The organism is Sanguibacter sp. Z6_81 (assembly GCF_057180625.1).
Window position 1 is genome coordinate 1 of the sequence record NZ_JBXUFV010000001.1, and the last position, 228,269, is coordinate 228,269.

At 72.1% G+C, this 228,269-nt stretch carries 206 protein-coding genes and 5 tRNA genes (1 of these 211 running past the window's edge); 88 read left to right on the plus strand and 123 right to left on the minus strand.

Features of this window, described 5'->3' with window-relative positions:
- Together AC2AXK_RS00005 and AC2AXK_RS00010 are read left to right on the plus strand one after the other, a co-directional pair.
- The coding region (locus AC2AXK_RS00005; RefSeq protein ID WP_484343278.1) for an FUSC family protein at positions 1-2,314 on the plus strand (2,314 nt) is incomplete at its 5' end.
- Positions 2,311-4,254, plus strand: a complete 1,944-nt coding sequence (locus AC2AXK_RS00010; RefSeq protein ID WP_484343279.1) for a heavy metal translocating P-type ATPase — start codon at positions 2,311-2,313, stop codon at positions 4,252-4,254. The genes AC2AXK_RS00005 and AC2AXK_RS00010, both read left to right, overlap by 4 nt.
- Here the strand turns inward: AC2AXK_RS00010 and AC2AXK_RS00015 are convergent.
- Together AC2AXK_RS00015 and AC2AXK_RS00020 are read right to left on the minus strand one after the other, a co-directional pair.
- Positions 4,251-5,096, minus strand: coding sequence for a DsbA family protein (locus AC2AXK_RS00015; RefSeq protein ID WP_484343280.1), 846 nt, complete (start codon positions 5,094-5,096; stop codon positions 4,251-4,253). The genes AC2AXK_RS00010 and AC2AXK_RS00015 overlap by 4 nt on opposite strands.
- Positions 5,097-5,146: 50 nt before the next feature.
- Entirely contained in the window at positions 5,147-6,856 is a 1,710-nt protein-coding gene (locus AC2AXK_RS00020) for a serine/threonine-protein kinase (protein WP_484343281.1), read from the minus strand.
- Between the two features lie 101 nt (positions 6,857-6,957).
- Between AC2AXK_RS00020 and otsA the strand changes: the two genes are divergently transcribed.
- From otsA to AC2AXK_RS00040, 4 genes are all read left to right on the plus strand, one after another.
- On the plus strand, positions 6,958-8,409 hold the full coding sequence (otsA, locus tag AC2AXK_RS00025) for an alpha,alpha-trehalose-phosphate synthase (UDP-forming) (protein WP_484343282.1): 1,452 nt from the start codon (positions 6,958-6,960) through the stop codon (positions 8,407-8,409).
- Complete coding sequence (otsB, locus tag AC2AXK_RS00030) at positions 8,399-9,220, plus strand: trehalose-phosphatase (RefSeq protein ID WP_484343283.1); 822 nt, start codon at positions 8,399-8,401, stop codon at positions 9,218-9,220. Before otsA ends, otsB begins: the two co-directional genes overlap by 11 nt.
- A 196-nt stretch (positions 9,221-9,416) precedes the next feature.
- Positions 9,417-10,547 (plus strand): ABC transporter ATP-binding protein, encoded by a 1,131-nt coding sequence (locus AC2AXK_RS00035; protein ID WP_484343284.1) that lies wholly within the window; start codon positions 9,417-9,419, stop codon positions 10,545-10,547.
- A 112-nt stretch (positions 10,548-10,659) separates the two neighbouring features.
- A complete protein-coding gene (locus AC2AXK_RS00040) occupies positions 10,660-11,901 on the plus strand; it encodes a DUF4032 domain-containing protein (protein WP_484343285.1) in 1,242 nt (413 codons plus the stop codon).
- Between the two features lie 94 nt (positions 11,902-11,995).
- On the opposite strand, the gene rlmB is transcribed toward AC2AXK_RS00040, so the two are convergent.
- From rlmB to AC2AXK_RS00075, 7 genes are all read right to left on the minus strand, one after another.
- Positions 11,996-13,036 carry a 23S rRNA (guanosine(2251)-2'-O)-methyltransferase RlmB gene (rlmB, locus tag AC2AXK_RS00045; RefSeq protein WP_484343286.1) on the minus strand — a complete coding sequence of 347 codons (1,041 nt, stop codon included), beginning with the start codon at positions 13,034-13,036 and terminating at the stop codon, positions 11,996-11,998.
- A complete protein-coding gene (cysS, locus tag AC2AXK_RS00050; RefSeq protein WP_484343287.1) occupies positions 13,036-14,466 on the minus strand; it encodes a cysteine--tRNA ligase in 1,431 nt (476 codons plus the stop codon). Before cysS ends, rlmB begins: the two co-directional genes overlap by 1 nt.
- Positions 14,467-14,475: 9 nt before the next feature.
- The gene (locus AC2AXK_RS00055; RefSeq protein WP_484343288.1) at positions 14,476-15,138 is read right to left on the minus strand and encodes a TetR/AcrR family transcriptional regulator; all 663 of its coding nucleotides are present in this window, start codon (positions 15,136-15,138) and stop codon (positions 14,476-14,478) included.
- 100 nt (positions 15,139-15,238) lie between these two features.
- Positions 15,239-15,712: a VOC family protein gene (locus AC2AXK_RS00060; protein WP_484343289.1), complete on the minus strand. Its 474-nt coding sequence runs from the start codon at positions 15,710-15,712 to the stop codon at positions 15,239-15,241.
- 68 nt (positions 15,713-15,780) lie between these two features.
- Positions 15,781-16,308, minus strand: a complete 528-nt coding sequence (gene ispF, locus AC2AXK_RS00065) for a 2-C-methyl-D-erythritol 2,4-cyclodiphosphate synthase (protein WP_484343290.1) — start codon at positions 16,306-16,308, stop codon at positions 15,781-15,783.
- A complete protein-coding gene (gene ispD, locus AC2AXK_RS00070; protein ID WP_484343291.1) occupies positions 16,305-17,111 on the minus strand; it encodes a 2-C-methyl-D-erythritol 4-phosphate cytidylyltransferase in 807 nt (268 codons plus the stop codon). Before ispD ends, ispF begins: the two co-directional genes overlap by 4 nt.
- Before the next feature lie 55 nt (positions 17,112-17,166).
- Positions 17,167-17,649, minus strand: coding sequence for a CarD family transcriptional regulator (locus AC2AXK_RS00075; protein WP_484343292.1), 483 nt, complete (start codon positions 17,647-17,649; stop codon positions 17,167-17,169).
- 353 nt (positions 17,650-18,002) lie between these two features.
- Here AC2AXK_RS00075 and AC2AXK_RS00080 point away from each other — a divergent pair, with 353 nt between their 5' ends.
- Complete coding sequence (locus tag AC2AXK_RS00080) at positions 18,003-18,476, plus strand: hypothetical protein (protein ID WP_484343293.1); 474 nt, start codon at positions 18,003-18,005, stop codon at positions 18,474-18,476.
- Positions 18,477-18,609: 133 nt separating this feature from the next.
- Here the strand turns inward: AC2AXK_RS00080 and pstB are convergent, their stop codons facing one another.
- The 6 genes from pstB to AC2AXK_RS00110 all read right to left on the minus strand — a co-directional run bounded on the left by pstB (position 18,610) and on the right by AC2AXK_RS00110 (position 24,716).
- On the minus strand, positions 18,610-19,389 hold the full coding sequence (pstB, locus tag AC2AXK_RS00085) for a phosphate ABC transporter ATP-binding protein PstB (protein ID WP_484343294.1): 780 nt from the start codon (positions 19,387-19,389) through the stop codon (positions 18,610-18,612).
- Positions 19,390-19,448: 59 nt separating this feature from the next.
- Positions 19,449-20,504, minus strand: coding sequence for a phosphate ABC transporter permease PstA (pstA, locus tag AC2AXK_RS00090; RefSeq protein ID WP_484343295.1), 1,056 nt, complete (start codon positions 20,502-20,504; stop codon positions 19,449-19,451).
- Positions 20,504-21,493: a phosphate ABC transporter permease subunit PstC gene (gene pstC / locus AC2AXK_RS00095; protein WP_484343296.1), complete on the minus strand. Its 990-nt coding sequence runs from the start codon at positions 21,491-21,493 to the stop codon at positions 20,504-20,506. The genes pstA and pstC overlap by 1 nt, the downstream gene beginning before the upstream one ends.
- 34 nt (positions 21,494-21,527) lie before the next feature.
- Positions 21,528-22,679 carry a phosphate ABC transporter substrate-binding protein PstS gene (locus AC2AXK_RS00100; protein WP_484343297.1) on the minus strand — a complete coding sequence of 384 codons (1,152 nt, stop codon included), beginning with the start codon at positions 22,677-22,679 and terminating at the stop codon, positions 21,528-21,530.
- A 136-nt stretch (positions 22,680-22,815) separates the two neighbouring features.
- The gene (locus AC2AXK_RS00105) at positions 22,816-23,511 is read right to left on the minus strand and encodes a response regulator (RefSeq protein WP_484343298.1); all 696 of its coding nucleotides are present in this window, start codon (positions 23,509-23,511) and stop codon (positions 22,816-22,818) included.
- Positions 23,508-24,716 (minus strand): sensor histidine kinase, encoded by a 1,209-nt coding sequence (locus AC2AXK_RS00110; protein WP_484343299.1) that lies wholly within the window; start codon positions 24,714-24,716, stop codon positions 23,508-23,510. The genes AC2AXK_RS00105 and AC2AXK_RS00110 overlap by 4 nt, the downstream gene beginning before the upstream one ends.
- A 191-nt stretch (positions 24,717-24,907) precedes the next feature.
- On the opposite strand from AC2AXK_RS00110, the gene phoU reads away from it, so the two are divergent.
- Entirely contained in the window at positions 24,908-25,585 is a 678-nt protein-coding gene (gene phoU / locus AC2AXK_RS00115) for a phosphate signaling complex protein PhoU (protein WP_484343300.1), read from the plus strand.
- A gap of 72 nt (positions 25,586-25,657) precedes the next feature.
- Here phoU and AC2AXK_RS00120 read toward each other — a convergent pair whose 3' ends face one another.
- Together AC2AXK_RS00120 and mshA are read right to left on the minus strand one after the other, a co-directional pair.
- Positions 25,658-26,395, minus strand: a complete 738-nt coding sequence (locus tag AC2AXK_RS00120) for a phosphoglyceromutase (RefSeq protein WP_484343301.1) — start codon at positions 26,393-26,395, stop codon at positions 25,658-25,660.
- A complete protein-coding gene (mshA, locus tag AC2AXK_RS00125; RefSeq protein WP_484343302.1) occupies positions 26,392-27,726 on the minus strand; it encodes a D-inositol-3-phosphate glycosyltransferase in 1,335 nt (444 codons plus the stop codon). Before mshA ends, AC2AXK_RS00120 begins: the two co-directional genes overlap by 4 nt.
- Positions 27,727-27,840: 114 nt before the next feature.
- Between mshA and AC2AXK_RS00130 the strand changes: the two genes are divergently transcribed.
- Positions 27,841-28,140, plus strand: a complete 300-nt coding sequence (locus tag AC2AXK_RS00130) for a (2Fe-2S)-binding protein (protein ID WP_484343303.1) — start codon at positions 27,841-27,843, stop codon at positions 28,138-28,140.
- Between the two features lie 338 nt (positions 28,141-28,478).
- Here the strand turns inward: AC2AXK_RS00130 and AC2AXK_RS00135 are convergent, their stop codons facing one another.
- The 19 genes from AC2AXK_RS00135 to dacB all read right to left on the minus strand — a co-directional run bounded on the left by AC2AXK_RS00135 (position 28,479) and on the right by dacB (position 47,956).
- The gene (locus AC2AXK_RS00135; protein WP_484343304.1) at positions 28,479-28,820 is read right to left on the minus strand and encodes a histone-like nucleoid-structuring protein Lsr2; all 342 of its coding nucleotides are present in this window, start codon (positions 28,818-28,820) and stop codon (positions 28,479-28,481) included.
- A gap of 90 nt (positions 28,821-28,910) precedes the next feature.
- A complete protein-coding gene (locus AC2AXK_RS00140; protein ID WP_484343305.1) occupies positions 28,911-29,102 on the minus strand; it encodes a hypothetical protein in 192 nt (63 codons plus the stop codon).
- 56 nt (positions 29,103-29,158) lie between these two features.
- On the minus strand, positions 29,159-30,691 hold the full coding sequence (gene lysS, locus AC2AXK_RS00145) for a lysine--tRNA ligase (protein WP_484343306.1): 1,533 nt from the start codon (positions 30,689-30,691) through the stop codon (positions 29,159-29,161).
- 44 nt (positions 30,692-30,735) lie between these two features.
- Entirely contained in the window at positions 30,736-31,629 is an 894-nt protein-coding gene (gene nadC / locus AC2AXK_RS00150; RefSeq protein WP_484343307.1) for a carboxylating nicotinate-nucleotide diphosphorylase, read from the minus strand.
- Between the two features lie 9 nt (positions 31,630-31,638).
- Complete coding sequence (locus AC2AXK_RS00155) at positions 31,639-33,336, minus strand: L-aspartate oxidase (RefSeq protein ID WP_484344225.1); 1,698 nt, start codon at positions 33,334-33,336, stop codon at positions 31,639-31,641.
- A 77-nt stretch (positions 33,337-33,413) separates the two neighbouring features.
- Complete coding sequence (panD, locus tag AC2AXK_RS00160) at positions 33,414-33,869, minus strand: aspartate 1-decarboxylase (protein WP_484343308.1); 456 nt, start codon at positions 33,867-33,869, stop codon at positions 33,414-33,416.
- A complete protein-coding gene (gene panC, locus AC2AXK_RS00165) occupies positions 33,866-34,765 on the minus strand; it encodes a pantoate--beta-alanine ligase (protein ID WP_484343309.1) in 900 nt (299 codons plus the stop codon). Before panC ends, panD begins: the two co-directional genes overlap by 4 nt.
- Positions 34,762-35,700, minus strand: coding sequence for a Rossmann-like and DUF2520 domain-containing protein (locus AC2AXK_RS00170; RefSeq protein WP_484343310.1), 939 nt, complete (start codon positions 35,698-35,700; stop codon positions 34,762-34,764). Before AC2AXK_RS00170 ends, panC begins: the two co-directional genes overlap by 4 nt.
- Positions 35,697-37,226 carry a PH domain-containing protein gene (locus AC2AXK_RS00175; protein ID WP_484343311.1) on the minus strand — a complete coding sequence of 510 codons (1,530 nt, stop codon included), beginning with the start codon at positions 37,224-37,226 and terminating at the stop codon, positions 35,697-35,699. Before AC2AXK_RS00175 ends, AC2AXK_RS00170 begins: the two co-directional genes overlap by 4 nt.
- On the minus strand, positions 37,223-37,723 hold the full coding sequence (locus tag AC2AXK_RS00180) for a PH domain-containing protein (protein ID WP_484343312.1): 501 nt from the start codon (positions 37,721-37,723) through the stop codon (positions 37,223-37,225). The genes AC2AXK_RS00175 and AC2AXK_RS00180 overlap by 4 nt, the downstream gene beginning before the upstream one ends.
- Complete coding sequence (locus tag AC2AXK_RS00185; protein WP_484343313.1) at positions 37,716-38,195, minus strand: DUF3180 domain-containing protein; 480 nt, start codon at positions 38,193-38,195, stop codon at positions 37,716-37,718. The genes AC2AXK_RS00180 and AC2AXK_RS00185 overlap by 8 nt, the downstream gene beginning before the upstream one ends.
- Positions 38,195-40,057, minus strand: coding sequence for a 2-amino-4-hydroxy-6-hydroxymethyldihydropteridine diphosphokinase (folK, locus tag AC2AXK_RS00190; protein WP_484343314.1), 1,863 nt, complete (start codon positions 40,055-40,057; stop codon positions 38,195-38,197). Before folK ends, AC2AXK_RS00185 begins: the two co-directional genes overlap by 1 nt.
- Positions 40,054-40,926, minus strand: a complete 873-nt coding sequence (gene folP, locus AC2AXK_RS00195) for a dihydropteroate synthase (protein WP_484344226.1) — start codon at positions 40,924-40,926, stop codon at positions 40,054-40,056. Before folP ends, folK begins: the two co-directional genes overlap by 4 nt.
- A 70-nt stretch (positions 40,927-40,996) precedes the next feature.
- Positions 40,997-41,569: a GTP cyclohydrolase I FolE gene (gene folE, locus AC2AXK_RS00200; RefSeq protein WP_484343315.1), complete on the minus strand. Its 573-nt coding sequence runs from the start codon at positions 41,567-41,569 to the stop codon at positions 40,997-40,999.
- Positions 41,570-41,601: 32 nt separating this feature from the next.
- Positions 41,602-43,683: an ATP-dependent zinc metalloprotease FtsH gene (ftsH, locus tag AC2AXK_RS00205; RefSeq protein WP_484343316.1), complete on the minus strand. Its 2,082-nt coding sequence runs from the start codon at positions 43,681-43,683 to the stop codon at positions 41,602-41,604.
- A 161-nt stretch (positions 43,684-43,844) separates the two neighbouring features.
- Positions 43,845-44,399 (minus strand): hypoxanthine phosphoribosyltransferase, encoded by a 555-nt coding sequence (gene hpt / locus AC2AXK_RS00210; protein WP_484343317.1) that lies wholly within the window; start codon positions 44,397-44,399, stop codon positions 43,845-43,847.
- 16 nt (positions 44,400-44,415) lie between these two features.
- Entirely contained in the window at positions 44,416-45,444 is a 1,029-nt protein-coding gene (gene tilS, locus AC2AXK_RS00215) for a tRNA lysidine(34) synthetase TilS (protein ID WP_484343318.1), read from the minus strand.
- Positions 45,441-46,553, minus strand: a complete 1,113-nt coding sequence (locus AC2AXK_RS00220; protein WP_484343319.1) for a zinc-dependent metalloprotease — start codon at positions 46,551-46,553, stop codon at positions 45,441-45,443. The genes tilS and AC2AXK_RS00220 overlap by 4 nt, the downstream gene beginning before the upstream one ends.
- Positions 46,554-46,555: 2 nt before the next feature.
- Positions 46,556-47,956 carry a D-alanyl-D-alanine carboxypeptidase/D-alanyl-D-alanine endopeptidase gene (gene dacB, locus AC2AXK_RS00225; RefSeq protein WP_484343320.1) on the minus strand — a complete coding sequence of 467 codons (1,401 nt, stop codon included), beginning with the start codon at positions 47,954-47,956 and terminating at the stop codon, positions 46,556-46,558.
- A 222-nt stretch (positions 47,957-48,178) separates the two neighbouring features.
- Here dacB and AC2AXK_RS00230 point away from each other — a divergent pair, with 222 nt between their 5' ends.
- On the plus strand, positions 48,179-48,676 hold the full coding sequence (locus tag AC2AXK_RS00230) for an inorganic diphosphatase (protein WP_484343321.1): 498 nt from the start codon (positions 48,179-48,181) through the stop codon (positions 48,674-48,676).
- A 95-nt stretch (positions 48,677-48,771) separates the two neighbouring features.
- Here the strand turns inward: AC2AXK_RS00230 and AC2AXK_RS00235 are convergent, their stop codons facing one another.
- Positions 48,772-50,319 carry a C40 family peptidase gene (locus tag AC2AXK_RS00235; RefSeq protein WP_484343322.1) on the minus strand — a complete coding sequence of 516 codons (1,548 nt, stop codon included), beginning with the start codon at positions 50,317-50,319 and terminating at the stop codon, positions 48,772-48,774.
- A gap of 446 nt (positions 50,320-50,765) precedes the next feature.
- On the opposite strand from AC2AXK_RS00235, the gene AC2AXK_RS00240 reads away from it, so the two are divergent.
- Together AC2AXK_RS00240 and metX are read left to right on the plus strand one after the other, a co-directional pair.
- Complete coding sequence (locus AC2AXK_RS00240; protein ID WP_484343323.1) at positions 50,766-52,106, plus strand: bifunctional o-acetylhomoserine/o-acetylserine sulfhydrylase; 1,341 nt, start codon at positions 50,766-50,768, stop codon at positions 52,104-52,106.
- 109 nt (positions 52,107-52,215) lie between these two features.
- The gene (metX, locus tag AC2AXK_RS00245) at positions 52,216-53,439 is read left to right on the plus strand and encodes a homoserine O-acetyltransferase MetX (RefSeq protein WP_484343324.1); all 1,224 of its coding nucleotides are present in this window, start codon (positions 52,216-52,218) and stop codon (positions 53,437-53,439) included.
- A 15-nt stretch (positions 53,440-53,454) separates the two neighbouring features.
- Here metX and AC2AXK_RS00250 read toward each other — a convergent pair whose 3' ends face one another.
- The 4 genes from AC2AXK_RS00250 to AC2AXK_RS00265 all read right to left on the minus strand — a co-directional run bounded on the left by AC2AXK_RS00250 (position 53,455) and on the right by AC2AXK_RS00265 (position 57,516).
- Positions 53,455-54,240: an ABC transporter ATP-binding protein gene (locus AC2AXK_RS00250; RefSeq protein WP_484343325.1), complete on the minus strand. Its 786-nt coding sequence runs from the start codon at positions 54,238-54,240 to the stop codon at positions 53,455-53,457.
- Positions 54,241-54,335: 95 nt separating this feature from the next.
- Positions 54,336-55,427, minus strand: a complete 1,092-nt coding sequence (locus tag AC2AXK_RS00255) for a FecCD family ABC transporter permease (protein WP_484343326.1) — start codon at positions 55,425-55,427, stop codon at positions 54,336-54,338.
- A complete protein-coding gene (locus AC2AXK_RS00260; protein ID WP_484343327.1) occupies positions 55,424-56,461 on the minus strand; it encodes a FecCD family ABC transporter permease in 1,038 nt (345 codons plus the stop codon). Before AC2AXK_RS00260 ends, AC2AXK_RS00255 begins: the two co-directional genes overlap by 4 nt.
- Complete coding sequence (locus AC2AXK_RS00265) at positions 56,461-57,516, minus strand: iron-siderophore ABC transporter substrate-binding protein (RefSeq protein WP_484343328.1); 1,056 nt, start codon at positions 57,514-57,516, stop codon at positions 56,461-56,463. The genes AC2AXK_RS00260 and AC2AXK_RS00265 overlap by 1 nt, the downstream gene beginning before the upstream one ends.
- Before the next feature lie 175 nt (positions 57,517-57,691).
- Here AC2AXK_RS00265 and AC2AXK_RS00270 point away from each other — a divergent pair, with 175 nt between their 5' ends.
- The 3 genes from AC2AXK_RS00270 to AC2AXK_RS00280 are packed head-to-tail and all read left to right on the plus strand — an operon-like array spanning position 57,692 to position 60,380.
- Positions 57,692-58,423 carry a maleylpyruvate isomerase N-terminal domain-containing protein gene (locus AC2AXK_RS00270; protein WP_484343329.1) on the plus strand — a complete coding sequence of 244 codons (732 nt, stop codon included), beginning with the start codon at positions 57,692-57,694 and terminating at the stop codon, positions 58,421-58,423.
- A 26-nt stretch (positions 58,424-58,449) separates the two neighbouring features.
- Positions 58,450-59,409 carry a zinc-binding dehydrogenase gene (locus AC2AXK_RS00275; RefSeq protein WP_484343330.1) on the plus strand — a complete coding sequence of 320 codons (960 nt, stop codon included), beginning with the start codon at positions 58,450-58,452 and terminating at the stop codon, positions 59,407-59,409.
- Positions 59,406-60,380 carry an alpha/beta hydrolase gene (locus AC2AXK_RS00280; protein ID WP_484343331.1) on the plus strand — a complete coding sequence of 325 codons (975 nt, stop codon included), beginning with the start codon at positions 59,406-59,408 and terminating at the stop codon, positions 60,378-60,380. Before AC2AXK_RS00275 ends, AC2AXK_RS00280 begins: the two co-directional genes overlap by 4 nt.
- Here AC2AXK_RS00280 and AC2AXK_RS00285 read toward each other — a convergent pair.
- Genes AC2AXK_RS00285 through AC2AXK_RS00295 form a run of 3 tightly spaced genes read right to left on the minus strand, consistent with a single transcriptional unit; the run spans position 60,359 to position 64,379 of the window.
- Positions 60,359-60,694: a thiamine-binding protein gene (locus tag AC2AXK_RS00285; RefSeq protein WP_484343332.1), complete on the minus strand. Its 336-nt coding sequence runs from the start codon at positions 60,692-60,694 to the stop codon at positions 60,359-60,361. The genes AC2AXK_RS00280 and AC2AXK_RS00285 overlap by 22 nt on opposite strands.
- Positions 60,695-60,749: 55 nt before the next feature.
- Positions 60,750-61,400 carry an NAD(P)-dependent oxidoreductase gene (locus AC2AXK_RS00290; protein WP_484343333.1) on the minus strand — a complete coding sequence of 217 codons (651 nt, stop codon included), beginning with the start codon at positions 61,398-61,400 and terminating at the stop codon, positions 60,750-60,752.
- Positions 61,401-61,442: 42 nt separating this feature from the next.
- Positions 61,443-64,379 carry an FAD-binding and (Fe-S)-binding domain-containing protein gene (locus tag AC2AXK_RS00295; protein WP_484343334.1) on the minus strand — a complete coding sequence of 979 codons (2,937 nt, stop codon included), beginning with the start codon at positions 64,377-64,379 and terminating at the stop codon, positions 61,443-61,445.
- A gap of 59 nt (positions 64,380-64,438) precedes the next feature.
- Here AC2AXK_RS00295 and pnuC point away from each other — a divergent pair, with 59 nt between their 5' ends.
- The 7 genes from pnuC (at position 64,439) to AC2AXK_RS00330 (ending at position 72,974) form a co-directional block, all read left to right on the plus strand.
- Entirely contained in the window at positions 64,439-65,077 is a 639-nt protein-coding gene (gene pnuC, locus AC2AXK_RS00300; protein ID WP_484343335.1) for a nicotinamide riboside transporter PnuC, read from the plus strand.
- A complete protein-coding gene (locus AC2AXK_RS00305; protein ID WP_484343336.1) occupies positions 65,074-66,168 on the plus strand; it encodes an AAA family ATPase in 1,095 nt (364 codons plus the stop codon). The genes pnuC and AC2AXK_RS00305 overlap by 4 nt, the downstream gene beginning before the upstream one ends.
- Positions 66,169-66,265: 97 nt before the next feature.
- On the plus strand, positions 66,266-67,933 hold the full coding sequence (locus AC2AXK_RS00310) for a MoxR family ATPase (RefSeq protein WP_484343337.1): 1,668 nt from the start codon (positions 66,266-66,268) through the stop codon (positions 67,931-67,933).
- On the plus strand, positions 67,930-68,940 hold the full coding sequence (locus AC2AXK_RS00315) for a hypothetical protein (RefSeq protein ID WP_484343338.1): 1,011 nt from the start codon (positions 67,930-67,932) through the stop codon (positions 68,938-68,940). Before AC2AXK_RS00310 ends, AC2AXK_RS00315 begins: the two co-directional genes overlap by 4 nt.
- Complete coding sequence (locus tag AC2AXK_RS00320) at positions 68,937-70,703, plus strand: hypothetical protein (protein ID WP_484343339.1); 1,767 nt, start codon at positions 68,937-68,939, stop codon at positions 70,701-70,703. Before AC2AXK_RS00315 ends, AC2AXK_RS00320 begins: the two co-directional genes overlap by 4 nt.
- On the plus strand, positions 70,700-71,377 hold the full coding sequence (locus tag AC2AXK_RS00325; protein WP_484343340.1) for a hypothetical protein: 678 nt from the start codon (positions 70,700-70,702) through the stop codon (positions 71,375-71,377). Before AC2AXK_RS00320 ends, AC2AXK_RS00325 begins: the two co-directional genes overlap by 4 nt.
- Entirely contained in the window at positions 71,370-72,974 is a 1,605-nt protein-coding gene (locus AC2AXK_RS00330; protein WP_484343341.1) for an AMP-binding protein, read from the plus strand. The genes AC2AXK_RS00325 and AC2AXK_RS00330 overlap by 8 nt, the downstream gene beginning before the upstream one ends.
- 60 nt (positions 72,975-73,034) lie before the next feature.
- Here AC2AXK_RS00330 and AC2AXK_RS00335 read toward each other — a convergent pair whose 3' ends face one another.
- Positions 73,035-73,304, minus strand: a complete 270-nt coding sequence (locus AC2AXK_RS00335; protein ID WP_484343342.1) for a hypothetical protein — start codon at positions 73,302-73,304, stop codon at positions 73,035-73,037.
- A gap of 191 nt (positions 73,305-73,495) precedes the next feature.
- Between AC2AXK_RS00335 and AC2AXK_RS00340 the strand changes: the two genes are divergently transcribed.
- From AC2AXK_RS00340 to AC2AXK_RS00355, 4 genes are all read left to right on the plus strand, one after another.
- Positions 73,496-74,305: an ABC transporter ATP-binding protein gene (locus AC2AXK_RS00340; protein ID WP_484343343.1), complete on the plus strand. Its 810-nt coding sequence runs from the start codon at positions 73,496-73,498 to the stop codon at positions 74,303-74,305.
- Entirely contained in the window at positions 74,305-76,896 is a 2,592-nt protein-coding gene (locus AC2AXK_RS00345; protein WP_484343344.1) for an ABC transporter permease, read from the plus strand. Before AC2AXK_RS00340 ends, AC2AXK_RS00345 begins: the two co-directional genes overlap by 1 nt.
- A gap of 271 nt (positions 76,897-77,167) precedes the next feature.
- A complete protein-coding gene (locus AC2AXK_RS00350; RefSeq protein WP_484343345.1) occupies positions 77,168-77,980 on the plus strand; it encodes an ABC transporter ATP-binding protein in 813 nt (270 codons plus the stop codon).
- Positions 77,980-80,568, plus strand: a complete 2,589-nt coding sequence (locus AC2AXK_RS00355) for an ABC transporter permease (protein WP_484343346.1) — start codon at positions 77,980-77,982, stop codon at positions 80,566-80,568. Before AC2AXK_RS00350 ends, AC2AXK_RS00355 begins: the two co-directional genes overlap by 1 nt.
- Before the next feature lie 89 nt (positions 80,569-80,657).
- On the opposite strand, the gene AC2AXK_RS00360 is transcribed toward AC2AXK_RS00355, so the two are convergent.
- Positions 80,658-81,098, minus strand: coding sequence for an OsmC family peroxiredoxin (locus AC2AXK_RS00360; protein WP_484343347.1), 441 nt, complete (start codon positions 81,096-81,098; stop codon positions 80,658-80,660).
- Positions 81,099-81,207: 109 nt separating this feature from the next.
- Here AC2AXK_RS00360 and AC2AXK_RS00365 point away from each other — a divergent pair, with 109 nt between their 5' ends.
- Positions 81,208-81,726: a DUF3806 domain-containing protein gene (locus AC2AXK_RS00365; protein ID WP_484343348.1), complete on the plus strand. Its 519-nt coding sequence runs from the start codon at positions 81,208-81,210 to the stop codon at positions 81,724-81,726.
- A 71-nt stretch (positions 81,727-81,797) separates the two neighbouring features.
- Here AC2AXK_RS00365 and AC2AXK_RS00370 read toward each other — a convergent pair whose 3' ends face one another.
- Both AC2AXK_RS00370 and AC2AXK_RS00375 read right to left on the minus strand, forming a co-directional pair.
- The gene (locus AC2AXK_RS00370; protein ID WP_484343349.1) at positions 81,798-83,120 is read right to left on the minus strand and encodes a hypothetical protein; all 1,323 of its coding nucleotides are present in this window, start codon (positions 83,118-83,120) and stop codon (positions 81,798-81,800) included.
- 36 nt (positions 83,121-83,156) lie between these two features.
- A complete protein-coding gene (locus tag AC2AXK_RS00375) occupies positions 83,157-83,726 on the minus strand; it encodes an RNA polymerase sigma factor (protein ID WP_484343350.1) in 570 nt (189 codons plus the stop codon).
- A 220-nt stretch (positions 83,727-83,946) separates the two neighbouring features.
- On the opposite strand from AC2AXK_RS00375, the gene AC2AXK_RS00380 reads away from it, so the two are divergent.
- A complete protein-coding gene (locus AC2AXK_RS00380; RefSeq protein WP_484344227.1) occupies positions 83,947-85,125 on the plus strand; it encodes an MFS transporter in 1,179 nt (392 codons plus the stop codon).
- A 30-nt stretch (positions 85,126-85,155) separates the two neighbouring features.
- On the opposite strand, the gene AC2AXK_RS00385 is transcribed toward AC2AXK_RS00380, so the two are convergent.
- Positions 85,156-85,449 (minus strand): hypothetical protein, encoded by a 294-nt coding sequence (locus AC2AXK_RS00385; protein ID WP_484343351.1) that lies wholly within the window; start codon positions 85,447-85,449, stop codon positions 85,156-85,158.
- A 179-nt stretch (positions 85,450-85,628) separates the two neighbouring features.
- Here AC2AXK_RS00385 and AC2AXK_RS00390 point away from each other — a divergent pair, with 179 nt between their 5' ends.
- On the plus strand, positions 85,629-86,609 hold the full coding sequence (locus AC2AXK_RS00390) for a TIGR03557 family F420-dependent LLM class oxidoreductase (RefSeq protein ID WP_484343352.1): 981 nt from the start codon (positions 85,629-85,631) through the stop codon (positions 86,607-86,609).
- Positions 86,610-86,640: 31 nt separating this feature from the next.
- Here the strand turns inward: AC2AXK_RS00390 and AC2AXK_RS00395 are convergent, their stop codons facing one another.
- Genes AC2AXK_RS00395 through AC2AXK_RS00405 form a run of 3 tightly spaced genes read right to left on the minus strand, consistent with a single transcriptional unit; the run spans position 86,641 to position 91,531 of the window.
- The gene (locus tag AC2AXK_RS00395) at positions 86,641-88,926 is read right to left on the minus strand and encodes a GNAT family N-acetyltransferase (protein WP_484343353.1); all 2,286 of its coding nucleotides are present in this window, start codon (positions 88,924-88,926) and stop codon (positions 86,641-86,643) included.
- The gene (locus AC2AXK_RS00400) at positions 88,923-89,822 is read right to left on the minus strand and encodes a hypothetical protein (protein WP_484343354.1); all 900 of its coding nucleotides are present in this window, start codon (positions 89,820-89,822) and stop codon (positions 88,923-88,925) included. The genes AC2AXK_RS00395 and AC2AXK_RS00400 overlap by 4 nt, the downstream gene beginning before the upstream one ends.
- Positions 89,822-91,531 carry a phenylacetate--CoA ligase family protein gene (locus AC2AXK_RS00405; protein ID WP_484343355.1) on the minus strand — a complete coding sequence of 570 codons (1,710 nt, stop codon included), beginning with the start codon at positions 91,529-91,531 and terminating at the stop codon, positions 89,822-89,824. Before AC2AXK_RS00405 ends, AC2AXK_RS00400 begins: the two co-directional genes overlap by 1 nt.
- Before the next feature lie 99 nt (positions 91,532-91,630).
- Here AC2AXK_RS00405 and AC2AXK_RS00410 point away from each other — a divergent pair, with 99 nt between their 5' ends.
- From AC2AXK_RS00410 to dapA, 4 genes are all read left to right on the plus strand, one after another.
- The gene (locus tag AC2AXK_RS00410) at positions 91,631-92,695 is read left to right on the plus strand and encodes a LacI family DNA-binding transcriptional regulator (RefSeq protein ID WP_484343356.1); all 1,065 of its coding nucleotides are present in this window, start codon (positions 91,631-91,633) and stop codon (positions 92,693-92,695) included.
- Positions 92,696-92,820: 125 nt separating this feature from the next.
- Positions 92,821-96,786: a glycoside hydrolase gene (locus tag AC2AXK_RS00415; protein WP_484343357.1), complete on the plus strand. Its 3,966-nt coding sequence runs from the start codon at positions 92,821-92,823 to the stop codon at positions 96,784-96,786.
- Between the two features lie 151 nt (positions 96,787-96,937).
- On the plus strand, positions 96,938-97,447 hold the full coding sequence (locus AC2AXK_RS00420) for a mycothiol transferase (RefSeq protein WP_484343358.1): 510 nt from the start codon (positions 96,938-96,940) through the stop codon (positions 97,445-97,447).
- Positions 97,448-97,575: 128 nt separating this feature from the next.
- Entirely contained in the window at positions 97,576-98,472 is an 897-nt protein-coding gene (gene dapA / locus AC2AXK_RS00425) for a 4-hydroxy-tetrahydrodipicolinate synthase (RefSeq protein ID WP_484343359.1), read from the plus strand.
- A 58-nt stretch (positions 98,473-98,530) separates the two neighbouring features.
- Here dapA and AC2AXK_RS00430 read toward each other — a convergent pair whose 3' ends face one another.
- From AC2AXK_RS00430 to tmk, 7 genes are all read right to left on the minus strand, one after another.
- Complete coding sequence (locus AC2AXK_RS00430) at positions 98,531-99,103, minus strand: hypothetical protein (protein WP_484343360.1); 573 nt, start codon at positions 99,101-99,103, stop codon at positions 98,531-98,533.
- Positions 99,104-99,282: 179 nt separating this feature from the next.
- The gene (locus tag AC2AXK_RS00435) at positions 99,283-99,849 is read right to left on the minus strand and encodes a hypothetical protein (RefSeq protein WP_484343361.1); all 567 of its coding nucleotides are present in this window, start codon (positions 99,847-99,849) and stop codon (positions 99,283-99,285) included.
- A complete protein-coding gene (locus AC2AXK_RS00440) occupies positions 99,849-99,983 on the minus strand; it encodes a hypothetical protein (RefSeq protein ID WP_484343362.1) in 135 nt (44 codons plus the stop codon). The genes AC2AXK_RS00435 and AC2AXK_RS00440 overlap by 1 nt, the downstream gene beginning before the upstream one ends.
- Before the next feature lie 554 nt (positions 99,984-100,537).
- Positions 100,538-100,610, minus strand: a tRNA-Thr gene (locus AC2AXK_RS00445).
- Positions 100,611-100,722: 112 nt separating this feature from the next.
- Entirely contained in the window at positions 100,723-102,369 is a 1,647-nt protein-coding gene (locus tag AC2AXK_RS00450; protein WP_484343363.1) for an alpha/beta hydrolase, read from the minus strand.
- 57 nt (positions 102,370-102,426) lie between these two features.
- Positions 102,427-103,563: a DNA polymerase III subunit delta' gene (locus AC2AXK_RS00455; RefSeq protein WP_484343364.1), complete on the minus strand. Its 1,137-nt coding sequence runs from the start codon at positions 103,561-103,563 to the stop codon at positions 102,427-102,429.
- A complete protein-coding gene (tmk, locus tag AC2AXK_RS00460) occupies positions 103,560-104,207 on the minus strand; it encodes a dTMP kinase (RefSeq protein ID WP_484343365.1) in 648 nt (215 codons plus the stop codon). Before tmk ends, AC2AXK_RS00455 begins: the two co-directional genes overlap by 4 nt.
- Before the next feature lie 53 nt (positions 104,208-104,260).
- Here tmk and AC2AXK_RS00465 point away from each other — a divergent pair, with 53 nt between their 5' ends.
- On the plus strand, positions 104,261-104,974 hold the full coding sequence (locus AC2AXK_RS00465) for an HAD-IA family hydrolase (RefSeq protein WP_484343366.1): 714 nt from the start codon (positions 104,261-104,263) through the stop codon (positions 104,972-104,974).
- A 62-nt stretch (positions 104,975-105,036) separates the two neighbouring features.
- A complete protein-coding gene (locus AC2AXK_RS00470) occupies positions 105,037-105,261 on the plus strand; it encodes a hypothetical protein (RefSeq protein ID WP_484343367.1) in 225 nt (74 codons plus the stop codon).
- Between the two features lie 15 nt (positions 105,262-105,276).
- Here AC2AXK_RS00470 and AC2AXK_RS00475 read toward each other — a convergent pair whose 3' ends face one another.
- From AC2AXK_RS00475 to AC2AXK_RS00495, 5 genes are all read right to left on the minus strand, one after another.
- Positions 105,277-106,359, minus strand: coding sequence for a Gfo/Idh/MocA family protein (locus AC2AXK_RS00475; protein WP_484343368.1), 1,083 nt, complete (start codon positions 106,357-106,359; stop codon positions 105,277-105,279).
- Positions 106,356-107,366 (minus strand): Gfo/Idh/MocA family protein, encoded by a 1,011-nt coding sequence (locus AC2AXK_RS00480; protein WP_484344228.1) that lies wholly within the window; start codon positions 107,364-107,366, stop codon positions 106,356-106,358. Before AC2AXK_RS00480 ends, AC2AXK_RS00475 begins: the two co-directional genes overlap by 4 nt.
- Before the next feature lie 171 nt (positions 107,367-107,537).
- A complete protein-coding gene (topA, locus tag AC2AXK_RS00485) occupies positions 107,538-110,351 on the minus strand; it encodes a type I DNA topoisomerase (protein WP_484343369.1) in 2,814 nt (937 codons plus the stop codon).
- 139 nt (positions 110,352-110,490) lie between these two features.
- Positions 110,491-111,426 (minus strand): phosphatase PAP2 family protein, encoded by a 936-nt coding sequence (locus tag AC2AXK_RS00490; protein WP_484343370.1) that lies wholly within the window; start codon positions 111,424-111,426, stop codon positions 110,491-110,493.
- Between the two features lie 46 nt (positions 111,427-111,472).
- Positions 111,473-111,946: a DUF2867 domain-containing protein gene (locus AC2AXK_RS00495; RefSeq protein WP_484343371.1), complete on the minus strand. Its 474-nt coding sequence runs from the start codon at positions 111,944-111,946 to the stop codon at positions 111,473-111,475.
- 68 nt (positions 111,947-112,014) lie between these two features.
- Between AC2AXK_RS00495 and AC2AXK_RS00500 the strand changes: the two genes are divergently transcribed.
- Positions 112,015-112,599 (plus strand): TetR/AcrR family transcriptional regulator, encoded by a 585-nt coding sequence (locus AC2AXK_RS00500; RefSeq protein WP_484343372.1) that lies wholly within the window; start codon positions 112,015-112,017, stop codon positions 112,597-112,599.
- Here the strand turns inward: AC2AXK_RS00500 and AC2AXK_RS00505 are convergent.
- The 9 genes from AC2AXK_RS00505 to AC2AXK_RS00545 form a co-directional block, all read right to left on the minus strand.
- Entirely contained in the window at positions 112,586-114,145 is a 1,560-nt protein-coding gene (locus AC2AXK_RS00505; protein ID WP_484343373.1) for a DUF7059 domain-containing protein, read from the minus strand. The two genes, AC2AXK_RS00500 and AC2AXK_RS00505, sit on opposite strands and share 14 nt — an antisense overlap.
- A gap of 72 nt (positions 114,146-114,217) precedes the next feature.
- Positions 114,218-114,643, minus strand: a complete 426-nt coding sequence (locus tag AC2AXK_RS00510) for a hypothetical protein (protein WP_484343374.1) — start codon at positions 114,641-114,643, stop codon at positions 114,218-114,220.
- 78 nt (positions 114,644-114,721) lie between these two features.
- Positions 114,722-115,456, minus strand: a complete 735-nt coding sequence (locus AC2AXK_RS00515) for an endonuclease/exonuclease/phosphatase family protein (RefSeq protein WP_484343375.1) — start codon at positions 115,454-115,456, stop codon at positions 114,722-114,724.
- Between the two features lie 68 nt (positions 115,457-115,524).
- Positions 115,525-117,822 (minus strand): sodium-translocating pyrophosphatase, encoded by a 2,298-nt coding sequence (locus tag AC2AXK_RS00520; protein ID WP_484343376.1) that lies wholly within the window; start codon positions 117,820-117,822, stop codon positions 115,525-115,527.
- A 116-nt stretch (positions 117,823-117,938) separates the two neighbouring features.
- The gene (locus AC2AXK_RS00525; RefSeq protein ID WP_484343377.1) at positions 117,939-118,640 is read right to left on the minus strand and encodes an anaerobic ribonucleoside-triphosphate reductase activating protein; all 702 of its coding nucleotides are present in this window, start codon (positions 118,638-118,640) and stop codon (positions 117,939-117,941) included.
- Positions 118,637-120,526: a ribonucleoside triphosphate reductase gene (locus tag AC2AXK_RS00530; RefSeq protein ID WP_484343378.1), complete on the minus strand. Its 1,890-nt coding sequence runs from the start codon at positions 120,524-120,526 to the stop codon at positions 118,637-118,639. Before AC2AXK_RS00530 ends, AC2AXK_RS00525 begins: the two co-directional genes overlap by 4 nt.
- 98 nt (positions 120,527-120,624) lie before the next feature.
- Entirely contained in the window at positions 120,625-121,857 is a 1,233-nt protein-coding gene (gene galK, locus AC2AXK_RS00535) for a galactokinase (RefSeq protein ID WP_484343379.1), read from the minus strand.
- Positions 121,854-123,065 (minus strand): galactose-1-phosphate uridylyltransferase, encoded by a 1,212-nt coding sequence (gene galT, locus AC2AXK_RS00540; RefSeq protein ID WP_484343380.1) that lies wholly within the window; start codon positions 123,063-123,065, stop codon positions 121,854-121,856. Before galT ends, galK begins: the two co-directional genes overlap by 4 nt.
- 22 nt (positions 123,066-123,087) lie before the next feature.
- Positions 123,088-125,334, minus strand: coding sequence for an alpha-galactosidase (locus AC2AXK_RS00545; protein WP_484343381.1), 2,247 nt, complete (start codon positions 125,332-125,334; stop codon positions 123,088-123,090).
- 88 nt (positions 125,335-125,422) lie between these two features.
- On the opposite strand from AC2AXK_RS00545, the gene AC2AXK_RS00550 reads away from it, so the two are divergent.
- The 3 genes from AC2AXK_RS00550 to AC2AXK_RS00560 all read left to right on the plus strand — a co-directional run bounded on the left by AC2AXK_RS00550 (position 125,423) and on the right by AC2AXK_RS00560 (position 132,115).
- Entirely contained in the window at positions 125,423-126,595 is a 1,173-nt protein-coding gene (locus AC2AXK_RS00550; protein WP_484343382.1) for an ROK family transcriptional regulator, read from the plus strand.
- A 73-nt stretch (positions 126,596-126,668) separates the two neighbouring features.
- Positions 126,669-129,158 carry a DEAD/DEAH box helicase gene (locus tag AC2AXK_RS00555; RefSeq protein ID WP_484343383.1) on the plus strand — a complete coding sequence of 830 codons (2,490 nt, stop codon included), beginning with the start codon at positions 126,669-126,671 and terminating at the stop codon, positions 129,156-129,158.
- An 83-nt stretch (positions 129,159-129,241) separates the two neighbouring features.
- The gene (locus tag AC2AXK_RS00560; protein ID WP_484343384.1) at positions 129,242-132,115 is read left to right on the plus strand and encodes a putative bifunctional diguanylate cyclase/phosphodiesterase; all 2,874 of its coding nucleotides are present in this window, start codon (positions 129,242-129,244) and stop codon (positions 132,113-132,115) included.
- Between the two features lie 73 nt (positions 132,116-132,188).
- On the opposite strand, the gene AC2AXK_RS00565 is transcribed toward AC2AXK_RS00560, so the two are convergent.
- From AC2AXK_RS00565 to ssd, 9 genes are all read right to left on the minus strand, one after another.
- Entirely contained in the window at positions 132,189-133,478 is a 1,290-nt protein-coding gene (locus AC2AXK_RS00565; RefSeq protein ID WP_484343385.1) for an aspartate aminotransferase type Ic, read from the minus strand.
- A gap of 223 nt (positions 133,479-133,701) precedes the next feature.
- Positions 133,702-133,875 carry a CsbD family protein gene (locus AC2AXK_RS00570; protein ID WP_484344229.1) on the minus strand — a complete coding sequence of 58 codons (174 nt, stop codon included), beginning with the start codon at positions 133,873-133,875 and terminating at the stop codon, positions 133,702-133,704.
- 231 nt (positions 133,876-134,106) lie between these two features.
- Positions 134,107-134,460, minus strand: coding sequence for an Rv3654c family TadE-like protein (locus AC2AXK_RS00575; RefSeq protein ID WP_484343386.1), 354 nt, complete (start codon positions 134,458-134,460; stop codon positions 134,107-134,109).
- Positions 134,457-134,873, minus strand: a complete 417-nt coding sequence (locus AC2AXK_RS00580; protein WP_484343387.1) for a TadE family type IV pilus minor pilin — start codon at positions 134,871-134,873, stop codon at positions 134,457-134,459. The genes AC2AXK_RS00575 and AC2AXK_RS00580 overlap by 4 nt, the downstream gene beginning before the upstream one ends.
- The gene (locus AC2AXK_RS00585; RefSeq protein WP_484343388.1) at positions 134,873-135,097 is read right to left on the minus strand and encodes a DUF4244 domain-containing protein; all 225 of its coding nucleotides are present in this window, start codon (positions 135,095-135,097) and stop codon (positions 134,873-134,875) included. The genes AC2AXK_RS00580 and AC2AXK_RS00585 overlap by 1 nt, the downstream gene beginning before the upstream one ends.
- Positions 135,098-135,300: 203 nt before the next feature.
- The gene (locus AC2AXK_RS00590; RefSeq protein ID WP_484343389.1) at positions 135,301-135,906 is read right to left on the minus strand and encodes a type II secretion system F family protein; all 606 of its coding nucleotides are present in this window, start codon (positions 135,904-135,906) and stop codon (positions 135,301-135,303) included.
- Positions 135,903-136,619: a hypothetical protein gene (locus AC2AXK_RS00595; RefSeq protein WP_484343390.1), complete on the minus strand. Its 717-nt coding sequence runs from the start codon at positions 136,617-136,619 to the stop codon at positions 135,903-135,905. The genes AC2AXK_RS00590 and AC2AXK_RS00595 overlap by 4 nt, the downstream gene beginning before the upstream one ends.
- 16 nt (positions 136,620-136,635) lie before the next feature.
- Entirely contained in the window at positions 136,636-137,802 is a 1,167-nt protein-coding gene (locus tag AC2AXK_RS00600) for a TadA family conjugal transfer-associated ATPase (RefSeq protein WP_484343391.1), read from the minus strand.
- The gene (gene ssd / locus AC2AXK_RS00605) at positions 137,799-138,608 is read right to left on the minus strand and encodes a septum site-determining protein Ssd (protein WP_484343392.1); all 810 of its coding nucleotides are present in this window, start codon (positions 138,606-138,608) and stop codon (positions 137,799-137,801) included. The genes AC2AXK_RS00600 and ssd overlap by 4 nt, the downstream gene beginning before the upstream one ends.
- Positions 138,609-138,779: 171 nt before the next feature.
- Between ssd and AC2AXK_RS00610 the strand changes: the two genes are divergently transcribed.
- Genes AC2AXK_RS00610 through AC2AXK_RS00620 form a run of 3 tightly spaced genes read left to right on the plus strand, consistent with a single transcriptional unit; the run spans position 138,780 to position 142,107 of the window.
- Positions 138,780-139,691: an ATP-grasp domain-containing protein gene (locus AC2AXK_RS00610; RefSeq protein ID WP_484343393.1), complete on the plus strand. Its 912-nt coding sequence runs from the start codon at positions 138,780-138,782 to the stop codon at positions 139,689-139,691.
- 2 nt (positions 139,692-139,693) lie between these two features.
- Positions 139,694-140,968 carry a glycosyltransferase family 2 protein gene (locus AC2AXK_RS00615; protein WP_484343394.1) on the plus strand — a complete coding sequence of 425 codons (1,275 nt, stop codon included), beginning with the start codon at positions 139,694-139,696 and terminating at the stop codon, positions 140,966-140,968.
- Positions 140,965-142,107, plus strand: coding sequence for a hypothetical protein (locus AC2AXK_RS00620; RefSeq protein WP_484343395.1), 1,143 nt, complete (start codon positions 140,965-140,967; stop codon positions 142,105-142,107). The genes AC2AXK_RS00615 and AC2AXK_RS00620 overlap by 4 nt, the downstream gene beginning before the upstream one ends.
- Here AC2AXK_RS00620 and AC2AXK_RS00625 read toward each other — a convergent pair.
- The 8 genes from AC2AXK_RS00625 to AC2AXK_RS00660 form a co-directional block, all read right to left on the minus strand.
- Positions 142,104-143,810 carry a sensor histidine kinase gene (locus AC2AXK_RS00625; protein ID WP_484343396.1) on the minus strand — a complete coding sequence of 569 codons (1,707 nt, stop codon included), beginning with the start codon at positions 143,808-143,810 and terminating at the stop codon, positions 142,104-142,106. The genes AC2AXK_RS00620 and AC2AXK_RS00625 overlap by 4 nt on opposite strands.
- A gap of 10 nt (positions 143,811-143,820) precedes the next feature.
- Positions 143,821-144,894: a PIG-L deacetylase family protein gene (locus tag AC2AXK_RS00630; protein WP_484343397.1), complete on the minus strand. Its 1,074-nt coding sequence runs from the start codon at positions 144,892-144,894 to the stop codon at positions 143,821-143,823.
- Positions 144,884-145,549, minus strand: a complete 666-nt coding sequence (locus AC2AXK_RS00635; RefSeq protein ID WP_484343398.1) for an ABC transporter ATP-binding protein — start codon at positions 145,547-145,549, stop codon at positions 144,884-144,886. Before AC2AXK_RS00635 ends, AC2AXK_RS00630 begins: the two co-directional genes overlap by 11 nt.
- The gene (locus AC2AXK_RS00640) at positions 145,546-146,484 is read right to left on the minus strand and encodes an ABC transporter ATP-binding protein (RefSeq protein ID WP_484343399.1); all 939 of its coding nucleotides are present in this window, start codon (positions 146,482-146,484) and stop codon (positions 145,546-145,548) included. The genes AC2AXK_RS00635 and AC2AXK_RS00640 overlap by 4 nt, the downstream gene beginning before the upstream one ends.
- The gene (locus tag AC2AXK_RS00645) at positions 146,481-147,302 is read right to left on the minus strand and encodes an ABC transporter permease (RefSeq protein WP_484343400.1); all 822 of its coding nucleotides are present in this window, start codon (positions 147,300-147,302) and stop codon (positions 146,481-146,483) included. The genes AC2AXK_RS00640 and AC2AXK_RS00645 overlap by 4 nt, the downstream gene beginning before the upstream one ends.
- A complete protein-coding gene (locus AC2AXK_RS00650; RefSeq protein ID WP_484343401.1) occupies positions 147,295-148,365 on the minus strand; it encodes an ABC transporter permease in 1,071 nt (356 codons plus the stop codon). Before AC2AXK_RS00650 ends, AC2AXK_RS00645 begins: the two co-directional genes overlap by 8 nt.
- Positions 148,362-149,999 carry an ABC transporter substrate-binding protein gene (locus tag AC2AXK_RS00655; protein ID WP_484343402.1) on the minus strand — a complete coding sequence of 546 codons (1,638 nt, stop codon included), beginning with the start codon at positions 149,997-149,999 and terminating at the stop codon, positions 148,362-148,364. Before AC2AXK_RS00655 ends, AC2AXK_RS00650 begins: the two co-directional genes overlap by 4 nt.
- Before the next feature lie 150 nt (positions 150,000-150,149).
- Positions 150,150-151,697, minus strand: coding sequence for a GAF domain-containing protein (locus tag AC2AXK_RS00660; protein WP_484343403.1), 1,548 nt, complete (start codon positions 151,695-151,697; stop codon positions 150,150-150,152).
- Positions 151,698-151,842: 145 nt separating this feature from the next.
- Here AC2AXK_RS00660 and AC2AXK_RS00665 point away from each other — a divergent pair, with 145 nt between their 5' ends.
- Positions 151,843-152,670, plus strand: a complete 828-nt coding sequence (locus AC2AXK_RS00665) for an HAD family hydrolase (protein ID WP_484343404.1) — start codon at positions 151,843-151,845, stop codon at positions 152,668-152,670.
- A 33-nt stretch (positions 152,671-152,703) separates the two neighbouring features.
- Here AC2AXK_RS00665 and AC2AXK_RS00670 read toward each other — a convergent pair whose 3' ends face one another.
- Positions 152,704-153,858, minus strand: coding sequence for a glycosyltransferase (locus AC2AXK_RS00670; protein ID WP_484343405.1), 1,155 nt, complete (start codon positions 153,856-153,858; stop codon positions 152,704-152,706).
- Between the two features lie 484 nt (positions 153,859-154,342).
- On the opposite strand from AC2AXK_RS00670, the gene AC2AXK_RS00675 reads away from it, so the two are divergent.
- Positions 154,343-155,740, plus strand: a complete 1,398-nt coding sequence (locus AC2AXK_RS00675) for an NAD-dependent malic enzyme (RefSeq protein WP_484343406.1) — start codon at positions 154,343-154,345, stop codon at positions 155,738-155,740.
- 3 nt (positions 155,741-155,743) lie between these two features.
- Here the strand turns inward: AC2AXK_RS00675 and AC2AXK_RS00680 are convergent, their stop codons facing one another.
- Complete coding sequence (locus AC2AXK_RS00680) at positions 155,744-156,826, minus strand: NADH:flavin oxidoreductase/NADH oxidase (protein WP_484343407.1); 1,083 nt, start codon at positions 156,824-156,826, stop codon at positions 155,744-155,746.
- Between the two features lie 159 nt (positions 156,827-156,985).
- Between AC2AXK_RS00680 and AC2AXK_RS00685 the strand changes: the two genes are divergently transcribed.
- The 7 genes from AC2AXK_RS00685 (at position 156,986) to AC2AXK_RS00715 (ending at position 166,631) form a co-directional block, all read left to right on the plus strand.
- A complete protein-coding gene (locus AC2AXK_RS00685) occupies positions 156,986-157,819 on the plus strand; it encodes a formate/nitrite transporter family protein (RefSeq protein WP_484343408.1) in 834 nt (277 codons plus the stop codon).
- A gap of 64 nt (positions 157,820-157,883) precedes the next feature.
- Positions 157,884-159,878, plus strand: coding sequence for an acetate--CoA ligase (gene acs / locus AC2AXK_RS00690; RefSeq protein ID WP_484343409.1), 1,995 nt, complete (start codon positions 157,884-157,886; stop codon positions 159,876-159,878).
- Positions 159,879-159,885: 7 nt separating this feature from the next.
- Entirely contained in the window at positions 159,886-160,779 is an 894-nt protein-coding gene (locus AC2AXK_RS00695; protein ID WP_484343410.1) for a hypothetical protein, read from the plus strand.
- An 86-nt stretch (positions 160,780-160,865) separates the two neighbouring features.
- Positions 160,866-162,266 (plus strand): outer membrane protein assembly factor BamB family protein, encoded by a 1,401-nt coding sequence (locus AC2AXK_RS00700; RefSeq protein WP_484343411.1) that lies wholly within the window; start codon positions 160,866-160,868, stop codon positions 162,264-162,266.
- A 45-nt stretch (positions 162,267-162,311) separates the two neighbouring features.
- Entirely contained in the window at positions 162,312-163,235 is a 924-nt protein-coding gene (mshD, locus tag AC2AXK_RS00705; RefSeq protein WP_484343412.1) for a mycothiol synthase, read from the plus strand.
- 73 nt (positions 163,236-163,308) lie between these two features.
- Positions 163,309-165,603 carry an RNA degradosome polyphosphate kinase gene (locus tag AC2AXK_RS00710; protein ID WP_484343413.1) on the plus strand — a complete coding sequence of 765 codons (2,295 nt, stop codon included), beginning with the start codon at positions 163,309-163,311 and terminating at the stop codon, positions 165,601-165,603.
- Complete coding sequence (locus tag AC2AXK_RS00715) at positions 165,600-166,631, plus strand: NUDIX domain-containing protein (RefSeq protein ID WP_484343414.1); 1,032 nt, start codon at positions 165,600-165,602, stop codon at positions 166,629-166,631. Before AC2AXK_RS00710 ends, AC2AXK_RS00715 begins: the two co-directional genes overlap by 4 nt.
- 79 nt (positions 166,632-166,710) lie before the next feature.
- On the opposite strand, the gene AC2AXK_RS00720 is transcribed toward AC2AXK_RS00715, so the two are convergent.
- From AC2AXK_RS00720 to AC2AXK_RS00730, 3 genes are all read right to left on the minus strand, one after another.
- Positions 166,711-167,715, minus strand: a complete 1,005-nt coding sequence (locus tag AC2AXK_RS00720) for an anion permease (protein WP_484343415.1) — start codon at positions 167,713-167,715, stop codon at positions 166,711-166,713.
- A gap of 6 nt (positions 167,716-167,721) precedes the next feature.
- A complete protein-coding gene (locus AC2AXK_RS00725; RefSeq protein WP_484343416.1) occupies positions 167,722-168,342 on the minus strand; it encodes a DUF47 domain-containing protein in 621 nt (206 codons plus the stop codon).
- A 380-nt stretch (positions 168,343-168,722) separates the two neighbouring features.
- Positions 168,723-169,322 carry a hypothetical protein gene (locus AC2AXK_RS00730; protein WP_484344230.1) on the minus strand — a complete coding sequence of 200 codons (600 nt, stop codon included), beginning with the start codon at positions 169,320-169,322 and terminating at the stop codon, positions 168,723-168,725.
- Between the two features lie 169 nt (positions 169,323-169,491).
- Between AC2AXK_RS00730 and AC2AXK_RS00735 the strand changes: the two genes are divergently transcribed.
- From AC2AXK_RS00735 to AC2AXK_RS00745, 3 genes are all read left to right on the plus strand, one after another.
- Entirely contained in the window at positions 169,492-170,973 is a 1,482-nt protein-coding gene (locus AC2AXK_RS00735; RefSeq protein WP_484343417.1) for a sugar porter family MFS transporter, read from the plus strand.
- A gap of 144 nt (positions 170,974-171,117) precedes the next feature.
- On the plus strand, positions 171,118-171,588 hold the full coding sequence (locus AC2AXK_RS00740) for a MarR family winged helix-turn-helix transcriptional regulator (protein ID WP_484343418.1): 471 nt from the start codon (positions 171,118-171,120) through the stop codon (positions 171,586-171,588).
- A complete protein-coding gene (locus tag AC2AXK_RS00745; RefSeq protein ID WP_484343419.1) occupies positions 171,588-173,213 on the plus strand; it encodes an MDR family MFS transporter in 1,626 nt (541 codons plus the stop codon). Before AC2AXK_RS00740 ends, AC2AXK_RS00745 begins: the two co-directional genes overlap by 1 nt.
- Positions 173,214-173,350: 137 nt before the next feature.
- Here AC2AXK_RS00745 and AC2AXK_RS00750 read toward each other — a convergent pair whose 3' ends face one another.
- From AC2AXK_RS00750 to AC2AXK_RS00760, 3 genes are all read right to left on the minus strand, one after another.
- Positions 173,351-173,893: an NUDIX domain-containing protein gene (locus tag AC2AXK_RS00750; RefSeq protein ID WP_484343420.1), complete on the minus strand. Its 543-nt coding sequence runs from the start codon at positions 173,891-173,893 to the stop codon at positions 173,351-173,353.
- Positions 173,894-173,904: 11 nt separating this feature from the next.
- Entirely contained in the window at positions 173,905-174,309 is a 405-nt protein-coding gene (gene msrB / locus AC2AXK_RS00755) for a peptide-methionine (R)-S-oxide reductase MsrB (protein WP_484343421.1), read from the minus strand.
- Between the two features lie 145 nt (positions 174,310-174,454).
- Positions 174,455-176,053 carry a DEAD/DEAH box helicase gene (locus tag AC2AXK_RS00760; protein ID WP_484343422.1) on the minus strand — a complete coding sequence of 533 codons (1,599 nt, stop codon included), beginning with the start codon at positions 176,051-176,053 and terminating at the stop codon, positions 174,455-174,457.
- Between the two features lie 128 nt (positions 176,054-176,181).
- Here AC2AXK_RS00760 and AC2AXK_RS00765 point away from each other — a divergent pair, with 128 nt between their 5' ends.
- Positions 176,182-176,925 (plus strand): M50 family metallopeptidase, encoded by a 744-nt coding sequence (locus AC2AXK_RS00765; RefSeq protein ID WP_484343423.1) that lies wholly within the window; start codon positions 176,182-176,184, stop codon positions 176,923-176,925.
- Positions 176,926-176,965: 40 nt separating this feature from the next.
- Here the strand turns inward: AC2AXK_RS00765 and AC2AXK_RS00770 are convergent, their stop codons facing one another.
- Positions 176,966-177,247 (minus strand): iron-sulfur cluster biosynthesis family protein, encoded by a 282-nt coding sequence (locus AC2AXK_RS00770; RefSeq protein ID WP_484343424.1) that lies wholly within the window; start codon positions 177,245-177,247, stop codon positions 176,966-176,968.
- Positions 177,248-177,588: 341 nt separating this feature from the next.
- On the opposite strand from AC2AXK_RS00770, the gene AC2AXK_RS00775 reads away from it, so the two are divergent.
- Positions 177,589-177,661, plus strand: a tRNA-Lys gene (locus AC2AXK_RS00775).
- A gap of 61 nt (positions 177,662-177,722) precedes the next feature.
- Here AC2AXK_RS00775 and AC2AXK_RS00780 read toward each other — a convergent pair.
- Both AC2AXK_RS00780 and AC2AXK_RS00785 read right to left on the minus strand, forming a co-directional pair.
- Positions 177,723-178,826: a tyrosine-type recombinase/integrase gene (locus AC2AXK_RS00780; protein WP_484343425.1), complete on the minus strand. Its 1,104-nt coding sequence runs from the start codon at positions 178,824-178,826 to the stop codon at positions 177,723-177,725.
- Positions 178,813-179,523, minus strand: coding sequence for a hypothetical protein (locus AC2AXK_RS00785; RefSeq protein ID WP_484343426.1), 711 nt, complete (start codon positions 179,521-179,523; stop codon positions 178,813-178,815). The genes AC2AXK_RS00780 and AC2AXK_RS00785 overlap by 14 nt, the downstream gene beginning before the upstream one ends.
- 97 nt (positions 179,524-179,620) lie before the next feature.
- Between AC2AXK_RS00785 and AC2AXK_RS00790 the strand changes: the two genes are divergently transcribed.
- The 9 genes from AC2AXK_RS00790 (at position 179,621) to AC2AXK_RS00830 (ending at position 184,783) form a co-directional block, all read left to right on the plus strand.
- Complete coding sequence (locus AC2AXK_RS00790; RefSeq protein ID WP_484343427.1) at positions 179,621-179,848, plus strand: helix-turn-helix transcriptional regulator; 228 nt, start codon at positions 179,621-179,623, stop codon at positions 179,846-179,848.
- A 95-nt stretch (positions 179,849-179,943) separates the two neighbouring features.
- Entirely contained in the window at positions 179,944-180,714 is a 771-nt protein-coding gene (locus AC2AXK_RS00795; protein WP_484343428.1) for a hypothetical protein, read from the plus strand.
- The gene (locus AC2AXK_RS00800) at positions 180,711-181,211 is read left to right on the plus strand and encodes a hypothetical protein (protein ID WP_484343429.1); all 501 of its coding nucleotides are present in this window, start codon (positions 180,711-180,713) and stop codon (positions 181,209-181,211) included. The genes AC2AXK_RS00795 and AC2AXK_RS00800 overlap by 4 nt, the downstream gene beginning before the upstream one ends.
- Entirely contained in the window at positions 181,208-181,594 is a 387-nt protein-coding gene (locus AC2AXK_RS00805) for a hypothetical protein (RefSeq protein ID WP_484343430.1), read from the plus strand. The genes AC2AXK_RS00800 and AC2AXK_RS00805 overlap by 4 nt, the downstream gene beginning before the upstream one ends.
- Positions 181,591-182,541, plus strand: coding sequence for a hypothetical protein (locus tag AC2AXK_RS00810; protein WP_484343431.1), 951 nt, complete (start codon positions 181,591-181,593; stop codon positions 182,539-182,541). The genes AC2AXK_RS00805 and AC2AXK_RS00810 overlap by 4 nt, the downstream gene beginning before the upstream one ends.
- Positions 182,542-182,591: 50 nt before the next feature.
- Positions 182,592-182,789: a hypothetical protein gene (locus AC2AXK_RS00815; RefSeq protein WP_484343432.1), complete on the plus strand. Its 198-nt coding sequence runs from the start codon at positions 182,592-182,594 to the stop codon at positions 182,787-182,789.
- Positions 182,786-183,070: a WhiB family transcriptional regulator gene (locus AC2AXK_RS00820; RefSeq protein WP_484343433.1), complete on the plus strand. Its 285-nt coding sequence runs from the start codon at positions 182,786-182,788 to the stop codon at positions 183,068-183,070. The genes AC2AXK_RS00815 and AC2AXK_RS00820 overlap by 4 nt, the downstream gene beginning before the upstream one ends.
- Positions 183,067-183,291, plus strand: a complete 225-nt coding sequence (locus AC2AXK_RS00825) for a hypothetical protein (protein WP_484343434.1) — start codon at positions 183,067-183,069, stop codon at positions 183,289-183,291. The genes AC2AXK_RS00820 and AC2AXK_RS00825 overlap by 4 nt, the downstream gene beginning before the upstream one ends.
- Before the next feature lie 325 nt (positions 183,292-183,616).
- A complete protein-coding gene (locus AC2AXK_RS00830; protein WP_484343435.1) occupies positions 183,617-184,783 on the plus strand; it encodes a phage major capsid protein in 1,167 nt (388 codons plus the stop codon).
- Positions 184,784-185,123: 340 nt separating this feature from the next.
- Here AC2AXK_RS00830 and AC2AXK_RS00835 read toward each other — a convergent pair whose 3' ends face one another.
- Positions 185,124-185,258 (minus strand): hypothetical protein, encoded by a 135-nt coding sequence (locus tag AC2AXK_RS00835; RefSeq protein ID WP_484343436.1) that lies wholly within the window; start codon positions 185,256-185,258, stop codon positions 185,124-185,126.
- Positions 185,259-185,527: 269 nt separating this feature from the next.
- On the opposite strand from AC2AXK_RS00835, the gene AC2AXK_RS00840 reads away from it, so the two are divergent.
- Positions 185,528-186,784 (plus strand): MFS transporter, encoded by a 1,257-nt coding sequence (locus AC2AXK_RS00840; RefSeq protein ID WP_484343437.1) that lies wholly within the window; start codon positions 185,528-185,530, stop codon positions 186,782-186,784.
- 123 nt (positions 186,785-186,907) lie between these two features.
- Here the strand turns inward: AC2AXK_RS00840 and AC2AXK_RS00845 are convergent, their stop codons facing one another.
- Positions 186,908-187,438 carry a VOC family protein gene (locus tag AC2AXK_RS00845; RefSeq protein WP_484343438.1) on the minus strand — a complete coding sequence of 177 codons (531 nt, stop codon included), beginning with the start codon at positions 187,436-187,438 and terminating at the stop codon, positions 186,908-186,910.
- Here AC2AXK_RS00845 and AC2AXK_RS00850 point away from each other — a divergent pair.
- From AC2AXK_RS00850 to AC2AXK_RS00870, 5 genes are all read left to right on the plus strand, one after another.
- Complete coding sequence (locus tag AC2AXK_RS00850) at positions 187,437-188,432, plus strand: helix-turn-helix transcriptional regulator (protein ID WP_484343439.1); 996 nt, start codon at positions 187,437-187,439, stop codon at positions 188,430-188,432. The two genes, AC2AXK_RS00845 and AC2AXK_RS00850, sit on opposite strands and share 2 nt — an antisense overlap.
- Before the next feature lie 84 nt (positions 188,433-188,516).
- The gene (locus tag AC2AXK_RS00855; RefSeq protein ID WP_484343440.1) at positions 188,517-189,071 is read left to right on the plus strand and encodes a DoxX family protein; all 555 of its coding nucleotides are present in this window, start codon (positions 188,517-188,519) and stop codon (positions 189,069-189,071) included.
- Positions 189,072-189,150: 79 nt separating this feature from the next.
- On the plus strand, positions 189,151-189,915 hold the full coding sequence (locus AC2AXK_RS00860; RefSeq protein WP_484343441.1) for a hypothetical protein: 765 nt from the start codon (positions 189,151-189,153) through the stop codon (positions 189,913-189,915).
- Positions 189,912-190,601, plus strand: a complete 690-nt coding sequence (locus AC2AXK_RS00865) for a DUF4166 domain-containing protein (RefSeq protein ID WP_484343442.1) — start codon at positions 189,912-189,914, stop codon at positions 190,599-190,601. The genes AC2AXK_RS00860 and AC2AXK_RS00865 overlap by 4 nt, the downstream gene beginning before the upstream one ends.
- 122 nt (positions 190,602-190,723) lie before the next feature.
- Positions 190,724-190,921, plus strand: a complete 198-nt coding sequence (locus AC2AXK_RS00870; protein WP_484343443.1) for a hypothetical protein — start codon at positions 190,724-190,726, stop codon at positions 190,919-190,921.
- Between the two features lie 18 nt (positions 190,922-190,939).
- Here the strand turns inward: AC2AXK_RS00870 and AC2AXK_RS00875 are convergent, their stop codons facing one another.
- A complete protein-coding gene (locus AC2AXK_RS00875; RefSeq protein ID WP_484343444.1) occupies positions 190,940-192,430 on the minus strand; it encodes a mechanosensitive ion channel family protein in 1,491 nt (496 codons plus the stop codon).
- A gap of 266 nt (positions 192,431-192,696) precedes the next feature.
- On the opposite strand from AC2AXK_RS00875, the gene AC2AXK_RS00880 reads away from it, so the two are divergent.
- Both AC2AXK_RS00880 and AC2AXK_RS00885 read left to right on the plus strand, forming a co-directional pair.
- Positions 192,697-193,161: an Hsp20/alpha crystallin family protein gene (locus tag AC2AXK_RS00880; RefSeq protein ID WP_484343445.1), complete on the plus strand. Its 465-nt coding sequence runs from the start codon at positions 192,697-192,699 to the stop codon at positions 193,159-193,161.
- Between the two features lie 256 nt (positions 193,162-193,417).
- Complete coding sequence (locus tag AC2AXK_RS00885; protein WP_484343446.1) at positions 193,418-193,876, plus strand: Hsp20/alpha crystallin family protein; 459 nt, start codon at positions 193,418-193,420, stop codon at positions 193,874-193,876.
- Between the two features lie 19 nt (positions 193,877-193,895).
- Here AC2AXK_RS00885 and AC2AXK_RS00890 read toward each other — a convergent pair whose 3' ends face one another.
- Genes AC2AXK_RS00890 through AC2AXK_RS00905 form a run of 4 tightly spaced genes read right to left on the minus strand, consistent with a single transcriptional unit; the run spans position 193,896 to position 198,650 of the window.
- The gene (locus AC2AXK_RS00890) at positions 193,896-194,774 is read right to left on the minus strand and encodes an HAD family hydrolase (RefSeq protein WP_484343447.1); all 879 of its coding nucleotides are present in this window, start codon (positions 194,772-194,774) and stop codon (positions 193,896-193,898) included.
- Positions 194,771-196,027, minus strand: a complete 1,257-nt coding sequence (locus AC2AXK_RS00895) for a cysteine protease StiP family protein (protein ID WP_484343448.1) — start codon at positions 196,025-196,027, stop codon at positions 194,771-194,773. Before AC2AXK_RS00895 ends, AC2AXK_RS00890 begins: the two co-directional genes overlap by 4 nt.
- Entirely contained in the window at positions 196,024-197,496 is a 1,473-nt protein-coding gene (locus AC2AXK_RS00900; protein WP_484343449.1) for a phosphoribosyltransferase family protein, read from the minus strand. The genes AC2AXK_RS00895 and AC2AXK_RS00900 overlap by 4 nt, the downstream gene beginning before the upstream one ends.
- Positions 197,493-198,650 carry an HpcH/HpaI aldolase/citrate lyase family protein gene (locus AC2AXK_RS00905; RefSeq protein WP_484343450.1) on the minus strand — a complete coding sequence of 386 codons (1,158 nt, stop codon included), beginning with the start codon at positions 198,648-198,650 and terminating at the stop codon, positions 197,493-197,495. The genes AC2AXK_RS00900 and AC2AXK_RS00905 overlap by 4 nt, the downstream gene beginning before the upstream one ends.
- Before the next feature lie 185 nt (positions 198,651-198,835).
- On the opposite strand from AC2AXK_RS00905, the gene aroA reads away from it, so the two are divergent.
- Positions 198,836-200,131 (plus strand): 3-phosphoshikimate 1-carboxyvinyltransferase, encoded by a 1,296-nt coding sequence (gene aroA / locus AC2AXK_RS00910; protein ID WP_484343451.1) that lies wholly within the window; start codon positions 198,836-198,838, stop codon positions 200,129-200,131.
- Positions 200,132-200,178: 47 nt separating this feature from the next.
- Positions 200,179-201,666: a TerD family protein gene (locus AC2AXK_RS00915; protein WP_484343452.1), complete on the plus strand. Its 1,488-nt coding sequence runs from the start codon at positions 200,179-200,181 to the stop codon at positions 201,664-201,666.
- A 96-nt stretch (positions 201,667-201,762) separates the two neighbouring features.
- Here the strand turns inward: AC2AXK_RS00915 and AC2AXK_RS00920 are convergent, their stop codons facing one another.
- From AC2AXK_RS00920 to AC2AXK_RS00945, 6 genes are all read right to left on the minus strand, one after another.
- Positions 201,763-202,338: a TerD family protein gene (locus AC2AXK_RS00920; RefSeq protein ID WP_484343453.1), complete on the minus strand. Its 576-nt coding sequence runs from the start codon at positions 202,336-202,338 to the stop codon at positions 201,763-201,765.
- A gap of 60 nt (positions 202,339-202,398) precedes the next feature.
- Positions 202,399-203,544 carry a DUF475 domain-containing protein gene (locus AC2AXK_RS00925; protein ID WP_484343454.1) on the minus strand — a complete coding sequence of 382 codons (1,146 nt, stop codon included), beginning with the start codon at positions 203,542-203,544 and terminating at the stop codon, positions 202,399-202,401.
- A 115-nt stretch (positions 203,545-203,659) separates the two neighbouring features.
- Positions 203,660-204,235, minus strand: coding sequence for a TerD family protein (locus AC2AXK_RS00930; RefSeq protein WP_484343455.1), 576 nt, complete (start codon positions 204,233-204,235; stop codon positions 203,660-203,662).
- A 210-nt stretch (positions 204,236-204,445) separates the two neighbouring features.
- Positions 204,446-205,663: a hypothetical protein gene (locus AC2AXK_RS00935; RefSeq protein ID WP_484343456.1), complete on the minus strand. Its 1,218-nt coding sequence runs from the start codon at positions 205,661-205,663 to the stop codon at positions 204,446-204,448.
- Between the two features lie 7 nt (positions 205,664-205,670).
- On the minus strand, positions 205,671-206,657 hold the full coding sequence (gene galE, locus AC2AXK_RS00940; protein ID WP_484343457.1) for a UDP-glucose 4-epimerase GalE: 987 nt from the start codon (positions 206,655-206,657) through the stop codon (positions 205,671-205,673).
- Positions 206,658-206,724: 67 nt separating this feature from the next.
- Positions 206,725-207,078: a metallopeptidase family protein gene (locus tag AC2AXK_RS00945; RefSeq protein WP_484343458.1), complete on the minus strand. Its 354-nt coding sequence runs from the start codon at positions 207,076-207,078 to the stop codon at positions 206,725-206,727.
- Positions 207,079-207,248: 170 nt separating this feature from the next.
- Between AC2AXK_RS00945 and AC2AXK_RS00950 the strand changes: the two genes are divergently transcribed.
- From AC2AXK_RS00950 to AC2AXK_RS00970, 5 genes are all read left to right on the plus strand, one after another.
- Positions 207,249-207,321, plus strand: a tRNA-Glu gene (locus AC2AXK_RS00950).
- Positions 207,322-207,465: 144 nt separating this feature from the next.
- Positions 207,466-207,539: transfer RNA gene (locus tag AC2AXK_RS00955), tRNA-Asp, on the plus strand.
- Positions 207,540-207,588: 49 nt separating this feature from the next.
- Positions 207,589-207,661 (plus strand) — tRNA-Phe (locus AC2AXK_RS00960).
- Between the two features lie 149 nt (positions 207,662-207,810).
- Positions 207,811-208,236, plus strand: a complete 426-nt coding sequence (locus AC2AXK_RS00965) for a phage holin family protein (RefSeq protein ID WP_484343459.1) — start codon at positions 207,811-207,813, stop codon at positions 208,234-208,236.
- The gene (locus AC2AXK_RS00970; protein ID WP_484343460.1) at positions 208,233-208,517 is read left to right on the plus strand and encodes a DUF3618 domain-containing protein; all 285 of its coding nucleotides are present in this window, start codon (positions 208,233-208,235) and stop codon (positions 208,515-208,517) included. Before AC2AXK_RS00965 ends, AC2AXK_RS00970 begins: the two co-directional genes overlap by 4 nt.
- 61 nt (positions 208,518-208,578) lie before the next feature.
- Here the strand turns inward: AC2AXK_RS00970 and AC2AXK_RS00975 are convergent, their stop codons facing one another.
- On the minus strand, positions 208,579-208,809 hold the full coding sequence (locus AC2AXK_RS00975; RefSeq protein WP_484343461.1) for a BldC family transcriptional regulator: 231 nt from the start codon (positions 208,807-208,809) through the stop codon (positions 208,579-208,581).
- A 326-nt stretch (positions 208,810-209,135) separates the two neighbouring features.
- Between AC2AXK_RS00975 and AC2AXK_RS00980 the strand changes: the two genes are divergently transcribed.
- Positions 209,136-209,342, plus strand: coding sequence for a DUF3073 domain-containing protein (locus tag AC2AXK_RS00980; protein WP_484343462.1), 207 nt, complete (start codon positions 209,136-209,138; stop codon positions 209,340-209,342).
- 79 nt (positions 209,343-209,421) lie between these two features.
- Here AC2AXK_RS00980 and purM read toward each other — a convergent pair whose 3' ends face one another.
- From purM to AC2AXK_RS00995, 3 genes are all read right to left on the minus strand, one after another.
- The gene (gene purM, locus AC2AXK_RS00985; protein ID WP_484343463.1) at positions 209,422-210,525 is read right to left on the minus strand and encodes a phosphoribosylformylglycinamidine cyclo-ligase; all 1,104 of its coding nucleotides are present in this window, start codon (positions 210,523-210,525) and stop codon (positions 209,422-209,424) included.
- 100 nt (positions 210,526-210,625) lie between these two features.
- Entirely contained in the window at positions 210,626-212,173 is a 1,548-nt protein-coding gene (gene purF / locus AC2AXK_RS00990) for an amidophosphoribosyltransferase (RefSeq protein ID WP_484343464.1), read from the minus strand.
- An 87-nt stretch (positions 212,174-212,260) separates the two neighbouring features.
- A complete protein-coding gene (locus tag AC2AXK_RS00995; protein ID WP_484343465.1) occupies positions 212,261-212,536 on the minus strand; it encodes a hypothetical protein in 276 nt (91 codons plus the stop codon).
- 157 nt (positions 212,537-212,693) lie between these two features.
- On the opposite strand from AC2AXK_RS00995, the gene AC2AXK_RS01000 reads away from it, so the two are divergent.
- From AC2AXK_RS01000 to purN, 5 genes are read left to right on the plus strand one after another with little or no spacing between them, the layout of a single operon-like run.
- Positions 212,694-213,725 carry a sulfate ABC transporter substrate-binding protein gene (locus AC2AXK_RS01000; RefSeq protein ID WP_484343466.1) on the plus strand — a complete coding sequence of 344 codons (1,032 nt, stop codon included), beginning with the start codon at positions 212,694-212,696 and terminating at the stop codon, positions 213,723-213,725.
- Positions 213,722-214,585, plus strand: a complete 864-nt coding sequence (gene cysT, locus AC2AXK_RS01005; protein WP_484343467.1) for a sulfate ABC transporter permease subunit CysT — start codon at positions 213,722-213,724, stop codon at positions 214,583-214,585. Before AC2AXK_RS01000 ends, cysT begins: the two co-directional genes overlap by 4 nt.
- A complete protein-coding gene (locus AC2AXK_RS01010) occupies positions 214,578-215,387 on the plus strand; it encodes a sulfate ABC transporter permease (RefSeq protein ID WP_484343468.1) in 810 nt (269 codons plus the stop codon). Before cysT ends, AC2AXK_RS01010 begins: the two co-directional genes overlap by 8 nt.
- Complete coding sequence (locus AC2AXK_RS01015; protein ID WP_484343469.1) at positions 215,384-216,376, plus strand: sulfate/molybdate ABC transporter ATP-binding protein; 993 nt, start codon at positions 215,384-215,386, stop codon at positions 216,374-216,376. Before AC2AXK_RS01010 ends, AC2AXK_RS01015 begins: the two co-directional genes overlap by 4 nt.
- A 53-nt stretch (positions 216,377-216,429) precedes the next feature.
- Entirely contained in the window at positions 216,430-217,062 is a 633-nt protein-coding gene (purN, locus tag AC2AXK_RS01020; RefSeq protein WP_484343470.1) for a phosphoribosylglycinamide formyltransferase, read from the plus strand.
- Here purN and AC2AXK_RS01025 read toward each other — a convergent pair.
- The 4 genes from AC2AXK_RS01025 to AC2AXK_RS01040 form a co-directional block, all read right to left on the minus strand.
- Positions 217,045-218,400 carry a VWA domain-containing protein gene (locus AC2AXK_RS01025; protein WP_484343471.1) on the minus strand — a complete coding sequence of 452 codons (1,356 nt, stop codon included), beginning with the start codon at positions 218,398-218,400 and terminating at the stop codon, positions 217,045-217,047. The two genes, purN and AC2AXK_RS01025, sit on opposite strands and share 18 nt — an antisense overlap.
- Before the next feature lie 140 nt (positions 218,401-218,540).
- Positions 218,541-220,904 carry a bifunctional metallophosphatase/5'-nucleotidase gene (locus AC2AXK_RS01030; protein WP_484343472.1) on the minus strand — a complete coding sequence of 788 codons (2,364 nt, stop codon included), beginning with the start codon at positions 220,902-220,904 and terminating at the stop codon, positions 218,541-218,543.
- 208 nt (positions 220,905-221,112) lie between these two features.
- Positions 221,113-221,484 (minus strand): sterol carrier family protein, encoded by a 372-nt coding sequence (locus tag AC2AXK_RS01035; protein WP_484343473.1) that lies wholly within the window; start codon positions 221,482-221,484, stop codon positions 221,113-221,115.
- 3 nt (positions 221,485-221,487) lie between these two features.
- Positions 221,488-222,948 (minus strand): RNB domain-containing ribonuclease, encoded by a 1,461-nt coding sequence (locus AC2AXK_RS01040; RefSeq protein WP_484343474.1) that lies wholly within the window; start codon positions 222,946-222,948, stop codon positions 221,488-221,490.
- A gap of 236 nt (positions 222,949-223,184) precedes the next feature.
- Between AC2AXK_RS01040 and AC2AXK_RS01045 the strand changes: the two genes are divergently transcribed.
- The gene (locus AC2AXK_RS01045) at positions 223,185-224,147 is read left to right on the plus strand and encodes an LPXTG cell wall anchor domain-containing protein (RefSeq protein WP_484343475.1); all 963 of its coding nucleotides are present in this window, start codon (positions 223,185-223,187) and stop codon (positions 224,145-224,147) included.
- Positions 224,148-224,362: 215 nt separating this feature from the next.
- Positions 224,363-227,011 (plus strand): LuxR C-terminal-related transcriptional regulator, encoded by a 2,649-nt coding sequence (locus AC2AXK_RS01050; RefSeq protein WP_484343476.1) that lies wholly within the window; start codon positions 224,363-224,365, stop codon positions 227,009-227,011.
- A gap of 81 nt (positions 227,012-227,092) precedes the next feature.
- Here the strand turns inward: AC2AXK_RS01050 and gdhA are convergent, their stop codons facing one another.
- Positions 227,093-228,269 carry the 3' portion of an NADP-specific glutamate dehydrogenase gene (gene gdhA, locus AC2AXK_RS01055; protein WP_484343477.1) on the minus strand. It continues 161 nt past the right edge of the window, so 1,177 of the gene's 1,338 nt are visible here — the last part of the coding sequence; its start codon lies off the right edge, out of view — the gene reads right to left on this strand; its stop codon occupies positions 227,093-227,095.

The following is a 228,269-nucleotide window of genomic DNA, read 5'->3' on the forward strand; positions in this document are numbered from 1 at the left end:
CATGCACACCCTCACCACCACCGTCGCCCACGACCTCGACTACCAACCCATCCTCATCCCCACACCCACCCCACCCGGGCCCACCGCGGTGCAGGCAGAACCGGACGGCGCCGATCGCACAGCCCGGCACCGGTGGGGGGTGTTCCTGCGGGACCGGGCCGCCCTCGTCGACCCCGGCTCCACCCGTCGCCGGTCGGCGGTGCGTGCCCTGATCGCCGCTACCGCCACCGTCGTGACCCTCGTCATCGCGCTCCGCCCGTTCGACGGTGCGTCGTTCCCGGCTGCGGTCTACGGAGGCATCATCGCGATGGTCACGAGCGGCGCGATGAGCAGCGCACCAGGCCGGGCACGGGGTTCGCTCGCTGCCCTCGCCGTCGGCCCCGTCGTCGTCGCGGTGGTGCTGACCGCTGTCGTCGACGGCTCCTCCCTCGTGATCGCCGCGTCGGTCGTGGTCGTCGCCCTCCTCGGTGTGTGGGTGGGGCGGTACGGGACGACCTGGGCGTTCCTCGGTCAGATCACGTTCATCGCGTACTACTTCGCTGTGCTCATGGACCTCGAGATCGGGGACATCGTCATGCACGTCGTCGCCGGTGTGGTCGGCGTCGTGTGGTCGGGGATCCTCGGTCTCGTCGTGCTGCGGGACGCCCCGGGGCGGATCGCCCGGGAGGGCGTGGCCGCCTTCCTCTATCGCGTCGTCCTGGCACTGGACCCGCTCGTCGACGCGACCTCGTGGGGACGCTGGGACCCGGACGTCTCCCGGCGGGTCGACCAGAACATGCTCCAGCTGCACCGCGCGAGCGCGTTCCTCAACGGCCAGCTCACCCCGGAGAACACCGCCGGCGACCTCGACCCGGCGCGCGCCGAGACCCTGCGGCTGAAGATCTTCGACGTCGCGCTCGCTACCGCCGCGGTATCCGACGCGGCGCACGCGGCGAGCGGCGGCGCGCTGCCCGCACTGCTCCGGGGCCGGCTCGCGGGTGAGCTCGAGGCGGTCCGGAGCCGTCTTCACCAGGTCATGGACACGGGTCGCTCCGGGCCGGACGTCGGGCCAGCGTCGTCAGACGCGCCCGGAGGGACGTTGTCCTCCGTCGCGCCAGACACGTGGCCCGGGTCCGCGCGTCGTCTGCACCGCGCAACCGTCGCGCTCCTGGACGCGGTGGACGACCTGCACGCGGTGGATGCTGCCGGTCAGACCGGCGGCACGGTGGCGCACGCCGCTCCCGACACCGCCCCGACCGCCGTCGTGCACGGCGATCCACAGGCCGCACCGGACGCCGCCGCGGCGGACGGGGGCACCGGTGCCGGGCCCGCCCACCGACCGGCGGCCCGCCTGCGGCCGTCGACCCGCCGCGCGATCCAGGCCGGCGCGTCCACCGGGCTGGCTCTGACCCTCGGGTCGCTCGTGTCGTCGTCCCACCAGGTCTGGGCAGCGCTCCCGACCCTCCAGGTCCTCGCCGGGACGGACGGCGACACGTTCGTCCGGGCGGCCCAACGCGTCCTGGCGACCGTCGCGGGGGCGGCGATCGGCTTCGCCATCGCGATCGCGTCGGGCTCGCACCCGGCCGTCACGCTTCCGGTGCTCGCCCTGTGCGTCTTCGCGTCGCAGTACTTCCAGGCGGTGTCATCCGCGATCGCCGCGTTCTGGGCGACGATGCTCTACGCCCAGCTCTACGAGCTCCTGCGCTCCATGGGGCCCGTCGCCATCGAGGTCCGCCTCCTGGAGACCATCATCGGCGCCGCCGCCGCACTCGCGGTCGCGCGAGTCGTCCTCCCGGTGCGCACACGCACCAGGCTCGACGGCGAGCTCACGGCCCTCGTCACCTCGCTGTCCGGCGCCACGTCGGCGTCGCTCGGTCTCCTCAGCGGATCGCCGCAGTCCCCGGGTGCGGCGCAGGCTCAGGCGCTGGCCGTCGACCACCAGCTCCAGACGGTCGCCACGACAGCCGAGCCGCTGCGCCGGTCCCCCGGCGCGCTCGGCGTCGGCGGGATCGAGGACGTGCTCACCGCGCTCCGGGCGATGGTGTCCAGCAACGAGGAGATGGTGCACGCAGCCACCGCGACAGCGGCAGACTCGGGGATCAGCCACGAGGAGTGGAGGCGGCTCGCGGCCCTCACGGCGGGGAACCTCGACGCGCTCGCCACGGCGCTGCGCGGAGATCCCCCGGTCCAGCCGCCGGGCCCCCTCGAGCTCTCGGACGCCCTGGTGGACGGCGACGACCTCCCCCCAGCGACGACCAGAGCCATCCGGGAGCTCGAGAGGCTCAACGACGCAGCACTGTTCCTGCTCGACGAGCGGGCCGAGGCTGGCCGGTGACAGGACCTGAGCACAGGATCCCGCACCGCCGCACGCACCGGCCCGCCGGCGATCGACCAGCGCTGCGGCCCCGGAGCGCCGCCCGCCGGTACCCGTTGGTCGTCGCCACCTTCATCGTCGCCGCCGTGGGAGGAGCCCTGTCCCGGACCGGATGGTCCGGGTACGTGCCGTGGCTCCTCGGAGGGTTCGCGGCCTACGTCGCCGCGCTGTCCGTGTGGCACATGGTCCAGGCGCTCGCGCACGGACGCCTCGGCGTGGACGTGCTCGCGGTCACCGCCATCGGTTCCGCCGTGGCGGTCGGGGAGTACTGGGCGGCGATGGTGGTCGTGCTCATGCTCACCGGGGGCGAGGCGCTCGAGGACTATGCGGCCCACCGCGCCGAGGGTGATCTCACCGCGCTGCTCGCCCGGGCGCCCGTCGTCGCGCACCGTGTGTGCCCCGACGGGACGACGGAGGACGTCCCGGTGGCGTTCGTCGCCCGGGGGGACCGCGTCCTCGTCCGCCCGGGCGAGGTGGTGCCCGTCGACGGCACGTTGCTCACCGAGCTCGCCAGCCTCGACGAGTCGTCGCTCACCGGTGAGAGCCTGCCCGTCGAGCGGGTCGCGGGCGACGAGGTGCTCTCGGGCGGGGTGAACACCTCCGTCGCGGTCACGCTCGAGACGACGCGTCCCGCCGCGCAGAGCCAGTACCAGCAGATCATCGCCCTCGTCGAGCAGGCCTCCGCCAGCAGGTCCCCGATGGTCCGGCTGGCGGACCGCTTCGCCGTGCCCTTCACGGCCCTGGCCTTCGCGATCGCCGGCACGGCGTGGTGGGCCTCGGGTGAGGCGGTGCGGTTCGCCGAGGTCCTCGTCGTCGCCACGCCCTGCCCCCTCATCATCGCTGCGCCCGTCGCGTTCATGGCCGGGATGAGCCGTGCGGCGCGCGAGGGAGTGATCATCAAGACCAGCGCGACCCTCGAGGCTCTCCACCACACCCGGACGGTGGCCTTCGACAAGACCGGCACCCTCACCCAGGGGGCGCCACAGCTCACGGACGTACGCAGCTCCGGCCCTCTCTCGGACGCCGAGGTGCTCCGGCTGGCCGCGTCGGCCGAGCAGTACTCCTCGCACGTCCTCGCCGCAGCCGTGATCGACGGCGCGGCGCGGCAGCACCTGAGCCTGTCCGGCTCCCACGCGGCCAAGGAGTCGACGGCCAACGGCGTGACCGCCCGTGTCGACGGCCGCACCGTCGTGGTGGGAAAGCGGTCGTTCGTCGCGGGGGCCGTCGGCCAGGACGTCCCCCGCACGCCGCTCGCTGCCGGTGAGCTCGCCGTCTACGTCGCCGTCGACGGCGCGTACGCCGGCTCCCTCGTCCTGCGCGACGAGATCCGGCCCGAGTCGGCGGACACCATCAGCGCCCTGCGGGCACTGGGCGTGCAGCGGATCGTCATGCTCACCGGGGACGGCCGGCAGACCGCCGAGCACGTCGCCGGAGAGCTCGGCGTCGACGACGTGCGCGCCGAGTGTCTCCCGGCCGACAAGGTGCGCGCCGTCCAGGAGATCACCCCGCGGCCGGTCGCCATGGTCGGGGACGGAGTCAACGACGCGCCGGTGCTCGCCGCGGCGGACGTGGGGATCGCGATGGGAGCCCGCGGTGCGACGGCGGCGAGCGAGTCCGCGGACGTCGTCGTCCTGCGGGACGACGTCGCGCTCGTGCCCCGCGCACTTTCCGTCGGCCGCGAGACCGTCGACGTTGCCCTGCAGAGCATCTGGGTCGGCATCGGGCTCAGCGTGACACTCATGGTCGTCGCCGCCGGCGGCGTCCTGCCCGCGGTGGTCGGCGCATGGCTGCAGGAGGGTGTCGACGTGGTGTCGATCCTCTGGGCCCTGCGTGCTGGCGGGCGCCGGACAGCACCGCGCCCCGCAGCCGACTCGGCAGCTGCGGGGCGCGGGAGCGACTAGTCGCCTGCGGGCGCGGAACCCTGCGCCTCGGCGATCGCCGCGGCGAGCCCGCCCGGCTGGGCCCAGTTGCCCTCGAACCGCTCGCCGTCGATGACGACCGTGGGGGTACCGAACCCGCCGTTGGGTCCGGCGAGGGCGGGGTTGCTGAAGGCGATCTCCGTCTGAGCCTCGACGAAGGGCTCGTACACCTCCTCCGAGATCTTGCTGGCGACGTCCTCGGGCACACCGACGCTCACCGCGATGTCCCGCAGCTCGTCGTCGGACAGACCCGTGGTGTTCTCGGCGGGCTGGTTGACGAACAGGGCCTCGTTGAACGCGAGCGCGTGCTCCGGTGCGTTCTCCGCGACGTAGGCGAACGCCTGGGCGGCGCGCGTCGAGTAGGACGTCCCCCGGGACACGGAGTCGAGGATCGAGATGCCGTGGAGGACGAGGTTGATGTCGCCGGAGCTGCGCAGCTCCTCGAGCTCGGGACCGTTGACCTGCTCGAACCCGGCGCAGTTGGGGCACATGTAGTCGAGATAGACCTCGACGGTCACGGCGCCCTCGGACGAAGAGCCGGCCTCCCCGCTCGCGCCGAAGCTGATCCCGCCGGTCGCGTCCGCGACAGCGGGAACCTCGATGTCGTCCGGGAACGCCGTGAGACCGTCGCGGTCGGAGTCACCGTTCTGCAGGATCGCCCAGGCGATCAGCGCGACGACGAGCACGCCCGCCACGAGTGAGGTGATGATGACGGCACGCGTCCGCTTCTCGCGGCGCAGCTGCTCCTGCTGGAGCTTGAGCGCCTGCGCCCGGGCGGCCTCCCTCCGGTCGACCTTCGAGAGCTGCGGTTCCTTCGTAGCCATGCGTTCAAGACCTTTGCTGGGTGGGGCACGGACTGGGATTCGCGGCGAGTTTACGGACCAAATCTGGGGGGTTCCTGAAGGGGTGACCACTCGACGGGGTGCCCGGAGACGACGAGCCCGAGGAAGTACGCCGCGAACAGTGCCGCGATGACGACGAGGACGAGGGTACCCACCCACCCCGGCGCGACGCGGTCGAGCACCACGCGCGCACCGTGCCGCACGGGCCAGGTCGCCGGTCCGAACCACAGGAGCAGGGCCGCGAGCGCCGTCGAGAGCGCGAGGACCATCGCGTAGGCCAGGGGCTCGCTCCCGTCCCCGCCGGCGCCGTCCCCGACGACGATCCGGCCGGTCCGCAACGCCCACCACAGCACGCCTCCGACGACGACGACGGCACTGGCGGCCACGAGGAGGGAGGGCACGGCACTGAGCACCGTCCACACGACCCGCCACGGCAGGGCGACGACGGCCCGGACCCCGTCGGACCGCCGGGGCCCCTGCTCCTCCCGTCGGGAGTGGAAGGCGTCATGGCACAGCCCGACGAGCCGGGCCAGGACGACGACCACGAGCAGCGCGACGAGGGCGCCGCCCGGATAGGTCGCGCCCGCGAGCACGATCATGGCGGCGAGCGCGAGGACCGCGGTACCGCGGCGCCGCAGGGGCGGGCGGCGGTAGCCCGGTTCGCCCGGCAGCCCACCATCCTCGCCGGGCCTCTCCCCGTACGGGGAGAGGGGGATGTCTTGCGTCGCCGGCCCCTCGTACGCGGGGCCGACGACGAGTCCCGGTGGGTAGGAGGGGGCTGCCGGCGCACGTTCGAGGACCGCCGTCGCGTCCACCTCCGGGGCCCTCGCGACATCGAGGGGCCGGGTGGCGTCACCGGCGGGGAGGACAGCGGTCGGGTCCGGTGGCGGGACGTCCGCGGTCTGCGGGAGCACCGCGGTGCTGGGCATGTCCCCGTCCTCGGCCGCGATGCGCAGCTGCTCGACGACGTCGCTCGGCGCGAGCCGGTCGCCCGCGTCGCTCATCAGCGCCCCACGCAGCGCGGCGCTCGTGCGTGGACCGAGGCCGGCTGTGTCCGGGTCACCGTCCCGGGCTCGTGCGATGACGGCCTGCAGGGGTCGCACCCCGAAGGGCGAGCGACCGGTCGCGGCGTAGACGAGCAGCGCGGCCCAGCTCCACCAGTCCGTGGCGGGCGAGGGATCCTGGCGGTCGATGAGCTCGGGCGCGAGATAGCCCGGCGTCCCCATGACGAACCCGGTGGAGGTCACGCGCGCGTCCTCCAGGCCGTGCGCGATGCCGAAGTCGATGAGCACGGGTCCGGTATCGGCGATGAGCACGTTGCTCGGCTTGAGGTCCCGGTGGATGACCCCGGCGGCATGCACGGCGGAGAGGGCGTCCCGGAGCTGCTCGGCCAGCTCGAGAAGGTCCTCGGCGTCCAGCGGGCCGCCCCGGGCGACCTCGGCCTCGAGGGTCGGGCCGTCGACGAGCTCCGTGACGATGAACATCTCCGCGGAGTCGGCCTCGGCGTCGAGCACCTGGGCGACGCCGGGGTGGTGGACGCGCTGGAGAGCGGCGACCTCGCGCGCCAGTCTCCGGCGCATCTCGGCATCGGCCGGGTAGTTGGGGTGCAGCAGCTTGAACGCGACGGGCTGCCCGCCACCGTCCACCGCCCGGTACACGGTGCCCATGCCCCCCGAGCCGAGCGCGGACAGCAACCGGTATCCACCGATCTCGGTTCCGGGCTCCAGGCCGATCCGCTCCATGCCGCCTACCGTACGCGGAGCGGGGTGCGTAGACGGCCGCCACTGGGCACGCGTCGCGAGGTGTCGTTATTCTGGTGCGGAATCCAAGGAGTTGATCATGTATGGGTAAAGACGGGTTCAGTCTCGTCGTGGTGGCCAACCGGCTACCTGTCGACATGTCCGTTTCCGACGACGGCACCGTGGACTGGAAGCGGTCGCCGGGCGGCCTCGTGACGGCCCTCGAGCCTGTCATGCAGGACGCCGACGGCGCATGGGTGGGCTGGTCGGGAGCGCCCGACCTCGCTGCGGCGCCCTTCGACGCCGACGGCATGCGACTCGTACCCGTCACCCTGAGCGAGGACGAGATCGAGCGGTACTACGAGGGGTTCTCCAACGACACCCTGTGGCCGCTCTACCACGACGTCATCGCGGCGCCGGCGTTCCACCGGCAGTGGTGGGACACGTACCGCAAGGTCAACCTCCGGTTCGCCGAGGCAGCAGCCGAGCAGGCGGCCGAGGGTGCGATCGTGTGGGTGCAGGACTACCAGCTGCAGCTCGTGCCCAAGATGCTCCGTGACCTGCGGCCCGACGTGCGGATCGGCTTCTTCAACCACATCCCCTTCCCGCCGCTCGAGATCTTCCAGCAGCTGCCCTGGCGCAAGCAGGTCATCGACGGCCTCCTCGGCGCTGACCTCATCGGGTTCCAGCGGGCGGGCGACGCATCCAACTTCATCCGCGCCGTGCGGCGCCTGACGGACCTCACGACCCGGGGCCAGATCATCACGATGCAGGGTGCGGACGGCCAGCCGAGCCGGCACGTGCGCGCCGCACCGTTCCCCATCTCCATCGACTCCCGACGGTTCGACGAGCTCGCCCGCACCCCGGAGGTGCAGGCACGCGCCAAGGAGGTGCGTGCCGATCTCGGCAACCCCGCGATCATGATGCTCGGCGTCGACCGCCTCGACTACACCAAGGGCATCAGGCACCGCATCAAGGCCTACGGCGAGCTCCTCCAGGACCGTCGTCTCGACCCGGCGCGGTCCACGCTCGTCCAGGTGGCCAGCCCGAGCCGCGAGAACGTGGGCGCGTACCAGGAGCTCCGCGAGCACGTCGAGGGCCTCGTCGGACGCATCAACGGGGAGTACGGAGAGATCGGGCACAGCGCCATCCACTACCTCCACCACTCCTACCCCCCGGAGGAGATGGCCGCGCTCTACCTCGCCGCGGACGTCATGCTCGTCACCTCGCTCCGCGACGGCATGAACCTCGTCGCCAAGGAGTACGTCGCGGCCCGCTCCGACGACCAGGGTGTGCTCGTGCTGTCCGAGTTCACGGGTGCCGCCGACGAGCTGTCCGGGGCGGTCCTGGTCAACCCGCACGACATCGACGGCATGAAGGACGCCCTCATCCAGGCCGCGACGATGGACCACCGCGAGCAGCGCAAGCGCATGCGGCGGCTGCGCCGACGGGTGCTCACCGACGACGTCGCGAAGTGGTCGGCCAACTTCCTCGGGGCGCTCAGCGCGATGCCCGCGAGCTCCCACCACTCCCAGGGCGGCACCCATGACGCCTGAGGCCGTCCTGCGGGACGCGGTGGAGACGTTCATCGCGGGGTCGGGCACCGCCGGGCCGCTGCTCGTGGCGAGCGACTTCGACGGCGTGCTCGCACCCCTCGTCGACGACCCTGCCTCCTCCCGCATGACGGATGCGGCTGCCCGGGCACTGGCCCGGCTGGCCGCCCTGCCTGCGACGCTCGTCCGGGTCGCCCTCGTCTCGGGCCGCGACCTCGACGCCCTCGCGCACCTCGCGGCACCACCCGCGGGAGCGGTGCTCGTCGGCAGCCACGGCGCCGAGCGTGGGGACGTGCTCGCCGGCAGCGGCGAGACCCGTGTGGAGCGCAGACGCCTCTCGCTGACTCCCGAGCAGGCCGACCTCCTCGCGCAGGTCGAGGCCGGACTCGACTCCCTCGCGGCGCCGCTCGACGGCGCCTGGGTGGAGCACAAGCCCTCCGCCGCGGTCCTGCACACACGCCTCGCCGGGCAGCGGGAGCGTGCCGAGGAGTCGGCTCGCGCCTCCGCGGCCCTGGGCGAGCGGCTCGGCGCGCACGTCACGCGAGGCAAGGACGTCGTCGAGATCGCTGTCGTGGAGACCTCGAAGGGGCAGGCGCTGGACGGCCTGCGCACGGAGCTCGGGGCACGCGGGGTGTTCTACATGGGCGACGACGTCACCGACGAGCGCGCGTTCGCCGTCCTCGGCAGCGGTGATCTCGGCGTGAAGGTCGGCGACGGGGACACCCTGGCGGCGGTGCGTGTCGCGGACCCCTCCGCCGCCGCGGACCTCCTCACCCTCCTCGCGGACCGGCTCTCCGAGCGCGCCGGAGCCTGACCGGCGACGCCGCGCGCCGACGAGGACCCTTACGCCCCTCACCCGCTCGTAGTATGCTCACCGTGCCTGGCACCGATGCCGGGCACCACAACTGAAGACGAGTGTCTGCGCGCCGTCTGTTCCTGGACGATCCGCACACACCCCATTCACAACGGATCGTCCGGCACGTACCTGCCGGTGAAGGGATGTCATCACCATGGCAACGGTCACCTACGACCACGCAAGCCGCATCTACCCAGGGACCGAGCGTCCGGCGGTGGACCAGCTCAACCTCCACGTCGAGGACGGCGAGTTCCTCGTCCTCGTCGGCCCCTCCGGCTGTGGCAAGTCCACCTCGCTGCGCATGCTCGCAGGCCTCGAGGACGTCAACGGCGGCCGCATCCTCATCGGTGACCGCGACGTCACCGACGTGCAGCCCAAGGACCGCGACATCGCGATGGTCTTCCAGAACTACGCGCTGTACCCGCACATGTCCGTCGCGGACAACATGGGCTTCGCGCTGAAGATCGCCGGCACCCCGAAGGCGGACATCCGTACCCGCGTCGAAGAGGCCGCGAAGATCCTCGACCTCACCGAGTACCTCGACCGCAAGCCGAAGGCCCTCTCCGGTGGTCAGCGTCAGCGTGTCGCCATGGGCCGCGCCATCGTGCGTCAGCCGCAGGTGTTCCTCATGGACGAGCCGCTGTCGAACCTCGACGCCAAGCTCCGCGTCCAGACCCGTACGCAGATCGCGTCGCTCCAGCGTCGTCTCGGCGTCACGACGGTCTACGTCACGCACGACCAGACCGAGGCGCTCACCATGGGCGACCGCATCGCGGTCCTCAAGGACGGCCTCCTCCAGCAGGTCGGCACGCCCCGCGAGATGTACGACACCCCGCAGAACGTCTTCGTCGCCGGCTTCATCGGCTCGCCCGCGATGAACCTCGGCACGTTCGCCGTCTCCAACGGCGTCGCGCAGATCGGGCAGGCTCGCATCCCGATCGCCCGCGAGGCGACGTCCGCGCTCACCGCTGAGGACAACGGCCGCGTGACCCTCGGGTTCCGCCCCGAGGCGCTCGACATCGTCAGCGCGTCCGACCCGTCGGCCATCCCGGTCGAGGTCAACATCGTCGAGGAGCTCGGCTCCGACGCGTACGTGTACGGCACCCTCAAGGGCGACCTCGCCAACGCCGACCTCGGGGCCGCCGGTGCCGGCGACCACGAGATCATCGTGCGCGTCAACCCGCGCTCGGTGCCGGGCAAGGGCGAGCGCATCCACGTCGCGATCCGCCCCGGCCAGGAGCACGTGTTCTCGCCGAGCAGCGGCCTGCGGCTGTCGAGCTTCTGATGTAGTCCGCAAAGGGGCGGGTGGTGGCCTGGTGCCTCGCCCGCCCCTTTCGCGTTGCCCCGGTACTGACGCCGTGCCGGACCGCTCCACTACCACGGAAAGGACCGCTTTCGTGGCGCAGAACCTCCAGATCACCGCCGCATCACCCGACCCGGCGCTCCTCGACCTCCCGTGGGACGTCCCGCTCGAGGACTGGCCCGCGTCCGTCCTGGCGGCCCTGCCGCGCGGACTGTCGAGGCACGTCGTGCGGTTCGTGCGCCTGTCCGGCGGGGTGATCGCTGTCAAGGAGATCGGCGAGTCGGTCGCGTACCGCGAGTACGAGCTCCTGCGGCAGCTGAGCCGCATCGACGTCCCGAGCGTCGAGCCGGTCGGAGTGATCACCGGTCGGCAGGACAAGAACGGTGAACGCCTCGAGGCCGTGCTCATCACGAAGCACCTCCAGTTCTCGCTGCCCTATCGGTCGCTGTTCAGCCAGACGTTGCGTCCCGACACGGCGACGAGGCTCATCGACGCCCTCGCGGTGCTCCTCGTACGGCTCCACCTCATCGGGTTCTACTGGGGCGACGTCTCGCTCTCCAACACCCTCTTCCGGCGGGACGCGGAGACCTTCGCCGCGTACCTCGTCGACGCCGAGACGGGTGACCTGCACCAGAAGCTCAGCCCCGGCCAGCGCACCTACGACGTCGAGCTCGCGCGGACGAACATCATCGGCGAGCTCATGGACCTGGCTGCCGGTGAGCTCCTCGACGAGGACATCGACACCATCGCCATCGGGGATGCCCTGCTCGAGCGGTACAACGAGCTGTGGAACGCGCTCACGGAGGAGGAGTCCTTCGACGCGGACGAGCGGTGGCGTGTCGCAGCGCGGATCGACCGCCTGAACAACCTCGGGTTCGACGTCGGTGAGCTCGAGATCACCACCGACATCGACGGGACGAGCGTCCAGATCCAACCCAAGGTGGTCGACGCCGGCCACCACTCCCGACGCCTCATGCACCTCACCGGCCTCGACGTCCAGGAGAACCAGGCGCGCCGGCTGCTCAACGACCTCGACACGTTCCGGGCGGCGACCGACCGCCAGAACGACGACGAGGAGTTCGTCGCCCACGACTGGCTGTCCGGGGTGTTCGAGCCGACCGTGCGTGCCGTGCCCCGGGACCAGCGCCGCAAGCTCGAACCCGCACAGATCTTCCACGAGGTGCTCGACCACCGCTGGTTCATCTCGGAGCAGCAGCACCGCGACGTGCCGCTCAACGAGGCCGTCGCCAGCTACGTCGAGAACGTGCTGCGCCACCGGCCGGACGAGATGGCCATCCTCGGCCTCCCGCCGGAAGCCGCGGACCAGCAGGAGTAAGCAGGAGCAGCACGCACGCGCAGAGGGCGGGACCCGGTCGGGTCCCGCCCTCTGCGCTTGGCATGTCCGCCGTCGCGCGGTGCTGACGCGTGTGTCAGGCCTGGGCAGCTGCCGCAGCCCGGACCCGGGCGACCTCGTAGAGCGAGATGCCCGCTGCCACGCCGGCGTTGAGAGACTCGACCTCGGACCCGATGGGGATGGAGGCGATGACGTCGCACGTCTCACGCACGAGCCGCGACAGGCCCTTGCCCTCGGACCCGACGACGAGGACGAGCGGATCCGTGGCGAACGCGAGGTCGCCCACGTCCGTCGAACCGCCCCCGTCGAGGCCCACGATGAAGCAGCCCGCCGACTTGTACTCCTGCAGCGTCCGCGTGAGGTTCGTCGCCCGGGCGACCGGCACACGGGCCGCGGCGCCCGCGGACACCTTCCAGGCGGAGGCCGTGACACCCGCGGAACGTCGTTCGGGGACGAGCACGCCGTGGGCACCGAACGCACCGGCGGAGCGCAGGACGGCCCCGAGGTTGCGGGGGTCCGTCACGCCGTCGAGCGCGACGATGAGCGGCGGTACACCCGCGGCCGCCGCCGCGTCGAGCAGGTCCTCGGGGTCGGCGTACTCGTACGGGGGCACCTGGACCGCGACGCCCTGGTGCACAGAGTCGTCGGTGAGCCGGTCGAGCTCGGGCTTCGTCACCTCGAGGAGGTTGTAGCCCCGGCCGGACGCGATCTGGAGGATCTCCCGGGTGCGGTCGTCGGCCTCGAGCCTGGTGGCGATGTACACCGCCGAGACGGGGATGCGTGCCCGCAGGGCCTCGAGCACGGCGTTACGACCGGAGACCATCTCGTGCGTGGCGGACCCGGCCTTCTTCGTCGTGCGTCCGCCGCGGGGTGCGGCCTTGCCTCCTGGCCGCGCACCACGCGGCCCCTCGGCGCGGTCGGACCGGCCGGCGCCGTCGCCGCGGCTCGCCGCGGCTGCCTTGCGCTTCGCGGCGGGGTGGTGCGGTCGCTCCTCGGCCTTCGGGGTGGGGCCGCGGCCCTCGAGGGCCTGCCGCCCCCAGCCGCCGGATCCGGTCTGGGCGCCCTTCTTCGATCCGGGCTTGCGCACCGCTCCGCGGCGCTGTGAGTTGCCTGGCATCAGTTCTGGTCCTCCGTGGTCGTGGCGGCGAGCGTCCATCGCGCGCCTGATGTCGAGTCCTCGACGACGATCCCGGCCCGCGCGAGGCGGTCCCGGATCGCGTCGGACGTGGCGAAGTCCCGGGCAGCTCGCGCCTCGGCGCGTGCCTCGAGCTCGCAGGAGACGAGAGCGTCCAGCGCTCTCGCGAAGCGGCTGTCGCCGGAGGCGTCGGCAGTCCAGCGTGCCGGGTCGAGCCCCAGGACGTCGAGCATCGAGCGCACGGCGGCGAGCTCGGTGGCCACGACGGCGTCCTGGCGGTCCGCGAGCGCGGAGTTGCCCGCCTTGAGGTGCTCGTGGACGACAGCGAGTGCCGCCGAGACGTTGAGGTCGTCGTTCATGGCGGCGACGAACGCCTCGGGCAGCTCGACGGAGCCCACGTCGTCGGGCGCACCCACCCGCTCGGTCGCCCGCTCGACGAACCCGGCGAAACGGTCCCACGTCGCGTCCGCGTCCGCGAGGGTCTCCGGGGTCCACTCGAGCATCGAGCGATAGTGGACCGACGCGAGGGCGAACCTCAGGACGGCGGGACGGGTCCGCGCGAGCACCTCGGTGACGAGCAGCCCGTTGCCGAGCGACTTGCTCATCTTGGCGCCCCCCTGCGTCACCCAGGCGGAGTGCATCCAGTACCGGGCGAAGTCGTACCCCGCGGCTCGTGACTGGGCCTGCTCGTTCTCATGGTGCGGGAACCTCAGGTCGAGCCCGCCCCCGTGGATGTCGAAGGTGTCGCCGAGGTATCGCCGCGCCATCGCGGAGCACTCGAGGTGCCACCCGGGGCGGCCGCGACCGAACGGCGTGGGCCACGACGCCGTCTCGGGTTCGCCGGGCTTCGCGGCCTTCCACAGAGCGAAGTCGCGCGGGTCCCGCTTGACGCTCACGTCCGTCTCGTCGGGGGCCGGGGTGAGGTCCTCGAGACGCTGGTTCGTGAGCTCCCCGTAGGGCTCCCACGACCGCACGTCGAAGTACACGTCGCCCTCGCCCGTCTGGTACGCGTGCCCGGCGGCCACGAGGCGCTCCATGAGGTCGATCATGTCGGTGACGTGCCCGGTGGCACGGGGCTCGTACGTGGCAGGCTCGTTGCCCAGGGCGTCGTAGGCGTCACGGAACGCACGCTCGTGCCTGTCCGCCCATGCCCACCACGGCACTCCCGCCGCTGCGGACTTCGCGAGGATCTTGTCGTCGACGTCGGTGACGTTGCGGATGTACGTCACCGAGCTCCCGGTCCGACGCAGCCAGCGGACGAGGACGTCGAACGCCACGGCCGACCTCATGTGGCCGATGTGCGGCGGACCCTGGACGGTCGCACCGCAGACGTAGATGCCCACCTCACCCTGACGCAGGGGCTCGAAGTCACGGACGTCACGCACGGCGGTGTCGTACAGGCGGAGGGTCACACCCCAAGGTTACCGGGGGCCAGCCTCCGCGGCGGAACCGCTCCCGACCTCCGCACCGCGACGGCGCTCGGCCTCCGCACCGAGCGGGGCGGCGAGTCCCGCGATCTGCCGTGCGAAGAGGCGCACGACCCTGCGGGCGGCGTCGTCGTCGCCGTCTGCCACCCAGGCCAGACCCAACCCGTCGAAGAATGCGGCCACCGTCCGCCCGACGTCCTCGACCGGGTACGCCCAGACGACGCCGTGCTGCTCGGCCACCGCTGTGAGGACCGCGACGGCGCCGGCCCGAGAGTCCACGTACTGGCGCGTGACGAGAGGTCGCATCGCGGTGCGTCGCAGCCCGAGCAGGGTGAGCTCGTAGCCGAGGAGCTGGTGGTCCCGCCGGGCGGACAGGTGCGCCCAGAGCGCGAGCCCGACGGACTCGAGGACATCGACGAGGTCGCCCTCCGCGGGCACCTGGAGGTCGTCCGCACCGATGATGAGCCGGGTGACACGACGGCTCATGGCGGCAAGCAGGTCCGCCTGGTCGTCGAACGAGGAGGTGGCCGCGTCCCAGGACACCCCGGCGGCGGCGGCCGCCGAACGGAGCGTGACGTGCTCGATCCCCTGCTCCGCCGCCAGCTCCAGCGCCGCGCTGACCACGCGGTCCCTACGCTCCTCGAGCGTCCACCCCATGTCGATCCTCCGCGCGTCGCCGTCCAGCACCTGACCCCATCATGCGACACGTCTCGTCCCGGACGCCGCGGAGTCCACAGGATCACCCGGTGTATCGCCCTCAGCCCTGCGCCGCCGCACGGAGGGCGGGCAGCGAGATCTTGTCCATGGTGGACAACGCCTGAGCGACCCGGGCCGTGCGGTCGGGGTCGGGGTCGGTCATGAGGCGTTCGAGCTCCGTCGGGACGATCTGCCACCGCAGGCCGTAGCGGTCGGTGAGCCACCCGCACCGGCTGGCCGCACCTCCGTCGCCCGTGAGCCGCGCCCAGAGCTCGTCGATCTCCTCCTGGGTGTCGACCTGCACCGCGAGGGAGACCGCGTCCGTGAACGGGACCGTGGTGCCACCGTTGAGGGCTTGGAAAGACCGCCCTGCGAGCTCGAACTCGATCATGAGCGCGGTGCCCGCCGGAAGCCGGGCGTCGTCCCCGTACCGGGAGATGGACGTGACGGTCGAGCCCGGGAACAGCGAGGTGTAGAAGGCGACGGCCTCTTCCGCGTCGTGGTCGAACCACAGGCACGTGCTGATGCTTGTCATGGGTCCCTCGTCTCGTCGACGTCAGCCCAGCGTGGCACATGTCCGGCCACGGGGCCAGGATCCGCGGGTCAGGGTCCGGGCGCGACGACCAGCGCGGTCGCGATGGCGGCGACGCCCTCGCCGCGCCCCGTGAGGCCGAGGCCGTCCGTCGTCGTCGCGGTGACGGTGACGGGGGCGCCGGCGGCCACGCTCAGCACCCGCTCGGCCTCCGCGCGTCGGGGTCCGAGCCGGGGCCGGGTCCCGACGAGCTGGACAGCGACGTTACCGATGTGGAAGCCGGCAGCCCGGACGCGCGCGGCCGCCTCGGCCAGGAGCACGGCGCCGCTGGCGCCAGACCACTCGGGCGCGCTCGTCCCGAAGTTCGAGCCGAGGTCGCCGAGGCCGCTCGCCGAGAACAGGGCATCGGCCGCGGCGTGCGCGACGACGTCCGCGTCGGAGTGCCCGGCGAGCCCGGGTTCCCCGGGCCAGTGCAGGCCCGCCAGCCAGAGCGCGCGGTCAGCACCCGGCGACGCGTAGGCGTGCACGTCCGTCCCGATCCCGACGCGGGGCAGGACGCCCGCGGGCGGTGCGGCCGGCTGCAGGGGCGGCTCGGTCATCGCCCGGGTGCGGCAGGGTGGGCGTCCACCCCGTCCGCGAGCAGCCGCGCGACAGCGAGGTCGTGCGGCGTGGTGATCTTCAGGGCGGCGACGTCACCGTCGACCACCCACACCGGCTCACCGACGGCTTCGACGAGCGAGGCGTCGTCGGTCGCGGCCGTGGCCTCGGAGCGGGCTCGCTCCTCCCCGGCGGCGTGGGCGCGCACGAGCAGGTCCCAGGTGAAACCCTGCGGAGTCTGCACAGCACGCAGCGACGACCTGTCGACCGATCCGGCGACGAGCTCCGGAGCCGGGCCGTCGGCCGCCGTCGAGCCGAGCGCGGGCGCCACGAGCTTCATCGTGTCCGTCACCGCGTACCCCGGGATGACGGCGCTGTATCCGCGCCGGACCGCGTCGATGATGCGCAGCATCATCGACGCCGGCGCGAGCGGGCGGGCCGCGTCGTGGACGAGCACGACGTCGCACGGTGCGTGCGCGTCCTCGGGGTCCGCCGACGCGTCCTCGAGCGTCGCGGCAAGCGCTGCGATGCCGGCTGCCACCGACGCCTGGCGGGTGTCCCCACCGGCGACGACCTGCCACGGGCCGAGCCCGTCGACGCCACGCAGCACGTCCTCGAACTCGCTGACCCTGTCGGCCGGCGCGGTGACGACGATGCAGCGCACCTCACCGGTCCGGGCGAGCTCACGAGCGGCGCGGACGACGAGAGGCACCCCGCCGATCTCGACGAGGGCCTTGGGGTGCCCGAACCCCAGACGCGTCCCGGAACCGGCCGCCGTGAGGATCGCGACGGCGTTCGCCGTCATCGGCCGACCGACCCGCGCAGGCACCGCGGGCCGGCAACCGTGTTCTGTCGGCGCATCAGGATGCGAGGACCTCGTCGAGGATGGCTTCCGCCTTCTCCTCCTCCGTGTGCTCGGCCAGAGCCAGCTCGGAGACGAGGATCTGGCGAGCACGGGCGAGCATGCGCTTCTCGCCCGCAGACAGGCCGCGGTCGGCATCACGGCGGGAGAGGTCACGGACGACCTCGGCAACCTTGATGACGTCGCCCGAGGCGATCTTCTCGACGTTCGCCTTGTAGCGGCGCGACCAGTTGGTCGGCTCTTCGGTGTAGGGGGCGCGGAGCACCTCGAACACCTTGTCGAGACCCTCCTGGCCCACCACGTCACGGACACCGACGAGATCGACGTTGTCCGCCGGGACCTCGATGGTCAGATCACCCTGGGCAACCTTGAGCTTGAGATAGATCTTGTCCTCACCGCGCACGGTTCGGGTCTTGATCTCTTCGATAAGAGCAGCACCATGGTGCGGGTAGACAACGGTCTCCCCAACTGTGAACGTCATCAGTGGAAGTCCCCTTTCGCGGATGCCCATCTTACCACGCCAGAACGTTGAAATTCCGGGCTCCTCCGCTCCCCTCCCGCGCCCCCACGAGGAAGCGTCGCGACGCGCCCGGGCTCCCGGTGTGGCGTGCGACATAGTGCAGTCCGTGTCCGGCTGGTACCCGTTCGGCTAGGCTGTGCCCCAGACGGCCTGTCCCCCGAAGGAGCGCGACGGTCGGTGCACGGCCCGCCCGGTGAGACCGGGCGCGACGTGACCAGCACACTCAGCACGACTCCTCAGAGCCGCGCCGACATGCGCCGTGACCCCCGCCACCGTGGCCCCCCGGGCCCGCACGTGACATCCAGGAGCCACCCGTGATCACCCGTTCTCCGAAGACACGCTCCGTTCTCGCCCTCTCCGCGCTCGGCCTCACCCTCGCCGTCAGCGCCTGCGCGCCGACGACGAACCTGCCCTACAACCCCTCGGACGGCATCCGCGCCGAGATCGGTGACATCTCGGTCGACAACCTCATGATCGTCACGACCGCCGAGGGCGAGCCGGGCCAGCTTCTCGGTGCGGCGACGAACGCCGCCGACGACAGCGGGACCCTCTCGATCCGCACCGGTGACAGCTCGGTCAACATCCCCGTCATGCTCAAGGGCGGCGAGACCCTGACCTTCCACAAGGACGGCGCCACCCCGACCGTCATCTCGGCCGTCCCGACCGCTCCGGGGACGAACCTCTCCGTCACCTTGGCGAACGCGGCCGGCGAGTCCACGATCGTGAGCGTCCCGGTCCTCGACGGCACGCTGCCGGAGTACGCCGACGCCCTGCCCGGAAACAGCTGAACCACGGGCTCGGACCGCACCACGGACGACACCGACGAGGGCGGGGCCTGCAGCTGCAGGCCCCGCCCTCGTCGTGATTCATCCGTGCACCTGCCCGCGTCCTCGTCCCTCGACCGGGCGCGCGGGCGCCCGGTCACCCGAAGCGGCCCGAGATGTAGTCCTCCGTCGCCTTCTCCCTCGGCGAGGAGAACATCGTCGAGGTGTCGTCCATCTCGATGAGGCGGCCGGGCTTGCCCGTGCCGGCGATGTTGAAGAAGGCTGTCCGGTCGCTCACCCGGGCCGCCTGCTGCATGTTGTGCGTGACGATGACGATCGTGTAGTCGTTCTTCAGCTCCGCCATGAGGTCCTCGATCGCGAGCGTCGAGATCGGGTCGAGGGCCGAGCACGGCTCGTCCATGAGCAGGACGTCCGGCTTCACGGCGATCGCGCGAGCGATGCACAGACGTTGCTGCTGCCCGCCGGACAACGAGGAGCCAGGGCGGTCCAGCCGGTCCTTCACCTCGTTCCAGAGGTTCGCACCGCGCAACGACGACTCGACGAGCTCGCTCGCGTCGGTCTTCGAGATCCGCCGGTTGTTCAGCCGCACCCCCGCGAGCACGTTGTCCGCGATGGACATCGTCGGGAAGGGGTTGGGGCGCTGGAAGACCATCCCGACCTGGCGGCGGACACCCACGGGGTCGACGTCCGTGCCGTAGAGGTCCTGGCCGTCCATGACGGCCTTCCCCTCCACCCGGGCCCCGGGGATGACCTCGTGCATCCGGTTGAGGGTGCGCAGGAAGGTCGACTTCCCGCAGCCCGAGGGGCCGATGAGAGCCGTGACGGACCGCTCCTCGACCGTCATCGTCACGTCGGCGACCGCGAGGAAGTCGCTGTAGTACACGTTGAGGTCGCTGACCTCGATGCGTTTGGACACGTGGATCCTTCCGTTCTCGGTGCGGTACGAGTCCGCGAGCCGTGCGGCGCCGTCGGCCCTCAGCGGGCTGCGGCTGGGGAGAAGTACTTGCTGACCATGCGAGCGACGACGTTGAGGAGCATGACGATCACGATGAGGGTGAGCGCTGCCGCCCAGGCGCGCTCGACCCCGGCACCGCCCTGGGAGTACTGCCGGAACGCGTACACCGGCAGCGTCGTCATGCGGCCGTCGAAGAGGTCCCAGTTGACCCCGACGACGATGCCCACGGTGAGCAGCAGCGGAGCGGTCTCCCCGATGACCCGGGCGACCGCGAGCATCACCCCGGTGACGATCCCCGCGACCGCGGTCCGCAGGACGACCTTGATGATCGTCAGCCACTTGGGCACCCCCAGGGCGTAGGAGGCCTCGCGGAGCTCGTTGGGGACGAGGCGCAGCATCTCTTCGACCGACCGGATGACCACCGGGATCATGAGGACGGACAGGGCCGCGGCTCCCATGATCCCGGCACGGTACGCCGCCCCGAAGATCATGGTGAAGAGCGTGAACGCGAAGAGCCCAGCGACGATCGAGGGGATGCCGGTCATGACGTCGACGAGGAACGTGATGCTCCGTGCCAGGCGACCCCGCCCGTACTCGACGAGGTAGATGGCCGTGAGCAGGCCGATCGGGACGGAGATCGCCGTCGCGGCGAGAGTGATGAGCAGGGTCCCCATGATCGCGTGGTAGACGCCGCCCTCGGCCATGTCACCGAAGACGCCGACCATGTTCGTGTTGAGGAAGGTGAGGCTGAACCGCTTCGAGCCCTCACGCACGACCGTCCACAGCAGGGACACGAGCGGGATGAGCGCGACGAGGAAGGCGCCCGTGACGAGAGTCGTCGCGAGCCGGTCCTTCGCCCGGCGCTCACCCTCGACGACGAGCGACGTGAGAGGGAGCGCCAGGACGTACAGGAGCGCCGCGAGGGCGAGGACGGTCCCGACCGTGGGGGTCGCGGCGACGAGCAGGACGAGGAACGACACGACGAGCGCACCGGCACCGAACGCCCAGGGGGCGCGGTCCGGCAACCGGGGGGACACCGAGCTCGACGTGGCCGGCGGGTCTGCGACGAGCGTCATCAGTTGGCTCCTGAGAACTCGCTGCGGCGGGAGATGATCCACCGCGCGAACATGTTGACCGCGAGGGTGATGAGGAACAGCGCGAGCCCGGTCGCGATGAGCACGCTCACCGACAGGCCGGAGGCCTCGGGAAACTTCGCGGCGATGTTCGCCGCGATGGACTGGTGGTTGCCGGGCCGGAGGAGGAAGAACGAGTACACGAACCCGGGCGAGAGGATCATGAGGACGGCCATCGTCTCGCCGAGCGCCCGGCCGAGGCCGAGCATGGACGCGCTGATGATGCCGGACCGGCCGAACGGGATCACCGCCGTGCGGACCATCTCCCAGCGGGTGGCGCCGAGCGCCAACGCGGCCTCCTCGTGCAGGCGGGGCGTCTGGAGGAAGACCTCCCGAGCGATCGCGGTGATGATGGGAAGGATCATCACGGCGAGCACCACGGCGGCCGTGAGCACGTTCTTGGCCGGTGGCTGGTACCCGCTGAAGAGCGGGACGAACCCGAGCGGACCGGTGAGGAACCGGAAGACGGGATCGAGGACGGGAGCGAGCCACAGCGCGCCCCACAGGCCGTACACGACCGACGGGACGGCCGCCAGGAGGTCGATGACGTACCCGAAGCCGTGCGCCAGACGCCGCGGGGCGTAGTGCGAGATGAACAACGCGATCCCGACAGCCAGCGGCACGGCCAGCAGCAGGGCCAGCACCGAGGCCAGAAGGGTGCCGAACACGAGGGGGCCGACGTACTCGAGCAGCGACGAGGCCTCGCCGAACCAGGCGATCTCCTGGAGCTCCTCCGGCGAGGCCGTGAGCGCTGGCCATGCGCGCAGGACGAGGAACCCCGCGACCGCCGCGAGCGTGACGAGGATCGTCAGGCCCGCGGCGATGCACAGGTACTCGAAGAGCCGTCCCGCGAGCGGACCCCTGGCGCGCGTGCGCGCAGGGGGTTCACCGGCGGGGGCGGTGCGGATCTTCGAAGGGCTCAGAACGGCCACAAGGACTCCGTCAGCTGTGAGGGGTGGGAGAGGGTCAGCCGACCGTGGTGATCGAGTCGATCGCCGCGGTCACCTCCGCGCGCAGCGCGTCCGAGATGGGGGCGGAGCCAGCGACGTCGGGCATCGCCGCGACATCCTGGCCCTCGGTGCTCGCGATGTAGCCGAGGAACGCCTTGACGTTCGCCACCTCGGACGCGTCCTCGTACTGCGAGCAGGCCACCGAGTAGGAGATGAGCACGAGCGGGTACGCACCCTCGGCCGTGGTGGCGCGGTCGAGCTCGACGACGATCTGGTTCTCGTTCGCGGTCTCCGCACGGGGCGAGGAGTCCACGACGGAGGCCGCGGCCTCGGGCGAGAAGGGCACGTACTCCTCACCGACCTTGAGCGCGACCGTGCCGAGGGAACCGGCGCGGGAGGCGTCGGCATAGCCGATCGCACCCTCGGCGCCCGAGACCGTGTCGATGAGCCCGGACGTGCCGTTGCCCGACTGCGTGCCCGAGATGGGCCAGTCACCGCTCGGCTCGTAGGTCCAGGCGCCGTCCGACGCCGCCGCCAGGTACTCGGTGAAGTTCTCCGTCGTGCCCGACTCGTCGTTCCGGTTCACCGGGACGATCGCCGTCGCGGGGAGCTCGACGCCCGCGTTCTCCGCAGCGACCAGCGGGTCGTTCCACATGGTCACCTCGCCGCTGAAGATCTTCGCGATGAGCGGGGCCGACATGTTGAGGTGGTCGACCCCGAGGTCCGGGAGGTTGTAGACCACGGCGATGGGGCTGATGTACAGCGGGAGCTCGAGCACGTCGCCGCCGTAGCAGCGCTCGGACGCGGCAGCGATCTCGTCCTCGGTGAGGGCGGCGTCGGATCCCGCGAACTGCACACCACCGTTGAGGAACTGCTCGCGACCCCCACCGGAGCCCACGGCCTCGTAGCTCACCATGACGTCGGGGGCGACGCTCGCGAACGTGGCCATCCAGCCCTCCATCGCCTTCTCCTGGGAGGAGGCACCCGCGCCGGCGAGGTTGCCCGAGAGGTCGGCCGCGGCGCTCGAGGTTCCCGACCCGCTCGTCGCTCCGGCGCTGCCACCGCTCGTGGCGTCCGCACCGCAGGCGGCGAGCGTCACGGTGAGTGCGCCGACCGTCGCGACGGTGGTGAGGCTGCGGTTCTTGACACGCTTCACTGTCGTACCCATTCTGCAGAGCCCGCTCGCAGCGCGGTCGCGTGCGATCACCGCCGACGTTAGAGAGCGCGGGTGGCCGCCCGACGGGCTCAGGGTGAACGCGAGGTGAACACTCGTCGACGGTGGGGCAGGGCCGCCGACGGCACCGTCAGTCGTGCTCGGCGAACTTGTAGCCCAGTCCCCGGACGGTGAGCACGAGCTCGGGCGCCGCCGGGTCGAGCTCGACCTTCGCCCGGATGCGCTTGATGTGCACGTCGAGGGTCTTGGTGTCCCCCACGTAGTCCGCGCCCCACACCCGGTCGATGAGCTGGCCACGTGTGAGGACCCGCCCCGCGTTGCGCAGGAGCAGCTCGAGGAGGTCGAACTCCTTGAGCGGCAGCGGAACCACCTCCCCGCGCACCGTCACGACGTGCCGCTCCACGTCGAGGCTGACAGGTCCGACGACGAGCGTCCCGGGGTCGTCGTCGTCCGCCGGGGACTGCGGCTGGCGGCGGCGCAGCACCGCACGCACGCGGGCGAGCAGCTCCCGGAACGAGTAGGGCTTCGTCACGTAGTCGTCGGCGCCGAGCTCCAGCCCGACGACCTTGTCGATCTCACCGTCCTTCGCGGTGAGCATGATCACCGGCACGTCGCCGCGCTGCCTCAGCTCCCGGCACACCTCGGTCCCCGACAACCCGGGCAGCATGAGGTCGAGCAGCACGAGGTCCGCCCCCGACTCGTCGTACGCCGCGAGCGCCTCCGGCCCTGTCGCAACGGCGACCACCTCGAAGCCCTCCCGCTCGAGCTGGTACGTCAACGGCTCGCGGTAGGACTCCTCGTCCTCGACCACCAGGATGCGCGTCACGCCCCGACCTCCCTGTCTTCGGGCGGGGCGCCCAGCGCCCCGCGTTGCGGTTGTCCGGCGGCAGACCCGTCGGCCACGCCCGGTGCGGGCGCGGCCGCCGGGATGCGGAGCGTGAAGGTCGAGCCCTTCCCCGGCTCGGACCAGATCGTCACGTCTCCCCCGTGGTCGGCCGCCACATGCTTGACGATGCTCAGGCCCAGCCCGGTGCCCCCGGTGTCCCGGGACCGTGCTGGGTCGACCCGGTAGAAACGCTCGAAGATGCGTTCCTGCTGGGCGGCGTCGATCCCGATGCCCTGGTCCACGACGGCGATCTCGACGAGGTCGTCCACGAGCCGGACGCCCAGGCCCACACGCGTGCTCGGTGGCGAGTAGGCCACGGCGTTGTCGAGGAGGTTGCGCACGGCCGTGACGAGCAGGGCGTGGTCCCCATAGACCTGCAGGCCCGGCTGACCGCCCACCTGCACCGTGATGTTCTTCGCCTGCGCGACCACCCTGGCCCGGTCCGCCGCCTCGGCGACGACGTCGTCGACCTCGATGACAGAGACCTCCTGCAGCGCCCCTGCGACCTGGAGCCGCGACAGCTCGATGATCTCGTGGACGAGCGCAGCGAGCCGCGTCGACTCCTGCTGCATGCGCTGCGCGAAGTGCCGGACCGCCGCCGGGTCCTCGGCCGCGTCCTGCATCGTCTCGGCGAGCAGCGAGATCGCGCCCACCGGCGTCTTGAGCTCGTGGGAGACGTTCACCGCGAAGTCCCGGCGGATGGCCTCGACGCGCCGCGCCTCGGTCCGGTCCTCCGCGAGGACCGCCACGTGCCGGGCGTCGATGCTCGCGACGCGCACCTGGAGCATGACGCGACCCCGGCCGACCGGTCCCCGCGGGAGCTCGAGCTCCTCGTCGGCGATCACCCCGTCCCGGCGCACGGCGTCGACCATGTCCTGCACGGCCGCGTGGGCGATCGCCTCCCCCCGCACGACGCCGAGCGCGTACGCCGCGGCGCTCGCCCGGATGACGACGTCGTCGGGACCGAGGACCACGGCCGCGGAACGCAGGATCGCGAGCACCCGGGCGACGCCCGGATCGATCTCGGGGGCGGGCTGCTCCGGGACGCGTCGCTGCTCGTGCTCGCTCACCCGGAAGGCGAGCGTCGCCAGCACGCCCGTGACCAGGCCGAGCAGGCCGGCCACCACCACCTCGAATCCGTCCACGCACGCCAGCCTACGGTTCCGTGTCGGCGCCGTGGGCCGCTCCCAGCCGCCGTGGGCACGCCCCGTCGGGCCCACCGGGCACCGTCCATGAAGTGTTCATCTGCGCCCCACCTCCTGTTCACCCACGGGTCGTCGCGTCCACACCTCACGTTGGGACGCTCGGGGCCGTACCGGACGACGAGAGGGAACACATGCGCGACATCTTCGAAGCAGAGCTCCACCAGGTCGGCGAGGACCTGGCCGAGATGAGCACCCTCGTCGAGACCGCGATCACGCGCGCCGGCACCGCTCTGCTCACGGCCGACCTCGAGCTGGCGCAGGCCGTCATCGCGGCCGACCACGCGATCGACCAGCTGGAACGGGGCCTGGACGAACGCTGCGTGCTCCTGCTCGCCCAGCAGCAACCGGTCGCGACCGACCTGCGCGTGGTCGTCTCCGCCCTGCGCATGAGCGCGACGCTCGAGCGCATGGGAGACCTCGCGCGGCACATCGCCCAGGTGGCACGGGGCCGCTACCCCCATCCCGCCATCACCGGAGGGGCACAGCCGACCTTCGCCGCGATGCACGACGCCGCGACGCAGCTCGCGAGCCGCACGACGGTGCTGCTCACGACCCGGGACCTCGCTGTCGCGGAGAACATCGAGCGGGACGACGAGATCCTCGACCAGCTTCACAAGGACACGTTCGACGCGCTCCTGCACGAGTCCTGGTCCGGGACCGCCCAGGAGACCATCGACGTCACGCTCGTGGGCCGCTACTACGAACGGTTCGGCGACCACGGGGTCTCGATCGCCCGCCGCGTCGCCTTCCTCGTCACCGGGGAGTTCACGGACGAGCACCGCCGACCGGTCCAGCCGGCCGCACGCTGACAGGCCCCGGGGTCAGACACGAAGGACGCGCCACCCGCACGGGTGGCGCGTCCTTCGTTCGTCGGGCAGGTCTCAGCGACCCTGGTTCGCGACGGCCTGGATGGCTGCTGCGGCAGCGTCGGCGTCGAGGTAGGTGCCCCCGGGGACGACCGGGGCGAAGTTCTCGTCGAGCTCGTAGACGAGCGGGATGCCCGTCGGGACGTTGAGCCCCGCGATGGCCTCGTCGTCGATGCCGTCGAGGTGCTTGATGATCGCGCGCAGCGAGTTGCCGTGCGCCGCGACGAGCACCGTCTTGCCGGACGTGAGGTCCGGGATGACCTCGGACTCCCAGTACGGCAGGGCGCGGACAAGGACGTCCTTGAGGCACTCGGTGAGGACGACAGGCGCGTCCGCGTAGCGCGGGTCCGCGTCCTGGGAGAACTCGGAGCCGACCTCGATGGCGGGCGGCGGCACGTCGTAGGAGCGCCGCCACGTCATGAACTGCTCCTCGCCGAACTCCGCGAGGGTCTGCTTCTTGTCCTTGCCCTGGAGCGCACCGTAGTGGCGCTCGTTGAGGCGCCAGCTGCGCTTGACCGGGATCCAGTGGCGGTCAGCGGCGTCGAGCGCCAGGTTCGCGGTCGTGATCGCGCGGCGCAGGAGCGACGTGTGCACGACGTCGGGGAGGATCCCTGCGTCGGCGAGCAGCGTGCCGCCGCGCCGCGCCTCCTCGATGCCCTTCTCGGACAGGGCCACGTCGACCCAGCCGGTGAACAGGTTCTTCGCGTTCCACTCGCTCTCGCCGTGGCGGAGCAGCACAAGGGTGTATGTCATGTCATCCATCCTGCCGCATGCGCGTCAGCGGTGCCCGGGCCTTTCGTCCGCTGGACACCACCGTCACTGAGCCTCGTCGCCGCGAACGCGTAGGCCTTGAGCGTCTGCTCGGCGGTGGCGTCCCAGCTGAACCGCGCGCCGACCTGCCGTGCACCCGCGGACAGGCGGGCTCGCCGCTCGTCGTCGTGCAGGAGGTCGTCGAGCGCACGTGCCCAGACGGCCGGGTCGTGCCCGGGGACGAGGACGCCGGTGACGTCATGATCGACCGCCGTGCGCAGTCCTCCGACGTCGGCAGCCACCACCGGCGTCCCGCACGCCTGCGCCTCGACCGCGACCAGCCCGAACGACTCGCTGCGGGACGGGACCGCCACGAGGTCGGCGGCACGGAACCACTGGGCCAGGCGGTCGTGCGGCACGGGATCGCGCAGGACGAGGTGGTCGGAGACCCCGAGCTGTGCTGCCAGCGCGGTGAGCTCCCGCAGCGCCGTCGGTCGGCCGCTCGGACCACCGAGCACGACGAGCGTGGGCACGTCGCGCCCCTGGGCAGCGAGCACACCCAGCGCGCGGACGAGGACGTCCGGTGCCTTGAGCAGCTGCACCCGCCCGGCGAACAGCACGAGAGGACCGCGGACAGGCAGCCCGAGCGCCCGGCGCTCGGCCTCGCGCCCCGGCCCCCCGGGGTGGAACGTGTCGAGGTCCACGCCCGGTGCCACGACGTGCACCCGCGCCGGATCGGCGTCGTACAGCGCGACGAGGTCCTGCGCCTCCTGGTCGGTGTTCGCGATGAGGGCGTGCGCTTCGGCGGTGACCTGCTCCTCGCCGATGATGCGGTTCGGCGGCTCTGGTTCGTCACCGGGCGCGAGGCTCGCGTTCTTCACCAGGGCCATCGTGTGCATGGTGTGGACGAGCGGGACGTCCCAGCGGTCTGCCGCCAGCCATCCGGCCTGCCCCGACAGCCAGTAGTGCGAGTGCACGACGTCGTACCACCCCGGGCGTCGTGCGGCTTCCGTCCGCAGGACGCCCGCGGAGAAGGAGCACAGCTGGCCGACGAGGTCGGCCTTGTCGAGCCCCTCGAACGGGCCGGCCGTGATGTGGCGCACGAGGACGCCGTCGGCCACCTCGACGACGTCGGGCTGCGCGGAGTGCGTACGCCGCGTGAAGATCTCGACCTGCGCGCCGCGCCGGGCCAGGGCCCGGGACAGCTCCGTGATGTAGACGTTCATGCCGCCCGCGTCACCGGACCCCGCCTGCTCGAGCGGCGACGTGTGGACGGAGAGCATCGCGACCCGGGGAGAGGTGTCCGGCACGTCGGGCGACGCAAGATGTTGCATCCGTCCAGTCTCCCACCATCGCTGGACAGCTCCCACCGCGCCGGACGCCGGCGCACCGGGAGCGCGGGCCGAAGGTCCCACCGCCGCACGCCGCCGCACACCCACCATGGACATATGGGAACCACGACAGCACATGACTCACTTGCCGCCCTGCGGTCGATGCTGGACGACGAGCCCGCTCAGCCGCTCACGCCGCTCGACGCCGACGCATGTGAAGCCCTGACTGACGACCACGTCGTGTGCACCTGCAACAACGTCACCGCTGGCGAGATCCGGACAGCGATCTCGACCGGCGCGTGCACCACCCTCGACGACGTGCAGGTGTGCACCCGCGCCGGCGGAGCCTGCGGGGGCTGCCTGCCCGCCGTCGCCGGCCTCGTGGACGTGGAGATCGGTCGGTCAGGCACCTGCTGACGAGGCAGCTGCCGAGCGCTCCGGACCCGGCCAGAGCACTGCCGGGACGTCCCGACGAGCGGGTGCAGGGCCCGCAGGCTCTCGCCCCTGGGCGGAATGGAAACGCTTTCCTTTGTCCGTCCCGACCTGCACGCCCTGCCAAAACCGTCCCCGTTCGGCCCCCAGCACTCCCGCGATCCGACGTAAATGATTAAAAGTTCACCGAGAGTCCATCCGTCAAAAACGACCAGAAATGGTTCGGGACAGACACCCGGCAATACGCCTGCGAGACGACGAACGCCGGGTCGGACCGGCTGGTGCCGGACCGACCCGGCGTCATGCCGAGCGCAGCAGGTGCGTCAGTTGGCGGCCTCGTACGCCGCACGGACCTCCGCGGAGATACGACCACGGTCGTTCACCGTGAACCCGTTCTCCCGGGCCCACTCACGGATCGTGTTGGCCGACGGTCCACCGCTGTTCCCGGCGGAGCGTCCCGGCGTCCTGCGGGCCTGGCGGGCCGCAGGACGACCGACCTTGCGTGCGTGGCCGACCCACGGTGCGAGCGCCTCACGAAGCTGCGTGGCGTTCTCCGTCGTGAGGTCGATCTCGTAGGAGACGCCATCCAGGGAGAAGGACACGGTCTCGTCCGCGCCGCCACCATCGAGGTCGTCGACAAGAATGACCTGAACCTTTTGAGCCACTGGGAGGACCTCACCATTCTTCATCACGTTGGTCCTTAATCATCACACCGTTCGGCATTCATCGTCAACAGCGCGCATTTTTCGGGACAACTATGCCCGGTCTGGTGAAGTTCCTGCGTGATGATTGTGCTCAGAAAGTGTGTTCTCGGCCTCGTCCAGCTTTGCGAGCTCCGCACGTTCGTTCCGATCCGCACGGATGATGAAGCGCATGACGAAGTAGAAGATCACACCGACGCCGATGGACGGCACCAGTGCAGCGACGGCCGCCCAGAAGGTATTCACACGTCGATCCTACGCAGCGAACCTTGGAGCAGAACCGGTCCGGCAGGTGGCGCTGGTCACGCCTGCGGCTTGACCAGCGGGAAAAGGATGGTCTCGCGGATGCCGAGCCCGGTGAGCGCCATGAGCAGGCGGTCGACGCCCATGCCCATGCCACCGCTGGGGGGCATCGCGTACTCCATCGCTGTGAGGAAGTCCTCGTCGAGCGCCATCGCCTCGTCGTCACCAGCAGCGGCGAGCACCGCCTGCGCCTCGAACCGCTGGCGCTGGACGACCGGGTCGACCAGCTCGGAGTACGCGGTGGCGAGCTCGAACCCCCGGACGTACAGGTCCCACTTCTCCACCTGCCCGGGCTCGGACCGGTGGTCGCGGGTCAGGGGCGAGGTCTCGACGGGAAAGTCCCGCACGAAGGTCGGTGCGTAGAGCGCGTCTCCCACATGGTGCTCGAACAGCAGCTCGACGAGCCTCCCGTGCGACACCTTCTTCGGATCCATGCTGATCTCGGCACGCTCCGCGAGCGCGAGCAGGTGCGGCACGGTGGTCGCCGGCGTGATCTCCTCCCCGAGCGTCTCGGAGAGCGAGCCGTACATCGTGATCTCCGCCCAGTCACCACCGAGGTCGTACTCCTCACCCGACGGCAGCGTGACGACCGTCGTGCCCAGGACGTCCCGTGCCGCTGTCTGCACGAGGTCCTTCGTCAGCTCGGCCATCGTGTTGTAGTCGCCGTACGCCTCGTATGCCTCGAGCATCGCGAACTCGGGAGAGTGGGTCGAGTCCGCGCCCTCGTTGCGGAAGTTCCGGTTGATCTCGAACACCCGCTCGATCCCACCGACGACAGCCCGCTTGAGAAACAGCTCGGGAGCGATGCGCAGGTACAGGTCGATGTCGTAGGCGTTCATGTGGGTGGTGAACGGACGCGCCGCGGCGCCTCCGTGGATCGTCTGCAGCATCGGCGTCTCGATCTCGAGGAACGACCGCCGGTGGAAGTTCTCCCGCAGCGAGCGCACGACGCCAGCACGCAGGCGGGCGGCATCCCGTGCGGCGGGCCGGGCGATGAGGTCCACGTACCGCTGGCGGACGCGCGCCTCCTCCGACAGGTCCTTGTGCAGCACGGGCAACGGACGGAGCGACTTGGCGGCGATCTGCCACGAGTCGGCGAACACGCTGAGCTCTCCACGCTTGGAGCTGATGACGCGCCCGTGGGCGAAGAGGTGGTCACCGAGGTCGACGTCTGCCTTGAACGCCGCGAGGGAGTCCTCGCCGACGACAGCCTGGCTGAGCATCACCTGCAGACGGTTGCCCTCACCGTCCTGGAGCGCGACGAAGCAGAGCTTGCCGGTGTTGCGCAGGAACACCACGCGCCCGGCAACCCCCACGAGGTCGTCCGTCTCCTGGCCCTGCTCGAGGTGGGCGTACTGCTCGCGCACCTCAGCGATCGTGTGGGTGCGCGGCACCCCGACGGGGTACGCCTCGTCACCCCGCTCGATGAGGCGGTCGCGCTTCGCGCGCCGCACCCGCAGCTGCTCGGGAAGATCGTCGCCGTCACGGACGGGAAGGGCGTCGGCAGGAGCAGGGGTCTGGGCGGAGTTCACCGCACTATTCTAGACGCCGCGGCACGCCGACCCCGGTGCTCGGGTCAGCCCACGAGGTCGAGCGCGAGGTCGAGGATCGGTGCGGAGTGCGTGAGAGCACCGACCGACATGTAGTCGACACCCGTGGCCGCGACCTCCGCGGCACGGTCGAGCGTGAGGTTGCCCGTCGCCTCGAGCTCCACCCGGCCCACCTCCGGCTCGAGCGTGCGGACCGCCGCGACGGTCGCTGCGAGGACGGGCGTCGGCATGTTGTCCAGGAGGAGGAAACGGGCACCGGCACGTACGGCCTCGAGCGCCTGCTCCGGTGTGTCGGCCTCGACCTGCACGAGGACGTCGCCGAACCCCTCGCGCACGGCGCGCACGGCCGCGGCGACCGATCCGGCTGCGACGACGTGGTTGTCCTTGACCATCGCGACGTCGTAGAGGCCCATGCGCTTGTTCGTGCCGCCACCCGCGCGCACGGCGTGCTTCTCGAGCGCCCGCAGCCCGGGTGTGGTCTTGCGGGTGTCGAGGACGGTGGTACCCGAGCCGGCCAGCTGGTCCGCCCAGGCACGGGTCGCGGTGGCGACGCCCGACGCGCGGCTCGCGAGGTTGAGCAAGGAGCGCTCCGCGACGAGCATCGCCCGGACGGGCCCGGTGAGCACGGCCAGCCGCTGTCCCGCGACGACCCGGTCCCCGTCCGCCGCCTCGAGCTGCACCTCCACCGGATCGAGGCCGAACCGTCGGGACACCTGGTCGACGGTCTCCTGCACGACCGCCAGCCCGGCCACCACTCCCGCAGCGCGGGCCATGAGGTGCGCGGCGGCGTGCGTCGACGCCGGGATCGTCGCCTGGCTCGTCACGTCACGACCGGGATCACCGCCGAGGTCCTCGTCGAGCGTGCGGCGGACGGTGTCGGAGATCCACGCGGGATCGAGGAGCGCAGGAGAGTCGGTCACCGCCCCAACCTAGCGGGCCTCGAGCACACCGTCGTCGTCGAGACGCACGACCACGCGGCGCTCCCAGGCCGGGTCCGGCTCCGGGAAGTCCGTGCGGAAGTGGCCACCGCGGCTCTCCGCCCGGACCGCCGCCGCCGCCGTGAGCGCAGACGCGACCTGGTGGACGTTGCTCGTCTCCCACTCGGCCGTCTGCGGCAGCGCGCTGAGGTCACCGGGCACCGGCTCGGGGAGGTTCGCGTCGGTGCGCACCTCGCGGAGCGTGCGCGCCGTGGCTGCGAGGCTCTCCGCGGAGCGGAGCACCCCCGAGCCGGCGGTCGTCGTGCGCTGGATGCGCGACCGCGTCGCCGCCATGACGAGGCCGGTGGGACCGGGTCGTCGGACGGGTTCGAGGAGCGGCAGCTCCCCCGCCGCCATCCGGGCCGCGATGTCTGCCGCCGCCCGGTGGGCGAACACGAGCCCCTCGAGCAGGGAGTTCGAGGCGAGCCGGTTGGCACCGTGCACCCCGGTGCAGGCGACCTCGCCGACAGCGTAGAGACCTCGCACGGAGGTGCGTCCGGCGAGGTTCGTCGCCACCCCGCCCGAGTGGTAGTGCTGGGCCGGGGCGACCGGAACCGGCTCCTCGGTGATGTCGAAGCCCTGGGCGAGGAGCCCCTGGGTGATCGTCGGGAAGCGGCGGCGCAGGAAGTCGGCACCGAGGTGCCGGGCGTCGAGGAACACGTGGTCCGAGCCGGTCGCCGCCATCTGTCGGACGATCGCGTGGGCGACGACGTCGCGCGGCGCGAGCTCGGCCATCGGGTGCACCGCGGGCATGAACCGGTGCCCGTCGACGTCCACGAGGTAGGCGCCCTCGCCGCGCACCGCCTCCGAGATCAGGGTGAGCTGCCCGCGGGCAGCGCTGCCCAGCCACAGGACCGTCGGGTGGAACTGGACGAACTCGAGGTCACCGAGGTCGGCGCCAGCACGCAGGGCGGCCGCGACACCGTCCCCGGTCGCCTGCGGCGGGTTCGTCGAGGACACGTAGATCTGACCGATCCCACCGGTGGCGAGGACCACCGCGCGGGCGCGGGCAGCGCCGACGCCGTCCCTGCTGCCCTCGCCGCGCACGTGCAGGGTCACGCCGCACACGGCACGGCGCGGGCCGTCAGGCGTCGCGGGGGCGATCGGCCCGGCGCTCGTCAGGAGGTCGATGACCAGGGCGTGCTCGATGACCTCGATCCCGGGATCGTTGCGCACGGCCTCGAGCTGGGCGACGAGCGCCCGGGAGATCTCCGCACCCGTCGCGTCGCCACCCGCGTGCGCGATGCGGTCGGCGTGGTGCCCACCCTCGCGGGTCAGCGACATCTCGCCGTCGACCTCGGTGTCGAAGTTCGCCCCCCGCCCGACGAGCTCACGCACGCGCGCAGGCCCTTCCGTGACGAGGATCTCGACAGCTGCCGGGTCGCAGACGCCACCACCCGCGACGAGCGTGTCCGCGAGGTGCGCGGCCGGGGAGTCGGAGGGATCGAGCGCGGCAGCGATGCCGCCCTGCGCCCACACCGTCGAGCCGGACGAGAGCTCACCCTTCGTGACGAGCAGCACGCGCGGCACGCGTGAGCGGAGCTCGAGCGCGGCCGTCAGACCCGCGATGCCCGAGCCGACGACGATGACGTCGGCGTGCGTCACCCATCCCGGCTCCGGGGCTGCGAGAGTCGTCGCGAGGCGGGTCACCGGGAGCCCGCCCGGTGCGGGGACGGCGGCGGCGTCCGGTGCGGGTTCGACAGCGACGTGCGGTGCGAGGCCTGCGCTCACGCGTCGATGCCGACGGCGGACTGGAACGGGGTGATCTCGAGCCCGCTGGCCTCCAGCCCGTACCCGTCGGGCACCTGGCCCGGCTCGTGGGACAGGTCGACGATGCGGTTGTCGCCGTCGACGAACACGACGCGCGGCAGGAAGTGGCGCGCCTCGGCGTCGGCGAGCATGCCGTACGCGATGACGATGACCGTGTCGCCGGGGTGGACGAGGTGGGCGGCGGCGCCGTTGATGCAGATCTGGCCCGAGCCCGGCTCGCCGGGAATGACGTACGTCGTCAGTCGCGCGCCGTTCGTCACGTCGACGATGTCGACCTGCTGGCCGGCGACGAGGTCGGCCGCCCGCAGCAGGTCGGCGTCGACCGTGATCGACCCCACGTAGTGGAGGTCGGCCTGGGTGACGGTGGCGCGGTGGATCTTGGCGATCATCATGGGACGTTGCAAGGACGTCACGGGGTGCCTCCTGGGGCGGGGTGCTGAGGAGCCGGGTGCAGCTCCACCGCCATGGTGTCGATGAGACGGGTGGGCCCGACCCGTGCGGCGACGAGCAGCAGGGCGGGACCAGCGTAGGTCTCCGGCGCGGTGTCCACCGTAGTCGGATCCACCAGCGCCAGGTAATCCACGTCAACGCCCTGGGCCGTCCCAAGAATTCCCAGCGCCGCGGTCCGGACCTCCTGCGGTCCCGCTCCGTGGGCTGCGGCATCACGACCCGCCCGCAGCGCCCGCGAGAGCGCGAGGGCCGCACGCCGGTCGTCACCCGACAGGAACGCGTTGCGGGACGACAGCGCGAGCCCGTCGGGGTCGCGGACGGTGGGCACCCCGAGGATCTGCACCGGGACCTCGAGGTCGGCGACCATGCGCCGGATCGCGAGGATCTGCTGGGCGTCCTTCTCACCGAACACGGCGACGTCGGGCGCCGTGAGGTTGAGCACCTTGAGCACCACGGTGAGCACCCCGTCGAAGTGCCCGGGCCGCGACGCGCCCTCGAGCACCGTCCCGATGGGGCCGGAGCTCACCCGGACGAGCGGGGGTCCACCCGGGTACATCTCGTCGACGTCGGGCGCGAACACCACGTCGACGCCTTCCCCGGTGAGCAGGGCGAGGTCGGCCTCGAGCGTGCGGGGGTACGCCTCGTAGTCCTCGCCCGGCCCGAACTGCAAGGGGTTGACGAAGATCGACACGACGACCTCGTCCGCGACGCCGCGGGCCGCACGGACGAGCTCGAGGTGCCCCTCGTGGAGTGCGCCCATCGTCATGACGAGCGCACGCACCCGCCCGGTCGGCTGCTCCCGGCGCAGGGCGTCCGCGAGCGCCGCACGCGTCGTGGCCAGGACGGGCGTGCGACTCATCGGGGTCCCTCCTCAGGGGCGTTCAGGACATCGAGCAGGGCCTGCGCCTGCGCCTCGCGGATGCGACCAGCGTCGAGGGCCCGGACCGTGGCCGCCCGGCTCAGAGCACGGTAGCTGCCGGGAGTGTCCGTGGCGTCGCGCTCCGCAGCGAGCGCGGTGAGCGCCGCGAGATGCGCCTCGACGGTGCCGGCGTCACCGCGGACGACGGGCCCGGTGAGGGTCTGGACCGGGTCGCCGACCCCGTCGGCAGCGCGCAGCGCCCCGTCGAGCGCGGCGTGCAGCAACGGGGCGAGCGCGCGGCCCGGGTCGTCGACACCGGCCACCTGCAGCGCCTGCGCCGCCTGGGCCACGAGCACGACGAGATGGTTCGCGCCGTGCGCCAGCGCTGCGTGGTAGAGGCCGCGGTCCCGCTCGTCGATGACGACGGGCTCGCCGCCGATCTCGACGACGAGCGCCTGACCGATGGGCTGGACGGGGGCCGGTGCGGTGACCGCGAACGTCGCACCCTCGAGCCGGCTGAGGTCGAGCGACGTCCCCGTGAACGTCATCGCGGGGTGGATCGCCACGGGGATCGCGCCCGCCGCCCGGGCAGGCGCGAGGACGTCCGCCCCGTAGCGGCCGGAGGTGTGCACGACGATCTGGCCGGCCTGCCAGGCCCCCACCTCCGCGAGTCCGCGCACGAGGCCGGGCAGGGCGTCGTCGGGCACCGCGAGCAGCGCGAGCTCCGCGCGCTCGACGACGTCCCGCACCTCGAGCACCGGGACCCCGGGCAGGAGGGTGTCGATGCGCTCGCGTGACGCCTCCGAGATGCCGCTCGCCCCGACGACCGCGTGCCCGACCGCACGGAGCGCACTGCCCAGCACCGCGCCCACGCGGCCTGCGCCGACGACCCCGACCCCGAGACGACCCGGCCGGGGACGAGGTTCCGGGCTCACCCGGCACCTTCCATCCAGCGCTCCGGCCGCGCCGAGAGCCGCGCCTGACGGGCGCGCTGCGACTGGTCCGCGAGGAGAGCGGCCGCGTCCGAGGCGGCCAGGTGGGGCACCTTCGGCGAGATCGGGCCGACGGTGGAGTGCAGCGCGACCGACGCGAGGTCGAGCCGTCGCTGCAGCGGGCCCTGCGTGATCGCGAGCGACTGCGTCCGCTCGTGCGGGACGATCTCGACGGTGCGCACGAGTCGGCCGCTCCGGACGAGCAGGCCCCGGCCCATCACGGCGAAGCCGTTGCGCCGCCACGCCACGGGGTCCACCCAACGCGCCCGACGGGGGCTCGTGGTGAACCCCTGCGCCTCGCCGCTGCCGACGAGCGCGGCGTCGAGCAGGGCCAGCGGGTCCGCGACCCCGAGGTCGGGGAGGACGAGCCACAGGGCCCGGAGCGCGTCGTCGCGTGTCCCCACCGGCAGCAGCACGGTGTTGGTCTGCTGCCCGTCGGTGCTCAGGCCGTACCCCGCGACGTTGACGTCGACGCGCCACCAGCCGAACCGGCGCCACAGCAGCCCCTGGCGCAGCCGGATCGCCTGGACGCGGCCGGGCGGGATCGTCTGCGCGCGCGTCTCGAGCAGGCCGTGACGCAACCGGATGCCGTCCGGAGAGATCGCGCCACGGAAGTTGAACTCGCTGGTGAACCTCGCGACGACGAACGTGCCGGTGACGAAGAGCCACGGCAGCACCGAGACGAACGGCGTCACGCTCCGCGTGATGACCGCTGCGACGGTGGATCCGACGACCATGACGACGAGGACGAGCGCTCCAGCAGTGAGCAGCAACGACGCGACGAGCCGGCCGGCGGGAACCTCGAGGACGTCCTGCTCCGGAGCCTCGATGCTCTCCCCCTCGTCGACGACGCCCGCGGCGCGGGCGAGGAGGGTGTTGCGCAGAGCCGCGGCGTCGGCGTCACGCAGGAAGCCGAGCCGCACGTTGGAGTTGAGACCGCCCGCGACCTCGAGCTTGAGCTCCGCCAGGCCGAAGAACCGGGCGAGCAACGGCTTGACCACGTCGATGGCCTGCAGGCGGTCGAGGCGGACCTTGCGCTGCTGCCGGAAGAGGACGCCCGAGTGCACGTACACGGCCTCGGAGTCGTACGCGTACCGCATGACACGCCACGACAGCCAGGCGTAGATGCCGCCGGCGAGCACGGCGGCGACGACGACCCCGGCGATGATCCACCAGTTGTCCGTCGGCAGGACGGATCCCCCGCTGGGCAGGTTCTCGACGGACTGCTGGGCGAAGATCGCAAGGATGACGGCGAGGACGGCCCATCCACGCACGAGCGGCGTGACAGGGTGCAGGCGGCTCCAGGTGAGATTCTCGTGGTCGGGCTCGACCGTCTCCTCCGAGCTGTGCCCGCCCCTCTCCTCCGCCGCGGCTTCGAGCGCCACCGCGCGCTTGCGCAGCAGCGTTGCTGCGCGCTTGCGCAGCTCGACGACCTCGGGGGACGCCGGTGCTGTCTCGTCGCCGCTCACAGGCCCGCCAGCCGGGCCTCACCGCGGGATGCGAGGCGGTCGCGCAGGCGCGCAGCCTCTCCCGGCACGAGCCCGTCGATGGAGGCATCCGTCGCCATGGACGCGGTGTGCAGCTCCACGGAGGCGATCCCGAGCTTGCGGTCGAGGGGCCCGGCGCTCACGTCGACGAACTGCATCCGCCCGTAGGGCACGACGACGAGCGACCGGAACAGCACGCCCTTGCGGATGAGGAGGTCGTCGTCCCGCTCCGCGTAGCCGATCGCGCGGACCTGCCGGGTCACGACCACGGCGGAACAGGCGGCGACGAGGACGAGCACACCTGTGACGATCCACAACCACAGCTGGCTGAAGATCACCGCGAGGACGGCACCCGCGAGCGCAGGGACGCCGAGGTAGAGCGCGAGCATCACGAGACGTGCGGTGGTGAGCCGCGGGGACACGCGCTCCCACTCGATGCCCTCCGGGTCGAACGCGGACGGCGTGTTCAGGTCAGTCATGTGCACCATCCTCCCGCACGGCGTCATCGGACCTGTCATCGGGCGGCAGCTCGCACCACCGCTCGGCGACGAGGGCGAGCACGGTGAGCACGATCGCGCAGAGGGCGGCGACGCCAGCGGAGAGCGCCCGGTCCCGCTGCGAGGCGACGTCGGCATGCTCCGCCGCGAGGACGAGCTGGGCGCCGTACCAGCCCACGAGGATCGAGCCGGTGAGCGCCCCCGCCTTCGCCAGGGCGACCGTGCGCGCCGCCCGGAGCCCGCCGAGACCCGGGCGCTGCCCGCGCACGTACGCCCGGACCGCCCGACCGGCCCAGAGCACGCCGACCCCGACGACGAGGAGCACGGGTCCGACGATCCACGGCACAGGGGCCAGGTAGGTCCCCCGGTCCTCGAGGATGGACAGCACGCCCCACCCGACGACGAGGACGGCCGCCGCGAGCAGCCCGAGCGTGCTCAGGCGCGTCCGGCCCATCAGCGGAGGGGCGCCTGCGGCGTCGCTGTGCGGGCATCGGTGCCGGGCTCGCCCTCCTGCAACCAGTCGAGCGCCATCCACCGGACGCCCTCGACGTCGGGAGCCGTCGCGGCGAGGGCAGCGACCGGCCCACCACCCAGGCCCGGCAGCACGGCGTCGGGCAGGATCTGCGCCCACGGCGCCAGCACGAACGCGCGTTCGTGGGCACGCGGGTGCGGCAGCTCAAGGTCGTCCGAGGACGCCACGAGCGAGCCGTACACGATGATGTCGACGTCGAGCGTGCGCGGACCCCACCGTTCGTCGCGTGCACGACCGTGCGCCTCCTCGACGCCCTGGCACGCCTGCAACAGCTCCCGGGGAGACAGGGTCGTGCGCAGAGCGACAACCGTGTTGAGGAAGTCCGGCTGGGCGGGCCCACCGACGGGCGCGGTGCGCGCCAGCGGTGCCACGACCACGACCTCGACACCGTCGATCTGACCGAGGTCCTCGACCGCCCGGCGCAGGGTGCCCTGCGCGTCACCGATGTTCGCCCCGAGAGCGACGATCGCCTCGACAGGATCCGTGGGACGGGCGCCCATCCGGTCAGGGACGCCTGGCCTCTCCTCCTCGCCGGACGCGACCCTCACCTGCTCGTCCATCACGAGGTCGGGAGCCCAGTCGTCTCCGAGCCGGGCGAACCCCAGCACCTCCGTACGAGGACCGTCGTCGTCCTCGAGGAACGCCGGGTTGAGCCCAGCGGGCGGCTCGTTGCGGCCGCTGGCCGGCAGGCCGGTCCACTCGTCGGAGGGCGGCTCCGGGGACGGGTCCGTGTCGCGGACCGGGTGGAGGATCTGGGTCGCGTCGAGAGACGGTCCGGGGTCCTGGGGCGCCGGCTGCGACAGGTCGATCGGCCCGCGCCGGACCGACCGTGCGCGCTCGCTCGGCGGGGTCGGCTCGACCGACAGGCTGTGCTCCACCGACAGGCTCGGCTCGACCGACAGGCTGTGCTCGACCGACAGGCTCGGCTCCACCGACAGGCTGTGCTCCACCGACGGGCTGTGCTCCACCGACAGGCTGTGCTCCACCGACAGGCTGTGCTCCACCGACGGGCTGTGCTCCACCAACGGGCTGTGCTCCACCGACAGGGTCAGCTCCGCGGGTGGGAGCGGCGGGGCCGGCGGCTCCGGCGGGAGGGGCACGGGTGGGAGGACCGGCGTGCCGAGGTGCTCCAGCTCCGTCGTCGCGGGGCGGCTGATGACGACCGGCTCGGCGCGACGACGAGCAGGTGCCACGGGGTCCTGCGCCGGGACGTCACGGGGCGCGGCGTCCGGTGCCGAGGTGTCGCCCGGGGTGCCCAGGGGCGCAGGCTGCACGGCCGGGGTGTCCTGCGACCACGTGTCCGGGGCTGTGAGGCCCGGCGCCGCGAGGTCCGCGCTCGCGATGCCGTCGAGCGCGCCCGGCGTCATCACCGGACGGTGGACGCGGTCACGCCGGATCGACACGACGACGTCCGCGAACGGCACGCTGATGGGCGCCTGCGGCTTGTGCACCGAGACGTCGACGGCGACGACCTGCGGGTGCGCGAGGGCCGCCTGCGCGATCCGCTCGGCGACGGTCTCCACGAGGTCTGCGGGCGCACCCGCGAGGATGGCGACGACGTCGTCCGCCACCGCGGCGTAGTTCACCGTCCGGTCGAGGTCGTCCGAGCTGGCGGCAGGCCTCGTGTCGAGGTGGAGGGTGACGTCTGCGGAGAAGTCCTGCCCGTCGCGACGTTCGCTCGCGAGGACCCCGTGGTACCCGTACGCCGCCAGCCCGGCGAGGTGGATCCGGTCGAGCAGCCGACCGTCCTCGTCCAGTGCGGGTGGCAGTGCCGGCGTGCTCATCGGTGGTCCCCGTTCGTCGGTGGTGCTCCGGTCGGTGCACGGCGTCGTGAAGCCGGGTGCCGGCCACCGTACCGCTGCGCGATCAACCATGCCCGAGCCACGTGCACGGCGTCCACTGTGCCCCGGACGTCGTGCACGCGCACGCACCAGGCGCCGGCCGCAGCCGACAGCGCGCTCACCGCCGCCGTGGCGCCGTCGCGTTCGAGCGGACCGACCGGCTGACCGTCCGCCCCGGCGAGGAGGTGGCCGAGGAACCGCTTGCGCGACGCCCCGACGAGCACGGGCAGGCCGAGCTCGTCGAGCTCGTCGAGGTGCGCGAGCAACGGCCAGTTCTCGGCACCGGTCTTCGAGAATCCCAGGCCCGGATCGAGCACGAGCTGGCTGCGCCGCACGCCCGCGGACTCGAGCGCCGTCACCCGCGCCGCGAGCTCGGCGCGCACGTCGTGCACGACGTCGTCGTACCCGGTGAGGGCGTCCATGACGTCGGCGTGCCCGCGCCAGTGCATGACGACGTACACGGCGCCGGTCCGCGCGACCACGTCGGCCATACCCGGGTCGGCGAGACCGCCGGACACGTCGTTGACGACGAGCGCGCCGGCGTCCACGGCCTGCTCGGCGACGACGGCCCGCGTCGTGTCGACCGACACGACGGCGCCGAGCGCGGTGAGCTCCCGCACCACCGGCAGCACCCGTGCGAGCTCGTCCTCGACGGCGACCCGTCCGGCTCCGGGGCGCGTCGACTCACCGCCGACGTCGAGGATGTCCGCCCCCTGCTCGAGGAGTGCGGCACCGTGCGCGACGGCTGCGCCGGGCTCGAACCACCGACCTCCGTCGGAGAAGGAGTCCGGCGTGACGTTGACGACGCCCATGACGAGCGTGCGGTCGAGGTCTGTGAGGCGCGCCGGCAGCGGCGCCGGGTGCCGGGCGATCACCGGCACGTCAGCGTCCGATGATGAGGCTCATGACCTCGGCCCGCGTCGCGGCGTCACGCATCTGGCCGCGGACGGCGGACGTGACGGTCCGTGACCCGGGCTTGCGCACGCCGCGCATCGACATGCACAGGTGCTCGCACTCGACGACGACGATCACGCCACGGGGCGCGAGCGCGGCGACGAGCGCGTCGGCGACCTGGGCGGTGAGGCGCTCCTGCACCTGGGGCCGGCGCGCGAAGACGTCCACGAGCCGTGCGAGCTTGCTCAGCCCCGTCACCGTCCCGTCGGCGTTCGGGATGTAGCCGACATGAGCGACGCCGTGGAACGGCACGAGGTGGTGCTCGCACGTCGAGTAGATCTCGATGTCCTTGACGAGCACCATCTCGTCGTGACCGATGTCGAACGTCGCGTTGAGCACGTCCTCGGGGGTCTGCCGCAGACCGGCGAACGTCTCCGCGTAGGCGCGGGCGACCCGCTCGGGGGTGCTCCGCAGGCCGTCGCGGTCCGGGTCCTCCCCCACGGCGATGAGCAGCTCCCGGATCGCCGCGGCGGCACGCGGGAGGTCGACCTCGCGGGTCAATGCCTGGCCTGATCGTCCGTCGACCGCTTCCGTCACGGAGTGCCGTCCGAGGTGGGCCTGTCCTTGCTCAGCTCCACAGGCGTGCCGTCGCCCACCGCTGACCCGGGCGGGAGCTCCCCGATGCTCACGGCAGGCTTCTCCTCGCGGGCAGCCGCGGCCTCGTCCTCGGGGATGACCGGCCCGTCGCCGTGCTCGACCTGCTCTGCGGCCGTGAGCACGGGCGGCCGGTCCGAGACCGCCCGCTGGTCGCTCGAGAGCCACACCTTGCGCGGGGGGCGCTTGACGACGGGCTCGAAGATCTCGGCGAGCTCCTTCTGGTTGAGCGTCTCCTTCTCGAGGAGCTCGAGCACCAACCGGTCGAGCACGTCGCGGTACTCGATGAGCACCTCCCACGCCTCGTCGTGCGCGGACTCGATGAGCTTGCGCACCTCGTGGTCCACGGCGCCCGCCACGGCCTCGGAGTAGTCGCGCTGGTGGCCCATGTCACGGCCGAGGAACGGCTCGCTCGACGCGTTGCCGAGCTTGATGGCTCCCACGCGCTCGCTCATGCCGTACTCGGTGACCATCTTGCGGGCCGTCGAGGTCGCCTTGTCGATGTCGTTCGAGGCACCGGTCGTCGGGTCGTGGAAGACGATCTCCTCGGCGACACGTCCACCCATCGCGTACGCCAGCTGGTCGAGCAGCTCGTTGCGGGTCGTCGAGTACTTGTCCTCCGTCGGCATGACCATCGTGTACCCGAGGGCGCGGCCGCGGGGCAGGATCGTCACCTTCGTCACGGGGTCGGTGTACCGCATGGCGGCTGCGACGAGCGCGTGGCCACCCTCGTGGTACGCCGTGATCTTCTGCTCCTTGATGTTCATGATGCGTGTCCGCTTCTGCGGACCAGCGATGACCCGGTCGATCGCCTCGTCGAGCGCGCGATCGTCGATGAGCTGGGCTCCGCTGCGGGCGGTGAGCAGGGCCGCCTCGTTGAGGACGTTCGCGAGGTCGGCACCGGAGAAGCCGGGCGTGCGTCGTGCCACGGCGCGCAGGTCGACGCCATCGACGATCGGCTTGCCCCGCGCGTGCACGCGCAGGATCGCCTCTCGACCGTCGAGGTCGGGCGCCTCCACGGCGATCTGCCGGTCGAACCGACCGGGACGCAGGAGTGCGGGGTCGAGGATGTCGGGGCGGTTCGTCGCCGCGATGAGGATGACGTTCGAGCCACCGCCGAACCCGTCCATCTCGACGAGCAGCTGGTTGAGCGTCTGCTCGCGCTCGTCGTGGCCGCCACCCATGCCGGCCCCACGGTGGCGCCCGACCGCGTCGATCTCGTCGACGAAGATGATCGCGGGGGCGTTCTCCTTCGCCTGCGTGAACAGGTCGCGGACGCGCGATGCGCCGACACCGACGAACATCTCCACGAAGTCCGAGCCCGAGATGGAGTAGAACGGCACGCCCGCCTCACCCGCGACGGCACGGGCGAGCAGCGTCTTCCCGGTCCCGGGAGGGCCGTAGAGCAGGACACCCTTGGGGATCTTGGCGCCGACGGCCTCGAACTTGGCCGGCTCGGCGAGGAACTCCTGGATCTCCCGCAGCTCCTCGACGGCCTCGTCGGCACCGGCGACGTCGCTGAAGGTGACCTGCGGCATCTCCTTGCTGTGGAGCTTGGCCTTGGACTTGCCGAAGCCCATGACGCGCGAGCCGCCACCCTGCATGCGGCTGAGGATGAAGTAGAAGATCACACCGATGATGAGGAACGGGATGATCACCGAGAGCATCGAGCTGAGGAAGCCAGGGCGCGAGACCTCGGAGTTGAACCCGTCGACCGGGTCCGCCGCGGTCACAGCCTCGACGATCTGCTCACCCTGGGGCTCGACGTAGAAGAACTGGACGTTCGTCCCGAGGTCTTCGTCGTCGACGACGAAGTCCTCGGAGAGCGTCAGACGCACCCGCTGGTCGCCGTCGATGATGAGCGCCTGCTCCACGGTGTCCCCGGCGAGGAGCTCGAGGCCCTGGGACGTGTCGATCGTCACCACCTTCTCACCAAAGATGGCGCTGAGGGCGAACCCCACGATGACGAGACCCAGGATGATCCACAGGAACGGGCCGCTAAAGAGTCGCTTCATTTTCATCGGGGTCGGGGGGCTCCCCCGATTCCTTCCGTTCGCGCACTGATACCTCGCCGAAAGTACACGCGATACCTGGTGGTTTGCTGGTCCGTCGGCCGGTGTTCGCCCAGGGCTGGACGGGCTCGGTCAGCGGGTCGGACGATGACGGCGGTCCGCGCCGGGTGTCAGCTGGCGTAGACGTGCGGAGCGAGCGTGCCGACGAACGGCAGGGTGCGGTACTTCTCGGCGTAGTCGAGGCCGTACCCCACGACGAACTCGTTGGGGATGTCGAAGCCGACGTAGCGCACGTCGACCTGGACCTTCGCCGCGTCCGGCTTGCGCAGCATCGCGGCCACCTCGACGGACGCGGGCCCCCGGCTGCGCAGGTTGGAGATGAGCCACGAGAGCGTGAGCCCCGAGTCGATGATGTCCTCGACGATGAGCACGTGGCGACCGGTGAGGTCCGCGTCGAGGTCCTTGAGGATGCGCACCACGCCGGACGACTTCGTCCCCGAGCCGTACGAGGACACCGCCATCCAGTCCATCTCGACGCCACGGTGGCGGATGCGGCGCGAGAGGTCCGCCATGACCATCACCGCGCCCTTGAGGACGCCCACGAGCAGGAGGTCCTTGCCCTCGTAGTCGGCGTCGATGCGGGCCGCGAGCTCGTCGAGCTTCCCCGCGATCTCGTCTTCGCTCAGCAGGACGCTCTCGATGTCGCCGGTCTCGGCAGATCCCACAGGTGTGGCTCCTCGGTCAGGGGTGCGGGCGTGTCAGGACTAGCCTGCCACAGTCCCGGAGTGCCTCGACCGCCCCCGGGAGGTGGATCGGCCCCTGTCCGCGCCACTGCGTGAGGAGGCGGTCGACCTCGAGGACGTGGGCACGCGTGAGTGTCCCGGCCGGGCTCCCGGCCCGGATCACGGCGGCGCGCAGCGCCCGTCGCCGGACGGCTGGGGGTGCCGCGACGAGGACGTCGACCATGAGGCACCCGGGGGCGCCCGCGCCCGCAACCGCCCGCTCGACGAGCTCGTCGGCGAGCGAGGACAGCGCGTCGTCGTCCTCGCGCACCTGCTCGGCGGTGCGTGCGAGGGCGCGTGCGATCCCCGGTCCCAGGACGGCGTCCAGCACGGGTAGCACCTGCGACCGCACCTGCGACCGCAGCGGCGCTCCCGGGACCGCACCGTCGTTCGTCGGGTCCTGCCACGGCACGACGCCGACGTCCGCGCAGACCGCCTCGGTGTCGGCTCGGCGCAGCCCGAGGAACGGGCGTCTGACGAGGCCCGCCCGGGAGCGCATCCCGGCGAGGGACCGTCCGCCCGAGCCGCGCGCGAGGCCGAGCAGGACGGACTCGGCCTGGTCGTCGAGGGTGTGCCCCACGAGCACGGCGTGCGCCCCCAGCTCGACCGCGACCTCGTGCAGTGCTGCGTAACGCGCCGTGCGCGCCACCGACTCCGGCCCGCCCGCGCCCGGCACGGCCCGGGCATCGACCCGTCGCACGACGACGGGCGCGAGGTCGAGGCCACGGCACTGCTCGGCCGCGCGCTGCGCGACGTCTGCACTCGCGTCGTGGAGTCCGTGGTCGACGACGACGGCGCCGGCGCGCAGACCCGCACGCGGCGCGACGAACCCCGCTGCGGCGGCGAGGGCGAGCGAGTCCGCTCCGCCGGAGCAGGCGACGAGCACGAGCGGGGCGGGCTCGACGGGGTCGGCCGGGGCGATGAGGTCGGCGAGGCACAGCCGGACCGCACGGCGGGCGTCGGCGACGGCGCGCGGCGGTCCGGTCATCCGTGGACCCGACGGACCCAGGCCGCGGGGTCGGCGATCTCGCCCGGGCGCGGCAACGCGTGCGGCCCCGCCCACACGGCGTTGAAACCGTCGGTCCCGACGGCGCCGAGCACCCCGCGCACGAATCCTGCGCCGTCGCGGTACTGCGCGATCTTCGCGTCGATGCCGAGCAGCCGACGCAGCACCCCGTCGGCGCCGGCGGACGAGGTGCGCCGCTCGTCGAACCGCCGGCGGATCGTCCGCACGGAGCGGACGGTGCGCGGCCCGACGGCATCCATCGTCACGTCCGCGTGCCCCTCGAGCAGCGCCATGACCGCGGTGACCTCCGCGACGACGACGCGCTGGTCCGCGGTGAGCAGCCCGTCGAGCAGCGAGCCGCCGGGGCGGCCGCGCACCGCCGCGTAGACCGCGTGGAGGACCGCTGCGAGCCGCGGACCGACCTCGCGCGCACCGGAGGTGGTTGCGAGGCCCGTGACGAGCGACGTCGTGAGGTCCTGCAGGTGGGCCGCGAGCCACGGGGCGGCGGCGAACTGCAGGGCGTGCGTCTGCTCGTGCAGGCACACCCACAACCGGAAGTCCTCCGGGTCGACACGCAGCAGCCGCTCGGTCTGCAGGACGTTCGGGGCGACGAGGAGCAGACGGCCCGGCGCCGGGGAGGACACCGCGTCGATGCGGCCGACCGTGCGGTCGTCGGCGGGCCCGGCCTCGGTGGCCGCAGCCGGGTACGGGTCGAACTGCCCGAGGATCCGTGAGGACAGGAACGCGAGCATCGCGCCCACCTCCGCGGTCGTCGCCACGTCGGCGACGAGCGGCAGCGCCCGCTCACCGACGAGCGCACCGGCCGTCATCGACTCCATCGCCCGCGCGCCGGCGCGCGCCCAGCCCGGCCTGTCGACGACGTGCACCCGCGACAGGTCCGCCGCCCGGGCGGGCCGGCCGCCGGCGGGCACCATGCGGGTGATCGCCGCGACAGGATCCACGGCGCGGTAGGCGGCGTGGCGGAGGGAGCCGACGAGGTCCGCGAGCTCGTCGCGGCCCGCCACCGGGCCGGGCCGTACGAGGCGCCCGGCGACGCCCGCGGCATCGGTCCAGTCGATGAGCGAGGGCACGGTCAGCGGCAGCCGCAGGCCGCGAGCCCCGCGACGAAGCCGTCGATGGCCTGGCGCGGTGCCCACTGCCCGCCCGGCGGTGTCTGGTCGGCCATGATCGTGAAGACGAGCAGCCGGCCCTCTGCGGTGACGACGGTCCCGCTGAGCGACGTGACGTTGGGCAGGCTTCCTGTCTTCGCGCGGACGACCCCCCGGGCCTGGGTCGAGAGGAACCGGTCGGCGACCGTCCCCTCGAGCCCCGCGACGGGGAGCCCGGTCGCCGCGGAGCGCAGCTCCGGGTGCGCGGGGTCGGTGACGAGCCTGAGCACGTCGGTGAACAGGCGCGCCGGCGCGATGCTGCCGTCCCCGAGCCCGCTGCAGTCGGCGAGCACCGTCCCGGTCGTGTCCAGGCCGAGCCGGTCGAGGCCGAGCAGCACCGCTCGGGTCGCTCCCTCGAACGTGGCCGGGAGCCCCTCCTCGATCGCGACGACCCGCCCGACGACCTCGGTGATCGTGTTGTCCGACGTCTCGAGGAGGTACTCGACGATCTCTCCCAGCGGTGCCGACGTCACCGTGCCCAGGACGGGCGCGTCACCGTCCGCGGTCCCGCGGACGGGCGACCCGTCGACGGTGATGCCCTGCGCCGCGAGGGCGACCGCGAACGCGTCGGCCGCCGCCATCGCCGGGTCGGCGTGCCGGGGCGCGTAGAAGCCCTCGGACTGGCGTCCGGTGTCGACCGCGATCGCGGCGACGGGGGCCGCGAAGCCCAGGGCGGGCTGGTCCGTCTGCCACGGGCCGGTCTGGCTGCCCGTGAAGAGCGTGTCGTCGAGCACGAGGGACACCGTGGTGCGGCCGGTGAGCTGGAGCTCCTTGGCGACCTGGGCAGCGAGGTCCTGGAGGCCCGCACGTCCGTTCACGGCCTCGGGGTCGCCCGCACCCGCAGCGAGCATCATGTCGCCGCCACCGACGAGCGCGATCCGGCCGGGCGACAGCTCGGTGACGGTCGTGGTGAGCACGTGGTCGTAGCCGGGGCCGCTCAGCGCGGCGACCGCCGTGAAGGTCTTCTGGATCGACGCGGGGACACGTGAGGCGTCTGCACCGACGGCGGCCAGCACGTCGCCCGTCAGGGCGTCCGCGACGTGGACGCCGACAGAGGCACCCATCCGGGGGTCGACGGCGAACGCATCGGCGAGCGGCTGGACCGCGGCAGCCGCCGGCACGGGGGCCGCGGGGTCGAGCGCCGCGAGGACGTCCGCCGGGGGCGGACCCTCCACCGCGGCCAGCACCTCCGGGAACGGCTCGGGCGGCGACGGCTCGGGTCCGATCGTGAGGATCCCCGGCACGAAGTCGTGCGCATCGGCCCACGCGTACCCGCCCGCGACGACAAGGACGGCAGCAACCGTCCCGCCGACGACCCGCGCCATCAGACCCACGTCACACCTGTCCCCACGCTCTCGCCTGCACCGGCCCACGCTGCAGCGGGGCCTTCGTCAGGGTAGGTCACACCACCCACGAGAGCGAGCACCGCCCACCTTCGCTGCGCGTTGTCGTCTACTCTGGCCCTGGTCACACCGACCTATCGACGCACGACGCCTCCTGGCCGCGGGACCCGCCTCCGCCAGGACCGCGACAACGGAGGATGAGCTGTGGAGTTCGACGTCACGATCGAGATCCCCAAGGGCCAGCGCAACAAGTACGAGGTGGACCACGCGACGGGCCGGATCCGGCTCGACCGCATGCTCTTCACCTCGACCCGCTACCCCGACGACTACGGGTTCATCGAGGGCACCCTGGGCGAGGACGGCGACCCGCTCGACGCGCTCGTGCTCCTCGAGGAGCCCACGTTCCCCGGGTGCCTCATCCGGTGCCGCGCCCTGGGCATGTTCCGCATGCGTGACGAGGCAGGCGGTGACGACAAGGTGCTCTGCGTGCCGACGGGCGACCAGCGTGCCGCATGGCGTCAGGACATCGACGACGTCTCCGACTTCCACCGCCTCGAGGTGCAGCACTTCTTCGAGGTGTACAAGGACCTCGAGCCCGGCAAGTCCGTCGAAGGTGCTCACTGGACCGGCAAGGCCGAGGCCGAGGCCGAGATCGAGCGGTCGTTCCAGCGCGCCAAGGAAGCTGGCTACTACAACCACTGATCCACCGCGCGGGGAATGGCACCGGCCACGGCGAGACCTCTTGGAGAGGCTCGCCGTGGCCGGTGTCGTTCGGCGGCTTCAGCGCCGACGCACGGTCAGGGTCGGGCGCCGTACGGCATGAGCCGCTTGTCCCACCGCATGGCCGTCAGCCGGGACGGGACGCCGGGGCGCGACGCCTCGAGGATCTGGTTGTTGCCGGCGTAGAGCGCGACGTGCGTGATGCTCGACGCAGCGTTGGGGTCGTCGCCCCAGAAGACGAGGTCACCCGGGCGCAGGCTGTCCAGGCTCACCTTGGCCCCTCCGGTGTACTGGTCGCGTGACGTCCGGTTGATGTTCAGGCCAGCGGCCGCCCAGGCACCCTTGGTGAAGCCGGAGCAGTCGTAGGAGCTCGGCCCGTTGCCGCCCCACACGTAGGGCAGCCCGAGCTTCGTCTTCGCCCAGGCCACCGCGGCCTCTCCCTGCGCGGCGGTGCTGCGCGCCGAGCCCGCGGGAGGCGCCGGGGTCGGTTGCGGAGCGGGTGCCGGCGCAGGAGCGGGTGCCGGCGCGGGAGCAGGAGCCGGCGCAGGAGCAGGAGCAGGAGCAGGTGCAGGCGTCGACGGTGCCGGCTGGGCAGGCGTGGGGGTCGACGGCACGGGCTGGGCGGGCGCCGTGGGAGCCGGAGCCGCAGGCGCGGCAGGCTGTGGGGCGGCCGTGACAGGCGGCGCTCCGGCGGAAGGAGCGGCGGGCGCAGCGGGCGCGGCAGCCGGGACGGCGGACCGGGCGACGCGGTCGCGCGCAGCGGCCTCCTCGCGCGCGAGACGCTCGGCAGCGAGCCCGTCCTGGCGTTCCTGCTCGACGGCGACGCTCGTGCTGCGCGCCTCGGCGAGCTGCGAGAGGAGCTCGTCGTACTCCACGGCGGCGTCGGCGATGGCGGTGTCCGCGGCGGCCTGCGCCTCCTGCGTGGCGACGAGCGCGTCGTCAGCTGCTTGCTTCTGGGCCGCCTGCTCGGCCACGGCGGCGTCCGCCCGACCCTGCAGGGTCGTGGCCACGACGCTGTCTGCCTGGAACTGCTGGCCGGCACGGTCTGCCTTCGACCCGACGAGCTCCATGGCGTCGGACGAGCTGACGGCATCGTCGATGCCGTCCGCGGACAGGTACATGCTCAGCTGCTCGATGCCGCCGCCGCTGCGGGACTGGTCCCGGGCGAGGCCGACGAGCAGGACGCGAGACTCTTCCGCGCGGACGTTGGCCTCGTCGCTGAGGGCCTGTGCCTGCGCTGCCGCGGTGGTCGCCGTCTCGTAGTCGACGAGCGCCTGGTTGTACGCCTCTCCGGCGGCGGCGGTCGCATTGACGGCGGCCTCCTGGACGCCGGAGAGCTCGGCGATGCGGACATCCATCGCCGCGACGCTGGACGCCGCGGCGACGACCTGCTGGCGCGCTGCGGCGACGTCGTCCTCGGACGGCGTGGGGTCCGCCGCCGCCGGTGCGGCCGCGCCTGCGGCGAGGAGGATGGTGACAGCCAGCAGGCTCGTCGACCGACGCAGCGCGTCGCGCGCAGGACGGGCCGGGGCGGCTGGACGGCCCGCGTCGTTCCTCGCGGAGGAGGCGGAGCCTTCTGGGCGCTCGGCGCGCAGGGCTCGGTGAAGCAGCGCGCGGAACGCCATGGGGATCCTCTCGACACGTGTGCACAACCTCCCCGAGAGTACCCACGGGCCCTCCGGGTGGGAACAGGCTGAGGGCGTTCGCTGCCCGGTTCACCCGCTCGTCACCACGACCCCGAGGTGACTGGCGTGACGTGCACAATCAGGACCATTCCGGCTCCGTCCCGCATGGCGGACTGATTACGGGGGTTCGCATCTCGTCAGATGAGATTTCCGGGTCTTTGTCTCTCCAACGCCCCACCCCGGTGCTTAGGGTGTCCGGCATGACGACGCGAATGTGTTGCTGACCGCCCCACCGCACGACCGACCACGCAGCCCCAGCACGCAGACCCGCACGTCATCCGTCCCACGCGACCCCCGCCGTCCCGCGCGGACCGCAGCGCCCGCCGCACGGACGGACCCCCGGACGTGACACGCGTGCGCCTCCCCCCGCGAACCAGGAGCATCCGATGAGCACCTCCGACTGGTCCTTCGAGACCCGCCAGATCCACGCCGGCCAGACCCCCGACCCCACGACGGGCGCGCGCGCCCTGCCGATCTACCAGACGACCTCGTTCGTGTTCCCCGACGCCGGTGTCGCGGCCGACAGGTTCGCGCTCAAGGACCTCGGCCCCATCTACACCCGCATCGGCAACCCGACGCAGGAGGTCGTCGAGAACCGGATCGCCAGCCTCGAAGGTGGTGTCGGCGCCCTGCTCCTCGCCTCGGGTCAGGCCGCGACGACGTTCGCGATCCTCAACATCGCCGAGGCCGGTGACCACGTCGTCGCCAGCCCCAGCCTCTACGGCGGCACGTACAACCTCCTGCAGTACTCCCTCGCGAAGCTCGGTGTCACCACGACGTTCGTCACCGACCCGCACGACCCGCAGGCGTGGCGCGACGCGGTCCAGCCCAACACCAAGCTCTTCTTCGGTGAGACGATCCCCAACCCGCAGGCCGACGTCCTCGACATCGAGGCCGTCGCTGCGGTCGCGCACGAGGTGGGCGTCCCGCTCGTCGTCGACAACACCGTGGCGACCCCCTACCTCATCCGCCCCATCGAGTTCGGCGCCGACATCGTCGTCCACTCCGCGACGAAGTACCTCGGGGGCCACGGCTCGGCCATCGGCGGCGTGATCGTCGACTCCGGGAACTTCGACTTCGCGGCCGACCCCGAGCGGTTCGCCAACTTCAACACCCCGGACCCGAGCTACAACGGGCTCGTGTACGCACGCGACCTCGGCGTGGACGGGATCCTCGGCGCCAACCTCGCCTACATCCTCAAGGCACGGGTCCAGCTGCTGCGCGACCTCGGGTCGGCGATCTCCCCGTTCAACGCCTTCCTCATCGCCCAGGGCATCGAGACCTTGTCGCTGCGGGTCGAGCGGCACGTCGCGAACGCCCAGCAGGTCGCTGCGTGGCTCGAGGCACGCGAGGACGTGGCCCGCGTCCACTACGCCGGCCTGCCGTCCAGCCCCTGGCACGCCAACGCTCTCAAGTACGCGCCCCGTGGCGCGGGTGCGATCGTCGCCTTCGAGCTCGCCGGGGCCGACGCCGCGGCCGGCCAGGCGTTCGTCTCCGCGCTCGAGCTGCACTCCAACGTGGCCAACATCGGCGACGTGCGCTCGCTCGTCATCCATCCCGCGTCGACGACCCACAGCCAGCTCACGGTCGAGGACCAGCTGAAGTCCGGCATCACGCCCGGCCTCGTGCGGCTGAGCGTGGGCATCGAGAACGTCGCCGACATCATCGCCGACCTCGAGGCCGGGTTCGTCGCAGCTGCCGCCGTGACGGCCGTCCAGGGCGTGTGACCTGATGGTCCCCGACTCCGCGCGCGGCGCACAGGCACCCGCCGTCCGTCCCGGCCCGGCCGTGGACTCCCCCGCGCGCGGAGCCGGGCCGTCCGTAGAGTGGTCAGTGATGATGGACGACCAGCACCCGACGACATGGGCCCGCTCCGGCGGGCCGTCCCGGGCGCAGTCACGCCGTCGTGACCCACGATCCTTCCCCGTCACCGGCGCGTGGCGCGAGGGCGACCCCGTGGGCCGACGTCGGTTCGTCGAGATCGGTGCGCTCGAGCTCGAGGCGGGCGGCGTCCTGCCGGGGGTGCGGCTCGCCTACGAGACCTGGGGGACGCTCAACGACGCCGGGGACAACGCGGTGCTCGTCCTGCACGCGCTCACGGGCGACAGCCACGTGACGGGCGAGGCCGGCGAGGGCCACGCCACCGCCGGCTGGTGGGCGGACATGGTGGGTCCCGGTGCGCCGATCGACACCGACCGCTTCTTCGTCGTGGCGCCCAACGTCGTCGGTGGCTGCCAGGGCAGCACCGGCCCGTCGAGCATCGCGCCCGACGGCACCCCCTGGGGCAGCCACTTCCCGATCCTCACGGTCCGCGACCAGGTCGCCGCCGAGATCGAGCTCACCCGAGCCCTCGGCATCGAGCGGTGGGAGTTCGTCGTCGGCGCGTCGATGGGTGGGCTCCGCGCTCTCGAGTGGGCGCTGCTCGGGCCGGAGTCCGGCATCGACGTCGTGTCCGTCGGGGTCATCGCCGCTGGCGCCCAGACGTCCGGCGACCAGATCGCGTGGGCGCACCCCCAGCTCAGCGCCATCCATGCCGACCCCGGCTTCCGCGGTGGTGACTACTACGACGCGCCCCCGGGCGAGGGACCGCACGCGGGGCTGGGCATCGCCCGGCAGATCGCCCACACGACGTACCGCAGCGCAGCGGAGCTCGACGCCCGGTTCGGACGGATCCCCCAGGGCGGGGAGGACCCGATGCGTGGCGGGCGGTTCGCCGTGCAGTCGTACCTCGACCACCACGCGAGCAAGCTCGCGCAGCGGTTCGACGCGAACAGCTACGTCGTCCTCACCGAGTCGATGCTCACGCACGACCTCGGTCGGGACCGCGGCGGGGTGCAGACGGCGCTGCAGTCGATCACGGCGCGCACGCTCGTCGTCGCCGTGGACAGCGACCGGCTGTTCCTCCCGGCGGACTCCGAGCGCATCGCGACCCACGTCCCCGGCTCGGGCACCGCGCACATCCTGCACTCCGACTTCGGGCACGACGGGTTCCTCATCGAGTTCGAGCAGCTCGGCCCGATCGTCACGGACTTCCTCTCCGGTGCACGCCGGCGGGGCTGACCCCACCCCCGCACGTCAGCCGGCGGCAGTCCGTCGGCGCGCGAGCGGGACGACGAGCGGCGTGCCGGACTCGGGGTCGTCGATGACGCGGCACCGGAGCCCGAAGATCTCTTCCACGCCCTCCGCCGTCATGACCTCCCGCGGTGTACCGGTCGCGATGATCGCCCCGTCCCGCATCGCGATCATGTGCGTCGCGTAGCGTGCCGCGAAGTTGAGGTCGTGGAGCACGGCGACGAGCGTGCGCCCCTCGGCGTGCATCTGCGCGCACAGCTCGAGCACGTCGACCTGGTGCGCGATGTCGAGGAACGTCGTCGGCTCGTCGAGGAGCAGGAGGTCCGTGTCCTGGGCGAGGACCATCGCGATCCACACCCGCTGGCGCTGTCCGCCCGAGAGCTCGGCGACCCTCCGCTCCGCGAGGTCGGTGGTGCCGGTCGCCTCCATCGCGGCACCGACTGCCGCCGCGTCGCTGGCCGACCACTGCCGCAGCAGGGTCTGGTACGCGTAGCGCCCCCGACCGACGAGGTCCCGCACGGTGATGGCTTCGGGCGCCAGCGGCGTCTGGGGCAGCAGTGCGAGGCGTCGCGCGATCTCCTTGTTCTTCATCCCGGCGATGGGCACGCCGCCGAGCTCGACGCTGCCGCTGCGCGGGGTGAGCGTCCGACCGAGCGCCCGGAGCAGCGTCGACTTGCCGCACCCGTTGGGCCCGACGATGACGGAGAACGACCCGGCCGGGATCTCCACGTCGAGGCCGTCGACGACGACCCGGTGGTCGTAGGCGAGCCGGAGACCGTGACCGCTCACGGGGGGCACGGGAGGCACGGGGGGCACGGGGGGCACGGACGACGACGCGCTCGGCGCGGACGACGTCGCGGGCGGGGTACTCCGGTCTGCGAGGGTCACAGCGTCCCACGCCTCCATTCCTGGGTGAGCAGCACGACGAGGTACACACCGCCGATGCCGGCGGTGAGGATGCCGACGGGCAGGGCGGGGACCCACGGCTGGTAGAGGGCGACGACGTCTGCCCCGATCATGAGCAGCGCTCCTGCCGCGCCGGCCGCGACGATGCCGGGGCCCGAGGAGCCGGTCACCCGGCGCGCGACCTGTGGTGCGACGAGGGCGACGAAGGCGACGGGTCCGCACACGACCACTGCGGCCGCGGCGAGCACCACACCGATGCCGACGGCGGCGAGGCGCACCCACGGTGCGCTCACGCCCAGCGCGAGGGCGGCGTCGTCGCCCATCTCGATGACGTGCAGGCCACGGCTGACCACCAGGGCGAGTCCGCCGAACACCACGAGCGCGACGGCGACGATGACGACGTGGTCCCAGCTCTGGGCGCTGAGCGACCCGTTGAGCCAGGCGGCCATGTCCTGCGCCTGCTCACGTCGGGTGCGTGTCACCGCGAGCTGCACCACGGCCAACGACATCGCCCCCACCCCGATGCCGAGGACCACCATGCGGTGGGGGGCGTGGAACCCGCGGCCCGCACCGAGCAGGACGAGCCCGACGGCAGCGGCTCCGCCGAGCAGCGCCCCGACGGGTGCGGGCACGATCCCGGGCAGCATGAGCGTGGCGACCGCGGCGCCGGCGGCGGCGCCGGCGTTGAGCCCGATGATGTCCGGGCTGCCCAACGGGTTGCGGGTGACGCTCTGGAAGATCGCCCCGGAGATCCCGAGGGCCGCGCCGGCGCAGAGCGCGACGAGCCCGCGCGGCAGCCTGTTCGAGAAGACGGACCAGTGCTGCATCTTGGTGCCGCCACCCGTGAGGACGTCCATGAGCTCGTTGAGCGGGATGCCGATCTTCCCCAGGAGCAACGACAGGACGAGGACCGCGACGCTGACCACGAGCGCGCCGGTGACGACGGCGACCGCGCGGGGTCGCCACGGCAGGACGATGGTCGTGCCCATCGCGCGCAGACGCAGGTGCCGGGCCGGGGAGGCGGCCGGCGTGGCTGCCCGGGGCTCGAGCTCCTGGGCGGCGGTGCTCACAGCCCGCTTCCTGAGCGACGGACCGCGAGGTAGAGGAAGGGCGCGCCGACGAACGCGGTGACGACACCGACCATGAGCTCTCCCGGACGCGCGACGACACGGCCGAGGACGTCGGACCCGAGGAGCAGCACGGGGCCGAGGGCGACGCTGTACGCGACGAGCCACCGGTAGTCGGACCCGGTGATCGTCCGGGCGATGTGCGGCACGGCGAGGCCGACGAAGGCGATGGGGCCGACCGCGGCGGTGCAGGCCCCGGCGAGCGTCGTCGCGACGAGCGCACCGAGCAGCCGGGTGCGCGCGGCGCTGCCACCCAGGGCGCGCGCCGTCTCGTCGCCGAGGGCGAGGGTGTTGAGCGACCGGCCGAGGAGGAGGCCTGCGACGACCCCGGCGGCGACGATCGGCAGCAGCAGGTCGACCGTCTCCGGCGGTCGCCCGGCGAGGGACCCCACGACCCAGAACCGGTAGGACTCGAAGACCTCCGGGTTGGTGAGGGTGATGGCCTGGATGACGGCGGAGAGCACGGCCGTGACCGCCGCTCCGGCGAGGACGAGCCGGACGGGCGTCGCTCCCCCGCGGCCGGACGCCACGGCGTACACGACGACGGCCGCGACGAAGGCACCGGGGATCGCCAGCAGGACGCTGCGCTGGCCGAGCGAGCCGAGGGCGAGGGTGCCGAGCACCACCGCGAGCGACGCCCCGGAGTTCACGCCGAGCAGGCCGGGGTCGGCGAGCGGGTTGCGCATGATGCCCTGGAGCAGAGCGCCGGCGACCGCGAGGGCGGCGCCGACGAGCAGACCGAGGATCGTCCGCGGTATCCGGGAGTCGACGACCGTCGACGCGAACGTGTCGTCCGGGGCGGTGAGCCCCGTCCAGACCGTGCCGAGGGGCAGCTGGTTGGTGCCGACGGCCAGGCTGAGACCGACGACGAGCACCGCGAGCGCGAGGGCGAGCACCAGACCGGCACCCAGACCCCAACGCCGAGCAGGGCCGGACGTCGCCGTCCGGCCCTGCTCGGGTGCGAGGAGTGCGGTCATCAGCCGACCTGTGCCACTGCCTCAGCGATCATCGGGACGTAGCGGTCGATGGCCCACGGGAGGCTCAGCGGCGTGCTGATCGTCACGGCCATGCCGAGCTGCGCGTCGATCATCGGGACGTAGGCCCCGTCGGCGAAGGCCGGGATCGCGGCGTAGAGGGGCTGCGCCTCGGTCGCCTGCTGCTCGTCCTCGCTGTTGAACCAGGTGAACAGGACGTCGACGTCGGAGAGCTTGTCGGCGTTCTCGAGGCCGAAGTTCACGAGGAACTCGCCCTCCGGAGGGGTGAGGTCGGCGACGGACGAAGCGAGGTCGAACCCGAGGCCGACGAGCGTGTCGACGCGGGGGTCGCCCGGCACGTAGACGCCGAGCGTCCCGGGCTCCTGCGCGGCGACGTAGGCGACGGTCTTTCCGGCGAACTCGGGGTGCTCCGCCGCGGCGTCGGCGAGGGTCGCCTCGACGCCGTCGATGAGCGGCTGCGCCTCGTCGGGCTTGCCGAGCGCCGTGGCGACGATCTCGATCTGCTCCTCGAGGGGCGTGATCCACGGGCCTTCCGGGTACGCGACGACGTTCGTGAACTCGGACAGCTGGTCGTAGACGTCCTGGTCGAGGCCGGACTGGGGAGCGAGGACGAGGTCGGGCTCGAGCGCGACGACGGCGTCGACGTCGAGCTCGGGGTACATCGTGATGGTCTCGGGCAGGTCGGCGCCCTCGGCCTCGACGGCCTCCCGGAACCAGGGCTGGTAGCCCTCGGCGTCGCCGGACCACTCGTCGATCTCGGTGCCGACCGGGACGACGCCGAGGGACAGCGCGATGTCCGCTGCACCCCAGCCGAGGGTGACGACGCGCTCGGGCGCCTCCTCGATCGTCGTGTCACCGAGGGCACCCTCGATCGTCACGGGGTACGCGTCGCCGGTCGAGGCGGTGGGCGCGGTGGTCTCGTCGGAGTCGGCGTCGCCGTCCGAGGAGCTGCACGCGGCGAGCGTCAGCAGGAGTGCGGCGGCGGTGGCGCCGGCGAGCGCACGGCGCGGGGCAGCTGATCGAGCGAAGGGGTTCACGGTGGCCTTCCGAGGCGTCGAGGTCCGGATCGGTGCATGAGCGGACCTGCAGTGTCTGACGTAGTAAGGCTAGCCTTCGCTGCCTCGCATGAACAGACGCCCCGGGTGTGACAGGTGTGACGTACGCGACTCGCGACGGTCGACGCGCCCGGTGGTATACGGCACGATGGGGCGCATGACAGCCGAGCTCTCCCAGGTCTCCGCCGCCCTCACCGCCCAGTGGGACCGCCTGCACTCGTGGCTCGAGCCGCTGGGCGACGACCTGCTCGGCACCCGGGACCACCCCAGCAGCTGCGCGGGCTGGACCAACGGCGAGCTCGTCGCGCACCTCGCCCGGGCGATGTCGGCCCTCGCCGCGTGCACGCCCGCCCCGACCGGCACGGCCCCGTTCACGCTCGCGGAGTACCTCGGGACGTACCCCGAGCGCGCGCAGGACATCGCGGAGTCGACGCGCGCGCTCGCCGTCGAGCTCGCGGACTCCCCCCTGGACGAGGTCACCGCGACCGCGACCGCCGCACTCGCCCGCCTCGCCGACCTCGGCCGCGACAGCACGCTCGTCGTCCAGGCCCGGCGCGCACCGATCTCCCTGCGGGACATGGCCGTGTCCCGGCTCATCGAGCTCGTCGTGCACGCCCGCGACCTCGCGGACTCCCTCGCCCCGGTCACCGCGACGACGGGCGCGTACGACCCGGTCGACCGGGCCGCCCAGGCGATCGTCGCCGACGAGCTCCTGCGGATCGTCGTCATGCGGGGTGGTGGCGACCTGGAGGTGCGCGACGCGCCGCTGTGGATCCGGCTCGCGACGGGGCGCACCCCGTACGACGTCGACGACCTCGCCCGCGCGCTGACGACCACGTACACCGCCGGCGGCGTCCCCGACCTCGGCCGGATGCTTCCCCTGCTGTAGGCCCCGGCCGGGCGTACGTTAGGCAGATGTTCGCCGCCTACGCCGACCACCTGGACGCCCAGCAGCCCCTCGCCGGTCTCGCGACCGGCGACCGACCCGAACCGGAACGACGCGAGCACTGGACCACGGTCACCGTGCACGCCGCGAGCCTCAACCACCACGACCTGTGGTCGCTGCGGGGCGTGGGGCTGCGCGCGGAGCAGCTGCCGATGATCCTCGGCACCGATGCCGCGGGCGTCACCGACGACGGACGCGAGGTCGTCGTGCACGCTGTCGTCGGGGCTGACGGGCACGGCGTGGGGCCGACCGAGACGCGGACCCTGCTCACCGAGAAGTACCCGGGCACGCTCGCGGAGCGGACGTCCGTGCCGACGCACAACCTTGTCGACAAGCCCGCCGAGCTGTCCTTCGAGGAGGCCGCGTGCCTGCCCACCGCGTGGCTCACGGCGTACCGGATGCTCTTCCGCTCGGCCGCTCTGCGCCCGGGGCAGAGCGTCCTCGTGCAGGGCGCGGGCGGCGGGCTCGCGACCGCGGCGATCACGCTCGCAGCCGCTGCGGGGCTGGAGGTGTTCGCGACGTCCCGGTCCGCGTTCAAGCGCGAGAGAGCCCTCGCGCTCGGGGCTGCGGCTGCCGTCGAGCCGGGCGGCCGGCTCCCCCGGCGGGTCGACGCCGTCGTCGAGTCCGTGGGTGCGGCCACGTGGTCGCACTCGGTGCGTTCTGTGCGTCCCGGCGGGACGATCGTCGTGGCCGGCGCCACGACCGGCGACCCCTCTGCCATGGAGATCAGCCGGATCTTCTTCAACGAGATCACCGTGTGCGGGGCGACCATGGGCTCGCGGGACGAGCTCGTGGACCTCCTCGCGTTCCTCGCACGCACCGACGTGCGGCCGGCCATCGACTCCACGTACACCTTGGCGCACGCACCAGCGGCCTTCGCGCGCCTCGCCTCGGGTGAGCACGTCGGCAAGATCGTCCTGCGCCCGTGACCGCAGCCGCGCGGTGGCGCGAGGACGTCCTCGGCCCCGGGTACGAGGCCTGCGACCTCGAGCTGGAGCCCGACGAGGAGGGCGACGTCTGCGCGACCCTCGTCCGGTACGCCCCGCGCGGCACGCCCCGGACGGCCCGGGCCGTGCTGTACATCCACGGCTGGTCCGACTACTTCTTCCAGACCGAGACGGCGGAGTTCTGGCACGAGCAGGGTGTCGCGTTCTACGCGCTCGACCTGCGCAAGTACGGCCGGAGCCTGCGCCCGTGGCAGACGCCCGGGTACACGAGCACCCTGCGGACGTACGACGAGGACCTCGAGGCCGCGCTCGCCGGCATCCGCGCAGGCCAGGGGCACCACACGCGCGTCATGCTCATGGCCCACTCGACGGGCGGGCTCATCGCGTCCCTGTGGGCGGACCGCCACCCGGGCCGCACGTCAGGCCTCGTGCTCAACAGCCCGTGGCTCGAGCTCCAGGGGTCCGCCGTCCTGCGCACCGTCTCCGCGCCGGCCATCACCCGGATCGCCCGCTTCCAGCCGAAGACCCCGCTCCCCAACATCGACCCGGGGTTCTACGGCCGGACGTTCCGCAAGGTCGACGGCGGCGAGTGGGACACCATCGACGCCTGGCACCCGCAGCCCTCGTTCCCCGTGCGCGCGGGATGGCTCAGCGCCGTCATGGAGGGCCACGCCCAGGTCGCCCACGGCCTGCACGTCCGGCAACCGGTGATCGTCCTCGCCTCGTCCCGCAGCCTCATCTCCCCGTTGTGGAGCGAGGACATGCGCGCCGCTGACATCGTGCTCGACGTCGAGCTCACGGCCCGGCGCGCGGTGCAGCTCGGTCCGACCGTGACGGTCTGCAGGATCGCCCGCGGCATGCACGACCTCGCTCTCTCCCCGAAGCCGGTCCGGGCGCGCTACTACGCGGCGATCCTCCGCTGGGTGCTGGCCTACGGCTGGTCCGACGCCTGATCGACCGCACGGTCACCGGCGACGCCGGCCAGCTGTGCCTCGACGCGCTGCACCTTCCCGTCGAGCTCCCCCGTGCGCCCGGGGCGGATGTCTGCCTTGAGCACGAGCGACACCCGGTGTCCTCCGGCTCCCACCGCTTCCGTCGCGCGCTTGATGACGTCCATGCACTCGTCCCACTCACCCTCGATCGTGGTGAACATGGAGTCGGTGCGGTTCGGCAGCCCGGACTCCCGGACGATACGGACGGCCTCGGCGACGGGCCCGGTGACGGACTCGCCCGCACCGAGCGGGGCGACGGAGAAGGCGAAGAGCACGACGTACCTCGGTTCTGTGGGAGTGGTGTGTCTGCAGGTCTCGTCGCTGGGGATCTCAGAGCGCGTTGAGCGCGTCCTCGATCGGCGTCGGCCCGGAGTTGAACTCGATGAACTTCCGGATGGTGCCGGGCTTGCGGATGCAGGCGGCCGCGACCGCCGCGACGTCGGCGCGCGGCACCTCGCCGGTCTCGAGGTCCGCGCCGACCTCGATGCGCCCGGTGCCGGGGTCGAGTGTGAGGGCGCTCGGCCCGAGGATCGTCCAGTCGAGGTCGGACTGGCGCAGGTACTCGTCGGCGGCAGCCTTCGCCTCCGCGTACGCGAAGAACGCGTTGTCCTCCGGCACCCCGTGGTCGGTGCGCGCCCCCTTGTACGACACCTGGATGTAGCGGCGCACCTTGGCGTCGCGCGCCGCGTCGATCGCGCGGATGGCGGCGTCGCGGTCGACGGCGTAGGTACGTTCCGCGCTGCCGCCACCCGCCCCCGCGGTCCACACCACGACGTCGTGCATCTCGAGGATGTCCATGAGGGCCCGCGTGTCGAGGTGCTCGATGTCGGCGACGACGGGGCGGGCGCCCGTCGCGGCGACCTCGGCCTCGTGCTCGGGGTTACGGAACACGGACGTGACCTCGTGGCCGTCGGCGACGAGGATCGGCGCGAGGAGCAGCGCGACCTTTCCGTGCCCTCCCAGGATGGCAATGCGTGACATGGTCCCTCTTTCGCTCGACGTGCGGCGGGCCGCTCGGTCCGGCTACAGCCTCTCCGCGATCAGCTCCGCGAGCGCCTTGCCCTTGACGCCGGCGAGGTCGTCGGCCTGGGTGCGGCAGGAGAAGCCGTCGGCGAGGAAGATGTCGCCGTCCTCAGCCTCTCTCAGGGCGGGCAGCAGCGCATTCTCGGCGACCTTGACGGACACGTCGTAGTGGCCCTTCTCCATGCCGAAGTTCCCGGCGAGCCCGCAGCACCCGGCGAGCGTGCGGATCTGTGCCCCGGCCCCGCGCAGGAGCGCCTCGTCCGTCCTGTAGCCCATGACGGAGTAGTGGTGGCAGTGCGGCTGCACGACGGCGGTGACGTCGCTGAGGTCCGGCATCGCCCAGCCGGAGTCCGCGTCGGGCGCGGTGAGCGGGTCGGTGAGCAGCTCGGCGAGGGTGCGGGTGGCCGTCGAGACGGCCTGGGCGCGCGGGTCGTCGGGGAAGAGGTCGGTGAGGTCGGAGCGCAGCACCGCTGTGCAGGACGGCTCGAGCCCGACGATGGGGATGCCGTTGACCGCGAACGGACCGAGCACCTCGAGGAGGCCGGAGAGCTTCTTCTTGGCTCCGTCGAGCTGGCCCGTGCTGATCCACGTGAGTCCGCAGCAGGCCTCGTCCTCCGGGACGACGACGTCGTACCCGGCGGCGAGCAGCACCTTCACGGCGGCCTCGGGGACCGTGGGCGCCAGGGTGTCGCTGAAGGAGTCGGTCCACAGGACGACCTTGGGCTTGCGCGCGGCAGCCTCGCCGGTCGACGTGCCCCCCGCGGCGAGAGAGCGACCCTCGCGCTTCCACCACGTCCGGAACGGGACCTCGGCGAACGCGGGGATCGAGCGGCGGGTGTCCATGCCACCGAGGGCGAGGACGGTCTTCGCGAGCGGTGTGATGCTCAGGGCGAGGTTCGCGAGCTTCGGCACGTAGCTGGCCAGGCGTGCCCAGCGGGGCAACCAGCCCAGGGCGTAGTGGTTCATCGGCCGCAGGCGGCCCTTGTACGTGCGGTGCAGCACCTCGGCCTTGTACTGCGCCATGTCGACGCCTGCGGGGCAGTCGCTCGAGCACGCCTTGCAGCTCAGGCACAGGTCGAGTGCCTCGTGCACCGCGGGCGAGCGCCAGCCACCGGTGACGAGCGTGCCGTTCGCCATCTCCTGCAGGGCACGCGCCCGGCCGCGCGTCGAGTCCTTCTCGTCCTTCGTCGCGAGGTACGACGGGCACATGAACCCGCCCGCCGCGGTGGAGTCCGCGCGGCACTTCCCGACGCCGACGCAGCGGTGTGCGGCCTTGGTGAAGTCGCCGTCGTCGTGCACGAAGCTGAAGCCTGTCGTGGCGAGGATCGGCTTGGCCTGCGGGCGGCGCAGGTGCGCGTCGACCGCGTCGGGGCGGACGAGGACGCCGGGGTTGAGCAGGTCGCGGGGGTCGAACAGTGCCTTGAACTGCTCGAACACGCTGATGGCCTCGGCCGAGTACATGGCGGGCAGCAGCTCGGAGCGGGCGCGCCCGTCGCCGTGCTCCCCGGACAGCGAGCCGCCGTACTTGCCGACGAGCGCCGCGGCGTCGGTCATGAACCGGCGCAGGATGTCGCCCGACTCCTCGAGGGGGATGTCGATGCGCAGGTGGACGCAGCCGTCGCCGAAGTGACCGTAGGGCAGGCCGTCGACGCCGTACTGGGCCATGAGTGCGTCGAGGTCGCGCAGGTAGGGGCCGAGCTTCGCGGGCGGGACCGCGGAGTCCTCCCAGCCGGGCCACGCCTGGTCGCCCGACGCCGTGCGGCCGGCGAGGCCGGCGCCGTCGGCCCGGATCTGCCACATCGCGGTGGCCTCGGGGCCGGCGGGCAGGATGCGGCTCGCGGCGGTGCCCGAGTCGGCCACGATGGCACGCGCGTTGTCGAGGGCCTCGGCCTGCGTCGCGCCGCCGACCTCGACCATGAGCCACCCGCCGCCCGGCGGGAGCGCGGGGACGGAGTCGGCCCCCTTGGCTCGGCGGACGACGTCGACGAGGCGCGCGTCGAGGCCCTCGACGGCGAGCGGGCTGTGCGCGAGGAGGGCGGGGACGGCGTCGGCGGCGGCGGGCATGTCGGGGTAGCCGAGCACGACGAGGGTGGGGGCGCCGGCGATGGGCACGAGGTTGACGGTCGCGCCGAGGATCGACATGACGGTGCCCTCGGTGCCGACGAGGGCCTTCGCCAGGTCGGTGCCGTTCTCCGGCAGCAGGTGCTCGAGCGAGTACCCGGACACCTGGCGGCCGAAGCGGCCGAGCTCGGTGCGCAGGAGGGAGAGGTTCGCGGAGACGAGCTCGCCCAGGCCGGGGATGCGGTCGACGCCCTGCCCGTCCGCGCCGGCGAGGAAGCGGCGCCCGGTGCCGTCGACGACGTCGAGCTCGACGACGTTGTCCGACGTCCGCCCGTAGGCCACGGCGTGCGGGCCGCACGCGTTGTTGCCGATCATCCCGCCGAGGGTCGCGCGGTTCTGCGTCGACGGGTCGGGGCCGAACCGCAGGCCGTGCGGCGCGGCGGCCTTCTGCAGCGAGGACATGATGACGCCCGGGTCGACGCGCGCGGTGCGGGCCTCGGGGTCGATGTGGTGGATGGTGTGCACGTGCCGGGAGAAGTCGATGACGACGCCGGGCCCGATCGAGTTGCCGGCGCACGAGGTTCCCGCGCCACGCGTGGTGAGCGGGACGCCCGCCTCGCGTGTGACGGTGATGGCCGCGAGCGCGTCGTCGACGTCCTTGGGGCGCACGACGACCTGCGGCACGACGCGGTAGTTCGACGCGTCGGACGAGTACTCGCCGCGGGTGAGCGCGGAGTCGGAGACGTCACCGTCCACCGCGGCGCGCAGGGCGGCGACGAGGTCCGCGCGGGACGCGTCGTCGCTGCGGCTCGTGGTCGCTCCCGCGGGGGGGCGGCCATCGGGCCCGGTGATCTCGACATCCACAGCGTTGGTCACGACGGACATTCTCCCACCGTCGGACGCACCCGCGCCCCGCGCCTGCCATCCTGGTCGCCATGTCGGTCGAGGAGATCATCGGGTTCGTCACGGGTGCGCTGTGCGTGTGGTTGGCGGTGCGGCAGAACGTGTGGACGTTCCCCATCGGGATCGTCAACAACCTCGTGTACGTCGTGCTGTTCGCCTCGTCGGGGCTCTACGCGGGCGCCGGGCTGCAGGTCGTGTACCTCGGGCTGGGGGCGCTCGGCTGGTACTGGTGGCTGCGTGGCGGGGCCGACGGCGGTGCGCTGGTGCCACGTGAGACACCGCGGTGGGTGTGGGGAGCCGGAGCGGCGCTCGCGGGCGTCCTTGTGCTCGTGCTCGTGGGGGTGCTCGGCACGTGGACCGACTCGTCGGCTCCTGTCATGGACTCCCTCACGACCTCGCTGAGCCTCGTCGCGCAGCTCATGCTCAACCGCAAGTGGATCGGGACGTGGTGGGTCTGGATCACGGCGGACGTCCTCTTCGTCGGCATGTACGTCTCGCTCGGGCTCTACCTCACCGCCGCGCTGTACGTCGGGTTCATCGGGCTGTGCGCGCTGGGGCTGCGGGACTGGCGGCGGGAGATGCGGGCCGCTCCCGACGGTGCGCGCAGCGAGCCGGCTCCCGGCGCCGGGGCACAGCCCGCCGCCGCACAGGCGGGGCCGGACGCCCGGTGACGCGGTTCTCCCACGGCCTCGTCATCGGCAAGTTCTACCCGGTGCACGCCGGCCACCTCAACCTCGTGCGCACCGCCCTGTCGCGGTGCGAGAACGTCACGGTCCAGGTGCTGTACGCCTCCCAGGAGTCGATCCCCGCCGGGCTGCGCGCGCAGTGGTTGCGCGACGAGCTGCCGGGCGCGCACGTCGTCACCGGGCTCGACGACGCCCCGGTCGACTATGCGAGCGACGCCGCCTGGGACATGCACATCGCCACGATGCGGGACCTGCTCACCGCGCAACCCGGCACCGACCGCGCCGGCCAGACGTTCGGTCCGGTCGACGCGGTGTTCACGTCGGACACGTACGGCGCCGAGATGGAGCGCCGGTTCGGCGCGACCTGGGTCCAGGTGGACCCAGGGCGCGCCGCGGTGAGCGTGTCCGGGTCCGCGATCCGCGCCGATCCCGGGGCCCACTGGTGGGCCCTGCCCCCGGCGGTCCGGGCGTGGTTCGCCCGACGCGTCGTCGTGCTGGGCGCGGAGTCGACGGGCACGACGACGCTCGCTGAGGACCTCCAGGCGCACTACGGGCTCCCACCGGTGCCCGAGTACGGGCGGGAGTGGTCCGAGATCCGGCCCGGCGGTCTCGAGGCGCCCTGGCACACGGCGGAGTTCGACCTCATCGCCCGCGAGCAGTGCCGCACCGAGGACGCCGCCGCTGCACGCACCCCGGTCCCGCTCGTCGTCGCGGACACCGACGCCTTCGCGACGACGCTCTGGCACGAGCGGTACATGGGTGCGCCGTCGGCGAGCGTCCAAGCGGTCGCCGCCGCGCGCGTCCCTGATCTCTACCTGCTCACCGGCGACGAGATCCCGTTCGTCCAGGACGGGCTGCGCGACGGCGAGCACATCCGGCACGCGATGCAGGAGCGGTTCCGGGAGGCCCTGGCGGCACAGACGGCGGACGGTGCCCCGTGGGTCGAGCTGCGCGGCTCGCGGGAGGAGCGCCTCGCGGCGGCCGTGGCGCTCGTGGACCCGCTGCTCGCGCGGCCGCGGTGGGTGGCCGATCCCATGGACCAGCGAGGGCAGGACGCCGTCGTCGTCGCTCGCTGACGAGGTCAGCCGGTACCCGCCCCGTCCCGGTCCCGCGTCCGCCACGACGTGTCCGTGCTCCGCTGCCCGCGCACCCGGAAGTGGCACACTCGGGCACGTGACCCCGAGCATCGCTGACGACCCCGGACACCCGCACGACACCGCCCGTCCAGCGCGCGACCACGCGTCGCTCGGGCACGTCTCGGACGCACCGACCCGCCCGCACCCCCGCGCCGACGCGTACGGGCCGGGCGCCGACCCGTTCGACCTCGACGTCGCGGACCTCTTCCCCGGCGGAGCCAGCACGAGCGGGCAGGGCCCGGCCCCGCAGGTCGACCTCGCGGAGAAGCTCCGCCAGGCGTACTTCTGGGTGGTCAACCACGCGATCATCTCCCCCCACTACGACGTCGAGTTCTCCGCCGGACCGGGAACGCCCGAGACGAGCTACGCCCTCGGCGACTCCAAGGCGCGCCTCACGCTGCCGTCCGACCAGTCGTACTCGAGCTTCGTCCTCCTGCCCCTGCTCACCTTCGCGGTGCGCGGTCGCTGCCTGCTCGTCGGCGGCCCGGGCCGCGGGAAGACCGCGAGTGCCGTCCTCATGGGTGTGCTCGCCGGGTACCCCGTCAAGGACGTGCGCCGCGCGATGCAGCACGGTCACCCGCAGCTGACCGTCAGCGACCTGTTCGGCACCCCGCTGCCCAAGGACCTCGTCCAGGCGGGCTCGCTGGCCGAGGTCGACGTCGCGTGGCGTTCCTGGCTGGGCATGCGGGTGAAGATCATCGACGAGTACAACCGCATCCCCACCCGCACCCAGTCGGCGCTGCTCACCGTGCTCGCGGACGGGTACGTCGAGGTGTTCGACCAGTTCTACGAGACGGGCGAGTCCGCGTGGTACCTCACCGCGAACGACGACGCCGGCGGCGGCACCTACCAGGTGGTCGAGGCCCTCAAGGACCGCATCGACGTCGTCGTGCACGCGCTGCCCTTCAACAACCGGTTCCTCGGTGAGCTCGTCGAGCGCGCCGAGCAGGGCATCCGCCCGGAGCAGGCCGTCCCCGAGGGGATCGTGTTCGACGACGCCGAGCACGAGCGCCTGCACCGCGAGATCCAGACCGTACGGATCGACGCGCCCGTGCGCCGTCGCCTCGAGTTCTTCGCGAGCCAGCTCGAGCTCCTCGAGGGCTCGGCGTGGCAGTTCGAGTACCGCACCAAGGACACCGCGCGCCTCGCGGGCATCGACCCCCACCTGCTGGCCCGCAACGACTCCGGGCGCGACCGGCTGAGCGACATCGGCTCCCAGACCCTCAACGGCCTGTCCGTGCGGGCGCTGCAGTCGCTCGTCGCGTACGCGAAGGCCATGGCGTACTTCCGGGGGCGCCCGGTCGTCGGGCTCGACGACCTGCGCGCCGTCCTGCCGTTCGTGCTGCACGACAAGCTCGTGCCCGACCAGCAGTCCCCCGTGTTCGACGACCCCGCCCGCGAGCCGTTGCGGTCCGACCGCGTCTCGTGGATCCGCGCGATGTTCGACGACGCGTGCAGCCAGTACGACTCCTACGGGCTGGACGCGTCCGACCCAGTGGGCGACGTGCTCGCCGAGGTCTCAGCGGGCCTCGACGGGCTCGCCGAGGACGTCGTCCTGTCCCGGATGGCCCGGATCGAGGGGATCCTCGACGGCTGGGAGGACGGCCGCAAGCTCTACGGGCACCTCTACGAGGACGCCCTCGTGCTCAAGTACGCCCACCAGCGCTACACCAACTACCTGTCCTGGTTGCGATGGAACCAGTGACCAGCGACCCAGCCGTCGCGAACCGGGGCGAGCCGTGCGCCGGTCAGCAGGGCGCGTGGCAGGCCCAGCTCGCCACGCAGCGGGAGACGTTCAACGCCTCCCTCGGCCGTGCGCGCGCCTCCGGTGCCCCGCGCGACGTCCTCGAACGCGCCCTCCGGGAGCTCGGACCCACCGTGACCGCACTCGCGGCGTCACTGCCCGCGCCGGCGCTCGACGAGGTCTGCCGTGCTCTCGTGGACGTCGTCGGGGACCTCGCCGTCCGCCGCCTCTGGCACGACCGGTCCGCCGAGCGGCGCGTCGTCCTCGAGGTCCTCCCCCTGCTCCCCGAGCCGCTCGCCCGGTCTCCGCGGGCGACCCTCGCGCTCGTCGTCAGCGGTGCGTCGCGCATCGGTCGGGGCGCCGATCTCGCCGCGTGGGGCCGGCGTCTCGCGGCAGCCTGCCCGCACCTGGACAGCGACGACGCGCTGCGGGCCGCGGGGACCGTGGCAGCGTGGCGCTCCGGCCTCGTGCGGGCACGACGCGCCGCGCTCGCGGTCGCCCCCGGCGTGCCCGACGCCGCCCTGGCGCACCTGCTCGATCTCACCCGTTCGGAGGTCAGCCCGCGGGACGCCCTCGCGGCGAACACCGCCGACCCCTTCACGTGGCCCGGCGCGCCGGGATCGGGCACCGTCGCGCGCTACGGAGCGTTCCGGGGGTTCGGCGGCTCCTGGGTCGCCCCGGCGGTCGTCACGGGTGTCGTCCCCGCGCAGACCCCGACGTGGGCCGTCGAGGCGGACGGCAGCCGCTGGCTCGTGCTCGCCGACGCCCACGGGCACGCGGTGCTGCGAGACCCTGGAACGACGCCGCAGTCACCCCCGTCCCGCGGGGTCGACGTCGCCAGCACCACGCAGGTCCTGCGGATGCTCGAGTGGGAGGACGAGATCACCGGGCTCGCCTCGGTGGGACGCGCCACGCTCGTCAGCCGAGCCACGTCGTTCCACCTCGACCTCGTCCTCGTGCCCGCATGACGGGTCTCGACGCCGGAGGTGCTCGCACGACGGGGCTCGACGCGCTGCGCGACCGATGGCTCGCCGCGTGGCCTGACGCGCTCGCCGCCTGGGGGCGCTTCACGCGGCTGCACCCACCGGCGCTGCGGGACGCCGGCGAGCAACCCACCGGCGTGGGAAGCTTCGCGTGGTTCAGCCTGGGCGCGGTCGAGGTGAACATCGACGTCCTGCTCGCCGAGGAGCACCACCTCACCGACCACGCCGTGGCGGTCCTCGCGCACGAGATCGGCCACCACGTGCTCTCCCCGGGAGACCTCCTCACCGCGGGCCGGCTCACAGCCCAGGCCCGGCTCGGTCTCCTCGACCGTGACGACGCGATCCCCCTCGTGACGAACCTGTGGTCGGACCTCCTCATCAACGACCGCCTCCAGTCCAGGGCCGGCGTCGACATGGTCGCGGTGTGGCGCGCCCTCGGACCGCCCGCACAGGACGACGCCGTCATGCGTCTCGTGCTGCGCGCCGACGAGATCCTGTGGTCGGTCCCGGCCGGTGAGCTCAGCGGTCCCGGACCGCACGACGAGGGCCAGGCGCAGCTGCTCGCCCGGCTCGTGCGGACGTACGCCGACGACCCGGTCGGCGGCGTCGGCGGGTTCGCGATGCTCGTCCGGCCCTTCCTGCGGACACCCGGCGCAGAGCCGCGCGGCACGGACGGGCGACGCGGCAACGGCACGTGGTGCGACCAGCACGAGAGCCCCGGCACCGCGATCCCCGGGCTCGCCACCGACCCCGGTGCGACCCGCGCACCGCAGCACCCCGCGCTCGACCGCCGCGTCGTGGGGGACCTCGGCGAGACGAGCGGGAGCAGCACCACCGACGCACCGCCGCAGGACCAGGCGGGTCCGCAGTCGACGAGCAACTCCCTCAGCCCGGCCGACTACGCGGCAGCGCTGCAGGCGCTCGGCGCGGTGGCCGACCCGCGGGACGCGGCGATCGCCTGGTACCGCGAGCACGCCGCACAGCACCTCGTGCCGTTCCCCGTCCGCCGTCAGCAACGGGCACCCGAGCCCCTCCTCGGTGGGCACGACGTGTGGGACACGGGCGACGACCTCGCCGACGTCGACTGGACCGCGACGACGCTCGCCTCACCCGTCGTCATCCCCGGCATGACGACCCGTCGGCGCCACTACGAGACCGAGTCGGCGGCCGACGTCGCCCTCCTGCCCGTGGACCTCGACCTCTACCTCGACTCCTCGGGGTCCATGCCCGACCCGCGACGCGACGGCGCCCCCGTCGCCCTCGCCGGGGCGATCCTCGCCCTGTCCGCGCTGCGCACCGGCGCCCGCGTCCAGGCCACGACATGGAGCGGCCCGCACCAGATCGCCGGGACCGAGGGGTTCACACATGACACCGACGCGGTCCTCGGCGCGATCGTCGCGCACTTCGGAGGAGGCACCTCCTTCCCCGTGCAGCTGCTCGAGCGCACACACCTCGAGACACCCGGCGGACGGCCGTGCCACGTGGCTGTCATCTCGGACGACGGCGTCGTGACGATGTTCACCGACGGGCACGGGAAGCTTCCCGAGGACTACGACGCGCACGCCACCGTCGCCGCGCGCGCCGTGCGCGCCGCCGGGGGTGGCGGGACCCTCGTGCTCAACACCCGCTCCCCCGCGCGGTACGCCGCGATGGCCCCGGGGTACGACGTGTACGGCGTGAGCAGCTGGGACGAGATGATCACCTTCGCGCGCGACTTCGCGCGCCGGTTGTGGGGACAGGACGCATGACGACAGGACGGCACTCCCAGGACGGTCTCCTCGACCCGGCACGCGGCACGCAGCCCGGCCCGCCGCTGCGCGACGTCATGCAACGCCTCACCCTCGCTCCGGCGGACTGCGTCCCCGCGCCCGGGTCCGTGCGCCCCGCGGCGGCACCGGCGATCGTGGCCGACGCCGCGGCCATGATCGCGCCGGGAGCGACGCTCAGCCGCGGGGACCTGCGGTACCTGCGTGCGTTCTTCATCGAGACAGACCCGGCGGTCGCCGACCTCCGGGCCCGCTCGGCCGCGCTCACGTCGTGGGTGCTGCTCGACCCGGCGGTGCACGCCGCCCATGACGGCTCCGGCGTGCCGTACGTCGCGCCGGAGCAGCGCGCGAGGTGGGCCGTGTCAGCCGTGTACACGATCGGGTCCGCCCTCGCCCCTGCGCTCGACCCGCACGCGTGGCCGACGACGACCGCGACCCGGGAGGAAGCCGCCCGCGGGATCCTCCGGGCCGTGGGCCTGCACCCCGCCGGCGAGACCGCCGCCGCCGCCGACGCGCGCTGGCAGACCGTGAGCACCGCGATCCAACGCCACGTCCTGGCCCAGATGGCCGAGGAGGCCCGCCGCTCGGCCGAGTTCGCCGAGCAGCTGCGGCAGCAGCGGGCACGGGAGGCCGCGGCACAGGTGAGCAATGTCTGAGCCGTCGCCAGCACCCGCGGCGCCGGCACAGCCCGGAGCATCAGCACAGAACGGGGCGTCAGCACAGCCCGGAGCGTCAGCACAGGGGGCCGACGAGGCCGCCCTCCCTCGTGGCGTTCCGGACCCGGCGCTCACCGAGTACGCGCCCCGGGCGTCCGTCGCTCTCACGCCCGGCGAACGGTGGCCGACCCTCTCACCGGCCGGGCACGCTCGTCTCGGGGAGGTCACGCACCACCCGCGCGCGCCCGACTGGGTCCACGAGTGCGGGGACCGCCTCACCACGGACGACCTCGTCGAGCTCCAGCGGATCGCCGAGCGGCTCGAGGCAGGCGAGCACCTGCCCCGCTCCGCCCCGGCGTCAGGCCCGGATGCGCCGCGCGCCCCGCACGCACCGGAACCGGGCTGGCTGCCCGCGTTCCTCGACCGGGTCCAGCGCACGGTGCCCCGGTACCGGGCGCTCGCCCGGCGCGACGGGCCGGTGCCCGCGGAGCTCGCCGCGTTCCGGCCGGTCACCCGCGCCGACCTCATGTCCGACGTCGCGTCCTTCGTCCCGGTCGACGTCCCGCTCGAGCGGGCGTTCGAGGGGTCAAGCTCCGGCAGCAGCGGCGCCTCCCTCGTCGTTCCCCTGCACCCCCTGTCCACGGCGACGGAGGTGGTGCTGTTCCGGCAGATGGCGGCGCGCGTCGGTGTCCGCTGGGAGCCGGTGCCCGACCGGCTCGGCCTCGTCAACGTCGTCGACCAACGGGCTGCCTTCACCTATGCGTCGGCCCTCACCGCGCACTCCGAGGCGCTCATGGCACGCATCAACCTGCACCCGGCCGCGTGGCGGGACCCCGCGGACCGCGCGGCCTTCCTCGAGCGGACGAACCCGCAGGTCATCAGCACGGCGCCGACCGCGCTGCTCAGCCTGCTGGCCCTGCCGGGCCTCGACCTCAGCCCGCTCGTCGTGTTCTCCGGCGCGGCGCACCTCACGCCCGCCGCGCGCGCGGGCGCGGTGGACCGGTGGAGCGTGCCGGTCATCGACGTGTACGGGACCCGCGAGGCGGGGCTCCTCGCGTGGGACCCCACCGGCGCCGACGGTCCGGGAGCACCGACGGAGCACCTCGTCCTGCCGCGGCGCCTCCACGTCGAGGTCCTCGACGACGCAGGCGAACCCACGCCGGACGGCGAGCGCGGCGAGGTCGTCGTCACGGTCGACGACAACCCCTACCTGCCGCTCGTGCGCTACCGCACCGGGGACCAGGCGGCGCTGCGCCGTGACCAGCAGCCGGACGGTACCTGGACGACGACGCTGCTCGGTCTCGAGGGCCGCTCGCCGGTGCGGTACCGCACGAGCACGGGCGCGTGGGTGCCGTCGGTCGACGCGACCCAGCTGCTCCAGGCCTACGGCCTCGCCGCCTGGCACCTGCACCAGGACGGCGCGGGGAGCGTGCACCTCGCCGGTCTCCCCGCGACGGGAGCCGCGACGGACGTCGTCGCGGCAGCGTCCGCCCTGCAGCGCCTCCTGGGGCGCGACGTCACGCACACGGTCGTCGCCGACCCGCACGAGCTCGCCGCCGGCTCCAAGCGCCGGTTCACGAGCGATCTCGACACCTGAGCCGAGCACGAGCCCGCTGCCGCACCCCGGGCCGTGGGCGGCCCGCGCATCCGCCAGCCGTCACAGCCCTGAGTCGGGCCCCGTCAGCCACTCGACCAGCCGCGCGCGTGCCCGTGGCGTGAGGCGGCCGCCCCAGAGGCGGTCGAGGACGACCGTCATCTCGTCGACCGCGGCCTCCACGCCTCGGCGGGCGCCCCACGCGTCGCCGAGCGCGTCCGCGAGCGGGTCGTAGAGGTCGGCCGGGGTCTGCGGGGGGTCACCCTGGCCCCAGTATTCGTTGAACTTCCGACGAAACGCGGCGCGCTGCGGGTCGTTCTCGGCGCTCGTCACCGGCACATCCTCTCAGGTGGTCCGGGGGAAAACCTCAGGGTGCGTTCAGGGGACTCCCCTATCGCCACAGACCGGGCGATCCGGCCAGGATGGACATAGCGGCGGAGCGCACCGGATGTCCGGCTTCCGACAGTCGTACGCCACTCCGCTTCCTCACACATCCCGCACCTGCCTCCAGAGATGAGTTCCCCATGTCCAGTTCCTCCGCATCTGCACCCTCCGTGACGAGGGCCGCGGCCACCGGCCGGGGCACCACTCCCGCCGGAGGCGCCATCGCCACCGCCCGCGGCCTCGTCAAGACGTACGGCAAGGGCTCGACCGCCGTCCAGGCGCTCGCCGGCGTCGACGTCGACTTCGCTCGCGGTGAGTTCACCGCGATCATGGGCCCCTCGGGCTCCGGGAAGTCGACCCTCATGCACTGCATGGCCGGCCTGGACACCCCGACATCCGGTGAGGTCGTCGTCGACGGCCTCACGGTGAGCAGCATGAACCAGAGCCAGCTCACCAAGTTGCGCCGCACCCAGCTCGGGTTCATCTTCCAGGCCTTCAACCTCGTCCCGACGCTCACTGCCGCCGAGAACATCACGCTCCCGCTCGACATCGCCCGCAAGCCCGTCGACCGCGCCCACTTCGACACCGTCGTCCAGGCCGTCGGGCTCGGCAACCGCCTCACCCACCGCCCCGGCGAGCTCTCCGGCGGACAGCAGCAACGCGTCGCGTGCGCCCGCGCCCTCGTCTCCCGGCCCTCCGTCGTCTTCGCGGACGAGCCCACCGGAAACCTCGACTCCACCGCCTCGCGGGAGGTCCTCACCTTCCTCCGCCGCTCGGTCGACGAGCTCGGCCAGAGCGTCGTCATGGTCACCCACGACCCGGTCGCCGCCTCGTACGCGCACCGCGTCCTGTTCCTCGCAGACGGACGCATCGTCGCCGAGGTCCTGCACCCGACGCCGGAGTCGGTCCTCGAGGTCCTCACCGGTCTCACACGCAAGGCGGCCCTCTGATGCTCAAGGTCGCCCTGCGCAACGTGCGCGCGCACCTCGTGCGCCTCACCCTCTCCATCCTCGCCGTCGTCCTCGGGGTGTCTTTCGTCGCCGGGACCTTGTCGCTCCGCGAGATGCTCACGACGACCTTCGACGGCATCGTCGACGCCGGCAACACCGGTGACGTCTACGTCCGCGGCATCGACCAGGCCGCAGCCGGCGACCAGGACGGCGCCGCAGGCGCCGAGACCCGGGCACCGATCCCTGCAGACCTTGCCGCCGTGGCCGCGAAGGTCGACGGCGTCGAGCACGCCGCCGCCGACTACTCCGGCCCCGTGGTGCTCGTCGGGTCCGACGACACGGCGGTCGTCAGCAGCAGCGGCGCGCCGAGTCGCGCCCTCGCCTTCGACGAGGCCGACCCGACCTACGCGATCACCGACGGCACAGCCCCCACCGGGCCGACCGAGTTCGCCCTCGAGGCCGCCACGGCGCAATCCTCCGGGCTGACGATCGGCGACACCACGACGATCGTGCTCGGCGGTGTCCTCACGGACGCCACGTTCACCGGCACGGTGGACCTCGGCGACTCGACGACGGGCTCCACGCTCGTCTACCTGGACGAGGCGACCGCAGCGGCGACGTTCGCACCGGAGGGCCTCGTCGAGACCCTCACGATCTACGCCGAGGACGGCACCGACCCGGTCGCTCTCGCGAGCGCGGTCGAGGCCGCGACCGCCACGAGCCCGGGCGGCGGCTCAGCTCTCGACGTCCTCACGGGCGACACCCTCCGCGCCGAGGCAGGTGAGCAGATCCGGTCCCAGATCGGCTTCATCGAGACCTTCCTGCTCGTCTTCGCGGGGATCTCGCTGTTCGTCGGTGGGTTCATCATCTCCAACACGTTCGCCATGACGGTTCGGCAGCGGCAGCGGGAGTTCGCGCTCCTGCGGGCCGTCGGCGCCTCGCCGCGCCAGGTGTTCGCCTCGATCCTCGTCCAGGCCGGCGCCGTCGGCGCACTGGGCGGCGCCCTCGGCATCCTCGGCGGGCTCGGCATCGTCACCGGCCTCAAGGGCCTCTTCACCACCATGGGGATGGAGCTCACGGGGTCCATCCCCGTCACCTCCACCATGGTCGTCGTCTCGCTCGTCGTCGGTATCGGCGTGAGCATCGCGTCGGCGGCCCTGCCCGCGCGGCGGGCGGCGCTCGTCGCCCCGGTGGAGGCCATGCGTGACGACAGCCCGGGTCAGTCGGCATCCCTGCGGCTGCGCGGCATCGTCGGCCTCGTGCTCCTCGGAGGCGGGACGGGAGCGGTGGTGGCCTCGCTCGCACAGGCCGCAGCCGACGAGGACGCCCGCACAGGCTCGCTCTTCGGTCTCGGCGCCCTCGGTGTCGTCATCGGCGTGCTGCTGCTCGCGCCGGTCCTGGCGAGTGCTGCCATGCGGGTCATGGCAGCTCCGTTCGTCGCCGCCGTCCGGCCGCTCGGTTCGCTGGCCCGGGGCAACGTCATCCGTAACCCACGACGGACGGCGAGCACCGCGAGCGCCCTCATGATCGGCATGGCGCTGGTCGGTGGGGCATCCGTCGCGGCAGCCTCGATGCAGGCCTCCGTGCGCGGGGTCGTGGAGACCGAGGTCCTCGCCGACGTGCTCGTCCAGTCCGCGACGTTCACGGTGCCCTCCGGCGCGGTGGAGGACGTCACCCGGCTCCCTGCGGTCGACGCGGTCGACGCGATGACCGGGGGCACGGCGTTCGTGGCCGACTCGGGGACTCCCACCGGCGAGGCGGGTGACTCGCACATGATCGTCGGGATGCCTGCCGACGCCTTCGGCGGGACCTTCACCACCAAGGCGTTGTCCGGCGACATCGGGAGCCTGGACACGGGCTCGGTGGCCGTTCGCAAGGCCGAGGCGGACGAGAACGGCTGGAAGGTCGGCGACGAGCTGACCCTGAGCACGCCGGCCGGAGAGGTCACCCTCCCTGTCGGGGCCGTCGTCAACTCCCAGGCACTCACCGGGGCCGTCGTCATCCCGGACGACGAGATCACGGCGATCCAGCCTGATGCGGCAGAGCACGTCGAGATGCTGCTGGTCTCCGGCGCCGCCGGTGTGAGCCTCACCGAGCTGCAGGACGCAGTCACCGACGCCGTGGGCCCGTACAAGGTCCTCACGGTGCTCGACACGGAGGAGTTCGTCGACCAGCTCGCCGGCCAGGTGGACCAGCTGCTCGTGATCCTCTACGCCCTGCTCGGACTGTCGATCGTCATCGCGATCCTCGGCATCGTCAACACCCTGGCCCTGTCCGTCATCGAGCGGACCCGGGAGATCGGGCTCATGCGCGCGGTGGGCCTCGGCCGGGCCCAGCTGGCAGGGACGATCACCATCGAATCGGTGCTCACCGCGGTGTTCGGCACCGTCGTGGGACTCGGGGTCGGTGTCCTCCTCGCAGCCGGGATCCCGACCGTCTTCGCGAGCTCGGGCATCTCCACCCTCCTCATCCCCTGGGACAGGCTGGGTCTCATGCTCGTGATCGCTGTGGTGGTGGGCGTGCTCGCGGCCGCGTGGCCGGCGATCCGCGCGGCCCGCCTGCCGGTCCTGGAGGCCGTCACGGTCGACTGACCCCCACCCCACACACGGTGTCAGACTCTGGTGCACGGACACGTGCACCAGGGTCTGACGCTGTGGGGCCCCGACGCTCATCGTGCGCACACCCTCCCGGGGCGGTCGGGGGACAACCTCAGGGTGAGTTCAGGGGGGTCCCCTATCGCCACGGACCTCACGGTGCGGCCAGTATGGAATCAACGACGCGGCACGGCTGCCGGTCTCCCGACGAGCAGCAGCCCCGCGCACCTTTCCAGCTCTACGCCGCTCCCGAGAGATGAGTTCGCCGATGTCCGCTTCCTCCGCTCCCGTCCGTTCTGGCCCAGGTGCCGGTGCGGCACCAGTCGGCGCTCCCGGCGACGCCACGGGCGCCATCGCGACAGCCCGCGGGCTCGTCAAGACCTACGGCAAGGGTTCGACAGCGGTCCACGCCCTGGCGAGCGTCGACGTCGACTTCGAGCGCGGCAGATTCACCGCGATCATGGGTCCCTCGGGCTCCGGCAAGTCCACGCTCATGCACTGCATGGCCGGCCTGGACACCCCGACGTCCGGCACGGTCGTCGTCGACGGGCTCACCGTGAGCAGCATGAACCAGCGCCAGCTCACCAAGCTGCGCCGCACCCAGCTCGGGTTCATCTTCCAGGCCTTCAACCTCGTCCCGACGCTCACCGCCGCCGAGAACATCACCCTGCCGCTCGACATCGCCCGCAAGCCCGTCGACCGCGCCCACCTCGACGCCGTCGTCCAGGCCGTCGGGCTCGGCGACCGCCTCAAGCACCGGCCCGCAGAGCTCTCCGGCGGACAGCAGCAGCGCGTCGCGTGCGCCCGCGCCCTCGTCTCCCGGCCCTCCGTCGTCTTCGCCGACGAGCCCACCGGCAACCTCGACTCGACATCGTCGCGCCAGGTCCTGTCGTTCCTGCGCAGCTCCGTCGACGACCTCGGCCAGAGCGTCGTCATGGTCACCCACGACCCGGTCGCCGCGTCCTACGCGCACCGCGTCCTGTTCCTCGCAGACGGCCGGATCGTCGACGAGATCACCGAGCCCACGCCGGACGCGATCCTCCAGGTCCTCGGCAGCCTGACCCGCAAGGTGGCCGTCTGATGCTCAGGGTCGCCCTGCGCAACGTGCGCGCGCACCTCGTTCGTCTTGCCCTGTCCATCCTCGCCGTCGTCCTCGGCGTGTCCTTCGTCGCGGGGACCTTCGCGCTGCGCGAGATGCTCTCCACGACGTTCGACGGGATCGTCGACGCCGGCTACGCCGGAGACGTGTACATCCGCGGCGCCGACGAGGCCGCCCAGCTCACCTCGGCCGGCGCAGCACCCGGGGAGGTCCGGACGCTCGTCCCGGCCGACCTCGCCGCGACCGTCGCCGAGGTCGACGGAGTCCAGCATGCGTTCGCCGACTACACCGGGCCCGTCGTGCTCGTCGGTGCCGACGACACCGCTGTCGTCTCGGGCGCCGGATCCCCGAGCTTCGCCCTCGCCTTCGACGCTGCGGACCCCAGCTACACCCTGGCTGACGGCGCCGCGCCCACGGCCTCCGACGAGTTCGTCCTCGAGGCCGTGACCGCCGAGAGCTCCGGTCTCGAGATCGGCGACACGACGACGATCGTCCTCGGAGGGACGCTCCAGGAGGCCACGTTCACCGGGATCGTCGACCTCGGCGCCTCGATGGCTGGTGCGACGATCGTCTTCCTCGACCAGGCGACCGCCGCCGCGACGTTCGCGCCCGAAGGGCTCGTCGCCAACATCGTCGTCTACGGCGAGGACGGCACCGACCCGTCGGCTCTCACGAGCGCGGTCGAGGCCGCGACTGCCGGCACGACGAGCGCCGTGCCCGTCGAGGTCCTCAGCGGCGACACGCTCCGCGCCGAGGCGGGCGCCGACGTCGAGTCCCAGCTCGGCTTCATCGAGACGTTCCTGCTCATCTTCGCGGGGATCTCGCTGTTCGTCGGCGGGTTCATCATCTCCAACACGTTCGCCATGACCGTCCGGCAGCGGCAGCGGGAGTTCGCGCTCCTGCGCGCGGTCGGTGCGTCCCCCGGTCAGGTGTTCGCGTCCATCCTCGTGCAGGCCGCCGCGGTCGGTGCGCTCGGTGGCGCGATCGGCATCGCGGGCGGGCTCGGGCTCGTCACCGTCGTCAAGGCGCTCCTCGAGTCGATGGGCATGGACCTCGCCGGGGACGTGCCCCTGACGACCGGCATGGTCGTCATCTCCCTCGTCGTCGGCATCGTCGTGAGCGTCGCGTCCGCAGCACTGCCTGCCCGCCGTGCTGCTCTCGTCGCACCGGTCGAAGCGATGCGTGACGACTCGCCCGCACAGGCTGCGTCCCTGCGGGTCCGCGGGATCCTCGGCCTCGTGCTCGTCGGTGGCGGCACCGGCGCGGTCGTGGCGGCCGTCGCCCGGGCGGCAGCGGATGCGGACGCCGGGACCGGGTCGCTCCTCGGGTACGGCGCGGTCGGCGTCGTCGTCGGCGTGCTGCTGCTCTCCCCCGTGCTCGCCCGCGCGGTGCTCGGCGTCATGGCCGCACCGTTCGTCGTCGCGCTCCGACCGCTGGGGATGCTCGCTCGCGGGAACGTCACGCGCAACCCCCGGCGCACCGCCAGCACCGCGAGCGCACTGATGATCGGCATGGCGCTCGTCGGCGGGGCGTCCGTCCTCGCCGCCTCGACGCAGGCCTCCATGCGGTCCGTCGTCGAGACGGAGGCGCTCTCCGACCTCCTCGTGCAGTCCGCGACGTTCACGATCCCGTCGGGCGCCGTCGATGCCGTCTCCGAGCTCCCCGAGGTCGGCCTCGTCGACACCATGACGGGTGGCATGGCGTTCATCACCGACGACGAGACGCCCGCTGGCGACCAGGGCGAGTCCCTGTTCGTGCTGGGCATGCCTGCCGAGTCGTTCGGGCGCAGCTTCACCACCGAGGCGCTCTCCGGCAGCCTCGACAGCCTGGCCACCGGTGCGGTCGCCGTGAACAAGGCGGACGCCGAGGCACGTGGCTGGGCCGTCGGCGACGAGCTGACGTTCCGCACCGAGGCCGGGGAGCTCACGCTCCCGGTCGGCGCGATCATCAGCTCCCCCGCCCTGGCGGTGCCCGTCGTCATGCCCGCGGACCAGGTACCGACGATCCAGCCGGACGTCGCCGAGCACGTCGAGACGCTCATGGTCTCGGCTGCCGACGGAGTCAGCGTGACCGAGCTGCAGGATGCCGTCACCGAGGCCGTCGGGCCGTACAAGATCCTCACGGTGCTCGACAAGGAGGAGTTCGTCAGCCAGCTCGCCAGCCAGGTGGACCAGATCCTCGTGATCCTCTACGCCCTGCTCGGGCTGTCGATCGTCATCGCGATCCTCGGCATCGTCAACACCCTCGCCCTGTCCGTCATCGAGCGGACCCGGGAGATCGGGCTCATGCGTGCCGTCGGGCTGGGCAGGATGCAGCTCGCCGGGACGATCACGATCGAGTCGGTCCTCACCGCGGTCTTCGGAACGGTGGTCGGGCTCACGGTGGGTGTGCTCCTCGCCGCAGGGATGCCGACGGTGTTCGCGAGCGCTGGGTTCACGACGCTCGTGGTGCCGTGGAGCCAGCTGGGGATCATGCTCGCGATCGCCGTCGTGGTCGGCGTCCTTGCCGCCGTGTGGCCCGCGGTCCGGGCGGCGCGCCTGCCGGTCCTCCAGGCCGTCACGATCGACTGACCCACCGCCCGAACGGTGTCAGGCTCTCCGGGCACGTCGTCGTGCACCAGAGCCTGACACCGTGCGGGCGTCACCTCTCTAGCGGGGCCTCACCTCTCGAGCGCGGCGTCCAGCGTGATGGTCGTGCCCGTGAGCGCCTTCGACACGGGGCACGTCGCCTTCGCGTTCTCCGCAGCCTCGAGGAACCCGGCCTCGTCGAGGCCCTCGACCTCGCCGCGGACCGTGAGCGCGATGCTCGTGATGTGGAAGCCACCCGCGGGGTCCGGCTCGAGCGTCACGTCGGCGCCGACCTCGAGGGCGACCGGCGTGCCGCCCGCCTCGCCGATGACCGCGGAGAGCTGCATCGCGTAGCAGGACGAGTGCGCCGCAGCGATGAGCTCCTCGGGGCTCGTCGTCCCCCCGGCGTCGTCCGCGGCACGCTTGGGGAACGACACGTCGTACGTGCCGACCTTGGAGCTCGACAGCTCGACCTGGCCGCCACCGTCCTGGAGGGTGCCGTTCCAGGCGGTCCGAGCGGTACGAGTAGGCATGGAGTCCTCTTTCCGTGGGTTCGGGGCGTGACCTCACCACCGTAGCCGCACGAGGGTGAAGTGTCGCGATTCGGCTAAGCGGCTCGACCGCGTGGCCGATGAGGAGCGCATGAAGCTGCCGCTGCGCACGCCGAGCGGTGGACCGGTCGACCCGACCGTCGCCACCGGTCGCCCCGCTGCGTCGACCGACGAGCACGTCGAGCTCCGTGTCCCCTCGCCCGTCGAGCTCGTGTGGATGGAGGAGCTGCGGCTCCACCTGCGCGCACCCGACGTCGACATCACGTCGCTGCACGTCATCTCCGAGCTGTTCGACACGTACGCCAGCGCGTGGCACGCCGCCGAGGAGGGCAACCGGTGGAACCCCAACCACGTCATCACGGCCCTCGGCATCGCCCTGGGTGACGTCCTCGTCGCCCGCTCGATGAGCGCGCACTGGATGGTCGCGGCGGACAACCGGATCACGACGGTGGCCGTGCGGGACGACCTGTGCCGTGGCACGGTCTTCCCCGTCGACGCCGTCGCCCGGCGCTGGATCGCCGGTGAGCGCGACTGGATGACGACGTTCATCGACCAGACACGCGTGACGCTGCAGCGCACGATGTCCCGCCGGGTCGCCGAACGCGCCTGACGCCCGTCAGGCGCGGCGCAGCGGGCGGGAGCCCTGAAGGAGCGCCGGCTCTCCCCACCGAGCGGGTCGCGTCAGCGGACCGACGAGAAGTCGAGGTGCGCGTCCGCGACCGCGACGACGGTCCACGAGCTGCCGTCGTCCGAGGTCAGCTCGTAGCTCGGAAGCAGCACGCTCGCCCCGTCCGGCATCGTGTGCATGCCGAGCGTGAGGGTCGCACCCGTGATGGTCACGAGGTCGACCGGCCACGCGAACGTCCCACCCGGTGCCGGCGGCACGGGGGGCGTTGCAGGAGCACCGTCCTCGAGCGGCTCCGGCCCGACGAGCGTGCTGCTCGACGCCGAACCGTCGGCCGGCTCGACCATCCCGCCCACGTCGTTGCGTGCGTACGCGGTGATGCCGCCCGCGCCGAAGCGCGGGTCGCCCAGGCGTGCGACGGCGTCCTGCCGGCTCACGAGGTCGTACTCACCGAGGTCCACCGGGGTGGCGAGCTGGCCGTAGGCGGAGGCGATCCCGTCTGCGGTGACCATGACCTCCCAGGTGAGGGGGGTCTGCTGCCCGTCGACGAGCCGGACGGCCCGGACGACGGTGGCGGCAATGTCGTAGCCGGCGTCGACGCTGATCTCGTACCCCGCCGGGTCGACGCCGAGCGTGGTCATGAGGTCGACGAGCTCCGCCGTCGCGACATCGTCGGGCGGGGCGGCCGACGCACCCTCCGCCCACGGGTCGAGGGTCGTGTCGGTGAAGGAGAACGACCCGAGGGAGTCGGCGGTGAGGTCGACGAACGCCCCGGTCCAGTCCGCGGGTCCGACGTGCCACTGGCCGTAGAGCGGTGTCGGGGTGTCGGTCAGCCCGAACGCCGCGGCGACACGCGCCGCCGCCTCCGCGGAGGAGAGCGCCTGGCCGTCGAACGCCCATGCGCGAGCGGACGCTGCCTGCGTGGACAGCCCTGCCGAGTCGAACACGGTGCGGCCGCCGTACCAGGCCATGTCCGCCATGCTTGCTCCCGCGTCCGGGCCGGCGAGATGCCGCTCGTCCGCGGCCCCCGGCTGCGCTGCTCCGGACGCGATCTCGTCCTCCGGTCCTGGCTGCTCGGGGCTCTGCTCGCCTGCAGCGACTGTCGGCTCGGCTTCCTGGTTCCCCACCGCGTAGCCACCGAGACCGATCGCGAGCACACCGGCCGACGCCGCGGCGACCTGCAACCACCGGGCCGGACGCCGACGTCCGGTGAGTGGCACGACAGCCGCGGGAGCGTGCTCGGACGCATCGATGCGTGCCCGGACGCGCGCGAGGTCAGGGTCGACGTCGCGCGCGGGGTCGGCGCCCGCCAACCGGTCGAAGGCGCTCTCCTCCCCGGGCGTCACGGGGCGGGACGCGGCTGGGTCGGTGCTGCTCATGAGAACCTCCGGGGTGTCAGGTGGGGTGGGTGTCCACTACCGGGTCTGTGTCGTCACGCCGTGCGGTCTTGCTGCTGGCGGCGCCACGTCCACGCGAGGCTCGTCGTCGACCGGTGCCCGCCATGCGTCCTCCAGCCGGCTGCGTGCCCGCGACAGGGCCGCGTCGGCCCCGCCCCGCGAGATCCCGAGCGCGCCCGCGAGCTCTTCACCCCGCAGCCCCTCCCACGCAGCGAGGAGGAGGATCTGCTGGTCACGCGGGCGGAGGGTCGCGAACGCCCTGCGGACGTCGAGGTCCTCGATGACCACGTGCTCCGTGACCTCCGGCGCCGCCTCCTCCGGGACCTCCTCGACCGGCACGGGCCGACCCTTGCGGTGATGGTTCGCCACGACGAACCCCGCCGTCCGGTAGAGCCACTGCAGCTCGAATCCCTCGGGCACCTCCTCGCGTCGGCGCCAGGCGACGACGAACACGTCGGCCGTGAGGTCGTCGGCGTCGTCGCGGGCCGCACGGCGGACGACGAACCGGAAGACGGCTCCTGCGTGCGCGCGGAAGAGGTCGTCGAACCACGCCTTCTCCCTGGCCGGCGTCCCGGTGCTCAGCGTCATCGTCGGCTCCCCGCATCGGTGGCTGCCGGGGCAACCAGGAGCACGCCGAGGGCCATTCCTCGTCGTGCTGCATCTCACGTCGTGTCACTGCTCTGTGTGCCGGGCACGCCCGATCTTGCACCCGCCCGGTGGCGTACCCTGACGAGTCGTCGTCGCCCTGGAAGGACCCATCATTCCTGACCGTTCCCGGGCGCTGCGCAGCCCCGCAGCGGCGGGCCTGCTGCTCGCCGCCGTCCTCGTCTACGCGCTCAACCTCCGTGGACCGTTCGTGGCGCTCGCGCCCATCGTCGACGAGGTCGCCCGCGGGCTCGACGTCACCCGCGAGACCGTCGGGCTCCTCACCGGCATCCCGGTGCTGTGCTTCGCGCTCGTCGCCCCGTTGGCGTCCCTCCTGGCGGGCAGGGTGGGGCTCGAGAAGGCGATCTCGTTGTCGTTGGCCGTCGTGTTCCTCGGGACCGTCGTGCGTTCCTCCGGCGGGTTCGGGACGGCCGTCGCGGGCACGATCCTCATCGGTGCCGCCATCACCGTGGGGAACATCTGCGTGCCGGCCCTCGTGCGGCGCGACTTCCCGCAGTCGGCGGGCATCGTCACCGGCCTGTACACGGCAGCCCTCAATCTCGGCTGCGTCCTGACCACGCTCCTCACCGCGCCGCTCGCCGATGCGCTGGGGTGGCGCTGGGCTCTCGCGTCGTGGGCGACGCTCATGGTCGTCGCCGCTCTCGTGTGGCGGCGGGCGACCGCCGGCCGCCCTGTCACGACCGTCCCGCTCCTCGCGGGAGCCCTCCCGGGCACGGCGCCCTCCGTGGCGACGTGGCGCAGGCCCGTCGCGTGGTTCCTCACCCTGGCCTTCTGCGGACAGTCGTTCTCGTACTACTCCATGACGACCTGGCTCCCGTCGGTCCTGGCGGACCTGCGGGACATGACAGCGGGCGGGGCAGGGGGCGCCGCATCGCTCTTCCAGCTCGGAGGGGTCGTCGGCGGGGTGGGGGTCCCGCTGCTCGTCGCCCGCCGCGTCTCGTTGCGTGCCGTGTTCGCCACGATGTCCGCCCTGTGGCTCACGCTCCCGCTGGGACTCCTCCTCGCCCCCGGCCTCTGGCCGGTGTGGGCGTTCGCGGCGGGGATCTCTCAGGGCGGGAACTTCACCGTGATCTTCACGCTGATCGTCCACCACAGCCGGGGACAGACGGAGGCACGGCGGATGTCGGCGATGGTGCAGACCATCGGCTACTCGGCGGCGGCTGCGGGACCGTTCGCCCTCGGGGCGGTGCACACAGCGTCAGGTGGCTGGACGGTCCCGCTGCTCGTGGTGCTCGGTGCGCTCGTGCTCATGACCACGGCCGGCCTCCTCGCGGCGTCGGTGCCACGAGCAGCCGCGCCGCAGGGGGCGGCGCCAGCCTGAGTCCCGCCGGCTGTTCGACGGGAGCCCAGGTCAGAGCGGGTTGACGTCGGTGACCGCGATCTTGCTCACCTTGATGCCGCCACCCTGCTTCATGACGTCCTCGAGGGTCGACACGAAGGCGCCGAGCTCCTTCTTGGACGGGGCGAGCGCCTCGACGTTGACCCGGACGCGGACGGCCGGCTCCTTGGCGGAGGTGTCCCGGGAGGCGTCGACGAACCGCCCCTGGTCGCCGAACCCCGACTGGGCCTTGAGCTTGAGGCGGTTGAGCACCCGCTGGACATTGTCCTCGGGCGTGGTGATTCGGAACGTGACAGTCGATTGCATATCCGAAATTTTACTCTCTCCGCCACCGGAGGCCGACCCATCCACAGACTTTCGCCCTCCCCTTCACCCTCCATCGGGTTACTACGGTGTAAACCCGACATTTCCCCTACGTGTTGTTGACCGGAGGGCCGCGTCTTCCCGCGGATGCGAGCGGCGACGACGGCGGTGACGATCGTGGGATGACACGATTCGGATACACCCTCATGACCGAGCAGTCCGGCCCGAAGGCACTCGTCGAGTACGGCGTGGCGGCCGAGCGCGTGGGCTTCGACTTCGAGGTGTCGAGCGACCACTACTCGCCCTGGCTCGCCGCGCAGGGGCACGGGGCGTACGCATGGAGCGTGCTCGGAGCAGTCGCCCACGCCACCGAGCGCGTGGAGCTCATGACCTTCGTCACCTGCCCGACCATGCGGTACCACCCGGCGGTCGTCGCCCAGAAGGCTGCGACGCTCGGCCTCCTGTCCGACGGACGGTTCCTGCTCGGGCTCGGCTCGGGCGAGAACCTCAACGAGCACGTCGTCGGGGAGCGCTGGCCCGCGGTGGACGAGCGCCACGAGATGCTCGTCGAGGCGCTGCACATCATCTCCGACCTCTTCACCGGGAAGGTCACGGACTTCCGCGGAGCGCACTTCCAGGTGGACTCCGCCCGCGTCTGGGACGTGCCCGAGACCCCCGTGGAGATCGGCGTCGCCGTGTCGGGCGAGAAGTCCGTCGCCGCGTTCGCGCCGATCGCCGACCACCTCATCACCACGGAGCCGGACGCCGACCTGCTCGCGCGCTGGGACGCGGTGCGGAGGGAGGAGTCGCTGCCAGCGTCCCGGAAGATCGCCCAGATCCCGGTGTGCTGGGACCCGGACCGCGACGCCGCCGTGGCCCGCGCGCACGAGCAGTTCCGCTGGTCCGGGCTCGGCTGGGGCGCCAACGCCAACCTCCCGACGCCCGAGGCGTTCGCCGGTGCTACGGCGTTCGTCCGCCCGGAGGACGTCGCCGCGTCCGTCCCGTGCGGACCGGACCTCGACGCGATCGTCGAGGCCGCGCTGCCCTACCTCGAGGCCGGTTTCACCGACATCGCCGTCGTCCAGGTGGGCGACGAGGGCCAGCAGCGGTTCCTCGACGAGGCAGCAGGTCCCCTGCTGGAGAAGCTGCGCGCAGCCGCGTGACGCTGCCAGACGGCCCGCGGGACGCCACGGCCTAGGGGTCGACGAGCCGCGGGGACCGGGCGACCGTCCCCTGCGCACCGCCGGCGCTGAAGACCGCGAGCGGGACCTCGTGCGTACCGAGCGCCAGCCCCTGGACGAGGCCGTGCCGCGCGTCGGGCGAGTCGATGACCTCGGAGTGGGGCGAGACGACGACCCCGGAGCGGTGGCCGTGCAGCCAGAGCCGCTGGAGCGCCCGACCCACCTCGAGGACCGCTGCGGGAGGCAGGCCCAGGTCGGGCTTTCCCGGCACAGCTGCATCGCGCTCTTCCGGCAGCAGGGACCGGTCGGCGACGAGGACGAGGTGGTGCGGCGCCACCGCGCGGCGCCTGCCCGCCCAGCGTCTGCCCACCCAGCGTCTGCCCACCCAGCGTCTGCCCGGTCGGCCCTCGTCGAGCCCGGAGGGAGACCCGGGCCTGCTGCGCAGGAGGACCTCGGCCCCGCGCGCGACCAACGAGGTGGCGGCGAGCGCCGGCCCGCGCAGCACGCCGCGGGTGACCGGTGCGAGCGCCCGGGCGAGCGGTGCGGGGATCCCGAGCATGACGTCAGTCATCCCGTCCCGGCGGTACCCGGGGTGCGTGGGGCTCAGCCGGAGCCAGGCCAGCAGCTCCGCAGCGACGTCACGGTGCGCTGCGGTGTACGCGAACCCGCGCGCCACGAGGCGTCGCATCGTCGCGTCGTCGACCTCGCGCAGGGCGAGCCAGTCCGGCAGGGCGGCCCCGGTCCGGGCGCCGTCGCCCCAGATCTCGGGACCGCGGCCGAGGGTGCCGCGGTGCACGCGGCGGTCGCGGACGTCGTCGGGCGTGAAGCGCGTGGCGGGCACGTCGGACGTCACCCGGGGAACGACGTCGAGCTCGAGGACCGGCCCGGCGGACGCTGCGTGCGCGCTGGCCAGGGCCGGCTGCGGGCGGACGGCGAGCGTCCACCCGTCGTCGGCGACGACGACGGCGAGCGACTCGGTCCACGCCCCGAGCCCGAGGAGGAGGTCGCGGCCCGTCGGGTCGCCCGCCGGGAGCGTCCGGCCCGGCGCGACGGCGACCTCCACGGTGCTCCCCACGACGCGGGGCAGCCACGGCTGGGCGTTGTGCGCGGACGGGGCACGGCCCGCCGCGCGGAGGTATCGGTCGAGGTCCGCGCGGCTCGGCGCACCGGACCTGACCGTGGCCGCGTCGTGCGGGCCGGGTTCCCGGACGGGACGGCGATAGAAGGTGTACCCGTGCAGCTCTTGCCCGCCGACCCGCTCGAACTGGCGCGCGGACGCCGGGTTGTCCCGCCCGACGTAGGTGCTGCGCAGGCGCGCGTACCCGCCCTCGGCGAGGTTCGCGTGGAGCTGCCGGGTGAGCAGGGTGAGCAGGCCACGGCCCTGGTGGTCCGGGTCCGTGCCCTGGACGATGAGGATCGCGTCCTTCCGGTACCTGCCACGGGTGGCCAGGAGCTCGAGCTGGCGCACCCACGACAGGCGCCCTCCGACGTGCTGCACGAACGGCGTGATGTCCGGGACGACGAGCACGAACGCGAGCGCGTCGCCGGTCGCGGCATCGCGAGCGAGCAGCAAGAGCTTCTCGTCGAGCAGGAACGACAGGCCGTCCGTCGCGGCCGCCATCTCCTCGGCGGTGATCTGCGTGTAGTAGGGCAGCTGGGCGAAGGACCGGTTGAGCAGCGCGCGCAGCTCGGGGACGAGCGCCCGCACACGCGAGCGCCGCCCGTACTCCAGCTCGACGCCCGCAGCCGACCACTCGGCCGCGGTGGGTGGCTCGACCGGTGCGTCAGCCGGGACGTCGACGACCCACGTGTCGGCCTCGCCCCAGCGGACGAACCCGAGCGACTCGTACACGCCCGGCACCCAGTCCGGGTTCCACGCGGAGTCCACGAAGCCGCGGTCGGCGAAGCCCGAGGTGATGACACCGCCTGCCTGGTTGGGCAGCAGGGACACCGGGCCGAAGAGCTGGTCGTAGCCGGCCGCGCGCCGCTCGAGCTCGTCGAGGAGCGCGCGGGCCGCGGCCTCGTCGGCGAACTCCGTCGCCCCGAACAGCAGCGACCGCGCCCCGAGGCGGGCGTCGAGGCGGGGGTCCGTGTGCACGGTCGTCCGGCCGACGACGGTCCCGGAGTCGTCCCGGACGAGCAGCAGGTGCACCGGACCGGGGTGCGGGCTGGTGCCGCGCCACCACGACTCGACGGTGGCGGCGAGCAGCGGGACGGCGAGGTTCTGGGGGTGCAGGCGCCGGGGCAGGTCGCAGAACTCCTGGAGGTCGGCCCGGGAGACGACGGGCGTGACCCTCACGCGACGTCGCCGAGCTGGCGGGGCGGTCCGTCGGCGAGGTGGATGCGGATGAACCCGCCGTTGCCGTTGCGCGTTCCGCGCACGATCCACTCCATGAGGCGGCGGTGCTCGGGGAACCGGGCGAACGCCAGGAGGTCGTCGCGCGTGTCGAAGAACGCGAGGGTGCCGAGGGTGAACGGCGCCTGCCAGTAGATCGTGTGCCACACGAACCCGGGCATCCGCTGCATCTTGGCGACCATGGGGAACCACTCCTGGGACTGGATCGCCCACGAGTGCAGGCCGCGGTACCGGGTCGCACCGATGAAGGTGGCGCCACCGTCCGCAGGGGTCCGCACGGCTCCAGCCGCCACGGACAGAGCTGTGCCGCCAGCGTCGACCTCTCGCGCGCGGCTAGGACGGGGGCGGGCACGCCCCAGCACCGCGCGTGCCTGGTCCCGGTAGAACCGGATCGTGCTGGGACCGGTCGGCAGGTCCGACGCCGTCGCCGGCCCACGACTCCCCACGACGAGCGGTGGCGTCCGGCCAGCACGCTCCTCCCGGTCGAGCGCGGCGAAGCGGTCGTTGACCGCCATCGTCGGCCCCTCCGCTCGCCACACGCCGTTGGTGTAGCCCTGCTCCTGCGCCTCGAGGACGCGGATGCGCGCGGGCGCGAGGTGGGCTGCTCCCGCGAGGAACGCCTCGACGTCAGCGCGCGTAGCGAAGTAGCCGAGCACCGCCCGGACCGTCCCGGGACCGCGACCGACGCGGACGGCGCGGTCCCACCGGTGCCCGCCGGCACGCCGCACGGCGGTACGGACCGCCCGCTGCCACTCCCGCGAGCCACCGGCACGCTCGACGACGACCATGGCATCGGCCCGGCCCTGGACGGGAGCCCGCGAGAAGTCGGTGGTGAACATCAGGCCACCGTGCCGGTCTCCCGCGCCGTGCCGGACTCCCGCTCCGGGCCGGTCACGTGCGCCTCCCGGGCGGGCGCGTCCGGGTCACCGCCCCGGTCGTCGGCATCGACGAGGTAGACGTTCTTAATCTTCTGCTGCCCGCCGACGAACGGCCCGCACCGGTAGTCGTGCACCTCGACGCGCACGTCGGAGGCCGTCGGGTCCTCCTCGAGCGACTGCTTGATGTCCCTCGAGACGGTCGCCAGGTGCGTGAGGACCCCGGCGGCGGAAAGGCGGGCAAGCTCGCCGCGGTCGTCGGCGTCGAGCACGGCGCCAGCGCGGAGCTCGAGGTGGATGACGGGGCGCTGCTCGTGCTCGCCGATCTCCACGAGCGACAGCTTGAACGACTCGATCGCGGCAGCGTGCGGGTTGTCGAGGTAGAGGCCGTTCTCGACGTCGAGCGGGTAGAGGTTGGCACCCATGTAGGAGATCGTCGAGTCCTTGCGGCCGAACAGCAGGACGAACGGGAGCTTCATGCGCTGCACCGCGAACGCGCGCTCGAACGCGAACGTCAGGCGGGACTGCCCACCGCCCGCCTGCCGGCACACAGCCTCGCGCATCTCGTCGAAGGACAAGATCCGCGCCTCGTCACCGATGTTGTAGCGGAGCTTGGGGCTCATGATGTCGGCGGAGTTGAGGGTGACGAGGAGCTCGCCGTCGTCCGTCGTCTCGAGGTAGGTCTCGAGCGGGTTGTACTGGAAGATCATCGGCGTGCGGCTCTCGTCGTCGCCCAGGACCTCACGGCGCAGCGCGGCGTTGCTCACCAGGGCGCGGCGCAGGAACACCGAGAGGTCGCTCTCCCCCGCCATACCGATGGTGAGGTCGGAGGCGCCGTAGCCGGAGTACACGCGACCGAACCGCTCCTCGAGGTAGTCGCGCAGCCCCTCGGTGAGAGCTTCTCCACCGACGAACCCGTTGAGGTCGTAGGAGTCCCAGTCGAGGCCCTCCGCGTCGAGGCGGTCCCGCAGGTGCTTGAGGAACGGCGGGTACGCGCACACGAGGTAGACGTAGCCGGGACCGAAATGGCGCAGCGTGTCGACGATCTTGTCGATGTCCGGGCCGGTGTTCTTCACCATCCCGATCTTCGACATCGCGATGCCCGTGTTCGTCCCCGTCGCCCACGCCCCCATCGAGAACGCGTTGATGGCGAAGAGCTTCTTCGTGCCGAACAGCAGGGTGATGTACCCCGCGACGTTCTTGTGCACGGTGTTGAGCTCACGCTTGGAACGCATCCAGTTGTACGGCGTGCCGGACGACCCGCTCGACTCGTCGACGACCGTCCCGATCGTCTCGATGCGCCCGTCCCAGCACCGCGCCGCCTCCGGGTACCGGTCGACGTAGTCCGCCTTCGAGGTGGGCCGGTAGTTGGTGAGGTCCCACCAGCGGAACCGGAAACCGTCCTCCTCGATGTAGCGCCGGTACGCGGGCACGTCGAGGTAGGCGTGCTGGCAGATCATCCACGCGTTGAGCCGCGCGAACCGCTCCATCGCCGGGTGGTAGTTGCGCGCCGTGAACCGCCACAGCGCCGGGTGGACCCGGTACAGGCGGTAGACGACCGTGACGGCGAAGGTCGCCAGCCGCAGGGCGGCCTGGCGCAGGGCGCTCGTGCGGGGGCGCTCGTCGGGCTGCGCGAGCGGGGCGGGCCGGCCGGGGTTCGCTGAGGTGGTCACTCGCGGCACACTAGCCAGGAACGGCCCGTGCCGACAGGGCAGGACGCTCGTTCGACATGGGGAGAACACCCCGCTATCGCCCGCAACTATCATCGGTCCATGAGCTCTGGAGGCGACCAGCAGGCCGCCGCGCGCCCGGTCCGCCGCGGTCGCCCGCGGTCGGGACCCTCGATGGCCGACGTCGCGGCGCTCGCCGGGGTGTCCTCCCAGACGGTGTCGCGGGTCTCGACGGGCTCGCAGACCGTCAAGCCCGACACCCGCCGTCGGGTGCTCGCGGCCATGGAGGAGCTCGGCTACTCACCCAACTCGGCGGCACGCGCCCTGCGGTACGCCCACTTCGACGCGATCGGCGTCATCGCGCACCGGCTCGCGCGCACGGGTGAGTCCCGGACGTTCGAGGCCGTCGTGGACGCGGCGCGGCGCGAGGGCAACACCGTGAGCCTCGTCGACGTGCAGAGCCCGTCGTCGGACGACATGAGCGCCGCGGTCGCCCGGCTCACCCACCAGGCGATCGACGGGCTCATCATCATCCGTGCGGAGACCGGGAGTCCGGAGACCCTGTCCCTGCCGGCGAGGATGCCGGTCGTCGTCTCCGACTCCCGGTTCGTCGGTCGCCATCCCGCGGTGGCCACCGACCAGACCGAGGGCACGCGCGCTGCCGTGCAGCACCTCCTCGACCTCGGTCACCGCACGGTGCACCACCTGGCGGGGCCTGCGGACTCCTACCCGGCGCAGATGCGCCTCGAGGCCTGGCGGGCATGCCTCGCGGACGCAGGGCGGCCCGTGCCGGAGCCGTACCTCGGGGACTGGTCCGCGACGTCCGGGTACCACCAGGGCCTGCGCATCGCCCGCGACCCGGGGATCACGGCGGTGTTCAGCGCGAACGACGAGATGGCCGTCGGGCTGTGCCGCGCGCTGCACGAGAACGACCTGGCGGTGCCGGACCAGATCTCCGTCGTCGGGTTCGACGACATCCCGTTGGCCGAGTACCTGTGGCCCCCGCTGACGACCGTCTCCCAGGACTTCACGCAGATCGGCGCGACTCTCGTCCAGCTCCTGCTCGAGCAGATCCGGTCCGGCGAGGTCCTCACCGGCACGCGCCGGCTCGTGCCCGTGGAGCTCGTGGTGCGCGCGAGCACCGCACCTCCGCGACCGCGCGCCTGAGCGGGTCGTCCAGCAACCACGGCGCGACTGACCCTTGACAATGTTTACGTAAACATCAGAGGATCCTCAGGAGCCCTCCGCACGCGACGAGGGTGAACGTCCCATCCAATGGCGGAAGGTTGACAATGAACGACCCCCAATCCTGGCGACGGAGGACCACGGCTGCCGGCGCAGTCGTCGCACTCTGCGCGACAGGTGTCCTCACCCAGATCCCCCGGGCCCCCGAGGCCTCCGCAGCACCCGCGCTCCCCGCACCTGTCGTCGTCACCCCGAACCCGGCCTACGCCGGTCCGGAGTTCGAGGGCTGGGGCACGAGCCTCGTCTGGTTCGCCAACGCGACCGGCGACTACCCCGAGGAGATCCGCGAGGAGCTCTACCAGCTCGTGTTCGGCGAGGAGGGCCTCAACCTCAACGTCGCGCGCTACAACATCGGTGGCGGCAACGCGAGCGACGTCCCCGACTACCTGCGCCCCGGTGGTGCGGTCGAGGGCTGGTGGGCACCTGACCTCGACGCGTCCGACGGCGTGACCTCGAACTACGACGACCGCGCCGCCTACCTCGACTCCTGGGACGCCGAGGACCCGGCCTCGTACAACTGGGACGCCGACGCCACGCAACGCTGGTGGGTCGAGAAGCTCGCCGAGAGCAAGGACGACATGGTCTGGGAGGCCTTCAGCAACTCCCCGCCCTACTTCATGACGACCTCCGGCTTCGTCACCGGGTCCATGGACAAGCGCTCGGACCAGCTCCTCGCGACCGGTGACGCCCCGCAGAAGTTCGTCTCCTACCTCACGAACGTCACGGAGCACATCGAGGACGAGTACGGCATCGAGTTCAAGACCGTCGACCCGTTCAACGAGCCGTGCAACGGCTACTGGGGCACCCCCGCGCTCGGCCCCGACGGCTGGCCCGTCGGCGGCGGCACCACGCAGGAGGGGGCGCAGATCTGCCCCGGGCCTGACGCCAACGACCAGCAGAACGTCATCAACCTCCTCGCCGAGCGCCTCGAGACCTCGACGACCGACGCGATCATCTCCGCGAACGACGAGACCAACCCCGCCCAGTTCGTCAACGCGTGGCGGCAGTACGACGCGCAGACCCGCGCGAACGTCGGACAGATCAACGTCCACACGTACGGCACCAACGGGCGCCTCCAGGCCCGCGATATCGCGAAGACCGCAGGCAAGGACCTGTGGATGAGCGAGGTCGGTGGAGACTTCGTCGGCACCGGCTTCGACCCCGTCACCATCACCGGCGGCCTCGGCATGGCGCAGCGCATGACGGACGACCTCCGCGAGCTCGAGCCCACCGCCTGGGTGTTCTGGCAGGAGGTCGAGGACTACTACAACATGGAGAAGGTGGAGAACCTCAACTGGGGTTCCGTCTTCATCGACTTCGACTGCAACGAGCCCGGCATGGTCGGGTACTCCGAGCGTCGTCTCGCGGACGCCGGGTGGACCGAGGGCGAGCCCATGCCGGCCGAGGCCGAGTGCAAGATCGTCACGAACTCGAAGTACAACACCGCGCGCAACTACACGCAGTTCATCCGCCCCGGTGACCACGTCATCCCGACGAACAACAACCAGTCGACGGCTGCGGTCAAGGCAGACGACTCGGGCGCGACCGTCGTGCACATCAACGACACCACCGCCGCGCGCTCGCTGACGCTCGACCTGTCGAAGTTCGCGACCATCGCCCCCGGTGCGACCGTCACCCCGGTCGTCACGACCGAGGACCCGAGAGTCGAGGACGCCGGGACGAACGCTCTCGTCGAGGGCACGCCCGTCGCGATCCCCGCTGGCGCCACCTCTGTCACGCTCGACGTCCCGGCCAGGTCTGTGACGACGTTCGTCATCGACGGCGTCTCCGGTGTCGCCGAGGACGCGTTCCCCGTCGAGGACGGCGGTTCCTACCAGCTCGTCGGCACCGGCTCCGGCCGCGCACTGACGGCCGGCGCGGACACGCTCACCATCAACGACCTCGCCACGACCAGCGACGCGGTCGCCGGTCAGATGTGGACGTTCCACGAGGTCCCGCAGATCGAGGGCAACCACGAGCGCCGGTTCGTCCTCACGACGACCGACGGTCGCGTCCTCGCCGCCACCGCGGCAGGCACCGACTACCGCACCATGAGCGTCGCGGACGCCATGGCCGACCCCGAGGCGTGGTGGACGTTCAACACCACCGACGGCGCGACCTGGTCGCTCGTCAACGGCTCGCTCGCCCTGGCGCTCGAGATCGGTGGACAGGCCACGGCCGACGGATCCCCCGTCGGCGTCTACGGCTCCAGCGGCGGTGCGCACCAGCGCTGGACCGTCCGTGACACCGCGATCGTCTCGGTGCCCGACGTCCCGGTGAGCACCATCGCCGGTGTCGAGCCGACCCTGCCGTCCGCCGTCGTGCCGCAGTACCGGCACGGCGCCGGTGTGGCCGCCCCCGTCACCTGGGACACGGTCGACCCGGCCGTGTGGGACACCACCGGTTCCGTGACCGTCCTCGGTCAGGGCACCGACGTGTTCGGCAACACCTTCGAGGCTCGGGCGATCGTCGACGTCGGCGGCTTCGTGTCGAGCGACCCGGTCTCCCTCACGACGTACGTGGGGATCACGCTGGAGTCCGTGGTCGACGCCGCGCCCGAGGTCGTCCCCGCCCAGATCGGGGCGTCGAGCCAGCGGTTCGACGCGACCGTCGAGTGGGACTTCACCGGTCTCACGGACGACTCGTTCGCGGACGTCGGGGTCGTCACGATCCCGGGTTCTGCGGCATCGAACGACCCGGCCGGCGACCCCGTGCCGGCGACCCTCTCGGTGATCGTCACCCCGGTGACCGACGTGAACATCGCACCCGAGGTCTCGGGCGCCGTCGCGTCGTCGACCGAGGGCACGTACGGCATCGACCGCACGTACAACCTCGCCCTGTCCGACAAGGGCTGGTCGAACTGGGTCTCCGCCAACAAGCCCACCACGAGCACCCTGACGTACACGTTCGCCGAACCGCGCGACATCAACAGCGTGCGGACGCACTTCTACAAGGACGGCACCACGTCCTGGGCGCAGACCATGACCGTCGACTACCTCGACGGCACGGAGTGGGTGTCGGTCCCCGACCCCGCGCTCACCGTCGACGCACCGGCGGACGGCTCCGCGCCGATCGTCGACATCGACCTCGGGGTCACGACGACGAGCGTGCGCGTGACGCTCAACGCGTTCCCGAACACCCACATGATCGTCTCCGAGGTGGAGATCTTCGCCGACGGACCGTCCGTCGCCGAGGTCGCCGACCTCGCGGCGCTGCGGGTCGACGGCGTCGCCCTCGAGGGCTTCACCGGTGACGTGACCGACTACGCGGTGACCGTCGATGGTTCCCGCTACCCGGTCATCAGCGCGGTCCCCGTCGACTCCGACGCCACCGTGGAGATCACGCAGGCGAGCGACGAGACCGCCGGCCCGGCCACCCTCACGGTGACCGCGGCCGACCGCGCGACGACCCGCACCTACACGGTGGACGTCACCCGACGCGCCGTCGTGTCGGCAGTCGCCATCACCGGTGACGTGCGCGAGGGGCAGACGGTGACGGCCACGACCGTGACCGACCCCGCCGACGCGGACGTCAGCTACGTGTGGACGCTCACGGACCCGACCGCGGACGTCGCTGCGGCGGCCGTCGTGTCGGAGACGGACAGCTACGCGGTGACTGCGGCCGACGTGGGCAAGGAGCTCACGGTCACCGCCGTCGCGACCGCGGCCGGGTTCGAGGACTCTGTCGCCGTGGCGAGCGCACCTGTCGTCGTGCAGGCCGCTCCGGTCATCCCCGAGCCGACGAACCCGGTCGACCCGGGCACGCCGGGCGGACCGACGGACCCGGGCGCCCCCGGCACCCCGACGGACCCGGCACAGCCCGGCGGGCCGTCGGCCCCGGCCGGACCTGGTTCGGGTTCCGGGACCGGCAACGGCTCCGGCGGGACGACGGCCGACGACGGCTGGCTCGCCACCACCGGCAGCCAGGTGATCCCGGTCGCCCTGCTGGCACTGCTCCTCGTCGGAGCCGGCGCGGCACTCCTGGCGCACCACCGCCGCATCAGCGAGGGCTGACCCCAGCCCCTGGCACACGATGACGAGACAGGCCGTCCCCTCACGAGGGGGACGGCCTGTTCCCGTTGCGCCCGCTCCTGCCTGTGCCAGTGTGGACGGGACGAGCCCGGCGACGTGTCGTCCTCGCCAGCACCCGACGACGGAGGCACCCGTGAACGCTCTCGACATCCTCACCGACGGCTTCACCCGCGTGCGGGACAGCCTGCTGCACGCTGCGCACGACCTGTCCCCCGAGCAGCTCGAGACCCGCATCGAGGAGGGCGCCAACACGATCGGGTGGCTCCTGTGGCACACGTCCCGCGTCCAGGACGCGCAGATGGCTGATCTCGCCGGCTCCGCGGAGGTCTGGACGTCAGCCGGCTGGGCGGACAGCTTCGGCCTGGCACTCGACCCGTCCGACACGGGCTACGGCCACATTCCCGAGCAGGTCGCCGCTGTCCGGGGCGTCACGGCGGACCAGCTCGTCGAGTACCACGAGGCCACCCTCGCGCGGACCCGCGAGATCCTCGACGAGCTGAGCGAGGGCGACCTCGACCGTGTGGTCGACCGCTCCTACGACCCACCCGTCACCCTCGCCGTGCGACTCGTGAGCATCCTCGCCGACGACCTCGAGCACGTCGGCCAGGCGGCATACGTCCGCGGGCTGATCGAACGGCGCTGACCGTCACGAAACGGGGCACCCGTTGGTGAATGCGCAGCCACACCCGCTCTGGCGGGTTATGTCCGCGTATCCTCGGGTGCCATGAGGATCGCTGGCGAGCTGTCTGCTACGCACGAAGGAAGGTCGCCATGAGCGCCGGCACGAACTCTCCCCGAGGCGTCCTCCTGCCGATCGTCACCCCCTTCGTGGACGACGCGCTCGATCACGCATCCCTGACGCGCCTCCTCGACCGGTACGCCTCCTCGGGGATCGGTGGCCTCGTGCTCGCCGGCACCACCGGAGAGTCACCCGTGCTCGCCGGCCATGAGGTCGACGACCTCGTCCGCCTCGTGGCGGACCACGTGAGCGGTGCGCTCCCCATCTACCTCGGCATCGCCGGGAACGACACCCGTTCGGTCGCGCGGCAGGTCGAGGCTCACGCCTCTCTCCCTGTCGACGGGTATCTCGTCACCGCGCCCTACTACAACCGACCGTCGCAGTCCGGGCTCGCGGCGCACTTCGGCGCGGTGTGCGAGGCCACCGACCGGCCGGTCATCGTCTACAACATCCCGTATCGCACGGGCGTCAACGTCGAGAACACGACTCTCCTGGCGTTGGCGGACCAGCACGCCAACATCGTCGGGGTCAAGGACTCGTCCGGGGACACGAAGCAGAGCTTCGAGCTCATCCGTGAGGGCGCGGGCCGTCTGGCTGTCCTGACCGGCGAGGACCACATGTTCTACGCGTGCGTCGCGCTCGGTGGCGCTGGCGGGATACTCGCCGCGGCGCACGTCGTCCCAGAACGGTTCGTCTCGGTGTTCACCGGGCTCACCTCAGGCCGCCGGGACGAGGCGCTCGCCACGTGGAACGAGCTGGCCCCATGGATTCCGCTCCTCTTCGGCGAACCCAACCCGGTCCCGCTCAAAGCCTGGCTCGCCGAGCAGGGTCTCATCTCCTCGCCCGAGTGCCGTTACCCGCTGACCCCGGCCACGCCCAGGCTGCTCGCATCGCTGCGCGCACAGCTGCCGCTGGACCCGGTGGGCTGAGCCGACGGGCAGCGTCCGGGCGATCCCCGGCACCGACGTGTCGTCAGAAGGACTACACCTAGCCCAGTGCGACCTCGATACCGGCGCTCGCAGCCGGAGCCTCTTCGTCACCGCATGCCCACGGCAGCATCGACACCAGCAGTGCCTCGGCGTCTGCCCGACGGTCCCTGCCCTCGACGTCACCGTCGAGTCTCACAGAGGTCTTCCACCCGTCGCACACCCATACGGCCGTGTGCGAGTCCGACTCGGTCGAGTACTGGAAACCTGCCCCCGGTGCGTCGGCTTTCAGCGGATCCGCCCCACGCTCCTCCAAGTCCATGAGCACAAACTCATCACCGGTGATCCCCTCACGCGCTGACCTGGTGCGCTCATGGTGGACTATCAGGTACTTTGATTCGCTCTCGGCCTCGAGAAAGCACAAGAAGTCCCGCTCCCCGCTCCAATCGGCCGTCACCGTGGTGTTCACGATCTCGTCGGCGAGCGCGAGCTCGACGCTGACCAGGGATACCCCGTCACAGACGAACGGGGCCTCAGCCACGGGTGGGATCGGGCTCGTATCGGGGTTCGTGCATCCCGCGATCCCGAGCACGAGCACCGTCGAGAGCCAGACCAGGGCGCGCCTCCCGCTCATCACTCCGCCCGTCCTTCCGCCCCGTCCCGCTCATCACCGGCGGAACCTCATGTCATCGTCTCTCGCGTCGCGCGTGCGACCGCGCCAGGGAATGTCCGGCGGGCCGACCATATCGGGACATCCCCGAACCGCACACATGGGGAGAAGTCCACCCCGACCGGGAACCGGCGCGACGAGCCCTAGTCCTCGACCCGCTCCACGGTCGCGACCGGGGCCTCCTCGTCACCGCAGGCCCACGGCAACATCGACACCAGCAGCGCCTCGGCATCCGCTCGACCGTCCCGGCCCTTCACGTCCCCGTCGAGGCCGACCGTTGTCTTCCAGCCGTCGCACACCCATACGGCGGTGTACGAGTCCGACTCGGTCGAATACTGGAAACCTGCCCCCGGTGCGTCCGCTTCCAGCGGATCAGCCCCCCGCTCCTCCCAGTACATGAGCACAAGCTCATCACCGGTGATCCCCTCACGCGCCGACCTGGTGACTTCGTGCTGAACTATCAGGAACTTCGACGTCTTGCCGGTCTTGAGAAGACACAAGAAGTCCCGCTCCCCGCTCCAATCAGCCGTCACCGTGGTGTCCACGATCTCATCGCCGAGAGCGAGCTCGACGCCGTCCAGGGATACCCCGTCACAGACGAACGGGGCCTCAGCCACAGGTGGGATCGGGCTCGTATCGGGGCTCGCGCATCCCGCGAGCCCGAACACGAGCACCGTCGAGAGCCAGACCAGGGCGCGCCTCCCGCTCATCACTCCGCCCCCTCCCCCTGCCCCTTCTCGAACCCCGCGAACGAGGCACCGACGAGCTCCACCGCCTTCGAGGGCACGGGGTCGTTGGCGTCGACCTCGTCGTCCTCGGCGTTGTGCACATCCGTGCAGACCACGTCCTGAGCGCGCGCTTTCAGCAGGTTCGGCCGCATGTCGACACCAGGGCGCACAGGGTTCTCTCCGGCTGTCATTGCGGGCATTCGCACGCCGATGGGCGTCTGGTGCCAGAGTGTCACCCGTCGCAAGTTCCCGCACTGGGCACAAGTCCCCATGCGTCCCGTCGCTGCGTGCCGGGTCCCCCCGACGACCCACGATGTCCCGAGACCCGCGTGGATATCGGCGTTCGTCTACCAGGCCGGGTCGATCCCGGGAATCTCCCGGTCCCACGCATCTGGAGCAGGCTCAACGCACATGCGCGGCAGGATCGACGTCATGGTCAGGTCCCCGAGCCACCGACACCGCCGCACGCGTCACCCTACGGCGGCGACCCCTGGGGGCATTTCGCCTGCCGAACTGCCCCCAGCTGTTCGCGCCGCACCGCTCCGGACAGCCCCGTCCAACCGCCTCAAACACACGAGTGCCCCACAGTGCCCCCAGAATCGGCCCGTTCCCGGGCAAGAAGAAACCCCGCCTCACTGCGTTTCCGCAGGTGAGACGGGGTTTCCGTGTGAGCCGCCTATCAGAATCGAACTGATGACCTTCTCATTACGAGTGAGACGCTCTACCGACTGAGCTAAGGCGGCCGGTCGTCACGCGGACTGCGGCGTGCGCCGCGGACCTGTGTGAAGAACCGCGCTCACTCTACATAGCCGGAGGCCCAGTCACCAAAGCGGGTGCCGGACGCGCGTGCTGGGCTCAGCAGACGAGCCCGTCCGGCGGGACGATGTCGTCGACGAAGTACTCGTCCACGGCGTTGAGGATGCAGTCGTTCGACATGCCGTACGCCGTGTGGCCCTCCCCCTCGTAGGTGACGAGGACGGCGGACTCGAGCTGGTCCGCGAGACCCTGGGCCCACACGTACGGGGTGGCCGGGTCGTTCGTCGTCCCGATGACGACGATGGGCGCTGCACCGGGGGCGGAGAGGTCGAAGTCCTGCACGACCGCCGGGAACGGCCAGGTCGCGCAGGTGAGGCCTCCGTACCCGAAGAACGACCCCATGGTGGGGGCGGCCGCCGTGATCTCGGCGGCCTCGGCGTCCATCGTCGCCCGGTCGGTGGACCCGCGGGAGTCGAGGCAGTTGATCGCTCGGAAGGCCTCCCCCTGGTTGTCCGCGTACGTGCCGTCGTCGTTGCGACCGTTGTAGTCGTCCGCGCTGTCGAGCAGCTCGGACCCGTCACCGGCGAACGCGGACTCGAGGGCGGTCGTGAGCGTCCCCCACAGCTGCTGCGAGTACAGCGGCTGGGCGATCCCGTAGAAGCCCGCCGTCTGCGTGAGCTCCCGCCCGTCCGGGTCGTCGGTGGGCAGCGGTGACGTGAGCAGTCCGTCGAGGAACGCCTGGATCTGCGCCATGCCCTCGTCGACCGTCCCCTTCACCGGGCAGCCCGCGTCCGTCTGGCAGTCCTCGACGTACGCACGCAGCGCGTTCTCGAACCCCACCGCCTGCTGCAGGCTCTGCTCGTGCGGCGTCAGACGCAGGTCGATGGCCCCGTCGAGAACCATCTTCCCGACCTTCTCGGGGTAGAGGCCGGCGTACGTCGCCCCCAGCTGCGTGCCGTAGGAGTACCCGAGGTAGTTGAGCTGGGGGTCTCCGACGACGTACCGGATGACGTCCATGTCCCGTGCGGCGCTCTGCGTGTCGACCTCACCGAGGATGACGCCCGTGTTGGCGAGGCACTTCTCGCCGAACTCCGTGGCGTCGGCCTCGATCTCGGCGAGGCCCGCGTCGTCGAGCGGGTAGGTCTTGGCGTTCGCCTCGTCCTTCTCCTCGTCCGTCAGGCACGTCACCGGGTTCGAGTCACCCACCCCGCGGGGGTCGAAGCCCAGGACGTCGTAGTTGTCGATGAGCGGCGCGCCCCAGATGAGCGGCACGTAGGTGACGAACTCCACCCCCGACCCTCCGGGGCCGCCCGGATTGAGCAGGACCGTGCCCATGGGGTCGTTCGTGGAGAGGTGGCGCTTCGCAGCGAGGGGGAAGGACCCGGCGGACGGGTTGTCCCAGTCGATCGGCACGGTGATGTCCGCGCACTCGAAGCTGCCGCACTTCTCCCACGCGACGTCCTGCTCGTAGAACGGCAGAAGATCGTCCGGGATGTCCTCGTCCGGCCGCGGGCGGTCGCGCGGGTCGTCGGCGCTCGGTTCGTCCGTGGGCTCGGCGGTGACCTCGATGTTCGTCCGCGACTTCGGTGCCGGGTCTGAGCCGCACGCGGCGAGCAGGAGCGACGCGCCCGCGACGGCGGCCATGACCTGCATGGCGCGCGTACGCCCGCCGACCCCGGACCGGGGTGACCCGCGCCCCACGGATGCGTCGTCGGGTGGCGTCAGGGCGTTCTCGGGTCGGGTCACAGGTCAAAACTAACGAATGAACCTGACAAATGAGAACGTGAACCCGGTCCGGGCGCGTCACCCCTGGGGGCGCAGCGCGATGGCCATCGCCTCGAGCGCGAGCACCGGTGAGACGTTCCCGGCGAGGCGGGTGCGTGCCACGCCGATCGCGTCCATGCGCCGCACGGTCTGCTCCGGGGTCGACTCCTCCGCGAGCGTCCGCACCGACTCCGCGAGCTCGGTGTTGACGAGGTCGACCTCCGCGCCGAGCTGCACGACGAGGACGTCCCGGTACAGGGACAGCAGGTCGATCATCGCGCGGTCGAGCACGTCGCGTTGGCGGCGCGTGGCGCGGCGCTTCTGGTCGTCCTCCATCTGCTTGACCTGGGAGCGCAACGACGGCGGCAGGTTCTGTCCCGCCTCCGCCCCGAGCGACCGCAGCAGCTCCGTCTTCTCCGTGGCGTCCCGCTCCTCGGTCGCGGCCTTCGCCTCCGCCTGGGCGACCTCGACGAGCTCGCCGGCGGCGATCACGGCGTCCGGCACGCCCCGGATGCGGCGCGCGATCGCCAGGACCGACGAGCGCCGGTCCCGGGCGCCCGCATCGCGTGCCAGACGCCGGGCCAGACCGATGTGCGACTGTGCGGCGCGTGCGCTGGCGAGCGCGACGGCGGGCTCCACCCCGTCGCGGGACTCGAGCAGCGCGGCCACGGCCTCGACGGGCGGGACGCGCAACGACACCCCGCGGCACCGCGAGCGGATCGTCACCATGACGTCCTGCGGGCTCGGCGCGCACAGCAACCACACGGTGCGGGGCGGTGGCTCCTCGATCGCCTTGAGCAGGACGTTGGTCGTCCGCTCGGCCATGCGGTCGGCGTCCTCGACGATGATCGTCCGCCAGCGGCCCTGCGAGGGAGACCTGGAGGCGAGGGTGATGAGGTCGCGGACCTCGTCGATCGCGATCGTCACCTTCTCCGTCGCCACGACCGTGAGGTCCGCGTGGGTCCCGCGCAGGGTCGTCGTGCACGCCTGGCACACGCCGCAGCCGCCCGTCTCGCACTGCAGGGCCGCCGCGAACGCGCGCGCGGCGTTGGACCTCCCCGATCCCGGCGGACCGGTGAGCAGCCACGCGTGGGTCATCGCGGCCGGGTCCTCGATCGCGCCGCGGAGCGTCGCCACGGCGTCCTCCTGCCCGACGACGTCGTCCCAGACGCTCACGTGGCGCTCCCGGCCGGAAGCTCCAGGCGCCGGGCGACCGCCGCACGGACGCGCGCCTGGACGTCGTCGAGCGGCAGTCCGGCGTCGATCACGACCCAGCGCCCGGGATCCTCCGCCGCACGGTCGAGGAACGCCTGCCGCGTCCGGCGGTGGAACTCGTCGCCCGCCCGCTCCAGGCGGTCCGGGGAGCCGGTCAGCCGGCTCGACGCCGCGACGGGGTCGAGGTCGAGCAGGAAGGTCACGTGGGGCATGAGCCCCTGCGTCGCCCAGCGGGAGAGCTCCTCGACCTCCGCTGCCCCGAGGGAACGCCCGCCCGCCTGGTACGCCACGGAGGAGTCGAGGTACCGGTCGGTGATGACGACGGCGCCGCGCTCGAGGGCGGGCCGGACGGTCTGGGCCACGTGCTGCGCCCGGTCCGCCGCATAGATGAGAGCCTCCGCGCGGGGGTCCATGTCCCCGCCGTGCAGGACCGCCTGTCGGAGCACCTGACCGAGCTCCGTGCCCCCGGGCTCGCGCGTGAGGACGACCTCGCGTCCCGTCAGGCCGTGCAGCCAGTCCCCGAGGAGGCGCGCCTGGCTCGTCTTGCCGACACCGTCGCCGCCCTCGAAGGAGATGAAGTAGCCGCTGGGGGTGGGGTCGCTCACGATGCCACCCTAACCGGGCCCGTCCACACAGGGTTCACGCATAGGCTGGTCGGGTGGTGACACCAGGTGAGGCCTTCAGCGACCGCACGTTCGACGCCGTCCTGCTCGACATGGACGGGACGCTCATCAGCTCGATCGAGGCGGTGGACCGCAGCTGGTCCCTGTGGGCCGGCGAGCACGGGTTCGACCCCGAGACGTTCCAGATCCCGCACGGCACACCCGCGCGGGACATCGTCTCCGGGCTCCTGCCGCCGGAGGACGTCGACACCGCCCTCGCCCGGATCACGGCCATCGAGCTCGCGGACACCGGGGGCGTCGTCGTCCTCGACGGGGTCCGTGAGCTCCTCGAGACTCTCCCCCCGAGCCGCTTCGCGATCGTCACCTCCTGCACCCGGGACCTCGCCGTCACCCGCCTCGCGGCGACCGGGATGGACCAGCCGCTCGTCGTCGTCACCGCCGACGACGTCGCGCACGGCAAGCCGGACCCCGAGCCGTTCCTCCTCGGCGCATCCCGCCTCGGCGTGGACCCGGAGCGCTGCCTCGTCGTGGAGGACGCCCCGGCGGGACTCGCCGCGGGCCGCGCCGCCGGGTGCACGACGCTCGCCGTCGGCGGCACCCACGACCTGGCGGACCTCGATGCCGACGCGCACACCGACGGGCTCGGCAGCGTCCAGATCATCGCGTGCCCGGACGGCTCCCTCGCCGTCCTCGACGCCCCCGCCGTGCGGGAGACCGCCGCGGCCGGCGGCACGAGCAGGGAGGTCTGATCGTGTTCGGACGACGCCGCCCGAAGCCCACGACGGCGACGCCTGCGGGCAGGACGCGGGGCATGCGCATGACCGAGAAGCTCCTGCCGATCTTCGGCCCCGCCCAGGTGGGCAGCAGCACCGCCCCCGTGCGCCCGCCCAGCGAGGCAGAGGTGAACCGCGACGCGACGCTGCGCACCGAGCTCACCCGGGTCGTCGGGCCGGACGGACGCAGCTATGTCGTGTCCGCCCCCGCTGACGGGACACGGCCCGCACCACGCGCGCCGCACGACACGACCGACGCCTGACGGGGCGGGCCGCGGCTAGGGGCTCGGCCGCTCGTCCGGGTAGACGACCCCGAGCTGGGCACGGACGTCGTCCATGAGCACCATGAGCTCGAGCGTCTGGTCGAGCGTCATGCGGGGGCTCTCGGTGAGCCCCTGCGAGATGCACCGCGCCACTTCCGCCGCCTCGTACTGCTTGCCCCCGCCGAGGAGGGCGCCCGCGGCGTCGCGCGGCCGACCGTCGTACTCCTGGGTGGAGCCGTCTGCCCGCCGGAGCGTGAAGGTCGTCGGCAGGTAGTAGTCCGGTGCGATGTCGATGCGCCCGGTGGACCCGATGATGTGCGCGCTCGCGGGCGACGTCGCACGGACCGACGTGGTGAGCGTCGAGAGCGCCTCCTGCCCGTACCGCAGGACGATCGTCTCGTGGACGTCGACGCCCGTCGGGGCGAGCAGACCCGTGGCCCGGACCTCGTCGGGCACCCCGAGGACGTCCACCGCGAAGGCCAGCGGGTAGATCCCGAGGTCGAGCAGGGCGCCCCCGGCCAGGTCCGGGTTGAACAGCCGGTGCTCGGGGTCGTAGTCGACCTGCACGTTGAACCCCGCACGCACCTCGCGGACCTCACCGATGTCGCCGCGCGCGATGATCTCCCGGATGACGGCGACGTGCGGCAGGTGCCGCGTCATCATCGCCTCCATGCAGAACACGCCCGCGGCCCGCGCGGCGTCGACGACCTGGCGGGCCTCGGCGGTGTTGCGCGTGAACGCCTTCTCGACGAGCACGTGCTTGCCGGCGCCGATCGCGAGCAGCGCGTGGTCGCAGTGGTGGGAGTGCGGCGTCGCGATGTAGACAGCATCGACGTCCGGGTCGGCGACGAGCTCCTCGTAGGAGCCGTACGCCCGCTCGATCCCGTGCTTCGCAGCGAACTTCACGGCCTTGGCCACGTCCCGCGAACCAGCGGCGATGACCTCGCCCGCTGTGTAGCGCGCGACCTCGTCGGCGAACGACCCGCCGATGTACCCGGCCCCGAGGACCCCCCAACGGATCGCGGGAGCCTCCAGCGGGTCGGGGACCGCCTCGGTGACCGCAGCGAAGGATGACGGCGCGAGTGGTGTAGAGGTCATGGTGCGGTGCTCTCCCCGGGGTAGGTCAGGCCGATCTGCCGACGGACCTCGTCCATCGTGCGCATGACGTCGAGTGTGCCCTGCCACGTCATGCGCGGGGACTCCATCTCACCCGCGGTGATGCGCCGCGCGACCTCTGCTGCCTCGAACTCCAGCCCCTTGACCGCGGGACGCTCGTAGCTCGTCACGGACCCGTCGGAACGGATCACCCGGAACGCAGAAGGGGCATAGAACGCGCCGTCCACCTCGATGCGGCCGGCAGTGCCCGAGATCGACGCGGTGGTCGGCGTCCGGGACCACAGCGTCGTGTGCAGCAGCGCATGGACGTCGTCGGGGTACTCGAGGACCATCGAGACCTGGCCGTCGACGCCCGTCTCCGTGAGCTGTCCGAGAGCCGTGATCGAGGTCGGGACACCCAGGATGTCGTGCGCGAACGACACGGGATACACGCCGAGGTCCAGCAGGGCGCCGCCCGCGAGGTCGGGGTTGAACAACCGGTGCTCCGGGTCGGCGGCGAACGCCTGCCCGTGGTCGGCGACGAGGGAGACGACGTCGCCGATCTCGCCACGGGCCAGCACCGCGCGCAGCGCCGCGACGTGCGGCAGGAACCGCGTCCACATGGCCTCCATGACGAACACGCCCTGCTCGCGGGCCGCGTCGAAGATCTCCTGCGCCTCCCCGGTGCTGCGCGCGAACGACTTCTCGACGAGCACGTGCTTGCCGGCCGCGACGGCGAGCAGCGCGTGGTCGCGATGGTGCGAGTGAGGCGTCGCGACGTACACCGCGTCGACGTCCGGGTCCGCCACGAGGTCCTCGTAGGAGCCGTGCAGCCGCGCGGCAGCGGCGTCGGCCCCGAGGTTGGCCTCCGCGAACGCGCGGGCCTTCTCGGGGTCACGTGATCCGACAGCCACGACGCGCGACGACGTCGCGGTGGTGACGGCCCGCCCGAACGTTCCCGCGATGCCGCCGGCACCGAGGATCCCCCACCGGATCGCCGGAGCGTCCATCGGCGACGCGGCGCTCCCGGTGATGTCCTGGAAGGGAGCCGTCTGCGTGGTGGAGACGGACGCGGACGCCGAGGCGACCGACGGGTTCTGCGCGATCAGGGCGGCGTTGCTCTCTGTCATGCCCCAACGCTAGCGGAGGACCCCCGGCGGGGCCGCGGGCCGGACCGCGTGTCAGGCGGCCGGCGGCTTCTTGGCTGCGGCCTTCTTCGCCGGTGCCTTCTTCGCAGGGGCCTTCTTGGCCGGCGCCTTCTTCGCGGTCGCCCGCGTCGTCGTGCGCTTCACGGGGCCCTTGGCCCGCTTCTCCGCGAGGAGCTCGACCGCCTGCTCGTGCGTGATGCCCTCGATGGTCACGTCCTTGGGCAGCGTCCGGTTGGTCGCGCCGTCGGTGACGTACGCCCCGAAGCGGCCCTCCTTGATGACGATCGGCTTGCCCGACGTCGGGTCCTCGCCGAGCTCCTTGAGCGGCGGCGCCGCGGTCGCACCGCGACCACGCTTGGGCTGGGCGTAGATCTCGAGCGCCTCGTCGAGCGTGACGGTGAACATCGCCTCCTCGCTCGGGAGGGTGCGGGAGTCCGTGCCCCGCTTGAGGTACGGCCCGTACCGCCCGTTCTGCGCCGTGATCTCGACGCCGGTCTCCGGGTCGGTGCCCACCACGCGCGGGAGGGACAGGAGCATGAGGGCGTCGTCGAGCGTCACCGTCTGCACGGACATCGTCTTGAGCAGGGACGCGGTCCGCGGCTTCGGCAACGCGGCCTTCGCCCGCTTGAGCGCGGCCGCCGAGAGCCCTTCCTCGAACGTCGGCTCGGGGAGCAGCTCCGTGACGTACGGCCCGTACCGACCGGCCTTGGCCACGATCGTCGTGCCCGTCGCCGGGTCCTGGCCGAGGACGGTGTCCCCGTCGCCCTGCGTCTCGAGGAGCTCGCGCGCCTTCGCGACCGTGAGCTCGTCCGGCGCGACCTCGTCGGGCACGGACGCGCGCGGCGGGTTCTCGCCCTCCGCGACCTCGGCCGCCGTGTCCTCGATGTACGGGCCGTACCGCCCGACGCGCAGCGTGATGCCCTCACCGATCGGCACGGAGTTGATGTCCCGCGCGTCGATGTCGCCGAGGTGCTCGACGAGGGAGCGCAGGCCCGCGTTGGCCGGCGCGCCGTCACCGGCACCCTCCGCACCGAAGTAGAACCGCGTGAGCCACTCGACGCGCTCGGTGTCACCGGCCGCGATCGCGTCGAGGTCGGCCTCCATCGCAGCGGTGAAGTCGTAGTCGACGAGCGTGCCGAAGTGCTCCTCGAGGAGCCGGATGACGGCGAACGCCAACCAGCTCGGCACGAGCGCCTGCCCCCGGGACAGGACGTAGCCACGGTCCTGGATGACGGAGATCGTCGACGCGTACGTCGAGGGACGGCCGATGCCCCGCTCCTCGAGCGCCTTGACGAGGCTCGCCTCGGTGTAGCGCGGGGGCGCGGACGTCGAGTGACCGTCTGCGGCGAGGTCCCGGGACGTCAGGGCGTCGCCCTGGGCCATCTGCGGGAGCCGGACGTCGCCGTCGGACTTCTTCGCCTTCGGGGCGCCGTCGGTGTCCGTGTCGTAGCGCTCGGTGTCGCGGCCCTCCTCGTACGCGGCGAGGAAGCCGCGGAAGGTGATGACCGTGCCGGACGCCGCGAACACGGCGTCGGGCCGGGAACCGTCCGCGGTCGCGGTGCCGGTCACGCCCAGCCGCACCGACGCCGTCGATCCGCGGGCGTCGCCCATCTGCGAGGCGACGGTGCGCTTCCAGATGAGCTCGTAGAGCTTGAACTGGTCGCCGCTGATCTCGCGCGAGACCTGCGCCGGTGTCCGGAACGAGTCCCCGGCGGGACGGATGGCCTCGTGCGCCTCCTGCGCGCCCTTGTTCTTCGAGGCGTAGACGCGCGGGGCGTCCGGCACGAACTCCGGCCCGTACAGCTCCGCGGCCTGGCGCCGGGCAGCGTCCGTCGCCTGGGTGGACAGCGACGGGGAGTCCGTCCGCATGTACGTGATGTAACCGTTCTCGTACAGCGTCTGGGCGGTGCGCATCGCCTGCCGCGAGGACATGCGCAGCTTGCGCGACGCCTCCTGCTGGAGGGTCGACGTCGTGAACGGAGCGGCGGGGCGGCGCGTGTACGGCTTGGTCTCGAGGCTGCGGACCTCGGCCGGCTGGTCGCTCAGTGCGGCGACGAGCGACGTCGCCGCGGCCTCGTCGAGGTGCACGACGCCCTTGGACGACTTCAGGCGCCCGGAGTCGTCGAAGTCGCGTCCGGTCGCGACCCGCTGGCCGTCCACCTGGACGAGCTTCGCGGAGAACCACTCCCCGGCGTCGTCCCCGGCGACCGTGGTGAACTCACCCGCGACGTCCCAGTAGCTGGCGGGCACGAACGCCATGCGCTCGCGCTCACGCTCCACGACGAGGCGCGTCGCGACGGACTGGACGCGCCCGGCGGACAGGCCCTGGCGGACCTTGCGCCACAGCACGGGCGACACCTCGTAGCCGTACAGGCGGTCGAGGATGCGGCGGGTCTCCTGGGCGTCGACGAGGCGGTCGTCGAGCTCGCGGGTGTTCTCGAGGGCGCGCTGGATCGCTTCCTTGGTGATCTCGTGGAAGACCATGCGCTTGACCGGGACCTTGGGCTTGAGCTCCTGGAGGAGGTGCCAGGCGATGGCCTCGCCCTCCCGGTCCTCGTCGGTCGCGAGGTAGAGCTCGTCGGCGTTCTTCAACGCACGCTTGAGCTCGGCGACCTTCTTCTTCTTGTCCGCATAGACCTCGTAGTAGGGCTCGAACCCGCCCTCGACGTTCACGGCAAACTTCCCGAAGGGCCCCTTCTTCATCTCCGCCGGCATCTCGGACGGCTGCGGCAGGTCGCGGATGTGCCCGACGCTCGCCTCGACCTCGTAGTCGTCGCCGAGGTATCCGGCGATCGTGCGCGCCTTGGCGGGCGACTCCACGATGACGAGCTTGCGACCAGCGGACATTCAGAGCCTGCTTCCAGAACGACGGTGCGGAACGGGTCAGGGCGGACGACGATGGGCCGCACGCCACGAGCACGGGCTTTTCGAGGCCCGGTTTTGCAGCCTACGGCTTCCCGGCGGGGGCGTCACACCGGGCGGGGCGTCAGCGGGGACGGGCGACAGCCTGCCGCAGGGCGAGGAGCAGAGCGAACACGAAGGCTGTCGTGGCGACGACACCGCACGCCCCACCGACGTACGCGACGACCTCGGCGGTGCGGGACACCGACTCCGAACCAGACAGCACGGGCGCGGTCTGCCGGATCGCCCACGCGGCGGCGGCACCGGCGACGACGGCGCACATCGTCAGGACGAGCACCGCCCAGGCCGTCCCGGTGGCCCGCGGCCCGACCGCTGCGCGTTCCGCATCCGCCGCCACGTCAGCGGGGTCGAGCGCGGAGGGCAGCGAGACGCCGCACACGAGCGCCCCCCAGAACAGCACGACGAGCAGGGCTGCGATGACGTCGCTCGGACGGTGCCACTGCCCGACGAGCGTCGAGATGCCCGTCGCCGCGGTGTACGCCGCCCCGAGGACGGCGACCGCCGGCCGGGCGCGGCGGGGCACGGCGAGCACGAGGGCGATCGACACGGACCCGGCGACGGTCGTGTGCCCGCTGGGCAAGCTGTTGCTCAGGGAGTCCACACCGAGGTCCGGACGGTCGAGGACCCACTTCTTGAGCACCTGGGTGGAGATGTTCGCGCCACCGATGAGCACGGCGACCTGCGCGGCGAGCTGCCACCGTCGGCGCACGAGGGCGATGCCGCCGGCGATGACGACGCCGAGGACGACGAAGCCCACCGAGACCATGTCGAGGACCGACTCGGCGATCCCCCACAGCGTGTTCTGGCCGCGGGTGGCGCCCTCGAAGGCGAGCTCCTCCAGGCGCTGCCCGCGCACGTCCGCGACGAGGGTGCCCCACACGAGCACGAATCCGACGACGGCGACGGCACCGAGCACCAGCGCCCATACGCGTCGGCCGCGCGAGACCCGGCGGTCTGCGTGGTCGGCCACGAGCAGCGTGGGTCGGAGGTCGGAGTTCACGGGTCCAAGGTATGCCAGACGTGTGTGGATTCGCTGGAGACCGTGTCTAGGACGTGGGCGGGCGCCCCTCCATCCGGCCGGCAGCGGCTCGGACCATCGCGTGGAGCACCGGGCTGTGCAGGAGGCGTACCGGCGCGAGATACAGGCGCCCGCGCCGCCCGTGAACACTGACGGCGGTGGTCACCCGCACGAGCCGGGCAGCCGCGTCGACACCCACACCCACGCGGAAGTCGAGATGGTTGTCCGGCGTGACGATGACCGCCTCCTCGCCGTGCACGTCGTCGACCCGGAAGACGTCGGCACGGGCCCGCGGGACGCCGACGAGCGGCGCGAGGAGCTGCCGGAGGCCGAGCGCGATCCGGACCCACGCGGGCGCTCGCCGCACCGAGAAGATCTCGCGCGCCCAGGCCACCGGGTCCGTCACCGCCCCGGGGGGAACTGCCGTGATGGCCATCTCGGCGAAGTCGGGACGGGGGATCCCGTCGAAGGCCCTGCTGACGTACGTCGGCTGATGTGTCATCCCGGCTCCCCACCTCGAGCGGACCCATACGGTGCCGTATGGCGCAATCCAGACGGTACCGTATGGTCATGCCGCCCGTCACTCGCCACGATGCGTCCCGCTGGGTCGACGCTGCGTACGACACCTTCACCCGGGACGGCCTCGACGCCGTGCGCGTCGAGCCCCTCGCCCGCACGATGGGGACGAGCAAGGGGTCCTTCTACTGGCACTTCGCCGACCGGCAGGCACTCCTCACCGCCGTGCTCGAGCGCTGGGCCGCCGAGACGGAGCGGATCATCGAAGGGATCGAGGCCGCACCCGGGACAGGCCGGGACCGCTTCGCCCTGCTGTCCCGCGCCGTGTCCCGGCGGACCTCGCCGCGCCGCGGCGAGATGCTCCTCTACACCCAGACGGACCACCCCGGGGTGGTCGACGTCCTGCGCCGGGTCACCGCTCGGCGCCTGGCGGTCACCGCCTCCATCCTCGAAGAGGTCGGGTATCCGCCGCAGGACGCCCGGACACGCGCGACCCTCGCGCTCGCCACGGTGCTGGGCGTGCAGCAGCTGGCGGATGCCACCGGGGACGTCGTCGCTGACGCCGGTGCGGATGGGCGAGCACTGCTCGAGGTCAGCCTCGAGATGATCCTCGGCGCGAACGGCGCTACGGAGCGCTGACGAGGAACCCGTCACGGACCAGACCGCGGACCGCTGGCAGCAGCTCGGCGGCGAGGTCGTCGGCCGGGACAGCCAGGAGCTCGGCGATGGCCCCGAGCAGCTGGCCGACGGTCAGCTCGCCGTCGCACGCTCCGACGAGCGCAGCGAGACCGGTCGAGGAGTGCACCCCGCGCCCCAGGCCGTCGCCCTGCCGGATGAGCACGACGTCCGGGTCGCTCGCCCCGGGCGTGTAGAACCGCTCCTCCGTGACGTCGTCCGCGACGACGAGCCGCTCGTCGGCGAGCTGCGCGTCCGAGCGGGCAGCGCACCAGTCGTGCGCCGCGAGGCTCGCAGCGAGGTGCCCACCCAGCGGCTGCCGGACCGAGCCGGTGTGCTCCTCGAGACGGCGCAGCGTCGGTCGGCCGTCGAGCGGCCGGCGCAGGGTGACGATGCCGAACCCGACACCCTCGACGTCGCGCGACGCGAAGTCGTCGAGCCACGCGGCGTACGCGGCCACCCACGCGTCAGGCTCACGTTCCGGCGTCGTACCGCCGTCGCGGATCCACGTTTCCGCGTACTCCGCCGGATCCTGGACCTCCCGCTGGATGACCCAGCCGTCGAGTCCCGCCTCGTCGAGCCACGACCCCACGCGCTCCGTCCACGGCTCGCCGCGGCGGTGCTCCCAGTTGCCGAGGAGCTGCGCGACGCCACCGGGCGCGAGCACGCTGCCCACGCCCGTGACGAGGTCCCGGACGAGGTCGTCGCCCGCACGGCCGCCGTCGCGGTACTCGTACGTGGGGATCCCCGCGCCGCCCCCGGCGCGGCGCGGGGTGATGACGAAGGGCGGGTTGGACACGACGAGGTCGAACTCCTCGCCCTCGACCGGCTCGAGCATGGATCCCAGCCGCAGGTCCAGCGTGGCACCGTCGAGCGCCGCGTTGAACGCGGCGAACCGCAGCGCCCGGGCGGAGATGTCCGTCCCGACGACGTGCCGCGCGTGGCGCGCGGCGTGCAGGGCCTGCACGCCGCAGCCCGTCCCGAGATCGAGCACGCGCTCCCGGGGGGTCCGCATGGTCACCTGCGCGAGAGTCGTCGACGCGCCACCGGCGCCGAGGACGTGGTCCGCCGCGAGACGGGTGCCGGTCGCGAGCTCCCCGAGGTCGGAGGCAAGCCACCAGTTCACCGGTCCGGCGGCATCGTCGGCGGAGTAGGGACGCAGGTCCATGAGGGGCGCCACGTCGTCGTCCGCGCCCGCGCCCGCGCGGTCCACGAGCCCTAGCGCGACAGCGCCGTCGGCTCCGAGGGTGGGGAGGGCGGCGTCGAGCTCGGCGGCGCGCACGGGACGGCCGAGGACGAACGCACGGGTGAGGACGGCCACCGGCTCCGGTCGCTGCGTCGCTCGCAGGGCGGGGAGCGCCTGCTCCCGGTGCAGCGCCGCCGACGCGATCGGGCCCAGGAGCTCCTCGACACCGCTCACCGTGAACACCGCGGACCGCAGGTCCTCGCGGAGCGCGTCCACGAGTCGGGGATCGGTGGTGGGGCCAGGGCGCTGCGAGGGGACGGTCATGACTCCATGATCGCGCAGGAGGCCGCCCCGCACGGCGGGACGGCCTCCTCGTGCAGCGTGATGACGCGAGCGTCAGGCCTCGCAGTTCTCGGCCATGAACTCGTCGACCCGCTCGCCGGCCTCGGTGACCTCGTCGGAGTCGATCTCCTCCGTGGCGGCGAGGAACTTCTCCTGGTCGTCCGGGTTGGTGATGTCGAGGTCGGAGATCTGGTCGATCATCGAGCCGAGAGCGTCGGTGAGCGTCTCCCAGTCGTCCTTGATGTCGCTGGGCGGGTCGACCGCCTCGATCTGGTCCTGAACGTCCGCGAGAGCCGTCTTGTAGCCCTCCTCGTCCGAGGGGTCGATGTCATCCATGAACGTCATGTTCTGGATCTCGTCGGCGTCCGTGCAGAACTTGTCGACGTCGCCGCCACCGCTGCAACCAGCGAGAAGACCTGCGAGGAGGACAGCGACGCCGGACGTCGCGAGGACGGGAAAACGCTTCGTGTGAGTGGTCATGGAGTCATAGTGGTGGGCGGGCACGAGGCCCCGCAACCGGATCGGTGGTGGACCTCTCCCCATGCACCGGCCGCAAGATCACCCGCTGATGCCCCGCTGGGCCGCGACACGGAGGTCGGCGACGACCGGGAAGTGGTCGCTCCCACGGTGCGCCGCGGGAGTGCCGAGGGTCTCGACCCGATCGACCGCGACACCGGACCCCACGAGCACCCCGTCGATCCGCCGGCGCGGCCTCGCGACGGAGAAGGTGCGGTCCGCAGAACCGGCGGCGGCATCACGCAGGAGAGGTGCGAACCCCGCCCAGCTGGGTCCGTCCGGCGGCTCGTTGAGGTCACCGACGACGACGCACCGCCCGGGCCCCGCCGCCCGCACGATGCCGGTGAGTGCGGCGACGTGGTCCGCGCGCTCCCTGGCGTCGAGGCCGAGGTGCACGCTGATGACGACCACGTCACCGAGGTCGACGAGCGCGTAGCCGCGCCGCGTCGGCCACACGAGCCGCGCGCGCCGGTACCACCACTTCCACGGCAGGGGTCGCCCCGCGACGCGCACAGCACGTGCCGCGACCTGCGGCGTGACGAGGAGCGCGGTGGTGAACGCTCCGAACGGGCCTCCACCCGCCACGAGGCAGACCATGCCGACGTCCTCGGCGAAGCGGCGCATCCGGCGTCGCCCGGTGAGCCTGCGCGGCGGCTCCTGGATCGCGACGACGTCCGCACCGGACTCGCGCACGACCTCCAGCACCGCGGACCGGTCGATCGACAGTCCCTTGATGTTGTAGCTGAGCACCCGGAGCTGCTCGTCGTCGTCGCTCATGGCCGCCACGGTAGGTGGCGCCCGTGCGACCTGCTCGTCGACATGCGTCGGACGAGCGGGTCGCACGGCTAGAGCTGGGCGTGCGCCTCGAGCGGCTTCTCGTCGAGCGACTGGGCGTCGAGCTTCGCGACGCGGAGCCGGGAGGCGACGATCGCGCCGAACGCGATGGCCGTGGCGAGGACCGCGACGCCGATGCGCAGGGCGTGGTTCGCGTCGTCGGGGACACTCATCGCGACGATCGCCGGAGCGATGAGCAGCGCGACGAGGTTCATCACCTTGATGAGGGGGTTGATGGCCGGTCCCGCGGTGTCCTTGAACGGGTCGCCGACGGTGTCCCCGATGATGACGGCCTCGTGGGCGAGCGACCCCTTGCCGCCGTAGTGGCCGTCCTCGATGATCTTCTTCGCGTTGTCCCACGAGCCGCCGGAGTTCGCGAGGAACACGGCCATGAGGACACCGGCGCCGATGGCCCCGGCGAGGAACCCGGCGAGGGGACCCACGCCGAGCCCGAACCCCACGGCGATCGGGGCGAACGCCGCGAGGAGGCCGGGCGTCGCGAGCTCCCGCAGGGAGTCCCGCGTGCAGATGTCCACGACCCTGCCGTACTCGGGGCGCTCGTCGTACGTCATGATCCCGGGGTGCTCGCGGAACTGGCGGCGCACCTCGAAGACGATCGCGCCGGCGGCGCGCGTCACGGCGTCGATGGCCAGGCCGGAGAAGAGGAAGACGGTCGCCGCCCCGAGGATCACCCCGACGAGCGTCACCGGCGAGGTGATGTCGTAGGAGAGCATCGCGTCGACGATGCCGTTGGCCCCCGCGTCGTCGATGTCCGCGATCGCGGTGGTCACGGCGTCGCGGTAGGAGCCGAACAGTGCCGTCGCGGCGAGGACGGCCGTGGCGATCGCGATGCCCTTGGTGATCGCCTTCGTCGTGTTGCCGACGGCGTCGAGGTCCGTGAGCACCTGCGCACCGTCCTCGTCGACGTCGCCGGACATCTCTGCGATGCCCTGCGCGTTGTCGGAGACGGGGCCGAAGGTGTCCATCGCGACGATGACACCGACGGTGGTGAGGAGCCCGCAACCGGCGAGCGCGACGAGGTAGAGCGACAGGCCGATGGATCCGCCGGCGAGGAGGAACACACCGCAGATCGCGGCGGCGATGATCCCGGCGGTGTAGACGGCGGACTCGAAGCCGACACCGATGCCGGAGAGCACGACGGTCGCCGCTCCGGTACGGGAGGTCGCAGCGACGTGCAGGGTGGGCTTCGAGGTGGTGCCCGTGAAGTAGCCGGTGACCCAGAGGATGACGCCGGCGAGGACGACGCCGATGAGCACGGCCAGGCTGGCCAGGACCCGCGGGTCGCTCGTGACACCATCGAGGTCGACGGTGCCGGGAGCGTCCGCGAACGAGGACGGCAGGTACGCGAACGCGGCGACGGCCGCGAGGCCTGCGCCGACGACGGCGGAGACGTAGAACCCGCGGTAGATGGCCCGGAGCCCGCTCTCGGTTCCGCGGACCCGGGTGGTGAGGATGCCGAGCACGGCGACGAACGCGCCGATCGCGGTGACGACGAGCGGGAAGACGAGGCCCTCCTCCCCCATGGCAGCCTTGCCGAGGATGAGCGCCGCGACGAGCATGACGGCGTAGGACTCGAAGAGGTCGGCGGCCATCCCGGCGCAGTCACCCACGTTGTCGCCGACGTTGTCCGCGATGGTCGCGGCGTTGCGGGGGTCGTCCTCCGGGATGCCCTGCTCGACCTTGCCGACGAGGTCGGCGCCGACGTCGGCGGCCTTGGTGAAGATGCCGCCGCCGACCCGCATGAACATCGCGAGGAGCGCGGCACCGAAGCCGAAGCCCTCGAGGACGGCTGGCGCGTCGCCCCGGTAGAGCAGGACGACACCGGCGGCGCCCAGCAGCCCCAGCCCGACGACGCACATGCCCACGACACCGCCGGTCCGGATCGCGATCCGCGCCCCCGCCGCACGGGCCCCGGGGTGCATGGCGGAGGCGGCCACCCGCAGGTTCGCCCGCGTCGCGAGCCACATGCCGAGGTACCCGATCGAGGCGGAGAAGGTTGCTCCGAGGAGGAACGCGACGGAGCGCCCGACGCGGATCCCGGTGTCGCCGGGCAGGAGGAACAGCAGGGCGAACACGACGACGGCGAACAGCGCGAGGGTGCGGAACTGCCGGTTGAGGTACGCGGACGCGCCCTCCTGGATGGCGCGGGCGATCTCCTGCATCTTGGGAGTCCCGTCGTCCGCCGCGAGAACCTGCCTGCGCAGGACGATCGCGACGACGAGGCACGCGAGCCCGATGACGGCGATCACAGCGACGATGGTGATGCTGGCAGACCCGAGCTCGAGCATCCGTCCTCCTTGACGAGTGCGCGCGTGTGACGCGGCTCACATGCGCGACGATGCCCGGCAGTCTACGCACGAACCGGACAGAACGCACCGACCCTCACCGGTCGACACCGCGGTGCTCACCGGTCGACGCGACGGTGCTCCGCGAGCCGTGCGACGAACTCGGACGGCGCACCGTCCGGCCGGGCCTCCTGGAGGACGAGGTCCGTCACGCCGAGGGCGACGAGCTCCTGCCGCATGCGCAGGATGTCGCTGTCGGTGAGCACGGTCGGGTCGACCGTCGTGCGGACCTGGACGGGGACGTCGGCGTCGAGCAGGAGCCGCAGCGAGCGGAACGGTGCGGCCGCGCTGCCACGTACGCCGGTGATGTCCTCGTACCTGGCGGCGGGCGCCTTGATGTCGAAGCCCACCCAATCGACGAGACCGACGACGTCCGCCAACCGCCTCGGGTACGCACCTCCCGTGTGCAGCCCGACGCCGAAGCCCATCTCGCGCACGTCCCGCATGGCATCCGCCAGGCCGGACTGGCGGGTGGGCTCGCCGCCGGAGAACACGACGCCGTCGAGCAGCCCGCGCCGGGCGTCGAGCAGCTCGAGGACGTCCGTCCACGGGACGGTCCCCGGTGCCCGCGGGTCGATGATCGCCGAGTTGTGGCAGTAGGTGCAGCGCCACGGGCACCCCTGGAGGAACACCGTCGCGACGAGCCTGCCCGGCCAGTCGCAGCTCGAGAACGTCTCCACGCCGGCGATGTCCACGGCGCGCGCCGGTCGCACCCGCCGGACCGGATCGGCTGCCCTGGTCGGCCGGACCGCGGTCGTCATGCCGGCCCCTGCTCGGCGGCGGCGAGCGCCGCGTGCCCGGACGACGCGCGCTCCGTGGGCACCGCTGACGTCCACGCCCACGCCTCCTCGAACATCCGCCGCTCGGCGTGCTCGCCCTTCTTGCCGATGTTGAACGAGCTCACGGGACGGTGGTATCCCATGACGCGCGTCCACACCTCGCACTCCTGCGGCGGGGCGTCCGGGTGCAGGTCGGCGCAGCGCGGGCACGTCGGGTGCTCGCCGGCGAGGTAGCCGTGGCGCGGGCAGATCGAGAACGTCGGGGTGATGGTGATGTACGGCAGCCGGAACGACGTCAGTGCGCGGCGGACGAGCTCGCGGCAGGCGTCGCCCGAGGACACCCGCTCGGACATGTAGAGGTGCAGCACGGTGCCCCCCGTGTACTGGCGCTGCAGGTCGTCCTGGCGCACGAGCGCCTCGAACGGGTCGGCCGTGAAACCCACCGGGAGCTGCGAGGAGTTCGTGTAGTAGGGGTTCTCCTCGGTGCCGGCCTGGAGGATCCCGGGCATGCGGGCGCGGTCCTCCTTGGCGAACCGGTACGTCGCGCCCTCGGCGGGCGTCGCCTCGAGGTTGTACAGGTGCCCCGTCGCCTCCTGGTACTCGACCATCCGGGCGCGCACGTGGTCGAGCAGCCGCATGGCCATCGCGTGCCCGCCGGGAGTCGTGATGTCCTCGCTCGTGCCGGCCGCATCAGCCGTGAAGTTGCGGACCATCTCGTTGAGACCGTTGACGCCGATCGTCGAGAAGTGGTTGTCGAGGGTGCCGAGGTACCGCCGGGTGTAGGGGAACAGCCCCTCGTCCATGTAGTGCTGGACGACCACGCGCTTGATCTCGAGGGAGTCGCGGGCGAGGTCCATGAGCCGGTCCAGGGCCGCGAGCAGCCCGGCCTCGTCCCCCCGGTGCAGGTAGCCCAGGCGGGCACAGTTCACGGTGACGACGCCGATCGAGCCGGTCTGCTCCGCCGAGCCGAACAGTCCGTTGCCGCGCTTGAGCAGCTCACGGAGGTCGAGCTGCAGCCGGCAGCACATGGAGCGCACCATGCCCGGCTCCAGGTCGGAGCTGAGGAAGTTCTGGAAGTACGGCAGCCCGTACTTCGCGGTCATCTCGAACAGCAGGGCGGCGTTCTGCGACTCCCACGGGAAGTCCTCGGTGATGTTGTACGTCGGGATCGGGAACGTGAAGACCCGTCCGGCCGCGTCCCCGGCGGTCATCACCTCGATGTAGGCACGGTTGATGAGGTCCATCTCGGCCTGCAGGTCCCCGTACGTGAAGGGCATGACGGTGCCGTCGACGAGCGGGGACGTGTCCCGCAGGTCCGCCGGGCAGGTCCAGTCGAAGGTGAGGTTGGTGAACGGCGTCTGGGTGCCCCAGCGGGACGGGACGTTGAGGTTGTAGACGAGCTCCTGGATGCACTGGTGCACCTGCTCGTAGCTCAGACCGTCCTTGCGGACGAAGGGCGCCATGTACGTGTCGAACGAGCTGAACGCCTGGGCACCCGCCCACTCGTTCTGCATCGTCCCGAGGAAGTTGACGACCTGACCGACGGCTGAGGACAGGTGGCGCGGCGGGTCCGACTCGACCTTCCCGGGGACCCCGTTGAACCCTTGCTCGAGGAGCATCCGCAGCGACCACCCCGCGCAGTACCCGCCGAAGACGTCGAGGTCGTGGATGTGCAGGTCACCGGAGCGGTGCGCCTCGCCGACCTCCGCGGGGTAGACCTCGGAGAGCCAGTAGTTGGCCGTGACCTTGCCGGCGGTGCTGAGGATGAGACCGCCCAGCGAGTACCCCTGGTTGGCGTTGGCGTTGACCCGCCAGTCGGTGCGGTCCAGGTACTCGCGCATCGTTGAGCGGACGTCGACATCGACCATCGTGAACCCCTACATCTTGGCGAACCGCGACCACTCGGCCACTAGATGTAGATCTTTGTCGCCCTGGAGCCCGGTCCGGCGGGACGAAGGTCCCTGCGTCAGCCCGCGGGAGGCCCCGCGACCGCCACGAGGAACGCCGGAGCGGCCAGGCCCTCGGCCGCGAAGGCCTCGGTGACGTCGCCGGCGACCTGCTCGAGCTCGTCGGCACGCACGAGCGCGATGGCCGACCCGCCGAACCCGCCACCGACCATCCGCCCGCCGAGGGCTCCGGCCGCGGTCGCTGCCTCCACCGCGACGTCGAGCTCACGGCAGCTCACCTCGTAGTCGTCCCGCAGCGAGTCGTGCGCCGCACTGAGCACCGCGCCGACCTCGGCCGTGCGTCCGGCGTCGAGGAGCGCCTCGACCTCCCTGACGCGTGCGAGCTCCGTGACGACGTGGCGCACCCGGCGCACCACCGTCTCGGGAGCCTGCCCGACGCCGTCCAGCGCCCCGGGCTCCCGCAGCCGGGCGACGGCCGCGTCGAGGTCCTCGACCTCGCGCAGCGTCCCGACACCGAGCACCCGCGCCGCCGCCTCGCACGTCGTCCGCCGTGCCGCGTACTGCCCGTCGACGAGCTGGTGCTCCGCGCGCGTGTCGATGACGAGGAGCGCGAGGCCCTCGGCCGCGAGGTCGAACGGGATGTGCCGCACGTCGAGGCTGCGACAGTCGAGCAGCAGCGCGTGCCCCTCCCGGGACCGCAACGATGCCGCCTGGTCCATCCCGCCCGTCGGCGCGCCGGCGATCTCGTTCTCCGCCCGGATGCACGCCGCGGCGAGGATCTTGCGGCCCTCGTCGGTACCGCCCGTGTCGATCCCCAGCCCGAGCACCGCGTCGAGACCGACGGCCACCGCGGACTCGAGCGCGGCGGAGGAGGACAACCCGGCGCCGTACGGGACGCACGAGGTCACCGCGGCATCGAAGCCGCCGACCTCGTAGCCGGCCTCTCGCAGCGCCCACGCGACGCCGACGACGTAGGCGGACCACCCCGTGACGGTGCCCGGGGCGACGTCACGCAGCCGCCCCTCCCACGGGTGCGTCTCCTGGCCCGAGACGAGCCGGACGGTGTCGTCGTCCCGGCGACGCACCGCGACGTAGGTGCGGTGCGGCAGGGCGAACGGCAGGACGAGCCCGCCGTTGTAGTCGGTGTGCTCACCGATGAGGTTGGCGCGTCCCGGCGCGGACCACACGCCGTCGGGCTCGGCGCCGAACGCCTCGGCGAACGCGGCCCGCGCTCGACCCGTCCCGCCCTCGACGCTCCAGGCGTCGAGCCACTGCGGTGCGTGCTCGCTCATGAGGCGACCTCCACGAGGCGGTCGGCGATGCGTTCCGGCGTGGTGTCGCTGATCCACGCCCCCATCCCCGACTCTGACCCGGCGAGGTACTTGAGCTTGCCGGGGGCCCGGAGGATGGAGAAGAGCTGCAGGTGCAGCCGCAGGTCGTCGCGGCCCTCCCGGACCGGCGCCTGGTGCCACGCGGCGATGTAGGGCGCCCTCGTCGGGGACCCGTCCTCGCCCGCCGGGAAGAACCGGTCCATCCGGGCGAGGAGCTCGAGGTAGACGTCCGCGAGGTCGACCCGCTCGGCGTCGGTGAGCCCGGGGAGGTCCGCGACGTCACGCCGTGGGGCGAGGTGCACCTCGATGGGCCAGCGGGCGGCCGCCGGGACGTAGGCGACCCAGTGCTCGGACTCGAGGACGATGCGCCGCCCCGAGCGCAGCTCGGCGTCGAGGACGTCACGCAGCAGGTTGCGTCCGGTGCGCTCCCGGTGGGCGCGCGCCCGGCGGAGCATGATGTCGGTCTTCGGCGTGAGGTACGGGTAGGCGTAGATCTGCCCGTGCGGGTGCGTGAGCGTCACCCCGATCTCCTGGCCGCGGTTCTCGAAGCAGAACACCTGCTCGATGCCGTCGATCTGCGACAGCTCGGTGGTGCGGTCCGCCCACGCCTCGATGATCGTGCGCATCCGGCGCGGCCCGACCGTGGCGAGCGACTGGGTCGAGTCGGGCGAGAAGCAGATGACCTCGCAGCGCCCGACCGCCGGCCGGACCCGCCAGAGCTCCTCGCCGTCGAGCAGGGTGGCCTCGTCGACCGTCCCGGGGATGCGCATGAGCGACGGGAACCGGTTCTCGAACACGACGACGTCGTAGTCCTCCGCCGGGATCTCCCCGTCGGAGTAGGCGGCACCTGGTCGGGCGGGAGCGAGCGGGTTCGCGTCCGCCGGCGGCAGGAAGGTGCGGTTCATCCGGTGTGCGGCGTGCGGGACCCACTCCCCCGTGAGCACGTCGTAGCGCATCGTCGGTCCGGTCACCGGGCGCGTGACCTGCTGGCCGTGCTCGTCGGTCACCGCCACGGGGTCGTAGCGTCCCGGCAGGGGCCGCGGGTCGTCGAGGCGGCGGGTCGCGCCACCGGAGACGTACGGCTCGGAGTCGTCGAAGTAGAACAGCTCCCGCCCGTCCGCCAGGGTGGTGGCGGTCCGGCGGACGAGCGGGGTGTCGGTGGACGTCATGGGTGGACCTCTCGTGGCTGTCTCAGACCGCGGTGACGTGCAGGAGCACGAGGTGCTCGGGCCGCTGGATGGGGGCCTGCACGCCGACGCGCTCGAGGATGCGGCCGGAGAGCTGCAGCCCCTCGGACCACCACCGCGGGCCGAACCCGTGGCCGGAGCGACCGTCCTCGCCCGGGTCCATCGGCTGGACCCGGTACTGCTGGTCGGCGGCGAGCCCGGGCAGCCGCACCCGGCCCGGCGCGTGGTCCGGTGCGGTCGCGAGCTGCACGACGGCGTAGACGGCCTCGCGTGCGTCCGCCGCGACGACGCCGTGCACCCACAGTGCGCCATCGGGGTGGTCGGCGTGGACGACCGTGCCTGTGTGCAGCAGGTCGCGGTGGGCCTTGTGCGCCGCGATCCAGCGGGCGAGCGCCGCCCGGTCCTCCTCGCTCGCCGCGGCGAGGTCCCACTCGATGCCGAGGTGGCTGAAGAACGCGGTCCCGGCACGGAACGTGAGCGCCTGGTGGCGGCCGGTCGTGTGGCTGTGCGGGGAACCGATGTGGGACCCCATCATCTCCGGCGGGACGAGCAGGCCGGTGCCGGCCTCGATGCTCTGCCGCTCGAGCGCGTCGATCGTGTCGGAGGTCCAGATGCGTTCGGTGCGCTCGAGGATGCCGAGGTCGGCGCGCCCTCCGCCGCTCGAGCAGCTCTCGATCTCGAGCCCGGGGTGGCGGGCCTTGAGCTCGTCGATGAGGCGGTACAGGGCCTCGACCTGGTTGTGCACCCCGGCCTGGCCGGTCGGGGAGTGCCCGGCGTCGATGAGGTCGCGGTTGTGGTCCCACTTGATGTAGCTGATGGGGTACTCGGTGCAGATCGCGTCGATGCGCTCGAGGATGTAGTCGTACGCACCCTGGTGACCGAGGTCGAGCACCTGCTGCTTGCGCGACTCCGGCGGGAGCCGGTCGCCGGTCGCCATGATCCACTCCGGGTGCGCGCGGGCGAGGTCGGAGTCGGGGTTGACCATCTCGGGCTCGAACCACAGGCCGAACTCCATGCCGAGGCCACGGACGTGGTCGACGAGCGGGGTGAGCCCGTCGGGCCACACGTCCTCGTCCACGTACCAGTCGCCGAGGCCCGCGCGGTCGTCGCGGCGGTGCCGGAACCAACCGTCGTCGAGGACGTAGCGCTCGACGCCGACGGCGGCGGCCGCGTCGGCGAGCGCCGTGAGCCGGGGGAGGTCGTGGTCGAAGTACACGGCCTCCCACACGTTGATGTGCACAGGGCGATCGCGACGACCGTTGGCCGTGCTCGGGTGGTGGGGGCGGGAGCGCAGGTAGGTGTGGAACCGACCCGACATGGCGTCGAGCCCCTCGCCGTAGGAGCCGAACACCCACGGGGACCGGTACGCGTCGCCGGGCTGGAGGATGATCTCGCCGGCCAGGAGGAGCTCGCCGGCGGCGAGGTGGCGGGCGCCGCCCTGGATGCGCTCGGCGGCGATGCGCGAGTTGCCGGACCACGCGACGTGCACTCCCCACACCTCGCCCGTCCGGTACCCGAACCCGCTGCGACCGGCGATGACGAGGAGCGTCGCGTCGTGCCCACGGCCCTTGCGGACCTCGCGCAGGTGGGTGCCGTAGGTGAACGGCTTGCGCTGGGGGGACCTCTCGCGGATCCAGCGGCCCGTGAAGTCGAGGATCTCGTCGGCCTCGGTCGGCACGGGCAGCGAGAGGTCCATGCCGCCGAGCGTGTACTCGGGGCGGTCGCTGCCTGCTGCAGCCGTGTTCGTGAGGGTCGCGCGGGTGCGCACGACGCCCGCCGCGAGGAGCTCGACGTCGAGCTCGACGGCGAGCTGCGCGGAGGTGTCGACGGCGTGGACCGTGAGGCGCTGGGCGCCGGGCAGGAGGTCGTCGGGGGTGCCGGGAGCACCGTGCTCGAGGAGCGCGCGGGACGTCACCCGGAACGCGGTGGAGAAGTCGGTGCCGTGCCGGTGCCCGGTGACGCCCGGCGTCCCGGTCCAGCCGACGGACTGCTCGGGCAGCACGGCGAGGGGGACGACGGCGTCGATGGTCGAGTTGACGACCTGGGGGACGCTCGCACGGCGCAGGTCCTCGAGCTCGGCGAGGGGGACGTCGCCGAGGTCCGCGCCCCAGTGCAGGATGCGTGGGAGGAGCTCGCCGCTCACGTCGAGCACGAGGCTCACGCCCGAGGCGCGCAGGTGCAGGACGTCGGGCGTCTGGCTGGCGGGAGCGGAGTCGGTGGCTGGGTGGACGTCGGGCACTGCGTCGGGCACGGCTGCTCCTCGGGGGTCGGCGGCGCGCCCGGCGACTCCCGCGGCGCGACCCATTAGTTCTACGCCGAAAGTTAGTAGGGTGTCAATCATGACGAGCAGCCCGCGCGCGGACCTCACGTGGACGCCGCTGAGCGGAACCGCGCGCCGCATCGCGCTCGAGGTGCTCCTCGACGGCCCCGTGTCGCGGAGCGAGCTGAGCCGCCGCACCGGCCTCTCCGCGGGCAGCCTCACCCGGCTCACCAAGCCCCTCGTCGACGGTGGCCTGCTCGTCGAGGCAGCAGAGCCACCCACCCGCGGGAGCAGCGGGCCACGGCGGGGCCGGCCCACCCAGCCCCTCGCCGTCGTGCCCTCGTCGCACCACTTCATCGGCGTGAAGCTCACGGGCGACCACGCCTACGCCGCCCTCACCGACCTGCGCGCCGAGATCCTCACGTCGGCCGACGCCCCCCTCACCGACCACGACCCGGCGGCCGTCGTCGAGGTGGTGGCGTCCCTCGTCGCCGGCCTGCAGGCCGCGGCCGGCGCCGTGACCGTCACGGGCCTGGGAGTGAGCCTCGGCGGGCACGCCACCCGCACCGGCACCGTGACCCGCGCGGACTACCTCGGCTGGCAGGACCTCCCGCTCGCCCGGCTCCTCACCGAGCGCACCGGGCTCCCGTCCGTCGTCGAGAACGACGTCGTCGCCGTCACCGAGGCCACCCACTGGTTCGGCGAGGGACGCGGCTGCGACCGGTTCGCCCTCGTGACCGTCGGGGCCGGCATCGGGTACGGCCTCGTCGTGCACGGCGCGGCCGTCGTCAGCCCCGAGGCAGGGTTCAGCCTGCTCTCCCACTTCCCGCTCGCGCCCGGCGGACCGGTGGGCGACTGCGGCCACGTCGGCTGCGCGACGACGATGCTCACCATCGGCGCCCTCCTCGCGCGGGCCCGGACCGCCCTGGGCCGTGCCGTGGACTACGCCCAGCTCCTCGACCTGGCCGCGGCGGGCGACGACGCCGCCCGCTCCGTCGTCGACCCCGCCGGTCAGGCGCTCGGGGCCATGCTCGCGGCGGTCGCGAACCTCACGCTGCCCCAGCGCATCGTCCTCGGCGGCGAGGGCGTGCGCCTTGCCGAGGTCGCACGGGACGCGATGCTCGCGGGCCTCCATGCCGGGCGGGACACCCGGACCGCCGACCCCGAGATCGCACTCCAGAGCCCGGAGCTCGCACTGTGGGCCCGCGGGGCGGCCGTCGTCGCGATCCAGTCGTTCGTCCTGGGTCGATGACCGCGGGCGGCCCCCGTCATGGTCACGGCCCGGCCCTGCGGCCACGAACCAATCGAGGTGGGAGGATCGTGGGGTGGCCCGAGTCGATGACCTCCTGGACGTCCTGCGGGCTGGTGGGCGGCGCGACGGACGGATCCTGCACGTCGAGCACCTCCCGGCGCGGGACGGCACCCGGGGCGACTGGCCCACGTGGGCGGACCCCTCGCTCGTCGCGGGGTACCGGGCGCTCGGCGTCGAACGCCCCTGGGTGCACCAGACCGAGGCCGCCGACGCCGCATGGTCCGGGACGCACACGGTGCTCGCGACGTCCACGGGCTCCGGCAAGTCGCTCGCGTTCTGGCTGCCCGCACTCACGAGCGTCCGCGGGGACCGTGCACGCGAGACCTTCGACCCCGGCCGCATCGAGTCCACCCGCACCCGCGGCAGCGTCCTGTACCTCAGCCCCACCAAGGCGCTCGCGGCAGACCAGCTCGCCTCGGTGAACCGGCTCCTGCGGGCCTCCGCCGTCCGGGACGTGCAGGTGGACACGTGCGACGGCGACACCCCGTTCACCGCTCGCCGGTGGATCCAGGACCACGCCGACGTCGTGCTCACCAACCCCGACTACCTGCACTTCGCCATGCTGCCGGGACACGCGCGCTGGGCACGGTTCCTGCGGTCGCTGCGGTTCGTCGTCGTCGACGAGGGGCACGCGTTCCGGGGCGTCTTCGGCGCGCACGTCTCGCTCGTCCTGCGCCGGCTGCAGCGGCTCGCCGTGCACTACGCGCCGCCCGGACCCGCGCCCGCCACCGGACCGACGTTCGTCGTCGCGTCCGCGACGACGGCCGAGCCCGCCACGAGCGCGGCGCGGCTCGTCGGCGTCGAGCCCGGCGACGTCGTCGCCGTGACCCGGGACGCGTCGCCCGCGGGACGCAAGACCTTCGTGCTGTGGGAGCCGCCGGAGATCCCCGCACCACCGGGCGGCGCACCCGGTGACGAGCCCGTGCCCGACGACGCCGACCCGGTCGACCTCGGCCCCGCCGGGACCGGACCGACCCTCGAGCGCCCCCGCCGGTCCGCGACGGCCGAAGCCGCGGATCTCCTCGCCGACCTCACGGCCCGTGGTGCTCGCACGCTGGCCTTCACCCGCTCGCGGCGCGGCGCGGAGTCTGTGGCCGCGACGACCCAGGACCACCTGCGCGCCGTCGACCCCTCGCTGCCGGGCCAGGTCGCCGCGTACCGCGGCGGATACCTGCCCGAGGAGCGCCGGGCCCTCGAGAGCGCGGTCCGCAGCGGCGAGATCCGGGCGCTCGCCACGACGAACGCGCTCGAGCTCGGCGTCGACATCTCCGGGCTCGACGCCGTCCTCGTCATCGGGTGGCCCGGTACCCGGGTCTCCCTGTGGCAGCAGGCCGGACGCGCCGGGCGCGCCGGCGCCGACGGCCTCGTGGCCTTCATCGCCCGCGAGGACCCCCTCGACACCTTCCTCGTGCACCACCCCGAGGCGATCTTCGACACGCCCATCGAGGCCACCGTCTTCGACCCCACGAACCCCTACGTCCTCGCCGGGCACCTCTGCGCCGCAGCGGCGGAGCTGCCGCTGCGCACGACCGACCTGCCCGCCTTCGGCGGCGCCGGCGCCGAACGCCTGCTCGACCAGCTCACCGAGCGGGGCACCCTGCGCCGCCGGAGCTCCGGCTGGTACTGGACGCACCACGAGAACGCCGCCGGCTTCACGAACATCCGCGGTGAGGGCGGCACCCCCGTCTCGGTCGTCGAGTCCGCCACGGGTCGTCTGCTGGGCACCGTGGACGCGGGGGCCGCCGACGGGTCGGTGCACGACGGCGCCGTGTACGTGCACCAGGGCGAGACGTTCGTCGTCGAGGAGTACGACCTGCAGGACCACGTCGCCCTCGTCACGCGCCAGGACGTCGGCCACGGCACGTGGTCGCGGTCGGTGACGTCGATCGAGGTCGTCGAGCAGTCACGGTCGAGCACGTGGGGCGAGCGGGCAGCGGACGGACGCGCGCACGTGGAGTGGGCGGCCGGCACGGTCGACGTCTCGCACCAGGTGGTGAGCTTCCAGCGCCGCCGGCTCCCCGGGCAGGAGGTCCTCGGCACCGAGCTCCTCGACCTCCCGGTGCGGACGCTGCGGACCGTCGCGGTCTGGTGGAGCGTCTCGGCCGAGCTGCTCGCGGCGGCCGGGGTCGACGCAGAGGTCGCGCCCGGCGCGCTGCACGCGGCGGAGCACGCCTCCATCGGCCTGCTCCCGCTCCTCGCGACGTGCGACCGCTGGGACCTCGGCGGGGTCTCGACCGCACTGCACGTCGATACCGAGCGGGCTACGGTGTTCGTGTACGACGCCTTCCCCGGAGGGGCGGGGTTCGCGGAACGGGGGTACGCGATGGCCGAGGAGTGGCTGTATGCCACGCGTGACGCCATCGCGCGGTGCGCCTGCTCGCACGGGTGCCCGGGGTGCGTCCAGTCACCGAAGTGCGGGAACGGCAACCACCCGCTCGACAAGGCCGGTGCCGTCCGGCTGCTCGACACGGTCCTGTCCCACGCGCCCCGCGGGCGCCGATGACGTCCGCCCCGCGATGCTCGGACGATCTTTCCCGGAGAACGGCTCAAGCCTCGCCCCGGTCTGCCGATAATCACCGGGGGGAGATGATGACGACACCGATGTGCGAGACCGCGGGCGCCACAGCAGCGCTGATACTGGGATACGTGCGCGCCCAGGCGGGTGAGCACGCCGTCACCCGCCTGCTGACGACCGCGGGCATGGACGAGCGGCTCGTCGAGCTCGAGCACCCGACGAGCTGCATCACCTACGACGAGCGGCTGCGGCTGCTGGCCGCCATGGTCGAGGTGCTCGGCGATCCCGACGCCCCGCGCCGTGCCACGACGAACGCCGTGCAGGTCGCACGGGACATCGGCCTGACCATCGACAACCAGGCCAGCACGGCGATGCTCCGCGCCGCGACGACGCCCAGCGACGTCATCCGTTCCCTCCCGTACGCGATGCCCGCCTTCACCACCACCGCAGACATGACTCTCGTCCGGGTCCGTCCGGCCGCAGCGACGGTCCGCCTCACGCAACGCCGCGGGTTCCCCGCGCACCCCCTCGACTGCCAGCTCGCCGAGGGTTCGCTCGCGGCCGTCCCGACGATCTTCGGCCTCCCCGCGGGCACCGTCCAGCACGACGAGTGCCAGGCGACCGGCGCACCCAGCTGCCTCTATGAGCTCAGCTGGGTGGGCGACGACCTGTCCTCCCCCGCCACCGAGGGACGCTCCACGACCCAGACCGAGCTCGGCGCGTTGCGCGCCCAGCTGCGTGACCTGCAGGTCGCCGCGTCGGAGCTCGTCGCGAGCGACGACGTCGAGACCGTCCTCGACCGCATCGTCGCGCGCGCAGCCACCGTCGTCCCGGCGTCCTACCTCCTCGTCGTCCGTGACGACGACGAGCCCACCGTCCGCTCCCGAGGTCTCGACGAGGAGCAGGTCGACGCACTCACCGCGGCCGTGCTCGCGTACGACGACCCCGGGCAGGAGGTCGTCGTCGTCGACATCGCCTCCGACCGGGCCATGCACGGTCACCTCGTCGCGGTCCGCACCCCCGGGAGGCCTGCCTCGGACGAGGACCGTGCGCTCCTCGAGGCGTACGCCCGCCATGCGGCAGCAGCGCTCGACATGCTCACAGCGTTGGAGACCAGCCGTCGGGAGACGACGCGCGCGACCGCACTGCTCACGCTCGCGAACGACCTCACGGCCGCACGCGACGACCAGGCCGCGGCCGAGGTCGTGGCCCGGGCCCTGCCCCGGATCGCCGGCGGCCGCAGCGCCACCGTGCTCCTGTGGGACGCGGCGGCCGGAGAGCTGCGACCCGTCGCCGGCCACGGGCACCGGGCCGACCAGCGCGACGCGCTGTACGGCTCGACGGTGCGCGCGGACGACACGCCCGAGATCGTGCAGCTCCTCATGCACCGCGGACCCGTGATCATCGACGTGGACCAGGCGAGCGCAGGGCTCAAGGCGTACCTCACCGCCATCGGTTCCACGACGACGATCGCCGCACCGTTGCTCGCTGGCGACGTCCTCCTCGGGGTCGTGGCGGTCGGTTGGCCGTTCCGCGTCCCCGGGACCACCCGCCGAGAAGCAGTCGCACGCATCGTCGGGGTCGCCGACCAGGCGACGTCCGCGCTCCAGCGCACGCGGCTGCTCGCCACCGTCCAGTTCCAGGCCGACCACGACTCCATGACAGGGCTGCCCAACCGCGGCCTGTTCGCCCGCCTCCTCGAGGACGAGCTCGGCCGCGCCGACGACTCCGCCACGACGGCCGTGCTGTTCTGCGACCTCGACCGGTTCAAGCAGGTCAACGACCGGTTCGGCCACTCCGCCGGGGACGAGATGCTCCGGCAGGTCGCGGCGCGCCTGTGCGACGAGCTGTCCGCCCGTGAGGTGGTCGCGCGCCTCAGCGGCGACGAGTTCGCGGTGATGCTTCCCCGGGTCGGCGACGAGAACCATGCGGTGGCCATCGCGCGACGGCTCGTCGAGTGCCTCGACCAGCCGCTGCGCCTCGAGGGACGCGAGGTGCGCATCACGTCGAGCATCGGCGTCGCTCTGCACACAGGATCGGGCGGGCGCGCGGACCTCCTGCTCGCCGCAGCGAACGCCGCGGTCAACGAGGCCAAGCAACGTGGCCGGGACCAGGTGGCCGTCGACGGTCAGGCAGCGTCCGGGGCCGGTGCGCCGTCGTTCGAGGCCGAGCTGGGCCAGGCGATCAGCCGCGGGCAGATGCGGCTGCACTTCCAGCCCATCGTCGACGTGTCCACGCCGGGCGAGGGCGTCGTCGTGGGCGCGGAGGCGCTGCTGCGCTGGGAGCACCCGCGGCTCGGTCTCCTGCAACCCGGGGCCTTCCTGCCGCTCGCAGAGGAGTCAGGGTTCATCACCGAGCTCGACCTCTGGGCGATCAGTGCCGCGTGCCGCGCCCTCGTCGACTGGCGGCCAGCGGCCGGCAAGGGACAGGTCCCGGAGCCGCTGCGGGTCGCGGTCAACCTCGCCGTCCCGACGCTCCTCGACAAGCGGCTGCTGCCGACGGTCCGGGCGGCCCTCACCGAGAACGGCCTCAGCTCGGACCAGCTTCACCTCGAGATCGTCGAGAGCCGGTCGCTCACCGACGCCGACGGCGTCATCGACCACCTCAACGAGCTGCGGCAGATGGGCCTGCGCATCTCGCTCGACGACTTCGGCACGGGGTTCTCCACGCTCGCCTGGCTGCACACCCTCCCGGTCGACCAGATCAAGATCGACCGCAGCTTCGTCAAGACCCTCACCGCGGGCGGCTCCGACGCCCTCGTCCGGGGCGTGCTCGCCCTCGCCCGAGAGCTCGGGATCGAGGTCGTCGCCGAGGGTGTCGAGGAGCCCCACCAGCTGTCCACCCTGCGCGCCGCGGGGTGCGGGATGGTCCAGGGATACCTGCTGGGCAAGCCCGAACCGAAGTTCGTCGCCCGGGTGCTGCCCGAGCCGCCGACGGACGCCTGACCTCCGCCCGGACCGTCACCGCCACCCTCCTGGAGCCGGCGAACCGCTCCCGGCTCCAGGAGACAGCCGCCCGCTACCGGGCGAGCCGGTGCTCGACGGCAGCGAGCAGCACGCACGTCGCCACGCCGTCCATCGAGGCGCGCACGTCCTCGAGGGACGGGAAGCTGGGCGCCAGGCGGATGTTCTGGTTGAGCGGATCGGTGCCGTACGGGAACGCTGACCCGGCGCCGGTCAGTGCGATGCCGGCCGCCTTGGCGAGCTCGACGACGCGCTTCGCGGTCCCGGGCACGACGTCGAGGCTGACGAAGTACCCACCCTCCGGCGTCGTCCACGTCGCGACGTCCCGGCCGCTGAGACGCTCGGTGAGGATCTCGAGGACGAGCGCGAACTTCGGCGCGAGGATCGCCCGGTGCTTGGCCATGTGCGCCCGCACGCCCGCGGCGTCACCGAAGAACCGCAGGTGACGGAGCTGGTTGACCTTGTCCGGTCCGATGCTCTTCTTGCCGTAGTGCGTGGTGTACCAGGCGATGTTGTCGGCGGAGGCACCGAAGAAGCTCACGCCGGCCCCCGCGAAGGTGATCTTCGAGGTCGACGCGAGGACGAACGGACGGTCCGGGTTGCCCGCCGCGGCGGCCATGCCCAGGACGTCGAGGGCCGGGGCGCCGTGCTCGACGAGGGTGTGCACGGCGTAGGCGTTGTCCCAGAAGATGCGGAAGTCGGGCGCTGCGGTCGGCATGGACACGAGCTCGCGCGTGACCGCCTCGGAGTACACGGCACCCGTGGGGTTCGCGTACGTCGGCACGGTCCAGATGCCCTTGATGGCCGGGTCGTTCGCGACGAGCTCCCGCACGACGTCCATGTCCGGGCCGTCGGCGTGCAGCGGGACGGGGATCATCTCGATGCCGAAGGACTCGGTGATGGCGAAGTGCCGGTCGTAGCCCGGGCTCGGGGCGAGGAACTTCACCACCGGTTCACGCGACCACGGGCGCGGCGAGCCCACGGTGCCGTGCAGCAGGCAGAACACGACGAGGTCGTGCATGATCTCGAGGCTCGCGTTGTTGCCGGCGAGGAGGTTCTCCACCGGGACGTTGAGCAGCTCGCTGAAGATCTCGCGCAGCTCGGGCAGGCCGAGGAGGCCGCCGTAGTTGCGGGTGTCCGTACCCGCGCCGTCGCGGAAGTCGCCGTCGCCCGGGAGGGACAGCAGCCGGTTCGAGAGGTCGAGCTGCTCGGGGGCGGGCTTGCCACGCGTGAGGTCGAGCGTGAGGCCCCGCGCCTGGAGCTGCGCGTACTGGCTGCTCAGTCGCTCGTGCTCGGCGACGAGCTCGTCGACGCTCAGCGACTCGATCGCGGTGTGGGCAGACATCCTGGCAACCTCCGGGGGCGGCACGCGGTGGGTTCAGCGGAGCGGGTCGTGAAGCTGTTCATGGAACTGGGCCGAGCGGTCCTGCGCGTCGACGTCCATGCCCGCCTCGAATCCTAGGGGACGAGGGCCCGGACCCGTCCGACGACAAGCCCCAGCACACGCGGACGGCCCTCCGCGCGTGGGGCGCGAAGGGCCGTGGTGGTGCGTGCGCCGTGGCGGGCGGTCAGTCGCGGAAGGCGTCCTTGACCTTCTCGCCGGCCTGCTTGAGGTCGGCCTTCGACTGGTCGCCCTTGCCCTCGGCCTCGAGGCGCTCGTTGTCGGTCGTCTTCCCGGTCGCTTCCTTCGCCTTGCCCTTGGCGTCGTCAGCGGCGTTGGAGATCTTGTCACCCAGGCTCATGAGGGTTCCTTCCGATCGGGGGGGCATGTCCTTCGACCGTACGGCGATCCGGGCGTGGGCGCATCAGGAGGACGTCGGGCCGGAGGGAACCCGCCACGTGGTGAGGGCAGCGCCCGCCGCGGCCGCATGCCCACCCGGCAGGGCGCGGACCGCGAGATTCCGCAGCGCGACGGCGACCGGCGAACGCACGTGGAACCCGGACCGCAACCACGGAGCCGGGCACGGACGACCTCAGCGTGCTGCCGACGCGGGGCCGGCACGGGCCGTGGCCACCGCGGAGCGGCCGCCCGGAGCAGGGACCTGCACGCTCACGACGAACACCCCGTCCCCCGCGTCGGAGCAGGTGCTCACCGTCGCGTCGTTGCGCCCGGCGACCGCGCGCGCCCGGGCGCACGGGTCGTCGCTGCTGTGCATCTGCGCGCTCGCCGCGCCGATGGCCGCCAGGTCGGCCGCAGCTCGCGCGGTGCCGCGGGCGTTGCTCGACCCCGCCAGCGCGGCGACGACCGCAGCGAGGAGGCACACGACCGCGACGACCCCGAGCATGAGCACGGTCCCGCTGCCTGCGTCCCTCGCGTCCGGCCTCATCTCGCACCACCGGCCGCGTCCGCCACGGCGCTCTCGAGGTAGGCCGTCGCCTCCGCAGACGCCGAGAGCGGTCCGGCGCCGAACAGGCCCCCGCCCACCGGCGTCGTCACACGGACCGTCACCCATGGCTCGGCCCGGACGGTCGTGACCGTCCCGTCACCTCCTGCGAGCTGCTGGGCGATCTCGAGGACGCGTCCGTCCGACTCACCCGCAGCCGCTGCGCGCGCACCGGCACGAGCGGCGTCGGCTGCCCGCATCTGCGAGGTCCCGGCCATGGCGATGACGAGGACCGCGACGAGGACGAGGACCACCGCGGGGAGCGCCACCGCGAGCTCGGCGGTGACCGCCCCGCGATCGCCGCGCGGCACCCACGTCGCACGCTCCGGCGACCCCCGGCGGTGGTCCGTGCGCATCAGCCGACGCTCAGTGCCGTGCTGATGAGTCCGCTGAGCAACCCACGGACCGTCTCGCTCTTGAGCACGGCGATGAGCAGTCCGGCGAACCCGACGGCGGCGATGGTCGCGATCGCATACTCGGCCGTCGCCATCCCGTCGTCCGCGCCGGAGCGCACCATCGCGACCGCGTGCCCCCACCGTCGTCGGATCCGGCTCGTGCGTGCTTCCCGTTGGCGTGTCATGGGCGTGCCTCTTCCTGTGTCGACCCGGCTGCCGGGGCGCGGTCGCCGTCGGTCCCGCCGGATGCACCGAGCGTGCGGCGGTGCGGCGGCCCCGGGCCACCGGCACCGCACCCCGTGTGGACGTCCCGGGCACCGGGTGACCTGTGCGGGACGTGTTCAGTGCGCGCACCCGGCCGGGCGCCGCGCCGACACCGACACCGCGGTCATCCGAACAGGCCGGACCCGAGGGACACGAGCACGGGCACGAGGCCGATGAGCACGAACGCCGGGAGGAAGCACGTACCCAGCGGCAGCACGAGGTGGACGCCGAGGCGCGCGGCGGCGGTACGCGCCCGAGCACGCGCCTCGTTCGTCACCTGGACACCTGCCACGCGAAGACCCTCCCGGGGCGCGGCGCCGTGGGTCCAGGCCGGCCGGAGCGCGTCGCACACGGGACGGAACCGGTCAGGGGCTGTCGCCCAGGCCCCGTCCCAGTCTGCTCCGAGGAGCAGGGCGGAGGCGACGGCCCGCAGCGCCGCACCGTCCTCGCCCCCGAGGGCGTGCCCGGCGGCGGCGAGCGCCGGTGGAACCCCGCACCCGGCCCCGAGCGCAGCGCCGAGGAGGTCGAGCACGACGGCCAGCTGGACCGGCGGCGCACCGCCGGTCTGTCGCGCAGCGGCTCGGCCCGGGAGGCCGCGCCCGGTCCCGCGCAGCACGTGCAACCGGCGCCTTCCCGCCGTGCGCCACGGAGCGAGGGCGCACCACGCGAGAGCAGCGACGACGAGCCCGGCGCTCACGGCTGCGGCCAGGTTCTCGTCCACGGCGGTCACGCGGGACTCCCCGCCACGCGGGCCCGGTCGGTGAGACGCGCGCTCCACGTCCGTCCCAGGAGGAGGAGGACGACCCCGGTCACCGGTGCGAGCGCCGTGAGGCCGCCGTCGAGCACGAGCCGGACGGGGTCTGCGCCGAGCGCGGAGCCGAGCGCCCCGCCGACGAGGGGCAACCACAGGAGCACGCGCGCCGTCGTCTGTGGCCCGGCCAGGGCTGCATCCCGGTCGGCTTCCGCCTCGGCGGCGGCGACGAGGGTGGCGACGATCGACTCGAGCACCGCCGCGAGGGGTGCTCCCACCTCCGCGGCGAGACGGCAGGCCGCGACGACGGCCGCGGCCTGCCGCTGCGCCGCCTGCGCCGCGCGGGACCTGCGCCGCCCACCCACGAGGGCGTCGAGGCGCGTCCCGCGGCGTGCGCGCGCCGCCGACCCGAGGACACGCTCAGCGAGGTCCGTGGCGTCCGGGATGCCGTGCACGTCGACACGCACGTTGCCGAGCTCCCACGCGCGCTGCGGCGGCAGGCCGCTGCGCAGCAGGGCGGCGACCTGCGTGACGACGACCTCCATCGTCACCTCCGCACGTCCCCGGCCCCGGACCCGACGCGATCCGCTCCACCGCGGGCCCTGCCTCCCGACGACGCGGACCCGGCGCCCGCGTGGGGCGAGGGCGAGGACCGCGAGCGCGACGAGCATCCCCGGCAGCGCAGACGTCACCACCGGGCCACCGCGCTCATCCGGTGGGTCCGAGCCGTTCGGCGAGCTGCTGCCAGTCCGCGTGCTCGGTGGGCGCCCCGATCCCGTCCCAGCGCAGGGCGGGGCGCACGACGAGCTGTCCCCGTTCGTCCCGTCGCACGACGGCGATCTCGCCGACGAACCGCCGCCGCTCGCCGTCCGCCGCGGCGACCCGACGCAGGTGCACGACGGCGTCGAGGGCGCTGAGCGCCTGAGCAGCGAGGCTCTCGCGGGACATCGCCGCGAGGGCGGCGAGCGCCTCGAGCCGCGCGGGCACGTCTGCTGCGGTGTTCGCATGGATCGTGGCGCAGCCTCCCGAGTGGCCGGTGTTGAGCGCGGTGAGGACGTCGCGGACCTCCGGGCCCCGGCACTCACCGAGCACGATCCGGTCGGGACGCATCCGCAGGGCGTTGCGCACGAGGTCGGCGAGGCTCACCTCTCCCGTGCCCTCGACGTTGGCGTGCCGCGCCGTGAGGTGCACGACGTGCGGGTGGGACGGCGCGAGCTCGCGCGCCTCCTCGATCGTGATGATCCGTTCGGCCGGGTCGACGAGGGACAGGAGGGTGGCGAGGAGCGTCGTCTTGCCCGTCCCGGTCGCGCCGGAGACGAGGATGCTCGCCCGCTCACGGACGAGGGCACGCAGCACCGGCTCCCAGGCCGGAGGGACCATCCACGCCGCGACGAGCTCGGGCAGGGTGAACGCGCGGGACCGCATGGTCCGCAGGGAGATGACGGCCCCTTCCGTGCACAACGGCGCGAGGACGGCGTGCAGTCGGGTTCCGTCGGGCAACCGGGCGTCGACGGTGGGGCTCGCGTCGTCGAGCCGCTGCCCGCCCGACGCAGCGAGCCGGACAGCGAGGTCACGTACCGCTCGCGGGTTGCCGAGCGAGAGCGGGACGCGCTCGAGCCCGCGTCCCGCATCGACCCAGACGTCGTCGGGCCCGTTGACGAGCACGTCGGTGACGGACTCGGAATCCAGCAGGTGCTGCAGGGGTCCGGCGCCGAGCAGCTGCGAGCGCACCTCCTGGATCATCTCCGCGAGCGCGGTGCTGCCGAGCACCGGTCCGCTGGAGCGTACGGCCGCGACGACCTCGTCCGTGGTCGGGGCGGTGCCGGTGCTGGCCAGTCGGCGCCGGACGGACGCGAGCATGCCGTCGTCGGTCATGAGGCGCGCCGTCGCGGCTCGCCCACGCCTGCTCCCACCGGCGGGCCCTGCCACATGCCGCTCCGTCCTCGCGCCACGTGGGACCTGCTCGCGTCGAGCACGGCCCGCGCTGCTCTGCCGAGGTCGCCAGCACGGCCGCGTTCCGTGTGCGCACGCGGGCCCTCGCCGCGCTCGAGGCGCCCGGGCAGTGCTGGGTCGGTGCGCAGGTCCGCCCAGAGATCGACGCCGACGGCCCGCGCCACGTCGGACGGCGCGAGTCGGCCGCGCGCCGGTCCGCGCGTGACGAGCCCCACCGGGACCTCGGGAGCGGCGGCGAGTGCCGCGACCGCTCCCGCCACAGACGTGAGGTCGCAGCGTGCGACGACGACGAGCGCCGTGCAGTGAGGGCCCCACCGTGACACCTCGCCAGCGGGGACGTCGACGACGACGTCGCTCACCGCGGCCAGGGCGCGTACGACGTCCGCGTGGACGGCGTCCGGCAGGGGTGCCGGACGGCGCCGGTCCGCACTGAGCACGGCGACTCCCTGCCAACCGGGCAGGAGCGCCCGCAGCTCGTCACCGCTGACCTCACCCCGCGCGGCGTGGAGGTCGGGCCAGCGAAGACCGGGTTCCTCCTCGATCCCCAGCACGACGTCGGTGCCTCCGCCGCACGGCGTGCAGTCGACGAGGGTGACGCGCTCCCCGCCCCGACGGGCGACGAGCGCGAGGGTCGCGGAGAGGACGGACGCCCCCACGCCACCCCGCGCCCCCACGACGCCGATCACCTCGCGCCGCACGGTGTCGCCCGGGCGTTGTTCGAACGGCATGCGCGTCCCTCTCCTCGACAGATGTCCCACCAGGTTCGCCAGTCCTTGCCTGCCCCCGGGTCCGAGAGACCCCCGCGTGTGCGCGACCGCCGGAGACACCGACCTGTGGGGGACATCGAGGGAGCACGTCCCGCCGCTGCGCACCGACAGCACCCCCCGTATCATCCAAAGATGGGCATAACCGGAGAAAGACGGCGCACCATCCTCGTGACCGGCGCCGCGGGACCAGCCGGAAGGGCCCTCGCAGCCCAGCTCTCCCGCCCCGAGCGCGCGGGATCGACGCGGCTGCTCGGAGTCGACCTCGCCCCGCGCCCCGTCGAGGGTTACGAGATGATCGAACCCGCACCCGCAGCGACAGACCCGGCATACGACACCGCCATGCTCGACCTGCTCGCCCGGCGCGACCCGGACCTTGTCGTCGCCACCGTCTCCGAGGAGCTCCTCCGGTTCGCGGTCCTCGTCCGGGCCGCGGGACTCGGCACGAGGGTCGTCCTGTCCGAACCGGGCCCGACGGCCGTCGCCGCAGACAAGCTCCTCACCATGTGGGCGCTCGCAGGACACGGGATCCCGGTCCCCCGGCACCGGTCCGCCGCCGGCATCGGCTCGGCTGCCGAGGCGCTCGCGTGGGCGGAGGGGAGGCCCGTCGTCGTCAAGCCGCGCGTCGCTCGGGGTGGGCGGGGCGTCCACGTCGTGGAGGAGCCCCAGGACCCTGTGTGGGAGACCCTCGACGCCTCGTGGGTCCTCCAGGAGTTCGCCCCGGGCGTCGAGTACAGCCCGCAGGTCTACCGGTCCCCCACGTCGGGCCGCTGCGTGGTCGTCGTCCTCGAGAAGGCGGGGCGCCGGGAAGGGCGCGTCGGTAACGCGACGGCCGTCGCACGGCCGACCCCGGACGCTGTCGTGGACGTGGCAGACGTGGCGGTGCGGACAGCACAGGCGCTGGACCTCGTCGGGCCCCTGGACATGGACGTCCGCCGCACGGCCGACGGGACGCCGGTGGTCCTCGAGGTCAACGCTCGGTTCGGCGCCGTGTGCGACGCTGCCCCGGAGGTCCTCGACGCGGTGCTCGGGGACTGGCCGGGCTGACCATGAGCGTCCTCGTCGCGCTGCTCATCGTCGTCGGCGCCTCCCTGCTCGTCGTGGGCGGCGTGCGGCTCGCGCTCGTCCCCTTCGCCCTCGTGTTCGAGGTCCGACGGCGTCGGGACGGGACCGGCCTGGCAGGGTACGGGCCGGTGTTCGACGAGGCCCCGAACGTGAGCGTCGTCGTCCCCGCCTACAACGAGTCCGTCGTCATCGAGCAGTGCGTACGCTCCGTCCTGCGCAGCGACTATCCCCACCTCGAGATCCTCTGCGTCGACGACGGCTCCACCGACGACACCGCCGCGATCATGGGACGCCTCTCGGACGCTCATCCGCAGGTCGTCACGCTGCACCAGGAGAACGCCGGCAAGGGGGCCGCACTCAACCTCGGCATCGCCCGGGCACAGGGCGACGTCATCCTTCTCGTCGACGCAGACGGCCTCTTCCGGCCAGACACCGTCACCCGCCTGCTGCGAGGGTTCCGAGACGAGAAGGTCGGCGCCGTCTGCGGCAACGACCGGCCCGTCAACCTCGACCATGTCCTCACCCGCCTGCTGTCCCTCATCAGCCACCTCGGGACGGGACTCATGCGGCGCGCCCTCGACGTCGTCGACTGTCTGCCTGTCGTGTCCGGCAACGTCGGCGCCTTCCGGCGCGGTGCGCTCGAGCGGACCGGTCCGGTGAGCACCCACACGCTCGGTGAGGACCTCGAGCTCACCTGGCGGATCCACCGCGCGGGCTACCGGGTGACCTTCGCGCCGGACGCTCTCGTCTTCGCCGAGTCGCCGTCGACGGTCCGGGGCCTGTGGCGCCAACGGGTGCGCTGGGCGCGCGGGCTCCTGCAGGTCACGTCGATGCACCTGTCCATGGTCGGCAACCCCCGCTACGGACGCTTCGGCGTCTACCTCCTCTACAACAGCCTGGCGCAGATCGTCGCGCCGTTCATGCAGGTCGCCGGGGTGGCCGCCCTCGCGGTCGTCGTGGCCGTCGAGGGGACGGGATGGCTGCCTGGGTGGTGGTGGCCGTGGTTGGTGTTCGTCGGCCTGCCGGTCTCCCTGGCGCTGCTCCTTCTCGCGATCCTCCTCGACCACGCCCCCGGCGACCTGCGCTACCTGTGGACGGTGGTCCTGTGGCCCGCGTACTCGGCGCTCATGACGTTCGTCATGGTCGACGCGGCCCGGCTCGAGCTCCAGAACGCGGAGGAACGATGGAACAAACTCGACAGGAGCGGGACGGTCTCCGTGCGGGGCCTCGTCGACGACGATGGCCGTGGCTCGTCATGATCCTCGGGGCACTCGTGGCGCTGGTCGGTGCGTCGCTCCTCGTCGCTCGCCCGTGGGAGGACGTGCCGCCGCTCCTGCCCCGGGTGGAGCGACCCGCGCACGTGCGGGCCATGAGCGTCGACTTCGGTCTCGTCATCGACCCTGCGACAGACTGGACCGCCATCGACGACAGGCTCGACGAGGTGGAGGCCAACGCGGTCGACCTCAACGCCGGACGCGTCGAGTTCACCGCCTTCGACTGGGACGCCTACCCCGACGCGGCCGGTGAACCCGGCACCGACCATCTCGCGCGCGCCGCGCGCGCCCTGCAGACCTCCGCCGACGGGACCCCACGACGGGTGGGCCTCGTCGTGGACGCCTACGTCCCGGCATGGATCGCGAAGGACCCCTCGATCGCGGGCGTCGCGGCCGACGGACAGCCGAACGCCTACCAGGCCTCGGCGACAGCGATCACGGACGGCCCGGTCGGTGACAGGCTCGTGGAGTACGTCGTGGCCCTCGGCGAGCGCTACGGGCCGAGCCAGATCACGGTCACGGAGCTGTTCCTCAGCTACTTCAGCTTCGGCGCCGACGACCTCGCGCTCTACCAGCAGATGACCGGCGCTACGGACTGGCCGCGCGACCCCGCGGGCCAGATCGACGAGGAAGCCCCCGAGCTCGGCACCTGGCGGTCGGAGCTCGTCGCCGACCTTCTCGGGCGCATGCGGTCAGCACTCGACGAGGTCCGTGGCGGTGAGGGGCGCGAGATCGAGCTCGCGATGGACGTCCGCGTCGACTGGGCGGACCTGGCAGCCGGGGACGCGTCCAGCGGCCACGACTTCGAGATCCTGCTCCGGTCCGTCGACCAGCTCGTCGTGTGGGCCTACGTGGGCTCGTTCCAACGGTCCGTCCCGGAGGTGGAGGCTCTCACCGCCGCACTGGCGAGCAGCGGCGCCGACCTCGACCGGTTCACCGTGTCGGTCGGCCTGTGGGGGCCCGACGGCGTCCAGCCGGTCTCCGTGGAGACCATGTCGGAGGCAGTGCGGCTCGCGGGCACCAACGGCGTCACCTCGGTCCACGTGACCCCGCTGTCCCTCATGTCTGCGCCGTGCTGGACGGCGCTCGCCGCCGTCTGGGTGCCACAGGCGCGCGACGGTTAGAGGTCCGCAGGCGTCGACGGCCCCGGGCGGAGGTCCGGCAGGAGGATGTCGACCTGCGTCCCCCGACCAGGCTCGCTCGTGATCGCCATCGTCCCGCCGTGCTGTTCGACGAGGGTGCGCACGAGCGACAGGCCGAGGCCGACGCCGCGGACCCTCAGCCGACGGGTGTCGCGCGTCCGGTAGAAGCGCTCCGTGACGTGCTCGAGCTCGTCGGGCGCGATGCCCCGACCATGGTCGACGATGCGGATGCGGGCGGCCCGTCCGCGGTCCGGCGTGTCGTGGGCAGTGACGGTGACGTCGACGACGCCTCCCTCGGGGCTGTACTTCACGGCGTTGTTCACGACGTTGGTGACCACCTGGGTGAGGCGCTGCGCGTCGGAGACGAGCGGGACCGTCGGGTCACCGCCGAGCCGGAACGTCACGCCCGCCGCGGAGGCTGTCGGGCGCTCGCTCTCGACGGCGTCGTGCACCACCTGGACGACGTCGACCTCGGCGGGGTCGAGGGGGTATCCGTTCGCCACGATCTGGGCGCTGGTGAGGAGGTCGTCGACGAGGCCGCGGAGCCGCTCGGCGCTGCGCTCGACCACCTCGAGGTAGCCGCGTTGCTCCGCGTCGAGCCTGTCGTCGTCGAGGAGCAGCAGCTCGACGTATCCGAGGATCGTCGCGAGGGGAGTCCGCAGCTCGTGGCTGACGAGGCCGATGAACTGGTCCTGCGCGCTCTCCTCCTCGTGCCGGCGCGTGACGTCGGTCGCCACGAAGAGGTAACCCGCCGGCAGCTCCGGCGTGGCCCCCGCCAGGGCCGGCCTCGGGGTCACGACGACCTCGAGGTCACGCCGGGCGCCGTCGGCGAGGAGCCCGACCCACTCGGTGACGACGCTGCCGTCGTCCGCTGCGGACCCGACCAGCTCGGCCAACCCTGGTCGCTCGTCCGCGAGTGCCGCCTGGAACGGGTCGGGGTGGTGAGCGACGAGCTCCACGACGTTGCGCCCGACGAGGTCCGTCGCGGTCCTCCCGAAGATGCGCTCGGCGCCGGCGTTCACCGAGACGATCTCCCCGCGCATGTCCGTCGCGACGAAGCCCTGCTCGGTCGCCGCGGCGAGGATGCTCGCGAGCGTGTCCCGGGAGTCGCGCAGCTCCCGCGCGGCGAGGGCCAGCGCCTCCCCCGCGGTGGTGAGATCCTCCGCCTGGGTGCGCGAGACACGGACGATCGAGTGCACGCCGACGGCGATCGGTCCGACGACGACCATGGTGACGATGGCGTGCAGGATCGGCTGGAACCGGCCGGTGTCCAGGACGACCGGCACGAGGAGCACCACTGCCGCGCCCGTCAGGGCGAGCGCCAGGCTCCCCCGGAGCGGCAGTGCGGCGAGACCGAGGACGGGAGCCATGAGCAGGACGTCGAACACCATGGTGTCGAGGCCGGTGCCGATGTCGAGCAGCACGATCGCGACCATCTGGACGACCGGCGGCACGTAGGCCAACTCGAGGGGCCAGTGTGACCAGCGCCCGAACGCCGCGCCGAGCTGCACGCCGACGGCCAGAGCCGTGGCGACGACGATGAACGACGGTCGGGCCGGGGTGCCTGCGGTGAGCAGGACGACGGCGGCGACCACGACCCCGATGGTGACGGGGATCTGGCGCCGACCGATGGTGTCGTCGCCCGACCACGCGCTGCCACCCCGCGCCACCGCGCTGCCGGTCATGACCGGTCGGTCAGCCTGCGCCGTGCGCGGGGTCGGCGCCCTGCCCGTCGACGGCGGACGTCGCGCGCACCGACGCCGACCGGGCGACGGCCTCGCTCGCCCGGACCGTCTCGAGCGGTTCGACCAGGCGCGCCGGGCTGAACCGGGCCCAGTAGCGCGCTGCGGCCCGCACGACGTCCGGCTGCATGTACTCGCGGTGGCTCTGGGAGACGAACGCGGCGAGCATCTCCATCTTCGTGTCGAGGAACCCCTCGATGTCGACGAACCTGTTCGGCGCGAAGCTCACGGTGGAGGACGGGCTCTGGAAGCACCACACGCCGGGCACCTGGCGTGCTGCGACCTGCACCGCCTCGTGCACCGCCCGGTGGTCCTGGTGACGGTCGTGGACCCCGTGCGTGTAGATGCGGTCAGGGACGACCTCGGCGACGAGCTCCTCGATCGCGGTGATGAGCCCGGCGGCCGGGTCGAGGCGCGTGTCCGGGAAGTCGAGGTGCACGAGCCGGGCCCCCACGACCGCGGCGGCCGCTGCGGCCTCGGAGTGCCGCTCGCTCGTGGGACCGCCCACGGCTCCGCCGGAGAGCGTGAGGATGACGAGCTCGTCGCCGGCCGCCGCGTGCGCGGCGAGCGTTCCTCCTGCGCCGATCTCGATGTCGTCGGGGTGCGCACCGACGGCGAGGACGCGCTGTCGGGACGCGCGGCGGACGTCGCGGGCGCGCGCGGCCAGCTCGGTCGCCCGCCGGACGACGAGCGTCGCAGGGACGGGCTTGACGAGGAACTCGTCCGCCGCCTCTCGCAGGGCCTCGACGGCATGGTCGAAGGTGGGGTACGCGGTGACGATCATGATCGGCAGCGTGGGGTCGATCGCGCGCACCTCGGGAAGGATCTCCAGGCCGGACCGCCCCGGGAGCTGGATGTCGCTGACGAGCACGTCGAAGGTGTCGGCACGCAGGGCGGCGAGCGCCTCCTCGGCCGTCCGCGTCGTCGTGACGACCATGCCGCCGTGTCTCTCGAGAGCGATCCGGAGGAACTCCGCCGCGTCGGCGTCGTCCTCCAGGACGAGCGCCCGGAAGGTGTTATCGGTCATCGGCTGCCCCTTTCGCTCCATGCGCCCGCAGCTCCACCACCGAGCTGCAGCACGCCGCCACGAGGTCGGTGTCGTGGCTGACGAGCAGCACGCCCAGACCACCGGTCGCCTCGTCGAGGACGAGCCGGACGAGGGAAGCGGTCGTGGCCGCGTCGAGCATCGACGTGGCCTCGTCGCACACGAGGTAGCGCGGGCTCTGCGCGAGGGCGCGCGCCAGGCAGGCGCGTTGCAGCTGGCCGTCGCTGACCTGGTGGGGTCGTCGCTCGAGAAGGTCCGCGGTGAGCCCGACCCGCCGCGCAAGCCCTGCGACGTCCACGCGTCGGCGGGCGACGACCGCAGGCTCGACGATGATCGACCCGAGGGTCAGCCGGGGGTCGGTCGAGGTCCGTGGGGACTGGAAGAGCATCGCGACGAACCCGCGCACGGCGCGCGGGGTGCCGAAGCGGGTTCCCGGCGACGCGACGCCGTCGATCGTCACGGATCCCGACCGCGGCCGGTCGAGCCCGACGAGGACGCGCGCGAGGGTCGTCTTGCCGGTCCCGGACGGACCGGTGAGGCCGACGACCGACCCGGGCGCGACCGTGAGGCTGACCTTCTCCAGCACGTCCGGGCCCCGCCCGTACCCGGCGGTGACCTCCGTCGCTCGCAGGCTCATGAGGCCTCCGTCCGGGTCCGGTACTGGCGGTCGCCGACGCTCACGAGCGTCGTCGGTCCGCCGGACTGGCGGCTCTCCGGTCGCCGCAGGTGGTAGACGCACTCGTCCGGCAGGTCGGTGAGCACGGGAGGGCTGCCGGGGATCGGGTGCAGCCCCCGGGTCGGCAGCGCGGCGAGCAGGTCCCGCGTGTAGTCGTGCAGCGGGTCCTCGAGGACCTCGTCGGCCGGCCCCGTCTCCATGATCCGGGACGCGTACATGACCGCGACCCGGTCCGCGACGTGGGTCCGGACCAACGACGCGAGGTCGTGCGTGATGAGCAGGACGGCGGCTCCTGCGTCTGCGCACCCGCGCAGCAGCGCCAGCACGTGGTCGGTGAGGGACCGGTCGAGGTTCGCCGTGGGCTCGTCCGCGACGATGACGTCCGGGTCCCCGGCGAGCGCTCCCGCGATGGCCACCCGCTGCGCCATGCCGCCCGAGAGCTCGTGCGGGAAGCAGTCCAGCGCGGCCGGGTCCAGGCCCGCGCGCCGCGCGAGCTCCTCGGGGGTGTGCGCGGTACCGAGCACGCGGATCGCCTCGGCGAGCTGGGACCGTGCCCTGCGGACGGGGGTGAGGTGGGTCGCCGCCGACTGCGACACGAGAGCCGCCCGGCGCCCACGAAAGGGCTCGCCGGCGAAGACGTCGATGACGCTGTCCGCGCGGCCCACTGTGATGGTGCCCGTGCGGCGGGCGCCCGCGGGGAGCATGTCCATGACCGCGGCGGCGAGGATGGACTTGCCGCACCCGGACTCCCCGACGAGGGCGGTGACGGTTCCCGGCGCCACGGCGAGGTCGACGTCGCTCGCCGCGTGGACCACCTGCCCGCTCGCCAGGGGCAGCCGGACGGTGAGGCCGGAGATCCGCAGACCGGCCAGGTCGACCGAGGGAGCGGTGCTCATAGTCGTAGCTCCGACGGTTGGGGTGGCGAGAGGATCGTGCGCAGGGACGTCCCGGCGATGGCGCCGCACACCGTCGTCAGGACGAGCACCGCGGCCGGGAAGACGAGCGTCCACCACCCGCCGAGGAGCAACGAGCTGCGTGCCTCCTCCAGGAGCGTGCCGAGGCTCGCCTCGTGGGGTGGCAGACCGAACCCGAGGAACGACAGCGTCGACTCGTGCCACACGGCGTGCGGCATGAGCAGCACGACGGCGATGATCGCCTGCGGCGCGGCGGCGGGGACGAGGTGGCGCGTGATGATGTGCTGCCGGCCTGCGCCGGCGAGGACGGCGGCGTCGATGTAGTGCCGCTGGCGCAGGCTGAGGACCTCGGAGCGGATGATGCGCGCGACCTGCGTCCAGTGCGTGAGGGCGATCGACAGGACGATCGCGAGGAGGCTGCCGCGGAACATCGCGACGATGACGATCCCGAGGAGCAGGTGCGGCAGGGCGTTCACCGCATCGGTGGTGCGCATGACGATCCTGTCCAGCCACCCGCCGACGAGCCCTGCCGTCGTGCCGACGATCACGCCGATCACCGTAGCGAGGACTGCGCACACGAGCGCGACGAGCAGCGACGTGCGGATCGCGGAGGCGATCCGCACGAAGAGGTCCCGCCCCGCGGAATCGGTCCCGAAGAGATGGTCGAGGGACGGCGCGAGCCGGGCCTGCGAGTAGTCGGTCACGCGGTCGTCGACCCCGGCGATCCACGGCACGAGCGCCGCGTAGAGCGCGACGACGCACAGCAGCGCGGAGGCCACGAGCACGCGGCGCCTAGCCATCGGTGCTCACCCGGGGGTCGAGGAACGCCACGACGACGTCGGCGAGGAGCGAGCCGAGCAGGACGACGAGGGTGGTGCCCACCGTGAGCGCGGCGAGCAGCGCCATGTCGAGGTTGCTCGCCGACGTGACGATCGCACCGGCGATCCCCGGCCAGCTGAAGATCTCCTCGACGAGCACCGCGCCCACGACGAGCTCGGGCAGGCGGACCCCGACGACGTTGGTGAACGGCCCGAGCGAGGTGGGCAGGATGTGGCGGCGGGTGATGAGCCGCCAGGGCAGGCCCCGCGCGACGGCGCCGGCGACGAAGTCCTCGCCGGACGAGGTGACCACGGACTGGCGCACCGCGAGCAGCAGCCACGGGATCTGGGCCACGGCCAGCACGGACGCGGGCAGCACGATGTGCCGGGCGACCTGGCCGACGGTGGGGTCCGCACCGCCGCTGGTCAGTCCGGCGACGGGGAACCACCCGAGCCCGAGCGCGAGGACGGCGATGGCGCCGAGCGCCAGGATGAACGGTGGGGTCCCCTGGATGACGATGCACGCCCCCGTGAGCAGCCGGTCGAACCAGCTGCCGCTGCGGATCCCGGCGGCGACGCCCGCGAGGAGCGCCACGCTGATGGCCACCGCGAACGAGATCCCGACGACGAGGAGCGTCCACGGCAGCCGCTCACCGATGACCTGGGCGACGGGTTGCTGGAAGGACCGGGACATCCCGAGGTCGCCCGTGGCCACGCCCTGCACCCAGTGCCACCACGTGAGGTACCACGGGTCCTCGAGGCCCAGCTGATCCGAGATGCGGGCCTTGTCCACCTCGCTCGTCGTCATGTAGCGCGTGCCGAGGTACCCGACGAGCGGGCTGAAGGGCGACACGGACGCCACGGCGAAGAGCCCGGCGGAGACGAGGGCGACGACCGGGGCGATGAACAGCAGCCGGCGTCCGACCATGGCCGCGACGGCCCGGCGGCGCTCGGCGCGCCTGCCCGCTGCCCGGACGGTCGTGGACCGGGAGCCTCGGGCTCGCCGACGACTGTCGTGGGCCGGTCTGCCGACGGCGGTCGTCATCTGCGTGTCCACGACTGCAGCGCCCACCAGGGTCCCCACGTGACCCCGTGCGCGTGCGGCTCGAGGACCTGGCCGGACATCGTCCAGCCGGAGTCGGTGGACACGTAGGTGTGGTCGAGGAAGACGAGGAACACGTACCCCGGGTCCTCGACGTAGGCGCTCTGGACGTCCCGGTACGCGGCGGCCCGCTCGTCGGCATCGAGACTGTGCCGGCCTGTCTCGAGGGCGGCGTCCACCGCGGGGTTGGAGTAGTCGCTCGCGTTGTTGTAGATGCTGCCCACGCCGGGAGTGGCGTAGACCGAGCTCAGCGCGTCGTACGCCTGGGTGTCGGGGTCGAACGGTTCGTCTCCCCCGCCGAGCAGGACCGCGTCGGTGCTGATGCGCGGGTCGATGCGGTCCCAGGACAGGGCTTCGAGGTTGACCTCGACACCGACGGCGAGGGCGTCGGACGCGAATGCCTGGGCGAGGTCCCGGCGCACGGTGTCGACGGAGTTGTACATGATCGTGAGCTCGGCGCGCTGGCCGTCCTTCTCGCGGATGCCGTCCGTGCCGACCGTCCACCCGGCGTCGGTGAGGATCTGCTCTGCTGCCCCTGGGTCGTGCTCGAAGGTCGCCGTGGGCTCGAACGCGTCGCCGTAGACCTCGGGGATCGGGGTGTAGGCGGGCCGTCCGTGCCCGCCCAGGATGTTGTCGATCATCGCCTGGCGGTCCACCGCGAGGTTGAGCGCCATCCGGACCGCGGGGTCGCCCGCGACAGCGTTGCCGGCCGGCAACGACACCCCGCGCCAGTCCGCCGACGTGTGCGCGGTGACCGTCGTGCCCTCCCGGTCGCTGAAGGTGTTGGCGAGGAGTGGCGGGAGGTTGGTCCCGTCGATCTCCCCGGAGCTCATCCGCTGGGCCCGCGTGTTGTCGTCCGCGACGTAGAGCAGCGTGAGCTCGGAGACCTCCGGCGCGCCGCCCCAGTAGTCCGGGTTGGCCTCGAGCACCGCGCGGTCGGGAGACAGGTCGACGAGCGTGTACGGGCCTGTGCCGACGGGCTCGGTGTTGAGGGAGGACTCGGCCGCCAGCCCGGGTTCCGCGAGCGCCTCGGACGGCACGATCCCGATGAGCAGCTTGGCGAGGAACGGCGCGTAGGGGTACGCGAGGCGGAACTCGACCGTGCTCGGATCGGTCGCCACGACCTCCGAGATCATGTCGTACGAGGTCACCGCCTCGGAGGCGGACGCCGGGTCGAGGATGGCCTCGTAGGTCGCCACGACGTCGGCTGCGTCGAACGTCGAGCCGTCGGAGAACGTCACCCCGGGACGGAGGGTGGCCGTCCAGACGGTCGCGTCCTCGTTGGCGACGGGCACGGCGGTGGCGAGCGCGGGCTCGAAGCCCGGCATGCCCTCGCCTCCGGTGAGGCGCACGAGCCCGTCGTACATCTTGGCGTCACCAGCCGCTCCGTACCCCGCCACGGGGTTGTACCCGCCGAGCTCGTAGCCGTCAGCGAGGACGAGGGCCGCCTCGTCCTCACCCTGTGTCTCACCGCTGGGGGCGGAGCACGACGCAAGGAGCGCGACAGCGAGGAGGCCGACGGCCCACGCCCCTGGCGCCCCGGTCGTTGCCGTCGTGGTCCTCGGCGGGACTGCCATCGCGGTGCCCCCTCCGTCGACGCTGCCGGACGGCCCCACACTCACGGGCCGCGTCGTGTCATCGTGACATGGCTCATCCCGGTCTGCACCCTTTGCCCGTTTCGCGCAGGGGCCCGGCTCGTCCCCTCCGCCCGACCCGGCGGTCCGCCCTCAGCCGAGGATGGCGCGCGTGGCGGCAGCCTGCTGGGTGAGCACTCCGCCGATGGCGACCTGGGTCTCGTTGACGCGCTCGACGACACCACGGATGTCCGCCAGCGCTGCGACGACCCGCTCGACCTGGTCCTGGATGGCGCGAACCTTGCGGTCCACCTCCGTCGTCGCCTCCGCGGTCTCGTTGGCGAGGTCCTTGACCTCCTTGGCGACGACCGCGAACCCCCGCCCGGCGTCCCCCGCACGAGCGGCCTCGATCGTCGCGTTGAGGGCGAGGAGGTTGGTCTGTGCGGCGATGCGCTGGATGACCTTGACCACCTCACCGATCTCCGCGCTCGACGCACCCAGCCCGGAGACCTCGACGTGGGCGTCCGCTGCGAGCCGCTCGCCGTCGAGCGCCACGGCACCCGCCGCCAGGACGTTGCGCTCCGCCTCGCCGATCGACGTGACGAGCTCCTCGGCAGCCGCCGCGAGCCGTGCTGACGCCTCGATCCGCTCGAGGGCCTGTCCGAGCAGGAAGGCGGTGTTGCGCAACGCGTCCTCACGACCCGGCGAGAGGGCCAGCGTCGTCGTCGCGAAGAAGTCCATGGTCCCCACGACCCGGCCGGAGACGAGGATCGGCAGGCAGACACCCGACCTGACGCCCGCGCGCCGCGCGACCGGCGCACGCACGCAGTCGGTCACCGTCCCGAGGTCAGGAGCGAACACCAGGTCCTTCGACCGCCACGCGCGGCCCGACAGCCCCACGCCCTCGACGAACGAGGCGGACCGGGTCACCGCGCGGAACTCCTCGCCCGCGTCCCCGGACTCCTGCACGAACCGTAGGGCGGTGTCTGCGGCGCTGATCGCCCAGTAGGACGCGTAGCTCCACCCGAAGCCGCTGCGGATCGTCTCGAGCGCATCACGCAGCGCGGTCTCGCGGTCGGTGGCGGCCGACAGCGCGCGCATCACGGCGGTGACCGCGGCGACGTCCTGACCCGCGTCGGCGTGCTGCTCCATGGTGGTCACGCGCTCGACGGCCTGGGAGACGAGGAGAGCGATGGACCGCAGGGTGTCGAGCCGCTGCTCCGACGGGACGAGCTCCTCCGTGGTGAAGAAGTCCATGGTCCCGGTGACGGCGCCGTCCTCGACGATCGGGAAGCAGATGCCGCTGCGGACCCCCACCCGCTGGGCGGCGGGTGCCCGGACGCAGTCGGTGAGCTCTCCGAGATCCGCGACGAACACGAGATCCTTCGCCTGCCACGCACGCCCGCTGAGGCCGACCCCCTCGGCGAACGACGCGGCGAGCGTGACCTCACGGAACTCCGCCCCGACGTCCCCGGACTCCTGGGAGAACCGCAGGACGCCGTCCTCGGGGACCACGTGCCAGGCCGAGCCGTACGCCCAGCCGAACTGCTCACGGACGGCGTCGAGCGCCGAGCGCACGGCGTCCTGCCTCGTCCGGGCGCCGGCCAGGGCGCGCAGGACGGCCGTGACGGCGCCCACGTCGGCCCGCGCCTCCGCGACGTCGGACTGCGCGGACGGTCGGCGGCGCGGCTTTCCCAGCATGGCGGGCTCCTGATCGTGGGGCGCGGTGTGCGCGGATGCGTCCGGCAGAGTTGAACATCGGTACTTGAGGCTTCAAGGTTGAGTGTGGGGCGCCTCCCGTTCCCGCGCATGGCGGGCGCACGTGCACTGCGTCACACCGCCACGCATGCGGCGTCCGGGCTACGCTCAGCGCGTGAACCCCGACCAGGCCCACAGCCCCACGGCCGCGTTCTTCGACCTCGACAAGACGATCATCGCGACGTCGTCCGCCGCGGCGTTCTCCCGCCCCTTCTACGCAGGCGGGCTCATCACGCGCGGCGCGGTGCTGCGCAACGCCTACGCGCACTTCCTCTACATGGTCGGTAGCGCTGACGCCGACCAGACCGAGCGCATGCGCGCCCACCTCAGCTCGATGGTCACCGGGTGGCCCGTCGACCAGGTGACGTCGATCGTCGCCGAGACCCTCCACCAGTACATCGACCCGTACGTGTACTCCGAGGCCGTCGACCTCATCGAGGAGCACCACGCGGCCGGGCGCGACGTCGTCATCGTCTCCGCGTCGGGGTACGAGCTCGTCGAGCCGATCGCCGCGGTGCTCGGTGCCGACCACGCGATCGCCTCGCAGATGCAGGTCGAGGACGGCAGGTACACCGGCCTCATCGACTTCTACGCCTACGGGCAGAACAAGGCGACGGCCATCCGTGACCTCGCGGAGGAACGCGGGTACGACCTCGAGGGGTCCTACGCATACTCCGACTCGATCACGGACGCCCCGATGCTTGAGGTCGTCGGGCACGGGTTCGCCGTGAACCCCGACAAGACCCTGCGCCGGCTCGCCGCGGAGAACGGGTGGGAGGTCCTGACGTTCGACCGGCCCATCGCCCTGAGCCGCCGGATCTCGCCACGCACGTCGGCCCTCACGGGCGCAGGTCTCCTCGCGATCGGGCTCGGCGCGTACCTCGCGTGGCGCGCGGTACGCGGCCGCACCCGCTGACGGGCTCCCGTCGCGAGGGCCGCCATCCGTCGGTCACGAGAGCGGTGTCCGGGCCAGGCGCTGGTCGATGTGGTCTGCTGCGGCGGCGGCACCGTCGACGTCGGCCAGGCGGGCACGCAGGTCGTGCGCCCTGCGGTGGAGCCGCTCGTCGGAGAGCACCTGCCGCACCGCGGCCGAGAACGCTGTGCGTCCGACCTGGTGCGCAGTGACGCGGATCGCGTTGCCGAACTCCACGCAGTCGTCGATGTTCCACCGCTGCTCCATCTGCAGGCCCATCCCGACGAACGGCTTCCCGCTGAGGATCGCGGTCTGGACCGTCCCTTCCCCGCCGTGGATCACCGAAGCGTCGACGAGGTCGCCCATGCGATGGGCCGGGAGGAGCCCGCACACGTGGACGTGCGGGCCCAGCTCGGCGAGGTCGCCCGGTTCCAGATAGTGGGTCACCGGTGCGACGACGGTGACCGGCATCGCCGAGAGAGCTGCCAGGACGCGGCGCACGAGGCGGCGGTTCCCGGAGCTGCCCATCGCGAAGTACACGACAGGCCGGCCGGCTGACCGTGCGGAGGCGACGGCGTCGAGGATGCTGGCAGGGACGTCCACGTCGAGCCGCGCGTAGACGGGCCCGACCAACCGGTAGTCGTCGGGCAGCTCGTGGTCGCGGAGGAATCCGGACACGGACGCGACGAGGTTGAGATCGGCGTCGAGCGCCTCGATGGTCCGGCGCGGCAGGGTGATCCCGTACTCGCGCGCCACGACCCGGAACGCTCGGGGCTTGACGGTGATCCGCTCGGCGGCGGCGCGCAGGGCGCGTGCGGCGAGCACGTTCACCGCACGGTGCACGACGTGGTGGCCCGGCAGGAGCGGCAGAGTCGTCATCTGGCGGATGTGCGGCAGCGAGTAGGCGAAAGGCTTGACGTACACGAGCGGGATGCGGGCGATCCGCGCGGACAAGAGCTGGCTGAGCGTCGTGCCGATGACGACGACGTCGGCCCCGACCCGATCGATGAGCGCGAGCTCGTGGTCGACGCGCGTCCGGACGGTCGCCGTCGTGAACGGGTGCCGCACGCCCCTGCCCTGGTCGACCCTGACGAGCTGGTCGGCCTGCGCGTCGGTGAGCACGGGCTCGAGCGGGTGGTACTCGAACCCGGCCGAGCGCACGAGGTGCGCGTAGCGGTGCGAGTACCCCATGAAGACGCACTCGTGCCGGTCACGCAGCGCCCGCGCGACCTCGATGGCGCGGGTCGTCTCAGCAAGGTTGAAGGTCTCAGGGGCGAACAGTGCGGTACCCAGGGCGACGGCACCTCCTCGTGAGGACGCTGGCGACGCGGGGACGGTGGCGACGCGGGGACGGTGGACCGACCCTACGGGAACCGCCGCCTCTCGTCGCTCACGGGGCCCGGAGGGGTATGGACGGCACCGGGCAGGCGATCGGCAGACGCCGTCCCCCTTCCCATATCCGCCGAGGAAGGGTAGAAAAGAAGGACAACAGCACACGGAGATCGGAACCCACGCGCGAACAGTCCACGTCACGGACATGTTGACCGGGCTGGCCCCGTAGCAACAACGATGATGCACGCCTGATACCCGATCTCCCGCTGGCGGACGGCGCCCCCTCACCGGGGTGCCGTCGGTGTGTCCGGCCGAGGCCGCCGCACGCCGCTAGTGTGGCGAGATGAACTCAGCGCCGAGCGTCTCCTCGTCGATCACGGTCCGACTCGAGGTCCAGGCCCGGCCCACGGCGGTGAGCGAGCTCACGACGTCGATCGAGCAGACCGGCGGCATCGTCACCGCGCTCGACGTCACGGCGTCGGGCCACGAGCGCATCACGGTGGACGTCACGTGCGCCACCCGTGGGGACGACCACGCGACGCAGATCGTCGACGGCCTGCGCGCCCTGCCCGGTGTGACCGTCGGTCCGGTGAGCGACCGCACCTTCCTCCTGCACCTGGGCGGCAAGCTGCAGATCGAGTCGAAGGTGCCCATCCGCAACCGCGACGACCTCTCGATGATCTACACGCCCGGCGTCGCCCGCGTCTGCGAGGCGATCGCCGCGAACCCTGCCGACGCGCGTCGGCTGACCATCAAGCGGAACACCATCGCGGTCGTCACCGACGGCACCGCCGTCCTCGGCCTCGGCGACATCGGACCGCTCGCCTCCCTGCCCGTCATGGAGGGCAAGGCGGCGCTGTTCAAGCGGTTCGCGGACATCGACGCGTTCCCCATCGCGCTCGACACGACGGACGTCGACGAGATCGTCGCGGCCGTCAAGGCCATCGCTCCCGTCTTCGCGGGGATCAACCTCGAGGACATCTCCGCCCCTCGGTGCTTCGAGATCGAGCGCCGGCTGCGCGCCGAGCTCGACATCCCGGTGTTCCACGACGACCAGCACGGCACCGCGATCGTCGCGCTGGCCGCGCTGACGAACGCGCTCAAGGTCGTCGGCAAGGAGCTCCAGACCGTACGGATCGTCCTGTCCGGAGCGGGCGCGGCCGGGACGGCGGTGCTCAAGCTGCTGCTCGCCGCCGGGGCGCAGGACGTCGTCGTCGCCGACATCGCCGGTGTCGTGTGCCGCGAGCGCACGAGCCTCGAGCCGTCGTTGCAGTGGATCAGCGACCACACGAACCCGCGCGGGGTGAGCGGGACCCTGCGGGACGCGATGGTCGGCGCGGACGTCTTCATCGGCGTCTCCGCGCCGGACGTCATCACCGGCGACGACGTCGCCCGGATGGCCGACGGCGCGATCGTCTTCGCGATGGCGAACCCACGGCCGGAGGTCGACCCGGACGAGGCCGCGAAGCACGCCGCGGTCGTCGGGACCGGGCGCAGCGACTTCGCGAACCAGATCAACAACGTGCTCGCCTTCCCCGGGGTGTTCCGCGGGCTGCTCGACGCCCGGTCGCACGAGGTGACCGACGACCTGCTGCTCGCCGCCGCGCGTGCGCTCGCGTCCGTCGTCCACGACGACGAGCTCAACGCGACGTACATCGTCCCGAGCGTGTTCAACCCCCAGGTGACGACGCTCGTCGCAGCAGCCGTCGAGGCCGCGGCCTCCGTGGTGCAGCCGGCCTGAGCGTTACTCCCAGGCCCCGCGGGCGTACTGGTCCGGCCAGCCCGCCTCGCGCCGCGGCACGCCGAGCTCGTGGGCGGCCCGCAGCGGCCACATCGGGTCGCGCAGCGCCGCGCGCGCGAGCATGACGGCGTCCGCGGACCCGTCGGCGAGCACGGACTCGGCGTGCGCGGGATCGGTGATGAGCCCGACCGCGCTGACCGGCAGACCGGACGCCTCGCGGATCTCCCGCGCAGCGGCGACCTGGTACCCGGGGCCGACGGCGATGTCCGCAGGCGCGGCACCCCCCGTCGAGACGTCCACGAGATCGACGCCGCGGGTGGCGAGCTCCTTCGCGACCTGCGCGACGTCGCCCACCTGCAGGCCGTCCTCGCGCCAGTCCGTCGCCGAGACGCGCACGAGCAGCGGCTTGTCCTGCGGCCACGCGGCCCGGACGGCGTCGACCGTCTCGAGCAGCAGGCGCGCCCGGTTCTCGAGCGACCCGCCGTAGGCGTCCGTGCGCGTGTTCGCCAGGGGCGTGAGGAACTCGTGCAGGAGGTATCCGTGGGCCGCGTGGATCTCGACGACGTCGAACCCGGCGCTCAGCGCGAGGCGGGCGGCGGCCGCGAACTGCTCGGGCACGGCCGCGATCTCCTCGGCCGTCATCTCGCGCGGCGGGCTGTACCCGGGGAACGCCTCGGCCGACGGGCCAACGGTCTCCCAGCCACCCTCGGCCACGGGGACCGTGCCCTGGGACGGCGCCCAGGGGCGGAACGTCGAGGCCTTGCGCCCGGCGTGGGCGAGCTGCGCGCCGATGACCGCCCCCTGCTCGTGGACGAACCGCACGACGGGCGCCCAGGCGTCGGCGTGCTCCTGGGACCACAGACCCGCGTCCTGCGGGGTGATGCGCCCCTCGGGCACGACCGCGACGGCCTCGGTGAGGAGGAGCCCGAACCCGCCCTGCGCACGTGCGCCGAGGTGGACGAGGTGCCAGTCGCCGGGCATCCCGTCGACCGAGGAGTACTGGCACATCGGCGCGAGCCACACCCGGTTGCGGATCGTCAGGGAGCGGAGCGTGAGCGGCTGGAAGAGCAGCGGTGAATCGGTCATGTCGTGGGCAACGACGCCCGGCGCCCCTCGATTCCCGGCGTCCATCCTCGGGACGCCGGGCAGGGATGCTCCGCCCCCCGCACGTTTGCACCCGCGGGGAGCCCTCGCGTCGGGCCGTTGGTCCCGCGAGCGTCCCGGAGGGCGCGGGATGCTTGGTCCGTGCTCACGATCCCGCAGACCCTCGCCGCCCAGCACGAGTCCGCCGTCGCCAAGGTGGCCGCGACCCGCCGTCCGCTCGCCTATGCCGTGCAGTCGATGCTCGCAGGCGCCTACATCGGGGTCGCGATCGTGCTCATGATCAGCGCCGCCGGACCGTTCCTGGCCGCGGGGTCGCCCGCCGCGAAGCTCGTCTCCGGTGCGGTGTTCGGCATCGCCCTCACGCTCGTCGTCGCCGCTGGCGGTGAGCTCGTCACGTCGAACATGATGACCCTCACCCAGGGTGCGCTCGCGGGCCGCATCACCTGGGTCGGCGGCGGGGTGACCCTCGCGTTCTGCTTCCTCGCCAACCTCGCCGGCGCATTCGTCTTCGCCGTCCTCGTGCACGTCTCAGGAGTCGCTGCTCCCGGCACCCCGGCCGGGGCGATGCTCACCTCGCTCCTGGAGCTCAAGGGTGGCCTGACGACCCCCGAGCTCTTCGCCCGGGCTGTCTTGTGCAACGTCCTCGTCTGCCTCGCGATCTGGTCCGCCGTGCGCCTCACGTCGGAGGTGGCGCGGCTCATCGTCATCTTCTGGTGCCTCCTGGCGTTCATCGCCTCCGGGTTCGAGCACGTCGTGGCGAACATGACGGTGTTCGGCCTCGGCCTCGTGGGCGGCCTCCCCGAGACCTCATGGCTGGAGCTCGCACGGAACATGGGGGTCGCCGGCCTCGGCAACCTCGTCGGTGGGATCGTCGTCGGGCTCGGGTACGCGGTGTCCGCCGGACCGCTGCGTGCGGACAGGTCTCCGGGCGAATCGGACGGCGCGCGCCAGCAGGTGTGGCGCGCGACACACTAGACTGCCGCCGGGGGCGACCACTCCCACCGCCCGCACCAGCGTCGATGCGCACCGGAGGTAGCTTGTGTCACAGGACAACCAGGGTCTCGAGAACCTTCTCCACGAGACGAGGACCTTCCCCCCGAGCCAGGAGTTCGCCGCCCAGGCCAACGCGACCCAGGCCCTGTACGACGCGGCCACCGGCGACCCCGTGGAGTTCTGGGCGGAGCAGGCCCGCTCGCTCCTGACCTGGCAGAAACCGTTCACCGAGACGCTCGACTGGTCGGGGGCGCCCGTCGCGCGGTGGTTCGCGGACGGCACCCTCAACGCCGCCTACAACGCGGTGGACCGGCACGTCGTCGAAGGCCGGGGCGACCGCGTCGCCCTGCACTTCGAGGGCGAGCCCGGTGACACCCGGACCGTCACGTACTCCGACCTGCTGCGCGAGGTCTCCCGTGCCGCGAACGTCCTGTCGTCGCTCGGCGTCGAGCGCGGCGACCGCGTCGTCATCTACCTCCCGATGCTCGTCGAGTCCGTCGTGGCGATGCTCGCGTGCGCGCGCATCGGCGCCCCGCACTCCGTCGTCTTCGGCGGGTTCTCCGCCGACGCCCTGCGCAGCCGCATCCTCGACGCGGGGGCCAAGGTCGTCATCACGGCCGACGGGGGCTACCGCCGCGGAGCGCCCTCGGCGCTCAAGCCCGCCGTCGATGACGCGATCGCCCCCCAGGAGGGCGCTCCGGCGACGACGATCGAGCACGTGCTCGTCGTGCGCCGCACCGGTCAGGACGTCGCCTGGACCGACGGCCGGGACGTGTGGTGGGACGAGGCCATGTCCGCGGCCGACGTCGAGCACACCCCCGAGTGGGTGGACGCCGAGCACCCGCTGTTCATCCTCTACACCTCCGGCACCACGGGGAAGCCCAAGGGGATCCTCCACACCACGGGGGGGTACCTCACCCAGACGGCGTTCACCCACCGCAACGTCTTCGACCTCAAGCCGGAGACGGACGTCTACTGGTGCACCGCAGACATCGGATGGGTCACGGGGCACAGCTACGTCACCTACGGGCCGCTGCTCAACGGCGCCACCCAGGTCATCTACGAGGGCACGCCCGACTCCCCGCACAAGGGTCGCTGGTGGGAGATCGTCGAGAAGTACAAGGTCTCCATCCTCTACACGGCGCCCACGGCCATCCGCACGTGCATGAAGTGGGGCCGGGAGATCCCGGACCAGCACGACCTCACGTCGCTGCGGGTGCTGGGCTCTGTCGGAGAACCCATCAACCCCGAGGCATGGATGTGGTACCGCGAGGTCATCGGCGGAAACCGCACACCCATCGTCGACACGTGGTGGCAGACGGAGACCGGCGCGATCATGATCTCGCCGCTGCCGGGCGTCACGGCAGCGAAGCCGGGCTCGGCGCAGACCCCGCTGCCGGGGATCGCCGCAGACGTCGTCGACGACGAGGCACGGCCGGTGCCCGACGGCGGAGGCGGGTACCTCGTCCTCACGCAACCGTGGCCGTCGATGCTGCGCGGCATCTGGGGCGACCTCGAGCGGTTCAAGGACACCTACTGGTCGCGCTTCAAGGACATCTACTTCGCGGGGGACGGCGCGAAGAAGGACGAGGACGGCGACGTCTGGCTGCTCGGCCGGGTCGACGACGTCATGAACATCTCCGGCCACCGTCTCTCGACGGCGGAGATCGAGTCGGCGCTCGTCTCGCACCCGATCGTCGCGGAGGCTGCCGTCGTCGGCGCTGCGGACGAGATGACGGGCCAGGCCGTCGTCGCGTTCGTCATCCTCCGCTCGGAGTTCGCCGAGGACGCCGTCCAGGACGACGTCCAGGCCATGCTGCGCAACCACGTCGCGAAGGAGATCGGGCCGATCGCCAAGCCCAAGCGCATCCTCGTCGTGCCCGAGCTGCCCAAGACGCGCTCCGGCAAGATCATGCGCCGGTTGCTGCGCGACGTCGCGGAGAACCGGGTCGTCGGGGACGCGACGACCCTCGCGGACTCCTCGGTGATGGACCTCATCTCCAGCGGGCTGGCGAAGCCGTCGGCCGCGAGTGAAGGATGATGTCTGGATGACAGATCACTCCGTCGCGACGCCCACCGACCCGTCCGTCATCGACTCGCTCGCCCGCAAGGCTGTCGGGGCGGTGGACGAGACCGACTCGGAAGCGCGCTGGCGTGCCCTGTGGCGGCGTGTGCTGCCGCTCGAGCGATGGTTCTTCGTGAAGGACGCCTCGCCCGGTCTCCGGTCGGTGACGGTCACGGCCAACGGCAAGCCGGCCCTGCCCGTGTTCACCGACCTCGAGCGGGCCGTGGCGTTCGCCGAGGACGGGCGCGGGGGCGCCGACCAGGTGTTCGCCTCGCCGCCCTCGGAGATGCTCGGGGCTGCGGACCAGCTCGCGGCTGCTGGCGTCGAGATCCTGCTGTTCAACCCGAAGGACGCGGCGTTCGGCGCACCGCCGGCGGTCGTGCGGGCCCTGGCCGAGGCGGTCATCGGGCCTGTGGGTGGCCCGGGCCGCACCAACGCGGCTGCGGGTGTCGTCACGGCGATCGACCGCCTCGCGTTCGATGCCCGTGCGCGCGCCGGTGACAGCTCCGCGCTGGGTGCACTGTGGAGCGCCGTGTTCGCGCTCGACCGCTGGTACTTCGTGCCACGCGGCGAGGGCGAGGCCATCCAGCCGTTCGCCGTCAAGATGGAGCAGGGGACCGCGGTCCTCGCCTTCACGACGCCGGCGCGCGCGCGGGCCTATGCCGAGCTCCGGGCGCTGGAAGACCCCGAGCGGATCCTCGCGATCCCGCCCGCGGCGGCCGTCCACGGGTTCGCGCACCCCTCCTCGGCGATCGCCGTCATCCACTTCGACACGCAGCACGGTGCGTTCTTCGCGCCGGTGGCGGACCTCACGTCGATGTACCGGGCAGCGACGGGGTCGGACCTGCCCGAGGAGGCCGCAGAGCCGACGACCTGAGCCGTCCGCCGATCACCCGGAACCGTCGAGGGCCTGGACGGTTCCGGGTGGTCCGCCCGGTACGTCCCGTCCGCTACGCTCCGACCGTGCCCGGACAGCCCTCGTTCCCCCCGCCCCCGCCCGCAGGTCCCGGCGCACCGCCCGGGCCGCCGGTGCACACCGCACGCCAGCAGCGGCCGGTGGTCGCGTGGGTCGTCGCGCTGGCACTGACGCTCGTCGCCGGTGTGCTGGCGACGCTGGCGCTCACCGGTGTCCTGGGCGGAGCGGACGTCACGGACGCCGCCGAGACCCGGCAGGACGACGAGCCGTCGGCCTCACCGTCCGCCCAGCCGTCCGCCCCACCGAGCGACACGTGGGCCCCTGCTGCACCCTGGACGCTGACGGCTGCGGACCTCGAGGAACAGGGCGTCGTCGTCGACGCGACGCACACGGTCCTGCTCCCCGAGGCTGCCGGCCCTCCCGTCGTCGACAGGGTCGTGCTGCTCGCGGTCTACGGGACCAACGCGATCGCCGCCCTCGTCGGCATCGACGCCGTGACGGGCGACCGCCTCTGGAGCGAGAGCGTCCCGCAGTCCGACGGCCTCACCGGGTGCTCCGCGATGCTCGAGACCTTCGCGTGCACGGGCATGCGGAACACCGGCGAGTATGTCGTCGTCACGGTCGACCCGCGCACGGGCACGAGCGCAGACCTGTGGTCGGGCACAGCGATCGGAGCGCCACCGCTCCTCTCCTCCGAGCGGGTCCTCGTCCACGAAGCCGGCGGCATCACCCTGCTCGACGCGACCGGGAAGGTCCTGTGGGAGCGCGACGGGGATCCGGGAGTGAGCCTCACGGACGAGCACGTGCTCGTCGCGGGAGAGGGCTCGACGCTCACCGTGCTCGACGCCGCGGACGGCGCGGAGGCGTGGAGCGCCCCCAAAGAGGGTTCGGGCCACTTGTTACGCCTCCTGGCCGACGGAGCCGTGATCTCGCAGACGGCGGACACGACCGTCTGGCTGGACCCGGACGGCACGGAGCTCGTCCGGCATCCGGGCAGCAGGTCCACCGTGGTGTGGCCCGGTGAACCGTCGCCCGAGGTCCTCGTCGTGACCGACGGGTCGACCGCGCACGGCTACGCCACGTCCGACGGCGAGTCGCTCTGGTCGGCCGACGTCGCCACGGACGGCTCGCCGCGCCTCGTGGGCGACGCGGTGGTGTTCATGAGCGTCGACACGGTCGTGGCGCTCGACCTGGACGACGGCTCGGCACGCTGGTCCATGGACGTGCAGGCACCGGCCCGTGCGTCCAGCGACGGCACCTCCTACGTCGTCCAGGAGGGCGGCACGGTCCGGTCGTTGTCCCCGGAGGACGGATCGGTCCTGTGGTCGCTCGACGCTGCGGACGTCGGCATCGTCGACCTCGGACGCGTGACGAGCTTCGACGGGCTCGTCGCGCTCACCGGCGCCGACGCCGACGGCCTGCTTGTCGTGCACGTCGTGCGTCCCTGACGTCCGCGCGGCGGGGCACCGCTCGGACGTGATGGAATCGACGTCGTGGATGACTCCGAGATCGAGACCGTCAGCGGCCCCCTGTCCGAGCAGGACGCCGCGGCGGTGCGGCGCCTGGCACGTGCCGCCGAGCACGTCGACGGGGTCGCCCCCCTGTCCGAGCAACCCCTCCTGTGGCTGCAGGACGATGCCGCGGCGGTGGAGCACCTGCTCGTGCGGGCCGCCGACGACCTGGCCGGGTATGCCCAGCTCGATCTCGGTGCCCCCGGCGCCGTGAGCGCGGAGCTCCTCGTCCACCCCTTCGCGCGCCAGCACGGCGTCGGTTCGGCCCTGCTCGCCAGAGCACGCGCGCGAGCGGTGGCACGCCCGGGCACCGACGCGGCGCACCCGCTGGCCGTGTGGGCACACGGAGACCTGCCCGCTGCGCGGCGCCTGGCGGCGTCCGCCGGGCTCGAGGTCGTGCGCGAGCTGTGGCGCCTCACGCTCGACCTGCGCGGGTACGCACCGACGGGTCGCGGCCTGCCCGACGGCGTGACCGTGCGGGCGTTCCGTCCCGGCGAGGACGAGGCGGACTGGGTACGAGTCAACGCACGTGCCTTCGCCGACCACCCCGAGCAGGGACGGGTGAGCGTCGCCGACGTCCTCGCCCGCGAGCGCGAGGACTGGTTCGACCCCGAGGCGTTCTTCCTCGCCCACCGCGACGGCACCCTCGTCGGCTCGATCTGGCTCAAGGTCCCGGCCGAGCAGGAGGGCCCGGGGCGTGTGGGCGAGATCTACGTCGTCGGCGTCGACCCGGACGCCCAGGGCACCGGCCTCGGCTCGGCGCTCACGCGCGTCGGGCTCGACCACCTCGCCGCGACGGGCGTGACGACGGCGGAGCTCTACACCGACCGGTCCAACGAGGTCGCTGTGCGGACGTACACGTCCGCGGGATTCACGCGGGCCGCGGTGGACGTCCAGCTCGGCTGACCCCGCGAGACCTGACGCGGGCCGCGGCGGCGACCGGCACCCAAAGTTCACCGAGTGGTGTCACGATGAACCCATGACCGATTCGACGACAACGCCCCGTCCGCCCGGCGCGCCGGAGGTCCTCACGCGCTCCGGCGCGATCGACCCGGAGCTCGCGGAACACATCGCCGAGCACATCGCGGAGGAGCTCCTCCCCCGGACCCCGGTGCTCGAGGACATGCCACCGTTGCCGGACGACCGGTTCGGAGACCGCGAGCTCAGCTGGCTCGCCTTCAACGAGCGTGTCCTCGAGCTCGCGGAGGACGAGACCCAGCCGCTCCTGGCGCGCGTGCGATATCTCGCGATCTTCGCGTCGAACCTCGACGAGTTCTTCATGGTCCGGGTCGCCGGCCTCAAGCGACGCATCGCCACGGGACTGGCCGTCACCTCGGCCTCAGGGCGGACCCCCCGTCAGGTGCTCGAGGCCATCGGCGACCGGGCTCACGTCCTCATGGAACGCCACGCCCGCGCGTTCGCCGACGCGGTGCAGCCCGAGCTCGCTCACCAGGGCATCACGCTCGTGCGCTGGGAGGAGCTCTCGTCGCAGGAGCAGGACCGCCTGCACAAGTTCTTCCGCAAGCAGATCTTCCCGGTGCTCACCCCGCTCGCGGTGGACCCGGCCCACCCGTTCCCGTACATCTCCGGGCTGTCGCTCAACCTCTCGGTCCTCGTCCGCAACCCGGGCACCGGCAAGGAGCACTTCGCCCGCGTGAAGGTCCCGGCACTGCTGCCCCGCTTCATCGCCGTGGACGCCAAGGGAAGGCCGAGCGCACCCAGCACGCAGGCGATGGACAAGGGCCCGACGTCGTTCGTGCCGCTCGAGGACATCATCTCCCACCACCTCGACCACCTGTTCCCCGGGATGGAGATCGTCGAGCACCACACGTTCCGGGTGACCCGCAACGAGGACGTCGAGGTCGAGGAGGACGACGCCGAGAACCTCCTCAAGGCCATGGAGAAGGAGCTGCTGCGGCGCCGGTTCGGTCCGCCTGTCCGGCTCGAGCTCGCCGAGGGCATCAGCCCACGCATCCGCGAGCTGCTGCTGCGCGAGCTCGGTGTCGTCGAGAGCGAGGTCTACACCCTGCCGGCGCCCCTCGACCTCACCGGGCTCAACCTCATCGCCGACCTCGACCGCTCCGACCTGCACTACCCACGGTTCGTCCCGACCACCCACCGGCTCCTCGCCGAGGTGGAGAGCGCGAGCCCGGCAGACATCTTCGCGGCGATCCGCGAGCGTGACATCCTCCTGCACCACCCGTACGACTCGTTCTCCACGTCGGTGCAGACGTTCCTCGAGCAGGCCGCGGCAGACCCCAAGGTCCTCGCCATCAAGCAGACCCTCTACCGCACGTCGGGCGACTCGCCGATCGTCGACGCCCTCATCGACGCGGCCGACGCGGGGAAGCAGGTGCTCGCGCTCGTCGAGATCAAGGCGCGCTTCGACGAGCAGAACAACATCTCGTGGGCGCGCAAGCTCGAGCAGTCCGGCGTGCACGTCGTCTACGGGATCGTCGGGCTCAAGACGCACTGCAAGCTCTCGCTCGTCGTGCGCCAGGAACCTGACGGGCTGCGGCGCTACTGCCACGTCGGCACCGGAAACTACAACCCGAAGACCGCGAGGCTCTACACGGACCTGGGGCTCCTCACGTGCGACCCGGACGTCGGCCAGGACCTCACCCGTCTGTTCAACCAGCTCTCCGGCTACGCGCCGCAGTCGCGGTTCCACCGGCTCCTCGTCGCACCGCGGTCCGTGCGGTCCGGGCTCATCGAGCGCATCGACCGTGAGGCGGCGGCGGCCCGCGACGGCAAGCCGGCGTGGATCAAGATCAAGGTGAACTCCATGGTCGACGAGGCCACGATCGACGCGCTCTACCGGGCGTCGCAGCTCGGCGTGCCCGTCGACCTCGTCGTGCGCGGCATCTGCGCGCTGCGCGCCGGGGTGCCGGGGCTGAGCGAGACCATCCGGGTGCGGTCCGTCCTCGGGCGGTTCCTCGAGCACTCCCGCATCTTCGCGTTCGCGAACAGCTCCGGTCCTGCCATCGGTGAGGGACCTGAGAGCGGACCGGAGGTCTTCATCGGCTCCGCCGACCTCATGCACCGCAACCTCGACCGCCGGGTCGAGACCCTCGTCCGGCTCGCCGACGAGGGCCAGATCCGCGATCTCGTCGACCTCATCGACGAGACCATGTCCGACTCCGCCTCCACGTGGCACCTCAACCCCGACGGCACGTGGACGCGTCACCACCTCGGACCGGGTGGCGAGCCGCTGCTCGACACCCAGGAGGTCCTCATCTCCCGCCAGCGTCGCCGGATGAGCCTCGGCAGGTGAGCGACGCAACGGTCAAAGGTGCCTACCGGGTCCGGGGATCGGCAGGTGTGAGCGCACACCCCAGCGAGCAGCCCTCGGTGATCGAGTCGGCCGGGGCGCTCGTCTGGCGCGTCCGCAAGGGCGCCCTGCAGGTCCGGCTCATCCATCGTCCCCGGTACGGCGACTGGTCGTGGCCCAAGGGAAAGCTCGATCCCGGGGAGACCCTGGCCGCCACGGCGGTCCGCGAGGTCGCGGAGGAGACCGGCTCGCAGGTCGTCCTCGGCGTCCCCCTGCCCGGGCTCCAGTACCTCACCCCCGACGGCCACGTGAAACGCGTCCACTACTGGGCCGCGACCGCCGCGTCCGAGGACGACCCGGCCCTCACCGCCCGGGCTCCCGTCGCGCCGGTCTCGCCGCAGGAGATCGACGACATGGGCTGGTTCGCCGCGGAGACCGCCCGGAAGAAGCTCACGCGCGCCGCCGACCGGGTCCCCCTCGACGCGCTCGTCGGGGAGTTCGAGCGTGGACGCCTGAGCACGACGGCGCTCGTCGTCGCGCGGCACGGCCGGTCCCTCCCCCGTACCGCGTGGGTCGGTCAGGAACCCGACCGACCGCTGACGCCCATCGGCCACGCGCACGCGGCGGCCCTCGTCCCGGTGCTCGCGGCGTTCGGCGTCGTCACCGTCGTCACGAGCAGGTGGACCCGGTGCGCCGACACCATCCGCCCCTACGCCCGTGCCACGTCCGTGCAGTCGCTCTCGAGCGAGCACCTCGCGGAGGCTGCGCACGAGCGGTCCCCCGGCCGGGTCGCGGCCGTGGTCCGGCTGCTCCTCGAGTCCCAGTCGCCCGTCGTGCTGTGCACGCACCGTCCCGTGCTGCCGACGGTCCTCGACGTCCTCGGGCAGCACTCCCGTCGCCCCGTCGCCAGCGCGCTGCCGACCAAGGACCCGTTCCTCGAACCGGGCGAGGCCCTCGTCGCGCACGTGACGAACGGGCCGAAGGGGCCGCGCGTCGTCGGGGTGGAACGCATCCGTCCGCCGCTGTACTAGCGCCACGGACGGCGACGGCCGTCCGACCCGGGTGGGTCGGACGGCCGTCGTCGTGGCAGTGCGGGCTGACGCCGCCGGGTCAGCCGAGGAAGGGGTGGAGGACCCAGTACATGACGGCGGCGACCGCAGCCGCAGCGGGGATCGTGAGGACCCACGCGATGCCGATGCTCTTCGCCACGCCCCAGCGGACCGCGGACAACCGCTTCGTGGCGCCGACGCCCATGATCGCGGACGTGATCGTGTGCGTCGTGGAGACGGGCGCGTGGAGCGCGAACGCGTTGACGTAGAGCACGACCGCCGCGACCGACTCGGCGACGAAGCCGCGCGCCGGGTCGAGCTCGATGATCTTGCGCCCGAGGGTCCGCATGATGCGCCACCCGCCCGAGTACGTCCCCAGCGAGATCGCGGCAGCGGCTGCGAGCTTGACCCACAGCGGGATGCCCTCGTCGGCCGCCGCGAAGTCACCGATGATGAGCGCCATGAAGATCACGCCCATGGTCTTCTGTGCGTCCTGCAGGCCGTGGCCGAGGGCCATGGCGGCCGCCGACGCCGTCTGGGCGATGCGGAAGCGGCGCGTGGTCTTGCTCGGGGCGGCGTTGCGGAACAGCCACAGCACGCCGACCATGACGGCGAACGCCAGGCCGAACCCGACGAGCGGCGAGATGATCATCGGCAGGACGACCTTGTCGACGATCGCCGTGCCGTAGATCCCGAGGCCGCCAGCGAGCCCGGCACCGACGAGTCCCCCGATGAGGGCGTGGGTCGACGACGAGGGCAGGCCGAACCACCACGTGATCATGTTCCAGGTGATGGCCCCCACGAGGGCGCAGAGCACGACGACGAGCGCCGCATGCGGGGAGGCGTCGTCGAGGTTGACGATCTCCTTGGCGATGGTCTCCGCCACCTCCGTCCCCAGGAGCGCCCCGGCGAAGTTCATCACGGCGGCCATGATGAGCGCGGCGCGAGGGGTGAGTGCGCGCGTCGAGACCGAGGTGGCGATGGCGTTGGCGGCGTCGTGGAAACCGTTGGTGTAGTCGAAGCTCAGGGCGAGCGCGACGACGACGACGACGAGAGCGAGTTCCACCGGGACTCAGGACTCCTTGAGCGCGATGGTCTCGACCATGTTCGCGACGGTCTCGAACGCGTCCGCGGCGAGCTCCAGGGTCTCGACGACCTCCTTGAGCTTCATGAGCTGGATGGGGTCGGTGATCTCGTCGAACATCTGCGCGAGCAGCTTGCGGTGGATCTTGTCCGCCTGGTTCTCGAGGCTGTTGACCTGGACCCAGTACTCGGACAGGTCGCCCATCGACCGCAGGTGCGGCATCGCCTCCGCGGTGAGCTCGGCGCACCGCTGGAGCACCTGGATCTGGTCGGCGACCCGGGCGGGGAGCTCGTCGAGCTTGTAGAGCACGATGAGGTCGCCGGCCTCCTCCATGTAGTCCATGCAGTCGTCGAGCGCGGACGCCAGACCGTAGATGTCGTCCCGGTCGAAGGGGGTGACGAACGTCTGGTTGAGGCGCCGCATGATCGAGTGCGTGGCCTCGTCCGCCGCGTGCTCCGCGTCGACGAGCTTCTTGGCGATGAGCTTGCGGTCTGCCCGGTCCGCGCCGAGCAGCTCGCTGAGAAGGTTCGCTCCCGTCACAAGATGGCTCGCGGAAATGGCGAGAAGATCGAAGAAGGAGGTATCGCGCGGGGTGAGGCGCAGGCGCACAGCAGGCTCCGTTGGGGCGGGCGTGGTCGTCCGACAACGACGACGACGCGGCAGCATCTTGGCGATCGACTGATCAAATACAGAGTAGGGCAGCGGTTTGGTGAACACACAACTCGCGGGGTGTCGCGCAGGCGACACCGGCCGGACCGGCCCCGGCCACGCCACTGGATGCACCGCCGCGGCGGGCCAGGAGGGGGGACGCCGGACCACAGAGCGCCTGTCGGCGCAAAGGCCGCTCGTAGCGGCTTAATGTGGAGCCCGGGGCTACCGTGGCCCGACGTCGCAGATGACTTTACGCGCCCCGGCCGGGCCCTGCACAGTCGCTGTGGAGGGGTTCGCTCAGAGCGTGGCGCTGGATCCCGGTCGTCTGCGGGACGCTCTCAGTCAAGCTTCTCCGCACGCCACAGCCCGGCGGCGTGCTCGAGCTCCTCGGCGGTGCGGACGAGCGACGCCGCTCCGCGCGTCATGCGGGTGGCGTGGCCGGCGTCCACGGTGTCCACGTGGTCGGCGTCGAACGCGGCACCCGTCGCGAGGACCCGGCAGAACGCACCGGCACGCTCGAGGGCGACAGCGAGGTCACCCTGGAAGACCCCGGAGAGGACGGCGTCGGCGACTGTCCGTACGTCCTCGGGTCCGGGCGGTGTGACGACACCCGCGACGACGTCGTGCACGGGCGCGGCGTCGAGACCGAGCCGGTAACGGTCGGCCACGGTGGTCGGGTCACGACGTACCCACTCGCGCAGGACATAGAGCCGCCACAGCGCTCCGGGGAGCGTCTCGGCCGGGCTGTCCGCCCACAGCCCCGCGACGACGTCGAGCCCCTCGGTCTCGACGAGGCGCACGAGCCGCTCGACGACGACGGAATCCTCCGACGCCCGGGCGCGGTGCACGATCGCGGCCGCCGTGGTGTGGGCGATCTCCCCCCGCAGTGCCGGGTCGAGGTCGCCCGGGATCTCGTCCGCGTCACGCGGGTCGAGCATCGCCGGTCTGCGTGGGCGCGGCGTCCCGCGCCCGGAATTACCGTGATGTCCGTTGCCCGCGCCGAAGGAGTCGCTCATCGATACAGTGTGAAGGACCAGGGGCGTCCGACGCCACGCGTGTCGGATGGTGCCCGCCGAGCAGGCTGGACACGAGTGAGAGGCACCGCGCATGGATCCGACACAGCGCCCCGCAGGCGGACAGGACGGCTCTTCCGGCTCTCAGTCTGCAGAGGTCCGCACCGCTCATCGCAAGGCCATCGCCCTCGCCGTCGCCTCCGCCGTCGGCGGCTTCCTCTTCGGGTTCGACAGCTCCGTCATCAACGGTGCGGTCGATGCCATCGAGACGGACTTCGACCTCAGCGCCACCCTCACGGGCTTCTCCGTCGCCGTCGCGCTCCTCGGCTGCGCGCTCGGCGCCTGGTACGCAGGCCGGCTGGCGGACCGGTGGGGGCGGCCGAAGGTCATGCTCTTCGGCGCCATCCTCTTCCTCGTGTCCTCGATCGGCTCCGGCTTCGCCTTCGCGGTGTGGGACCTCATCCTGTGGCGCATCGTCGGCGGGCTCGGGATCGGCGTCGCCTCGGTCATCACCCCCGCGTACATCGCCGAGATCTCGCCGACCGCCATCCGTGGGCGGCTCGCGTCGCTGCAGCAGCTCGCCATCACCCTCGGCATCTTCGCGGCACTGCTCTCCGACCAGCTCCTGGCCTCCACGGCCGGCAGCGTGTCGGCCGGGACGCCGATCGCCCTCGGCGACAGCCTCTTCGGGCTCGAGGCATGGCGCTGGATGTTCCTCGTCGCCGTCATCCCCTCGGCGATCTATGCGTGGGTGGCCCTGACGGTCCCCGAGTCTCCCCGGTTCCTCGTCGCAGCCGGGAAGGTGGAGGAAGCACGCACGGTGCTGCGCTCGGTCCTCGGTCCCGTCGACGTGGACGCGAAGATCGAGGCGATCCGCGACTCGGTCCGCGAGGCCGAGAAGCTCGAGAAGAGCGCGTCCCTGCGAGGCCCCCGGTTCGGTCTCCTCCCGATCGTCTGGGTCGGGATCCTGCTGTCCGTGTTCCAGCAGTTCGTCGGGATCAATGTCATCTTCTACTACTCCACGACGCTCTGGCGCTCGGTCGGGTTCGACGACTCCGACTCCTTCACGTTCTCGACGATCACAGCCGTGACCAACGTCGTCGTGACCTTCATCGCGATCGCGCTCGTCGACAAGATCGGGCGCAGGCCCCTGCTGCTCGCGGGCTCCGCCGGGATGACGCTGTCGCTCGCGACGATGGCGGTCGCGTTCACCCAGGCCACGGGCTCGGGTGACAACGTCTCGCTCCCCGACCCCTGGGGCCCGATCGCTCTCATCGCCGCGAACGTGTTCGTCGTCGCGTTCGGCGCGACGTGGGGCCCGGTCGTGTGGGTCCTCCTTGGCGAGATGTTCCCCAACCGCATCCGCGCCTCGGCACTGGCCCTCGCGGCGGCCGCGCAGTGGATCGCGAACTTCTTGATCACCGTGTCCTTCCCTCCGATGGCGGACGGGCTCGGCCTCGAGATCGTGTATGGCATGTACGGTGCGTTCGCTCTCCTGTCCTTCTTCTTCGTGCTGACCAAGGTCAAGGAGACGCACAACAAGGAGCTCGAGGACATGGACGAGCACAACCGGTAGCACGCTCGTCGGAACGGGTCACAGCGCCCGGTCGGTGCGGTTCGCCGCCTCGGCCGGGCGTCGTGCTGTGCGGGATCTCACGTCCGCAAGTGTTTGCATTCTGCAAGCAACCTCTTAGAGTGGATGACTCACCCCAGGAGACCCGTGCCCCACTCTGACCTTCCCGTCCAGGACCTCGTCCGCGCGCTCGAGCAGCTCTCGCGCGCACAACGGGACATCGGCGCCCACCTGGCCCGCGACATGACCCTGCCACGCGCAGGGGTCGCCATCCTCCGCTACCTCAGCCGCACCGGGCCGGTGCAGACCAACTGCCTCGCGCAGCACCTGCGCGTCGACCTGTCCGTCGCGAGCCGTCAGGTGACCACCCTCGTGGACCTCGGACTCGTCGGCCGGACGGTCGACGACGACGACCGGCGCGCCCGCTCCATCGAGCTCACACAGAACGGCCGCACCGCGGTCGAGGAGATCGAGCAACGCCTGACCACCACCCTCACCGAGACGTTCCACGCCTGGGGACCGGACGAGCTGCGCGAGGCGGTACGTCACGTCACCGCCCTCGCCAGCACGCTCGCTGGCACCACGACAACCGCGCAGCAGCAGAAGGACCACCACTGATGACCACGCCCCACCCCTCGGCCGCGCCGGCCGTTGACGCCCACCTCCCGGGAGAACCCGAGGAGATGACCCACCGCAAGGTGCTCGAGGCGCTCTCCGGGATCCTCCTCGGGATGTTCGTCTCGATCCTCGCGACGTCCGTCGTGTCCTCCTCGCTCCCGCGCATCCTCTCGGACCTCGAGGGCGGCCAGTCCGCGTTCACGTGGGTCGTCACCGCGACGTTGCTCACGACGACGATCAGCACGCCGATCTGGGGCAAGCTCGCGGACATCGTCAACCGCAAGACCCTCATCCAGATCGCGCTCGTCATCACCGTGGTGTCCGCCGCGATCGCAGGGTTCGCCCACAACCCGGCCATCCTCATCACCGGTCGCGCCCTGCAGGGCATCGGCGCCGGCGGCCTCATGGCCCTCGCCACCGTCCTCATCGCCGACATCATCTCGCCGCGCGAGCGCGGCAAGTACATGGGGCTCATGGGAGCCATCATGGCCGTGGGCATGGTCGGCGGGCCGCTCCTCGGGGGCGTCCTCACGGACTCCGTGGGATGGCGCTGGAACTTCTTCGTCGGCATCCCCTTCGCCATCGCCGCGATCATCGTGCTGCAGCGCACGCTGCACCTGCCGAAGCTGCCACGGGTCCGGGTCCCGCTCGACTACTGGGGCGCGCTGCTGCTGTCCGTCGGGATCTCGGGCCTGCTCCTGTGGGTCACCTTCGCGGGCGGCACGTTCGACTGGGCGTCGTGGCAGACGGCCGCGATGGTCGGCGGCTCCCTCGTCGCACTCGGGCTCGCCGTGTGGGTGGAGAGCCGGGTCGAGGCGCCGATCATCCCGCTGACGCTGTTCAAGAACCGCACGCTCGTGCTCACCGTGATCGCGAGCGTGGCCGTGGGCGTGGCACTGTTCGGCACCGCCGTGTTCCTCAGCCAGTACATGCAGGTCGCCCGCGGCAAGTCGGCGACGATGTCCGGGGTGCTGACGATCCCGATGATCGCCGGGCAGTTCATCGCCTCGACCGTCTCCGGTGCGCTCATCTCCCGCAGCGGCCGGTACAAGCGGTACATGGTCACGGGCGCGGTCCTGCTCACCGTCGGCCTCACGCTCATGGGCACCATCGACTACCACACGAACATGGCCCTCATCGGCATCTACCTCTTCCTCCTCGGTGCCGGCATGGGCATGCTCATGCAGAACCTCGTCCTCGCCGCGCAGAACACCCTCAGCCACCGCGAGGTGTCGACCGGGACGTCGACCGTCGCGTTCTTCCGGTCCCTCGGGGGCACGGTCGGCGTCGCGGTCCTCGGTGCCGTCCTCGGCAGCCGGATCGGCTCGGAGCTCGCGACCGGGTTCGCGGAGATCGGCATCGAGGGGACACCCTCGGGAGGTGGCAGCATCCCCAACGTCAACGAGCTCGAGGGCCCGGTGAAGCAGGTCGTCGAGGCCGCGTACGGCGCGGGGGTCGCGGACATCTTCCTCATCGCCGCGCCGCTGTCCGTCATCGCGCTCGTCGCCGTCCTCTTCCTCAAGGAGGTGCCTCTCAGCCACAAGTCCGGTGTGCAGCAGCAGCTCGAGGAGCTGCGGGCGAGCGGCGTCGCCGCCCCCGAGGCCGCGGCCGGCGCGGAGCGCTGACCTCCTGCCCGACGACGAGAGCCCCGCTGGTCCCTGACGGACCCGCGGGGCTCTCGTGCGGAGCGGTGCGGCCGGCTCTCGTGCGGAGCGGTGCGGCCGGCTCTCGTGCGGAGCGGTGCGGCCGGAGGCCCAGCGCCTCAGGCCGTGGGCAGCCCGCCGCGTCGCTGTGCGAGGGCGACGGCCGCGAGCGTCGCGGCGTCGGTGAGCCGTCCGTCGTCGACCATCGCCCACATGGCCTCCACGGAGAGCCACCGGCCCCGCGTGCCGGACCCGGTCGCTCCGCGCTCGGGATCACCCTGCTCGAGGTCGGTGGCGAGGAACACGGTCGCCTGCTGGGTGGCGAACCCGTAGGCCTCGTGGATGGTGCCGATCTGCTCGAGCACCCCCGCCCGCAGCCCGGTCTCCTCGTGCAGCTCGGCCGCGGCCACCACGGCCGGGTCGTCTCCGGGCCCGGACCCCTGGGGCAGCTCCCAGTACCGACCCCGGACGGGATACCGGTACTGCTCGACGAGGTACACCTGGCCGTCCCGCACGGGCACGACGACGACGAAGTCGTCCTTCTCGACGACGCCGTAGAGCCGCGGGGTGCCGTCGGCGTGCCGCACCCAGTCCTCGCGGACGGTCATCGACCCGGTGCTGTGCACGACGCTCGAGGACAACGTCGTGACCTCCCCGGGCATCTCCGGGGGCACTACGCCGGGGCTTCGTCGAACGACAGGGACACGGAGTTCATGCAGTAGCGGTCGCCCGTGGGGGTCTGGGGTGCGTCGTCGAACACGTGCCCGAGGTGGGAACCGCACCGGGCACACCGCACCTCGGTGCGGACCATACCCAGGCCCCGGTCCTCGACGAGCTCGACGGCGCTCGAGTCCTGCGGGGCGTAGAAGCTCGGCCAGCCGCAGTGGGCATCGAACTTCGTGGTGGAGCGGAACAGCTCGTTGCCGCAGGCCCGGCACCGGTAGATGCCCTCACGTCCCTCGTGGAGCAGCTCGCCCGTCCCCGGTCGCTCGGTGCCCGCGCGGCGCAGCACCGCGTACTCCTCGGCGCTGAGCTCGCGGCGCCAGTCCTCGTCGGTCTTCTCGATCTCGTACGACATGCTCTCTCCTCCTCGGACCCTGCGGTCGACCCGCTCGTGCGGGCGCGGACCTGGTCCCACTCTCGCCCACAAGCAACGACGGGGCCCACCGGAAGATTCCGGTGGGCCCCATCGTCGTGCTGGTCGTGCTGCGTGCTGGTGGTGCTCAGCCCTGGCGGCGGCGGCCGCCACCACCGCTCGCGGCGGGACGGCTGCGGCCACCGCGGCCGCCACCCTCGCCACCGGAGGTGTAGCCGGAGCCGGTCGAGCTCGAGGAGTACTGGACCAGGCCGCCGCGGGAGCTGCCGGCGCTGCTCGCGCTGCGGCCGGAACCACGTGCGCTGCTGGCACCCGAGGATGCCGCGACGCGCCCGGAACCGGCGACCCGTCCACCACCGGAGCGGCCGCGGCCGCCCCCGCCCTGGCGCTGCTGCTGGGGCTGCTCGACGACGGGAGCGGGCTTGACGTAGGCCGCGAAGTCACCGACGAGGCCCTTGATGCGCGCGTCACCCGGCGTGACCTTCTGCGGCTGCGCGGTGATCTTGGCGAGGCGTGTGAGGTCGCGGACGTCGCCGCGCTGCTCAGGGAGCATGATCGTCACGACGTCACCGGCGGACCCGGCGCGGGCCGTACGGCCGGAACGGTGCAGGTACGCCTTGTGCTCGGCCGGCGGGTCGACGTGCACGACGAGGCTGACCTCGTCGACGTGGATCCCGCGGGCCGCGATGTCGGTCGCGACGAGGACCTTGACGGTGCCCGTCGAGAACGCCTCGAGGTTGCGCTCGCGCGCGCCCTGGCCGAGGTTCCCGTGGAGGTCGACGGCGGGGACGCCGTCGGCGGTGAGCTGCTTCGCGAGCTTCTTCGCCTGGTGCTTGGTGCGCGTGAAGAGCACGCGGCGTCCGGTGCCGGACGCGAGCTCCTTGACGACGTCACGCTTGGCGCCCGCGTCAGCGACCTCGAACACGTGGTGGACCATCGTGGAGACGGGCGACTCGGCGCTGTCCACGGAGTGCGTGGTGGGCGCGTCCATGTAGCGCTTGACGAGCTGGTCGACGCCGCGGTCGAGCGTCGCGGAGAACAGCAGGCGCTGGCCCTTGGCGGGGGTCTTGTCCATGATGCGCTTCACGCCGGGCAGGAACCCGAGGTCGGCCATGTGGTCGGCCTCGTCGAGGATGGTGATCTCGACGTCGTCGAGGCTGATGAGCTTCTGGCCCATGAGGTCCTCGAGGCGGCCGGGGCAGGCGATGACGATGTCGACGCCGCCCTGGAGGGCGTTGGCCTGGCGGGACTGGGCGACGCCACCGAAGATCACGGTCGTCTTGAGGCCGAGGAGCTGGGCGATGGGCTCCATGACGGCGTTGATCTGGTTGGCGAGCTCGCGCGTCGGGCAGAGCACGAGGCCACGGGGGCGGCTCGAGCGGCGACGACCGGCGGTCGCGGCGAGGCGCGTGACCATGGGGATGGAGAACGCGAGGGTCTTGCCGGAGCCCGTACGGCCACGGCCGAGGACGTCGCGTCCTGCGAGGGTGTCGGGGAACGTCGCCGACTGGATGGGGAACGGCGCGTCGATGCCGTTCGCCGCGAGGTGCGTGATGATCGGGGTGGGGATCGCGAAGTCGCTGAACGTTGCCGTTGCGGTGGTCGCGGATGTGCTTGCAGGCGCGCCGGAGCGCGTGGAGTTCGTCAAGGGGTGCCTTTTCTCTATGCGCCGTCGGGCGATTCCCTCGACGCTCGGCGCGCAGAAACTGCACGGCCTGACCCCCATCGTCTCACGTGAGGCGGCTGAACGGGGGAAACGTCCCTGTGACGCGTGCGACGTCCGTGCTGGTCGGCGCCGTGCAGCACGGCCCGACCCCTCCCGTCGCGGACGACCCGTGTGGTCGAATGCTCCTCGTGGACTCCCTGACGTCGTTCTTCTCCGAGGTGTGGTCGCGCGTGTCCGACCCGCTGCCCGCACCGGACCAGCGGCTCGTCTGGGCGACGGGTGCGGTGGCCCTCGCGGTCGTGCTGTGGGGCCCGTCGTGGCGGCTCGCGCGGCACGTCGTGACGATCGCGCACGAGGGCGGGCACGCGTTCGCCGCGTTGATCACCGGTCGCAGGCTGAGCGGTATCCGGCTGCACTCGGACACGTCCGGCCTGACGGTCTCCCGCGGCAGGCCGACCGGACCCGGGATGATCCTCACCGCGTTCGCCGGGTACACCGGACCGGCGTTCGTCGGCCTCGGCGCCGCGTTCCTCCTCCGCCAGGGGCACGCCGTGGGGCTGCTGTGGCTGCTCGTCCTCGTGCTCGCGCTCATGCTGCTGCAGATCCGCAACTGGTTCGGCCTGTGGTCGATCCTCGTGAGCGGCATCGCGCTCGGGCTCGTCTCGTGGTTCGCGAGCACCGAGGTGCAGGCGGCTGCCGCCTACCTCGTCACGTGGTTCCTGCTCCTCGCCGCCCCTCGACCGGTCGTCGAGCTGCAGCAGTCGCGCCGCAGCGGCCGCGCGCGGGCGTCCGACGCCGACATCCTCGCCCGGATCACGCCGCTGCCCGGGCTCTTCTGGGTCGGGGTGTTCCTGCTCGTCACCCTCGGGGCGCTCGCCCTGGGGTCGTGGTGGATCGGCGCATGGTCGGTGGAGGACCTGCCGAAGTTCTGACACCCCGGGGCGTCGTCGCGTGCGGCGCTGTCCGCCGCGGTCAGCTCTGCGGGGCGAGGCTGAACGCCGTCGCCTGTCCCTCGGGCTGCGCGTCGAGCTTGAGGCCGGTGAGGCTCTCAGCGGTCGTCTCCTCGACGAACACGTGCGTGCTCTCGAGGTCGATGACCTTGTCCGAAGGCTTGGCCTCGGAGACGAGCGCGAGGTCGAAGTCGCCGGGCGCGCCGTCGGCGGCTGCGATGCGCAGGCCGCCGTCCTCGGGAAGGTTCGCCTGCGTGGCGAGCTCCTGGACGGCGAGACGGGCGTTGTCGGTCAGAGTCAGCATGAGGGTGTCCTCTCGTCGGGCACTCCCGGGTCGTCGCACACAGGTGCTGCCACCTGGCGACGACCCCGACGGGAGTCGTTCGGTCTCCACCACCGAACCAAGGACCGGGTGATCCCGCAATCGGAACGAGCCGTGACGACCGCTCCCGCGCCCGCCTCGATCGCTCTCCGGCGTCCACGCATCCGCACCAGGTCGCGGCTGCCGGCACCCGTGTGAAGATCCTGGGCGGACTGGCGGAGCACCTGCCGCCACCGCACCCGGGTGACCGCGTCCACGCACGAAACCGCGTAACCTGTTCGCTGGCGAGCCGGCCACCGGGAGCAACCCCACGACGGCTCACCGGGCCCCTAGCTCAGTTGGCAGAGCATCGGACTTTTAATCCGCGGGTCGTGGGTTCGAGCCCCACGGGGCCCACCGCGCGCCACCCCTCAGGATCGCTGCAACGGCAACGATCTCGGCGCTCACAGCACCCCGCTCAGACGCTCCGTGGGCACGGAATGGGCACAACCTGCTGCGAACGGGCAACATCCATAGCCACCGCAACGGCGTCCAGGTCGTCGTCGAACAGGTCGGCGTAGACGTCGAGCGTCATGCTCGCCGAAGCGTGCCCGAGCATCCGCTGGACGGCCTTCACGTTCGCGCCGGCGCTGACCGCGAGGCTCGCTGCCGTGTGACGCAGGTCGTGCGCCGTGATGGACTCCTCGATACCGGCATCGCGCGCAGCTCGCCAGAACCAGCCCTTGGCCGTCTTCGAGCGCTTGAGGTACCCGCCGCGGTCCCCGGTGAACACGACGTCGTCGCGCCCCTTGCCCTCGCAGAGCGCTGCGAGCGCCTCGGAGAGGAACGCTGGGAACGGCACGCTGCGCCGCTCGTGGCTCTTCGGGGTGCCGACCTCAATCCGGTCCCCGACCTCGACGGCGTTCTGGTTCACGAGCAGTCGCCGGCGGAGCATGTCGAGGTCCCGTACCCGCAGCCCCGCCGCCTCCCCCCACCGCAGCCCGCAGTAGGCCAGGACGAGCACGAGCGTCCGGTGCCGGCCCGCGGCGTCGGCGAGCGCGTCGACCTGGGCGTGCGTGAGGTAGACGTGCTCCTTCTTCGTCTTGCGGGGCAGGTTGATCCCTCGAGCCGGGTTCGTGAGGATGCGCCGGTCGTCGACGGCGTCATCGAGGATCGACCCGAGCACCCCGTGACAGCGGATCACCGTCGTCGGGCTCTTCTCGGCACCGAGCTCGGACACCCAGGTCTGCACCGCGGTCTTGCGGACGTCGGAGACGGCCACACGTCCCCAGCGCGGCTCGACGTGGATCCGCCACGCGCTCTCGACGACCCGCAGCGCGGACGGCTTCAGGTGCGTCTGCCGGCGTAGCCACGCGCCGCCCAGGTCCCCGACGACGGCCCTCGCTGCCCCGGGGTCGATGTACTCCCCCCGCAGCTTCGACACCTCCGTCGTCGCCGCGAACGCCTCGGCGTCGCGCTTCGTGCGGAACCCGCGCTTCTTCGTCTGCCCGCGCTCCGGAGTGCGGTACCGAACCATGTACCGCCGGCCCGACGTCGTCTCGTAGGACTCAATCGTCGCCATGGCGCTCCTCCCGGAGGTAGGCCCGGATCTCTCGCCGCAGTTGGCGCGTGACCTGGCCCCGCCCCTGCACGGTGGCTCCGGCGTCGGCTCGGCCGTCACGCTCGGCCGCGAACGACTTCCCCCACAGTCGCAGCGCGATCGCGTTCAGCGTGTAGGGCGCGATGCCGATCGAAGCAGCAGCCCGTTGCTCGGTCAGCCCCGTCGGCATGAGCGCAGCTTCGGCGACCTGCCAGTCCGATGTGTCCTTGCCGGGCAGGTCGCGCCGCAACGTAGCTCGCAGCTCGTCGAGCGAACCGACGCTCGCGCTGAAGCCGCGGAAAGGCCCGTCAGGCTCGCTGGGCGACAACGGTTCACCCAGGAACGCTCCGCTCAGGTGGTCCGCCCAAGCATCGAGCGTGGGCGAGATCTCGACGAAGTGCGGCCCCGCGACCAGCTCGGCCAGCCGCACCCCCCGCCTGGTCACCACCGAGAGCGCCGCGGTGAGGAGAACGAGGTTCGCCACGGACAAGGTACGGGCTCCTCGCTCGAGCTCGACGACGCGCGAGGTCGTCCACTTCGCGCCGAGGTCACGACCCGCGCGAGCAACGTCGTCGAGGGTGGCGCCAGCGTCCTGTCGCACTCGCCGAGCGTTGATCCCGACGGCCTCGGCGATCGTGAGAGTGGACTCCTCCATGCGGTCTTCGAACGGTTGTGACATGGCTGCAGAGTATCCGAGAACTCGCACACTTGACCAGGATTTCGGCAGATGGTCTACTTCTCAGGTATGCAGGATCACGTACACACGAGGAGGGTCCATGGAGCACAACCGTCGCCCGCTCGCGACACCCGCTGAGGTCGCTGAGTACTTGGGCTCGAGCGTCGAGCAGCTCGCACAGCTGCGCTTCCGGGGCCGTGGCCCCAAGTTCGTCCGTCCCACTGGCGGCCGCACCATCCGCTACGACTGGGCCGACGTCGAGGCGTACATCGAGTCCCAGAAGTACACCCAGACCGGGGACCGCCCGGCGCTCGCGGCCACGTCATGACGACGGCCGCACCCGAGCAGCAGAAAGCCCCGGTGGCCGCTGACACGGCCCCGGGGCGGAAGAACACCAACCACCGCGAAGAGGCAGGAAGTTCTATGCGCACCGTACAGCCCACACCTGACACCAGGCCAGCACGCGAGCTCGTCCGCGGTATCACGACCCGCCGCCTGAACTTCATGCCAGCGCCGCACGCGCTCAGCCGGAAGGAAGCGAGTCTCCCGAAGGACATGCCCGTGCTCGTCGAGATCGCGGACGACTACACCGCGACGCTCTTCGCCGACCTCGACGCCCCCCGCGACTACGTCTACGCCCCCGCGAGCTACGACGACTACGTCGTGACCGAGCCCACCCCGCCGGAGCCCGCTGCTCTGCTCCGCGCGGCCTGGGCAGCCGAGACCGGCGATCCCACGGTCGATCAGCTGCTGCACCGCTCCCTCGCCGCGAGCGCACGGCAGGACCCCAGGCTGAGCACCGTAGTGCGCGAGCTCGAGTTCAGCGCCCGCGAAGAGGCACCCAGGGCGCTCGCAGCCTGGCCCACGCCGCACTGGACGGAGCGGTACGACTACGACGGCGACCTCGTCACGTACAGCGCGACCGTCGGGACGATCGACCTCGAGCCCGACTTCGTCAACGGCATGCAGCACGTCGTCGGTGTCCGGGTCAGCGAGTCGCACGCCCTCGCCCCCAGCGCCGGCCGGATGAGCGTCGAGCCCGTCGCCGATCCCGAGGTGACGATCATCGACCGGACCGGCCCCGACACGACCACGCTCACCCTCGAGCCGGCCGACGCGCGACGGCTCGCTGCCCTGCTCTGCAGCGCGGCCGACCTCCTCGACGGCTCGACGACAAGCGAGGTGGCGGCATGAGCACCCTGCAGCCCCACGACGGCAGCACCGTCGTCCCGGACGTCCGGGCCCCGCACCTCGCAGCGTGGGAACGCCTCGCCGCCGCAACCGACCCCCTCGTGCCGTTCGGCTCACCCGACCCCCTCGCCGTCGACGCGGTCGTCCCGTGGTGCGTCCACTGCCGGGAAGCGGCCGCGGGCCAGCGGGAGCACGCGCACGTCGTCGGCGAGCGCCGGACGAAGCACGCGTCGGACGTCGCCTACGTTCGCCTCCGCGACGGTGGAGCTGCTGCCTGGGAGGAGGACGGCTACCGCCTGCCGAGCCTGTACGTGCGGCTGTTCGGCGTCACGACCGTGGCGTCCCCTCGTCCGATGGTGGAGCTCGGCCGGGTCGAGGACGGCCAGGCCAGCACGGTCGCCCCTCTGACCGTTCCCGAGGTGCGTGAGCTGATCCGGACGCTCGAGGCGGTCGTCGAGCTCGCGACCGGCCGCGACGACTTCGTGCCGGCCCCCGCATGAGCGCCGCCGCCGCAGTCCCCTCGCCCCCTCCGCTGCTCGTCCTCGTCCAGGACGCCGTGACGGGCGGGCTCGTCCGGGTCACCGGGGAGGAGGCGTTCTTCCTCTCCGTCGTGTCCGACGCCACCCCCGGAGGCGACCAGGTCTCCACGGTCGGCGTCGGCGCGCTCCGCATGCGAATGGGCTGGTCCCGCCAGCGCTTCGACCGCGTCCGGTACGCCCTGCACCTCGCGACGCCCGCCCGGGACGATCTCCTGCACGAGCTCGAGCGCCACGAGTACTGCACGCCGTCCGGCGAGATCCGCGCCGGCGCGCAGCAGTTCGTCCTGCACCCCCTCGTGCGCTTCGCACCCACCGCAGCCGACGAGGAGCACACGGAAGCGTGAACACCCCAGCACGAAGCCGCGAGCGCCCCCAGGAGACCCCTGCGGGCGCTCGCGGTGCCCCCACATCGCCCGGGGGCTACTTCGTCGGCGTGGAGCGCATGCGCTGGCGTGACGCCGTGTGGGAGTCGACGGAGTTGCGCTCGCTCGACAAGCTCGTCGCCCTCGCCTACGAGAAGTTCGCCGGCGACGGCACCTCGCGTGTCTTCGTCGCACCCGAGACGCTTGCTCAGCACACCGGCCTGGGGCGCACGGCGTACATCAACGCCCGGCGCCGGCTCGAGGAGGCCGGGTGGCTGACCGTCTCGGAACCCGCCCGCCAGAACTACTCGACCAGGTACGCCCTGACGCTTCCGGCCCACATCAGTCGTCCGCCACACGAACCTCTGGACGATGCCCAGCCGTCCGCCTCGCGGACCCCTGACACGCTCAGCCGTCCGCCTCGCGACACCAGCCGTCCGCGAGACGACATCAGCCGTCCGCCTCGCGGACCCGAACCCCAACCAGAACTACAACCCCAACCAACTAGGGCGCGGGTCGAGCCCTCAGCGGCACCCCCCACAGCCCGAACGAACGTCGACGGGCTGGTGGTGGAGATGAAATCTCAACGCCTCGCGGCCGGCCTGACGGACGCCACGCTCACGGCGAGCGCTCGCAAGCTCGACGCCGCCGGTTGGACCGCCCCCCACCTCGCCCGGGCGCTCGCAGCGAAGGACTTCAGCGGTGCCCGTGGTCCGGCACTCCTGCTCCACCACCTCGCCGACCTCGCACGCACCACGCCGACCCCCACGAGCCCAACACCGAGCAACGACACCTCACGCTGCGAGGAGCACGGCACCCAGGGCGCTGCTCACTGCTCGAGCTGCTGGTCCGAGGTCAAGACCGGCGACCGACACCCCGACGACGTCGGGCGCATCCCTCGACGACAACCCGAGGCGGTACCCGCATGACCGAGACCCGGCCGCTCGTAAACCCCCGACCAGACGGGACATGGGAACTGATGACAGACACCCCACCGCTCGTCAGCCCCAAGCCGGACGGAACGTGGGAGCTCGACGACCCGGACCACCGCTGCGCTCGCGGCTGGCTCGGCGAGGACAACGAGGGCCGGCCGATCCCGTGTCTCACCTGCAAGCCGCACCTCCGCCACGGAGCGACCGAGCACGCCCGGTACATCGCCACGAGCGAGCCGGCATGACGGCGACGGACCACGCGGCCCTCCTCATCGCGATCAAGGTCAATGCCGACCGCGGTCATGTCCCTCCGTGTCTCACCGGCTCCACCTCGAGCCGAACGCGGTGGACGAGCAACGTCCACGCCGACCAGGTCTCCGCCGCCGACGCATGCCACAGCTGCGCCACCTTCAGCGCCTGCTCCGACTACGCGACCGCGCACCCGGGAGAGGCCGGGGTCTACGCCGGCGTGATCCCGAGGGACCGCCACACCCCCGCACTAACCACGAACGGAGAATCCCAGTGACCCACACCCAACGACAGACCGCGCGCCTCGAGGCGATCGCCGTCACCCGCGCGATGCTCGCCGGCGACCAAGACGCAACGAGCGAGCTGCTGCAGGGGACCGAGGAGCCCCACGAGCTCGCACACGCTGCCTGCGGGCTGGCCGCCAGTCTCCTGACGGGATACCCGGAGACCCAGCGCTTGAGGATCTTCGACGGCCTCACGCGCGCCGCGGCTACCTGACGTCGGAGCCCATGGCTATGCTGAGCGCAAGCGTCATCGCACGCCCCGTCCGGCCAAGAACGAGGAACCTTCCCGGGTCAAGTTCGAGGAGCTCGACGGGCACGAGCGTCGTCGCCCAGGAGCACGGCCAGCGGTCACACCGACGCCTCACGGCGACGGCTCAACCCGTCCGCCTATCGGCCCCACCGAGCGAGCAGCACCGCCAGCGGTCACACCGGCGCCACGACGGCACCGGCTCAACCCGTCCGCGAGAGCGCAGCCCGGGACCTCCCCACCTTCAGCGTGCGACGCATGAGCGCACCCTCTCTCCCGGAAGGGAACCATCATGAGCACCAGACTCCACACCCTCCAGGCCGAAGCGAGCTCGGCCACGAAGTCCGCCCGCGCGATCGCGGAGGCAGCAGCCGCGGACGGCCGGCCGCTCAGCGGCTCGGAGAAGAGCGCCTTCGACGCGCACATGTCAAAGGGCCGCGAGCTCCTCGAGAAGATCAGGGGCCTCAAGGCTGACGACGCGATCCTCGCCGAAGCGAAGTCCCTCGCGTCGGAGGTCGGGGGCCACACCGGCCGCGGCCGCGGAGCACCCGCACCCGGCGCCCACGTGAAGGGCTCCTCGTGGGCCGGCAAGGCCGCCTCAAAGATCGCAGACACCGCCGACCAGTACGGCGTGAAGGCCCTCGTCACCGGATCCGTCGACGTCGCCAACGTCATCACGCCCGGCGTCGTCGCACTCCCCGACAACCCGACACGGCTCATCGACGTCATCATCAACCGCTCGAAGCTCGGGGACGGACGAGAGTTCAGCTTCCTTCGACAGACCGTGCGGACGAACAACGCGGCGCCGGTCGCTGACGGGGCGCTCAAGCCGACGTCGGTCTTCACGTTCAAGAACGTCGAGGACCGCGCCCGAGTCATCGCTCACCTCTCGGAGCCGATCCCGGAGCGCTACCTCGAGGACTACCAGGGCATGGTCGCCGTCCTCGAGAGCGAGATGTTCCGCGGCGTCCTGGCAGCGGTCGAGGCCCAGGTCGTCTCGGGCGACGGCGAGGGGGAGAACGTCACCGGGATCCTGAGCACCTCGGGCATCGTGAGCGTCGCCTACTCCGTGAGCCCGTTCACCACCATCCGCAAGGCCCGGACGCAGATGCAGCACCTCGAGGAGAACCCAACGGCGTGGGTCTTCAACCCCACCGACGCCGAGGCGCTCGACCTCACGACCGACCTCGAGGGGCGGTACGCGGTCACGACGTCGAGTCTCGAGAACATCTTCGGGACGATCCCGCGCATCGTGTCGGCGTCGGTGCCGGCGGGCACGGCGCTCCTCGCGGACTGGAACCAGTGCGAGCTGCTGGTCCGCGAGGACCTCAAGCTCGACGCCGACCGATCCGGGGAGAACTTCACGAAGAACCTCGTCACCCTCCGAGCCGAGGGCCGATACGGCTTCGCCGTGAAGCGACCGCAGGCCTTCGCAGCGGTGAAACTCACCGCCGCGTGACCTCGACCGGGTGAGCCGGCGACGTCGGCTCACCCGGGGTAGGGGGTCCAGATCTCTGCGCGACTTCGGTCAGGACCACACCGCCGGCAGTAGTCATTCTCCCCCCGAGTTTCGGGGCGGGTCGGGGCTTTGTAATCGTTGGAATGGCAACGAAAATGAACCCCCCCTCGCCTCGATCACCCCAGGCGTCAACGTCGCCTGACCCAGGCCTCCTCAGGGCTCAGGATCGATGGCCGGTCACCAGGGTCCCCCGCATGACGGGGACCGATCGGCCAGCGCCTACGCCGAGGGGCCGGCGCCCAGTCTGGGCGCCGGCCCCTCGGTGCATCTCAGCCCGCTCTCAGGCCAACGGCCGCTCCCGCTTCAGGACTTCGCTCAACGGCTCGTTGGACTCCTCTGAGAGAGCCACCTCCGTCTTCTCCGCCTTCTCCGCCGCTCTCGGGTCTTCGTCTGCCAGGCTCGCTTCTCGGTTCATGCCTCCATGATGGGCACGACCTCGCAGCGTATGGAAGACCCTGGGCACAGATTGGGCACACTCTCCCGTGAGCCCCCGTGATTCTGTGTCATCTGTAGTGATCAAAAATGGCGGGATCTCGCAGATTCAGCCTCTCACCAGCACCTCGGCGAGAGTTCGAGCCCCACGGGGCCCACAGCGTCGGCATCACTGGCGATCGCCGGCACGGACGTGGCGCGCACCGCTGTACGCCGTCCGGTCACCGCCCACCGCAGGAGGAGCGCCGCCGTATGACCGCGTCCGCCGCCCCGGCACCGCCCGCAGCGCCCGCCCGGGTCGCCTCCCGCGCACGCGTGGCCGTCGCCGTGCTGTTCTTCACCAACGGGGCGCTCTTCGCCAACCTGCTCCCCCGGTACCCGGAGATCAAGGACGCGCTCGGGCTGTCCAACGCGGCATTCGGCACCGCGGTGGCGGCGTACTCGCTCGGCGCTCTCGTGTCCGGGCTCAGCGCAGGGGTCCTCATCCGACGGTTCCGCTCCTCGCGGGTCGCGCTCGTGTCGACCGTCCTCGCCGCCCTCGGGTTCATCGCTGCGGGCGCCGCGCCGTCGTGGACGGCGCTCGCGGTCGGCCTGTTCCTCGCCGGCGCGATGGATGCCATCACCGACGTCGCCCAGAACTCCCACGGGCTGCGTGTCCAGGGGCTGTACGGGCGGTCGATCCTCAACTCCTTCCACGCGGTGTGGAGCATGGGCGCCGTGCTCGGCGGACTCATGGGCGCGGCGCTCGCCCACGCAGGGCTCTCGCCCGCCCGGCACATGGTCGTCTCGGGCGTCACGTTCGCGCTCGTCGCCCTGCTGGCCTGCCGGTGGATGCTCCCGGGCCCCGAGCCGCGCGACCCCGTCGTCCCCGCACCGCAGACGGCACCTGCCCGGTCGACGGTCGCCGGCCACGGCGCCCCCGCTCCCGCCTCCCGCGCCGGCGCCTACGGCATCCTGCTCGCGCTCGTCGTCATCGCCGCGTCGGGCGGGATGGTCGAGGACGCCGGGGCTTCGTGGGCTGCCATCTACCTCGCCGACTCCCTCGGCGCGACAGCATTCGTCGCGAGCTTCGGGTTCATCGCCCTCCAGGGCATGCAGTTCGTCGGGCGGATGCTCGGGGACCCGCTCGTCGACCGGTTCGGGCAACGCGCCGTCGCCCGCACCGGCGGGGCGGTGGTGCTCGTGGGGATGGGCGCCGCCCTGGCCGCACCGGGCGTGGTCGGGACGATCGTCGGGTTCGGACTGGCAGGCCTCGGCATCGCGACCCTCATCCCCGCCGCGATGCACGGGGCGGACCAGATCCCCGGGCTCGCCCCCGGCACAGGCCTGACGCTCGTCAGCTGGCTCCTGCGCCTCGGGTTCCTCGTGTCCCCACCGCTGGTGGGAGCGATCGCCGACGCCACGAGCCTGCGGACAGGACTCGTCGTCGTCCCCGTCGCGGGCCTGCTCGTCGTCGTGTTCTCCCGGGTGCTCTCCACGCAGCGCCACGCCTCCGGGGCCACGACGTAGGCGCGGGCCGCCGGGCGTTCCCCGGCGGCCCGCGGCTCCAGTCACCCAGCGGCCCCAGTCACCCAGCGGCCCCAGTCACCCAGCGACCCAGTCACCCAGCGGCCCAGTGACCCAGCGGTCCCGTCACCCAGCAGACTGGTCCACCGCGATGTCGAGCACCCACGTCACGCCGAAGCGGTCCGTGAGCTGGCCGTACAAGGGCGCCCACGGCGACGCGGCGAGCGGCTGCGTCACGGTTGCCCCGTCCGCGAGCCCGTCCCAGTACCGCTGCAGCTCGTCGGCGTCCGTGCCGCGCACGGACACGAAGAACGGGTCCTGCCCCTGGTCCCACGGCAGGTGGGGGTAGACGTCGTAGGCCATGACCCGGAAGCCGTCCGGTGCGGAGACCTGGCCCCACACGACGTGGTCGGCGGTCGCGGGGTCGGTCGTCCCCATGTCGGCGTAGCTGATGATCGCGAGCTCGCCGCCGAACACGGACCGGTAGAAGGTCAGGGCGTCCCGGGCGTCGCCGCGGAAGTTCAGGTGGGGTGTGACGTCGATGGTCATGGTGGACTCCTCGTCCTCGTCGGGCGGGCCGCTCGGTGCGGCCCTCCCACGAGCATCGACGTAGTAGCGGTCGGTTTCTGTCCTCTTCTCGAGGAAGATTGGGCGCATGGGGTCCTCGTCGCGCATGCTCACGCTGTTGTCCCTGCTGCAGACGCGGCGGGACTGGCCTGGTGACGTGTTGGCCGACCGGCTGCACGTCAGCAGCCGCACCGTCCGGCGCGACGTCGAGCGGCTCCGTGAGCTGGGCTACCGGATCGACGCCGTGAAGGGACCCGACGGCGGGTACCGGCTCGAGGCAGGTGCGGAGCTCCCGCCGCTGATGTTCGACGACGACCAGGCCCTCGCCCTGGCGGTCGCCCTCCAGACCGCGGCCGGGTCCGTCGGGCCTGTCGGCGAAGGTGCCCTGCGAGCGCTCGCGACCGTGCGTCAGGTGCTGCCCTCCCGGCTGCGCCACCGTCTCGATGCCGTGCGGTTCACGACGCTCCCCGAGCACCCGGGTACTCCACGGACGGACCCCGACGTCCTGCTCGCCGTCATGGCGGCCGTCCGTGCGAACGAGGTGCTGCGCTTCGACTACGGCGCGGCGGACGACCCCGACGGCGCGGCTCCCGTGCCGCGGCGCGTCGAACCCCACCACGTCGCCGCGCACGGTGGCCGGTGGTACCTCGTCGCCCACGACCTCGACCGTGACGACTGGCGGGTGTTCCGCCTCGACCGCCTCCGGCCGCGCACACCCACCGGTCCCCGGTTCGCACCGCGGACCGTCCCGGGTGGTGACGTCCGCACCTTCCTCGCCGCCCGCTTCACGGGCTCCGACGAGTTCGGCAACCTTCCGTGCGTCGGTGAGGCCGTCCTCGCCCTGTCGACGCGGGAGGTGGCGCCGTTCCTGCCCGACGGCATCGTCACGGACCTCGGTCCGGACCGCTGCCGGGTGGTCGTCGGGTCCTGGTCGTGGATGTCGCTCGCGGCCGCGCTCGTGCGGTTCGACGTTCCCGTCACGGCGGTGTCGCCGCAGGATCTCCGCGACGCGTTCGCCGTCCTCGCGGGCCGCTCTGCCGCAGCTGGCCAGGGCCTCGAGGCGCGATCAGACGAAACATTTTAGGACTAAAGACACGAATGCCCGTTTCGCGCTACGCTCCGCAAGCCATTCAACATTCAACGACGAAGGCTTGAAGATGGAGCGACGATGACGAACGCAGCCCCGAGCACCCTCGACTCACGCCCGACCGCCGCCCCAGAGACGGTCGTCACCCACGTCGCGGCGCGGCGGATCCTCGCCGTCTTCCGCATCGCGGTCGGTCTCGTGTTCCTCTGGCCCTTCCTCGACAAGGCGTTCGGCCTCGGCTTCGCGACCCCGTCCGACCGCGCCTGGATCCATGGCGGCGCCCCCAGCCAGGGCTACCTGCGCAGCGACGGCGTCGAGGGGCCGGCGAAGGACCTGCTCGCATCCATGGCCAGCCCCCTGTCCGACTGGCTGTTCATGCTCGGCATGCTGGGCGTGGGCCTCGCCCTCGTCCTCGGGATCGGCCTGCGCATCGCCGCCGTCGCCGGCGCCATCCTCATGCTCACGCTCTACGTCGCGAGCTGGCCGTTCAACTCCGGCAGCCAGAACCCGCTCGTCGACCAGCACCTCGTGTTCGCCCTCGCCGTCGTGCTGCTCGCCGCGCTCAACGCCGGGGACACCTGGGGCCTGGGACGCCCGTGGGCAGCACTCGTCGGCCGGCACACCTGGCTGCGCTGACCGCTCGACCGCGCGCCTGTGACCCACCGCACTCGCGCCCACTGTCGCGACATGCTCGTCGACCACTAGCCTTGCGCAAATGGGACATGAGCGCATCTATGTGGAGATCCGGATCCAGACGGATCTGGCCACCCTCTGGACGGCCACCCAGGACCCCGACCTCCACGCCTCATGGGACCTGCGCTTCACGTCGATCACGCACCTGCCGACGCCTGACGGTGACCCGCAGCAGTTCACCTACGCCAACCGCGCGCTGCCGGGCCTCCCCCTGACCGGCGTCGGGATCTCGCTCGGCGAGCGCCACCGGCCCGACGGCGGCTGCACGTCCGCGTTGCGCTTCGCGGCCGACGACGCGCTCTCGCCCATCGCGACCGGCGCCGGGTACTGGCGGTACGTGCCCGACGCCGACGGCGTCCGGTTCCTCACGGGCTACGACTACACGCCTGGCTGGCAGGGCGCGACGCTGGACCGCGTCGTCGTGCGGCCGTTCATCGGATGGATGACCGCGTGGAGCTTCGACCGCCTGCGCCTGTGGCTGGAGGACGGGATCACTCCGCGCGCGTCCCTCGTGCGCAGTCTCGTCGTCCTCTCGGCGCGGGTGGTGGCCCTGGCCACGCTCGTCGTGGCCGCCCGGTCGTCGTCCGGGGGCCCCCGACGCCGGGCTCTCGGGCTCCTCGCCGCAGCAGGTGTCGTGCTGGTCGCCCCGCTGCCCGTCGACGTGCCACGCGCCCGACGCTGCCGGCGCACGCCGGTCGGCGTCGAGCGCCCACCGCGCATCACCGAGCGCGTCAGCGCCTCGCGGCTCCCACCCCTGCCCCACCCCACCCCACAGGAGCGCTCATGATCACCGACCCCGTCTTCGCGCGTGCCCTCGGCAGCGACACCGACCGTCTCCACCCCGAGATGCGGCGCCGGTTCGGCCTGACTCCCGACGGGGAGAACGCCTGCGTGGGGCGCGGCGTCATGGAGGAGATCTGGCGCGGACCCGCCGTCACGGTGCCCTTCCTGTGGCTCGGTGCGTGGCGGAACATCCTCGTGCCGCGGACGGGGACCGACGTGCCGTTCACGATCGAGAACTACGCCTACACCGACTCGCTGGGGCGCGACACCGTGACGTTCGTCCGGACGTTCGAGTTCCCCCGCGGACGCCGCAGCCGCTTCGACGCGACGATGGTCTACGACGCACGCAACGACCGTGTCCTCGACTACCTCGGCACGCACCAGCACCTCGCCGTCGACCTGGACCTCGAGGTCGACGAGCGCGGCGGGCTCGTCGTGCGCACCGGGCCGCAGCGCTTCTACTCGGGCCCGGTCGGATTCTCGTTCCCGATGATCGCCAGCGGGACCGGCGTCCTGCGGGAGCACTACGACGACGACGCGGGCTGCTTCCGGGTCGACCTCACCGTGAGCAACCCGGTCGTGGGCCCGATCTTCGGGTACCGCGGCACCTTCCAGTGCTCCTACTCCGAGCTGGCCGCGGCCACGATCCCTGCCGCGGCGAAACCGCTGCGTGAGGAGTACCGACGGTGAACGGCGCTCCGTGACGACCGGGGCCCGGGGTGCGGTGGTGCGCGCCGCGTCCCGGGCGGACCGGGACGACCGCCGGTAGCGTCGGAGGCTCCACCACCCACGACGACCGCCCGGAGGCTCCCATGATGCAGTGGCAGGAGACCGCGCCAGAGGTGTGGACGGCATCCACGGCCGACCGCGTCTACACGGTGACGAAGAACCACCACCGGTGGCAGTTCCGGTGCACCCCTCCGCCGGCCGACCTGACGGCCGACGGGGCGCTGTGGCCCACGCTCCTCGAGGCCCAGGAAGAGGCAGAGGAGCACAGCCACCTGCCCTGAGCCGCGGCGCCCGGAGGGTCAGGACGAGCGGTCGACCGCCGTCGGGCCGTCCGGGTCCGAGCTCTCGTCGTGGCGCCCCGGCTCGTCGGCGTCGATGGAGATGCGCGCGATCCGTGCGGTCTTCTCCCGCTCGTCGATGACGTCGCGCCCGGGACCGGAGAACGCCTTGAGACGCTCGCGCGCCGCCGGGCTCCCGGTGAACAGTCCGCCGGCTGCGGCCTCCGCCGCGCTGAGCACCTGCGTCTCGGCGACGTCACCGAGCCCGCCGCGCGGGTCGCCGTCGGCGGGATGGACGCCCCGGGTGGGCTCGGCCAACCGCATCCGCACGCCCGGTCGAGCGACCCGTACCGGGATCCGCGCCGGCAGACGCGGCTGCTCGGCGGCCGGGGGCGCGGGGGCGGCGTGTCCGGCCGGGGCGGCCTCGGGCGGGAGGGCCCCGGGCGGAGGCTCGGGGATCTCGGGCGCCCCCTCGGTGACCCGCACCCGCGGGACACCCTGGGGGGCGGAGCGCTGCAGCCACGTCACGAGGCCCTCACGGAGATAGCAGCGCAGGTCGAACAGCGTCCCGGCGTCGACGGCGCTGGCCATCGCGCGCACCCGGACGAACCCACCCACGGCGTCGGTGATCTGCAGGATGCCCACGCGCTTGTCCCAGAGGTCGGTCGCCGCGAGCAGCCGGGTGAGCTCGGCGCGCATGGCCTCTACGGGCACGTCCCAGTCGAGGTCGATCTCCACCGTGCCGAGGAGGTCGGCCGCCCGGCGCGTCCAGTTCTGGAACGGTGTCGTCGTGAAGTACGTGCACGGGAGGATGAGGCGTCGGTCGTCCCAGATGTGCACCACGACGTACGTCATGGTGATCTCCTCGATCCGCCCCCACTCTCCCTCGAGCACGACGACGTCGTCCACGCGGATCGCGTCCGTGAAGGCGATCTGCATCCCGGCGAACACGTTCCCCAGGGTCGACTGGGCGGCGAGACCGGCGACGATCGACACGACACCGGCGGAGGCGAGGAGGCTCGCGCCTGCCGCCCGGGCCGAGGGGAAGGTCAGGAGCACCCCCGCGAGCGCGCACAGGACGATGACGGCCACGGTGACGCGCCGGACCACGGTGATCTGCGTGCGCACGCGTCGCGCGTGCCGGTTGTCCGCGACGTCGGTGCGGAACCGGAGCAGGGCACCGTCCTCGATGACGAAGGCGAGCGCTCCGACGAACCACGCGCCGACGATGATGAAGGCGATGAGCAGCAGGTGCTCCGCGAAGGGGAGCCAGCCCTGCGAGGGAGCCGTCACGAGCCGGACCGCGATCCACACGGCGACGACCATGAGCACCGCTCGCAGGGGTCTGCGCATCCGCCGGGACAGGTCCTCGGCCATCCAGCTCCGGCTCGCGAGGCGTCGGGTGAGCACGGAGATGACGGTTCCGAGGACGAAGGCCACGACGACTGCGCCGAGGACGCTGAGAACTGTCAGGAGCACGTTGGTCGCGTCAGGGACGTCGGCTTCGGGCATGCGTCCACGCTAGGCGCCGCGCTGGGGGATGTCATGACGATCGGGTGAAGAACATGTTGTGACCAGCGGCGATGCACCGCCCGGAACCGCGCTGCGGCAAGCCCAGCGCGGTGTCCGCCGTTCGCTCACGGCGAACACGCCCGGTTGGCACTCGCCGTGCGCGAGTGCTAAAAAAATGTCCCGTAGCCGCACCGGCCGCCCCAGGCGGGCCGGGTCGCGCAGAGGCCCCGGACGGTCCGGGGTCGTCGTCAAGGAGGTGATGGGCGATGGCTACACGTTGGGACCCCTTCCAGGAGATGGACCGCCTGCTGGGCTCGGTCGTCAGTGGCGCGCGCAACGCTGCCCCGCTGCCGATGGACCTCTTCCGCTCCGGCGACCACTATGTGCTCACCGTCGACCTGCCGGGCGTGGACCCCGGGTCCATCGACGTCTCGGTGGAGCACCGCACCCTGACGATCCGCGCCGAACGCACCCCCCGCTCCCACAGCGACGCGCAGTGGCTCGTCCGCGAGCGCCCGTCCGGCACCTTCGCCCGTCAGCTCACGGTGGGCGAGGGCCTGGCTCTCGACGAGATCGCCGCCACGTACCAGGACGGCGTGCTCGCCCTGACCATCCCCGTGAGCGAGCAGTCGAAGCCGCGCCGCATCGAGGTCACGCACGCCGGGTCGAGCACCGTCGGCGCCGCCGGCTCACCCGAGGCGATCGAGTCCGCGCAGACCGTGGACGCCTAGGAACCTCCGGGGACAGGAGGAGCGAGAGCTCCCCTGCGCTCGACCGCCCCGCCACGTCCTGTGCGGACGAGACGGGGCGGCCCCGTGTCCGGACTCAGCGGGCGCCAGCGATGGGCGGCGACGGGAGCGCGACCTCGCCGAGCATGCGCTGTCCGCACGTGCTAGAACGGACATACGGCCTGAAACGGGCATGGCTCGCGGTCGGCACGGTTGCGCTCCGGAGAGTCCGGAGCCGTTGTCCAGGAGGTAAGCACTCATGGCTACACGTTGGGACCCCTTCCACGAGATGGACCGCCTGCTCGGCTCCGTCGTCAGCGGCACGCGCAACGCCGCCGCGATGCCGATGGACCTGCTGCGATCCGGGGACCACTACACGCTCAACGTCGATCTCCCCGGGGTCGAGCCGGACTCCATCGACGTCTCCGTCGAGGACCGCACACTGACCATCCGCGCCGAGCGGAACGCCCCGTCCGACGGCGACGCGCAGTGGCTCGTCCGCGAGCGGCCCGCGGGCACCTACGCACGTCAGCTCACGGTCGGCGAAGGCCTCGCGCTCGACAAGATCGACGCCGCGTACAACGACGGCGTGCTCTCGCTGTCCATCCCGGTGAGCGAGCAGTCGAAGCCCCGCCGCATCGAGGTCGCCCACACCGGGGGCAACCGGACGGTGGGCGGCGGCAGCACCGAGGCGATCGGGCAGCACGCCGGAGCCTGACCCGCGCGCGCGGCCCGCGTCAGCGGGTCGCGCGCCCCTGGGCGGCCGCGAGCAGCCACTCGGCGATCTCCTCGCCGGCGGCCGCCCCGGCAGCGGCCGTGACCGTGAGGTTCGGCGACGACCACCCGACGTCGTGCAGCTCGCCGTGGGCCGGTCGGATCGCGGCCGTGGCCCCCTCGAGCATCTCCGCGTCGAGCAGGGAGTCACCCGCCGCCAGGACCGTCCCGGCGCCGACCCGCCGCGCCACCTCGGCCACGGCCGCGCCCTTGCGGAGCTCCTGCGGCACGAGGTAGAGCTTGCGGCCCTGCAACGAGGCGTGCCACCCGTGCGCGCGCGCCCAGCCCGCGACGTCGTCGACGAATCCGGCCGGCATCGCTTCACGCTGCACGACCGCGTAGCAGAAGAGGCCCTCCGCGCTGCGGAGCTTCTTCGTCCACTCGGGCTTGAACACGCCCTGCATGTATCCCTCGACCTCGTCGAACGGGTGCGAGGACTCCGCCAGCACCCCACGGACGTGCTCCGACCACGCCCGGTCCGCGACGCCGTCGACGAGGATGAACCCGCCGTTGGCCGTGATCGCGTACGGCACCTGCGGGCCCGGGAGGGTGATCCGTCGGTACTGCGCGCGCGTCCGCGTCGTCGCCGGGACGAGCACGCCCAGCGTGGTGAGCGACTCGATCGTCCGCAGGGCCGCCTGCGTGACGTACGAGAGGGTCTTGCTGTCGTAGATCTCGACGCACGCCAGGTCGCGCAGCAGCGCCCGCGGATCAGCGCCGTCGGTCAGGCCGATCCGCGCGGCCTTGCCGGAGTAGATGAGCGTCCGGTCGAGGTCGCACGCCGCGACGACGGGAGCCGAGAGGTCCGCGATCCGCGCGACGTCGACGTCGCCCGCGCTCACTGCGCCGCCGTCCCGTCGGCACCCGTGGCTCCGCGGGTGAAGCGGGGGTGGATGAGGCCGACGCAGGAGTAGGGAAGGTCGTCGACCTCGACGACCTCGACCCCGCGCTGCTCGGCGAGGAGGCGCACGTGACCGAGGTCCGCGCCGGAGCCCGTCCGGACGAGGATCTTCCATGGCACCCGGCGCAGCAGGACGCGGGACGTCTCCCCCACGCCAGGCTTGACGAGGTTGACGTCACCCAGCCCGTACTCCTCGCTGATCGCCTCGACGGCGGACCAGCCCGCCCAGGTGACCTCCGGTTCCGCCTGGGCACGACGCTCCGCGACCGTCGTGGTCACGGCCTGCGCGACGCTCCCGAACCGGGCACTGACGACGTCGAGGAACTCCCCCGACACGTCCGCTCCGCGGAGCTCGGAGTAGAACTTCGCACCGTGGTACATCCCCGGGCGGATGAGATCGTCGTTGAGCACGGTCCGCGACACGAGCCCCGAGACCGTCGAGTTCAGGCACGCCGAGGGGATGAGGTAGTCGTCCCGGGTGCCGAAGAGGCGCACGCAGTGCCCGGGGTCCGCGAGCACCGCGAGGTCGGGGTCGAACGGTCCGGGGACGTTGTCGTCGGCGTCGGCCGGTCGCTCCGTGAGGCCCAGCGCGACGTTGGCCTGCTCCACGGCGACGCGCAGCTCACGCGCGATCGCTCCCTTGCCGGTCCAGCCGTCGACGAACACGACGTCCGCGGGGTCGTGGTGCGCGGCGAGGTACTCGAGGGCGACCTGGTCGATGCCCCGTCCCCGCACGATGCTCACCGCGTAGTGCGGGAGCGTGAGGCCGTGCGCGTAGCTCGCCCACCGCTTCATGAGGACCCCGACGGGTGTCCCTGCACGTGCGAGGGACACGAGCACCGCCCGCTCGCCGCGCTCGGCGAGGACGAGCTCGGTGAGGACCCCGACGGCGTGCGCGAGGCGCCCGGCGGACGTGCGCAGGGCAGCGTGGAAGAGCTCCTGGTACTCGGTGGTCGGCTGGTACTCGACGGGCAGCGACTCGGCGTAGTGGGCGCCGCCGGACTGGATGGCCTCCTCGCGCTCCTCCGTGGGCGCCTCGAGCTCGACGCCGGACAGGTCGCTGAGCAGCCATGCGACCTCGTGCGGGGCGTACGAGCCGAACGCAGGACCGTGGAGCGGCGTCGGGAGCGGTGTCTCCCCGGGTCGGGGCGACGTGGCGACCGCAGGAGCGGCGGTCTCGGTGTGCAGGGTCACAGTGGGAGTTCCTCAGGGTGGTGCGCGGCGGAGTGGTACGCGGCAGAGTGGTGCGCGGCAGGGTGGTACGCGGGGACGACGACGAGGTGGACCTGGTCGCAGCACCCCGCGACGGCGTCGAGCAATCCGCCCGGGGCGGCCAGTCCGGCCGTGTCAGCGGGCGAGTCGATGACGACGACGATATCCGTGAACCGGCGGGACGTGTCACCGCCGGGGTCCACGTTGTGCGCGTAGCGCGGCCCGGGGCCGTCGGACGGATCGTCGTGCGCGGGGAACGCCAGGGTCGAGCGGATGGCGTAACCGGCGTCGTCGACGGCCAGCACGGGCGACCGTGTCGTCGTCGAGTACCGCACCGTCGCGGCGGACCGTTGGGCGAGCGCCACGCCCACGCGCAGTGGCGCGTACATGAGCTCCTCGAACCCGAGCACGAGCGCACGATCGCCGACGAGCCCGTCGGCGAGCTCCCGGGCCACCGCGTCGGCGGCCTCCGCGAGCCGGACCTCGTCGTGCGGGTGGAACCCGTGGCGTCCGCCGTCACGCACCCCCGGGGGCCACCCGGTCACCCGGCGGACCGGGGCCGCAGCTCGGACCCGCGCGCCCTCCGCCGCCGCCGGGACGGCCGCCAGGACGCGCTCCGCCCGCGCGAGGACGTCGGAGGGCAGGTCGATCGCACCGGAGGCCAGCGCGACGACGTCGATCCGCGTCCCGAGGTCCCGGGCGACGGTCGCGAACCGCTCCCGGTCGGCGATCGACCGCAGGTCGATGAGCGCCGCGACGACGTAGCGGCTGCGCGGCTGGTCGGCGTGCAGCGCGGCGACCGTGTTGAGCGCGGTGCGCCCCGTGGAGATCTCGTCGTCGACGAGCACGACGACGTCCGCCTCGGCGAGCATGCGCGGGTCGTCGGGCAGCACGAGGTGCTCCGTGGCGTGCGAGTGCTCCTCGGCGAACCCGGCGGCCGGGGTCACCCCGGCGACCGCCCGGCGGGTGGAGTGCAACGAGGGCAGGCCCAGCACCCGCCCCACGCAGTGCCCGAGCGCCGTCGCGGTCTCCGCGTACCCGATGACGACGGCACCCGACGGTACGGGGGGCGCGGCGTCGGCGACGGTCTCGAGGGACGCCCCGAGACGCTCGATGGCGTCGTCGCGCCCGGCGAGGGCGTCCCGCAGGACCCCCGCGACGTCCGCGGCACGTGCAGCCCCGGCAGCCGCCGTCGAGCCCGCGAGGGCGTCCGCGGCGAGGTGGCCGAGGAGGGCGCCCGCCGCGTCCACGATCCGCGGGTCCGTCGGCACGTGCTTGCCCAGGACCGTGGAGACGAGCAGGTGGGCGCGGCGGGGGTTGCGCCGCACCGCGAGCCCGACGAGCTCGTCGAGCTCGATGCCGACGGCCGACTCCCCGGTGCCCAGACGGACCCCGAGCCGCTCCGTGACCCACGTCCCCGCCCACGGGGCGGCGGTGCGTGTCCCCGTCACGGGAGGGGGCTCGCGCTGAGGACGTCGACGTAGCCCGTGTCCTCGCGGTACACGCCGAAGACCTCTGCCCGCAGCAGGACCCGTTCCGCCCACGCCCGGTGCGGCTTGCTCTCGTTCATCTTGTTGCGGTACGCCGACGCCCGGGCCCCGCCACCAGCCGTGTCGAGGACGGCGAGCGCGTCCACGTACTCCTCGTGCGACACGACGGACATCGCGTGCACCGCCACGACGTGGGACGGGTGGATGACGGTCTTGCCGGTGAGTCCGTTCGCCTGGTCGAGGACGACCTCACGGATGAGCCCGTCGAGGTCCGCGTCGATCATCCGCATGCGCAGCGTCCGCTCGTCCTGCTCGATGAACGGTGTCTCCCGCAGCTGGGGCTTGAAGATGCGCTCGTGCTGCGCGAAGTACTCCCACACGGGCCCGGAGATGACGAACCCGGAGCCGTCGGCCCGGCCGAGGATGTTGACGATGTCCGCGACGAGGTCCGCGATGACGTGCACGTGGTAGATCGTCAGCTCCCGCGTGCGGCGCAGCCCGAAGGCGGAGCACAGGTCGGTCGCGCCGATCCGCACGGCGAGGATCGAGTCCCGGTACTTCTCCAGGACACGCTGCACGCCGCTGAGCTCGGACACCCGGCTCTCGCGGAACACGAGCGCCGGGGACTCGAGCACGGGCATCGCGTACATGCGCCGTCCGGCACGCTCGCTCACGGACTGGACCGCCTCGAGGTACTCGACGCCCGTGTCCTCGAGGAACTTGGGGATGACGAACCCCGCGAGCACCGAGACGTGCTCACCGAGCCCCTCGGCGACGAGCGCGATCTGGTAGACCGCCCGGACGCGCACGAACACGAGCGGACCCACGGGGCCCGACAGCGCGTACTCCCGCAGCTGCTCGACGACGTTGCGCTCCGCGTCCGGCACCTCGTCGTCCGCGATGGAGTCCTCGAGGCACACGACCACGGAGATGACGCCGAGGGCGGCGCGCTTCGCGATGTCCTGCGCGAGCGTGGGGCGGGTCGCCGGGCTGTAGAGGGTCGCGCCGAGCGCGACCGCGAGCATCTCCGGCGGGCTGTCGACCGTGAACGGGGTCGGCGGCCGGAAGAAGAGGTGGTCCGTCTCGGCCGGGCTGAGGTAGTCGAAGTGGCGCATGGTGCCCTGTCTGGTGATCGACGGGGAGGCTTGTCGGGACCCCGGGCGCTCGAGGTCGGGCGCGCTGTCACGATAACTGACGCCTGCTCGCCCCGGAACACCTCACGCCGGGGAGAGGTGCCCACCCCGCCGAGCGGTCAGGTGCGCCAGGAACGACCGGGGTGCGCAGACGCACCCTCGATACGATGGCGACCTGCCGCGGCATCCCGTCCGCGGCCCGACGACGTGAGGTGGACCCTGTGACGACGGTCGAGATCCCGGGCTCGAAGTCCGTGACGGCACGTGCCCTCTTCCTCGCCGCGAGCGCGGCGGGGACGTCCGTGCTGCGTCGGCCGCTGCGCTCGGACGACACGGAGGCGTTCGTCGACGGACTGCGCTCGCTCGGGTACGACGTGACGCTCGGTGACGACGCGTGGACGATCGTGGGGCACCCCGGGGGGCCCCCGGCGCCGACCGCGGACGTCTACTGCCGCGACGCCGGGACCGCAGCGCGGTTCCTGCCCGCGCTGGCCGCCGTCGGGCATGGGCGGTACCGGTTCGACGCGTCCCCCCAGATGCGTCGGCGACCGGTCGGCCCGCTGGGCGAGGCGTTGCGGTCGCTCGGCGTCGGCGTGACGTACGAGGAGGCGGACGGGCACCTGCCGATGACCGTGGTGGCCGACGGCATCCCCTCGGCGCACCTCGAGATCGACGGCTCGGTGTCCTCCCAGTTCCTCACCGCGCTGCTGCTCGCCGCACCCGCGATGGCCGACGGTCTCGACGTGGCGGTGACGGACCTCGTCTCGCAGCCCTACGTCGACATGACGCTCACGATGATGGCCGCGTTCGGCGTCGGGGCGACGCGCGGCCACGGCTCGTACCGGGTGGACCCGCAGGTGCCGGTGGCCCGCACGTACGACATCGAGCCGGACGCCTCGACGGCCAGCTACGTGTTCGCCGCGGCGGCGATCACCGGGCACACGGTCACCGTCCCCGGACTGGGCGCAGGAGCGATGCAGGGGGACCTCGCGTTCGTCGACGTCCTCGCGTCGATGGGCGCGGACGTCACCGTCGGCCCGGACAGCACGACGGTGACGGGCACCGACGTCCTGCGCGGCGTGACCGTGAACATGCGTGACATCTCCGACACGATGCCGACGCTCGCCGCGATCGCGCCGTTCGCCGACGGCCCCACGCGCATCGAGGACGTCTACAACACGCGGGTGAAGGAGTGCGACCGCCTCGAGGCGTGCGCGACGAACCTGCGGGCGATGGGCGTGCGGGTCGAGACCGGACGCGACTGGATCGAGATCTGGCCCGGCGACACCCGCCCCGCCGTCATCGACTGCTACGGCGACCACCGCATCGCCATGAGCTTCTCCGTCGCCGGGCTGCGCGCCGACGGGCTCGAGCTCGACGACCCGGGCTGCGTCCGCAAGACCTTCCCCGAGTTCCACGAGGTGTTCGGCAGGCTGCGCCAGGAGTGGCGGCTGCCCGCCTGACGCGTCGCCGGGGTGGATGTGTCGGACTCCTCTGGAACTATGGGGCCATGACGCAGATGACCAAGGGGATGAACATCCCGCTGTCCGCCACCCGCCTCCGCGCCGAGCTCGTCTGGACCACGGGCCCCGGTACGCCGGACGTCGACGCGTCCGCGCTCCTCCTCCTCGGCACGGGGAAGGTGCGGTCCGACGACGACTTCGTCTTCTTCAACCAGCCGCAGCACGCGTCGGGGGCGGTCCGCAAGACGCCGAAGCAGCCCGTCGGCGGCTCCGTGCACGACGCCCTGGAGGTCGACCTCTCACGCGTCGAGCCGGACGTCGAGCGGATCATCCTCGGCGCATCGGCCGACGGCGGCACCTTCGGTGCTGTCCCCGGTCTCTACCTCGTCCTCACGGATCTCGACACGGGCACGCTGGTCGCCCGGTTCGACGTCACCGATGCCACGACCGAGACCGCGTTCCTCTCGGGCGAGATCTACCGCCGCAACGGCCAGTGGAAGTTCCGGGCCGTCGGCCAGGGGTACGCCTCGGGGCTCGCCGGCCTCGCCACCGACTTCGGCATCAGCGTCGACGACGAGCCGGCGCCCGCGCAGCCTGCCGCGGCACCCCCGGCCCCCTCGGTTCCGGCCGACGCCGCGTCGCTGCGCCCGCCGTCGTACACCCGGCCCGATCGGACGCCTTCCGCACAGCCCGCTGTCGCGCCGTCCTACACCCGGCCGGACCGGACCCCGGCCGCACCGCCGGCCGCAGCCCCCGCTGCCCCGCCCGCGTACACCCGCCCGGACCGGACGCCTGCGCCGAGCGCTCCCGCCTACGGTTCTCCCGCACCGACGTACGGCACCCCCGCGCCCGCCTTCGGCGCGACCCCGGCACCGGCGCCCATTCCCGGGTACGCGCCGCCGCCGACCGCGCCCGCGTTCGGCTCCGTGCCGCCACCCGCGTCGGCGCCCGTCAACCTCGACAAGGGCCGCGTGAGCCTGCAGAAGCGCCAGCGTGTGAGCCTCGCGAAGACGGGGGCCCCGGCCCTCACCCGCGTCCAGCTCGGCCTGGGCTGGGACCCGGCGACAGGTCGCGGCAACATCGACCTCGACGCCTCCGCGATCGTTCTCGACGCCTCCGGCAAGGACATCGACAAGGCGTGGTTCATGAGCAAGAAGGCGTGCAAGGGCGCCGTCCAGCACATGGGCGACAACCTCACGGGAGCCGGCGACGGCGACGACGAGGTCATCCTCGTCGACCTCATGAAGCTGCCCGCCCAGGTCGCGGCCGTCGTCTTCACCATCAACTCGTTCGCGGGGCACAGGTTCACGGACGTGAAGAACGCCTACTGCCGGCTCGTCGACTCGACGAACGGCGCCGAGCTCGTCCGGTTCGACCTCACGGACTCCAAGGCTGCGACCGGCGTGTTCATGTGCGTGCTGCGGCGTGGCGCGGGCGACGTGTGGGAGATGGAGGGCCTGGGCGAGTTCCAGGACGGCAAGACCGTCAAGGCGATGCTCGGCACGGCCGGTCAGTTCCTGCGCGCCGGAGCCTGAGGGGCAGCGCCCCGACCCAGCGCGATCGACGACGACGGCCCGCCGCCGCGACCCCAGGGGGTGCGGCGACGGGCCGTCGTCGTCGTTGCCGCGCCCCTAGAGGTGTGGGCGCACGGACGGAAGGAGCTGGTCGAAGGTGCGGCCGGTCGCCGAGGCACCGATCGCCGTCATGGCCCATCCGTCTCCCTCACGGGTCACCTTCGCCATGATCTGGGCGTTGTGCGTCCCCGACCCCGAGAGGTCGTACCGTGCGAGCTCGGTGTTGGACGCCTCGTCGACGAGGCGGCAGAACGCGCTCTCGATCTGCGTGAAGTCCTGTCCGGTGAACGAGTTCACCGTGAACACGAGCGTCGTCACCGTCGCGGGCACCCGCGTGAGGTCGACGATGATCGACTCGTCGTCCCCGTCGCCCGCACCCGTGCGGTTGTCGCCCGTGTGCATGACGGACCCGTCGACGCTCTGCAGCTGGTTGAACCACACCTGGTCGACGAGCCGGCCCGCCGCGTCGAAGAGGAGCCCGGACGCGTCCAGGTCGATCTCCTGCTCGCGCTTGCCGAAGAAGCCGCGCTTCTTCACCGCGTCCCACCCGAGGCCCATGCGGACCCGCGTGAGGGTCCCGCCGCTGGGCTTCGCGAGGGAGACCTTCTGACCCTTGGACAAGTTCACTGACATGCATGCGTCCTTTCGGTGCGGCCCGGCTTCTGCGGGCCGCTCGGGTGGGGGTGGAAACGATCAGGGGACGGGCGCGTCCCGCGTCTCGGCGGTCCCGCCGGGCGTGGTCTCCGATGCGTCGGCACCCGTGCCGTGCTTCTTCCGGTACCGCAGGGAGGACACGAACGACGCCCCGATGAAGACGACACCGAGAAGACCCGTGATGATCTCGTCGATGTGCACCTTGATCGAGACGAGCAGGATCGCCGCGAGGGCACCGATCGCCCAGTGCGCGCCGTGCTCGAGGAACACGTACTCCGAGAGGGTGCCCTTCTTGACGAAGAAGATCGTGATGGACCGGACGAACATGGCACCGATGAACCCGAGGCCGAGCGCGATGATCACGGGGTCCGGGGTGATCGCGAACGCGCCGATGACGCCGTCGAACGAGAAGGACGCGTCGAGCACCTCGAGGTACAGGAAGAGGAAGAACCCAGCCTTGCCGGTCGCCTTCGCGAGGGTGGACGGCCCGGAGTGGGTCACCTTCTCCACGACGGTGGCGCTCACGCTGTCGTCCTCCTCGTCGTCCCCGGGGACGGTGAAGAGGTTTCCGAGGCCATTGACCGCGAGGTAGGTGACCATGCCGAGGACGCCCGCGAGGAGCACGACATGGGGATCGTCGGCGAGCAGCTCGGCGGCGAGGAGCAGGAGGACCGTGGCGGTGACGACCGAGACGTTCTCGAGCTTGCCGACCTTCGCGAGCGGCCTCTCGAGCCAGGACAGCCACGTGATCTCGCGCTTCTCGAAGATGAAGTCGAGGAACAGCATGAGCAGGAACATCCCGCCGAACGCCGCGATCTGCGGGTGCGCCTCGGCGAGCGCGTACCCGTAGGTGCCCGGGGTGTCGGGGTCCCCCTTCTCCATCGCGAGCTGGAGAGCCTCGACCGGGCCGAGGTCCGCGGTGACGCTGACGATGACGAGCGGGAAGACAAGACGCATGCCGAACACGGCGATGAGGATGCCGATGGTGAGGAAGATCTTCTGCCAGAAGTCAGACATCCGCTGGAGGATCTTCGCGTTGACGACCGCATTGTCGAACGAGAGCGAGACCTCGAGGATTCCGAGGATGACGCACAGGACGAAGGCTTCCCAGCCTCCGTAGAAGAAAGCAGTGATCAGTGCCGCGATCGTCACGACGAATGACCAGCCGAAGGTGCGCAGGAACATGCGTGTCCTTGTCTAGGGTGACATCACTCGGGCGGCCCACGGTCGAAGACCCCGGGCCGCCCGTCGTGCTGTGGAGATGTGTGTCAGCAGTGATGCAGGTGAAGCAGGTGAACGATCAGACGCTGACGCCGAAGTCGCGGGCGATGCCCGCGAGACCCTCTGCGTAGCCCTGACCCACGGCGCGGAACTTCCACTCCGCACCGTTGCGGTACAGCTCACCGAAGACCATGGCCGTCTCGGTGGAGGCGTCCTCGCTGAGGTCGTAGCGCGCGAGCTCGACGCCGCCGGCCTGGTTCATGACGCGGATGAACGCGTTGGACACCTGGCCGAAGTTCTGGGAGCGGGCAGCCGCGTCGTAGATCGACACGGGGAACACGATCCGCTGGACCTCGGCCGGGACGGCTGCGAGGTTGACCTTGATCTGCTCGTCGTCGCCGTCGCCCTCACCGGTGAGGTTGTCACCGGTGTGCTCGACGGAGCCGTCCGCGCTGGTGAGGTTGTTGAAGAAGACGAAGTGGCCGTCCGTGAGGACCTTGCCGCTGGCGCCGAGAAGGATCGCGCTCGCGTCGAGGTCGAAGTCGACACCCGTCGTCGTGCGGACATCCCATCCCAGGCCGACCGTCACGGCGGTGAGGCCGGGCGCCTCCTTGGTGAGCGAGACGTTTCCGCCCTTGCTAAGACTGACTCCCACGAGTACTCCATACGCTCGGGACGGGGTTTTGCGCCCCCGCCGTTTCGATGGTCCGTCACCCAGAGGGCGACGGCTTGACTATAACGCGAGAGACCTGCTGTAAGGCGGTCGAATCTCGCGCAAAATGGTGGTGAGAACTCCCCGTCGCCACGCTCGGCGAGGCCGCGCTGAGCCGGCACCGGGCCCGCGGGCCCAGGCGTGCCACCGTGGTCAGCCCAACGCGTCGACCAGGCGCAGCCAGTCGTGCCAGGGCTGGCCCGGAGGGCCCAGCGGCACGGCGGTGACCTGCGGTCGCGCCCCGACGCGGTCCGCGACGGCCGACGTGACGACGGCCGTCCAGCCCGCGGGCAGCGCGCCGTCGGCCCCGGGCCCGGCAGGGCCTGCACCGAGCCACGCCGCTGCCCGCGCCGGTGCGGCGGCGACGTCGACGACCTCGAAGGTCTCCACCGCGGACCGCACGCTGCGGCCGAGCGTCCCGGGCACGTCCACCGTGACGCCGAGGTCCGCGCGGATCACGACGCGGTGGTCGCGGCGGTCCATGAGCATCCCGAACGTCGACCGCGCGCCGTCCGTGCCGGGAGGACCGGCGAGCTCGAGGTGCACCCGGGCGTCCGGACGCCCGACCGCGCGTCGGACGTAGTCGCCGAGCGGTGTCGCCACGCCGTCGGGCGTGAGCAGACCGGCGCGCACGGGCCCGGGGCGCCAGCGCGGGACGATCTTGTGAGATCCCGTGACGAACACCTCGAGCTCGGCCGAGGTGAGCTGGTCCACGGGCGGCACGTACCGGCCCGGGATCGGGTCAGGGCGCCCATCGGCGGGGTGTGCCTCGTCGGGGTGTGCCTCGTCGGGCCGCACCGCGCCCCCCGGCACCTCGATCGAGGCCAACGCGTGCTCGACCGCCGTCAGGACGGTCCGCTGGTGCGCGACGGGCACCGACGCCGTGACCCGGGCGGGACCGCCCGAGGCCTCGACGACGACGGTGCTCACGATGAGCGGCGTCGTCATGTCGTGCTGCGCGACGTCGACCCGGACGCCTTCGACGTAGCGTCCGTCGCGCGACCTCAGGGGCCACGGACGTCGGTCGACGAGGCATGCCCGGTGGTCCGCGGCGAACGCGTCCTCGACGATCCCGCGGACCGCACGCTCGACCGCCATCCGGTCCGGCGGGCGCCCGGGGTCAGGTCGCTGGGCGGACGCCACTGGCGGTGCGTACCGGGGCACGAGCGCGTCGGTGCCGCCGAGCGCCTCGATGCGGATCTGCGAGCCGACGACGCGTCCGGTCGCGTCCGCCTGCGCGCCGGGGGCCTCGCACGTCACCCCGCCGACGTCGTCGACGACCGACCAACCCCACGGGACCGGCAGCACCAGCCCCGACTGGTCGTCACGCAGGAGCGGGCCCGGGTGCGGCACGCCGGAGCGCTCGAGCACGGACGTCTCAGACGTCGATGCGTCGGGGACCCGCCTGCCAGGCGTCCCAGGCTGAGCGGAGGATCTCCGGCAGGCCGGCGCGGGCGTGCCAGCCCAGGACGGTGTTGATGCGGGCCGGGCTCCCCACGAGGTGCGGCGGGTCACCGGGACGGCGATCGAGGACCTCGGGGGTGATCGTCAGCCCGCTCACGGCGGCGAGCCCGTCGATGACCTCCTTGACGGACGACCCCTCACCCGTGCCGACGTTGAAGACGTCGAAGGGACGCGCCTCGTTCGACGCGAGGTGGTCGAGCGCCGACAGGTGGGCGTGCGCGAGGTCGAGGACGTGGATGTAGTCCCGGATGCACGTGCCGTCGGGCGTGGGGTAGTCGTCCCCGAAGATCTTCGGGGACTCGCCGCGGGCGATCCGGTCGAGGACCATCGGCACGAGGTTGAGCACCGCGGGGTCACCGAGGTCGTCCCAGCCGGAGCCGGCGACGTTGAAGTAGCGCAGCGCCACGAACCGCAGCCCCCAGGCGCGCGTGGCCGCACGGCCGAGCCACTCCCCGACGAGCTTCGTCTCGCCGTAGGGGTTGATCGGCTCGGCGTGGAGCTTCTCCTCGACGACCGACACCGACGGCATGCCGTAGGTGGCCGCCGAGGACGAGAAGACGAGACGGTCGACACCCGCGTCCTCCATCGCCCCGAGGAGGTTGGTCATCCCGCCGACGTTCTGCTCGTAGTAGTACGTGGGACGGACGACGGACTCGCCCACCTGCTTGCGTCCCGCGAAGTGGATGACGGCGTCGACGTCGTGCTCCCGCATGGCCGCGGCGAGAACCTCACGGGCCCCGGCGCTCGCGACGTCGAGCTCGACGAGCGCTGCGTCACCGATGCGGTCCGCCCGCCCGGTGCTGAGGTCGTCCACGACGACGACCGTGTCGCCACGCTGCTGCAGCAGACGCACCACGTGCGCCCCGATGTACCCCGCCCCGCCCGTCACCAGAATCGTCATGTCAGCAGGCTACCGGCCACGGCCTGCCGCCCCCACCCTCCTCGTCGGGCACCGAAGCACTCCGACCTCATCCCCAGCCGAGCTCGTGGAGGCGGTCGTCGTCGATGCCGAAGTGGTGGGCGATCTCGTGGACCACGGTGATGGCGACCTCCTCGACGACCTCCTCCCGCGTCTCGCACACGGCGAGCGTGGGGTTCCGGAAGATCGTGATGCGGTCAGGGAGCGAGCCGGACGCCCAGCCGAAGTCCCGCTCGGTGAGCGGGACCCCCTCGTAGAGCCCGAGCAGGCCTGGCTCGTCCTCGGGTGCGTCGTCCTCGACCAGCACGACGACGTTGTCCATCTGGGCCGCGAGGTCCGGTGGGACGAGGTCCAGACCATCGCTGACGGCGCCCTCGAACTCTTCACGCGACATCTCGACCATCCAGCCATCCTCTCCCACCCGGCACGGGTGGGGTGTCGCGCAGGACAGGTCCGGGCCGCGTCACCCGTGCCGCCGCCCGTGCCGCGCCTGTCTTTTTGCGCCGGAGGGATCGGGCGCCCTATGCTGTGCGAGGTCGTCGACTCTCGACATGTTCGTCCGTCCTCGACCAGGCCCCCATCGTTTAGCGGCCTAGGACGCCGCCCTTTCACGGCGGTAGCACGGGTTCGAATCCCGTTGGGGGTACGGGTACTCTGAGGGTGCAGCGTTCAGGCACCGGATGTCAGAGAGTCCGCAGATGTACGGTACGATCTTCCAGGTTCGCCAAGAGGTCAGCCTCGGAAGCGAGAGCAGTACAGCACGATCCTTGAAACACACGTAGTGCCTCAAGGCCCCGTAGCGCAGTTGGTTAGCGCGCCGCCCTGTCACGGCGGAGGTCGCGGGTTCAAGTCCCGTCGGGGTCGCTTGATCATGAACGCCCGGTCAGTTCCATCGGCCGGGCGTTCATGTCAAGGCTCTGTAGCTCAGTTGGTAGAGCGTTCGACTGAAAATCGAAAGGTCACCGGATCGACGCCGGTCGGAGCCACACATGAACCCCTGGGCAACCAGGGGTTCTTTTGTGTCTGCACGGCACCGTCTGCCCGACCCCGCACGACCGGCATGCGTCCGCGGTTGCGGGCACACCGCGGGACCGGTTGAGTTGAGATAGCGTCAACCGTGAAAGGCGGGTGCCGGATGACCACCATGAAGGACGACGGGCGAGCTGCGCCCGGTTCACCACGACCCTCCATCAGCGCGCTCATCGAGCAGCTGACCGAGCAGACGAAACGACTCGTGCGCGCGGAGATCGCGTCGGCGAAGGCCGAGCTCGCCGTGAAGGCCAAGCACGCAGGCGTCGGCATCGCGCTGGCAGGCGCCGCCGCGGTGCTCAGCCTCTACGGCCTCGGGTTCGCCCTGCACGCTGCGATGACCGGCCTCGACGAGGTCATGCCACTGTGGCTCGCCGCTCTTGTCGTCGCTCTCGTCCTGTTCGTCATCGCCGGCGTGCTCGGGCTGATCGGCGTGAAGACTCTCAAGCGAGGCATACCCCCGACACCCACGCGGACGATCACGAGCATCAAGGACGATGTCACCGCGGTGAAGGAAGGGGCTCAGTCATGAGCGCGGACGAGGCCGAGCTCAGCGCGGAGGTCCTGCGGGCCCGTGCGGACCTCGCAGCGACGGTGGACGAGCTGACGAACCGGCTCGCCCCGAAGGCACTCGCGGACGACGCTGCTCAAGCCACCCGGCTCGCGGTGGAGGACACCGGGGCGCTCCTGGGCGGGAACGGACTGCCGGTGGCGTCCAACCGCGCACGGAACGTCAAGGTCCTCCTCGGCGCCGCCGCAGGCGTCGTCGTCGTGGTCGTGGTGATCGTCATCAAGGTCGCGCGACGGCGCTGACGCTCGTCGCGCAGCAGAGAGGGGCCGTCCCCGACGGGACGGCCCCTCTCTTGACGTCGTGTCACGCGCCCCGGCGTGCGCTCAGCTCGTCCTCGACGACGACCACGCCGGAGTTGGCGAGGAGACCCTTGACCTCGGCCTCACGGTAGCGGCGGTGGCCACCGAGGGTGCGGATGGACGAGAGCTTGCCGGCCTTCGCCCATCGGGTCACGGTCTTCGGGTCGACACGGAAGAGGCTTGCCACCTCGGCGGGGGTCAGCAGCACTTCCGGTTCTCCACGGTTGATCGACATAGGGGGACCTCATTCCTTGCAGCCACCTGGCTCCGGGGGGTGTCGGAGCGTGCGACAGGTGGTTGCATATTCATCCACTATCCCACTAAGGGCGATTCGTGCGCCTCACGTGGGGGGTGAGGAAGAGGGTGAAAACGGTGCAGAACTCGTGGTGGAGACCGAGATCACATCACGAAAGAGGACCAGATCGCCCCTGCCCTCCACCAAGAGGTGGTCCGGGGGCGCTGGCAGCATGTACCGTTGACCCACGAACAGACGAAACTTACCCCGGGGCCGCACGTCTGAGCACGTTGCCGCCCCGCTTCTACGTTGAGGGGGTCGGAGCCATGGGCCGCGGCCGTCAGAAGGCAAAGCAGACCAAGGTCGCCCGGGAGCTGAAGTACTTCAGCCCCGAGACGAACTACAAGGCGCTCGAACAAGAGCTGACCGGTCACAGCCGAACCGATGTAGCTACGGAGCCTCGCCGCGCGGTGAGTGTCTCCGACGACGCAGAGGACTGGGACCGCTACGCGGACCGCTCCGACGAGCGTTGACCGGGTTACCCCTTCCTCACACCTCTGAACTGGCCGCCCCGCGCACCTGCGCAGGGCGGCCAGTTCGTGGTGCCGGGACTCAGACCCGGTAGCTGCCGACCATCCGGACGGCCCCGCCGTCGACTCCCTTGGACCCCCGGACGATGTCGGCGCCCCGGGCGCCGTCGTCCGCCGTGACCGTCCCCAGGACCCAGGCCGGCAGACCCAGCGCCGCGAGCCGCGCGAGCGCAGCGTCGGCACCCTCGGCACCGACGACCGCGATCATCCCCACACCGAGGTTGAGCGTGTTCTCGAGGTCTGACCACGGCACCTGCCCCAACCCACGGACGACGTCGAAGACGGCGGGCACGGCCCACGACCCGCGATCGACCTGCGCGCTGAGCCCGACAGGCAGCACCCTCGCGAGGTTGGCCGCCAGTCCACCACCCGTGACGTGCGAGAACGCGTGGACCTGCGCCGCGGTGTCCCGGGCGAGCGCGAGGCAGTCGCTCGCGTAGACGCGGGTCGGCTCGAGCAGCTCCTCGCCGAGCGTGCGCCCGAACTCGGGCACGTCGCGGTCCAGGGCCCAGCCGGCGTGCTTCACGACGGCACGGACCAGCGAGTACCCGTTGGAGTGCAGCCCCGAGGAGCCCAGGGCGAGCACGACGTCACCCTCGCGCACCTTGTCGGGACCGAGCAGGTCCGCGGCCTCCACGACCCCCACAGCCGCCCCCGCGACGTCGTACTCGTCCTCGCGGAGGAGGCCGGGGTGCTCGGCCGTCTCGCCACCCACGAGGGCGGTACCGGCAACCTCGCACGCGGCTGCGATGCCCCGCACGATGTCGGCGACGCGCTCGGGCACGACCTTGCCGGTCGCGATGTAGTCCGTCATGACGAGGGGCTGCGCGCCGCACACGACGATGTCGTCGACGACCATCCCGACGAGGTCGAAGCCGATGGTGTCGTGGATGTCGAGCGCCTGGGCGATCGCGACCTTCGTGCCGACACCGTCCGTGGACGAGGCGAGCAGAGGACGGTCGTAGGACTTGAGCATGCTCACGTCGAACAGTCCGGCGAAGCCGCCGACACCGCCGAGGACGTCGGGACCGTGCGTCCGGGCGACCGCGGCCTTCATGAGCTCGACGGCGCGGTCGCCGGCAGCGGTGTCCACGCCGGCAGCGGCGTAGGTGAGGCCTTCAGACACGAGTGACTCCAGTTGTGAGGACGAGGCGGGGGAACATGGCGCGTCCGGGCGGGACCCGCCGGGGTCGCGCACGGGGCGCGCCGCGAAGGAGGGGGATCGATCAGGGATGCGCGAGGGCGGTCGACCCGCCAGCACCGACCGAGAGGGACCGCAGCCCGTCCTCGGGTGCGCCGAGAGGGAGCTCCGCCTGCTCGAGGAGGTGCTTGCCGAGCTGCTCCGAGTCGGGCAGCGCGATCGGGTACCTGCCGGTGAAGCACGCGCTGCACAGCTGCGACGCCGGTTGCTCCGTGGCGGCGATCATGCCGTCGTGGGAGATGTAGCCCAACGAGTCGGCCCCCAACGACTGCCCGATCTCGTCGGCGCTGAGGCCGTTGGCGATGAGCTCGGCGCGGGACGCGAAGTCGATGCCGTAGAAGCAGGGCCACGTGACGGGCGGCGCGCTGATGCGGATGTGGATCTCCGCCGCACCCGCCTCCCGGAGCATCCGGACGAGCGCCCGCTGGGTGTTCCCGCGGACGATCGAGTCGTCGACGACGACGAGGCGCTTGCCCTTGATGACCTCGCGCAGCGGGTTGAGCTTGAGCCGGATGCCGAGCTGACGCAGCGTGTCCGAGGGCTGGATGAAGGTCCGGCCCACGTAGGCGTTCTTCGTGAGGCCCTGGCCGAACGGGATGCCGGACTCCTGGGCGAACCCGACGGCTGCAGGGGTCCCGGACTCCGGGACGGGGATGACGAGATCAGCCTCGACGGGGTGCTCACGGGCGAGCTGGCGACCCATCTCGACCCGGGCGGCGTGGACGGAGCGGCCCTTGATCGTCGTGTCCGGACGAGCGAGGTACACGTACTCGAAGACGCAGCCCGACCTGGCGGGTTCTGCGAACTTCTGGGACCGCAGGCCGTCCTCGTCGATCGCGATGAGCTCGCCCGGCTCGATCTCCCGGACGAAGCTCGCTCCGACGATGTCGAGCGCAGGCGTCTCGCTCGCCACGACCCAGCCGCGAGCCAGCCGGCCGAGGACGAGGGGACGTACGCCCTGCGGGTCACGCGCCGCGTAGAGCGTGCCCTCGTCCATGAACACGAGGCTGAAGGCGCCGCGCAGACGCGGCAGCACCTCGAGCGCGGTCTGCTCGAGCGTGTGGTCCGGGTCGCCCGCGAACAGGGCGGTGACGAGCGCGGTGTCGGTGGTGTTGCCCCGGGCGAGCTCACCGCGGCGCTGGGCACCGTAGCGCTCGGCGACGAGCTCGACGAGCTCCGCGCTGTTGACGAGGTTCCCGTTGTGGCCGAGGGCCACCGTGCCGGACGCGGTCGCACCAAGGGTGGGCTGGGCGTTCTCCCACGTCACCCCACCGGTCGTGGAGTAGCGGCAGTGACCCACGGCCATGTGTCCGGTGAGCGCGTTGAGCGCGGTCTCGTCGAACACCTGGGAGACGAGTCCCATGTCCTTGTAGACGAGGATCTGCTCGCCGTTGCTCGTCGCGATCCCCGCTGACTCCTGGCCGCGGTGCTGGAGCGCGTACAGACCGAAGTAGGCAAGCTTCGCTACCTCTTCGCCAGGTGCCCAGACACCGAAGACGCCGCACGCGTCCTGCGGTCCCTTCTCACCGGGCATGAGGTCATGATTGAGAAGTCCATCTCCACGGGGGGCCACAGCACAAGTCTCCCACAGGCCTCCCGGGCATGTCAGGACAGTCCGCGCCGACCGACGCTCACCGGCGGGCCACCCGCCCGCGGTCCGTCAGCGGCTGCTGCGGCGGTCCGCGGCGATCGCCGCGAGGCCCGCGAGAAGCGTCGTCACGAGGCTCGCGCCGGCGATCGAGACGATGAAGTAGACCCACCGGTTGACCATCCCGGGATCCGAGACGACGAGCGCGACGACCACGCCGAGCACGATCCCCACGATCGCCCCGACGAGGAAGAAGGAGCGGTACCGCGGCGCTCGGCGGACCCTGGCGTGCTCGGCGACCGACTCGATGCGGGCCTGCTCGGCGGGGTCAGGAGGTGTGCTCGTCACGAGCATCGACTCTACCGCCGAGCGGCACGTTAACGAACGTCGTTTACATCGTCTCGGGTGCCAACACCCCTGTTCGCACGGCGCCGCGGGCGCAGTTGACTCTCCTCACGACCCACCGGCAGGCACCGTGCGCCCGCCCGAGAGAAACGGCAGTCCCATGCGAATCACCCCGATCCGAGCAACCATCGCGGCCGTCACCACAGCCCTGGTGCTCTCGGGCTGTTCGCCGACCCCCGTGAGCGGGGCGAAGGGTGACGACGGCGGGGAGAGCACGACACTCTCGATCGTCGGTTTCGCCGTCCCCAAGGCGGCGAACGACGCCGCGCAGAAGCTGTGGTCCGAGACCGACGAGGGTGCGGGTGTCACGTGGGAGAGCTCCTACGGCGCCTCGGGCGACCAGAGCCGCGCCGTCGTGAGCGGCCTCGAGGCCGACTACGTGCACTTCTCCCTGGAGGGCGACGTGACCCGCCTCGTCGACGAGGGGCTCGTCGCCGAGGACTGGAACGCGGGCGAGCACCAGGGCATCGTCTCCGACTCCGTCGTCGTGCTCGTCGTCCGTGAGGGCAACCCGAAGAACATCCAGGGCTGGGACGACATCGTCCAGCCCGGCATCTCGATCGTCACGCCCAACCCGGGCTCGTCCGGGTCCGCGCGGTGGAACATCCTCGCCGCCTACGGCAGTGTCATCGCCGACGGCGGGACCGACGCCGAGGCGCAGGAGTACCTCCGCGCGTTCTTCGGCAACGTCGCCGCCCTCCCCGGCAGCGGCCGGGACGCCACGACGGCATTCACGAGCGGCACCGGGGACGTCCTCATCTCCTACGAGAACGAGGCGATCCTCGCCCGGCAGAACGGCGAGACCTTCGACTACGTCGTGCCCGACTCGACGCTCCTCATCGAGAACCCCGCCGCGGTGACCGTCGACGCCGACCCGAAGGCCAAGGACTACCTCGAGTTCGTGCTCAGCGAGGAGGGCCAGACGGCATTCGCCGAGAAGGGCTTCCGCCCCCTGGTGGACGGCATCGACGTCACGGTCGAGGGGGCCAACGACCCGTCCGACCCGTTCCCCGTCCCGACGAAGCTGCTGACGATCGCCGACGACTTCGGCGGCTGGAGCGCCGTGAACGACAGGTTCTTCGGGGACGCCGGCCTCGTCACGACGATCCAGACGGAGACCGGGAAGTCGTGACCACCACCGTCGCTCCCGCAGCGACACCTTCGCCCACCGGCCGGGCGACGCGCACGCGTCGCCCGGCCGGGGGCGCGCGCCTGACCCGCACCTCCGGGGTCGGCCTGGGTGTCGCTCTCATCTGGTTCAGCGCGCTCGCGCTCGTCCCGCTCATCGCCGTGCTCGTGGAGACGTCCAGCGGTGGCTGGGGCGCCTTCTGGCGCACGCTGACGAACACGCAGACCGCCGCCGCCCTGACGCTCACCATCACCCAGGCGCTCCTCGTCACTGCCGTGAACGTCGTCGTCGGGACCGTCATCGCGTGGGTGCTCGTCCGGGACCGGTTCGTCGGCAAGCGGGCGCTCGAGGTGCTCATCGACATCCCGTTCGCGCTACCCACCATCGTCGCCGGCCTCGTCCTGCTCTCCTTGTACGGCCCCGCCGGGCCGCTCGGTGTCGACGTCGCGAACACCCGCGCGGCGGTCTTCCTCGCGTTCCTCTTCGTCACGCTGCCGTTCGTCGTGCGGACGGTGCAGCCCGTGCTCGCCGAGCTCGACCGGGACGTCGAGGAGGCCGCGGCGTCGCTCGGCGCGAGCTCGTTCACGACGTTGCGCCGCATCATCCTGCCGGCCCTGTTCCCGGCGATCACCGCCGGTGCGGCCCTGTGCTTCGCCCGCGGCATCAGCGAGTACGGGGCGCTCGTCCTGCTGTCGGGCAACCTGCCGATGCGCACCGAGGTCGCGTCCGTCCGGATCCTCAGCTACCTCGAGAACGGTGACCAGACCGCCGCAGCCGCCGTCGCGAGCGTCCTGCTCCTCGTCTCGTTGCTCGTCATCGTCGCACTCGACGTCCTGCAACGACGGGTGGCGCGTCGTGGGTAGCAACCGGGCCGTGCGGTACGGCCTGCGCACAGCCGTCATCGTCTACCTCGTCATGCTCGTCGGCTGGCCCGTGTCCCTCGTCGCCAAGGGCGCCTTCGCGGACGGCCTCGACACGCTGCGTACCGCACTGTCCGACCCGTCGGTGATCTTCGCGCTCCAGCTCACGGCCACCGTCGCGGTACAGGCGGTCATCATCAACACCCTCTTCGGGGTGGGCATCTCGCTGCTCCTCGTGCGGTACGAGTTCCCCGGCAAGCGCATCCTGTCGGCGCTCATCGACCTCCCGCTGTCCGTGTCGCCCGTCGTCGTCGGGCTCGCGCTCGTCCTCGTGTACGGGGGGCGCGGCGGCTGGTTCGGGGACGACCTCGAGTCCGCCGGCCTCCAGGTGATCTTCGCGACGCCGGGGATCATCCTCGCGACCGCGTTCGTGTCCCTGCCGCTCGTCATCCGGGAGGTCGTCCCCGTCCTCACCGAGATCGGCACGGACGAGGAGCAGGCGGCCGCGAGCCTCGGCGCCAGCCCTGTCCAGACCTTCTGGCGCATCACCCTGCCCGCCATCAAGTGGGCGGTCGTGTACGGCGTGGTGCTCACCCTGGCCCGCTCCCTCGGGGAGTTCGGGGCCGTGAAGATCGTCTCCGGCAACCTCGAGGGCCGGACCCAGACGGCGACGCTGCTCGTCGAGCAGAAGTACCAGGACTTCGAGCAGGGCACCGCCTACGCGACGGCGTTCCTCCTCGCGGCCGTGTCCGTCGCCTGCATCATCGTCGTGTCGTTCCTGCGCAAGCCCAAGGAGGCGTCGTGAGTATCGAGGTCCAGCGGATCAGCAAGCGGTTCGGTGACTTCGTCGCGCTCGACGACGTCAGCGTGTCCATCCCCACCGGGCGCCTCACCGCGCTGCTCGGTCCCAGCGGTGGCGGCAAGTCGACGCTCCTGCGGATCATCGCCGGCCTGGAGCAGGCCGACTCGGGCAGGGTCGAGATCGAGGGCCGCGACGCCACCGGGCTGCCTGCTCGCAAGCGCAACGTCGGGTTCGTGTTCCAGCACTACGCGGCGTTCAAGCACCTGTCCGTGGCGCGCAACGTCGCGTTCGGGCTCGAGATCCGCAAGACACCCAAGGACGTCACCGCGGAACGCGTCGACGAGCTCCTGCGGCTCGTGCACCTCGAGCAGTTCGCGCACCGGCTGCCGTCCCAGCTCTCGGGCGGGCAGCGTCAGCGCATGGCGCTCGCCCGCGCCCTCGCCGTGCAGCCGAGCGTCCTGCTGCTCGACGAACCCTTCGGTGCGCTCGACGCGAAGGTCCGCAAGGAGCTGCGCGACTGGCTCCGCAAGCTCCACGACGAGATCCCCGTGACCACGGTGTTCGTCACCCACGACCAGGAGGAGGCGCTCGAGGTCGCGGACGAGATCGTCGTCATCAACGACGGGCGCATCGAGCAGGTGGGCTCCCCCGACGACCTGTACGACGCACCGGCGAACGACTTCGTCATGAGCTTCCTCGGGCCGGTGACGACCCTCAGCGACCGGCTCATCCGGCCCCACGACATCGTCGTCGAGACCACGCCACGCGACGCCGACCCGTCCGTGGTGCGCGGTGTGGTCTCCCGGACCGTGCGGGTGGGCTTCGAGGTCCGCTGCGACGTCGCCGTCGAGGAGCACACCGTCCAGGTCGTCGTCACGCGCGCCGAGGCGCGCACGCTCGGCCTGGCGACGGGCACGACGGTCTGGCTCCGGCCGGCGGCGGGCACGGTCACGCTCACCGGCGGGCCGAAGAAGGTCACGGCCCGCGCCTGAGCGGGTGCGGACGTGCCGGAACGCCGCCCGCCAGCATCGATAGGCTCTGCCGCATGACTGCGCCCCGAACCAGCCACCCGCCCGTCCGCGTCGCCATCCTCGGCTCGGGCACGGGCACCACCGCGGCGCACATCATGGATGCGGCTGGCGTGTCGGTGCACGCGCAGGTGTGCCTCGTGATCGCCAACAACAGCCGCGCCGGCGTGCTCGAGAACGCGCGCCGGCGCGGTGTCCCGACGCTCCACCTCAGCAGCGTCACGCACCCGGACCCAGCGGACCTCGACGACGCGATGGTCAGGGCGCTCGAGGAGGCCGGGGCGGAGGTCGTGGTGCTCGCCGGGTACATGCGCAAGGTCGGGCCCAGGACGCTCGACCGGTGGGCCGGGAACATCGTCAACACCCACCCCGCGCTCCTTCCGGCCTACGGAGGGGTGGGGATGTACGGGGACCGGGTCCACGAGGCCGTCCTCGCCGACGGCGCGCACGTGAGCGGCGCCTCGGTGCACCTCGTCACGCCCGAGTACGACGAGGGCCCCGTCCTGGCACAGAGGTCCGTGCCCGTCGAGCCGGACGACGACGTCGCGAGCCTGCGCAGCCGGGTCCAGGCGGCCGAGAAGGCGCTCCTCGTCGAGTGGCTCGCCGGTCGGTGCGCGCAGGGTGGTGCGCCGTCAGCCGACGATGCCTAGGGACCGAGCTGCCCGGAGCCAGTCGGGGAACTCGCTGAGCAGCCGCTCGTAGAGCTCCGCGTCCGGGACCGAGTCGATGTCGTCGAGCTCGAAGAAGCCGACGTTGTCGACCTCGCGCCCCTCGAGCTCGTCGAGGGACGTGAGCAACCCGTAGTTGGCGCGGCCGACCCCGACGAACTGCCAGAACGCGGGGAGCCCGGCAGCCTGCGAGACGAGCTCGGTGATCGCGCGGCGCTGCTTGAAGCCCCCGTCGGTGAAGAACAGCACGAGCGTGGGCATGCGGTCCTCGCGCCGCAGCGTGCTCATGACCTCGTGCATGATCGGCAGCTCGTCGTTCGTCGCACCGATCGCGTCGTAGTCCACCCCGCCGTGCCGGCCGTAGAGGTGCAGGTACTCCCTCGGCCACGTCTCGAGGTCCGCGACACCGAGGTCCGGCAGACGCAGGAACGACCGCGCGTACAGGTACGGCTCGAGCGACCCGTCGTCGTCGAGCTGGGCGGCCACCGCGACCATGCGCTCGACGACGCGGTGCACCACCTTCTTCGCGTACTGCTTGTGCATCGAGCCGGTCTTGTCGATGACGAGCACGATGCGGGCGCGCACGTCGGACGCCTGCTTGGTGAGCAGGACACGGTGCACCGCCTCCTTGCGCAACGACAGCACCTGGCGCTTCTCGAGCGACAGGCGCTCCTCCCCCGGCGCGACACGGACGCCCGTCGGCGCGGGCGACGGAGCAGGCGGAGGTGGCGGAGGTGGCGTGGGAGCGGGAGGGGCGGCGGGTGCAGGCGGTGCGGGCGGGGCAGCAGCGGGTGCGGTCGGAGCGCCGACCTGCTCGGCAGGCTCGTCGTCGACGCTCACCCCGTACTCGCGGACGAGGTCGGCCAGCCCACCGTCCCAGCCCGCGCAGACGTTGCGCAGCTTCCACGCCCCGCCGCGCCGGTAGAGCTCGACGAGCACGGCGGCCCGCTCGCTCGTGAGTCCTGCCACGGAGCACGCGATCGCCGCGGCGCCGGTCGGCTCGACCAGCACCGCGATGCTGCCCGACGACGCGAGCGTCCCGGTGACCGACTCGTCGAGCGTGAGCGCGACGGCGACGGTGGTGACGTCGGTCGGCACCCGGTCGAGGTCGACGGTGAGGGAGTCCGCTGCGGTGAGCCGGACGGCACCCTCGGGAGACTGCGGCTGGTTGAAGAACACGAGGTCGTCGTCGCTGCGCACGGCCCCCGACTCCGCGAGCTGGAACGCCATGACGTCGACGCTCCCCTGCCGCGCCCCGCCGACCCGTATCGCCACGACCCCGCCCGGCAGCACCGTGTTCGCTCCCCGCACCAGCTCCATGCATCCTCCTGGACGTCCCTGTCGACACCGTCGGGCGCCGGCCCTGCCCGCGATCGTACGGCGGGAGAGCGGGCGCCCGAGGTCGTACGGCGGCGCGTCAGTGATTCACGACGCCGGTGGTCGACAGCGCCGGTGGTCCGTCAGTCGTCCGCCAGGACCATGTCCGCGTGCGCCCGACGACGCTGGGCCGCAAGGGCCCACCCGGCTCCGAGCAGCAGTGCGGCGAGCGCCCCGAGAGCACCGACGGTGTCGACACCGGTGACGGCGAGCGCCCCGCCGCTGCTGCTCGTCCCCGGCGGCGGGCCGCTGACCACGGGGGGCCGCCCGCCTGCGTTCCCTCCGCCAGCCCCGGTGCCGAGGTCGCCGTCGACGTCCCCGCCACCGTTGCCGCCGCCAACGTCTCCGCCGCCGTCACCCTCGCCGCCGTCACCTTCGCCGCCGTCACCGCCGTCACCGCCGCCGCCCTCGACAGCCGCGAGGACACGGACAGCCAGCTGCACGGTCGTCCCGGAGGGATCAGCGACGAGGACGAGGTCGTAGTCCCCTGCCGCGAGGTCCGTCGGCACCGTGAACGTCACCGTCGTCGCTCCGTTCGTCACCACGCTCGAACCGACGGCCCGCACGCCCGGTGCAGCGAGCCAGGCCCCGTCCGCTGCGCCGTCGCCGGCGGCCGGGACGAGGTACGCCGACACGCTCGTGGTGGTGGGCGAACCGAGCGACGTGAGGTCGAGTCCAGCGAGCTCCACGGACACCGCCTGCCCGGCGACGACCTCGCTCGGCAGCGCACCAGCCTGCACGCCCCGGCGCGCGAAGCTCGGGCTGAGCGCCGGGTTCGCCCCGAGGTAGGAGATCCATGCGTCCCGGTCGACGAGACCCGAGTCGCGGGCGTCCGTGCCCTCGGTGAACACCGAGAAGTTGTCCCCGCCGGTCGCGAGGAACGAGAAGGTCGCGATCCGGTACTCCGCACCCGGGTCCACCGGTTCGCCGTCGACCGTCACCGACGTGATGCGCTCGCCCCGCGCGGCCGCCGGATCGAACGTGTAGCTCACGTTGTCCGAGAGCCCGAGGTTGAGGAACGGTCGCGAGCCGCCCTCGGGCTGCCACTGCTGCTCGAGCATCTCGACGACCTGGTCACCGGTGAGGGTCACCGACCACAGGTTGTTGACGAACGGCAGGACCGCGTTGGCCTCCGCATAGGTGATGACCCCGTCCTGCCCGTGGAGCAGGTCCGCTCGCAGCCCGCCCGGGTTGACGACACCGATCTGGGCACCGCCACGCTCGGCGGGTGCGAGCGTGTCACGCAGCGAGTTCGCGACGAGGTTGCCGAGTGTCGACTCCGCGCCGCGATCGTCGCGCCTGCCGTCCGCGAATGCGGTGGTGATGTCCGCCGTGACGCTGCCGACGGGTTGGTCGCCGATGATCGCGGCCTCAGCGAGCGCGGCGTCCACGACGGCCTGCACCGCGGCGACCCGCGGGTAGGTGGCGACGAGGTCCGCGACCGGCGTCGTCGTGCGGGGGACGTTGAGCACCGTGTAGTCCACGACGTCGAACGACCCGGGGTCGACGGAGAGGGTGACCTGCCCGATGTTCTCCCCGTAGCTGCCCGTCTGGATCACGGGCCGGGTCCGGCCGGCCGCCCCCGGGACCGGCGCGTCCCACGCGTACTGCTTGTGCGTGTGGCCCGTGAAGATCGCGTCGACGCGCGCGTCGGTGCCGGTGACGATCTCCGCGAAGGTGCCACCTGCGGCGACCTCCTCCTCGAGCGTCGCACCGTCGGGCGTCCCTGCGGACGCACCCTCGTGGTACATCGCGACGACGACGTCCGCCTCACCGTTGGCCTCGTCCCCGTCGGAGAGGGTCGCGGTCACGCGGTTGACGGCAGCGACGGGGTCACCGAAGTCGAGGCTCGCGATGCCCGCGGGTGTGACGAGCGTCGGTGTCTCCTGCGTCACCGCCCCGACGACGCCGACGCGCACGCCGTCGATCTCGAGGATCTCGAACTCCTGCAGCGCGGGGCTGGTGGTGCCGGCGAGGTAGACGTTCGCCCCGAGGTGGTCCCAGTCGGCAGCGTCGCTCACGCGACCGGTGAGGTCGTCGAAGCCCTGGTCGAGCTCGTGGTTCCCGACCGCGGACGTCGCGAGCCCGAGGGCGTTGAGCACGTCGATGGTCGGCTGGTCCTGCTGGGAGGACGAGGCGAACAACGACGCGCCGATGTTGTCCCCGACGGACAGGAACGCCGTCCCGGACGGGTTCGCCGCCCGCAGCTCCTCGACGGTCCCGGCGAACGCGACCGTGTTGCTGTCGATCCGTCCGTGGAAGTCGTTGATGCCGATGAGGTTGAGCTCGACGGGCTGCGCCTGGGCCGAGGGCCCGACGACGGTCGGGTCGTCCTCGCTGGTGGTCACGGCGTGCGCACCGACGCCGGGGCCGAGGGCGAGAGCGGTGGCGAGCGTGACGCCTGCCACCGCCCTCCGTCGTGCAAGGTTCTGGTGGCTCGTGGGCACGCGCGCTCCTTCGTCCGTCGTTCACCTGTTCAGGCTGGAGCACAGCGGTCGCTGCGTCGGGACCAGCCCACACATCACACCCGGCGCATCTTGCCGGGAGGTGACGGACGGGAGACGGCGCTGTGAACTCCGGTGCACGCAGGACACCACGGAGCGCCGTCGTGGGTCAACGGTGCATGCTGCGGCGGACGGCGGCGGACGGCGGACGTCAGCGCTCGCGCGCCGCCTGGAGCGGCAGCAGGCGGGAGATGTCCGAGCGCTCACCCGACGCCCGGACGCGCCCGTCACGCACGGCGTGGTCCCAACTCTCCCGGCCGGTGGCGAGCGCGAGCCAGGTCTGGGGGTCGGTCTCCACGACGTTGGGCGGGGTCCCGCGCGTGTGTCGCGGGCCCTCGACGCACTGGACCGCGCCCCACGGCGGCACCCGCACCTCGACGGCGTGGCCGGGAGCGACGTCGGCCAGCTCCTCGAGGGTGAAGCGGACAGCGGTCGTCACAGCCCGCGTGTCCGCCGTGCCGGCACGCCACGCGGTGAGCGCCACGCGGCCCACGGCGGGGTCGGTCCGACGACGGGGCGGCACGGCTCAGCCCTCGTAGGCGAACGCGATGCGGCGGTCCTCGATCGAGGCCTCGACGAGGCGCACGGTGACGGCGTCGCCGAGCGGGAGCGGGTCGGTACCCGCGACCACGCCGCGCGCCGCCGGCTCGGTGACGACCACCTGGCCACGGCGCGGGTCCTTCTCGTCGCGGTCGACGATGACGCCCTCGAGCTCGTCGCCCACCCGGCCCGCGAGGAGCGCAGCCTCGACGATGTCGACCGACGCGCGCTCGAACGCGCTGGCGCGCTGGCCGCACCGCTGCATGGTGCGCGGGAGCTCGTCGAACGCCTCCCGGACCCAGTCGGGCACGTCGCTCGCAGACCCGCCGGTGCTGAGGGTGAGGCAGATCTCGGTGCCGAACCTGTCGACGAGCCTGCGCAACGGAGCGGTGACGTGGGCGTACTCCGCCGCGATCGCGGCGTGCTCCGCGTCCTGAGGCACATCGCCCTCGAAGGCGACGTACCCGGCGCCGCGGAACAACGACGTCGCCTCGTTGAGGAACGCCGCGTGCCTGGGCACGTCGGACTCCAGCCCGGCGAGGAGCTCGCCGTACGGCATCTCCTGCGGCCAGTCGATCCCGAGCGCGTGCGCGGCACGCCGCAGCCGGTCGACGTCGCGGGGGTCGCTCTGCGGCAGCACGCGAAGGATCCCCATCCCGCCCGCGCGCATGATCTGCGCTGCCGCGATGCCGGTGAGCAACGAGATCTGGGCGTTCCACCCTTCCACGGGCAGGACGGAGCGCAGCTCGAGACCGAAGGTGCCGTCCTCGCGCACCGTGACGTCCTGCTCGGGGAGGTTGAGCGAGGCACCACCGCGCTCGCGTTCGAGGACCTCGCGCAGCCGGCCGACGTCGCGGAGGGCGCGGAGCGCGTCGTCGGCCGTACCGTCGTCGAGCGCCGCCTGGGCCTCGGCGTACGTCAGGCGTGCGCGGGACCGCACGAGTCCCCGGGAGACGGTCGCACCGGTGATCTCCCCCCGGGTGTCGAGGTGCACCCGCCACACGGCTGCCGGCCGCTCGACGTCCGGCAGCAGGCTCGCTGCGCCCTCCGACAGGACGGGCGGGTGCAGGGGGATGCGCGAGTCGGGACCGTAGAACGTCATGCCTCGGGCCCGGGCCTCGCGGTCCACGGCGCCACCAGGGTCGACGACGTGCCCCACGTCCGCGATGGCGTACCGCACCTCGAAGCCCGAGGGTGTGCGGACCACGTGGACGGCCTGGTCGAGGTCCATCGACCCCGGCGGGTCGATGGTCACGAACGGGATGTCGAGCGACTCCCTCGAGTGGTCGGGCGCCGGCCGGGCCGCGGCCGCCTCAGCCTCCGCGAGCACGCCGGGCTCGAAGTCCCGAGGAATCTCCATCTCGGAGCGCAGCTCCTCGAGGGACGAGCGGATCTGCTCGGCGGGCGTGGACCGGGGCAGACGGAGGTGAACGCGACGGGTGGGCACGGCACGACTCTACGAGAGGGGTGCCCTGAGAGCAGCGTTTATCGCCGAACTGGACTTATCACACGCATTCCGGGGGCACATCCCTCGTGCAGGGTGAAAGGCAGGGTTAATATCCCGGGCGCCTCGATTTCGGCATCCCGCGGGACGTCACTGTTGCGGTCTCAGCCACCCCGCTGACCGCACCGATGCCTCTCCCCCCGGGCCCGTGCGGCCGATGCACAGACAAGGACCCTGCCGTGCGCACCTCTCCCACCCCCCAGCCCGACTCCTCAGCAGCCGAGTTCCCGCGCGCCGCCACGATGCGCATCTCGGCGCTCGCTACCGCATTCCTCACGGGGGGCGCTGCGATCAGCCTCCTGGTGGCTCCCGCCGCGTCCGCGGCAGCTGTCCCGAGCAGTGCGCAGTCGAGCGTCACACAGTCGGTGTCGAGCACGTGGGGGCACGAGGGGAAGAGCAACGACTCCTGGGGTTCGTGGAAGACGCCGGCCAAGCAGGCACCGAAGACGTCGTGGGACCACTCCGCGACGTGGAGCGGGAAGTCCCCCTCCAAGGACACCATCGTCATTGCCTGGTTCATGCCCGGCAGCAAGAAGGGTGAGGTCACCTGGCCGCAGAAGTACGTCGGCGTCATGCCTGACTGCGGCACCGGCTGGTACCAGGTCGACACCTACAAGTACGGCACCGCGACCGAGAAGAAGCTCGTCGACGACATCATCTCGGACAACCTCCTCGAAGGGCCGCACGAGGACAGCAAGGCGTACATCTCCCACGAGATGAAGACCCCGAAGAACGACCCCAAGGTCTGCACCCCGGCGCCGCCGGTCCAGCCCCCCGTCGAGGAGCCCCCGGTCGTCGCGCCGCCCGTCGAGGAGCCGCCCGTCGTCGAGCCCCCCGTCGAGGAGCCCCCGGTCGTCGAGCCCCCCGTCGAGGAGCCGCCCGTCGTCGAGCCCCCCGTCGTGGAGGTGGGCGGAGCCTACGAAGAGGCACCGGCACCTGTGACGCCGGCACCCGCGCCCGCACCCGCACCGGCACCGGCACCCGCACCGCAGCAGGGGGCCGCACCCGCAGCCTCCTCCGCCGCGACCCTGCCCGTCACGGGAAGCAACGTCGCGATGCTCCTCGGCTCCGCAGCTGCCCTCGTCGCCGCCGGGTTCGGCGCCTTCCGCGTGAGCCGTCGCCGGGCCGCTTCCGAGCAGTAGGACCGCATTCCCCAGATCAGCCGCGCAATGCATGGAGTTCCCGGCAGATAATGTCGGGAACTCCATGCATTGCCAGTCTGCATCGCGCTTTCACCCCGTTATGCCTCCCCCCGCGGACACCCTGCCACCTACTATCGGTTCGCACCCCAGCATCGGCTGCCATCGCTGCGAGAGCGCCGCGTGTGCCGAGGGTCAGCGAAGGGTCCTCGACGGTCATGTCTACGCACGCCGCGCATGCCCCACCCCAGGGTGGGTTCTTCGGTGGACCGCGCGTGCCCTCGTTCCTCATTCCCCGCCCCGAGCTCGTCGAGGAGATCGCCGGCGGTGCCCCGCTCACCGTGATCCGCGGGGCCGGTGGCAGCGGCAAGACGATCCTCCTGGCGGAGTGGGCCGCCACCCGCGCGGACCAGTCCGTCGCCGGTGTCTGGGTCACCGCGCACGAGAGCACCGCGACCCGCCTCTCCTTCTGGCGGGAGGTGGTCTCCACCGTCCTCGACGCTGGTTACGCCGACTACGCCCCGGTGTTCACCCGTCTCGTGGCCGAGATGCGGGTGTCGGAGGATCCGCGTCGTCTGCTCGTGCGCGGTTTCGGCCAGCTCCGGACCCCGCTCGTCATCGTCGTCGACGACTACCACCACGTCCTCGCACCCGAGGTCCACGACGACATCGCGTTCCTGCTCGCGCACTGCTCGAGCCTCTCGATGGTCGTGGCGACCCGCACGCTGGGTCCGCTCGAGCACGCGTCCACAGCACTGAGCCTCGAGACGGTCGTCATCGACCCCGATGCGCTGCGGTTCAGCCTCTCCGAGACCGCAGCGGCGTTCAAGCACGCCGGGTTCGACGAGTGGGAGACGCTGGGCCTGGCCGCCCATGACGCGACCGACGGCTCGGCGATCGCGATCCGTGGGCTCATCGTCGCCCTGCTCCGCGAGCCCGAGGGCCGCACGGCGACCGAGCTCTCCCCCGCCCTCATCGAGACCAGCGCGACGATCCTCCACGAGTCCGTCACCGGGCGCCTGTCGGCGGACCTCGTGACGCTCGCCGCCCGGTGCTCCGTCGCCGAGGTGCTCACGCTCGAGCTCGTGGCCCGCCTCGGCAACCTCGACGGGCAGGACGCCGCCGAGGCCGCCCTCATGGAGCTCGAGGGCGCGGGCGTCGGCATGTGGGTCGTGCGGTCGAGCGAGCGCACGTTCCGCTTCTCCGAGCTCGTGCGGTCCGTCCTGCTCGCCGAACTGCGCTCCCAGCGCGCGGACGAGGTCGATGACCTCGTCCGCATCGCGGCGAGCTGGGCGCTCGACAACGACCTCCCGTTCACAGCGCTGCGTGACGCGGTGTCGATCTCCGACCTCGACCTCGCGACGCGCATCGGGCAGAGCCGGTGGTTCACGCTGCTGTCGTACCACCCCGAGCAGCTCATCAGGTTGCTGTCACCCCTGTCCGTCCGCAGGTTGTACAACTTCCCTGTCCTCGCGATGATCCTGGCCCTCGCCTACAGCTCGTCCGGTGCGCACCGGGTGCGCGCGATGGAGATGTTCGGCATCGCGAACGCGTCCGCGAAGCTCCGGAGCGTCAAGGCCGGGCCGGCCGAACGGCTCATCCTCCTGACGATCCAGAGCGCGTCCCTGCGGTCGACGGGCAACGCGGACCAGGCCGTCGCGGTCACCGACCGCGCGATGCGGCTCTTCGAGGACCTGAGCATGCAGCAGCGCGACGAGCTCGCGGCGATCCTGCCCGTCATGCTCGAGCACCTCGGCCTCAGCCTCTACTACTCGGGTCAGGCGGAACGTGCGATCCGCGCGTTCCGCACGAGCTACGCCATGGCGGAGTCGGTCGGCGCGGAGAGCAGGCATCACGCGCTCGCGCTGCTCGCGGGCTCACTGGCGATGCAGGGACACATCCGCGAGGCCCGCAGCATCGTCGAGCAGATCCGCGCCGAGATGTGGCCGGAGGGGTGGAAGGACGGGTACTACGGCGCGCTGTACCGGCTCGCGGAGGCGCTGTGCGCCCTCGAGCAGCTCGACTTCCCGCGCGCCCAGTTCGAGCTGCACATCATGCGCGCGCACGTGAACCTCACCGAGCACTGGCCGCTGTTCCGGTACGCCCAGACGATGATCGATCTCGGGCTGGGTCACGCTGCCGAGGGCAGCGCCGCGCTCGAGATCGACATGAGCTCGACGTCGAGCCTGCCTGCCGTGAGCGGGATCGCCACGACGGTGCTCGACGCATGCCGAGCGGCTCTCATGATGGCCAACGGGCAGGGCGCGCGCGCGGAGCAGATGCTCGGCAAGCACCCCAAGGGTGCTCCGTGGATCGCCGTCATGTGGTCCCGGTGGTTGCTCCTGGCAGGTCAGCCGGAACGAGCGATGCGCACGGTGGGCAGGTCGACCGAGGAGGAGAACCTGTCGGTGAGGTTGCGTGCGGAGGCGCTCGTCATCCAGGCGTCCTCTGCCCTGCGGCTCGGCAACGAACCGTCCGCCATGCGCCACCTCGACTCCGCGGCCCGCCTCATGACCGAGCACCAGCTGCGGACCCCGCTCATGCTCGTCCCGCGCAGCGACGTCGCTGCGCTCCTCGCGCACGCCGGCGCGCGGGAGGAGGGTCCGGGGACCGAGCTCCTCGAGGTGGCCGAGGCCTTGCCGCCCGTGTTCCCGTCCTCGGTGTCGACCGTCAAGCTCGCCGAGCGGGAGCTCATCGTGCTGCGCCAGCTCGTGCACAGCTCGAACATGGCGGAGATCGGCGCGCAGCTGTTCGTCTCGGCCAACACGATCAAGAGCCAGGTGCGGAGCATCTACCGCAAGCTCGGGGCCTCGTCCCGGGAAGAGGCGCTGCTCATCGCGCAGGAGCACGGCCTGCTCGGCGACTGAACCGCCCGGGGTGCGCACGACGCCCACCAGCCCGGCCGTCGTCATCGACGGACGGACGGGCCAGCGGGCGGGCGGTGCGCGTCAGATGACGCCGAGGGAGATCATCGCGTCGGCGACCTTGGTGAAGCCGGCGATGTTGGCCCCGGCGACGTAGTTGCCCGGCTTGCCGTACTCGTCGGCGGTCCCCGCGCAGCGGTCGTGGATGCCGATCATGATGCCCTCGAGGCGCTCGGCCGTGTGCTCGAACGTCCAGGCGTCCCGGCTGGCGTTCTGCTGCATCTCGAGCGCGGACGTCGCGACGCCACCGGCGTTCGCCGCCTTCCCCGGCGCGAACAGCGTGCCGGCGGCCTGGAAGGCCGCGACGGCCTCGGGCGTGGCAGGCATGTTGGCGCCCTCCGCGACGGCGAGGACACCGTTGGTCAGGAGGGTCCGGGCGGCAGCGCCGTCGAGCTCGTTCTGCGTGGCGCACGGCAGGGCGACCGTCGCGGGCACGTCCCAGATCGAGCCGTTCTCGACGAAGGCGGCGTTCGGCCGCCGCGCGGCGTAGTCCTTGACGCGGCCCCGCTCGACCTCCTTGATCTGGCGGAGCATCTCGAGGTCCACCCCGTCCTCGTCGACGACGTAGCCGGACGAGTCCGAGAACGCGACGACGTTGGCGCCGAGCTCCTGCGCCTTCTGGATCGCGTAGATCGCGACGTTCCCGGAGCCCGAGACGACGACGCGCTGGCCCTCCATCTCGAGTCCGCGGGTGCGGAGCATCTCCCGGGCGAAGAGGACCGTGCCGTAACCGGTGGCCTCGGTGCGCACGAGCGACCCGCCCCAGGAGATGCCCTTGCCGGTGAGCACGCCCGACTCGTAGCGGTTCGTGATGCGCTTGTACTGACCGAAGAGGTAGCCGATCTCGCGACCACCGACGCCGATGTCACCCGCGGGGACGTCCGTGTACTCGCCGATGTGGCGGTAGAGCTCGGTCATGAAGGACTGGCAGAACCGCATGACCTCGCCGTCGGACTTGCCGCGGGGGTCGAAGTCCGAGCCGCCCTTGCCGCCGCCGATGGGCATGCCCGTGAGGGAGTTCTTGAAGATCTGCTCGAACCCGAGGAACTTGACGATCCCGAGGTAGACGGAGGGGTGGAACCGCAGGCCGCCCTTGAACGGGCCGAGCGCGGAGTTGAACTCGACGCGGAACCCGCGGTTGATGTTCACACGCCCCGTGTCGTCGACCCACGGCACCCGGAAGATGATCTGTCGCTCCGGC

Bases quoted from the DNA above. Each gene is read 5' to 3' on its own strand.
- AC2AXK_RS00330 (WP_484343341.1), top strand. From the start codon at position 71,370: ATGTCTGAGCCGTCGCCAGCACCCGCGGCGCCGGCACAGCCCGGAGCA.
- pstA (WP_484343295.1), bottom strand. From the start codon at position 20,504: ATGACGCTCGTCGCAGACCCGCCGGCCACGTCGAGCTCGGTGTCCCCC.
- AC2AXK_RS00630 (WP_484343397.1), bottom strand. From the start codon at position 144,894: ATGACCGATAACACCTTCCGGGCGCTCGTCCTGGAGGACGACGCCGAC.
- AC2AXK_RS00185 (WP_484343313.1), bottom strand. From the start codon at position 38,195: ATGGGCCGGACGCGCCTGAGCACGCTCGGGCTGCTCGCGGCGGCCGTC.
- AC2AXK_RS00585 (WP_484343388.1), bottom strand. From the start codon at position 135,097: ATGACACGCCAACGGGAAGCACGCACGAGCCGGATCCGACGACGGTGG.
- AC2AXK_RS00710 (WP_484343413.1), top strand. From the start codon at position 163,309: ATGACCGATTCGACGACAACGCCCCGTCCGCCCGGCGCGCCGGAGGTC.
- dapA (WP_484343359.1), top strand. From the start codon at position 97,576: ATGAGCGCCGGCACGAACTCTCCCCGAGGCGTCCTCCTGCCGATCGTC.
- AC2AXK_RS00665 (WP_484343404.1), top strand. From the start codon at position 151,843: ATGCGGCGTCCGGGCTACGCTCAGCGCGTGAACCCCGACCAGGCCCAC.
- AC2AXK_RS00325 (WP_484343340.1), top strand. From the start codon at position 70,700: ATGACGACAGGACGGCACTCCCAGGACGGTCTCCTCGACCCGGCACGC.
- AC2AXK_RS00565 (WP_484343385.1), bottom strand. From the start codon at position 133,478: ATGTCTGCCCACACCGCGATCGAGTCGCTGAGCGTCGACGAGCTCGTC.
- AC2AXK_RS00885 (WP_484343446.1), top strand. From the start codon at position 193,418: ATGGCTACACGTTGGGACCCCTTCCACGAGATGGACCGCCTGCTCGGC.
- AC2AXK_RS00035 (WP_484343284.1), top strand. From the start codon at position 9,417: ATGGCAACGGTCACCTACGACCACGCAAGCCGCATCTACCCAGGGACC.
- AC2AXK_RS00410 (WP_484343356.1), top strand. From the start codon at position 91,631: ATGAGCTCTGGAGGCGACCAGCAGGCCGCCGCGCGCCCGGTCCGCCGC.
- AC2AXK_RS00060 (WP_484343289.1), bottom strand. From the start codon at position 15,712: ATGACAAGCATCAGCACGTGCCTGTGGTTCGACCACGACGCGGAAGAG.
- AC2AXK_RS00390 (WP_484343352.1), top strand. From the start codon at position 85,629: ATGACACGATTCGGATACACCCTCATGACCGAGCAGTCCGGCCCGAAG.
- AC2AXK_RS00610 (WP_484343393.1), top strand. From the start codon at position 138,780: ATGGGCATAACCGGAGAAAGACGGCGCACCATCCTCGTGACCGGCGCC.
- AC2AXK_RS00475 (WP_484343368.1), bottom strand. From the start codon at position 106,359: ATGACCTCTACACCACTCGCGCCGTCATCCTTCGCTGCGGTCACCGAG.
- folK (WP_484343314.1), bottom strand. From the start codon at position 40,057: ATGAGCACGCCGGCACTGCCACCCGCACTGGACGAGGACGGTCGGCTG.
- msrB (WP_484343421.1), bottom strand. From the start codon at position 174,309: ATGTCGTACGAGATCGAGAAGACCGACGAGGACTGGCGCCGCGAGCTC.
- AC2AXK_RS00645 (WP_484343400.1), bottom strand. From the start codon at position 147,302: ATGGCTAGGCGCCGCGTGCTCGTGGCCTCCGCGCTGCTGTGCGTCGTC.
- AC2AXK_RS00920 (WP_484343453.1), bottom strand. From the start codon at position 202,338: ATGTCAGTGAACTTGTCCAAGGGTCAGAAGGTCTCCCTCGCGAAGCCC.
- AC2AXK_RS00375 (WP_484343350.1), bottom strand. From the start codon at position 83,726: ATGACGCTGAGCACCGGGACGCCGGCCAGGGAGAAGGCGTGGTTCGAC.
- AC2AXK_RS00670 (WP_484343405.1), bottom strand. From the start codon at position 153,858: ATGGGGTACTCGCACCGCTACGCGCACCTCGTGCGCTCGGCCGGGTTC.
- AC2AXK_RS00680 (WP_484343407.1), bottom strand. From the start codon at position 156,826: ATGACCGATTCACCGCTGCTCTTCCAGCCGCTCACGCTCCGCTCCCTG.
- AC2AXK_RS00805 (WP_484343430.1), top strand. From the start codon at position 181,208: ATGAGCGCCGCCGCCGCAGTCCCCTCGCCCCCTCCGCTGCTCGTCCTC.
- ispF (WP_484343290.1), bottom strand. From the start codon at position 16,308: ATGACCGAGCCGCCCCTGCAGCCGGCCGCACCGCCCGCGGGCGTCCTG.
- AC2AXK_RS00355 (WP_484343346.1), top strand. From the start codon at position 77,980: ATGCTCAGGGTCGCCCTGCGCAACGTGCGCGCGCACCTCGTTCGTCTT.
- AC2AXK_RS00785 (WP_484343426.1), bottom strand. From the start codon at position 179,523: ATGTCACAACCGTTCGAAGACCGCATGGAGGAGTCCACTCTCACGATC.
- AC2AXK_RS00600 (WP_484343391.1), bottom strand. From the start codon at position 137,802: ATGACCGACGACGGCATGCTCGCGTCCGTCCGGCGCCGACTGGCCAGC.
- pnuC (WP_484343335.1), top strand. From the start codon at position 64,439: ATGTCGGTCGAGGAGATCATCGGGTTCGTCACGGGTGCGCTGTGCGTG.
- AC2AXK_RS00180 (WP_484343312.1), bottom strand. From the start codon at position 37,723: ATGACTGACCTGAACACGCCGTCCGCGTTCGACCCGGAGGGCATCGAG.
- mshA (WP_484343302.1), bottom strand. From the start codon at position 27,726: ATGCAACATCTTGCGTCGCCCGACGTGCCGGACACCTCTCCCCGGGTC.
- AC2AXK_RS00515 (WP_484343375.1), bottom strand. From the start codon at position 115,456: ATGAGCGACGACGACGAGCAGCTCCGGGTGCTCAGCTACAACATCAAG.
- AC2AXK_RS00835 (WP_484343436.1), bottom strand. From the start codon at position 185,258: ATGAACCGAGAAGCGAGCCTGGCAGACGAAGACCCGAGAGCGGCGGAG.
- AC2AXK_RS01050 (WP_484343476.1), top strand. From the start codon at position 224,363: ATGTCTACGCACGCCGCGCATGCCCCACCCCAGGGTGGGTTCTTCGGT.
- otsA (WP_484343282.1), top strand. From the start codon at position 6,958: ATGGGTAAAGACGGGTTCAGTCTCGTCGTGGTGGCCAACCGGCTACCT.
- AC2AXK_RS00650 (WP_484343401.1), bottom strand. From the start codon at position 148,365: ATGACGACCGCCGTCGGCAGACCGGCCCACGACAGTCGTCGGCGAGCC.
- AC2AXK_RS00260 (WP_484343327.1), bottom strand. From the start codon at position 56,461: ATGACCGCACTCCTCGCACCCGAGCAGGGCCGGACGGCGACGTCCGGC.
- AC2AXK_RS01025 (WP_484343471.1), bottom strand. From the start codon at position 218,400: ATGGAGCTGGTGCGGGGAGCGAACACGGTGCTGCCGGGCGGGGTCGTG.
- AC2AXK_RS00570 (WP_484344229.1), bottom strand. From the start codon at position 133,875: ATGAGCCTGGGTGACAAGATCTCCAACGCCGCTGACGACGCCAAGGGC.
- AC2AXK_RS00745 (WP_484343419.1), top strand. From the start codon at position 171,588: ATGACCACGCCCCACCCCTCGGCCGCGCCGGCCGTTGACGCCCACCTC.
- AC2AXK_RS00875 (WP_484343444.1), bottom strand. From the start codon at position 192,430: ATGCCCGAAGCCGACGTCCCTGACGCGACCAACGTGCTCCTGACAGTT.
- purN (WP_484343470.1), top strand. From the start codon at position 216,430: ATGACTGCGCCCCGAACCAGCCACCCGCCCGTCCGCGTCGCCATCCTC.
- AC2AXK_RS00730 (WP_484344230.1), bottom strand. From the start codon at position 169,322: ATGCTCGACCCGCGTGACGCGGACGAGATCCCGGGCGACCTCGACCCG.
- AC2AXK_RS00100 (WP_484343297.1), bottom strand. From the start codon at position 22,679: ATGGGTACGACAGTGAAGCGTGTCAAGAACCGCAGCCTCACCACCGTC.
- AC2AXK_RS00735 (WP_484343417.1), top strand. From the start codon at position 169,492: ATGGATCCGACACAGCGCCCCGCAGGCGGACAGGACGGCTCTTCCGGC.
- AC2AXK_RS00435 (WP_484343361.1), bottom strand. From the start codon at position 99,849: ATGAGCGGGAGGCGCGCCCTGGTCTGGCTCTCGACGGTGCTCGTGTTC.
- AC2AXK_RS00860 (WP_484343441.1), top strand. From the start codon at position 189,151: ATGGGACATGAGCGCATCTATGTGGAGATCCGGATCCAGACGGATCTG.
- AC2AXK_RS00430 (WP_484343360.1), bottom strand. From the start codon at position 99,103: ATGAGCGGGAGGCGCGCCCTGGTCTGGCTCTCGACGGTGCTCGTGCTC.
- folP (WP_484344226.1), bottom strand. From the start codon at position 40,926: ATGGGCGTCGTCAACGTCACGCCGGACTCCTTCTCCGACGGAGGTCGG.
- AC2AXK_RS00075 (WP_484343292.1), bottom strand. From the start codon at position 17,649: ATGACGTTCACAGTTGGGGAGACCGTTGTCTACCCGCACCATGGTGCT.
- AC2AXK_RS00130 (WP_484343303.1), top strand. From the start codon at position 27,841: ATGGGAACCACGACAGCACATGACTCACTTGCCGCCCTGCGGTCGATG.
- AC2AXK_RS00840 (WP_484343437.1), top strand. From the start codon at position 185,528: ATGACCGCGTCCGCCGCCCCGGCACCGCCCGCAGCGCCCGCCCGGGTC.
- AC2AXK_RS00340 (WP_484343343.1), top strand. From the start codon at position 73,496: ATGTCCAGTTCCTCCGCATCTGCACCCTCCGTGACGAGGGCCGCGGCC.
- AC2AXK_RS00055 (WP_484343288.1), bottom strand. From the start codon at position 15,138: ATGGGGTGGACGCTCGAGGAGCGTAGGGACCGCGTGGTCAGCGCGGCG.
- AC2AXK_RS00530 (WP_484343378.1), bottom strand. From the start codon at position 120,526: ATGGTCGATGTCGACGTCCGCTCAACGATGCGCGAGTACCTGGACCGC.
- panC (WP_484343309.1), bottom strand. From the start codon at position 34,765: ATGAGTCGCACGCCCGTCCTGGCCACGACGCGTGCGGCGCTCGCGGAC.
- galT (WP_484343380.1), bottom strand. From the start codon at position 123,065: ATGACGTCCACCGACACCCCGCTCGTCCGCCGGACCGCCACCACCCTG.
- AC2AXK_RS00470 (WP_484343367.1), top strand. From the start codon at position 105,037: ATGCGCATGACCGAGAAGCTCCTGCCGATCTTCGGCCCCGCCCAGGTG.
- AC2AXK_RS00345 (WP_484343344.1), top strand. From the start codon at position 74,305: ATGCTCAAGGTCGCCCTGCGCAACGTGCGCGCGCACCTCGTGCGCCTC.
- AC2AXK_RS00635 (WP_484343398.1), bottom strand. From the start codon at position 145,549: ATGAGCCTGCGAGCGACGGAGGTCACCGCCGGGTACGGGCGGGGCCCG.
- AC2AXK_RS00290 (WP_484343333.1), bottom strand. From the start codon at position 61,400: ATGTCACGCATTGCCATCCTGGGAGGGCACGGAAAGGTCGCGCTGCTC.
- AC2AXK_RS00575 (WP_484343386.1), bottom strand. From the start codon at position 134,460: ATGAGGCCGGACGCGAGGGACGCAGGCAGCGGGACCGTGCTCATGCTC.
- AC2AXK_RS00275 (WP_484343330.1), top strand. From the start codon at position 58,450: ATGTTCGCCGCCTACGCCGACCACCTGGACGCCCAGCAGCCCCTCGCC.
- AC2AXK_RS00770 (WP_484343424.1), bottom strand. From the start codon at position 177,247: ATGCTGACTCTGACCGACAACGCCCGTCTCGCCGTCCAGGAGCTCGCC.
- AC2AXK_RS00370 (WP_484343349.1), bottom strand. From the start codon at position 83,120: ATGAGCAGCACCGACCCAGCCGCGTCCCGCCCCGTGACGCCCGGGGAG.
- AC2AXK_RS00510 (WP_484343374.1), bottom strand. From the start codon at position 114,643: ATGACCACTCACACGAAGCGTTTTCCCGTCCTCGCGACGTCCGGCGTC.
- AC2AXK_RS00625 (WP_484343396.1), bottom strand. From the start codon at position 143,810: ATGACCGGCAGCGCGGTGGCGCGGGGTGGCAGCGCGTGGTCGGGCGAC.
- ispD (WP_484343291.1), bottom strand. From the start codon at position 17,111: ATGACGGCGAACGCCGTCGCGATCCTCACGGCGGCCGGTTCCGGGACG.
- AC2AXK_RS00830 (WP_484343435.1), top strand. From the start codon at position 183,617: ATGAGCACCAGACTCCACACCCTCCAGGCCGAAGCGAGCTCGGCCACG.
- AC2AXK_RS00905 (WP_484343450.1), bottom strand. From the start codon at position 198,650: ATGCGCCACTTCGACTACCTCAGCCCGGCCGAGACGGACCACCTCTTC.
- AC2AXK_RS00580 (WP_484343387.1), bottom strand. From the start codon at position 134,873: ATGCGCACGGACCACCGCCGGGGGTCGCCGGAGCGTGCGACGTGGGTG.
- AC2AXK_RS00655 (WP_484343402.1), bottom strand. From the start codon at position 149,999: ATGGCAGTCCCGCCGAGGACCACGACGGCAACGACCGGGGCGCCAGGG.
- AC2AXK_RS00615 (WP_484343394.1), top strand. From the start codon at position 139,694: ATGAGCGTCCTCGTCGCGCTGCTCATCGTCGTCGGCGCCTCCCTGCTC.
- AC2AXK_RS00850 (WP_484343439.1), top strand. From the start codon at position 187,437: ATGGGGTCCTCGTCGCGCATGCTCACGCTGTTGTCCCTGCTGCAGACG.
- AC2AXK_RS00845 (WP_484343438.1), bottom strand. From the start codon at position 187,438: ATGCGCCCAATCTTCCTCGAGAAGAGGACAGAAACCGACCGCTACTAC.
- AC2AXK_RS00795 (WP_484343428.1), top strand. From the start codon at position 179,944: ATGCGCACCGTACAGCCCACACCTGACACCAGGCCAGCACGCGAGCTC.
- galK (WP_484343379.1), bottom strand. From the start codon at position 121,857: ATGAGCGAGCACGCACCGCAGTGGCTCGACGCCTGGAGCGTCGAGGGC.
- AC2AXK_RS00780 (WP_484343425.1), bottom strand. From the start codon at position 178,826: ATGGCGACGATTGAGTCCTACGAGACGACGTCGGGCCGGCGGTACATG.
- ssd (WP_484343392.1), bottom strand. From the start codon at position 138,608: ATGCCGTTCGAACAACGCCCGGGCGACACCGTGCGGCGCGAGGTGATC.
- AC2AXK_RS00620 (WP_484343395.1), top strand. From the start codon at position 140,965: ATGATCCTCGGGGCACTCGTGGCGCTGGTCGGTGCGTCGCTCCTCGTC.
- dacB (WP_484343320.1), bottom strand. From the start codon at position 47,956: ATGGCGCGGGTCGTCGGCGGGACGGTTGCTGCCGTCCTTGTCGTCGCG.
- AC2AXK_RS00360 (WP_484343347.1), bottom strand. From the start codon at position 81,098: ATGCCTACTCGTACCGCTCGGACCGCCTGGAACGGCACCCTCCAGGAC.
- AC2AXK_RS00480 (WP_484344228.1), bottom strand. From the start codon at position 107,366: ATGGACGCTCCGGCGATCCGGTGGGGGATCCTCGGTGCCGGCGGCATC.
- AC2AXK_RS00945 (WP_484343458.1), bottom strand. From the start codon at position 207,078: ATGGTCGAGATGTCGCGTGAAGAGTTCGAGGGCGCCGTCAGCGATGGT.
- otsB (WP_484343283.1), top strand. From the start codon at position 8,399: ATGACGCCTGAGGCCGTCCTGCGGGACGCGGTGGAGACGTTCATCGCG.
- AC2AXK_RS00415 (WP_484343357.1), top strand. From the start codon at position 92,821: ATGAACGACCCCCAATCCTGGCGACGGAGGACCACGGCTGCCGGCGCA.
- aroA (WP_484343451.1), top strand. From the start codon at position 198,836: ATGGCGACCTGCCGCGGCATCCCGTCCGCGGCCCGACGACGTGAGGTG.
- AC2AXK_RS00560 (WP_484343384.1), top strand. From the start codon at position 129,242: ATGATGACGACACCGATGTGCGAGACCGCGGGCGCCACAGCAGCGCTG.
- AC2AXK_RS00020 (WP_484343281.1), bottom strand. From the start codon at position 6,856: ATGGAGCGGATCGGCCTGGAGCCCGGAACCGAGATCGGTGGATACCGG.
- AC2AXK_RS00855 (WP_484343440.1), top strand. From the start codon at position 188,517: ATGACGAACGCAGCCCCGAGCACCCTCGACTCACGCCCGACCGCCGCC.
- AC2AXK_RS00865 (WP_484343442.1), top strand. From the start codon at position 189,912: ATGATCACCGACCCCGTCTTCGCGCGTGCCCTCGGCAGCGACACCGAC.
- AC2AXK_RS00240 (WP_484343323.1), top strand. From the start codon at position 50,766: ATGAGCACCTCCGACTGGTCCTTCGAGACCCGCCAGATCCACGCCGGC.
- AC2AXK_RS00365 (WP_484343348.1), top strand. From the start codon at position 81,208: ATGAAGCTGCCGCTGCGCACGCCGAGCGGTGGACCGGTCGACCCGACC.
- AC2AXK_RS00270 (WP_484343329.1), top strand. From the start codon at position 57,692: ATGACAGCCGAGCTCTCCCAGGTCTCCGCCGCCCTCACCGCCCAGTGG.
- AC2AXK_RS00800 (WP_484343429.1), top strand. From the start codon at position 180,711: ATGAGCACCCTGCAGCCCCACGACGGCAGCACCGTCGTCCCGGACGTC.
- AC2AXK_RS01000 (WP_484343466.1), top strand. From the start codon at position 212,694: ATGCGAATCACCCCGATCCGAGCAACCATCGCGGCCGTCACCACAGCC.
- AC2AXK_RS00980 (WP_484343462.1), top strand. From the start codon at position 209,136: ATGGGCCGCGGCCGTCAGAAGGCAAAGCAGACCAAGGTCGCCCGGGAG.
- AC2AXK_RS00695 (WP_484343410.1), top strand. From the start codon at position 159,886: ATGACAGATCACTCCGTCGCGACGCCCACCGACCCGTCCGTCATCGAC.
- AC2AXK_RS00760 (WP_484343422.1), bottom strand. From the start codon at position 176,053: ATGGGGGTCAGGCCGTGCAGTTTCTGCGCGCCGAGCGTCGAGGGAATC.
- AC2AXK_RS00915 (WP_484343452.1), top strand. From the start codon at position 200,179: ATGACGCAGATGACCAAGGGGATGAACATCCCGCTGTCCGCCACCCGC.
- AC2AXK_RS00880 (WP_484343445.1), top strand. From the start codon at position 192,697: ATGGCTACACGTTGGGACCCCTTCCAGGAGATGGACCGCCTGCTGGGC.
- AC2AXK_RS00870 (WP_484343443.1), top strand. From the start codon at position 190,724: ATGATGCAGTGGCAGGAGACCGCGCCAGAGGTGTGGACGGCATCCACG.
- metX (WP_484343324.1), top strand. From the start codon at position 52,216: ATGATGGACGACCAGCACCCGACGACATGGGCCCGCTCCGGCGGGCCG.
- AC2AXK_RS00500 (WP_484343372.1), top strand. From the start codon at position 112,015: ATGCCGCCCGTCACTCGCCACGATGCGTCCCGCTGGGTCGACGCTGCG.
- AC2AXK_RS00015 (WP_484343280.1), bottom strand. From the start codon at position 5,096: ATGGCTACGAAGGAACCGCAGCTCTCGAAGGTCGACCGGAGGGAGGCC.
- AC2AXK_RS00660 (WP_484343403.1), bottom strand. From the start codon at position 151,697: ATGCTGGGAAAGCCGCGCCGCCGACCGTCCGCGCAGTCCGACGTCGCG.
- AC2AXK_RS00495 (WP_484343371.1), bottom strand. From the start codon at position 111,946: ATGACACATCAGCCGACGTACGTCAGCAGGGCCTTCGACGGGATCCCC.
- AC2AXK_RS00750 (WP_484343420.1), bottom strand. From the start codon at position 173,893: ATGCCCGGGGAGGTCACGACGTTGTCCTCGAGCGTCGTGCACAGCACC.
- AC2AXK_RS00965 (WP_484343459.1), top strand. From the start codon at position 207,811: ATGACCACCATGAAGGACGACGGGCGAGCTGCGCCCGGTTCACCACGA.
- AC2AXK_RS00235 (WP_484343322.1), bottom strand. From the start codon at position 50,319: ATGGCGTTCCGCGCGCTGCTTCACCGAGCCCTGCGCGCCGAGCGCCCA.
- AC2AXK_RS00320 (WP_484343339.1), top strand. From the start codon at position 68,937: ATGACGGGTCTCGACGCCGGAGGTGCTCGCACGACGGGGCTCGACGCG.
- AC2AXK_RS00385 (WP_484343351.1), bottom strand. From the start codon at position 85,449: ATGCAATCGACTGTCACGTTCCGAATCACCACGCCCGAGGACAATGTC.
- AC2AXK_RS00925 (WP_484343454.1), bottom strand. From the start codon at position 203,544: ATGTTCCTGCGCACCTTCGGCTGGTCATTCGTCGTGACGATCGCGGCA.
- phoU (WP_484343300.1), top strand. From the start codon at position 24,908: ATGCGCGACATCTTCGAAGCAGAGCTCCACCAGGTCGGCGAGGACCTG.
- tilS (WP_484343318.1), bottom strand. From the start codon at position 45,444: ATGACCGGACCGCCGCGCGCCGTCGCCGACGCCCGCCGTGCGGTCCGG.
- AC2AXK_RS00520 (WP_484343376.1), bottom strand. From the start codon at position 117,822: ATGCTCGAGCTCGGGTCTGCCAGCATCACCATCGTCGCTGTGATCGCC.
- AC2AXK_RS00525 (WP_484343377.1), bottom strand. From the start codon at position 118,640: ATGACGACCGCGGTCCGGCCGACCAGGGCAGCCGATCCGGTCCGGCGG.
- AC2AXK_RS00350 (WP_484343345.1), top strand. From the start codon at position 77,168: ATGTCCGCTTCCTCCGCTCCCGTCCGTTCTGGCCCAGGTGCCGGTGCG.
- AC2AXK_RS00505 (WP_484343373.1), bottom strand. From the start codon at position 114,145: ATGACCGTCCCCTCGCAGCGCCCTGGCCCCACCACCGATCCCCGACTC.
- AC2AXK_RS00975 (WP_484343461.1), bottom strand. From the start codon at position 208,809: ATGTCGATCAACCGTGGAGAACCGGAAGTGCTGCTGACCCCCGCCGAG.
- AC2AXK_RS00815 (WP_484343432.1), top strand. From the start codon at position 182,592: ATGACAGACACCCCACCGCTCGTCAGCCCCAAGCCGGACGGAACGTGG.
- ftsH (WP_484343316.1), bottom strand. From the start codon at position 43,683: ATGAAAATGAAGCGACTCTTTAGCGGCCCGTTCCTGTGGATCATCCTG.
- AC2AXK_RS00820 (WP_484343433.1), top strand. From the start codon at position 182,786: ATGACGGCGACGGACCACGCGGCCCTCCTCATCGCGATCAAGGTCAAT.
- rlmB (WP_484343286.1), bottom strand. From the start codon at position 13,036: ATGCCAGGCAACTCACAGCGCCGCGGAGCGGTGCGCAAGCCCGGATCG.
- AC2AXK_RS00550 (WP_484343382.1), top strand. From the start codon at position 125,423: ATGACGAGCAGCCCGCGCGCGGACCTCACGTGGACGCCGCTGAGCGGA.
- topA (WP_484343369.1), bottom strand. From the start codon at position 110,351: ATGTCCGCTGGTCGCAAGCTCGTCATCGTGGAGTCGCCCGCCAAGGCG.
- AC2AXK_RS00120 (WP_484343301.1), bottom strand. From the start codon at position 26,395: ATGACATACACCCTTGTGCTGCTCCGCCACGGCGAGAGCGAGTGGAAC.
- galE (WP_484343457.1), bottom strand. From the start codon at position 206,657: ATGACGATTCTGGTGACGGGCGGGGCGGGGTACATCGGGGCGCACGTG.
- AC2AXK_RS00790 (WP_484343427.1), top strand. From the start codon at position 179,621: ATGGAGCACAACCGTCGCCCGCTCGCGACACCCGCTGAGGTCGCTGAG.
- AC2AXK_RS00970 (WP_484343460.1), top strand. From the start codon at position 208,233: ATGAGCGCGGACGAGGCCGAGCTCAGCGCGGAGGTCCTGCGGGCCCGT.
- AC2AXK_RS00400 (WP_484343354.1), bottom strand. From the start codon at position 89,822: ATGTTCACCACCGACTTCTCGCGGGCTCCCGTCCAGGGCCGGGCCGAT.
- AC2AXK_RS00640 (WP_484343399.1), bottom strand. From the start codon at position 146,484: ATGAGCACCGCTCCCTCGGTCGACCTGGCCGGTCTGCGGATCTCCGGC.
- AC2AXK_RS00675 (WP_484343406.1), top strand. From the start codon at position 154,343: ATGAACTCAGCGCCGAGCGTCTCCTCGTCGATCACGGTCCGACTCGAG.